The sequence below is a fragment of the Hymenobacter wooponensis genome, assembly GCF_004745865.1.
GTDB classification, from domain to species: Bacteria; Bacteroidota; Bacteroidia; order Cytophagales; family Hymenobacteraceae; genus Hymenobacter; species Hymenobacter wooponensis.
Genome location: NZ_SRKZ01000003.1, coordinates 631,149 through 853,907, shown reverse-complemented (window position 1 = coordinate 853,907; position 222,759 = coordinate 631,149). Strand labels below are relative to the sequence as shown.

General features: G+C 56.9%; 160 protein-coding genes, 3 tRNA genes, 1 pseudogene and 2 riboswitches (1 of these 166 cut by a window edge). Of the genes and pseudogenes, 74 read left to right on the top strand and 90 right to left on the bottom strand.

Annotated elements, in window-relative coordinates; all coding sequences use genetic code 11:
- A partial coding sequence (locus EU557_RS13740; protein ID WP_135531000.1) for a malectin domain-containing carbohydrate-binding protein occupies positions 1-2,282 on the top strand: 2,282 nt, incomplete at its 5' end.
- Between the two features lie 302 nt (positions 2,283-2,584).
- Here EU557_RS13740 and EU557_RS13735 read toward each other — a convergent pair.
- The 6 genes from EU557_RS13735 to EU557_RS13710 all read right to left on the bottom strand — a co-directional run bounded on the left by EU557_RS13735 (position 2,585) and on the right by EU557_RS13710 (position 8,559).
- On the bottom strand, positions 2,585-4,138 hold the full coding sequence (locus EU557_RS13735; RefSeq protein ID WP_135530999.1) for a carboxylesterase/lipase family protein: 1,554 nt from the start codon (positions 4,136-4,138) through the stop codon (positions 2,585-2,587).
- Between the two features lie 166 nt (positions 4,139-4,304).
- A complete protein-coding gene (locus tag EU557_RS13730; protein WP_135530998.1) occupies positions 4,305-5,648 on the bottom strand; it encodes a carboxylesterase family protein in 1,344 nt (447 codons plus the stop codon).
- A gap of 52 nt (positions 5,649-5,700) precedes the next feature.
- The gene (locus tag EU557_RS13725) at positions 5,701-5,925 is read right to left on the bottom strand and encodes a hypothetical protein (RefSeq protein ID WP_135530997.1); all 225 of its coding nucleotides are present in this window, start codon (positions 5,923-5,925) and stop codon (positions 5,701-5,703) included.
- Positions 5,926-6,035: 110 nt separating this feature from the next.
- Entirely contained in the window at positions 6,036-6,788 is a 753-nt protein-coding gene (locus tag EU557_RS13720; RefSeq protein WP_135530996.1) for a LytR/AlgR family response regulator transcription factor, read from the bottom strand.
- Positions 6,785-7,915: a sensor histidine kinase gene (locus EU557_RS13715; protein WP_135530995.1), complete on the bottom strand. Its 1,131-nt coding sequence runs from the start codon at positions 7,913-7,915 to the stop codon at positions 6,785-6,787. Before EU557_RS13715 ends, EU557_RS13720 begins: the two co-directional genes overlap by 4 nt.
- A 155-nt stretch (positions 7,916-8,070) precedes the next feature.
- Positions 8,071-8,559, bottom strand: coding sequence for a hypothetical protein (locus EU557_RS13710; protein ID WP_135530994.1), 489 nt, complete (start codon positions 8,557-8,559; stop codon positions 8,071-8,073).
- Between the two features lie 357 nt (positions 8,560-8,916).
- Between EU557_RS13710 and EU557_RS13705 the strand changes: the two genes are divergently transcribed.
- A complete protein-coding gene (locus tag EU557_RS13705; protein ID WP_135530993.1) occupies positions 8,917-9,654 on the top strand; it encodes an EcsC family protein in 738 nt (245 codons plus the stop codon).
- 16 nt (positions 9,655-9,670) lie between these two features.
- Here the strand turns inward: EU557_RS13705 and EU557_RS13700 are convergent, their stop codons facing one another.
- Positions 9,671-10,360 (bottom strand): TIGR02117 family protein, encoded by a 690-nt coding sequence (locus EU557_RS13700; protein ID WP_135530992.1) that lies wholly within the window; start codon positions 10,358-10,360, stop codon positions 9,671-9,673.
- Positions 10,361-10,533: 173 nt separating this feature from the next.
- On the bottom strand, positions 10,534-10,956 hold the full coding sequence (locus EU557_RS13695; RefSeq protein WP_135530991.1) for a hypothetical protein: 423 nt from the start codon (positions 10,954-10,956) through the stop codon (positions 10,534-10,536).
- A 302-nt stretch (positions 10,957-11,258) separates the two neighbouring features.
- Positions 11,259-11,351: riboswitch (SAM riboswitch) on the top strand.
- A gap of 371 nt (positions 11,352-11,722) precedes the next feature.
- Here EU557_RS13695 and EU557_RS13690 point away from each other — a divergent pair.
- Both EU557_RS13690 and EU557_RS25500 read left to right on the top strand, forming a co-directional pair.
- Positions 11,723-13,282 carry an amino acid permease gene (locus EU557_RS13690; RefSeq protein ID WP_135530990.1) on the top strand — a complete coding sequence of 520 codons (1,560 nt, stop codon included), beginning with the start codon at positions 11,723-11,725 and terminating at the stop codon, positions 13,280-13,282.
- A gap of 416 nt (positions 13,283-13,698) precedes the next feature.
- A complete protein-coding gene (locus EU557_RS25500; RefSeq protein WP_167855199.1) occupies positions 13,699-14,373 on the top strand; it encodes a CPBP family intramembrane glutamic endopeptidase in 675 nt (224 codons plus the stop codon).
- A gap of 136 nt (positions 14,374-14,509) precedes the next feature.
- On the opposite strand, the gene EU557_RS26065 is transcribed toward EU557_RS25500, so the two are convergent.
- From EU557_RS26065 to pseB, 17 genes are all read right to left on the bottom strand, one after another.
- The gene (locus tag EU557_RS26065; RefSeq protein WP_135530988.1) at positions 14,510-16,021 is read right to left on the bottom strand and encodes a TSUP family transporter; all 1,512 of its coding nucleotides are present in this window, start codon (positions 16,019-16,021) and stop codon (positions 14,510-14,512) included.
- Positions 16,022-16,099: 78 nt separating this feature from the next.
- The gene (locus EU557_RS13675) at positions 16,100-17,812 is read right to left on the bottom strand and encodes an NADPH-dependent assimilatory sulfite reductase hemoprotein subunit (protein ID WP_135530987.1); all 1,713 of its coding nucleotides are present in this window, start codon (positions 17,810-17,812) and stop codon (positions 16,100-16,102) included.
- A 4-nt stretch (positions 17,813-17,816) separates the two neighbouring features.
- Positions 17,817-18,584 carry a DUF2490 domain-containing protein gene (locus EU557_RS13670; protein WP_210116045.1) on the bottom strand — a complete coding sequence of 256 codons (768 nt, stop codon included), beginning with the start codon at positions 18,582-18,584 and terminating at the stop codon, positions 17,817-17,819.
- A gap of 11 nt (positions 18,585-18,595) precedes the next feature.
- Positions 18,596-21,520 (bottom strand): TonB-dependent receptor, encoded by a 2,925-nt coding sequence (locus EU557_RS13665; protein ID WP_135530985.1) that lies wholly within the window; start codon positions 21,518-21,520, stop codon positions 18,596-18,598.
- 320 nt (positions 21,521-21,840) lie between these two features.
- On the bottom strand, positions 21,841-23,694 hold the full coding sequence (locus EU557_RS13660; protein WP_135530984.1) for an assimilatory sulfite reductase (NADPH) flavoprotein subunit: 1,854 nt from the start codon (positions 23,692-23,694) through the stop codon (positions 21,841-21,843).
- Positions 23,695-23,730: 36 nt separating this feature from the next.
- A complete protein-coding gene (cobA, locus tag EU557_RS13655; RefSeq protein ID WP_135530983.1) occupies positions 23,731-24,528 on the bottom strand; it encodes a uroporphyrinogen-III C-methyltransferase in 798 nt (265 codons plus the stop codon).
- 173 nt (positions 24,529-24,701) lie between these two features.
- Positions 24,702-25,988 (bottom strand): sulfate adenylyltransferase subunit 1, encoded by a 1,287-nt coding sequence (locus tag EU557_RS13650; protein ID WP_135530982.1) that lies wholly within the window; start codon positions 25,986-25,988, stop codon positions 24,702-24,704.
- A 113-nt stretch (positions 25,989-26,101) separates the two neighbouring features.
- A complete protein-coding gene (gene cysD, locus EU557_RS13645) occupies positions 26,102-27,013 on the bottom strand; it encodes a sulfate adenylyltransferase subunit CysD (protein ID WP_135531050.1) in 912 nt (303 codons plus the stop codon).
- A gap of 101 nt (positions 27,014-27,114) precedes the next feature.
- Positions 27,115-27,891 carry a phosphoadenylyl-sulfate reductase gene (locus tag EU557_RS13640; protein ID WP_135530981.1) on the bottom strand — a complete coding sequence of 259 codons (777 nt, stop codon included), beginning with the start codon at positions 27,889-27,891 and terminating at the stop codon, positions 27,115-27,117.
- A gap of 328 nt (positions 27,892-28,219) precedes the next feature.
- Positions 28,220-28,311, bottom strand: a riboswitch (SAM riboswitch).
- Between the two features lie 347 nt (positions 28,312-28,658).
- Positions 28,659-30,140: a lipopolysaccharide biosynthesis protein gene (locus EU557_RS13635; RefSeq protein WP_135530980.1), complete on the bottom strand. Its 1,482-nt coding sequence runs from the start codon at positions 30,138-30,140 to the stop codon at positions 28,659-28,661.
- Between the two features lie 143 nt (positions 30,141-30,283).
- A complete protein-coding gene (locus EU557_RS13630) occupies positions 30,284-31,762 on the bottom strand; it encodes a DUF7033 domain-containing protein (protein WP_135530979.1) in 1,479 nt (492 codons plus the stop codon).
- 81 nt (positions 31,763-31,843) lie between these two features.
- A complete protein-coding gene (locus EU557_RS13625; RefSeq protein WP_245326266.1) occupies positions 31,844-33,142 on the bottom strand; it encodes a glycosyltransferase family protein in 1,299 nt (432 codons plus the stop codon).
- A 200-nt stretch (positions 33,143-33,342) separates the two neighbouring features.
- Positions 33,343-34,383 carry a pseudaminic acid synthase gene (gene pseI, locus EU557_RS13620; protein WP_135530978.1) on the bottom strand — a complete coding sequence of 347 codons (1,041 nt, stop codon included), beginning with the start codon at positions 34,381-34,383 and terminating at the stop codon, positions 33,343-33,345.
- A gap of 166 nt (positions 34,384-34,549) precedes the next feature.
- Entirely contained in the window at positions 34,550-36,064 is a 1,515-nt protein-coding gene (pseG, locus tag EU557_RS13615) for a UDP-2,4-diacetamido-2,4,6-trideoxy-beta-L-altropyranose hydrolase (protein WP_135530977.1), read from the bottom strand.
- Positions 36,065-36,106: 42 nt separating this feature from the next.
- Positions 36,107-36,832 carry a cytidylyltransferase domain-containing protein gene (locus EU557_RS13610; protein WP_135530976.1) on the bottom strand — a complete coding sequence of 242 codons (726 nt, stop codon included), beginning with the start codon at positions 36,830-36,832 and terminating at the stop codon, positions 36,107-36,109.
- An 8-nt stretch (positions 36,833-36,840) separates the two neighbouring features.
- Complete coding sequence (gene pseC / locus EU557_RS13605) at positions 36,841-38,019, bottom strand: UDP-4-amino-4,6-dideoxy-N-acetyl-beta-L-altrosamine transaminase (RefSeq protein ID WP_135530975.1); 1,179 nt, start codon at positions 38,017-38,019, stop codon at positions 36,841-36,843.
- Between the two features lie 77 nt (positions 38,020-38,096).
- Positions 38,097-39,116 (bottom strand): UDP-N-acetylglucosamine 4,6-dehydratase (inverting), encoded by a 1,020-nt coding sequence (pseB, locus tag EU557_RS13600; protein ID WP_135530974.1) that lies wholly within the window; start codon positions 39,114-39,116, stop codon positions 38,097-38,099.
- Between the two features lie 244 nt (positions 39,117-39,360).
- Here pseB and EU557_RS13595 point away from each other — a divergent pair, with 244 nt between their 5' ends.
- Positions 39,361-41,211 carry a hypothetical protein gene (locus EU557_RS13595; RefSeq protein WP_135530973.1) on the top strand — a complete coding sequence of 617 codons (1,851 nt, stop codon included), beginning with the start codon at positions 39,361-39,363 and terminating at the stop codon, positions 41,209-41,211.
- Positions 41,212-41,268: 57 nt separating this feature from the next.
- Here EU557_RS13595 and EU557_RS13590 read toward each other — a convergent pair whose 3' ends face one another.
- Positions 41,269-42,582 (bottom strand): glycosyltransferase family 4 protein, encoded by a 1,314-nt coding sequence (locus EU557_RS13590; protein WP_245326265.1) that lies wholly within the window; start codon positions 42,580-42,582, stop codon positions 41,269-41,271.
- Positions 42,583-42,790: 208 nt separating this feature from the next.
- Between EU557_RS13590 and ffh the strand changes: the two genes are divergently transcribed.
- The gene (gene ffh, locus EU557_RS13585) at positions 42,791-44,140 is read left to right on the top strand and encodes a signal recognition particle protein (protein WP_135530972.1); all 1,350 of its coding nucleotides are present in this window, start codon (positions 42,791-42,793) and stop codon (positions 44,138-44,140) included.
- Between the two features lie 105 nt (positions 44,141-44,245).
- Here ffh and EU557_RS13580 read toward each other — a convergent pair whose 3' ends face one another.
- Together EU557_RS13580 and EU557_RS13575 are read right to left on the bottom strand one after the other, a co-directional pair.
- Positions 44,246-47,065: a heparinase II/III domain-containing protein gene (locus tag EU557_RS13580; protein ID WP_135530971.1), complete on the bottom strand. Its 2,820-nt coding sequence runs from the start codon at positions 47,063-47,065 to the stop codon at positions 44,246-44,248.
- A 339-nt stretch (positions 47,066-47,404) separates the two neighbouring features.
- Positions 47,405-47,881 (bottom strand): nucleoside deaminase, encoded by a 477-nt coding sequence (locus EU557_RS13575; RefSeq protein ID WP_135530970.1) that lies wholly within the window; start codon positions 47,879-47,881, stop codon positions 47,405-47,407.
- A gap of 709 nt (positions 47,882-48,590) precedes the next feature.
- On the opposite strand from EU557_RS13575, the gene EU557_RS13570 reads away from it, so the two are divergent.
- Entirely contained in the window at positions 48,591-48,776 is a 186-nt protein-coding gene (locus EU557_RS13570) for a hypothetical protein (RefSeq protein WP_135530969.1), read from the top strand.
- Here the strand turns inward: EU557_RS13570 and EU557_RS13565 are convergent.
- From EU557_RS13565 to EU557_RS13550, 4 genes are all read right to left on the bottom strand, one after another.
- Complete coding sequence (locus EU557_RS13565; protein WP_167855198.1) at positions 48,773-49,225, bottom strand: M50 family metallopeptidase; 453 nt, start codon at positions 49,223-49,225, stop codon at positions 48,773-48,775. The two genes, EU557_RS13570 and EU557_RS13565, sit on opposite strands and share 4 nt — an antisense overlap.
- Positions 49,226-49,460: 235 nt before the next feature.
- Positions 49,461-49,679, bottom strand: a complete 219-nt coding sequence (locus EU557_RS13560) for a hypothetical protein (protein ID WP_135530967.1) — start codon at positions 49,677-49,679, stop codon at positions 49,461-49,463.
- 13 nt (positions 49,680-49,692) lie between these two features.
- Complete coding sequence (locus EU557_RS13555; protein WP_135530966.1) at positions 49,693-51,510, bottom strand: hypothetical protein; 1,818 nt, start codon at positions 51,508-51,510, stop codon at positions 49,693-49,695.
- A gap of 681 nt (positions 51,511-52,191) precedes the next feature.
- Entirely contained in the window at positions 52,192-52,764 is a 573-nt protein-coding gene (locus tag EU557_RS13550) for a recombinase family protein (protein ID WP_135530965.1), read from the bottom strand.
- A gap of 293 nt (positions 52,765-53,057) precedes the next feature.
- Here EU557_RS13550 and EU557_RS13545 point away from each other — a divergent pair, with 293 nt between their 5' ends.
- The 7 genes from EU557_RS13545 (at position 53,058) to EU557_RS13525 (ending at position 57,032) form a co-directional block, all read left to right on the top strand.
- Positions 53,058-53,504, top strand: a complete 447-nt coding sequence (locus tag EU557_RS13545) for a hypothetical protein (RefSeq protein ID WP_135530964.1) — start codon at positions 53,058-53,060, stop codon at positions 53,502-53,504.
- Between the two features lie 82 nt (positions 53,505-53,586).
- Entirely contained in the window at positions 53,587-54,441 is an 855-nt protein-coding gene (locus EU557_RS13540) for a phage antirepressor KilAC domain-containing protein (RefSeq protein ID WP_135530963.1), read from the top strand.
- Between the two features lie 139 nt (positions 54,442-54,580).
- Positions 54,581-54,739, top strand: coding sequence for a hypothetical protein (locus EU557_RS25495; protein ID WP_167855197.1), 159 nt, complete (start codon positions 54,581-54,583; stop codon positions 54,737-54,739).
- Between the two features lie 68 nt (positions 54,740-54,807).
- On the top strand, positions 54,808-55,590 hold the full coding sequence (locus EU557_RS13535) for a Cthe_2314 family HEPN domain-containing protein (protein ID WP_135530962.1): 783 nt from the start codon (positions 54,808-54,810) through the stop codon (positions 55,588-55,590).
- A 235-nt stretch (positions 55,591-55,825) separates the two neighbouring features.
- On the top strand, positions 55,826-56,101 hold the full coding sequence (locus tag EU557_RS25725; RefSeq protein ID WP_210116043.1) for a hypothetical protein: 276 nt from the start codon (positions 55,826-55,828) through the stop codon (positions 56,099-56,101).
- A gap of 81 nt (positions 56,102-56,182) precedes the next feature.
- Positions 56,183-56,506 (top strand): hypothetical protein, encoded by a 324-nt coding sequence (locus tag EU557_RS13530; protein ID WP_135530961.1) that lies wholly within the window; start codon positions 56,183-56,185, stop codon positions 56,504-56,506.
- A gap of 67 nt (positions 56,507-56,573) precedes the next feature.
- Entirely contained in the window at positions 56,574-57,032 is a 459-nt protein-coding gene (locus EU557_RS13525; protein WP_135530960.1) for a hypothetical protein, read from the top strand.
- Positions 57,033-57,062: 30 nt separating this feature from the next.
- Here EU557_RS13525 and EU557_RS13520 read toward each other — a convergent pair whose 3' ends face one another.
- From EU557_RS13520 to EU557_RS13510, 3 genes are all read right to left on the bottom strand, one after another.
- Positions 57,063-57,626 (bottom strand): hypothetical protein, encoded by a 564-nt coding sequence (locus EU557_RS13520; protein ID WP_135530959.1) that lies wholly within the window; start codon positions 57,624-57,626, stop codon positions 57,063-57,065.
- A 1,068-nt stretch (positions 57,627-58,694) separates the two neighbouring features.
- Entirely contained in the window at positions 58,695-59,753 is a 1,059-nt protein-coding gene (locus tag EU557_RS13515; RefSeq protein WP_135530958.1) for a 5-methylcytosine restriction system specificity protein McrC, read from the bottom strand.
- A complete protein-coding gene (locus EU557_RS13510; RefSeq protein WP_135530957.1) occupies positions 59,750-62,281 on the bottom strand; it encodes an AAA family ATPase in 2,532 nt (843 codons plus the stop codon). Before EU557_RS13510 ends, EU557_RS13515 begins: the two co-directional genes overlap by 4 nt.
- A gap of 127 nt (positions 62,282-62,408) precedes the next feature.
- Here EU557_RS13510 and EU557_RS13505 point away from each other — a divergent pair, with 127 nt between their 5' ends.
- The 5 genes from EU557_RS13505 (at position 62,409) to EU557_RS13485 (ending at position 73,047) form a co-directional block, all read left to right on the top strand.
- Positions 62,409-63,146, top strand: coding sequence for a TIGR04255 family protein (locus EU557_RS13505; protein ID WP_135530956.1), 738 nt, complete (start codon positions 62,409-62,411; stop codon positions 63,144-63,146).
- Positions 63,147-63,190: 44 nt separating this feature from the next.
- On the top strand, positions 63,191-63,844 hold the full coding sequence (locus EU557_RS13500; protein WP_135530955.1) for a hypothetical protein: 654 nt from the start codon (positions 63,191-63,193) through the stop codon (positions 63,842-63,844).
- Positions 63,845-63,892: 48 nt separating this feature from the next.
- Positions 63,893-64,546 carry a hypothetical protein gene (locus EU557_RS13495; RefSeq protein WP_135530954.1) on the top strand — a complete coding sequence of 218 codons (654 nt, stop codon included), beginning with the start codon at positions 63,893-63,895 and terminating at the stop codon, positions 64,544-64,546.
- A gap of 1,016 nt (positions 64,547-65,562) precedes the next feature.
- The gene (locus EU557_RS13490; RefSeq protein ID WP_167855196.1) at positions 65,563-67,887 is read left to right on the top strand and encodes an AAA domain-containing protein; all 2,325 of its coding nucleotides are present in this window, start codon (positions 65,563-65,565) and stop codon (positions 67,885-67,887) included.
- Between the two features lie 156 nt (positions 67,888-68,043).
- A complete protein-coding gene (locus EU557_RS13485; RefSeq protein WP_210116042.1) occupies positions 68,044-73,047 on the top strand; it encodes a DarT ssDNA thymidine ADP-ribosyltransferase family protein in 5,004 nt (1,667 codons plus the stop codon).
- Between the two features lie 128 nt (positions 73,048-73,175).
- On the opposite strand, the gene EU557_RS13480 is transcribed toward EU557_RS13485, so the two are convergent.
- From EU557_RS13480 to EU557_RS13455, 6 genes are all read right to left on the bottom strand, one after another.
- On the bottom strand, positions 73,176-73,904 hold the full coding sequence (locus EU557_RS13480) for a M48 family metallopeptidase (RefSeq protein ID WP_135530951.1): 729 nt from the start codon (positions 73,902-73,904) through the stop codon (positions 73,176-73,178).
- A gap of 6 nt (positions 73,905-73,910) precedes the next feature.
- Entirely contained in the window at positions 73,911-77,054 is a 3,144-nt protein-coding gene (locus EU557_RS13475) for a type I restriction endonuclease subunit R (RefSeq protein WP_135530950.1), read from the bottom strand.
- Positions 77,051-78,337, bottom strand: coding sequence for a restriction endonuclease subunit S (locus tag EU557_RS13470; protein WP_135530949.1), 1,287 nt, complete (start codon positions 78,335-78,337; stop codon positions 77,051-77,053). The genes EU557_RS13475 and EU557_RS13470 overlap by 4 nt, the downstream gene beginning before the upstream one ends.
- Positions 78,338-78,351: 14 nt before the next feature.
- Positions 78,352-80,931 (bottom strand): type I restriction-modification system subunit M, encoded by a 2,580-nt coding sequence (locus EU557_RS13465; RefSeq protein WP_135530948.1) that lies wholly within the window; start codon positions 80,929-80,931, stop codon positions 78,352-78,354.
- 220 nt (positions 80,932-81,151) lie between these two features.
- Positions 81,152-81,943 carry a TIR domain-containing protein gene (locus EU557_RS13460; protein WP_135530947.1) on the bottom strand — a complete coding sequence of 264 codons (792 nt, stop codon included), beginning with the start codon at positions 81,941-81,943 and terminating at the stop codon, positions 81,152-81,154.
- A gap of 516 nt (positions 81,944-82,459) precedes the next feature.
- Positions 82,460-83,743 carry a phage integrase SAM-like domain-containing protein gene (locus EU557_RS13455; RefSeq protein ID WP_135530946.1) on the bottom strand — a complete coding sequence of 428 codons (1,284 nt, stop codon included), beginning with the start codon at positions 83,741-83,743 and terminating at the stop codon, positions 82,460-82,462.
- A gap of 496 nt (positions 83,744-84,239) precedes the next feature.
- Between EU557_RS13455 and EU557_RS13450 the strand changes: the two genes are divergently transcribed.
- Entirely contained in the window at positions 84,240-84,974 is a 735-nt protein-coding gene (locus tag EU557_RS13450) for a DUF92 domain-containing protein (protein ID WP_135530945.1), read from the top strand.
- Between the two features lie 69 nt (positions 84,975-85,043).
- Here the strand turns inward: EU557_RS13450 and EU557_RS13445 are convergent, their stop codons facing one another.
- From EU557_RS13445 to EU557_RS13435, 3 genes are read right to left on the bottom strand one after another with little or no spacing between them, the layout of a single operon-like run.
- Complete coding sequence (locus tag EU557_RS13445) at positions 85,044-86,705, bottom strand: HAMP domain-containing sensor histidine kinase (RefSeq protein WP_135530944.1); 1,662 nt, start codon at positions 86,703-86,705, stop codon at positions 85,044-85,046.
- 18 nt (positions 86,706-86,723) lie between these two features.
- The gene (locus EU557_RS13440) at positions 86,724-87,170 is read right to left on the bottom strand and encodes a hypothetical protein (protein WP_135530943.1); all 447 of its coding nucleotides are present in this window, start codon (positions 87,168-87,170) and stop codon (positions 86,724-86,726) included.
- Positions 87,171-87,182: 12 nt separating this feature from the next.
- Complete coding sequence (locus tag EU557_RS13435; protein ID WP_135530942.1) at positions 87,183-88,229, bottom strand: hypothetical protein; 1,047 nt, start codon at positions 88,227-88,229, stop codon at positions 87,183-87,185.
- A 697-nt stretch (positions 88,230-88,926) separates the two neighbouring features.
- On the opposite strand from EU557_RS13435, the gene EU557_RS13430 reads away from it, so the two are divergent.
- The 4 genes from EU557_RS13430 (at position 88,927) to EU557_RS13415 (ending at position 94,034) form a co-directional block, all read left to right on the top strand.
- Positions 88,927-89,124, top strand: a complete 198-nt coding sequence (locus tag EU557_RS13430) for a hypothetical protein (RefSeq protein ID WP_135530941.1) — start codon at positions 88,927-88,929, stop codon at positions 89,122-89,124.
- A gap of 198 nt (positions 89,125-89,322) precedes the next feature.
- Positions 89,323-91,416: a phosphate acetyltransferase gene (gene pta / locus EU557_RS13425; protein WP_135530940.1), complete on the top strand. Its 2,094-nt coding sequence runs from the start codon at positions 89,323-89,325 to the stop codon at positions 91,414-91,416.
- A 127-nt stretch (positions 91,417-91,543) separates the two neighbouring features.
- On the top strand, positions 91,544-92,467 hold the full coding sequence (locus EU557_RS13420) for a DUF808 domain-containing protein (protein ID WP_135530939.1): 924 nt from the start codon (positions 91,544-91,546) through the stop codon (positions 92,465-92,467).
- 361 nt (positions 92,468-92,828) lie between these two features.
- Positions 92,829-94,034 (top strand): acetate/propionate family kinase, encoded by a 1,206-nt coding sequence (locus EU557_RS13415; RefSeq protein ID WP_135530938.1) that lies wholly within the window; start codon positions 92,829-92,831, stop codon positions 94,032-94,034.
- A gap of 231 nt (positions 94,035-94,265) precedes the next feature.
- Here the strand turns inward: EU557_RS13415 and EU557_RS13410 are convergent, their stop codons facing one another.
- Both EU557_RS13410 and EU557_RS13405 read right to left on the bottom strand, forming a co-directional pair.
- Positions 94,266-94,712 carry a hypothetical protein gene (locus EU557_RS13410; protein WP_135530937.1) on the bottom strand — a complete coding sequence of 149 codons (447 nt, stop codon included), beginning with the start codon at positions 94,710-94,712 and terminating at the stop codon, positions 94,266-94,268.
- A gap of 127 nt (positions 94,713-94,839) precedes the next feature.
- The gene (locus EU557_RS13405; protein ID WP_135530936.1) at positions 94,840-95,022 is read right to left on the bottom strand and encodes a DUF2256 domain-containing protein; all 183 of its coding nucleotides are present in this window, start codon (positions 95,020-95,022) and stop codon (positions 94,840-94,842) included.
- A 112-nt stretch (positions 95,023-95,134) separates the two neighbouring features.
- On the opposite strand from EU557_RS13405, the gene EU557_RS13400 reads away from it, so the two are divergent.
- Both EU557_RS13400 and EU557_RS13395 read left to right on the top strand, forming a co-directional pair.
- Positions 95,135-95,869 (top strand): class I SAM-dependent methyltransferase, encoded by a 735-nt coding sequence (locus tag EU557_RS13400; RefSeq protein ID WP_135530935.1) that lies wholly within the window; start codon positions 95,135-95,137, stop codon positions 95,867-95,869.
- A gap of 103 nt (positions 95,870-95,972) precedes the next feature.
- On the top strand, positions 95,973-96,428 hold the full coding sequence (locus EU557_RS13395) for an acyl-CoA thioesterase (protein WP_135530934.1): 456 nt from the start codon (positions 95,973-95,975) through the stop codon (positions 96,426-96,428).
- Between the two features lie 114 nt (positions 96,429-96,542).
- Here EU557_RS13395 and EU557_RS13390 read toward each other — a convergent pair whose 3' ends face one another.
- The 3 genes from EU557_RS13390 to EU557_RS13380 form a co-directional block, all read right to left on the bottom strand.
- Entirely contained in the window at positions 96,543-97,079 is a 537-nt protein-coding gene (locus tag EU557_RS13390; RefSeq protein WP_135530933.1) for a DinB family protein, read from the bottom strand.
- 207 nt (positions 97,080-97,286) lie between these two features.
- On the bottom strand, positions 97,287-98,270 hold the full coding sequence (locus tag EU557_RS13385; RefSeq protein WP_135530932.1) for a pyruvate dehydrogenase complex E1 component subunit beta: 984 nt from the start codon (positions 98,268-98,270) through the stop codon (positions 97,287-97,289).
- An 800-nt stretch (positions 98,271-99,070) separates the two neighbouring features.
- Complete coding sequence (locus EU557_RS13380) at positions 99,071-100,885, bottom strand: tetratricopeptide repeat protein (RefSeq protein WP_135530931.1); 1,815 nt, start codon at positions 100,883-100,885, stop codon at positions 99,071-99,073.
- A 166-nt stretch (positions 100,886-101,051) separates the two neighbouring features.
- Between EU557_RS13380 and EU557_RS13375 the strand changes: the two genes are divergently transcribed.
- Entirely contained in the window at positions 101,052-101,270 is a 219-nt protein-coding gene (locus EU557_RS13375; protein WP_135434624.1) for a PspC domain-containing protein, read from the top strand.
- A gap of 85 nt (positions 101,271-101,355) precedes the next feature.
- On the opposite strand, the gene EU557_RS13370 is transcribed toward EU557_RS13375, so the two are convergent.
- The 4 genes from EU557_RS13370 to EU557_RS13355 form a co-directional block, all read right to left on the bottom strand.
- The gene (locus EU557_RS13370) at positions 101,356-102,435 is read right to left on the bottom strand and encodes a glycosyltransferase family 2 protein (RefSeq protein WP_135530930.1); all 1,080 of its coding nucleotides are present in this window, start codon (positions 102,433-102,435) and stop codon (positions 101,356-101,358) included.
- Complete coding sequence (locus EU557_RS13365) at positions 102,425-102,760, bottom strand: YbaB/EbfC family nucleoid-associated protein (RefSeq protein ID WP_135530929.1); 336 nt, start codon at positions 102,758-102,760, stop codon at positions 102,425-102,427. Before EU557_RS13365 ends, EU557_RS13370 begins: the two co-directional genes overlap by 11 nt.
- A 227-nt stretch (positions 102,761-102,987) precedes the next feature.
- Positions 102,988-104,043, bottom strand: coding sequence for a response regulator (locus EU557_RS13360; protein WP_135530928.1), 1,056 nt, complete (start codon positions 104,041-104,043; stop codon positions 102,988-102,990).
- Positions 104,021-105,679 carry a sensor histidine kinase gene (locus EU557_RS13355; RefSeq protein WP_245326264.1) on the bottom strand — a complete coding sequence of 553 codons (1,659 nt, stop codon included), beginning with the start codon at positions 105,677-105,679 and terminating at the stop codon, positions 104,021-104,023. Before EU557_RS13355 ends, EU557_RS13360 begins: the two co-directional genes overlap by 23 nt.
- 99 nt (positions 105,680-105,778) lie before the next feature.
- Here EU557_RS13355 and EU557_RS13350 point away from each other — a divergent pair, with 99 nt between their 5' ends.
- Both EU557_RS13350 and EU557_RS13345 read left to right on the top strand, forming a co-directional pair.
- A complete protein-coding gene (locus tag EU557_RS13350) occupies positions 105,779-106,126 on the top strand; it encodes a hypothetical protein (RefSeq protein WP_210116041.1) in 348 nt (115 codons plus the stop codon).
- Between the two features lie 11 nt (positions 106,127-106,137).
- Positions 106,138-107,031: a universal stress protein gene (locus EU557_RS13345; protein WP_135530927.1), complete on the top strand. Its 894-nt coding sequence runs from the start codon at positions 106,138-106,140 to the stop codon at positions 107,029-107,031.
- A 55-nt stretch (positions 107,032-107,086) separates the two neighbouring features.
- Here EU557_RS13345 and EU557_RS13340 read toward each other — a convergent pair whose 3' ends face one another.
- From EU557_RS13340 to EU557_RS13295, 10 genes are all read right to left on the bottom strand, one after another.
- A complete protein-coding gene (locus EU557_RS13340) occupies positions 107,087-109,021 on the bottom strand; it encodes a T9SS type B sorting domain-containing protein (protein WP_167855193.1) in 1,935 nt (644 codons plus the stop codon).
- Positions 109,022-109,095: 74 nt separating this feature from the next.
- A complete protein-coding gene (gene hutH, locus EU557_RS13335) occupies positions 109,096-110,595 on the bottom strand; it encodes a histidine ammonia-lyase (RefSeq protein WP_135531046.1) in 1,500 nt (499 codons plus the stop codon).
- 136 nt (positions 110,596-110,731) lie between these two features.
- Positions 110,732-112,129, bottom strand: a complete 1,398-nt coding sequence (hisS, locus tag EU557_RS13330; RefSeq protein WP_135530925.1) for a histidine--tRNA ligase — start codon at positions 112,127-112,129, stop codon at positions 110,732-110,734.
- Between the two features lie 72 nt (positions 112,130-112,201).
- Complete coding sequence (locus EU557_RS13325) at positions 112,202-112,594, bottom strand: STAS domain-containing protein (RefSeq protein WP_135530924.1); 393 nt, start codon at positions 112,592-112,594, stop codon at positions 112,202-112,204.
- Between the two features lie 116 nt (positions 112,595-112,710).
- Complete coding sequence (locus tag EU557_RS13320; RefSeq protein WP_167855192.1) at positions 112,711-113,379, bottom strand: TIGR02117 family protein; 669 nt, start codon at positions 113,377-113,379, stop codon at positions 112,711-112,713.
- Positions 113,380-113,642: 263 nt separating this feature from the next.
- Positions 113,643-115,061, bottom strand: a complete 1,419-nt coding sequence (locus tag EU557_RS13315; protein WP_135530922.1) for a glycoside hydrolase family 125 protein — start codon at positions 115,059-115,061, stop codon at positions 113,643-113,645.
- A gap of 100 nt (positions 115,062-115,161) precedes the next feature.
- Positions 115,162-117,453: a GH92 family glycosyl hydrolase gene (locus EU557_RS13310; protein WP_135530921.1), complete on the bottom strand. Its 2,292-nt coding sequence runs from the start codon at positions 117,451-117,453 to the stop codon at positions 115,162-115,164.
- A 163-nt stretch (positions 117,454-117,616) separates the two neighbouring features.
- Positions 117,617-118,348: a basic secretory protein-like protein gene (locus tag EU557_RS13305; RefSeq protein ID WP_210116040.1), complete on the bottom strand. Its 732-nt coding sequence runs from the start codon at positions 118,346-118,348 to the stop codon at positions 117,617-117,619.
- A gap of 212 nt (positions 118,349-118,560) precedes the next feature.
- Entirely contained in the window at positions 118,561-120,090 is a 1,530-nt protein-coding gene (locus EU557_RS13300; RefSeq protein ID WP_135530920.1) for a RagB/SusD family nutrient uptake outer membrane protein, read from the bottom strand.
- 74 nt (positions 120,091-120,164) lie between these two features.
- On the bottom strand, positions 120,165-123,320 hold the full coding sequence (locus EU557_RS13295; protein WP_135530919.1) for a SusC/RagA family TonB-linked outer membrane protein: 3,156 nt from the start codon (positions 123,318-123,320) through the stop codon (positions 120,165-120,167).
- A 589-nt stretch (positions 123,321-123,909) separates the two neighbouring features.
- Between EU557_RS13295 and EU557_RS13290 the strand changes: the two genes are divergently transcribed.
- Together EU557_RS13290 and EU557_RS13285 are read left to right on the top strand one after the other, a co-directional pair.
- Positions 123,910-126,189 carry a GH92 family glycosyl hydrolase gene (locus EU557_RS13290; RefSeq protein ID WP_135530918.1) on the top strand — a complete coding sequence of 760 codons (2,280 nt, stop codon included), beginning with the start codon at positions 123,910-123,912 and terminating at the stop codon, positions 126,187-126,189.
- 43 nt (positions 126,190-126,232) lie between these two features.
- Entirely contained in the window at positions 126,233-127,291 is a 1,059-nt protein-coding gene (locus tag EU557_RS13285) for a LacI family DNA-binding transcriptional regulator (protein ID WP_210116039.1), read from the top strand.
- A gap of 584 nt (positions 127,292-127,875) precedes the next feature.
- Here the strand turns inward: EU557_RS13285 and EU557_RS26105 are convergent.
- A complete protein-coding gene (locus EU557_RS26105; RefSeq protein ID WP_425351945.1) occupies positions 127,876-127,938 on the bottom strand; it encodes a hypothetical protein in 63 nt (20 codons plus the stop codon).
- A gap of 207 nt (positions 127,939-128,145) precedes the next feature.
- Between EU557_RS26105 and EU557_RS13280 the strand changes: the two genes are divergently transcribed.
- Positions 128,146-128,481, top strand: coding sequence for a Dabb family protein (locus EU557_RS13280; protein ID WP_245326263.1), 336 nt, complete (start codon positions 128,146-128,148; stop codon positions 128,479-128,481).
- Positions 128,482-128,623: 142 nt separating this feature from the next.
- Here the strand turns inward: EU557_RS13280 and EU557_RS13275 are convergent, their stop codons facing one another.
- From EU557_RS13275 to EU557_RS13265, 3 genes are all read right to left on the bottom strand, one after another.
- On the bottom strand, positions 128,624-129,085 hold the full coding sequence (locus tag EU557_RS13275) for a carboxypeptidase-like regulatory domain-containing protein (protein ID WP_135530915.1): 462 nt from the start codon (positions 129,083-129,085) through the stop codon (positions 128,624-128,626).
- A gap of 326 nt (positions 129,086-129,411) precedes the next feature.
- Positions 129,412-129,792 carry a hypothetical protein gene (locus EU557_RS13270; RefSeq protein ID WP_135530914.1) on the bottom strand — a complete coding sequence of 127 codons (381 nt, stop codon included), beginning with the start codon at positions 129,790-129,792 and terminating at the stop codon, positions 129,412-129,414.
- 472 nt (positions 129,793-130,264) lie between these two features.
- Positions 130,265-132,727 carry a TonB-dependent receptor gene (locus tag EU557_RS13265; protein WP_135530913.1) on the bottom strand — a complete coding sequence of 821 codons (2,463 nt, stop codon included), beginning with the start codon at positions 132,725-132,727 and terminating at the stop codon, positions 130,265-130,267.
- A gap of 1,073 nt (positions 132,728-133,800) precedes the next feature.
- Here EU557_RS13265 and EU557_RS13260 point away from each other — a divergent pair.
- From EU557_RS13260 to EU557_RS13215, 10 genes are all read left to right on the top strand, one after another.
- Complete coding sequence (locus EU557_RS13260) at positions 133,801-135,408, top strand: family 43 glycosylhydrolase (protein WP_245326262.1); 1,608 nt, start codon at positions 133,801-133,803, stop codon at positions 135,406-135,408.
- 247 nt (positions 135,409-135,655) lie between these two features.
- Positions 135,656-136,903, top strand: a complete 1,248-nt coding sequence (locus EU557_RS13255) for an efflux RND transporter periplasmic adaptor subunit (RefSeq protein ID WP_135530912.1) — start codon at positions 135,656-135,658, stop codon at positions 136,901-136,903.
- 53 nt (positions 136,904-136,956) lie between these two features.
- Positions 136,957-138,444, top strand: coding sequence for a serine hydrolase domain-containing protein (locus EU557_RS13250; protein WP_135530911.1), 1,488 nt, complete (start codon positions 136,957-136,959; stop codon positions 138,442-138,444).
- A 57-nt stretch (positions 138,445-138,501) separates the two neighbouring features.
- Positions 138,502-139,968 (top strand): TolC family protein, encoded by a 1,467-nt coding sequence (locus tag EU557_RS13245; RefSeq protein ID WP_245326261.1) that lies wholly within the window; start codon positions 138,502-138,504, stop codon positions 139,966-139,968.
- Positions 139,969-140,328: 360 nt separating this feature from the next.
- Positions 140,329-141,072, top strand: coding sequence for an ABC transporter ATP-binding protein (locus tag EU557_RS13240; RefSeq protein WP_135530910.1), 744 nt, complete (start codon positions 140,329-140,331; stop codon positions 141,070-141,072).
- 43 nt (positions 141,073-141,115) lie between these two features.
- Positions 141,116-141,700 carry an RNA polymerase sigma factor gene (locus EU557_RS13235; RefSeq protein WP_135530909.1) on the top strand — a complete coding sequence of 195 codons (585 nt, stop codon included), beginning with the start codon at positions 141,116-141,118 and terminating at the stop codon, positions 141,698-141,700.
- Positions 141,690-142,943, top strand: a complete 1,254-nt coding sequence (locus EU557_RS13230; protein WP_135530908.1) for an ABC transporter permease — start codon at positions 141,690-141,692, stop codon at positions 142,941-142,943. Before EU557_RS13235 ends, EU557_RS13230 begins: the two co-directional genes overlap by 11 nt.
- A gap of 155 nt (positions 142,944-143,098) precedes the next feature.
- Entirely contained in the window at positions 143,099-144,235 is a 1,137-nt protein-coding gene (locus EU557_RS13225) for an ABC transporter permease (protein WP_167855191.1), read from the top strand.
- A 99-nt stretch (positions 144,236-144,334) separates the two neighbouring features.
- The gene (locus EU557_RS13220) at positions 144,335-145,717 is read left to right on the top strand and encodes a sigma-54-dependent transcriptional regulator (protein ID WP_135530906.1); all 1,383 of its coding nucleotides are present in this window, start codon (positions 144,335-144,337) and stop codon (positions 145,715-145,717) included.
- 91 nt (positions 145,718-145,808) lie between these two features.
- On the top strand, positions 145,809-147,107 hold the full coding sequence (locus EU557_RS13215) for a sensor histidine kinase (RefSeq protein ID WP_135530905.1): 1,299 nt from the start codon (positions 145,809-145,811) through the stop codon (positions 147,105-147,107).
- A gap of 131 nt (positions 147,108-147,238) precedes the next feature.
- Here the strand turns inward: EU557_RS13215 and EU557_RS13210 are convergent, their stop codons facing one another.
- The 4 genes from EU557_RS13210 to EU557_RS13195 all read right to left on the bottom strand — a co-directional run bounded on the left by EU557_RS13210 (position 147,239) and on the right by EU557_RS13195 (position 152,243).
- Positions 147,239-148,714, bottom strand: a complete 1,476-nt coding sequence (locus EU557_RS13210; RefSeq protein WP_135530904.1) for a toxin-antitoxin system YwqK family antitoxin — start codon at positions 148,712-148,714, stop codon at positions 147,239-147,241.
- Between the two features lie 168 nt (positions 148,715-148,882).
- Positions 148,883-150,064 (bottom strand): acetyl-CoA C-acyltransferase, encoded by a 1,182-nt coding sequence (locus EU557_RS13205; protein ID WP_210116038.1) that lies wholly within the window; start codon positions 150,062-150,064, stop codon positions 148,883-148,885.
- Between the two features lie 212 nt (positions 150,065-150,276).
- The gene (locus EU557_RS13200; RefSeq protein ID WP_135530903.1) at positions 150,277-151,269 is read right to left on the bottom strand and encodes a tetratricopeptide repeat protein; all 993 of its coding nucleotides are present in this window, start codon (positions 151,267-151,269) and stop codon (positions 150,277-150,279) included.
- Positions 151,266-152,243: a VWA domain-containing protein gene (locus EU557_RS13195; protein ID WP_135530902.1), complete on the bottom strand. Its 978-nt coding sequence runs from the start codon at positions 152,241-152,243 to the stop codon at positions 151,266-151,268. The genes EU557_RS13200 and EU557_RS13195 overlap by 4 nt, the downstream gene beginning before the upstream one ends.
- Before the next feature lie 192 nt (positions 152,244-152,435).
- Here EU557_RS13195 and EU557_RS13190 point away from each other — a divergent pair.
- The 6 genes from EU557_RS13190 (at position 152,436) to EU557_RS13165 (ending at position 155,204) form a co-directional block, all read left to right on the top strand.
- Positions 152,436-152,523, top strand: a tRNA-Ser gene (locus EU557_RS13190).
- A 73-nt stretch (positions 152,524-152,596) separates the two neighbouring features.
- Positions 152,597-152,670: transfer RNA gene (locus EU557_RS13185), tRNA-Pro, on the top strand.
- A 49-nt stretch (positions 152,671-152,719) separates the two neighbouring features.
- Positions 152,720-152,793 (top strand) — tRNA-Arg (locus EU557_RS13180).
- A 102-nt stretch (positions 152,794-152,895) separates the two neighbouring features.
- Entirely contained in the window at positions 152,896-153,189 is a 294-nt protein-coding gene (locus EU557_RS13175; protein ID WP_135530901.1) for a hypothetical protein, read from the top strand.
- A 244-nt stretch (positions 153,190-153,433) separates the two neighbouring features.
- Positions 153,434-154,015, top strand: a complete 582-nt coding sequence (locus tag EU557_RS13170; protein ID WP_135530900.1) for a protein-tyrosine phosphatase family protein — start codon at positions 153,434-153,436, stop codon at positions 154,013-154,015.
- A gap of 145 nt (positions 154,016-154,160) precedes the next feature.
- The gene (locus EU557_RS13165; protein WP_135530899.1) at positions 154,161-155,204 is read left to right on the top strand and encodes a hypothetical protein; all 1,044 of its coding nucleotides are present in this window, start codon (positions 154,161-154,163) and stop codon (positions 155,202-155,204) included.
- Between the two features lie 142 nt (positions 155,205-155,346).
- Here EU557_RS13165 and EU557_RS13160 read toward each other — a convergent pair whose 3' ends face one another.
- The 3 genes and pseudogenes from EU557_RS13160 to EU557_RS26055 all read right to left on the bottom strand — a co-directional run.
- A complete protein-coding gene (locus EU557_RS13160; RefSeq protein WP_135530898.1) occupies positions 155,347-155,610 on the bottom strand; it encodes a hypothetical protein in 264 nt (87 codons plus the stop codon).
- Positions 155,611-155,635: 25 nt separating this feature from the next.
- The gene (locus EU557_RS26060) at positions 155,636-155,803 is read right to left on the bottom strand and encodes a DUF4113 domain-containing protein (RefSeq protein ID WP_342588244.1); all 168 of its coding nucleotides are present in this window, start codon (positions 155,801-155,803) and stop codon (positions 155,636-155,638) included.
- 57 nt (positions 155,804-155,860) lie between these two features.
- Positions 155,861-156,160, bottom strand: a pseudogene (locus tag EU557_RS26055) (DinB/UmuC family translesion DNA polymerase); the annotation flags it as partial.
- Positions 156,161-156,356: 196 nt separating this feature from the next.
- Between EU557_RS26055 and EU557_RS13150 the strand changes: the two are divergent.
- The 11 genes from EU557_RS13150 to EU557_RS13100 all read left to right on the top strand — a co-directional run bounded on the left by EU557_RS13150 (position 156,357) and on the right by EU557_RS13100 (position 173,481).
- Positions 156,357-159,575: a T9SS type A sorting domain-containing protein gene (locus EU557_RS13150; protein ID WP_135530896.1), complete on the top strand. Its 3,219-nt coding sequence runs from the start codon at positions 156,357-156,359 to the stop codon at positions 159,573-159,575.
- 182 nt (positions 159,576-159,757) lie between these two features.
- Complete coding sequence (locus tag EU557_RS13145; protein ID WP_245326260.1) at positions 159,758-160,582, top strand: DNA/RNA non-specific endonuclease; 825 nt, start codon at positions 159,758-159,760, stop codon at positions 160,580-160,582.
- A 21-nt stretch (positions 160,583-160,603) separates the two neighbouring features.
- Complete coding sequence (locus EU557_RS13140; RefSeq protein WP_135530894.1) at positions 160,604-160,840, top strand: hypothetical protein; 237 nt, start codon at positions 160,604-160,606, stop codon at positions 160,838-160,840.
- Positions 160,841-160,864: 24 nt separating this feature from the next.
- Positions 160,865-162,310: a hypothetical protein gene (locus EU557_RS13135; protein WP_135530893.1), complete on the top strand. Its 1,446-nt coding sequence runs from the start codon at positions 160,865-160,867 to the stop codon at positions 162,308-162,310.
- Positions 162,311-162,832: 522 nt separating this feature from the next.
- Positions 162,833-163,399, top strand: coding sequence for a hypothetical protein (locus tag EU557_RS13130; protein ID WP_135530892.1), 567 nt, complete (start codon positions 162,833-162,835; stop codon positions 163,397-163,399).
- 539 nt (positions 163,400-163,938) lie between these two features.
- Positions 163,939-164,751, top strand: a complete 813-nt coding sequence (locus EU557_RS13125; protein WP_245326259.1) for a polysaccharide deacetylase family protein — start codon at positions 163,939-163,941, stop codon at positions 164,749-164,751.
- 30 nt (positions 164,752-164,781) lie between these two features.
- A complete protein-coding gene (locus EU557_RS13120) occupies positions 164,782-166,014 on the top strand; it encodes an oligogalacturonate lyase family protein (protein WP_135530891.1) in 1,233 nt (410 codons plus the stop codon).
- Between the two features lie 202 nt (positions 166,015-166,216).
- Complete coding sequence (locus EU557_RS13115; RefSeq protein ID WP_135530890.1) at positions 166,217-167,374, top strand: glycoside hydrolase family 88/105 protein; 1,158 nt, start codon at positions 166,217-166,219, stop codon at positions 167,372-167,374.
- A gap of 46 nt (positions 167,375-167,420) precedes the next feature.
- Positions 167,421-170,291 (top strand): glycosyl hydrolase, encoded by a 2,871-nt coding sequence (locus EU557_RS13110; RefSeq protein ID WP_135530889.1) that lies wholly within the window; start codon positions 167,421-167,423, stop codon positions 170,289-170,291.
- 364 nt (positions 170,292-170,655) lie between these two features.
- Entirely contained in the window at positions 170,656-171,735 is a 1,080-nt protein-coding gene (locus tag EU557_RS13105; RefSeq protein ID WP_135530888.1) for a glycoside hydrolase family protein, read from the top strand.
- A gap of 231 nt (positions 171,736-171,966) precedes the next feature.
- Positions 171,967-173,481, top strand: a complete 1,515-nt coding sequence (locus EU557_RS13100) for a sialate O-acetylesterase (RefSeq protein ID WP_135530887.1) — start codon at positions 171,967-171,969, stop codon at positions 173,479-173,481.
- A gap of 108 nt (positions 173,482-173,589) precedes the next feature.
- On the opposite strand, the gene EU557_RS13095 is transcribed toward EU557_RS13100, so the two are convergent.
- Both EU557_RS13095 and EU557_RS13090 read right to left on the bottom strand, forming a co-directional pair.
- A complete protein-coding gene (locus tag EU557_RS13095; protein WP_135530886.1) occupies positions 173,590-177,210 on the bottom strand; it encodes an ABC transporter permease/M1 family aminopeptidase in 3,621 nt (1,206 codons plus the stop codon).
- The gene (locus tag EU557_RS13090; RefSeq protein ID WP_135530885.1) at positions 177,207-178,136 is read right to left on the bottom strand and encodes an ABC transporter ATP-binding protein; all 930 of its coding nucleotides are present in this window, start codon (positions 178,134-178,136) and stop codon (positions 177,207-177,209) included. Before EU557_RS13090 ends, EU557_RS13095 begins: the two co-directional genes overlap by 4 nt.
- A 265-nt stretch (positions 178,137-178,401) precedes the next feature.
- Here EU557_RS13090 and EU557_RS13085 point away from each other — a divergent pair, with 265 nt between their 5' ends.
- The gene (locus EU557_RS13085) at positions 178,402-179,427 is read left to right on the top strand and encodes a sensor histidine kinase (protein WP_135530884.1); all 1,026 of its coding nucleotides are present in this window, start codon (positions 178,402-178,404) and stop codon (positions 179,425-179,427) included.
- Positions 179,396-180,124: a LytR/AlgR family response regulator transcription factor gene (locus tag EU557_RS13080; RefSeq protein WP_135530883.1), complete on the top strand. Its 729-nt coding sequence runs from the start codon at positions 179,396-179,398 to the stop codon at positions 180,122-180,124. Before EU557_RS13085 ends, EU557_RS13080 begins: the two co-directional genes overlap by 32 nt.
- On the opposite strand, the gene EU557_RS13075 is transcribed toward EU557_RS13080, so the two are convergent.
- Positions 180,118-182,934 carry a PAS domain-containing protein gene (locus tag EU557_RS13075; RefSeq protein WP_135530882.1) on the bottom strand — a complete coding sequence of 939 codons (2,817 nt, stop codon included), beginning with the start codon at positions 182,932-182,934 and terminating at the stop codon, positions 180,118-180,120. The genes EU557_RS13080 and EU557_RS13075 overlap by 7 nt on opposite strands.
- Positions 182,935-183,442: 508 nt before the next feature.
- On the opposite strand from EU557_RS13075, the gene EU557_RS13070 reads away from it, so the two are divergent.
- The gene (locus EU557_RS13070; RefSeq protein ID WP_245326258.1) at positions 183,443-184,780 is read left to right on the top strand and encodes a pectate lyase family protein; all 1,338 of its coding nucleotides are present in this window, start codon (positions 183,443-183,445) and stop codon (positions 184,778-184,780) included.
- 136 nt (positions 184,781-184,916) lie between these two features.
- The gene (locus EU557_RS13065) at positions 184,917-189,119 is read left to right on the top strand and encodes a cellulose binding domain-containing protein (RefSeq protein ID WP_135530881.1); all 4,203 of its coding nucleotides are present in this window, start codon (positions 184,917-184,919) and stop codon (positions 189,117-189,119) included.
- Between the two features lie 126 nt (positions 189,120-189,245).
- Here the strand turns inward: EU557_RS13065 and EU557_RS13060 are convergent, their stop codons facing one another.
- Positions 189,246-189,998, bottom strand: a complete 753-nt coding sequence (locus tag EU557_RS13060; protein ID WP_135530880.1) for an SDR family NAD(P)-dependent oxidoreductase — start codon at positions 189,996-189,998, stop codon at positions 189,246-189,248.
- Between the two features lie 93 nt (positions 189,999-190,091).
- Positions 190,092-191,039, bottom strand: a complete 948-nt coding sequence (locus EU557_RS13055) for a helix-turn-helix domain-containing protein (RefSeq protein WP_135530879.1) — start codon at positions 191,037-191,039, stop codon at positions 190,092-190,094.
- Between the two features lie 341 nt (positions 191,040-191,380).
- Here EU557_RS13055 and EU557_RS13050 point away from each other — a divergent pair, with 341 nt between their 5' ends.
- From EU557_RS13050 to EU557_RS13025, 6 genes are all read left to right on the top strand, one after another.
- Positions 191,381-192,808 carry a glycoside hydrolase family 28 protein gene (locus EU557_RS13050; RefSeq protein WP_135530878.1) on the top strand — a complete coding sequence of 476 codons (1,428 nt, stop codon included), beginning with the start codon at positions 191,381-191,383 and terminating at the stop codon, positions 192,806-192,808.
- 399 nt (positions 192,809-193,207) lie between these two features.
- Positions 193,208-194,473: an L-fucose:H+ symporter permease gene (fucP, locus tag EU557_RS13045; RefSeq protein WP_135530877.1), complete on the top strand. Its 1,266-nt coding sequence runs from the start codon at positions 193,208-193,210 to the stop codon at positions 194,471-194,473.
- Positions 194,474-194,500: 27 nt separating this feature from the next.
- Entirely contained in the window at positions 194,501-195,265 is a 765-nt protein-coding gene (locus EU557_RS13040; protein ID WP_135530876.1) for an SDR family NAD(P)-dependent oxidoreductase, read from the top strand.
- A 94-nt stretch (positions 195,266-195,359) separates the two neighbouring features.
- Positions 195,360-196,217, top strand: a complete 858-nt coding sequence (locus tag EU557_RS13035) for a fumarylacetoacetate hydrolase family protein (protein ID WP_135530875.1) — start codon at positions 195,360-195,362, stop codon at positions 196,215-196,217.
- Entirely contained in the window at positions 196,204-197,040 is an 837-nt protein-coding gene (locus tag EU557_RS13030) for an amidohydrolase family protein (protein ID WP_135530874.1), read from the top strand. Before EU557_RS13035 ends, EU557_RS13030 begins: the two co-directional genes overlap by 14 nt.
- Before the next feature lie 7 nt (positions 197,041-197,047).
- Positions 197,048-197,836: an L-fucose dehydrogenase gene (locus tag EU557_RS13025; RefSeq protein WP_135530873.1), complete on the top strand. Its 789-nt coding sequence runs from the start codon at positions 197,048-197,050 to the stop codon at positions 197,834-197,836.
- Positions 197,837-197,869: 33 nt separating this feature from the next.
- On the opposite strand, the gene EU557_RS13020 is transcribed toward EU557_RS13025, so the two are convergent.
- The 11 genes from EU557_RS13020 to EU557_RS12970 all read right to left on the bottom strand — a co-directional run bounded on the left by EU557_RS13020 (position 197,870) and on the right by EU557_RS12970 (position 211,838).
- The gene (locus EU557_RS13020) at positions 197,870-198,967 is read right to left on the bottom strand and encodes a flavin monoamine oxidase family protein (RefSeq protein ID WP_135530872.1); all 1,098 of its coding nucleotides are present in this window, start codon (positions 198,965-198,967) and stop codon (positions 197,870-197,872) included.
- 27 nt (positions 198,968-198,994) lie between these two features.
- Entirely contained in the window at positions 198,995-199,681 is a 687-nt protein-coding gene (locus tag EU557_RS13015; protein WP_167855190.1) for a GNAT family N-acetyltransferase, read from the bottom strand.
- 373 nt (positions 199,682-200,054) lie between these two features.
- Positions 200,055-201,230, bottom strand: a complete 1,176-nt coding sequence (locus EU557_RS13010) for an FAD-dependent oxidoreductase (RefSeq protein WP_245326257.1) — start codon at positions 201,228-201,230, stop codon at positions 200,055-200,057.
- A 27-nt stretch (positions 201,231-201,257) separates the two neighbouring features.
- Positions 201,258-202,013, bottom strand: coding sequence for a helix-turn-helix domain-containing protein (locus tag EU557_RS13005; protein WP_135530870.1), 756 nt, complete (start codon positions 202,011-202,013; stop codon positions 201,258-201,260).
- Between the two features lie 105 nt (positions 202,014-202,118).
- A complete protein-coding gene (locus tag EU557_RS13000; protein ID WP_245326256.1) occupies positions 202,119-202,688 on the bottom strand; it encodes a LutC/YkgG family protein in 570 nt (189 codons plus the stop codon).
- Positions 202,689-202,902: 214 nt separating this feature from the next.
- Positions 202,903-204,270, bottom strand: a complete 1,368-nt coding sequence (locus EU557_RS12995) for a lactate utilization protein B (protein ID WP_135530868.1) — start codon at positions 204,268-204,270, stop codon at positions 202,903-202,905.
- Entirely contained in the window at positions 204,267-205,007 is a 741-nt protein-coding gene (locus tag EU557_RS12990) for a (Fe-S)-binding protein (RefSeq protein ID WP_135530867.1), read from the bottom strand. Before EU557_RS12990 ends, EU557_RS12995 begins: the two co-directional genes overlap by 4 nt.
- A gap of 85 nt (positions 205,008-205,092) precedes the next feature.
- A complete protein-coding gene (locus EU557_RS12985) occupies positions 205,093-206,421 on the bottom strand; it encodes an FGGY-family carbohydrate kinase (RefSeq protein ID WP_135530866.1) in 1,329 nt (442 codons plus the stop codon).
- A 2-nt stretch (positions 206,422-206,423) separates the two neighbouring features.
- Positions 206,424-207,704, bottom strand: a complete 1,281-nt coding sequence (locus EU557_RS12980) for a sugar isomerase (protein WP_135530865.1) — start codon at positions 207,702-207,704, stop codon at positions 206,424-206,426.
- 519 nt (positions 207,705-208,223) lie between these two features.
- Positions 208,224-209,237: a GntR family transcriptional regulator gene (locus tag EU557_RS12975; RefSeq protein WP_135530864.1), complete on the bottom strand. Its 1,014-nt coding sequence runs from the start codon at positions 209,235-209,237 to the stop codon at positions 208,224-208,226.
- A gap of 495 nt (positions 209,238-209,732) precedes the next feature.
- The gene (locus tag EU557_RS12970) at positions 209,733-211,838 is read right to left on the bottom strand and encodes a bifunctional aldolase/short-chain dehydrogenase (RefSeq protein ID WP_135530863.1); all 2,106 of its coding nucleotides are present in this window, start codon (positions 211,836-211,838) and stop codon (positions 209,733-209,735) included.
- Positions 211,839-212,072: 234 nt separating this feature from the next.
- On the opposite strand from EU557_RS12970, the gene rhaT reads away from it, so the two are divergent.
- From rhaT to EU557_RS12945, 5 genes are all read left to right on the top strand, one after another.
- Positions 212,073-213,110 (top strand): L-rhamnose/proton symporter RhaT, encoded by a 1,038-nt coding sequence (gene rhaT / locus EU557_RS12965; protein ID WP_135530862.1) that lies wholly within the window; start codon positions 212,073-212,075, stop codon positions 213,108-213,110.
- A 352-nt stretch (positions 213,111-213,462) separates the two neighbouring features.
- On the top strand, positions 213,463-216,681 hold the full coding sequence (locus tag EU557_RS12960) for a SusC/RagA family TonB-linked outer membrane protein (RefSeq protein ID WP_135530861.1): 3,219 nt from the start codon (positions 213,463-213,465) through the stop codon (positions 216,679-216,681).
- Between the two features lie 20 nt (positions 216,682-216,701).
- Positions 216,702-218,234 carry a RagB/SusD family nutrient uptake outer membrane protein gene (locus EU557_RS12955; protein ID WP_135530860.1) on the top strand — a complete coding sequence of 511 codons (1,533 nt, stop codon included), beginning with the start codon at positions 216,702-216,704 and terminating at the stop codon, positions 218,232-218,234.
- Positions 218,235-218,318: 84 nt separating this feature from the next.
- Complete coding sequence (locus tag EU557_RS12950) at positions 218,319-221,798, top strand: DUF4450 domain-containing protein (protein ID WP_210116037.1); 3,480 nt, start codon at positions 218,319-218,321, stop codon at positions 221,796-221,798.
- Between the two features lie 89 nt (positions 221,799-221,887).
- Positions 221,888-222,759, top strand: partial view of a hypothetical protein gene (locus EU557_RS12945; RefSeq protein ID WP_135530859.1) — the 5' portion only. 1,273 nt of this gene lie beyond the right edge of the window; 872 of the gene's 2,145 nt are visible here — the first part of the coding sequence; the start codon lies at positions 221,888-221,890; the stop codon falls past the right edge of the window.

Genomic DNA, 222,759 nt, shown 5'->3' with positions numbered 1-222,759 from the left:
ACGACGGGATCCTGCTGCGGCCGGGCCAGACGCTGATCCAGGGGGCACAGGTGTTCAACATGGTCTACAACACGCAGCTGGTGGGCAACACGGTGGAGAACGTGGAGGCGGCGGCCAACACGGGGGCACCGGCCTACATCGGGCTGCTGCCCTACCAGTACGGGGTGAGCCAGACGCTGGGCACAGCTGCCATCGGTGTTGAAATCCGCGATAACATACTCACGGCCCGTCCTTCGTATGTCCGCTCAACGATGAACAACAACGTGCTGGGCACTGAAGGCTATTACAACTACTTCCTAGCCCAGTTCAACGGGCCAATTGGTAATGCCGCGGTTACACTGGGCACAATATTCCAGAATAACACGGCCCGCAACACGGCCAATGCTTTTTACCTAAGCACAGGTGCCCACAGCACCCTGCTGTGCTCAACCACGCTCAGCAACGTGGGTAACTTGGTAGAGGACCGCACGCTCCCCAACAGTACGCAGGCCTCGCAGAATACGGCTGCCTGCGCGGCGGTAGCGGGCGAAACCCTCCGCAATCCAGAAAACCCTTCAGGAACCGTAGCAGGCCTAGAGTACAAGTACTACGAAGGCTACTGGAGCCAGCTGCCAGACTTTAATACCCTGACGCCCGTGAAGACTGGGCAGGTGGCCAACTTCGACCTGAGTTTACGGCAGCGCGACTCCGGCTACGGGTTGCAGTTTACGGGCTATATCACAGTGCCTCAAGATGGTCAGTATACCTTCTTTACTAACTCTGATGATGGCTCTAAGGTGTTTATTGGCTCAACCCAAGTTCTGTTCAACGACAACTCGCAGGGCAACTCCGAAAAGTCTGGCTCGATTGGGCTAAAAGCGGGTACGCACGCCTTCACGGTTACGTATTTCCAGAGCGGGGGAGGTCAGTCACTCAACGTGAATTTTCAGGGCCCCGGCGTACCTAAGCAGACCATTCCGGCTTCAGTATTAAAGCGGGGCGGTACTACCAGCGTAGCGCCTACTGCACCGTCAAGCCCTGCTAGTGCTAGCACCTACCGCATTAACGCGGGCGGCCCTCAGCTAAGCACCGCTGCGGGTACCTTCTCAGCCGATGGCTACTACTCCGCTAACAGCAGCGTGCACTCAACCACTGCGGCCATTAACCCGCTTTACCAGACGGAGCGCTACGGAACCAACGGCACGCTCAGCTACACGCTACCCATTCCTAACGGCACCTACCAAGTAGTGCTGCACTTCGCGGAACTATACTGGACGTCGGCGGGTCGGCGGGTGTTCGACGTGAGCCTGGAGAACACGAAGGTGCTCGACAACTACGACATCTTCCGCAAGGTGGGGGCGCTGACTGGCACAACCGAGACGTTCACCGTGAACGTGACCGACGGCAGCCTAAACCTGTACATGAGCTCTCTCGCCGGTGACGGCGGTATTGATCAGCCCAAGCTATCAGCCATTGAAGTAGTGCCCTCCAGTGGGGCAACTCCGCCCACGGCGACGAGCACTTACCGTGTTAACTCAGGAGGAGCGCAGGTAAGTACCACGATCGGTACGTTCACCGCTGACAACTACTACACCGGCAGCACCAGCACGTACTCAACCACGGCGGCCATCAATGGTATAGATGCCTTGTACCAGACGGAGCGCTACGGAACCAACGGCACGCTCAACTATGCTTTCCCCGTAACCAACGGCTCTTACCGGGTAGTGCTGCACTTCGCGGAACTATACTGGACGTCGGCGGGTCGGCGGGTGTTCGACGTGAGCCTGGAGAACACGAAGGTGCTCGACAACTACGACATCTTCCGCAAGGTGGGGGCGCTGACTGGCACAACCGAGACGTTCACCGTGAACGTGACCGACGGTACCCTGAACCTGTACATGAGCTCTCTCGCCAGTGATGGGGGCGTTGATGCTGCCAAGATTTCAGCTATTGAGATAGTGCCCAACACCTCGGTAAGCGCAACTGGCAGCTCAACCATGCAAGTGCTGCCTGGCGCTAGCTCCCTGGAAGGCAAAGCCGCTACTGCATCGGCCATAACGGCTTATCCTAACCCAACAACCGGGGCGTTTACGGTGTCGTGTGCTAGTGAAGCTGTTCAGACGGCTTCTCTCACCCTGATGGATGCCCTAGGCAAAGTAGTTCTGCAGCAGCGCGTGGAGCTATCAGCCGGGCAGAACGAAGTACCCGTCCAGGCCCAGCAATTGCCCCAGGGCCTGTACCAGCTGATCCTGACGCCCGCCAAGGGAGCGCGCCAAGTAGGCAAGGTACTGATTCAGCACTAGGGTAAACTTCCGGCGAAGTTCTGCAAGGGGCTTCTAATCTGACAATAGCCGCTTCCGGGAGGGAGCGGCTATTGCTTTTGGCGCCGGACAAGCAACTTCACATTACCGCGCAAGGATACAATAGGTACAAGCGTAACCACCTAGGCCTATAGCCACCGCAGGTAGGAATGCGGAACGGAATATTATGGTGGCGTAGCTGTTATGCGGGTAGTTGCCGGGCCACGCTGGTAGCTGTGATTGGATGTTGATCTTAATAAACAGAAGAGCAGCGGGTAGTCAGAGTAAGCTCCTAGTACCAGCTATTAGGGTTGCACGGGTAGCGTCTGCAAAAAATTAAGCCGTACCTGATCTGGCAAGGGCCGGGCAGCAGGCGTGAGGTCTAGCAGTAGGGTTTGCTTGTAGCGTGCGTGAAACGCTGGCCAGTTGGGTAGGCCACTGCCATTGGGGTTTCCTGTGCGCACAAAGTTCACCCAGTAGCCGGCAATGGTTTCCGCCAATTGATAATCACCCTTCTCCCAAGGCCGGCTTACTACCCCTAGCGTATTGAACACGTACGGCACCTCTCCGGTGTGAAAGGCGCCATACTTACGGTACTCGCCAGTGGCGGGCACTTTCCGGGTGAAACGGTACAAGTAGGCCGGGCGGCGCAAGTGTTGGTCTTGCAGGGTGACCCAGGTGTAGGTGGGCAGGCCAAAGCGCAAGTCGCGCGCTAGCTGTAGCTGGGCATTGGCTGCCGACTGCTCACTCTCAGTGGGGTAGAAGTGCAGCAGGCTATCGGCCCGTTGGCCGTATTGCTGCCGCACGCGCTGGCGGAAGCCTTCTGCGGGGAGCAGGGGGCCATCTAAGAGCCCTTCGTCTTCATTCCAACCCGTGAGCAGAGAGATGGGGTTAGACTTGCCCTGCTGCAGCAGCTCACGGGGTGATGCGGGCAGCACGTACCCGTCAAGGATGGGGCCTTTTAGGGCGGGAAGGTGTTGGAGCAGCGCCTCGGCTGGCACTTGGCGCAGAGCCGCCAGGGACGGCGCTTGTAGCTCGCGGCCGTAACGCTCACCTGCTTGCTCGGCCTGTGCCAGCGGGGGGTAAGCCCGGCCAATGGCGGCTCCGCTTTCCGCAATAGCTTGATGAAACAATCCCTTAGCTAAGGGAGAAGCAACCAGGCAGGAAACGCTCATGGCGCCGGCCGACTGCCCAGCGATGGTAACGCGCGCTGGATCTCCGCCGAAAAGAGCAATGTTTTCCTGCACCCAGCGTAGGGCGGCCAGCTGATCCAGTAAGCCGTAGTTGCCAGATGCCCCGTGGGGTGATTCTTTGGTAAGTTCTGGATGGGCTAAGAAGCCAAAGGGCCCCACCCGGTAGTTTATGCTCACAACCACAACACCCCGTTTGGCCAGGGCTGCCCCGTCGTAGATGGGTACGGCGCTACCGCCGCTCATGAAGCCCCCGCCGTATATCCAGACCAGAACGGGCTGGCGGGCCGTGGCCGTGGGGGCGCTCGTCCACACATTCAGGTAGAGGCAGTCTTCGCTGATGGGCGCCTTTGGTATCAGAAACTCCGCACTCCACATGCTAAACGGGGCAGGAGTGGCCTGCATGGGACTTGGGCCGTACTCCCGACAAGCGCGTACGCCGGTCCAGGGCGTTACTGGTTGAGGTTCTTTCCAGCGCAACTCACCCACTGGCGGCGCGGCAAACGGAATGCCTTTGTAGTAGGCCACCTGACCCTCCGCCGTCCGGCCCCCGGCAATGCGGCCGCTGCGAGTAGCAATTACCCCTAGAGGGCGCGGCTTTGTGGAATCAACTGCAATGGCGGAAACAACCGTAAGCAGCAGTAACAGACTAGTGTAAAACCTGCGCATAAGGGGAAGTAGCGAGGAAATGAGGAATAGTAGTTAGGGCTTCAGAGGCAGCAGGCGAACTATCGCCGTCACCGGTACTGAGGCTGGCTAGGCCAGTGGTTTGCGTATTTGGCGTGCGCGTTCTGCCAAACTCTGCATCAGGCTAGGGCAGGTTAGGAATAAGGCGTTAGGCGCTGCTTGTTACCTGATCTACCCGTAACACGCCCGGAATATCCAAGGAGGCTGGTAGCGTGCCAGTGCGAGCAAAATCGGCCCAGTGCTGGCGCACCTGACGACCCAGCGCATTGACCTGGGACCAGGTGGCTTGGCCTAGCAACGGGGTAGCGGCCCATTGCTCGGGAAGCCCCAGCAGCAAGGGTAAATCAATGGTGTGGGCCCCGCCAAAGTCGCTGCCAGCTGGCGCAAACGTCACCAGAAACAAGTAGGCGCGCCCACCCGCACGAGCATGCCGGTGGGCAAAGGCATGCGCCGGCCCCAGATAAATGTAGCGTGAGCTGAGGGCCGTCAAGAGGTTAGTCACCCGCGGCCCTAGCAAGGGCACTTGAGGTAGCAAGCGCAGAGTAGGACTAATAACGGCGAAGAAGCGGGTTTCGTGGGCTGTGCCGCCAATAAGCACATCCACCTCCGGCGCCGCCGCCTCCCAGGCGCGCTCCACGCTGGCTTCAGTTGGTAAAGGGTAGGCGCCGTACTGAGTGCCAAAGGGCATGCCGCCCTTCAGGCCAAACCGCCGTGCTACCCGTTGTGCCCGCTCTTGGTAGGCCAGTACCTCTTCAACGGGCGCGTGGGCCGGCAGGGCCCCCGTAGCCCGAAGCATGGCTTGATTCATGGCCAGGCGGTTGTGAGACAACCCCAAGGGGGCACTGTGCATAATCACGCGCCGAAATAACCCACGGGCTCCCTCTGCCACCAGTAGGTGGGCAATGGCATCGGCGCCGGAGGAGTGGCCTAGCAACGTAACCAAGGCGGGGTCTCCCTTGAAGGCCGTGATGTTCCGCTGCACCCAGCGCAGGGCTTCCCGCAAATCAAGCAGGCCTAGGTTTGGGGGCGCGGCGCCTTCGCCACCAAGAAATCCTAGTAGCCCCAGCCGGTAGGTAACCGCCACAAAAACTACTCGCTGCTCTTGCACCAGAGCTGCAGGGCTATACATGGGCAAATCACCGGCCCCACTCACGTAAGAACCTCCATGCACCCATACAATGACGGGCAGCCGCTCATCCGGGCCGCAATCGGCGGGCAACGTAAGCGAGAGACGCAGGCAGTCTTCGCTGAAAGTGAGCTCCGTGAATAAGTCGCCTAAAACTTGATCTAGCAGCGGATCGGCAACCTGGGGGCAAGCCGGCGCTGGCTTGGTAGCCTGAATTGGGGACTTAGCAGCGGGTTCAGGAACCGGTGGGTGAAACCGCTTGGCGCGGGCGTACCGGATGCCGCTGGCGTGCAGCAAGTCTCCCTCGCGCCACCCAACAATGGGGCCGGCTGGGGCGTTGAAGAGGGCAGGAGTGCGGGAAGGCATGGACAGATTGAGCTAGCCTAGCGCACTAGGCCAGTGCCAGTAGTAGCCAAGCCTAACGGACGCGCAGGCGCTGACACTGCAGCACCAACAGCTGCTCCAGCGTTAGCTCCCCGAGCACGTAGCGCTGCCAGAGGGAAAGCGTTTCGGCGGTTACCTGGGGAGTGCCTGCTTCCGTGATGCCAACTACGCGTTCTGCTTCCTGCAAGCGTTGCAGCCAGCCTTGCTGATCAGGAGAGGATAGGGAAACAGGCGGGGCTGGGAAGTAAGCGCTGCGCATGAGAAATGTCAAGAATAGTACGAAGCCATCTGCGGCTTCTCGCCTTATAACGGAACACCCGTTTTCAGGTTATAGTACCAACGCTGCCGCCGCAAAAATGAGCAGTGATCTTACTTCCACCGGCGGATGTACTGGTCGAAGCTTTCCCGGTAGCCTTCGCTGATGGGGATGGTTTCGTTGGCAATTTGCACGGTGCCGCGCCCGACGGAGGTAATTTGGTTGAGGGCCACAATGTAAGAGCGGTGAATGCGCATGAACTGCTTGGGTAGGCGCTCCTCCAGAGCCTTCAGGCTTTGTAAGGACAGCAGGGGCCTAGGCTCGCTGCGGCGGTACACTTTGATGTAGTCTTTCAGGCCTTCTATGTAGAGTATGTCATTGTAGGGCACGCGCACCATTTGGTATTCCACTTTCAGGTAGAGGAAGTCTTCGGTGGGCTCGGCAGTGATAGTTGCGGCAGGAACAGGAGTTGGATACTCTGCCTCAGCGTAGCGCTGTGCTTTCTGTGCGGCCCGCAAAAACTCTTCGTATGTGAAGGGCTTCAGTAGATAATCAAGGGCATCAACCTTGTAGCCATCCAAGGCATACTGGTTAAAGGCGGTGGTGAAGATGACGCGCGGACCGCGGTTGGGGCCGGGGCCACGGTCTAGCACCCGGGCCAGCTCCAGCCCATTAAGGTCGGGCATCTGAATATCCAAGAACAGCACATCCACGGGGCTTTCCTGCTGTTGTAAGCCTTTTAGGGCGGCTACGGCACTGCTGTAGCTGCCTACGAGCCGCAGGAATGGCGTTTTCTCAACAAAGCTCGCTACCAGTTGCAGGGCCAGGGGTTCGTCATCAACAGCAATGCAGTTTAGGGTAGTCATGGCAGCAGCGTCAGGGTCAGGTGAATGTGGTATTCGTTGGTGGGCGTACGTTCCGTAACGGTCAGAGTGTGGCGGTTGGGGTACAGCAGCTCCAGCCGCCGCCGGGTGTTCACTAGGCCTATACCGTGGTTCGCATCTAGCTGAGTGGGGCGTTCGTCGAAGAGAGTGTTATAGATATCGGCTTCAAGGGTGTGGGGCGTGGGTTGCTGAATCTGAATGCGAATAGAGCTGGGTGTAACAGTACTTACGCCGTGCTTAAACGCATTCTCCACAAACGTCAGCAAAATCATGGGGGCCACCGGCGCATCGTGCAGGGGCTCGGGCGTTTGGTACTCCACGCGCACATTGTCGGTGAGCCGCAGCTGCATCAAGTCAATGTAGTCACGCACGAACAGCAACTCCTGGCTGAGTGGAGCTGTGCCGGTTTGGGTTTCGTAGAGCACGTAACGCATCATGCGCGAGAGGCGGTGCAGCGCCTCGCGGGCCCGGTCGCCGTCGATGAGGGTAAGGGCATAGATATTATTGAGCGTGTTAAAGAAAAAGTGGGGGTTGATCTGCGCCTTCAGCCAAGACAGCTCCGTGGCTAATTTCTCCTGTTCCAGTGCCTGCCGCATTTCTGCTTCCCGCTGGCCCCGCTGCACAGCAGCCACACTGGTACCTAGGCCTAGCGCCAGCAGCGTAGTGATGAAAATGGCCGGGTTGAACAGCCCAAACCGATGCAAAGGCATTCGGCGGGACGGCCCAAACCCGCGGTTGGGGCCATGAGAGCGGGGGGCATTGGGCCTAGGAAACGATGTTTGCCCAGCTGAATAGGGTGGCTCTGGGCCTCGCCGCAAGTCCGTAAAGGAGTTTTCCAGCACCCGGTGCAGCACTAGCATACTGAGAACTGCGGCCACCAGGAACCCCACGTAACTCGCTATCCGACGACCGTACAATAGGCGCGGGACGGCCCAGCGCACATTGAGGTAAAAAACTACGGCTAGCAGCGCCAGCATAGCGGCTTGCACAAAAACGAATGGAGCCCCTCGTAACCGTTCAGTCGGCTGCATGGCAAGCAGCACAATCAGCACGCCCCAGATCAGGACGTGCTGCAGAAGTGGGCCTAAGCGTCGGGTAGAAATGGCCATGCAGTAAAGGAAGATGAAACGGTTGGCAAGCTACTGCCCGATAGAGCACTACAATGGCAGCAATCCATCAGCAGCCAAAACACACCGACAATCTCGGCTTCTTGGCCGTTAGGTGGGTAGTGTATGGACAGGGGCCAACATGCAGTGGCCTAGCCTTACTTCAGCACTGGGGGAGGAGTAGCGGTTTCCAGCACAAAGGATATTTTGGCACCATCATAAAATCGATAGTTCATCTCGGTGAAGCCATAGTCCGGATGAAAATAAAAGTCGAGGTAGCTGCGGCCTAGCTTACTATGTTGGGCTACTGCACGAATTAGCCAACATGCCGGTAGTACAAGGTTACCATACTGTCTAGGCTCTTGCTTATCAACGCGGTAGCGGTTAATAGATTTTCCTTTGAAGGCACCCCAGCCCATTAGAATAGACATTGTGTGCTGCCAAGTTCCGCCAAACTGCAGCGAATCTAGTAGCACCTGCGGATAAGGGGCAATTTCTGTATAGGTGTACTGATTGCCCCGAATTGGATGCATCCAGACTTCCTGCTTGTTTTCCTTAGCTCCAGTTGTTTCCGTACGAGACCATACGTACCGTTTCGGTTTATCTAAGCTTTTCGACTCCGGATGGTGATATGACAAAAAAGTCATTGAATCCTGAGGTGAATGGTAGTAAGAAATAGTAAAAGCCGTTTGCAGCTTCGGCTGAACCTTCCAAGGCTGGCCCAATGCAGTAAGGGTTACTCGTTGCCTCGATAACGTATCGCCGGCCGGACTAACGAATACTGCTTGATAAGTATAAACGCGGCCAGCTTTAAAGATTGTGAGGCTATCAGGCGTAGTGGGTGGCTGCAAGTAACCGGCTGCATATAAGAGAGAGGCAATGCTAAAGCACACTGACAACATAAGATTAAGTAGTAAAGCGTAACGAATAGGCGTCTCGAAGTTCGAGAAATATTCAGTTTAGCACGTATAACTCCTTAAGTGAGAAAGCTGCATCTTACCGCTATGCAACCCACCGAACAAGAGGCCTACACCGAGCTACGCGCGTGGCAGCGTAAGATGCAGGAGAAACCCACGCTGCTTAACCGCTTTGCCCGCCGGGTGCAGATGCGGCTAAATGCGCTGCTGCCTGAGCGGGTGCACGAAGCCATTACTGTGGCCATCAAGCAAATGGTGCGCGGCGTGTTGTTTGGCTCCACGCACGTTACGAGTAAGCCCACAGAAAACGTGTCATTACTAGACCGGGAAGCGGCCGTGCGCATTCGGGTGCGCTACTACCGCAACACGGCCGCCGCCGAAGGGGCGGTTACCGGAGCAGGGGGCTTCCTGCTAGGCCTAGCCGATTTCCCGCTGTTGCTGGGGCTCAAGCTGAAGCTGTTGTTCGACATAGCCGCCTTGTATGGGTACGATGTGAAGGACTACACCGAGCGGCTGTATTTATTACATGTGTTTCAACTGGCATTCAGCAGCCAGCATACCCGCAACGAAGTGTATCGGCAACTGGCCGACTGGGAGGCCTACCGGCATACCTTGCCCACCGATGTGCACGAGTTCGACTGGCGCACCTTTCAGCAAGAATACCGCGACTACATTGATCTGGCAAAGCTGGCCCAGCTGGTGCCCGTTATTGGGGCAGCTGTGGGGGCTGTGGCAAACTACCGCCTCCTAGAGCAACTCGGAGACACCGCTATGAACTGCTACCGCATGCGCTACTTCACTACCCGGCCAGCCTTGGAGAAATAGTGCGGGCGCTAGGCCACTAGTTGCGGTATTGGTAGAAGATACCGTTATCAAACGGGGTCCAAAGGCTGGCTTTCTGGCCGCAATATTTCAGCGCATCGTTGGCCCAGGTGTTGCAGGTATAGAGCCAGCCGTAGGTGCGGTGAGCTTCATAGAAAGAGTCGTCGCGGCCATAGCTATGGCCCCCGATGTAGATGGGGTGGCCTAGCGCATCGTAGCGAAAGCTGTCCTGAATGTACTGGATCAGCTTGCGGTAATCGTTGTGGCTAATGCTGATTTTCACGCAGTCATCGCTCTCGTGCATCTCCCGATAAAAGGTGGTGTGCATGGCCGAGGTGCCCAGGTAAAACATGGCTTTAAACGCAGTGCTAGCTTTCAGCTCTGCCCACGTGGGGGTGTCGAGGTAAAAGCCTTTGTCGCCCCATCCAAACCCAATGTATTGCATGGTCGGGTCATTCGACTGCGTGTTTTTCAGCAGGATGGTTTCCGTCCAGTCGATGTATTCGCTGCGCGCCGGCACCACAATATCCGTGTGCACACCGTTGGAGTAAATGTAAATGTCAACGTCGGTCAACGGGTCGGTGCTTTTCTTCGGAACCGTAATGCGCGACAGCACCGCCGCGCTGGTTAGGTACAAACCAAACGCCCCGCCAAGAGCGCCTGCTACATATCCGGTGGTTTTAAGGGCTTGTTGAAGGCCTTTTTTCATGTGCTGAAGTTGGTCGCCAGAGCCGCTAATGGCTCCGGAATGGAAAGGAAGAAGTGTAGGCGCAATACGCGCGAAGTGGCCTATGGTTAAGCCCCGCCCGGGTGCACAACCTGCCATGCACAAAAAAAGCCCCAACAAAATTGTTGGGGCTTGTGAACAGGAGCCCTGGCTCCTTAGCTTTTAGCTTTCTGATGGCCTTTGTGCTTTTCTGCCTTCTCAGCGCGCAACTGGGCGTACTTAGTGTACTGGTCGGCGCTCAAGATTTGCTTCAGCTGGGCGTCGTACTTTTCCTTGTCGGCCTTCATTTCCAGCTTACGGGCGTCGGTTTTGCCGGCGGTTGCGTACTTGGCGCGGTTCGCCTGCATTTCCTGGTAACGAGCTACGTGTAGCTGCCGCACTTTTTCGGTTTGCTCAGCCGAGAGGTTTAGCTGCTGGGCCAGGTGTTTGGCCTTTTGGTCGGCCTTCTGCTCAGGCGTTTTCTGGGCTTTGCCGGCCTGGGCCGTACGAGGGTGGCGGTTTTTAACCGGAACAGTCTGGGCCGAAACAGCACCAACCGAGAAAGTGAAAGCCGCAAGAATTACGAGGATCTTTTTCATGGAGTAGTATCTGAATTGTTTAATCAGAAGGGGAGAAACGGAAGTGGCCTATACTAGCTAGGCGAGCTTCTGAGAGTAGTATTTGCAACTCCAATGCCAACTTTTATGCCCAATCTCATATTCGATAAAATTAAAAAAAGCCAATTGTGCCATTAAACCTTCGCCCTAGGCGGCAGTCGGGTAGTTGCCGGCTACTGCCTAGTGGCCTAGGCTCCTGCCCTCACGAAGAAAGCTGGAGCCTTGTAAATGCGCGCCGGCTGGGTGTACCTTTGCAGCACCAATTCTTTACCGACAAAGGATTGTTTTTATACAGAGGCGCTGAGAGACAGGCTCGAAGAAGCGTCGGCAACCATCCGCAACTGCCGGAACGGTGCCAATTCCTGACCATATAAAAACAAGTTGCCGTGGATTTTCGCCCCTGCCGTACTGCCCGTTTTGTAGTTTCCGCTGCCTGCTTCGGTGTGCCCACCGTTGCCATTGCGTGTAGTTGCAGTACGTGTTGTTGCTGTTGAACCCACTGCCAACTGCCTGTACTGGCTAATGCCGGGGCTGCCTACGCAACTCTAGCGTTTCCTCTCTCCTTGTATTTCTTGGTCGTGCCGGCTTCCACGGCATTCTGTGTAGTTGCGCCACCTGTTTCGGTGGGGGCGTGACAAGCCCAGCGCTCCGTTTCAGTTGGCGGCTGCGCTGTAGGCCACCCGCAGGTACCCCCCGCGCGACCAACTCTTTACCTCACTGGCCAACCGCGCGTTGGTATTCACTTTTTATGTTAAAAAAATCTCTGGAACTGCTGCGGCAGGAGGCCGCCGAAACGGGCGCAAACACCCTAAAACGAAGTCTGAATGGCTTCAACCTCATCGCCATTGGCATTGGGGTAATTATTGGGGCCGGCTTATTCTCACTCACGGGTATTGCGGCGGCCAACAATGCCGGCCCCGCCGTTACGCTCTCTTTCATAGTGGCAGCCGTGGGCTGTGCTTTCTCGGCGCTGTGTTACGCCGAGTTTGCCTCCATGGTGCCTGTGTCGGGCTCGGCCTATACCTACGCCTACGCCACCATGGGCGAGCTTTTTGCCTGGATTATTGGCTGGGATTTGGTGCTCGAATATTCCGTAGGCGCTGCCACGGTGGCCATCAGCTGGTCGCAATACCTGCTGAAGTTCCTGAGTAAGTACGGCATCAACCTGCCGCCGCAGCTGGTCATGTCACCGTTTGAAACGGCCACCCTGGCCGATGGCAGCGCCGTGCATGGTTTTGTGAATATTCCGGCCATGCTCATCGTGCTGGCTATCACCATGATTATCATTCGCGGCACTCAGGGCTCAGCGTGGTTCAACGCGCTAGTGGTTACCCTAAAGGTGGCCGTAGTGCTAGTGTTCATTGCCCTGGGCTGGCAGTACATCGACCCCGCCAATTACCAACCTTATATTCCGGCCAATACCGGTAACTTCGGAGAGTTTGGCTGGAGCGGTATTCTGCGCGGGGCTGGCGTGGTGTTCTTCGTATTCATTGGGTTTGACATTGTGGCCACCATGGCCCAGGAAACCAAGAACCCTCAGCGCAACATGCCCATCGGCATCATCGGCTCCCTGCTGATTTGCACCGTGCTGTTCGTGCTGTTTGGCCACGTGATGACTGGCCTAGCCAACTACACCGAGTTCAAGAACAGCGCCGCCCCAGTTGCCATTGCCATTGAAAAAACACCCTACGCTTGGCTGTCATCGGCCGTGATTTTGGCCATCATCATTGGCTATACTTCCGTAATTCTGGTGGATTTGCTGGGCCAGAGCCGCGTGTTTTTCTCCATGGCGAAGGATGGCTTACTCCCCCCCGTGTTCTCGCGCATTCACGCCACCTTCCGCACGCCGCTGCAGTCAAATCTGCTGCTAGGCCTGTTCATTGCCTTGTTTGCGGGCTTCGTACCGATTTCGGTAGTGGGCGAGATGACTAGTATTGGTACCCTGCTGGCCTTCGTGATGGTGTGCTTGGGCGTGCTCATCATGCGTAAGAAAGAGCCCAATGCACCCCGCAGCTTCCGCACACCCCTGGTGCCGCTGGTACCTATCCTGGGCATCCTGACCTGCCTGGTGATGATGGTGTCTCTGCCTATAGAAACGTGGGTTCGACTTTACATATGGTTAGTGGCTGGCTTGATCATTTACTACGTATATGGGCAGAACAATAGTAAGCTGCGCCAAAGCCAAGTTTCTATAAATAAGAAGTCGCTGACACTTACGCACCTGTTGTTAGTGATAGTTATACCAATCATTCTGTTCTACCTAACGACGTATTTGGTTGGCCCCTGGATATTGAATAGTGCTAATTGATAGTAGTACGCTACTTGAAGAGCCAACGGCGGCTTACGTTGTCATTTACTTCAACTATGACAACGGCAAAAAACACAGTAAACTGCGCGCCGCGGCTGAACAGACAGTGGCCTAGACACTCCTTTTTAATAGCCAAAAAAGCCGGACTAGTTCCGGCTTTTTTGTGGGCACCAGTAGTGGAATGTGTACTTTCAGGCGCTTGCTTATATGTATACTTTACTGACTCGTTAATGGAAGCACTATTACCCCAATCTGAAGTTGTTGCAACGATTCCTACGCGCCCCGTTCCGGCCTACCCAACGTTAAAAGAGAGCTGGGCTGTAATAGGCTGGTTCTTGCTCGTGTCTTTGGTTGTGGGGGCACCCCTATATCTGTTGTTTCAGCTGTTACTGCCTACTCAAAAGCAGCTGACATCTGTGCTGCTTTCCGTCGCGACGGAAACAGCGTTGATCATCTTTCTGCTTTGGAAAGCTGGCCCTCGGCGGACCAAGTTGCAGCTGCTCGGTTACGAAATGCCATGGTTGTACGTGGTGCTGCCAGTGCTGGTAATAGCCCAGCTTATTGTATTAAGCCCCATCCACTACCTACACTTGCCAAACTGGGTTGAGGCCAACATACAGCGGCTGATGGAGCAGCCCGTCTTGGGTTTCCTGATGTTGTGCGTTGTGGCTCCGGTACTGGAAGAGGTGCTTTTTCGAGGAGTATTGCTGACTGGCCTACTGCGGAACTACCGCCCATGGGTGGCTATCGGGCAATCGGCCTTACTATTCGGATTAATTCACATGAATCCGCAGCAGATAGTAGGGGCTGGCTTGTTGGGGCTGAGTCTGGGGTGGCTTTACTACCGTACCCGATCCTTACGCTTGTGTATGGCCATGCACGCCTTCAACAACTTTGTTGCTTTCTGCGCTATGCTCTCGAAGAAGGTTCCTGATGCTCAGGCTCCGCATGAGACATTTGCATCTGGGCCCATGTACGCGCTTGTTTGGTTGGGAGCGGCGCTACTTGTTGGGTATATCCTGTGGCGCGTTCAGCAAGCTACTGTTTCTGTAAGTGATGATTCCAAGGGAGCTATTTCATCCGAAGCCTAGCAACTAGTAGAGCAGTACCGAATAACACGTTCGGCTGATGAACAGGGAAGGCAGAAGTGTACTGGCATGAGAAGCGTAACAAAAAAGCCCTGCTGATCAGCAGGGCTTTTTTGTTTTAATGCCGCTTAGGAAAGCGTTACATAAACAGCTTGCGTAGTGCCCACAGGCTCCAGACAATTACCATTAGGCCTACGCCAACAAACATCCACCGAACGGGAATGCGGCCGGCCAGGCGGGCGGCTAGGGGAGAGGCGGCTACGCCACCCACAATCAGGCCCAGAATAATTTGCCAGTGCGAAATGCCCAGCGTGGCGAAGAAGGTGACGGCGCTGGCAAACGTCACGAAAAACTCCGTCACACTCACCGATCCAATAACGTATTGGGGCGTGCGGCCACCGGCAATGAGCGTGCTGGTAACGAGTGGGCCCCAGCCGCCGCCGCCAAACGAGTCAAGAAAGCCCCCGGCGGCGGCCAACAGGCCTAGCTTCTTGTGCTTCTTGCGCGGGCCTAGCTTAGAAAAGGCTTTGGAAATGATGCGAATACCCAGCAGCAGCAGATACGCGGCCAAGAGAGGCTTCACGTAGCCCGCATAGGTTTCGCCGAATTTCGAGAGCAGATAAGCCCCCGTTATGGCTCCCAGTACTCCCGGAATCAGGAGCACCTTGAACAGCTTCTTGTTGACGTTGCCGAAGCGGTAATGATGGTAGCCCGAAGCCCCACTGGCAAACATTTCGGCGGTATGGATGCTGGCACTCACGGCCGCCGGAGCTATGTTCATGCTCATCAGACTAATGGCCGTAACCACGCCGTAGCCCATGCCCAGGAGCCCGTCAATAAGCTGTGCTCCAAACCCGATGGCTACGAAGATGTAGAACATCTTGGCGTTGGTGGCCGTGTGCACCACCTGGTCCCAGGTGATATAATAGGAGAGGATGTTAAAGATCAGCAGACCCGCAAAGGCCAAGAGTGCCCCCGTAGCCCGGCGCCGCCACTGCGCTGCCGCCGGCGACTCATAGGCCGGGCCGCCGGTTAGCTCGGCCGTTACCGCATTCAGGGATTTGACTTTGTGCGCGAAGTCGCCGCCTACTTTTTCCCGAATCACGGACATACGCTGCAGTACATCGTGTAGCTCATCGGGGAGGGCGTGGGTCAGCATTTCGCGCAGGCGCTTGGCAATGGTCGGCGACTTACCGTTGGTGCTGATAGCAATTTTCAGGTCGCCTTTCTGCACGATGGAGCCCAGGTAAAAGTCGCAGGCATCGGGCGTGTCGGCCACGTTGCACAGCAGGCGCTGGCGGGTGGCATCGGCCTTGATGCGTAGGTTTAGCTCTTTGTCATCGGTGGCCACAATTACCAAGTCGTGGCCAACTAGGTCGGTGGTTTGGTAGGCCTGCTCGCGCAACTGCACGGCCGGATGCCTCGCCGCTAGCTCCAGAAGTTGAGCTGAGAAATAGGTGGCTACCACCGTTATGGCCGTGGCTGGGCTATTGGCCAAGACAGCCGCCAGCTTCTCGTGGCCTACATTGCCGCCGCCCACCAACAAGACGTGCAGTTGCTCCATCTTCAAAAAGATGGGAAACAGTCGGTTAGAACCGCTGGCGGGCACTGAGTCGGGCACGCTGGGGGCGGTAGTTTCGGCTGTGTTCATAGCGCGGTGGACAGGTTGTGAAGGGTAAAATAGAGAAAAGACCTGATTTAATGGTCTTCGAGCCAGAAGCCAAGTGGCCTAGGCGTGAAAGTTCAGTCCGTGGGTGGTAGGCTGCACGTAGCCTTGGCGAATCACAAAGTCGCCGAACCGCTCCTGCGGCTGACGTTTCTGGGCATAGTCTTGCAGCAGGGGCGTGAGGGCCTCCACAATGCCGTCCTCGTCTAACATCTCTTTATACAGCTTGTTCATTCGCTCCCCGTTGAAGCCAGCTCCTAAATAGAGGTTATAGCGGCCCACGGCCCGGCCCACCAGCCCAATTTCGCCCAGGTAGGGGCGGGCACAGCCGTTGGGGCAGCCGGTCATCCGGATGAGAATATCGTCCTGCAACAGGCCTAGCTCGGCCAGCACCCCATCTAGGCGGTCTACAAGCTGCGGAATGTAGCGCTCAGCCTCGGCGAAGGCTAGGGAGCAGGTGTTAAGGGCCACGCAGGCCAGAGCCCCCCGGCGCAAGCCTGAGTACTGCGTAGCGGCTACCTGAATACCGTGCTGGGCCAGGGTGGCCTCTACCAAAATCCGGTGCTCGGGTGCCACGTTGGCCAGAATCAGGTTCTGATTGCCGGTGAGGCGGAAGTCGCCGGTATGGAAGCGGGCAATTTCGCGCAGGGCAGTTTTGAGCTGCTGGCCCGGGCGGTCGGCCACGCGGCCACCCTCCACGAACAAGGTCAGGTGCTGAGCTCCATCGGGGCCAGTGGTCCACCCGAAGGCGTCACCGGAGCTCTTGAATTCGTAGGCGCGGGCGGGCTCCAGCTCGAAGCCCAGGCGCTGGTTCAGTTCCTGCTTGAACACCTCCAGGCCTACGCGGTCGAGGGTGTATTTGAGGCGGGAGAACTTGCGGTTTTCACGGTTACCCCAGTCGCGCTGAATCGTCACCACCTTCTCGCACACGTCCACTACCTTATCGGCGGGCACGTAGCCGATGATGTCGCCCAGGCGCGGGTACGTGTCAAGCATCCCGAAGGTCATGCCCATGCCGCCGCCCACCGTCACGTTGAACCCCAGTAGCTTCCCCTTTTCCTCAATGGCAATCAGGCCGAGGTCGTTAGCGAAGATGTCGGTGTCGTTGTGGGGCGGTACGGCCAGCGCAATTTTGAACTTGCGGGGCAGGTACGTCTTGCCATAAATTGGCTCGTCATCGCCGCCCGCGCTGAGCAAGCTGTTGTGCTTCGACTCGCCGTTCAGCCACAGCTCCCAGTACGCCGAGGTGCGGGGCGTGAGGTGGGCACTGATGGCTTTTGAAATCTCATACACCTCCGCGTGCACCTGGCTCTGGTGCGGGTTGGGGTTGAACATCACGTTTCGGTTCACGTCGCCGCAGCCCGCAATACTGTCCAGCAGCACATCATTAAAGCCCTGGATGGTCTTTTTGAGGTTGCGCTTAAGCACGCCGTGCAACTGAAAAGCCTGGCGAGTAGTGAGCTTAAGTGTGCCGTTGCCGTACTCATCGGCCAAGGCATCCATCCGCTCCCACTGAGCCGAGGAAGCCACGCCGCCGGGCAGGCGCACCCGAATCATGAGGGAGTAGAGCGGCTCCAGCTTCTGGCGCTTCCGCTCGCTGTCCAGGTCGCGGTCGGTTTGCTGGTAAGAGCCGTGAAATTTAATCAGGTGGGTATCATCCGGGTTGAGGGCACCCGTGAGCGGCGTCACGATGCTCTCGGCCAAAGTGCCGCGCAAGTAGTTGCTGGCATCCTTGACGTGCTCAACTTCGGAAAGCTTAACGGTGGTATCGGCCATGGAATTAAGGGGCAGAGGGGGTAGGGGGAACTGGCGGCGGAGTAGGCCGCAGATCGAAATTGTGGAAGTAGAAAACCCGGATAGTGTGCTGGTTGCGGTACGTGCTGCCAGCCGGTAGTTGCTGGAACAAATGCATGTAGCCGCCGTGCAGCTGGGCGTGCGGGTTAAGCTGGTACACCAGACCGGCAAACAGCCGGTTTTGGTCGAAGTAGTTGTAGCGAATCTCCTTGCCGAAATTCATCATCACTTCGTTGTTGAGCAGGAACTGTAGGCCACCCGGCTCGAAGCCCCGTTTGGTGAGGGGCAGGAAAAGAGCCGCGTTGTAACGGGTGCGGTAGTTGAAATTGAAGTCGTAAGTGCGCTCGTTGTTCTGGATGGTGCGCCTGAACCGCTCCTCCAGCCGCACCCACTGCATCAGGCGGGCCTTCGGGAATTTGCTGAACCACTGCACCTGCTGCCAGGGCCGGTGCTCTGCCTGCCCAATGGTGCGGGCTCCATCGGGGAAGTGGTGCACGTAGGCGTAGCCCCCGGTTAGGCGCACATCGTCGGTGAGGTAGTAGGTGAGGCCTACGCGCGCTACCGTCTGGAACATGTCTTGCACGTACCGGTCGTGGAGGCGCACGTGCAGATCGGTCCAGGTGCCCCAGTGCTGGGTGAAGCGCGTTTGATTGAACACGCCCAACCAAGTTTGCTGCTCGCGCACGTGTTGCTTTTGGGCGCTGGCAGAACCCGTCCCGAGCAGAAGTAGGCCAAGTGGAAGAAGCCGTTTCATATCCGTAGCCATTAGCGCAGCACCGTGTTATCGAAGGTGAGGGCCACGTAATACAGCCCCCCGATGGTGGGGCCGGCGGCGTACTGGATGTAGCGGTTGTTGAGCAGGTTGGCGCCGCCCACTTTAATGGTTGATTTCAGCGCCGGGATGCGCACGTTTACCTGGGCATCCACAGTTTGGTAGGCGGGCACGCGGCCGTTAGCCAGGGGGCTTTCCCAATAGAAGGTGCTCTGGTGGCGCCATACCACGTTGAAGCCCACGTTGCGCACCACCTCGCGGTTGCCAAACGACACATTCGTAGCCCAATGCGGCGTGTTGAAGCCGGTCACGAAAATATCGGACTGCTTATTCGCCGACAGCGCGTTGTAGTTGACGTTGCCGCCGAAGGTGAACTTCTCGTAGAAGTTGTAGGTGACGCCCAGCGTAGAGCCATAGCTGCGGTAATTGTTGAGGGCATTGGTGTAAACGCGGTAGCGGTCTTGGCGGGCGCCGCGGTTGGTGTTGAGGGCCGCCAGCACGGCATCATCAGAGCCCACAGTTACCTGCTGACCCGATGCGTTCTTCGGCACGCTCACCTCTACCTGGCCTAGGAAACCGGAGTACACATTGTAATACGCATCAGCATCAATCGACACGCGGTTGTCGAACAGCACGCTGCGGTAGCCCACTTCATATGCATTGATCTGCTCTGGCTGCTCTGTGGGCAGGTTGCCCACTTTCAGCAGCCCCCGAATTTCAGGGCGCAACGCCGCCTGTGAGGCCGTAGTACCGGAGTTGGCGGCCACGTAGGCATTCACGGCGGCGTTGAAGGTAGAAATCGATGCCAGCGTGTAGGAGTTGTCGAGGTAGTTCAGGCCTTCATTCACGCGGGCTAGGCCACCCACGCGGCGCACGTTGCCGTTGTTCACGAACGACAGCGCCTCAAATAGGGAAGGGAAGCGCCAGCCGTTCTGATACGACGCCCGGAAGTTGTGCTTGTCGGCGAGGGTGTACACGGCGGCCACCCGAGGGTTCAGCTTGGGATCAAACTCGGGGTTGTAATCGGCGCGCAGCGAGGCGGTTAGCTTGAGCTTGTTGTCGAGCAGCAAGCGGGTAGCCTGCGCAAAGCCGCCAATTTTCTTGTAGTACTGGTTGTCGCCGCCGGGTGTGGTGCGCTCAGTGAGCGGCTTCCCGAAATCCACGAAGTTGTTGCCATCCGGAATTACCTCGTACAGGCGGGCATCAGCGCCAATTACCACATCGGCAAACTTGATGCGCTGGCCCAAATTCCAAATAGCCTCAGAGTGGTAGGTGCGGCTCTGCTGGGTGAGAGCTGCCCCGCCGGGAATGGGCGCGCCCGGCACGTTCACGCCGCTGTCCCAGTTATTGGTGTGCACAATCTGGTTCTTCAGCGCCTCAAATGCAGGCGTACCTGGCACGGCGCGGCCAGCATCAGCCACCACGCGGGCCTGTTGCATGGCGGCCGCTAGGCCAGTGCCACTGTTCACTTGGCTGAGTAGCTCCCGCCGAAACTTGTCGCCCCAGCTGGTGCCGGTGGAGGTGAGGCCGGTGGCACCGTTTTGCAGGTCGAGGTTCAGGGCCAGCGGGTTGAGGTTGTAGGAGTCGCCAGTATTCTCGATGAGCATATAGGCGCGGGCCGTAAAGTCCTGGCCCTTCAGCTCCACCTTGTGGTTCTGTACCGTCACGCCATCCAGCTGAATCTTGTTGCCGCGCTGAAATACGCCATCCATGAGGCCAAATCGGTACCCGTAGCTCAGCTCCAGCTTTTCTGTGAGCTTGTAGTGCAGGCTGGCATCGGCCTTGATGTTACGCACGATGGGGTTGGTGAGGTCGCGCTCGTAGTAGCCCGTGCGGCGCACGTTAAAGGTTTCGTTGCGGCCGTTGTAGGGAATGGTGATGGACACGTTGCCGGCGTTGTCGTCGCCGTAGCGGTTCCAGAGGTCGGCGGCGGGGTTGTTGGCGCCGCTCAGCTCCGGGAAGCGGGGGTTGGCTGAGGAGGCCGTTTGCGGGTTCTGGTCAAGTTGGGTGTTAGCCAGCCAGTCGGTGCCGCGCAGGTAGCTCAGGTTTACCTTGTAGGCCAGTCGCTGAGAAGGCCCTACCACCTGCGCCCAGCGCACGGCCGTTTCCGTCAGGGCGCTTGGGTCGCGGTCTTTGCCATCCACGTGGTTCACGCCTACCTTCTGGTACACGCTCAGGCCCTGGTAGCTGAAGGGGCTTTTGGTGCTGATGTTTGCCATGCCATTGATGGCGTTCATCCCATACAGCGCAGAAGCTGCACCCGGGGTAATTTCCACGCTGGCCACGTCCAGTTCCGTGGGCCCAATGGCGTTGCCCAGCGGCACGCCCAGCGTGGCTGCCTGCATATCCACCCCATCCACGAGCTGCATGAAGCGGAAGTTGTTCGGGATGTTGAAGCCGCGGGTGTTAGGCACTTTAAACGTGAGCGAGCTAGTAGTCATCTGCACGCCTTTCACGTTTTCCAGCGCATCGTAAAAGCTGGGCGCGGGCGTTTCCTTGATGGCCCGAATGTCGAGTTTCTCAATAGCTACTGGCGACTTCAGGCGGCTTTCCTCCACCCGTGAGGCCGATACCACCACCTCATTCACCAGCACCGCCTTCGACTCCAGCTTCACGGCAATGGGCTGGCTGCCGCTGGCAATTTCCAGCTCCCTTGATTCGTAACCGATGAAGTTGAACACCAGCGTAAATGGAAAGCGCAGCTTGGCCTTCAAGGCAAACGTACCATCGGCCTCACTCAGCGTACCCACGGCCCCGCCTTTCACGCTGATGCTCACGCCCGGCAACGGCTGCTGGTTGGTGTTGTCGCGGACGGTGCCACTAATGGAAATCAAGGGGTCCTGGGCGCTGGCCGAGAGGATGCTCACGCACAACAAGAGCAGGAGCAACCAGAAAGAAGCGTAGTACTGCTTCAGCATATAGAAGGTGTTTCTAGGTAAAGGATGTGGAGTTGGTAGGGCCGTAGGCCAGTCGATGAGGGCGAAAGAGCCGCTCAACAGGCGGCTTCTAGCAGCAACAACATCGCTTTATCTTGACACGCATCTGGTTGGGTTAGTAGAGTTAATTGTTAAGGTTCGTCATGTCGAGCTTGTCGAGACATCTCGCGTGCTGACGGTGGAATGTAGAGATGTGACACTTCGCGTCTCGTCGTTGAACGACTGGCCTAGCACGATACTAGGCTAACAACCTCAGCACGCGCCAAGACGCGAAGTGTCGCGTCTCTACATTGTTCAACTGCCTAGTACACGTCCTCTAAAAAGCGGCGCGACTTCTTCAGTTTCTTCAGGTACTCAGCGGCATATTCTTCGCCTAGGCCACTTTCCTGACCGATGATAGTGAGCAGGGCGCGCTGTACGTCGGCGGCCATGCGGGTTTTGTCGCCGCACACGTAGAAGTAGGCGCCGTTTTCGAGCTGGTCGTAGAGGCGACGGCCCTGCTCCAGCAGGCGGTGCTGGATGTATACTTTCTCTTCCTGGTCGCGGGAGAATGCCACGTCGAGGCGGTCTAGCGTGCCTTTTTTCAGGTGCTGCTGCCACTCGGTCTGGTAGAGGAAGTCGGTGGTGAAGTGCGGGTTACCAAACACCAGCCAGTTGCGGCCTGCTGCGCCCGTCTCAGCTCGTTCCTCTACAAATGCCCGGAAGGGAGCCACGCCCGTGCCAGCGCCTACCATGATGATGTCGGTGGCACTGTCTTGGGGCAGCTTGAAATACTCGTTGCGGTCAACCCACACGCGGGCGGTATCGCCCAGGTTCAGGTGGTCGGCCTGGTACACGGAGCAGGCGCCGTGCTTGTCGCGGCCGAAGGCCTGGTAGCGCACTGCTCCCACGGTCAGGTGCACTTCCTCGGGGTGCGCGAGCAGGCTGCTGGCAATGGAGTAGGCACGGGCAGGCAAGGGTCGCAGCACCGCCGCCAACTGCTGCCCTGAGAGCTCTACCGGAAACTCCGTGAGCAGGTCGGCCACATCGCGGCCGTAGAGGTAGTTCGGCAGTTGGGCTTTGTCTTCCAGAATTTCGCGCAGGCGCTTGTGTTGCGGGGCCAGGGCGGCGTAGCGCTCCAGCACGTCCCGCGTCACTACCGACAGTTCCAGATGCTCCGTGAGGGCGCTGGTCAGGTCCAGTTCGGTGCTTTCCAGGCGCACGGGGGCGTTGGCGTTCAGGTGCGCCGCCTGCAGAACTTCCTCCACCAGGGCGGGGCGGTTCGTGGGCTGCACCATCAGGGCGTCGCCGGCTTCGTATTGGATGCCGGAACCTTCCAGCGAGAATTCCAGGTGGTAGGTTTCCTTCGTCGAGCCGCGGCCATTGAGCTGAATTTTCTCCAGCAACGGCGCCTGAAATGGGTTGCGGCTGGTGTAGGCCACCGCTGCCGGCGTCGCTAGGCCACCTGTCAGCGCGGCCGCTACTGCAGCTGGTGCCGCCACGGCTACCGAAGTCGCCGGTACGGGAGCCACCGCCGCTGGGGCCGACTTTGCCAGCACTTCCAGCACCTGGGCAGCCCACTTACGGGTTTCGTCCTCAAACTCCACGTCGCAATCCACGCGCTCCAGCAGGCGCTTACCACCCAACTCGGCTAGGCGCTGGTCGAACTCAAAGCCGGTCTGGCAAAACTGCAGATAGCTTTTATCACCGAGGGCCAGCACGGCGTATTGCAGTTCCGGCAGCTTGGGGGCGCGGGCGCTCAGCAGAAACTGATGCAGTTCCTCTGCCGCAATAGGTGGGTCGCCCTCGCCCTGGGTGCTCACCACCACCAGCAGTTGCTGCTCGGTTTTGAGGTCCTTGGTGGGGTAGTCGTTCATGTCGCGCACCGTGGCAGTCAGGCCTTTCTGACGCGCTATTTCCGCCGTGATGTTCGCAGCCTTCTTGCTATTGCCGGTTTGGGAGCCGTACAGAATAGTAAGGTGCGCCGGGCCAGCCAGAGCGGTGGTAACCGCAGCTACACCCGGCTGGGTAGCCGGCGCAGGCTGGCCGGCAGCAGCCCGACCGTATAGGTAGCCGCTCAGCCATAGCAGCTGCTGCTCAGTGAGGCCCGCCGTCAGCTGCTGGAGCGTGGCTTCATCGAAGCCAATGGGAAGTATAGGAGAAGGAGCAGTAATCATGGATGTGAGGAAAGCAGCGCGACGAGCGTAGAAAGATTAGGCAACTTCGGCGTAGGCCGGCAGCAAGGCGAAAACATCGGTTGGCAGCGTCTCGGCCAGGTTTTCAGCAGTAGCTAAGCGGGTTACTTCGCCCACCAGAATGATAGCCGGCGCCCCAATACCGGCCTGCTTGGCTAAGGCTGGCAGCTGCGCTACCGAACCAGCCACGAAGCGAGCTGTGGGCAGGGTACCGTTTTGCACAATCGCCGCGGGCGTATTGGCTTGTCCGTGCTGAGTATAGAGGGCTACAATGCGGTCCAGCTCGCCTAGGCCCATCAGAATGACGGTGGTGGAGCGGGAGCGGGCGGCTTCAGCGACACTGGAAGATAGCTCGCCGGTAGCGGTGGTGGCCGTAATTACCCGGAAGCCTTCACTGGCGCCACGGTGCGTCACGGGGATGCCCACGCTGCCCGCCGCCGCCACCGCGCTGCTGATGCCGGGCACGTAATCGGTGGCTAGGCCATGCTGCTCAGCATACAGCATTTCCTCGCGGCCCCGGCCAAACACAAATGGGTCGCCGCCCTTCAGGCGTACTACGTGGCCGTATTGCTGAGCGTGCTCCACAATCAGAGCGTTGATTTCGTCCTGGCTGTAGCTGCGGAGTCCCCGGCGCTTGCCCACAAATACCGTGACGGCATCGGGGCGGGCGTGCTGTAGCAAGTCGTTGTTAGCCAGCGCATCGTAGAGGATTACATCGGCCTCACCCAGCACCCGCGCCCCTTTGAGCGTGAGCAGCTCCGGGTCGCCGGGGCCGGCGCCGAGCACTGTGAGACGGGGTGTTTTGGTGGTTGGCATGTGGAAAAGGGAGGTAGCGTAGAGCGAGAAAAGGAGCGTCGTTCCGAGAGCAGTCGAGAAACCTCGCGTGCTGATGTTGTGTAGCAATCCAACGATTCGAGCGAGATGTCTCGACAAGCTCGACATGACGGTCTTTTTTGATGAGCTGAAACTGGTATTGCTCTAGGCCTGTGCTAGATAGAGAAGGCCACTGGCGGAGCTACTGGTGCAGTGAAGTACTCGGAGTTGGCAGCCTCCACTAGGCCAGCAGCCACAGTGTCGCCGCTCAGCTCATCCACCAGAATGAACGACCCGGAGACCCGATTTTCCTGGTAAGTATCCACGGCCAGCGGTAGAGCGGTTTTGATGCGCACCCGCACGATGTCGTTGAGTTGGGCCGAATCGGCGGCGGCTTTGGCGAAGGTTTGCACGTTCACCTTGTAGAGGATGGCCGGAATGCTTGCCTTCACCAGCGTGGAATGATGCTGCACCAGCAGCTTGCGGCCCGGCCACAGGGGCTGCTCGCTCATCCAGCACAGGGTGGCTTCCAGTTCCCGCGTAATAGTGGGCTGCTGGCCTAGGGGCACAATGGAGTCGCCCCGGCTTATGTCCACATCGTCGCGCAACCGAATTACCACGGCCTGGGGTGCGGCCGCCGATTCTACTTCTTGCTGGCTGACTTCCAGCGCCTCAATCTCCGATTCCAGTCCCGAAGGCAGCACCAGCACCCGGTCGCCGCGGCGATATTCGCCGCTTTGGATCTGGCCGGCGTAGCCCCGGTAGTCGGGCAGTTCTGCGGTCTGGGGCCGAATTACATACTGTACCTGGAAGCGCGGCTCAGCGGAGCGCTCCAGGGTGCCGGGCACGCTTTCCAGGTGTTCCAGTAGGCTGGGGCCGGAGTACCAGGGCAAGTGAGTAGAGCGCGTTACCACATTGTCGCCCTGCAAGGCGCTCAACGGAATGGCCACGGCGGCAGGTAAGTTGAAGTGGTTGGTGAGCTCAGCGTAATCGGTGGCGATTTTAGCGAAAACCGCCTCATCGTAGCCTACCAGGTCCATCTTGTTCACGGCCAGCACAAAGTGCCGAATGCCCAGCAGCGCCGCAATCAGCGTGTGGCGGCGGGTCTGCTCAATCACGCCCTGGCGAGCATCCACCAGCACAATGGCGAGGTCGGCGTTGCTGGCGCCGGTAACCATGTTGCGGGTGTACTGCACGTGGCCGGGCGCGTCGGTGATGATGAACTTGCGGCGGGGTGTGGTGAAGTACTTGTAGGCCACATCAATTGTAATGCCCTGCTCGCGCTCAGCGCGGAGACCATCTGTCAGCAGTGCCAGATCCACGACGCCGTTAGAAGCTTGTCGCTTCTCTAGGGCCGCCAGCACGTCCAGCGACACCGACTCTGAGTCGTAGAGCAGACGGCCAATTAAGGTGCTTTTGCCGTCGTCAACGCTGCCGCAGGTGATAAATCGAAGTAAGTCCATGAGAAGTGAAATGGTGATTTAGTGATTTAGCGGGTTAGTGATTAATGAGTTGATGGGCCTATTGGGTAGCCGCGGAATCGAACTCACTAAATCACTCAATCTCTAAGTCACCGTTAGAAATAGCCGTTGCGCTTGCGGTCTTCCATGCCGGCTTCGGAGATGTTGTCGTCGAGGCGGGTGGCGCCCCGCTCGCTTACTTTAGCCAGTAGCAGGTCCTGAATAATGTCCTCCACGGTGCTGGCGTCACTTTCCACGGCGGCCGTGCATGTAGAGTCGCCCACGGTGCGGAAGCGGACCTGGCGCGTCACGATTTCATCGTCGTCATCAAGGCGCAGGTGCTCCGAGAGGCCTAGAAGCTGACCCGAGGGCAGCACCACGCAGGTGCGCTCATGGCCGAAATAAATGTCGGGTAGGCTGATATTTTCGCGCTGGATGTAGCGCCACACGTCTAGCTCCGTCCAGTTAGAAATGGGGAATACCCGCACGTTTTCGCCCTTCTGAATGCGTCCGTTATACACATTCCACAGCTCGGGGCGCTGGCGCTTAGGGTCCCACTGGCCAAACTCATCTCGCACGGAGAAAATACGCTCCTTGGCGCGGGCCTTCTCTTCGTCGCGGCGGGCCCCACCAATGCAGGCGTCGAACTCAAACTCTTCGATTACCTCCAGCAGCGTGTAGGTCTGCAGAGGATTGCGGCTGGGGTACTTACCGCCCGGCTCCCGCAGCCGCTGGCGCTTAATGGTGTCTTCCACGCTGCGCACAATCAGCTTTTCGCCCAGACGAGCCGCCAGCTCATCGCGGTAGGCCAGTACCTCCGGGAAGTTGTGGCCAGTATCCACGTGCACCAGCGGGAAGGGGAAGCGGCCGGGGCGGAAGGCTTTCTCGGCCAGCCGCGTAAGCACGATGGAGTCTTTGCCGCCCGAAAACAGCAGGGCGGGGCGCTCAAACTGGCCCGCAACTTCCCGCAGGATATGAATGGCTTCGGCTTCCAGCCGGTCGAGGTAATCGAAATGGGAGGTACTCATGGTGTTGTCGGGATGACCGTTTTGCATTGGGCGGCTGTAGAGACGCGTATTCGCGTCTGCCGCGTGCTGATGTTGTTTAGCGCTGTTGTAGGCCTGTCGACCTAGCACGCGGGCACTGGCTCTACCACCGGGTCGGGGCCATCGTGGTGGGCGGTGGCGTGTAGGCCACATTCCTTAGCGGAAAGGTCTTCCCACCACCAGCGGCCGGCCCGGAAGTCCTCGCCGGGCTTAATGGCGCGGGTGCAGGGGGCGCAGCCAATGCTCACAAAGCCTTGCTGGTGCAGCGGATTCACCGGAATGCTGTTTTCTTGGGCGTAGGCCACGGCTTGCTCCCAGGTCCAGTCGAAAAGGGGGTGAACTTTGGTCAGCTCATGGGCGACATCCCACTCCACAGGGTCCATGGTTTGCCGATTCTGCGACTGCTCAGCTCTGATGCCAGTTACCCAAGCCTGCTGCCCTGCCAGCGCCCGGTTCAGGGGCTCTACCTTCCGGATGTAGCAGCACTCCTTGCGGTTATCAACGCTCTCATAGAAGCTGTTAGGGCCTTTGGCGAGAAGCAACTCCTGCACGCTTTCCTGACGCGGGAAGTACACCTCAATGGGCTGCTCGTACTTCAGCAGAGTCTTGTTCCAGGTAGAGTACGTTTCCTGAAAATTGCGCCCAGTATCTAGCGTGAATACCTTGATAGGAAGCTCATGGGCGAAGATCAAGTGGCTGATAATCTGATCTTCCAGCCCAAAGGAAGTAGAGAAGACGGCTTTGCCAGGGAAGCGTTCCGCCACCAAGCGCAGGCGCTCCAGCGCGGTAGCAGATGTGAGCCGAAGGCGCAGGTCGTCGAGCTCGGGCAGGACGGCCGGCGCAGCAGATGCTGCAGACATAACAAGAAGAGGAGTGAGGAGAGGCCGCCCCAGGGGCAGCAGTCCGGCCGAAAATGGCCCGGGCAACAATGCATTGTCGCGGCGCAACAGGAGCACGTTTTCGCCGGGCGAAAAGGGCGGGTGCAGACGATTCAGCCGGACGCGCTTAGGCGCACGTCAGAGAAGCTCAATCAGCCTACAAACCAGGAAAAAGGAGGAGTGTGGCCCTTAGCAACAACAACACGCCTCGGTCATACAGACGAGGCTAGCCATACCACAACACCCATGCTGTACAGAAGCGGAGGTGGTAGAAGCGGCGGAGTTGATGAAGCGGTTCACGGCGTTGTTGTTTTTATATGGTCAGGACTTGGCACCGTTCCGCACTTACGGATGGTTGCCGGCGCTTCGTAGAGCCTGTCTCTCCACGCCTCTGTATAAAAACAATCCTTTTGTGGGTAAAGAATTGGTCCTACAAATGTACTGGTCGAAATTTTACACTTCCAAATTTTATTTTTTCAGCAGGTGATGAGCTTCATCTGTTGCAAACAAAAAATGGCAGTGCGCAGGTAGGAAAACCAGGCATTTGAGGGGACTAACTACACAGTGTATTCTTTTGTTTCTAAAACGGTTTGCAAGATATGCTGTATTGAGTAGTAAGTTTCTGTTTATGAGATGATTGTGGGTTTGGTAATGGCTTATAAAGTCATGCGCTACCTCTGCGCATGTGATGAGAAAGGCCTCCTGAAACGTCGAGGAAACTTGATGTTTTGCCAAGCCTCTAGAAGGAATTACTTAGTAAACCGACGGCTCAGTTTCTGCAAAAAGCCAGTGGCTTCGGGTGCCGAATTAGTCAGCAGAATTAAGCCGGCGTACAAAACCGTCAGCACCGTGGAGCGCAGTAGCATCGTCAGCAGAGGGGAGGGTAGCGCCGGTAGCAGCCAGGCCGCTCCGCCCGCAACGGCGGCAATTCCCAGAATCAAGGGGATGCGCCACGTGAAGGGCTGCATGCGGTAGCTGTGCCACACAAACCACGTGCGCGCAAAATTAATCGTGACGATGGCCAGCAGAAAAGCCACCGCTGCGCCCAACAGGCCTAGGCGAGGAATCAGCACCGCATTCAGGCCAATGGTTGTAAGGGCCAGCGACACGTTGAAAAGCAAATCGTAGCGGTAGCGCGGCGAGGTAACCACAATTAGCCCATTAAGTCCCGTAATACCATCGAACAGCCGCGCCACCAGTAGCACCAGCACGGCCGTGGTGCCAGCCGTTAGGGCGGGATTGTGCATCAGGCCGTAAATGAAATCAAGGTTGAGCCCGATGCCCAGAGCCAGATAGCTGCCGAGCACGGTATTCAGGCGGGTGGTGTCGCGGTAAAAGTCGGCCATGCGGGGGAGGGCCTGCTCTTTCCAGTAGTCGGCCAGCAGCGGGAAGGCAATTTTATTGAGCGAGCGGGCCGGTAGTGTCAGAGCTGTGCTGATGAAAAACGCAATGCTATACACACCCGCGGCCGCCAAATTGAGCTGGGAGCCCACCATCAGGGTGTCAATGTTCATGATGACGGTGGCCGAGATATTCGCCAGCAGCGCAAACGCCCCAAAACTCAGGATGCTCCGCAAGGGCTGCACCTGCAGCACCTCCCGCTTAGGCCGAATGTGTAGTTCACCGATAACGCCTAAGTACACCGTGAGCAAGAGCGCAATGCCACTCATAGTGCCGATGTAGGCCAGTACGTACCCATGAAATGAGAGGTAGCCCAGGCCATACAACACGGCCGCGCCCGCCTGTAGCACCCGCAGCAAAATCTCCTGCACAAAGGAGGAAAATGCAGTGTGATAGAGGCCTTTCAGGTAAGCATCCTGCAGCGAGTACAGCATCACGAACAAGGCCAGCACCCCCACCCAGCCGTAGTAGGAACTGATGAGCGCCTGGTCCTTTTCGTAGAAGTTCAGGACCAGCGGCTTCCCGCTTAAGTAAAGCAGCGAGACTACCCCAAACCCCAGCAGCGGCACGCCCAGCAGCAGGGGCAAAAAGCCCTGATGCCCTGCCTCACGGTTGCGGAAATAGGGGAAGAACTTAATGCCCACGCTGGCAAAGCCCAGCGCCGAAAGCTGCGCGTAAATAGTAGCAATGGCTAGCAGCGTGCTCGTAAGGCCTAGCTCATGCGCCGCCAGAAAGCGCGGCACCACGAAGGCCGTGTTCACGAAGCCCAGAGCTAGCCCGATGTAAGAAATGACCGTATTACGCAGCCCCTGCCGCAGAACTATGCCCAAGAGGTGAAGTTGTGAAGTGGTGAAATGGCAAATAATAAAGAAACTGAGAGCACGTCATCCAGAGCAGCGCGAAGGATCTTTTCAGGTGAGAACGACTGGCCTAGAACCGTTCGTGCTGACGTGGAAAGAACCTGGCGTTGCACTCAGGATGCCGTGCTTCTTTGCTTGGTTATTTCACCAACGATATCGGTGCCGTTGACAAACGCTACGGCGCGGCTGCGAAGGTACTCCATGATTTCGGCGAACTGGCGCGGGCCGGTATTCTCGTTGGCAGGGTCGAAGTTCTCGTTGTGCCAAAGCACCGTGCACACCCCACCAAACCGCTCAATTTCCTGGAACATCGGCGTCAGGGCCGGGAGGATTTCCTTGGGCTCCAACTGCAGATAGCGCGGGTGGTGCAAGGTGGCATCCATCACATTGAGCGGAATTTCGAGGAAAGTAGAGGTCTGAATGGAGTTACGAGGGCCTAGGGTGAACGAAACCGGAGCATTGTGCAGCAGCTGAATCGTTACTTGAGGAGGGTTAACGGTAAAGGGGCTAGCGCTAAAATTAAATGGGTAAAATGGTAGACAGTAGGAGTTTCGGAAGCCAAAATGCTCTGCAAACCCAAGAGTAGAATCGTAAGAGTACCCATGTAGACTGAGTAAAGTAGGCGTGATACGTGGCTCCCATCCTAGGTAGTGAAACCGGATGCCGAAGTCTTTATCTCCCTTTTTGAACTGTTGCAGCAAATCTCCTTCACTTTTTAGCTGCAGATGGAGTTTGTCGGTACCTATACTGGCATGTAGCCCGGTTTCGGAGTTGCCAATGGCAGCTACGGCTTTCTGCCACACCTTACGCAGCTTATAATCAGCATTTGGGGTGCCGTTGGCGGCTTTGCGGTGCTCAGGTAGGAAGAAGAAGGTGCTTTTGGCGCCGTAGCTAGCCACTGTCTGCTGCACCTCTTCCAGATTGTCCCAAGCGTCTTTCTCAGTAAAGTGCTGCCAGAGCTGCCGGGCCAGGCTAGGCCAGTCGCGGCGCTGGAAGGCTGCTTTAGCGGGAGCCTTCCAGGCGCTGTACAGGTTGTCGATGTCGTGGGTGATGAAGGCCGCCCATTTTGCACCGTTCAGCCAGGTACAGGGCTTTAGGGAGTGGCCTAAGATATGCTCTACGGCGGTTTTCAGCACATCGAAGTAGTAGTTCACGACGGGGAGGGTCACGAAACCATACGTGTGCTGCACACTGGCTGAATAGGGAAATCGGCCGTGCTGGTCGCGCTCTTCAGAGTAGTATTCCTGCCAACCGCTGAGCAGGTAAAATGCACCTGAAATGATGTCTGCATTGATTCTGGATTGTCCACTTGGCAGTAGCTCCAGCAGCGGCTTCCACGGCTCCGCGTCAAAGAAAAACGGCACCGACTGGCCTAGCCACTCCCGCCTGTTGGGGGCCGCAGGGTACGGATTCGTTTGACTGAAAAACTCGCCGGCGCCTTCGGCTATCTCCAGTTGCGGTTGGGTGCCCGCGTAGCCGATGGAAATGTCCGGCACGTTCTCGTAGGCCAGTCGGAAGTGCCGGAGCACGTAGGCTAGGCGGGTTTCAGCGGAAACCGGCTGCGGGGGAGATGGGAAGGCGGGAGCAGGCATGGCGGCGCAAGTATAGCAGGTTTGGCAGACGACGGTTCCCGCAGAGGGTGCTGAGGTTTTCGCAGAAGGCGCTGAGCTGTTCTAGGCCTGTTTCTGGAGCCAGTCGTTTAATAAACGCAGGGCGCGTTGTTGGCTGTGGCCTTCGTCGGGAGTGCCGAGGGTGGCGTTGTAGTAGGCGGCGCGGCGGTATAGGTCGAGGGGTTTGTGCTGCTGGTAGCGGCGGAGCAGCGCCGAAAGCTCCGGAAGGGTGTTGGCGCGTTCTACTAAGCCGTGGGCAACATATCCGTAGTAGTCATCCGTCACGCCGTGGGTGCCGAATCGGTAGTAGATGCTGGCCAGGTTCAGAAGCGTCGCCTCTAAGTGAGTGCTGGTGTCGGCGGCGATGAGGGCGTCTTGCTGCTGCAGAAACTCGAAGACGTTGTGCTGGCGGGCATCCGAAAACTGCAGCTGCGGGTGTTGCTGGCGTAGGAAGGAGAAGTCGCGCTTATCGCCGGGGTGCGGGCGGAAGGTGAACATACTAGTTGGGAACTCCCGCAGTAGGTGGCCTAGCGCATCGGCAATAGCCTCGGTATCATCCAGGGTGTTGCAGGCTAGGCCTACGCGCTGCACCGTGGGGCTTTGGTTTTTGGTAGCCAGGAAAGCATCAGCTTTAGGCATACCTACTAGCTCAGTGCGGCCACGCACGGGGCCACACTGGCGGTATTTGTCTAGCGCGTCCTGCCCTTCCAGCAAGCTCAAATCAAACCCCAGCGGCGGGAAGTTAGTGCTGACGCTGGCGTGCTGCACATAGGCAGTGGGCACGCCGCAGGCGCGAGCAGCCAGCAGCAGGGCCCGGGCGTCGTCGTTGTGGTCGTTGGCGAAGATAATGGCCCGGGGCCGGTAGTGACGCAGCGCCCGGCAGTAGACTTCATAGTAGCCAATAGCGTTGAAAACCAAGTCGAAAAACCGCCATGCCTTGGTGCCTTCTGTGCGCCACAGGCCTAGCAGCACGCCCGGCAGCTGCCCATAATACAGCAGCTTTCGCCGTAACGACAGCCGATTTACCTGCCGGTTGTAGCGCCCAATCTGTTTGCTTTGCCCCGCCACCAGCACGCTGTCTGGCCGGGCCTCCCGCACAAAATGCAGGGAGTCGTAATTGTTCTGGCTCACCACATAGAGCCACACCTTGCCCCCTACTTCCTCCGTGTTACGTACTGGCCGAAACACGTTGCCCACTAGCCGTACCGCCGCGTAACCCGCCACCTTCAGCAGCCGCTTGAGCGGGTTAGCCGGGGAAATAGGCTCCAGCATGTGCGTTGGCAAACTCGCAAAAAGGTCGGTGAACCGCAGTTGCAGGATGTCGCGCAAGCGAGCTGTGCGAGAGGAAGGAACGTCAGGCATTAATAAGTAATAAATCGAGCAGATTCAGAGGGGAAAAGGCGGTTGACAGGCCTAGAACAACTACCTAAGAACGTCATGTCGAGCTGGTCGAGACATCTCGCTCGCTGATGTTGCCAGACTAATTCAACGTCAGCACGCAAGATGTCTCGACCAGCTCGACATGACGTTTTTATAAAAGCACTCTATTTGGCCGGTCTAGTTTATAGAGCCTCCCAAGTTAGGGGAGTGCCGGCGCGCAGGTCTTGGCGGGCAGGTTTGCCCAAGAGCTGGTCGTAGTAACGGGGTGGCAGACCGTCGCCGGGGCGCACCACGCGCAGGTTTTCCTTGGTAAATACGTCGCCGGCGGCAATATCCTGGGCCACATACAGGGAGCGTTTGTAGAGCCGACTTTTCTCCTCGGCCCTCTGCACACCGTACTGCACCTTGCCTAGCGCCTGCCACGCCCGCTCCGTTTCCGTTACCAACTGCGCTACTTCCTCTGGCTCCAGAGAGAAGGCTGAGTCTACACCGCCATCGGCGCGGCGCAGAGTTACGTGCTTTTCCACCACGCAGGCGCCTAGGGCCACGGCTGCCACAGCCGCGCCCACGCCCATGGTGTGGTCGGAGAGGCCTACAAGGCAGTCGGGGAACAGCTGCTGAAAGTGGGGTAGTGTGCGCAGGTTGGTGTTTTGGGGTGTGGCGGGGTAGGTGCTGGTGCACTTCAGCAGGATCAGCTCCTGGCAACCTGCGCCACGTAGCACCTGCACGGCTTCGGCTACCTCAGAAAGCTGACTGGCGCCAGTGCTCATAATCACGGGCTTGCCCGTGGCGGCTACGCGCCGAAGCAGGGGCCAGTCGGTATTTTCGAAGGAAGCAATTTTGTAGGCCGGCACGTTGAGGGTTTCCAGGAAATCAACGGCGGTTTCATCGAAGGGCGAGCTGAAGGCCAGCATGCCGTGCTCCCGTGCCCGGTCAAATAAGGGCTTATGCCACTCCCAGGGCGTGTGCGCCTCCTGGTAGAGCTCGTGTAGCTCCCGGCCATACCACAGGGAGCTAGGGTCGTCGATGCGGTAGGCGCCGGGCAGCGTCATAGTATCGGCGGTATAGGTCTGGAGCTTGATGGCGTGGGCACCGGCCGCCGCCATAGCATCTACGATGGCTAGGCCACGGTTGAGGTCTTGGTTATGATTGCCACTGAGCTCGGCAATGATGAAAGGCGGTTGGTCGGGACCAATGAGGCGGGGGCCAATGGAAATCTGCATGCTGCAAAAATACGAAGCCCCGCGGGAGGCGGGGCTATCGGCTAGAAGTACGCGTCAGATTCGGTGGGTAGTAGCTCTGAGGATTTCGCTGGGCTCGACCTTATATCGGCAGTCTAAGTGCAACACTGCAGCTACTACACAGGCTTTATGAGGGGAAAAGTTGAGACTAATTTCCGCCGGATTCCCAAACAAATGTGAGGGCAGCAGTAGCAGGCAATTGCCGAAATCCGGCCCGCTCAAATGCCTTAACAGAAGCTACATTGCTCGGCTGCACGTGGCCCAGCACCCGGCGCACTTGCGGAAATAGCGAAGTAACCTGCCGGGTGCCGGCTAGCAGCAGCAATGCCGCCAAGCCGCGGCCCCGAAACTGAGCATCCAGCAAATAGCTCAGCGTAGCTTCCTCACCTTCCACCGCAAACCGGATCAGGCCGGCGGGTAGGCCAGTAGCGGCATCTTGTGCCAGCAGCAGCAGCGCCTGCGGATCGGAGAGACGGGCGGCGAGCCACTGCCGGTGGTCGGCGGCAGTAACGGGATTTGGGTTAAAGGAATGTTGGCGCACCGCCGGCTCGTTGGTCCAGGCCAGGAGCTGGTCGGAGTCGGAGGCCGTTACGGGGCGCAGGTAGAAAGGCGGAGGCGGCAACAGCAACGCCATAAACTCCTGGCGGAGCCGCTCGGCCGTTAACCCGTCGAACACGCGGAGCTGCGCCTCTTGGAGCTGACTGGCTATGCGGATGGCTTCGGCGGAGGTAAGCACATTGGGGGCCGATGTGTAGGGCAGCGCTAGGCCCGCTTGCCGCAGATACTGGGCAATGTCGTACTGATTATCAGCCACCGGCAGAATAAACAAGAGGCCGCCCCCAGCCGCGCAATACTCATAGCTCACGGTGCTGGCCGAGCACACGGCAGCTCCGCATTGGTGCATCAAGTCAGCTAATTGCTCTCCCGATAAATTGCGGTGCAGCAGCAGGTGGGGCTGATCCTGAGCCCAGGATTGTAGGCTCTCCCAGCTGGTATAGGCGCTACCTATTACAGCATGCACCTGAGGCGCAGAAGGCAGTTCCAGCAGCGCCGCCGTTACGCGCTGGGTCTGATGAGTAGGGTCGGCACCGCCAAGGCACACCAGAATCTGGTTTGGGTCAGGAGCTTCGGTGGTCGGGCGGGACTGGCGGAAAGCAGCCCGCAAGGGGGCATAGGCTGGCCCACTGAGCAGGCGGGCACCGGGTTGGCGAAGCTCGTACTGCTTCGGGCTAACTCCACCAGCGGGATTCAGGATGAGGTCAGCGGCGAGAGGAAAGCTGTGCAGGTCATCGAGGTAAACCAGCCGAGCCACAATCCCACGAACCGTATTTTGATAGTCGTAGCGGAAGTCGTAGCCATCGAGCACCAGTACGTCGGTGGGCCGCAGCACCTGCCGCACGAGTTCGGCGGCTTCTTCGGGCAGTGGCCGAAGCGGCAGCTCCAGCACCGTCAGGCCAGCGGCAGTAAGTTGCTGTACAAGTTCTGCATCGGGCTGCCGTATCAGGAAAAGGCGCTCTACGGCCAGCGGAGCCAACATCTCAGCTAATGCCAGTAAGCGCATTACGTGGCCTAGGCCTATGCGGGAGTTACCATCGGCGCGAAATACGAGGCGGGGTATACGCGCAGACGAGGCCGCGCCAGCAGCTGAAACAGAAGTTTCCATGCCCCGAAAGTAGGGAGCCGGTCCGGAATGGCCGGTAGTAACCTAGATTTTCTTCTGCTCCACGTGCGCGTTCAGCGCCACTAATTCGGGGTGCTGGTCGAGCAGCGCAATCAGCTGATCAGCGGCTAGCGCAGCCGCGCCGTGCTCTTCAATCAACTGCCTAATCAGTTCAAAGTCCTCGGCAGTATCCACGGTCAGGCGATAGGCGCTGCGGTCGGGGGTGCGTCGTATGTGCTGGAACCGTACCGTACCAGAGCGGTTCTGGTGGATGTAGGGCGTTACATGCTCCCGGTCGCTGGCTAAGGTGGCATGTTGGGCCGCTTCTTCCAGAAGCTCCCGGGAGAAAATCTCAAAGTCGAAGCCCCGCGGAAAAGTGCGCTCCAACACATTAGACAGGTACAACCGTGCATCGTTGGCGCGCAGGTACTCCTGTATCGAGTGGCCTACAAGCTCTCCATCCAGCAGGGGGCAGTCGGAAGTTACCCGCACTAGTACATCCAGCTCATGCGTCTGCGCGCACAGCGCATAGCGCGACAATACATCTTGCTCATCCCCGCGCACGTAGGCCAGCTGGCGAGCCTCAGCAAAGTCAGCCAACGGGTCGTCGGTGGCGTTAGAGGTTATGGCCAGGTACAGCGGGAAACCGCTGGCTTGCAGGCGCTGCGTATGGTACTGCAGCAGCGGCTGGCCGTCCACGGGCAGTAATACTTTGCCCGGCAGCCGGGTGCTGGTCATGCGAGCTTGGGAGATGATACCGACTTTTTTCACGAAGAACCTTATGCTTGCAGAAATTCCCGGATGCAGTCAATCACGTACTGCTGCTCCTCATCGGTGAGGCTGGGAAACAGTGGAATGCTCAGGCAGTGAGCGTAGTAGGCCTCTGCCAGCGGGAAGTCGCCGGGTTTCCAGCCGAGCTGCTCGTAGTAGGGCATGGTGTGCACCGGTATGTAATGCACCTGGGCAAAAATCTGCTTCTCCCGCAGGAAGTCATACAGCCCTTTACGGTTGGCTACCTGAATCACGTACAAGTGGTAGGCATGGCCTGGCGCCCCTTCCAACGGCTGCACCTCCGGCATCTGAGCAAAAGCCGCATCATAGCGGGCCGCTAGGTCGCGGCGGCGCGCTAGGCCACTCTCGGCGCGCCGGAGCTGACTGATGCCGAGGGCGCAGAGCATGTCGGGCATGCGGTAGTTATAGCCCAGCTCCTGCATTTCCATGTACCAGCCGCCATCAGAAGGGCGTTCTAGCTGGGCAGGGTCCTTGGTGATACCGTGGGTGCGTAGGCGCAGCAGGTGCTCGTAAAGTGCCGCGTTGTTTGTGGTAATCATGCCCCCCTCGCCGGTGGCAATATGCTTGACGGGGTGGAAACTGAAGATGGCCAGATCGGCAAACTGCCCATTGCCGCAGCGCTGCTCCTGGCCCAGCGAGTCGGTGAAGAAACCACCGGGGGCATGGCAAGAGTCTTCGATAATCCAAAGGCCAAACTCATCAGCCAGCTGCCGGGCCTCCTCTAGGTTCACCGCCAACCCCGCAAAATCAACCGGAATTAGGCCCTGGAAGTGGCCTACGGGGTGGCTCTCCAGCAAGCGCCGCACAGCTTTCAGGTCGATAAGAGCCGTAGCGGGGTCAATATCTACGAAGTGCACCTCGCCACCGCAGTAGCGCACGCAATTGGCCGAGGCCGAAAAAGTGATAGGCGTGGTAATGACCCGCTGGCCCGGCTGCACACCCAGCGCCAGCGCGCACAGGTGCAGTGCAGCAGTGCCATTCGCCACGGCCACAGCGTAAGTGGCGCCAATATACTCGGCAAACTTTTGCTCAAACTCCGCCACTTTGGGGCCTTGCGTGAGGTAATCGGAGTAAAGCGTATCTGTTACGGCCTGCACATCTTCGGGCGTAATGTGCTGGCGGCCGTAGGCAATGGGGTGCGTGGGCTGGAAGGGGGACTGAATCATAACAGATCAAAGGTAACGCAGAAGCCGCTTCCAGATTGAAAGCGGCTTCCGATTATAAAAGCAATAAAGACCAAATGCTACACTGAAAACGATGGGTCTACGTGTAGGCGAATTTCCTCGCGAATCTGCTCCGCGTCCAGCCACTCCGTGTTGTTGCTGGAATCGTACTGGAAGCCCAGCTCCACGCGGCGGCCGTTGAAATGCTTGATAAACGCATCCACGTCCCAGCGGGGGGTGAAGGGAAGAATTACGTAATACTTAGGTAGTTCTACGGTGCTGAGCGCATCGGTTTCCGTAATCATGGCTTCGTGGAGCTTCTCGCCGGGGCGAATACCCACGATTTCCTGGCGGCAATCGGGACCAATGGCTTTGGCTACTTCCGTGATTTTGTAGCTCGGAATCTTAGGCACGAAAATCTCACCGCCCCAGCTGTGCTCCAGTGCATACAACACCAGGTCCACACCTTCCTCCAGAGAGATATTGAAGCGCGTCATGTCGGGGTGGGTGATAGGCAGCACACCGGAGGAGCGGCGGTTCAGGAAGAACGGCACCACCGAGCCGCGGGAGCCAATTACATTTCCATAGCGCACCACTGAGAAGCGCAGATCACGGGCGCCCTTCATGTTGTTGGCGGCCACGAACAGCTTATCAGAGCACAGCTTCGTGGCGCCGTAGAGGTTGATGGGGGCCGCAGCTTTGTCGGTGCTCAAGGCTACTACGTCGGTCACGCCGCAGTCAAGGGCCGCATTAATCACGTTCTCGGCCCCGAAGATGTTGGTCTTGATGCACTCCATGGGGTTGTACTCGGCGGCGGGTACTTGCTTGAGAGCCGCGGCATGCACAATGATGTCGATGCCTTCACATGCGCGCTTCATGCGCTCCGCGTCGCGCACGTCGCCGATGAAGTAGCGGATGGCGGGGTATTTCTCGTGCGGGAACACCTGCGACATCTCGTACTGCTTGAGCTCATCGCGGGAGTACACTACCAGGCGCTTCACCTGCGGGTATTTTTCGAAAACAGTTTGCACAAACTGCTTGCCGAACGAACCGGTGCCACCGGTTACCAGAATAGACTTATGATTGAGGTCGAGAGCCATGCGATAGGAGGGAAGCCGGCCACTGGGCCGGTTTGGGTAAGGGCAGCAAAAGTAGGGATTCTGCAGTCAGTTACCAGTTCTGCGTTGCCGGTTGCCTGCTGTAGGTCTGTTGTTCGAGAACTAGTTGGGAGTAGTAGTTAGTTCTTCCTCCGTAGCTTTGATTATTGGTTGGAAGATGAATCGGGCCTGACACCTCCGTGTTGACTGAATATACAGGCTCTGCACAACCTGCAACGCGTAACACATGACACTGGCAACCGGCACCTCGCACTCCGCACCTAACGCTCCCATCAAAGTTATTATCTGGGATCTGGACGATACGTTTTGGCGCGGTACGCTCTCGGAAGGGGCCGTGGAGGCGCTAGAGGATAACCTGCAACTCGTGCGCGACACAGCGGCGCGGGGCATTGTACATACCATTGTCAGTAAAAACGACTTCGCCCCTGCTGAGGCCAAACTGGTGGAGCTGGGCATCCGCGACCTGTTCGTGTTTCCTCAGATAAGCTGGCAGCCCAAAGGTCCCATTATCAAGCAGCTGCTGGAGCAGATGCAGCTGCGGGCCTCCAATGCGCTGTTTCTGGATGACAACCCTATCAACCGGGCCGAAGCTCAATACTATAACCCCCAGCTTCAGGTAGCCGACCCCGCCGACCTTGCTGAATTAGCCCCTCTGTTGCGCGCTAGCGGTAAGCCCGATCCGGAATTCTCTCGCCTGGAGCAGTACAAGCTGCTGGAGCGCCAGCAGGAAGCACGCGCCGCGTACAACGATAACCTAGCTTTTCTGCGTGATGCGCAGGTGCGCATCGAGTTTCGGGAAGGTGCCGCCGTAGTGCCCGATTTAGGTCGTATTGAGGAGTTGATTAACCGCTCCAACCAGCTAAACTTTACTAAGCGTCGCGTCACGAAAGAAGAATTAGCCGCCAGCTTCGAAGATAGAACCCGGCGTTGGGGTACCGTGCGGGCCCGCGACCGGTTTGGCGATTATGGCTTAGTGGGTATTTACTGCTTGCATCTGCCAGAAAACCGCTTGGAGCAGCTCGTCTTTTCCTGCCGCATTCTGCATCTAGGTGTAGAGCAGTTCACTTATGCCCAACTCGGATTTCCGGTGCTGGAAGTGCAGGGCGATGTAGCCACCACCCTCAACCCAACAGACCGGCCCGACTGGATTACGGTAGAAACCGCCCCGGAGGCAACAGACAGACAGACCGCTCCTGCCATCACGAACTCTGGTACAACGTTGCGGGTGCTGCTGAAAGGAGGCTGCGACCTAGGCCAGTTGACACCTTTTCTGCAGGCATTCCAGCTGGAAGTAGAGGAGGAGTTTAACTACAACAACGAGAATCAGATTCCCGTCCATGTGGAGCACACCGCCCTGTTGCGAGCGGGCCAGGAGTGGCCTAGAGCGGAGCAACAGCGGTTAGCAGCATCCCTGCCTTTTCTAGGCCAGGAAGCTTTTGATACCAAGCTCTGGGATGCACACTACGATGTACTGGTGTATAGCCCGCTCATGGACTACACGCAGGAGTTGTACCGGGAAAAAGCCACTGGCCTAGAAGTGCCTTTCGGGGCATACCAAGACCTGACGTCCGTGGACCCGGTGGCACAGGCCGCGAAGTATGCACAACGCCGGTTCCGTGGGATGGACGAGGCATTTCTGCGCCGTTTTCAGCAGAAATTTGAATTTCAAGGCCAGATTTCGCCAGCCGATTTTCAGGAAAACCTACGATGGCTACGAGCTCAAGTACCAGCGCAAGTGCCTATCTACTTCTTAAACGGTACTGAAATAGAAGTGCCAGGCTCTGGAGAAACTGGGGCTGCCGCACGCCATGCCCTGATGAATCAGGCGCTGGAGGAGTTTGTGACGGAGGCAGAAAACTGCTACATCGTGAATGTGCGCAGCTTCATCAAAACGCCTGCTGACGTAACCAACAATCTGCGTCACTACCACCGCCAGCACTACCGCACCCTGGCCCAGCGCCTCGCCGAGGCCATCGGCCAGTGGCATGGCCACCAGTTGGAGCGGTCTGGCTGGGTTGATTTGAAAGCCCGGGCTGCCAGTCTTGTTCCCAGTAAGTTGCGCGGACTTTTCAAGTAAGATCAATCTAAAAGCGTCATTAGGAGAGCAATGACGTCTGACTAGGTCACCTTTGTATCAACGCTTCACCATCTCCGCCAGCCGAGCAGTTAGTGCGCGGCGGGAGTAGCGGACGTGGTTAAGGGCGGGCAGGTCCAGGTTGGGGTTGAGGCGCCACTGGCCTACGAGGCTCTCCAACTGGGCCAGCATGGCCGGATACCCATCGTAGGGAAGGGCGTGGCCGGCGCCGCATTCCTCCAGCAACGTGTCGGCATCGGAGCCGATGGGGCCCACGCACAGGATAGGTTTGTTGGCCGCCAGATACTCGAAGACTTTACCCGGAAGAATCCCGAAGTTATTGGCTACATCAGGAATGGCCATCAGCAGTACCGTGGAGCGCAACAGGTACTCTACTGATTTATCGTGCGGCACAAAGGGCACAAACTCGGTGTGATCTACCAGGCCGGCCTGCTCAATTTGCAGCTGTAGGCCACCTGAAACTTTTCCCACGAATCGCAGCCGTATCGGCACATCGGGGTGGCGGCGGCCACACTCGGCGCAGGCGGCCAGCAGTTGCTCAATGTGGTAGGTTTCGGAGATGGTGCCGGTGTGCGTAATCAGCAGCGCATCGGTGGGCGGCTGGCTGGGCGCGCGAAAATCTGCTTCATCGTAGCCGTTGGGTACCACCTGGATCTTATCTGCCATGAGCTTAGGCGACTTGCCCAGGAACAGGCGCTTGGTATTGGGGCTAGTGACCAGCACGGCATCGGCCTGCTCCAATACTTGGCGCTCGTAGCGAGCATCAAGCCAACGCGCCGGTGGGGTGTGGTTGAGCTCCTTGTAATAATAAATATCCGTCCAGGGGTCGCGCATATCGGCCAGCCAGCGCAGGCCGTAGCGGCGCTTCAACTCTAGGCCTATCAGTTGCGAGGAGTGGGGCGGGGAGCTGGTTAGCACGGCATCAAACTGCTCACCTTGGGCTAACAAATCGGCCACGGCGCGTAGGGCATAACTGTTCCAGCCCCGCCGTGCATCCGGAATAAATACGTTGCCGCGCACAAATTTGAACAGGCGCTGAATCAGGCTGGTTTTGCTTTCACCCACGAAGCCGCCAAAGGGAACTTGCTTGCCTGTCAGCTTCTTATAGCTGTCGAAAGGCTCAAAGGTATTGGTCCGGATGACGCGCACCCCCACCGGAATGTCTGCCTCCAGAGAGTGGTCTAGTACGGGGTAAGCACCCTGGGTAGGGTCTACGGTAATCACAGTGGGCTCTACACCAAACTGGGGCAGGTGCTTCACAAACTTCAAACTGCGCTGCACACCCGCCCCACCAGAGGGCGGCCAGTAATACGTAATGACAAGTAAACGAAGCGGACGGTTAGGCACGGACACTACTGCAAGTGGTAAGGGCGGCGAAGGTACGCAGCTATAGCCATTCCGGGGTTTTCTGGTTACTTTTGGAGGCTAAACCGTGTGGCTGCTTCGGCAACTGCCCTAGCGTTCCGTGATGCGGAGGTACAGAGTAGCTTTTCGCTAAGATGACTTCCCTCGCGGAACACAGAAGATAGTAAGAGAAAAATCAGCGCAAATCTGCGACTCCATGTTCGATAATCTAAGTACCAAACTTGACCGGGCCTTTAAAACCCTCAAAGGCCAAGGCAGCATCACCGAAATCAACGTTGCGGCTACCGTAAAGGAAATCCGTCGCGCCCTGGTAGATGCCGACGTTAACTACAAGGTAGCCAAAGAAGTAACCGACAAGATCAAGGACGAGGCCATGGGCCGCGACGTGCTCATCAGCGTGTCGCCGGGCCAGCTGATGACCAAAATCGTCTACGATGAGCTCACCGAGCTCATGGGCGGCGAGAAGCAGGACATCGTCATCAAAGGTGAGCCGGCCGTGGTACTGCTCTCGGGTCTGCAGGGTTCGGGTAAAACTACCTTCGCCGGTAAGCTGGCTAGCTACCTCAAGAAGCAGAACCGCTCGGTGCTGCTGGTGGCTTGCGACGTGTACCGCCCCGCCGCTATCGACCAGCTGAAGGTGCTAGGCGAGCAAGTGGGGGTAGAAGTGTACTCGGAGCCGGAGAACAAGAACCCGGTTCAGATTTCGCAGAACGCCATTGAGTACGCTCGCAAAAACAGCAAGCGCGTAGTTATCATCGACACCGCCGGCCGCCTAGCCGTGGATGAGCAGATGATGACCGAGATTGAGGCCGTAAAGCGCGCCATCAACCCCTCGGAAACCCTGTTCGTGGTGGACTCCATGACGGGTCAGGACGCCGTAAACACCGCCAAAACCTTCAACGACCGCCTGAACTTCGACGGCGTGGTGCTTACCAAGCTCGACGGTGACTCGCGCGGTGGTGCCGCCCTTTCCATTCGGGCTGTGGTAGAGAAGCCCATCAAGTTCATCTCGACGGGTGAGAAGATGGAGGCGCTGGATATGTTCTATCCAGACCGGATGGCCCAGCGAATTCTGGGCATGGGCGACGTGATTTCGCTGGTAGAACGCGCGCAGCAGCAGTTCGACGAGGAGGAAGCCAAGCGCATCAACCAGAAGATCCGCAAAAACCAGTTCAACTTCGACGACTTCCTGTCGCAGCTGGAGCAGATCAAGAAGATGGGTAACCTGAAGGATCTGGTAGGCATGATCCCCGGCATGGGCAAAGCCATGAAGGATATCGAAATCGACGACGATGCCTTCAAGCCAATCGAAGCCATCATCAAGAGCATGACGCCCAAGGAGCGCGCCCAGCCTGAGCTGTTGAACGGCTCGCGCCGCCGCCGCCTGGCCAAAGGCTCTGGCACTGATATTCAGCAGGTAAATAACCTGATGAAGCAATTCGAGGACATGCGCAAAGTGATGCGCACCATGAACAAAATGAGCCAGACCAAAGGCGGTATGCAGCAAATGGCCCGCATGATGGGCATGAAAGGCCCCATCCGCTAGACAAGAAAATACAGCAGGCCGCTTCTTAGAGTGGCCTACGCAAACCGGCCCGAATGCTAGTAGCATTCGGGCCGGTTTGGTTTTGGAAGGACAGTGAAAGGAGGCCTAGGGAGCCACCAGCACCCGCTGGGGCTTAGCCAGCGGCTGACCCGTAAAAGCATCTAACGACTGCAGATAATAGACGCCGGCCGGTAAGTGGCCTACAGCAACCTGAGTTTGGGCCTGAAACTGCTGTTGTGAAACAGTACGGCCATTTTGGTCTAGGAGCTTTAGGTGCACAATTTGCTGCGCATCAGGATAGGTAACTGTTAGAGAGCTACGCGCCGGAATGGGCGCAACAGTAAGCGCCATTAGCGGCTCTGCTTGCGCTGAAATCACTACCACCGACGAATAGGTGGAGGTACCATCTTGATTCAGTTGCCGAAGCCGGTAGTACGTTTCGCCCGCTGGGGCAGACAAGTCCTGATAACGGTAAGTAGAAGCCGTAGAGGAGGCACCCTGTCCCGCTACAAAGCCAATCTGTTGGAAGTCAGGCCTGGTAGCAGTGCGGCGCTCCACGGCAAAGCCGCGGTTGTGAAGCTCCGTTGCCGTTTGCCAAGTCAGCTGTACACCATCAGCTTTGCGTGCGCCAGTAAAACGTACTAGCTCTACCGGCAGGGGCCGACTGGGTTGAAGCTGCACTTGAAAGTCGGTGGCTTCGGTGAGAACTACGCGCAGCTGCTGGGTAGCGGCATCATACGCAAACTGGCTAACCCCTGGGCCGCTCAGCGCAAGTGGCGCTTCGGCTAGGCCAATGGTGAGGGTAGTGCCACGGCTTACATGGCCTGCGTATTGCCCGCTCCCTATTTTTTGCCAGCTGATTGTAGCCCGCCGAGAAGATGATAACACCGTGGTAAGACCGTCTTGTAGCAGTTTGCCTTCCTCCAAAAAGGCCTGCGCGAAGCCTCCATTAAGATCACGCGAGTAAAATGTCAGCAACGCATCGGAGCTAATGGAGTTAGCGGCTAGGCCACTTCTGGCAGCTAACGTGGTATCGGTCTGGGTAAAGGCAATATCTGTGAAGCGAGTATTGGTGCTGGTGAGGCCAGCGGTAGTAGGGGTGCTGGTGGTGGAAATGGCGGGCGGAGTGGTAGCGTACGGATACAAAGCCGCCAGAAACTGTGCCTGCGCTCCGGTACGCTGCACCAGCAGAGTAGTATGGTTTTCTGGGGTGTTGTAGGTTACCTCGTGCACGTTGGTGGCCTTGCTGTAAGTGGCTCCGCCGGCTGCCGTTACGTGCGCGAGCAGGCTAACCCCGTTCTTGTGCCAGGTGCCTTCGTGACGCGCTAGGTTGTCCTGGAAACTTCCAGTAGTGGGTGTGCCGCCCTCTAGGCCATAGCCGTGCAGCTGCCAGGTGTATATGTGGGTGGTGTTCGCCTGCACTACATCCGCCAGCAAATAATAAGAATTGCGGATGAAGAGTGCCTTGCGAGTAATGGAGGTGCCTTTATAGGCCGTTTGTACCTCGCCGTAGGCCAGTTGAGGCGTAGAGAAAGTATGCTGAATAGTGGCGGCGGCATCGTTGGCGGCCCCGGCGGTACCCATGGCGGGCCCGTCTCCATCAACTAGTAGCATGTTATGGTTACCAGCATTTCCCACTTCGGCGCGGCGGTTGTAGCTAAGATAACCGGGGTCTAACGCGAGCAATTGCCCATACGCGTGCAAGATAAAACTACCAGCATCGGCGTGGCTGTGCCCGCCAGAATTGGTTTGTGCCAGCCCATTCTTGCCGTATAAGTGCAGGTAGCTGGCTAAAGAATCAGAGCCCGAGCGAAAAACAAGATTGCCGCTCTGTGGAAGCGTCGTAAGCCTGGGTTGTTCTGGCTGCGCAGCAGAAAGCTGTGCCGCGAGGTAAGCGGCTCGCATATCCACGGGCACGTCGCGCAGTTGGGCAGTCAATGAGTTCATCTGCCGGCCATCGAGCTTGGTCAAGTGCAGGGGCCGCACGTAGTTGGCCTTACCCGTTAGAGCCAGTTCCGGCATGCCCATATCCATGTAAGAGTCTTCCAAGGCCGGGAAGCGCCCATCAGGCAGCAGAATAGCCGTTACCCAATCATACAGTCGGTCGTAGCGCGGGTCGAAGTAGGGGTTGCGGATGGTACGTGTGACGCCCCCGTACGTGTAGGCCAGTCCGCCGTCGGGCAGGAAGTTTCCCATGGCCCGAAAGAAGGGCAGGCAATTCAGAAAGGCATATTTGAAGTAGTATGGCCCCTCCGCATACCCAGCTACCGCCTGTGGGTCCGATTGCCGTTCGGCGTCCTGCCACAGCACGTTATCAATGGTGTACATAGCAACATTGATCCAGTTGGTGGGTTGTTGATTACTATCCGAGCTGCTGGCTTCATTTAGCACCACGGCAGCCATGCCTAGCGCGGCTGCCGTCATGAGGGTATGGTTATTCTTTACCTGCCCATAAAACGACACGCCTAAAAAAGGCTTATTCGACTGCAGGTACAGGTTGCCGGCGAATTGCTGCAGCCTCGTGCGGCTGGCTTGTAAAGAGGCTGCTGATTCGCCGGCTCCCCGCAGCAGGTCGTAGGCCACTAGATAGTCAATGAGCTCCTTCGAGCGCCATTGCCACTCCGTGTAGGTAGTGCCCGAGAAGCTCGCAAAAGGCTCCACCGTGGGGTTACTTTCTGCAAGTAGCGTCTTGATTCGAGTAACCAGCGCAGCCCGCTCAACGATGGGTAATTCCAGGAGCTGACCAGAGTTAGTCTTCCTGTTGGTAAGGACCACAAAGGCGGCATTTTTGGCATACGTAGCCCGGGCCCGCCGGCCGTCAGAAGATGAGTTATCGTGAGGGGCTTCTCCTGAAGTGCTAGTATACAGGCCGTTGAAAAGAGCAAACCGACTAGGCTCAGCCAATGACTCTCGCAATCCTGGCACAGCTGCTGCAGTTAACAACGTCCGCGGATACACTTTGTTAGCGCCCGCAGGGTTCCAACTACCTGTTTGGGCGAAGGAAACATGACTGAAAAAAGCTACTAGTATAGCGAGTAGTAGAAGTGCCTTTTGCAAAATGGAACTTTGAATAGTCCTATTAATAAGTGCTTGAAATTGCTTCCAAGGACTAGTCAAATAAGATGCCTGCTAAAAGAGTTTCATTGCCTATGAAGAAAAATAAGCCGCAAATTGAGTCAAAACGGGACAATCGTATTCTATTGCCAAAATAGAATACGATTGTCCCGTTACAGAATTGACCTATTAGATGAGCTGCGGTAAAATCTAATATTCGGTCTTGCTTTCGTGCTGCTCCCAAGCCCGGAAGCCAGCTGATGCCTCCTCGCGCAACAGTTCCATCATGGGAATCTGACGGTCGGGGAGAGGCTTTTCTAACTCTTCGTAAATGAATTGGTCATCAAAGCCAATAGCTGCGGCGTCCTGCTTGGTATTGCCGTAGAACACCCGCCGGGGACGGGCCCAATAGATGGCACCCAGGCACATGGGGCATGGCTCGCAGGAAGTGTATAGGTCGCAGTCGTCGAGCTGGAAAGTGCCGAGCGTAGCGCAAGCTTTCCGGATAGCATCAACTTCGGCGTGGCAGGTAGGGTCGTTGGTGCTGGTAACCTGATTGAAGCCCCGGGCAATAATTTCACCGTTCTTCACGATTACGGCACCAAATGGCCCACCAAAGCCGGCCTGCATCTTATCTATTGAAAGGCGAATTGCTTCGCGCATAAATTCTGGGTTGGGAGTTTCCATGGTGGATAATTGAGCGTGAGTAGTACGGCCCTTAGGGGCAAAAAACTGCGCAAAATACGACCTTATGAAGATGCCTCCTGAAAAGAGTCGTTCTCATTGACACAGATTGAGAGTAGGCTTTAAGATAAATAATCGTCTCAGCTGAAAACTATAGCCTAAATTCTATGTACTATTGATAGAGTAAAAGATGTTTCGGGTACCGGAGTTCTTGCAAAAGTTTTTTGACCACATGCAACCTTTGGGGCAAGAAACGTTTCTTATTCATGTAGACACTTGAAACTGTTTAAGTAGCTAGTTTTCTGAAGATCAGTTGTCATAATTGGCCTGATAGTTGATGAAGACAAAACGAAAGAATAGTTTTTTAGGTGTTTTGGTTGTGGAAAAGGGGGCGGCTCGTGGTCGCCCTTTTTTTATGCCCATCAGTTGGCTAGAATCGTAATAAATGCCGGTGTAAGGAATCTCCCGCCTGGGCGTTGGTCCGGATTGTTCCAGTTAAATGGTCCGGACGGACGGACGGTTCAGTGGTTCGGATAATTTATCATCCGGACCAAACCTAAAAGCAAAACGCCTCACCCAAGGTGGTCAAGTCAAGGCGTGAAGTAGGTATAGCCCTGTTAGTGCTTAAACATCAACTGCAACTGCAGGGCGAGTTCGCGGGGCCCTGAGCGGAATTGGTTTCCTTAACCCAGAAGGACGTAACCTTTACAAAGTGATCTTCCCGCTGGCTGAGGTATGCCAGATGTATGACACCCCGAGGCCCTACGGCCAGGACCTGCGCGAGGGCAAGACCTGTGAGCAGTACGTCCAGCACGTGTACCTGGATCAAGGCTTCGAGCAGGAGAGCCGCGAGGGCGTTGACTACCTGATCAACGCTAGAGGAGGGGGCTACTCTTAAGCTCTCAGTTGTCGCCAGGCGTTAAGTACTTTCATCCCGTCACTGGGTATGCCATGCGCTTGATACTCTGGCCGCAGATTATCCAAATTCATTATGAAGTAGAAGATGAAGAGGGAGAGCGCAATAACGTTGACAGCGGCAGTATGCGTAAGCCCTACCGAGTAGAAGGCAAAGATTGCCGCGAGTGACGCCCCACACAACGGCCCTGCTAGGCTGAAGATGATTTGCCTAATTGGGTGCCTACTAAAAGTGACGCCTGATGTGGTGACGTATGATAATAAGCTGTTTGGAGCTAAGTAAAAGTCGACACCAAATGCAGTAAACCGTGGCCTTACCGGATTTTTACGCAGATCTGTTGCGATCACTATCTGGTGAATAGTTAACCCCACCAGTCTACCGGCCAAGGCATGGCCTAGCTCATGGGCGAGTGCGTCGAGAAAGAAGCTCAAAGGAATGATGAATAGCAGTAAGAGTATATCGCCTAACATAGGTTGAATTTGATTGACAGACGCCAATAGGGGAGGAGGGCCTATTCTTCTTTGTTCTTCAGCTGCAGGGGCAGACCCAGCTGGCGGAGCCGGGTTTCGATAGCCAGGTGGGGCACGTCGTACTCGGTTTCCTTCACCCGGAACGAGTCTTGGTTGGTGAAAAACTAAGCCGAAAATAGGCAACTGAAGGAGCTAGCTACCAGCCCGCCAGTTGCTGGTTGTGGTGCTGGAAGGCGGAGCGCTTCGCCCAGAATTCCGCCGGGGTCGCGGCTTGTTCTCGTAGCAGCAGCGCTAGCTCATCTAGTAGCTGGTCGACCAGGTCTGGATCCGTAGCGGTAGTCAGGGACGCCTGCAGGCGCTCGATTTTGTCGTCCAGCAGGTCCTGGCAGGCCACGGTTTCGGAGGTGCGGATCATAAGCTACTTCATCTTAATAAGGGTCCGAGCAGGAGTAAGCGAGCACGGGTTCCTGAACAGATGGGCCCGGAGGGTCCATAAATAATGACCCGAGCAGCCAGGCCACATATTCTGGTGAGCTCGGGTCATTGTTTGGGGGGACATCGAGCGCTGGGTCCATCCGTACCCAAATCCCCGGTGCTACTTCAAAGCCTACCTCGCAGGCCAGCTCCTCGACGGGGGCTGGCACCTGGACGGGGGCAGCTGGCACTGCCTCCTCGCGGGCTTCGGTGGCGGCCGCTTTCTTCGCCTCTTTCTTCGCCTTTTTTTCCGGGGTTGTGCGGACCGTGGGCTGGAAACCGGTGGCCCGCAGCAGCTCCTCGTTCATAATCGCGCGCACCGGCTCCTGGTACTGCTGGGGCACACAGAGGCCGTCGTGTACGGGGAGCACGACCAGGTCCTGGTGGTGGCCGAGCTCGTCGTGAATCCGCCGGCAAATGGTTTGTAGAAAGACCTGGCTTTCTTCTTGCTGCAAGAGGACAGCCAGGTTGCGGAACTTGGTGACGCCTTTGACTTTGTAGCGAACGATTTCGAGCAAAGCCGCGTGCACGGTCGGAAACAAGTGGTTAAACGTCCCGCGATAAGGCGTGGCCTGGTGGTTTTTACTGTAGATGACGTGGGTGAAGAAATCGGTTTTGGCGTCGTTTATCGGCAAACCAGGGATTTCTTTTTGGATTAGGCCCGCCAGGTTCTGGTAGAAGCCCTCCGCCAGCACCAGGTCCCGAAAAGCATCTAAATCCGGACCTGCCTGGCCAGCTGCTCGCGTGGCGTAGAGTTGCTTGAGCAGGAAATACACCTGGCTGGCGGCTAAGTCCAGGTCCGCCCACACCATGGCCTGGCCATCGAGGGTCACGTGGTCACGGCTGCCCGTGAAATAGCGGTTGAAAAAGCTATGCAGGCGGCCGTTGGTGGCCGAGAAATGCCACTCCGGGGTATGGTTTGCCTTGTTGCGACGAAAAAGCTCCAGGCTGTCGCGGTAGGCCTGCGCAATCCGGGGCGTCATTCGGCGGTCCGTGCGCCGTTGCCGCACGCCCTTCACTTTCACCACGACATCCCGAAGGTAGGTCTGCTCCCGCTCCATCTGGTTGATCAATTCGTCGGTGTTGGGGGAGTAGTCGCACCGTTCCCAGCACGCCTTGAGCCATTGCAAATGGGGCTGCTGTTCGTCCACCACCATCACGCGCAGGCCTTTCGCCTGGTTCTTGGCTATCTGCCGCTTCAGCCGGTCCTGGGCGGCCCGCTCACGGTAGCGCAGGCCGTCCACGGCCACGAACTCGCTTTCCAGACCGTGGAAGGAATCCGCGAAGGTGTAAGCCTTGGAGTGAGGGTCCACCTGCCGGTTCGCGCAGCCGCTGGCTAAGTAGGAGTCCGATACCTCTAGTACTGACCACTCTTTCAGGTCTTCTACAACGTCGGTGTAACTGAAGCCTTTGTCTTTGCCGATATGCAGGCGTAGAATTTCGTTATGCAGGTGAATGGCGTCCAGGGTACCCGCCTTCTGCTGCTCCGACCACACCAGGTGGCATAGCAGCAAGTACTTGGCCAGGCGCTTGCCATGGTTGCCGGGCTTACCTTGGTAGCGGGCGTTGTACTGGTCCGTAATATAGCGCTGTAAACCAGCCGGCAACAGTAAAATGGTCGGCGGAAGCGCTTTCAACGCATCGCGCTGGCGTTTGCGGGCCTGGGCATTCGTTTGCGGCTGTTTCTTTTGCTCGTCGCTCTGCAGCACGCTACCCCACTTTTCGAGCGGGTTGAGCTTGAGGCTGGCTAAGTTGTTACGGCCGTACGCCATGATTTTGATTTTCGGATTGCTGAACCATCTTCAGCAGATGTACCACTCGCGTTCCAAACGAGCAATTTGGTTGGTGAAACGGTGGAACCCGAGGGAAGGAAACCAAAATCAAAACCTCCCCCCGGCCGCCCCCCGTGTTGGCGGGAGCACCCAAAGCACCGGTAAATACCGTGCACTCGTAACCCGTAGCTCCTTTTTCAAAAAATATTTTACCCGGGGCACCGCGCAAAAGCTTTCTGCGGCTGGAACTACCACAGAACGACGGGCCAGTTGGCCAACTGGCCCGTCGCTAAGGAGAATTTTACCGAAAATTTTTTACAATCGATCCGGCCCGTCTCACTTCCAGTGCCCGGTTTACGGGAAAAATTTTCCTGGCGTTAGCAAGCGTGGCAACTTTTTTTTCTCTTTCTCGTAGCGCCGGCCCGGGCGAAAGGTTAGACCTTGACGAGTATATTCCTTTCGTGCCCGGGAAGACTTGTGAAAAAACAGTGAGATGTCGTTTTCGGCGTCATAGCGGAGCTTTTGCTCCGCCGGTTTCCCGTTTCCTTATTTCCTTTATCTGTATGCCGCCGAAAACGACATTCCTCTTCACCCTTTAGTTATCCACTGCCCCATCCTCGCTTTCAGCTTCTTTCGAGATTTTCCCTCTAGCTCGCCCGTACGGGGCGATGGGGGAGAAGCCTACGCCTTGCCCGTGGCGACGCCCAGGTGGGCCTGGTAGCGGTTGATGGTTGCCCTGCCCACCCCCAGCACCTGGCCAATCTCTGCCACCGTTTTCTCCTGCTGCTGGTAGAGCACCTTGGCGGCCTTCGCCAGCGCAGCCTTCGTCAAGCCCTTGGGCCTCCCACCTTGCCGCCTTCGGGCCCGGGCTGCCGCCAGCCCCGCCTTCGTGCGCTCCCTCGTGAGGTCGCGCTCAAACTCGGCCAGGCTCGCGAACAGATTGAACATTAGCCGGCCTTGGGCCGTGGTCGTGTCGAGTTTATCCTGCAAGCTCACGAAGAGCACGCCCTTCTTCTCTAGGAACGCCACCAGCGCGACCAAAACCTTCAGCGAGCGTCCCAGTCGGTCCAGTTTCCACAGCACCAACGTGTCGCCCTTGCGCAGATCGCCCAGCTGCTGCTGCTGCGCCGGCAGTTCCTTGGCGGAGGAAACCTTCTCCTGCACCACCTCAGCGCACCCGTGGGCCAGCAGCGCATCGATCTGGAGGTGGAGCTGCTGGTCGGGCGTGCTCACGCGGGCGTAGCCTATCATCATGGGGTAGTATTCTCAGTAAGTCAGCGAGCGCGAAGTGAGTGATACATTGATTTGCGAGATGCCCGGGTGAGACACATTTTCTGGCTGTTCCTCCCTTCGCCGGCGCCCTGGACCCTTGCCTCTACTAACGAGCGTTTGCCGAGACACCCGCGAGCGAGCCGGCCGTAGCCCAGGCAAAAATCAATCTCCCTGTCCTTTAGTTAGTTAGATAAATTTTCAAAAATGATGGCCTGGAAAGCCCTTCCAGGGCCCGCTAAAGCTGCTCGCCACGCACGTGCCCTGGTATTTAGGGCATGAACTTCAACGATAATCCCCGTCCCCACCGCGGTCGTCCCCACATCACTGCCCCCGGCCGCGACCGTGATCAAGAGCTGGCCCACCTGCGCCAGTGGTGGAACGCCCACCGCCTGGATCTGCCCCCGGCTGCTCGCATCGTTCGGGAGGCTGGCATGCCCATCACCTACGGCATCACTATCCTCAAAACGAAGGTACCTAGCCTGGCCACGCTGGACAAACTCTACGGGCCACTACGGCGCTTCGGCTATCAGCCCCTCTCGGACCCCCACCAGCCCATCCCATCACCCGAGAGCGAGGCGAAGGTGATCCCCCTGGTGGCCACCCCCGAGGAGAGCCCTATCTACCAGCACCGGCACCAGACTTTCGACCCCGGTGAGCCCACCATGCCCTCCGAGGCCTCGGGTACCACCTTCGATTGGTCCAACCCCTTGACCATAATATAAAAGATTTGCTCAGCAATCCTGGATGGCGCAGTCCGTGATCACCCAATGATCATACCTCACTTATAAATACGATCACCACCCGATGGACACCTTGATCCAACTGCAAGACGGCCCCGCCACGACCCCCGCCAAGCTGCAGAAGTACTTCACCCGCATCCTGCAGGCCGAAAGAAGCGGCCAGGAGTTTTGCGTAAACCTGCACGACATCTTCCGTATCGGCTACGCCCGCAAGGACAATGCCGTTAAGGCTCTGCGCAAGGGATACCTGGAAGATGTTGATTATCAAGTTGTCCGCAATCTGGCGGAAAACTCTCAGGGCGGCCGGCCCGAGGAAATCTACTTGCTGACCCTGAGCTGCGCCGAGCATTTAGCCGTGCGTGCCAATCGGGAGGTTTTCGAAATCTATCGCCAGTGCCGCCAGGCCATTCAGCAACTGATCACGACCCCGACGTTGCCGGACTTTACGGACCCCGCGGCCATGGCCAGAATCTGGGCGTCGGACTTCGAAACCAAGCGCGCCCAGCAGCAGCAGATCGAGCAGATCACGCTCCGGGCTGAGGCGTCCCACCAGGCTAACCTGCAACTCATGCAGAAGGCTGACAAGCAGAAGGCCGAGATGGACCTGCTTAACCAGAAGATTGAGTCCCAGGCCAAGGCCGTGGAGGCGATAGCGTTCCTGACTGACAGCCAGGAAACCTATACGCTGGAAGAAGCCGCCAAGATCGCGGGCATTGGCCGGGCTACGATGATGAAAGCACTACGCGAGAAAGGCATTCTACTGAAGTCCAGCGGCTTGCCAGCTGCTGCATTCCGTGAATGCTTTGATGTGAAGCGTGACATCTATACCGATCCTTTCTCCAAAACGGACCACCCCAAGATGAAGATCCTGATCACCGCTGTCAAAGGTATGGCCCTGCTCAAACGCCTCTTCGGCTAAGCTGGCAACTCAAATTTGTACCGCCAAATTATAGCGCACCGACAAACTATCGCATGACCACCCCCGCCTGCTAGAACGAGTTCGGCCCCTGCACCGTGCCTTGCGGCCAATGCATGACCACCCCCAACCGAACACTACCATGCAAAACGAGACTACCCAGCAGCAGGCCGACATCCAGCAAACGATGCTTATCGTCCTGCACACCATGCAGCAGTTGCTGGACGAGGCCAAAGGGCTTCGCCGCCAGCTCACGCAAGATTGCCAGCTCCAGGTCACCTTCAAGCACGCCGACAGATAGATAGGCGACGGATGGTATAGGATTTACAGCTAAGCCCAAACGCCCCAGGGTATGCCTACCTTGGGGTCATGGACGAGTTGGAATTCATCGACATACTGGAGGCCCACCTGCAGGGCATCACGGAAAAGTACGGCCTAAGCCGAATTTGGGGTGAGAAACCCGGCACCTACATTGTGCACGGCTTCAACCTGCAAGAAAGCTTTCACCAGGTGATCCAGCGTGTCTGGTTTCAGAAGCTCAACGGAGAAGTCAACCTCTATACCCTGGAAGGCCAGATTGTTTTCCAGCTGGAGGATGTCATCAACGTACTGGCCCACGTCATTCTCTATCGCACCCACGTGGCCCAGCAGCCCCGGGGCATTCAGTCCCATCGTAAGTGTGACCCACCCCCGCGCGACTACGAATTCATCAACCGCCAATACAGCACGCACCTGGATAGCGTCTTCGAGAAGCTCTACACCTTCTGGAACCACCAGGCCACGCTGCTCAACTATTACCTACCCAAGGGGCTTCCCACTAGATCGGTGAACTATATCCACGTGCTGGAAAAGATCCCGGATGAGTTCCTCCACCTAGAGGCCGCTCAGTGGCTGCTCGACTTCAAGCAAACGAAGTACAAGGACTTCAACGAGCTGCGCAAGCACGTAGTCCACTACGGCCCCTTTCAAGCCCGCAACCAGATGAGCATGGTCTACTCCCACGACCAGCAGGCCAAACGGGAAGAGTTGCTGGAGTATCTGAACGCCCCGATAATGCTACGTGAGATGGTATTCCTTGCCCGGGAGTCCTACTACCACCTGCTGCACCTGCTGGAAGCCATGGATGCCGTGTACTACCCTAAGCCCGCCTAGTACTGCTGATCATTTTCCGTAAACTGGGTCAACCATTAACTCAACGTCATAGAATTCGGAAAATTTAACGCGCAGCAGTCTGGCCAGAAGGTAGTATGTTGTATCGATGGACGAGCTACAACTTTTGCAGCAATGGGAAGAGAAGATCATAGAGATCTTCCACCGAGAAAGTCTGACCTCTTTGCAGGGTTTAGATCCCAATCGGCGATACCACTATAAAGGTGTTCAGCTGCTAATGCGCTTCAATGAAGTATCCCGACGGTGTGTCAATAAGCATAAGGGTGCTTTCAACTGGTACACGCTAGAGAAGGACCTGTATTTCATTTCTGATGAAGTGCTCTACTACTTGGCGCACGTTTACCTACATCACCCTTATATCAACAATACCCTAGAGGGGGCCTTTAAGCCCCCTGGGTATTCGCATACGATATATCCTAATTATCAGAACCGCGAGGCTAAGCGGTATGATATGCACGTGGATACCGTCTTTGAGAAGCTTTATGGGTTCTAGAACCGGCTGGCGACAATCGTTAACTTCTTTCTGCCTGATGACAAGGCGTTAAAGGCAAATGCGATTGACTTCTCCAGGGTGATGGACCGAATCCCGGAGAAGTATGCTCAGCACGAGGCTTACAAGTGGTTATTAGACTTTAAGGAGAACGCCTACCGTAGGTTTAACGACAAGCGCAAGGCTGTCGTGCACCATGCCACGTCAGGAACCGCTTTCGCTGCCCGTCACCTCCAGGCCAAAGGGTATCAGGAGCATGAGGAACTGATGGCGGACCGCTTGGCATTAGCCGACTTCCTACGTGATAACATGCTGCTCACCATCGAGTCTTACTATCAGACGTTGGAGCTGCTTGCCGAAATCGATGCCCAGGATTTCAACCTGCCCGAGTATGAGATGAGTCAATAGGCCCACCAGTCACCCGTAACCCCGTGGCCCGGTTTCCCAGCGAGACCGGGCCACGGCTATTTACGGCATGCAACACGAATTACCACCCCGGCCAGTGGGTAGGCCCACCAAGCTCACCACGGCCTTCCTGCAGTCCGCCCAGCACGTGCTTTTCGAAGACAAGGCCACCATCATCTACACCAATGCCGAGCTGCTGGACGCCATCAACGAAAGCCTGCCCTCAGATGAGCAGATCAGTCCTCGCACGTTCGAGAGCTGGAAGGCCAGGGCCATGAGAGGGGAGGAGCCAACTGCGGGCTTTATTGAAGACCAATTTCTGCAGTTTTATAAAAAGACATTACGGGAGCAGAAGAAAGCCATCATTATTGCCTTCAGCACCGATATGCAGTGGCAACGGTGGGCGTGGATTCTGGAGCGCAAGTTCACAGAGTGGAATCTGAAGCACCTGAGTCAGGTGGACCACACCACGGGAAGAGAGCCGCTTAACCAGCTCAGTGATGCTGTGCTCGATGCGAAGATTCAGTAACTGCTGGGCGCCTAAGCTTCGGCAGCCGCTTCAGAAGTTGATGGGTTTGGCACCGGCGTAGCGGTTCAGGTCGATCCCATACGTACACAGACAGAAATTTCGGTATGCTCGGTAATAGCCCCGATCTAGGTGCAGTTCAGAGTGGCGTTCGAATTCGCGATCAGCCCACTGCCAAGCCCGAATCTCTCGACCCCTTACCAATTCTTGATATTCAGGTGTCTGCCTTTCTTCATCAGTAAAGACTTGCGGCAGCTTCTGAGGGTCAAAGGCGTGACCCATTTCGTGTAGTATATCAAACACAATCTCCTTGTTGTCCCCGGTGACCGGAATAGACTTAATACGCAAGCCGTAGCTATAGCCCCCTTTAATCGGGGTGGTTAAGCATCTTGACTCCTGATAGCGCTCTCCCCAGAAGAGTTCGATCTGATGACCTTTGCCCAGATAATGCAACTGTTCAATGACCGGGTTGTACTGCAGGACCTGAATTTTGTCTTTAAACTCGGCGATGCGGCGTTCAATGGGTGGTCTTTCGTGCAACGGGATGTTGGAGTAATCTATCGGGCTCTCGGCGTCTTGCGGTAATTCGGGAGTCATCGGGAAGGAGTAGATGATATTTAGCCTGGTGAATGCAACAGGTGAATTAATACGGGAGCAAGTACGCTATAAGCTACTGCGGCAGCCTGACAACGAGGAAAAACTTCAGCTACTTGAGCTGCTGCAGAAAATCAAACGTCGCTGGTGCTACCTGGCGCGCCTAGAGAAGCTCGTCCCCACGGGCAACTGGTTCATCTGGCTCTTCCTCGCTGGCCGGAGCTTGAGAAACCCCGCACTGCGGCCGAGTAAGTTAGCCTCTTCTTGCGTAAGCAAAGTCCAAAACTTATGTGTACACAACCCATCTTTCTGCTGTTAATGGGCAAAATCAGAGGCGGATAAATGAGCATTCGTACCCCCGATCTTACTAGAAATTACGGTTTGAAGCATTCTGAACCAGAATACATCGCCCGCGAGAGTACAGGAAGCCCTATACTCCCCCGTATAGGTCGCTTATATCCCCCCTCCCCCGGGGTAGGGAGGCCCCCCGGGGGTGTAGCGGGAGCAGCGCCAAAAATTTTTCGTCCAGAAATTACTGCGTGATGGCTCTCAGTATACTGCTGCGCTGGGGCAGCCCTGAGCGAAAGCTATCGACCTCCCGCACCCAGAGGTTCGAAGCAAACTTACTGCTCCAGGAACAGCACGTTTTTCCGGGGTATAGAGCGGGGCACTAGACGCATATTGTTTTTCGGAAAGGCGAAACTCAACCATCCGCTCTTCCTCTTCCAACAGGGCCCGAAAGGTCACGCATCGGTTGTCGGTGCCCTGACCCGTAAGCAGGGGGGCGACGCAATCCGCAGCGGCACGTACAACCCGTTCGGGGAAGTATACTTTCAAGAGCTGATCGCTCACGGCCAAAGCGCCTACCTGGTTAAACGTGAGCCGGGTTTTATGGATAGGGTCGTCATTGAGCGTAAACATCATATAAGATGTACGCAGCTAAAAGGTTGACCAAGCGCTGAACAGAACTCTCCAAGAAGGCAGACATGCCTGTGCAAATTCCATCGTGATGCAGCAATGTCTGTCAACGTTCAAAGTTGCAGGCTTAATTATGTTGTGATCCTATTAAAATCAATTTTTATAGGGTTGTAGAGGTGTCAGTAAAGCCAGTAAATCGTTTTCTACCTGCTGCCAGGGTTGATTAAGGTTAAGGGTGGCTACGCGCAGATGGTGCGGTGTGCCGTTTAGCGAATAGGTATGTTGAAAAGACGAATTGACCGCCGGATATAGAAGCAAGCCTTCAACAGGACGGGCAAGGTCCTGTAAACGCGCATGCTGCACGTAGGCATAGAGCTGGTACAAGTGGCCGGAAATCAGTTTTTCCTTGTCGTAATGCGTCTTGAGGGCTTGCTTGTAGTATTTACAATCGAGGATAATCTTGCGCGTATCGGCAGAAAGAGAGACGTCGGTTCTCATCTGCGGGAGCAGGTCATTTGCTGCGTTGCTGTCTGGCGTAAGCGCCCAGGTAAGTTGCTCAGCGCTGACTGCAAACTCTTTCTGCCGAAGGCGGTAGAAGTTGCGCACAAACCGCTCAAACAGAGTGGCCATTTGCTTTTCGTTGCCACTGAAGCCACGAAACAGACGCTCACCATTTTGCTGGGTAAGCATAACCTCCTCGTGAATGAGCTGGCATACGCTTAGCAGCAAGCGGTAATAAGCGGTGTGGCGATGCAGCTTTACTGTGTCGAATACGCGCACGTTGGACACGGGCAGGAGCGTAACATCGGCCAGCCGTACGTAAAGACTACGTACTTCCCAACGAAGTTTGCCAGCCAGCTTGGGGGCAGTGAGCAGGTGGTGCAGGGTAGCTTTGAGTAGACGATTAACAGGTACGTCATGACTTAACTCGTCGTAGGTGCACCACGCGCGAGCTTTAGACAGCGTCTGTTGGCGGATAGAGTCACTGAGTAACAATTTACCCCGCAGACGACCTGTCAGCTCCGTTTCGGGTACGTAGTCGCGAGCCAGGCCGCACTTGAGTATGTGTGTAGTACCCTGCACCAACACCCGGGTCAGTAAGTCGAGCAGAGAGTCGGATGGCTCGGCTGTGACGGCCACCGTTTTGGCTTCCTCTAACTGGTCCCAGGCGTAGGTGAGCAAGTGATAGAGATTCTGAACCGGGATGCTCATTCTACTACCGCTCCTTGCTCGAGTGCGAGAATAGCTTTAGCAGCCCGCGTCTCCGCGTCGAACCAATACTCGCGCAGTAGCGGGGCAATATCGTGCTGCACTATGGCTGACCACCACGCCTCAGGAGTTTGACCGCCGAGTGGGGTACAGAAGTAACTGTGACCGATAAGAAAACCCGCACCCAGGTTCTTGTCGTCGTGAATGGTTTTATTAAGGTCCTCTACCTGTTTCACAACCTTAGTGGCCAGAGAGGCCGGGACTTGCAGTTCTACCAAGTGCTGCACCAGTTTATCGCCCAGCATAGGTATTAGATCCACGAAGGTGAAACGACGGCGCAGGGCATAATCTACCAAAGCCAAGCTCCGGTCGGCGGTATTCATCGTGCCGATGACGTAGAGGTTGGGCGGCAGGTAGAAGGGTGCCTCACCCTCTTTACGATAAGTGAGTGGCAGCGCGTACTGGGCACTGCGCTTGTCGGCTTCGAGTAGCATGAGCAACTCGCCGAATATCTTGCTCAGGTTGCCCCGGTTGATTTCATCGATGATGAAGAAGTAGTCGTGTGCCTGGTCGTGTTGGGCTTTGCGCACGAAGTCGATGAATACGCCGTTGGCCAACTCGAAACCGCCGGTAGCTGTAGGCCGCCAGCCCCGGATGAAATCCTCATAGCTGTAGCTCTGATGGAACTGCACGAGTTGCACGCGGTTGTCATCCTGTTCCTGCATCTGCAGCCAGGCTAGCCGGCGTGCTACGTACGTCTTGCCTACGCCGGGCGGGCCCTGCACTATCAGGTTTTTCTTGCGCTTCAGCGCTGCCTGCAGGTGTTGGATATCGGCAGTAGCTAGAAACAGGTCCTGCTCGGCCTCGGCTAGGGTGTAGGGGGGCAGCGGGGGAGCCTCGATGCGCAGGGCCCGTTTGAAGATAGCATCAAACTCATTAGGTGTGAGCTTGTAGAGGCTACCCATCTTGAAGGTCAGCGGCTCGCTTTGAGTCAGCTCCGGCATCTGCTTCAGTTGGTGCAGCGTCAGCTCCTCGCGCACAAATTCTTTGACTCGCAGAGAAATGATATCGTTTTTGGGGTCGGGCTTGCTATTTTCCGTCCCGGCTTCCGGCTCCGTTTCCTCCTCGTTGGAATGAACGCCCTCTGTGATTTCTAATATAGCCTTAATGCGCTTGGTGGGGGTAGTTTCGTAACCGATAACCAAATCTCCGGGCTTTACCTGCTGAAAATGGGCGTACACATTGCGCTTGTTACCCTTCTCGTTGTGGGTAGTCCAGGTCTGCTCCTGGCCCACTTCAAAATCCGCTACTTTCCAATAGTCGGCGTTAATGTTGAGCCACCAATAGGCCGGAGGACCGGCCGTCGTCGGTGATTCGTCTGCTGCTTCGGGTTCTTCCAACAACTCGTCGTCAGGGTCCTCGTCGGTAACTTCAGGACCCACCAACTGGGCTAAGGCGGCCCGCTGGGCTGGCAGACGGGCGTAGGCAGCCTGAATTTCCGGCCATTTGGCCGTGCGGGTCCAGGGGTTGTTGCCCGTGAGAAACGGCGTGTCCGCCAGCTCTACCGGGTGTGTGAGTACCCATTCGGCCGGGCAGTAGAAAGGTAAGTTGTCATGGTCGTCGTAGTCGAAGCGACCTGTGAGCAGGCCGACCCCCAGCACCTGGCGGGGCCCCCTGACGACGACGACCACGTCGCCGGGCCGGGCTTCATCCAGCTGGCGGCGCACGGAATCAGAGGGGCCCGCCGTGCCGGCCAGGAGCTGCCCGAATAAGGGACGGACGACTCCTTGGCTCTGGTATCGGTTCCAGACGCCCGTGGCCCCTGAGCGCATTTCTACCTGCACGCACCAGTACGCCCGGGGGTGAGGAGCCGGATTGGGATACTTGCCGGCCAGCATATCGGCGCAGCGCAGCTCGGCCCGTTGGCGCATCTTGTCAAACTGCACCTGGGTAAGACGGTGCCCCCCCACCCAAGTGGGCGTACGAGCAGCATGAGCGGCCACCGCTTCGTCGATGCCGGGCATAGTAGCATCCAATGTATCGTTCAGAGTCGTGAGCAGGTCTTCCAGCGTTGGGATGTTGCGGGCGACGGTGTAGGTGAGCTGCAGCATCCGGTTAGTGAGCGGAGCCGCCACCCAGTGAACTCTCTGGGGCCATTGAACGACCTGTAGTGCATCAAACAGCCCCACGGAGGGCAGCGTATTCTCGTGAAACTGGGCTTGTGGGTCGGCGGGGCGTTCCTTGGCCAGCAGCAGCTCTACCCGCAATCCAAACGTGCCATCAGGGTTTACCCGCACGATGTAGTCGAGCAGGTCCATGGCCGAGCCGGGGAAGCCGATGGGGATATACCACAGTGTGAAGGCGAAGTATTGATTGTTGAGGGACTTATTGGTGCCAATAAACAGTCCCTGGGAGGGCGAGGACTCTTTGCTGAACTTTTGGCGGAGGGAGAACCGGAAGTCCGGCTCGGCGGTATGGCGGGTGAGCAAGTGGCGGTACACGGCCACCTGGGTAGACAGATAGTTGCTCATAACGAATAGATAATAGCCGGAGGCGACCGGCCAAGAGGGTGTGAAAGTCGTAAACCACCCGGCAACGGCCAAACCTTTCGCCCGGAAGCTGGCTTATTTGCATACTACATTGTTATTTGCGCGGCCCATGCCCAATAAACAGCTACCTATCCGTATTTCACCTCATGCCCTGCTGGCTACCCTGGTAGAAGTGCGCTACACGTTGCGCAAGCCGCTGGAACTGGCTTTGGGCGAGTTCGGGCAAGTGCTGCAGCCTGACTTTGTGTACGAGCACCAGCTGATGGAACTAGTAAAGCAGCAAACGAAGGAAGAAGCTGAACCGCTGTTTCATGGCCAGGGCATATCCGTTCGGATCCGGCCGGAGGGTTTGCTGTTCAACTGCGTATCGGCTACGGCTACGCCGCCGCCGGGCAGTAATGGCGACTATCTGGGTTGGACTCGCTACTTCGAGTTGATACAAGAAGTGCTAACCCGCTTGCAGAGTACCAACGCGGTGGCCGAATATTCGGGACTGGCTGTGCGTTACGTAAATGCCCTACCAGGCATTGAGTTGAACAAGCAGCTACAAATTCAGCTGCCTACGCTTGGCTCTCTGCCCGAGCCCGACAGCACGTTTTACCAGGCTACCTTCAGCGACGAACTGGGCTTTCGCATTGCGTTGCAGCTTACCGACCGCCAGCCAGTGCCCGGCCAAACGGGGCTAAGCTCCGTATTTGATATTACGGTACGGGCCGCAACGCCGCAAATCGAACTACCTACGCTGTTTGCCCGCCTCGATCAGGCGCATACGCGGGAGAAAGAAATATTCTTCGGCCTGCTCGACGAAGCGTTTCTAGCCCAGCTCGACCCCGTATATCCGGAGTAGGCTTTCGGCCCGATGTCATCTATTTACCTACTTACTCGTCCGCTATGTCTGCTACTACCACTGCTCCCGAAACTGCCGTCTTCGCCCCGATGCCTGCCCGACGTAGTGTGTACCAGCAGGTAGCAGTATTCGATGCTAATAGCTATGGGATACCCATGTGGACGGCAGACGAGCCCCAATTATCCATTGCGACACCCTTGTCGCGGACTACCACCCAGCGCCGTGTATCCCCACCAACGCCCGCAATTAACGCTACCGAGCTACGGGTGCGCTGGGTGGCCGACCGGGCTTTGCGAGAAATGGAAACCGTAGGCCGACAGCTGGCTACTAAACACGCTTACTATGATGGAATTGAAAGGGACCACATATTGACGGTGGTAGCCTTGCTCACGGTGCATATTTGGCAGCAGGCATCCCCTCTCGACCTCACGTTCACTCTTACCTACGACCAGAGCCTGCACGTGCGGGCTACCCTACCGCAGGGGGCGCTGCACATATCGGTGCTGTTTACGCCTGGCCTCGATCCGCTGCAGAACCAGGGCGCGTGTGAGGAAGAAGACAATAGTGTGCTGTCGATATTTGGCCCCGACGGCCACTGGCAAGCTGGGGCTGAGGGGACTTTGATGCACTGTATGGTGACATTACCAACCTTGCTGCTGGCGCCGGAAGTCACCAGATCTACTCACTCCGTGAGCTAACAGCTGTTATTAAATTTACTGAATTATCTGTTCTCAGCGTATTCCTGCTTGTATCCCGCGCATTTACTTCCTGCCTCTACGTACCGCCTGCTGCCGCCCACTGTGCTGACACCTGGCTGGCTGTTGCGGCGTACTGATGACGCCGTAGTCTTTCTCAGCCAGCGGGCCGCCAACGGCCGCCCCTATCTGCGCGCCGACCAGATTGCTTCGCCGTCTCAACGCTTACCGGAAGGATTGTCCGTGAACTTGCTCGGGCAGTTTCAGCTGGCCGACGCGGCCTGGGCACCCGTTACCGCTACCGGAAGAATCTACCTGCGCGAATACTGGCAGCCCAACAATGCGGTGATTGCGCCCGCACCGCATGCTGACCAGCATATGCAGGCGACTCCCCCCCAACAGTGGGATGCTTACGGCCTAGCTGTGGCCGAAGTAAACGGCTGCCCGCTCACTACTACACGGGGTTCCTTTGTGGTACACGTACTCCATGCCCCCACGGGCTGGAACTACTGGCACTGCGAGCTACGCTTCCGGCATACCACCGACGGCTGGGCCAACGCGCCCGGCACGTATTCCGACCACCAGTTGCGCAAGGTAGGGGAGGCTATTCGGCAGGCGTTTCAGGAGGCCGGCCTAGCTCAGCCGCTTACGGCCGTGGGCAGCCCGCAGGACTGGCCTGCCGCCCTTTACGACAGCGCCGCTTAGCTACGCTAGCCCGGCGGCCGGTATTCTTTTTCCTCAAGATGGCAATGGTGAATCTCCAACTGCATATTTGCCGGAGTACAGTAAGTAAGAAGCCCGGAGCTGGCTATACTTACTGACGTTAGTGATCTATATTATCCTCAACTTTCTCAGTTATGTCATCGCGTCCCCGTCAACTATCCGGTTTAGAGGATCATCGAAACAGCTGGCAGGTTTTTATTGAAGCTCAAGAAGCTGTAGTCCGGCACCGGGAACGCCCCCTTAAAATTAAGCTACCTGAAGAAGAAAATTTTTCTTCAAGTGAAGTGCGGCTGGAAATCATTCCAACCGATAACAAAGCAAAATTCTATCAACAGGCTAAGTCATTACTCGGCCTTCAGGAATCTGCTATTGATGCCCGGCTAGGCTACTTCTCTCTGCCGTGGAATACTGCTGCCACTACGAACAACTTTTTAAAGTTAGCCGAAGTAGCCGAGCAATGTTATTTCTCCTACCAGCCGCAGCCCGTCCTACAGGGTTCGGTACGAAAGCGCCGCCATACCCCCGAAGCGGTAAAGCAACAGGTTGAGCTTTTATTAAACCGAGCCGAACTCGCTAGGCCATTTCAAGTCGACCAGTCTAAAGCAGCAGAAGACTCACAAATTAAGGTAAGCATCAGACTGCTGGGCATAGCAGAAACTCCTGAGAGCACCAACGGTGAACGTAATTTTTTGCGCTGGACTCGCGCAGAGGCCGCACTAGCTATGCGTCAAACCTTGACCGCTGCCGGTTTTGTCTGGCAAGGAGTTAAGGCTACTTTATGCACAGTCACCGAGCCAGAAAAAACCTGGACATTAAATGCCGATGAATACAGCCACGCGACGCTACTTGCCTACTTAGAGGAACTAAAGCGCGGAGTAGGGGTGCAGATTCAGGACTTAGTATACTGCTTTAGGACTACTTCGGGTAATAAAACAGAGCAAGCTAGCTGCCTTGAAGCATTGGCAGGCCGCCTGAAAGCGGCATTTCCCAATATAAAGTTGGAAGCAGACCTCGAATGGCGACAGCTTACTTTCACACACTATTTTTCTTTTGCAAAGCGCGTCTCCGAAAACCTGCGCTTACATAACCTGCTTGACAGTTTTCGTCCTGAACTAGAACGCTTACAGCTGGCTCTGCAGCTGCCCCCACAGGACAGGCTTGTATTTCGGGCGAAAGAAGAACCCCAACGATTTGTAAAAGACGAAGCTGAACGGCTGCAACAGTTGCGGGGCGAAGAAATTACTATCGGTGAAGGTCCGGCCCGCCTCCCGTTGGGTCAGTTGGTACGTGTAAAGTACCCGTTCATCTACATCGGGTTGCCCCCAGAATGCACCGATGAGCATCGCGATAGCCTGCTCACCCGGCTACGAGCAGCCGGTGAGGTCCGCCCTAACCTGACCGGGGACCGTGAGAAGCTGTACCGCCTTTCCCAAGCCCTACGACGTGTAAATAACCCAGAAGCAGCGCTACCCAACCCGCAGACCCGCCGGGCGCTATTTGACTCAACTGCCGCTGGTGGCGCTGCAAATCCTGGCGAGCTAGAGCCAGATTCAGCTACTTGGCGCGAAGTAGCTACTCACTCTTATTTGCCTCTCAACCCCGCGCAGCACGCCGCTGTAGTAGCCAGCCTGCTCACCCCGGACTTAGCGTTGGTTCAAGGCCCGCCCGGCACCGGTAAGTCTACCGCTATTTCACAGATTATATGGCACTTAGTACGCCAGAATCCCCAGCACCGTATCCTGCTCACGTCGGAAACCAATACCGCTGTAGATAATGCTCTTGAGAAGCTTGAGCACGGCACGCACAACTTGGTTAGGCCCGTGCGCATTGGCGACGAGAGCAAGCTGGAGCGCGAAGGTGGACGCTACGCCCTCAGTCGCCTTACCGCCTGGGCTGAAAACTCAGTCGACGACCTGACGGCCGAACAGCAGGACAACGCCCTTACGCGCTGGCTGCGCAACATAGCTCGCCGCGCTGAAGTACAGGCCCCTGCGGAACTGCCCGCCGAGCTACGTGAAGCCTGGGTTGTGGCGCTAGCTTCCCCATCGGCTACTACAAAAAGCAGCGTGCTAAGTCGGTATCTGGCCCATACCAATGTGATTGGAGCTACGGGCGGTGCCCTCGGCGAAAAAACGACTCGCCAGACTCCTACCCAGTTCTTCCGGCAATATCAGCGTGTTTTTGGCTCCAAGCTGTGCGTTACAGATAAAACAAAGCAGTTAATTCAAGAGCAGCAGTACATTAAAGCCGAGAGGTTTGGGTTAGCAAACCTGCTTCCTCCAAAGTCGGTACCGCGAGGTATCCGCTTCGACGTGGTAGTAATGGATGAAGCCAGCAAAGCCACCCCGCCCGAACTGGCCCTGGCCCTGATTCACGCCCACCGGGCCGTAGTAATTGGCGACCACCGCCAACTGCCTCCGCTACTCGACCAAGAGGAATTCCGTAATACCCTTGAGGCTGCTGGTGCGCCCGAGTTAGCCCGGCAGTTTTCCCGCGCCGATGCTGAGACATCACAGTTTGAGCGGCTATTTACGCAGCCGGGCTTACAGCCCGGCGTGCTTTCGCGCTTTGATACGCAGTATCGGATGCACCCTGATATCAATGAGGTAATTAAACAGTTTTACGTCGCCGACGGTGGCCTGAACTGCGGCATTCCTACTACGTTGGCTGACGTTCCTGACCTAAGCCACCCCCTGAGTCGCTACCACGGCCTGAGCCACCCGGCCTTACTCACGCCGGCTGACCACTTGGTATGGGTCGAGGTGGATGCGCCTGAAATGCTGGCTGGCACTTCCCGCGTCAACCCAACTGAGGTGGAGGCTGTGCGGGCGGTGTTGTCTTGTCTAGCCGGGAGCCAGGGCTTTGCTGATTTTCAGCGTCACTGGACTAAACCAGAAGACCAGGAAGTTGCGCTGATTACTTTCTACGGCCGCCAAGTACGACTACTCAAGGAGGTAGAAGCGGAGTTTGCAAGCCGTGTGCCCACCCGTTTACAAACGGTAGATAAATTTCAGGGCATGGAGCGCAACATCGTTGTTGTGTCGCTGGTGCGCAGCGATATGCTGGCCTACGCTCACCCTTCCACCCCCGACCTGGATACATACCCGGACAGCTACGGCTACCCGCCTCAGCCAAGCCTGGGCTTTGCTCAGTTTCCCAACCGGCTTAACGTGGCCCTCTCGCGGGCCAAGCGCCTGCTGGTAATTGTGGGCAACAGCCGGCACTTCAGCCGGCACGACTGCTACCGCCGGGTGTATGAAACGGTGCAGGCCCGTGGGCGTGTCGTGCCCTATACCGACCTGCTTCCTTACTTGTCTGCCTGAGTTCGTTTGCCCGCTATGTCACTTTCTACGATTGCTACTCCTTATCCGGGTTTTTCCTTTCTTTTCGCACCCAGCTATCAACTAACAGCCGAGCAGCCAGTAGTGCGGGTGCGCTGCCGCCGTGCCCGGCCAGTGCTACCCGAGGAAGAAGTTATTTTGCGCTACCTGGATTTTTTCGGTGGTGAAACCCAAGCCGATACTCTTGGTAGTGCCCTAGGCTTCGCTTTAGCTGATGATTTCACCGCGCAGCCTCTGCGCTACCGCGACCCTGCCGAAGCGGCTTTATGGAATGGTTTGCTGGATGTCCTGGCAGCTTTTGGGCTCATAGTCCGTTCAGATGATGGTCTTATCCGCCGCACAGCTTATTCAGCCGCGGCCATTCAGTATCGGGTCAAATATGAATACTTCATCGCTGACTGTGCCTACTGGCAACTCAATGAACTGGAAGTTTCAGACGACTTCTCGTTTATCAGCCTAGGGCTAACGCCACGCCTAAACAACCAACTCCCACTAGACCACCCTGGCTGCCAGGCAGAGTTACCGGCATCTGCCATCCACCCATCCATTGCAACAGCAGGGTCCGTGCTGAGCACGGTACGCCATCAGCTAAACGCTGCTGGTATTGAATATGATACGGAAATACTGGACGTAGACGATAGTCGTTCCAACGGTTACCCAACTACACGCACTGTTCTTCTTACCGGCTACTGCTACCGGCTTGCTGCCGCACCCAGCGGCGAGGATGCTCCCGACTACCGCTTTACCGCTGACGTAGCCGGGCAAGCCAATCCCGACCTGACCGCCGTCCTCAACCAGCCTGCTCATGCCGCTGTTCGAGTAGCCTGGGGGCATCAGGCTGAGTTTGCGGCTTTTCAAGCCAATCCTGCGGCCAGCATTGATGCTACGGCGCTACACCGCTTTGCATCTGACTGGCACTGGCCCACACTACTCGCTGACTCGCGTTTGCGCTGGGCAGCCCCCGAAACTCTGCCTGCGTTGCTACGTGGCCTCCCGCCACCACAGCGTAACCAGCTTTCAACTCATGTTCCACTACAGTTGCTCGAAGCCGAACTGGACAGCTACCCCTCATTATGGGATTGGGCGGTACTCTCTGGCCGGTTGAGCGAAGAGTTTATTACTGAAAGGCTTATCAGACCGGATTCTGATGGCACCCCACTCTACCCGTGGGACTTTGAAGTTTTGTCTCGACGTAGCCCAGCGGCTGTTGAAAACTGGCTGGGCCAAATGTTACGCTCCCCGTGGGCTGACCAATTAAGCCGCTCTGAAAGCTTCCAGTGGGATTGGACTGCTTTAACTGACCACCTGTCCGAGTCGTTTATCCTAGCTCATTTAGGGCTGCTGCCATTCAGCCGCTCGTTGTTGCTGCGTCGCGGCCCGGCTTTTCTGGAGGCTGCCCTGTTAGCCGAAATTGCAGCCGGGCAACTCGGATACTGGGACTGGTCGGCGGTTTTTAATGGACTGTCCACGCAATTGCTGTGGGACCAGCTTCCCAACCTGGCTGCTCATTTACCTTGGCATTTTGTCTTGGAGCGTCTGCTTGGCCCTGGCCAGTCTGCCCCAACCGGTTTTGACCTGCCTCAATTACTGGATTTGGTACGAAAGCACCGCAACAGTATCAACCCACTGACAACTCAGAACCTGGCATGGTCTTCCGACTTGATTGCCTTTTTCGACAGTCTGGGCCTGTTGCATTGGGCATCCAGCGCCACCAAGTCAGGCTTCGAGTGCCACTCGGCAGTAGCTTGGACAACTGAGCACTTCGAGCGCTACTACCAGCGGGTGCGCACTGCTGAGGGCGCAGCTCACGTCAGCGCCAATATCAGCAGCCTTGACCTCGTTACCCAATACCCGGACTTTACCTGGGACTGGACCGCACTGTCCAGCAACCCACAATTAGCTTGGACCCGGGACCTTACTGCCCGGTTCCGCGACCGGATTGTATGGAGCCGCCTGCTCGCCCGCTTCGGTGCCACTGAGGTAGCCCGCCGCCTGCCCGACCTGCACACGCAGCTGCTCGAAGCTCGCCCCGATGCGTTACCTGACCTTTGGCGCTACGCTAATCAGACTCTGCCGGTGCCGGTGCTGCTGTCGTGGCGTTCAACTTACGCGCAATATCTCGACCTAGCCGTCCTTAGCCGCCGCGACCCGGTAGCCGTAGCTAACGAGTTACTCATCCACCCGGATTTCGGTTTGGCCTGGGACTGGGCGGCGCTGGTAGCAGATTTGCCGCCTGACCTGCTGGCCAACCTGTTGCGCGAGGCTGAAATTTATTATCACCACGACCCAGCCTCTCAGTTAGCCAGTTTGTCTCTTCCTGCTGCTGCCCGGTTACCCCTAAATTTCAGCCTGACAATTGCCCCCAGCCTGCAGCTACCCTGGGATTGGGAATATGTCACCCAACAGCTAACCCCCGACCAACTCAATACCAACCTAGGCCAAGTTGCGTTCAAAATTAACTGGGGGCTGATAGTAATACAGCCGCCCATGCAGCCCTTGCTGACAAGCTCATGGGTACTGGATTCCAGCGCCCAGCCCTGGCTGCCCTGGCCTCAAGTTAGCCGTTTGCTTACGCCAGAGCAGGTTGAGGCCCACCTAGAAACGCTTGCACCGTTCCTTGATTGGGTTCACTTGGCTCATCAGCCCGGCTTTGCATCTCTGGTAGTAAGCCAGCTGCTCGACCATCCGGTCGTGCGCGGGCAGCTACCTTGGGATTATGTGCTGGAAAAGCTGATAGCCCCCTCTGACCTCGCTGAAAACCTGTCGCGCTGGCAGCAGCGTTTGCTCTCGCTAACCAACCCAGCTACCCAAGCTAACGCCTGTGCAGCATTCACCCGCAGCCTGCCGGTTGAAGTCGTTATTTCTGACCCCAACGCTGCCACTCAGGCTTACCCTGCTCTAACCAACGGACAGCTACGCGCCCTGCCGCTTGACTGGCAAGTGCTATCCGACGATTCCCGCTTAGCTCACCGGCTAACTGTGGGTACGCTTCGCCGTTACCAGCACTTCTGGCATTGGCCAACTCTTTCACGCAACCCAGAATTTAATGCCGACCCTGATTACCTGCTGAATAAGGACCTAAAGTGGCATTGGGACTGGTCGTATATCTCGCAGTATGCTGCATTCATCCGGCCATACACCAAATTTGATAAGGTCAGAAAGCAGTACAAAAGATTTGCCCGTTTTATTGATTGGAAAACTTTCAGCTTGCGGCTTGACCTTCCGTTTTTAGGTGAGTTGTTACAGGCTTACGCTGACCGGCCTTGGAACTGGACGGCCCTGTCCGCGTCGCCTGCATTGAGCTTGGCCGACGAGCACCTGCTTGGTTCACCAGATAAGCCCGGTCTGCAAAACCAACCTTGGGATTGGACGGCTCTCTCCGCTAATCGAGGCTTAAAAATTCAACTGACAACCATCAAGGCGTTGGCTGACCAGCCTTGGGACTGGACTGCGCTTTCAGCTAACCTCAGCGTAAAGTTTGACCATTCCACGCTTCTACACCTCGCTGAGCAGCCTTGGGATTGGGCGGCGCTTGTTCGCCGCACCGACCTTAAATGGAATTCTCAAATACTCCGCGATTTCCTCGGGTACAGCTTGGATTGGGCTTACTTATCCAATCTACGCAGCCTCGATTGGTCAGTTGACCTACTCCGCGAGTTTCAGGACTACCTCGACTGGCACATTCTCTCCCGAAACCCACCATTCAGCCTTACAGTCCCCTTGCTGCGTGAGCTTGCCTCAAAATGGGATTTGGCTGCTCTTTCACGTAGCCTGGCCTTGGCTGACCCACCGGCATCTAGCGACCCTGCCCACCGCCCGGCCGCGCCCAGCGCCCTGCTTATTCCCACCGCTGACCTGCCTTGGGACTGGCCTTACCTCAGCTCTCGCACGGACATCAGCTTCACTACCGAGTTGCTTGAAGGCTTAACCGAACGGTTACACTGGCCTACGCTTTCACGCCGCTCATGGGCTAAGCATTTTGAGCCGGATTGGGTGCAGCGTTTCAACACCTTTTGGGATTTTCCTGCTTTGGCTGTTCATGCAGATTTGCCGGATGCCGGTCAGAAGGAAGTCTATGCTTTCATTGCAGCCGATAAAAGCTGCGTATTGCCTTATCTACACTCGCTTGAAAAGTACGCGCCTAAGTACCCGTCTTGGGCTGGTTATGCTTTCCATTGTACCCACTTGACTAATGCCGCATCAATTATTCTCTCTGGTCAGTTACTCAGCCGGCGTGAAGTTCTGAAAACCAAACACAATCTGGCTGATGCTTCAGGCAGCATAAATCATTGGCCCGCCAAAGTCTGGGACTACGCTCGGCTTTACTATCGTCCACATACACTTACACAGTTTTATGTGGAGCGCCTGGGACTTGACCGTTCATGGCTGAATGATGAGGGTTATGATTTTAAAGAAGCTAAAAAACGTCGCGAGCATTTTGGCCGTGCCGAAGGCTTGGGCTTTCCCAAATGTCCGGCACCAGTGTATTTCCGCTTCCGCATCGCCGAAATTCTTGCCACTCAACCCGAACGCTTCCACATCAGTGACGGTAATATGCAGGGGAGAGCTACCACCCACGACACCTTAAAAAATATGTGGGGACTCTTTCGACCTCATCCTCTTCTTTTTCACCGTTTAGGAATTGACGGCCGGTTTAAGAATCCCTTTGATGAATTCAAAGAAATTTCTCAGCAAGAGATTTTATTGAAACCCAGCTTAGATATTACTAAGCTAACTGACGTTGATATTTTAGTTTCGGATTACTGGACCTATGATGAGCTGAAAAAGCTCATCGGCTCCAACCATCCGTTAGCTTCCCGCATTCGCTTTGCAAATTCCGAATTTCATGACGAGAATCAACAACTTTGGTGCTCTTACTCAGACAACCAAGTTTCCGTGGAGACTGAGTTTGCTGATGCACACGACATCGTACTGGAATGCGCCGATCTTCTCCAGGCCGACCTTTCCGAAATGGAGCCTGGAACATATCGGGTGATTGGAAACCGCCTGCTTGCGCAACAACGGCTTTACGTATCTTGGCCTACTGCCGTGCCTTTTCGCGTTTTCTTTCAAGATAAAGTAACAAGCCGTCCCGGTGGCCCTAGGTCATACGCCCTGTTTCAAAATGGAATAACTGCCTAGTACGCACAGAGAATGCCAATACGTCGGTCCGACTTGCTAGGGTTGTTAAAAAGAAATTTGAGGCCTTGTCATGATCGACCAAGTCATTTGGCCACGAACTCGGAGTGTTTAACAACACTCTACGATATTCATTCACCTGTTCCATACTCCTCAAAGGCTGCCAACATTCCGCCGTTCAATTCCTCCCGGCTCGTGCGCCATTGCGGCATAAATTGGTCGAGCAGGCTTTTGAACCGGGCGTTGTGCTGTCGTTCCAGCAGATGGGTCAGCTCGTGCACCACCACGTATTCCAGTAGGTGCGGTGCTACTTTGGCCAACTCCAGATTGAGCCAGATGCGCCGGGCTTCGATGTTGCAAGCTCCCCATTTCGTCTTCATCAGTTTAATGGCCCAGGCATTGGCGCGCGCACCCACAACGGGCTCCCACTTGGCAACGACAGCCGGTAATTGCTCTTTCAGCCGTTCGCGGTACCAGGCTTGCAATATCCGCGCCCGCTGCTCAACGCTGCTACCGGGGCGAACCTGCAATTCTAGTATCTGGCGGTTGCGCAACTGCACTTTGGGCGCGGCTTCTACATAAGTTACTCTCAGCCGGTAACGGTGGCCCTGGTAGTAGTGCGTTTCGCCCGACACGTATTCGCGCACGGTTTGGCGGGGCTGCTGCTCAAAATTCTGCTGCTGCGAACGTATCCAGCTTAGGCGGTCGATGATGAGGCGGCGCACTTGCTCGTCGCCTACCTGTGGAGGCGTAGCAATGCGCACCCGCCCATCGGGTGGCAACACAGCCAGGTGTACGTTGCGGATGTCCTTTCGCACCACATCCACCTCAAGTTCGCCGATTTGTAATTGCGTTATCATGGCAGCTTAGTATTCGGCCTGCTGCATGGCTAGGTTCAGAATACGGGTGGTTTCCTCATCGTTGTTCAGCACGGCTTTGATGGCGTTGCGCACCATGCGCTTTTTGGCGGGCGGGGTGTCACCGCGCCAGCCGTCTTGCCGCACGTCCAGAATAGCCGCGTCCACAGCCAGGGCCAGCTCTTCGCTTTCGCCCAGATTGTCGTAGAGGTTGCGCTGGGCGCGTGTATGCAGCGTGGGCGGGTAGTGTGTGGGCGGCGTGGCCACCTTGCGGCATAGCTCCTCGATTTCGGCCAGGTAAGCCTCGTACTCGATGGCCTCGCGCTGCCGCCGCGCTATCAACTCTTCCAGCAGCACCGACATGCGCTCAAAGTATTTCGGGTTGGTCTGGTTTTCGTCTATAATGAGCTTGCGCACGTTGTTCTCGATGGTTTCGGCCATCGATTCTCGGCTTTCACGGATGCCTTTAGGCAGGCGCTGGGTGGTGTCGGCCAGACCCCGCGCCACAATGGCTTCGATGAGGCTCAGGTCGTCCAGAGTGCCCTGCTTTTCCGAGTCCTCGGCCTTCACATAGTTATCGAACAGGAAGCGCATATCGGCCTCGTAGCGCTTGAGGTCGGGTGCTTCGCCGCTGGCTACTTTCACTTCATCGCGCAGCTTCTCGTAGTGCCTCACCTGGCGCTCGACCCCGGCGGCTTCGGAAGCGGTGTAGTCCGCTTCTTCCAGGTCGCCCGAAATCTCGGCAAAAGCCCGTAGTAAAATGGCGGTGTACTTGTAGAGGTCGCGCCGTCGGCCTTCACGCTCGCTCAGGTCAGCGGGGTTGGCCGGGTTGCCGCAGAAGAAGTGTTGGTATTCGGGTTGGCCCCGGGGCGGGGCCACCGGCTCGCAGAGCAGCCGCAGTTGTTCCAGCACGTCTTCCAGATGCTCACGGCCCCGGATAAGGCGGTCGGTGAGCAGGCCCTGCACGTCGGATTTATCAAAACCGTCGAGGGCCTCGCTAGTGTAATCGCGTATGGAATCTTCCAGCGCCTTGAACAGGTCTTTATAATCGACCACGTAGCCGTACTCCTTGTCGTCGCCGTCAAGCCGGTTGACGCGGCAGATGGCCTGGAATAGATTGTGGTCGCGCATTTCCTTGTCAATGTAGAGGTAGGTAGCCGAGGGTGCATCGAAGCCCGTTAACAGCTTGTCCACCACGATGAGCAGCTTCATTTGGGCGGGCTCCTCCACAAACTGGCGCTTTACCTCCTTCTCGAAGTCTGCCACCGCCTTGCCGCCCAGCATGTCGATGTAAATTTTATACTTCTGCAACTGCTCGGTGTCGCCGCCCTCGCCAGTGGTTTCGCCCTTCAGGTCGCTGGTTTTGGGCTGGTAGCTGGTCACGATGGCGCACTGCTTGAACCCGGCCCGCTGAAATAGCTCGTAGTAGCGGCAGGCCTGGAAAATGCTGCCCGACACTAGTAGGGCGTTGCCCCGGCCGCTTTGTAAGCGCTCCTTCTTTTCCATGTCGAGCACGATGTCGGCTACGATGTGGTCCATACGCTCCTTCGAGCTGAGCACCTTCTGCATGGTGCCCCACTTCTCTTTCAGGCGGGCGCGTCCATACTCGTTCAGGTCTTTGGTCTTCAACTCGAAGTACTCATCCATCTTGCGCTTGCCACTCTCGGTGAGGTACTGCTCCACCTTGCGGGCCTCGTAGCGTAGTTCCAGGATCACGCCGTCGGCCACGGCCTTGTCTACACGGTAGGTGTGGATGTAGGGGCCGAAGGTTTCGAGAGTGGTGCGCTTGGCGGTGCGTAGCAGCGGGGTGCCGGTGAAGCCGATGAGCAGTGCGCCGGGCAGCAGCTCGTGCATGGCCTCGTGCAGCTTGCCGCTCTGAGTGCGGTGACATTCATCGACCAGCACGTAGAGCTGGCCCTGGGGCCGGAAGGCCTGACCACTGCGGCCGGCGGCGCGCATCAGGTCTTCCAGGTACTTGTCGTAAGCTTCGGCCTCGGTGCGGGCGCCGAACTTGTGTACTAGTGAGCACAGCAAACGGGGCATGGGCTGGCTGAGGTGGTGCAGCAGGTCGGCTCCGCTCTTTGCCCGCGTGATGGGCTGCTCCACGCCCAGGAAGACCTTCTCAATCTGCTCGTCGAGCTCTTCACGGTCGGTCACGATGAGCACACGGGCCTGCGGGTCGTGCTCCAGCAGCCACTTGGCCAGCCACACCATCGTCAGGCTTTTGCCGCTGCCCTGGGTGTGCCAGATGATGCCGCCCTCGCGGCGCTTGATGTACTGTTGGGCGGCCTGCACCCCGAAGAACTGGTTGGGCCGGCACAGCTTCTTGATGCCCCTATCAAACACCACGAAGTCGTGCATCAGCGCGAGCAGGCGCTCCTTGCGGCACAGCTGGCGCAGGTGCTCATCAAGGCGCAGGGGCTGGGGCGTGAGCAGGGAAGTGGGCGGTGGCAGCGGGGCAGCGCCCGCTTCACCGTCGCCGGCCTTCGTGCTTGGCGTTTCGCTTTTGCCGGGTACTTCCTCGTGCCACTCCAGGTAATATTTTTCGCTGGTGCCCACGGTGCCGTAGCGCATGCCCTCCGTGTCGTTGCCGGCCAGCACGAGCTGCACCGGGGCAAAGAAGTTCTCAATGAACTCGGACTTCTGGTTGTCGAGGTTTTGCCGGATAGCTTCCTGCACCGACACGGTGCTGCGCTTGAGCTCCAGCACGGCCACGGCCAGCCCGTTGAGGTAGAGCACCACGTCGGGACGTTTGGTATAGGTAGGGCCTTGCACCGTCACTTCCTGCGCCAGGGCGAAGTCGTTGGCCAGGGGGGTAGCCCAGTTCACTAGCTCTACGGTCAGCTTCTTGGCCCCGGCTTCGGGGCGCACTTTCACGCCGTAGCGCAACAGCTTGTATAGCTCGCGGTTGCGCTTGTAGAGTTTTTCGGTTTGGTTTTCGACTGCGGCGTGCAGTTTGCGCAGGACTTTATCGATGAGCGAGGCGGGGTGCTGCTGGCGTTGCAGGTACTTGCGCACGGCCTCGTCTTCGATGGGCGAGCGGCGGGGATACTTTTCCCAGTTGCCCAGATAGTCGTAGCCCAACTCCGACCGGAATAACTCGACCACGCGGTTTTGCGTGGCTCGCTCTACTTGTCCAACTTTTGCGCTCATAGGGCGGGATGTGAAGAAGGAGCCGCCGCTCCGGCCCGCAGCCGGATGTTGCCCGTGAGTAAATTCTGCATCATGCCCTGCTTCAGGGCCTGGGTTTTGGCTACCTGAGCCGCTAGGGCTTCAATTTCCGCGTCCATGTCGCTGAGGATGGCGGCAATGGCGCGTTGTTCGGCTTTTGAGTGACCAAAAGGCAAGCTGTAATTTAAAATTGCTGCTATTGGAACACGCTTCTGCCCAGCGGTGCCAATCATTTCACCTTCCAGCTTTTTTCGAAAATCGCCTGATTGCGTGTGGTAGAAAATGTATTTCGCAATGGCGTTGTTATTCGCTCTTAAAACGTGAAACTCAGTGCTGCCAAATCCTTTCCTGGTTTTTAGGGAATCAACGTGCGCACCTTTTCCATTTTCAAAGCATGGGGTAATTTTCGCAACCAGAATGTCATCCCGCTCAAAATAAGTTAGCCCTTTATTTACTTCTTGAATGGATAGCTGACGAGAGGACAATAATTGACCGTACTCGGAAACGTCTTCCATTCCGATGAAAGAAACGAGCTCGTTTTTATCTTCTAAAGCAGCTTTTGCCGGTTTGCTAAGAATCAATTCCCCCAACATCTCAAATTCGGATTCTCCCGCAAACCCTGGCAGCCGCCGCTCGCCACTCAGTAGCGCCTGCTGCGTCGCCAGTTTCAGGGCGCGCTTTTTGGCTAGGAGTTGCTGCTGAGAAGTTAGAATGGCATCGACTGCACCCAATGCTTCTGCAATGGCTTGCTGTTCTGCCGGTGGGGGAACGGGAATCAGTAATTTCCTAAGCGCATCTTGGTTGATGTTGGTGTTCGCACTGACCGTACTACTTTCAATCACTCTCTTGCGAAAATTTTCGTCAGCGAAGCAGTATGTTTTATAGCCTGATTTGAGTCTTTCATTTGAGCGGAACCGAATTAGGAAGCCACTGAACACAGTGTCTGATAAATCTTTAGCTACTAGAGCTGTTAAACCTACTCCTTCTGGCTTGACAGACGAGCGAATAAATAACACGTCACCTTCTAGCAAGCTGTATGCGCTACGGTCACCTTTGGATGAGTTTATTAAGCCAAATTTCTTACTTGGATTAATGACACTTATTCCAAAAACGTCCATGAGATTGATGAATGGAAAGCCGTGGCCAAAATCCTCTTTCGACTTATTAATCCCGTTCTTAAGTTCCCCTAGTTGTGAAAGGCTACACACCTCCCACTCCTCCGGCAGCACGCCCAAGTCCGTTTGTTTGTATCCTGGTTTCAGCATGGCGTCTTGGTTTCTTAGTTCCACGAAAAGCCCATGGCCTGCAAATGGGTTTGCACCTGCTGGGTGAGGGCAGCCACGGCAGCTTCCTGCAGAGGTAGGGGCGCTGCGTAGCGGGTGCCCAATTCATCGAGGCGGCGGGCCAGGCCCTGTGAGAGGCGGCTCAGCTCCTGGCCCACGGCCCGGTGCAGGGTATCGAGCCACTTGTAGATAACGACTAAGTCGCGGGTGGCCTCGGGCGTCAGGCGTTCGTAGGCGGGCAGAATTTGCGCCTCAAGGTGGGCCTGGGCTTTTGTAAGGGCTTTTTTGCTGGCGCTTTCGTAGTTCAGAGCGGTTTCCAGGGCGTGCAGGGCGGCTAACTCTTCGGGGTCGGCGGGAGCAATGGTGGCCGCGGCGGCCAGTGGCACCGGCTCCTCGACCGGCAGTTCCGCGAATAAGTCGGCGGGCGGGTTGGCCGGGTCGTATTTCGCCTTGCGCCCGCGCTTTGGCGCGGGGCTGGCAGGTTTCGTGCCTTTGGTCATCTCTCGCAGCCGGGCCTTTACCGCCGCGGCTAGCTGCGTCGGATTGTTGTATTCCAGATCACTCAGCAAACCTTCTTCGCCGGTGTGTTCTTCTTCCAGTTCTTCGCGCTGGCGGGTGGCTTCGGCAGCGGCCTCGGCTGCGGCTTCCACTGCTCCGTGTTCTGTCGTCAGGTAGCGGCTGATGAGCAACTCGCGGGGCACCAGGTCGCTGGTCCAGGGGCCCAGGCGCTGCTTTTTGTTCGGCTTGTCTTTGTCCACCTTGCCCACAAGGGGGCGGTAGGGCAGGGCTTCCCATCCCTCGGCCACCACGTGGTACATGTCGTCTTGCAGGGTGGCGGTCCAGTAGTTCATCAGGCGCTGGTACACGTCGTAGCCATCCAGCAGATGCACCGGGTCGAAGGTAGCCAACAGGTCTTCGCCCAGGGTTTCGAGCAGGGCCTTGGGCTTGGTATCGGCATTGATGCCGCGCAGTAGGGGCTCAGCCCGCTCAACCCATGTGCCGAAGGTTTCTTCCACTTGCTGCCGGAAGGCCCGGAACTCGGGGTGCTCGAAGATGGTGGGCCGGATGTCGTCGGGGGCCACGCGCAGGCGGAAGTAGCCGGGCCGGTCGCCGGGCTCGGTCAGCACGTCGCGCAGGGTGGGGTACACGTCCCAGTAAGCGGCCAGGGCTTCGAGGTCGGCGGCGGGCAGGCCTCCGCGCAGGTGGGCCTCAATGTCGTGGCGGTCCTGGGTAGGCGGCCCCTCCACGTAGCGGGGCAGGTTGAGGTTATAGTCGTTGCTTTCAATCTCGGTAAGAGGCACCAACCGGGCGAAGTGGTCTTCGTTCTGCTGCCGCCGCCACACGTCCACGATGCGGTGCTGGTCTTGCTCGCGCAGGCGGTTCTTGTTGCCGTCCTTGATATAGCCTCGGCTAGCATCCACCATAAACAGGTGGGTGCGGGTAGCCGCGCCCTCCTTGTCGAGTACCAGTAGGCAGGCCGGGATCCCGGTACCATAAAACAGGTTGGCCGGCAGCCCAATGATACCCTTGAGGTAGCCCTTTTGCACTAGGTTGCGCCGGATGGTGGCCTCGGCGTTGCCCCGAAACAGGACGCCGTGCGGCAGCACCACCACCGCCTTGCCGTTGCCTTTCAATGAGCGCACGATGTGCAGCAAAAAAGCGTAGTCGCCATTCTTGGCCGGTGGCACCCCGAAACCGGTGAAGCGGCCATAGGGGTCAGCGTAGGGCTTGAGGCCGTTCATCCACTTCTTAGTCGAGAAGGGCGGGTTGGCCACAATAAAGTCGTGCTGCTTGAGCTGGTTCACGCCCGCGCCCCAGGTGGCGGGCGAGGCCAGGGTGTTGCCTTTCGCCAGGTCGGCCCCGTCGTGGCCGTGCAGAATCATGTTCATGCGGGCCAGGGCATAGGTAGCATTGTCCATCTCCTGCCCAAAAATGGATATTTTGGTAGGCAATGCCTCGTCGGCCGCCTTGAGCAGCAGCGAGCCCGAGCCGCAGGTGGGGTCGTAGATGGATTGATTGGCGCGGGTGCTTTGGTCGATGCCCACGATTTTGGCAATCACCCGGCTCACCTCCGAGGGCGTGTAAAACTGGCCCTTGCTCTTGCCGCTCTCGGTAGCAAAGTGCCGCATCAGGTACTCGTAGGCATCGCCGAGCAGGTCGTCGCCGTCGGCCCGGTTCTGCGCGAAGTTCAGCTCCGGCTTGTTAAAAATGGCGACCAGCCCGGACAGCATATCCACCATCTCCTGCCCGCTGCCCAGCTTGTTGTCATCGTTGAAGTCGGCCTCCGGCACGTCGAGCACCCCGGTCAGGCCATTGGCCTCGGCCATCTTGCTGATAATCTTATTCAGTCGGTCGCCGATGTCTTTTTTACCAATAGCATCCACCATGTCCTGGAAGCTGCCGCCTTCGGGCACTTCAAGCAGGGCATCGGTGCGGCCGGCGTATTTGTCGCTCACGTACTTCATGAACAGCAGCACCAGCACGTAGTTCTTGTATTGGGAGGCGTCCATGCTGCCGCGTAGCTCGTCGCAGCTCTGCCAGAGGGAGGAGTAGAGGGCGCTTTTCTTTAAGGCCATGAATTACAGAAGAAAAGAAATTTAGACCTGCCACTAATTATTTTGGCAGAATAGTAAAGGTAGCAATTCGTATTAGTGCATGGGGTACACCCAAGGTGGTCTATTAGCGCGACCTCCTCCTCAAGTGCCCAATAGCCAGACAATGCCATGCTGCAGTGTAGCGGCTAGGTTGACAAGGTGCGTGATGCGGTAAAAGTGGTTAGGAATCGGCTGAAGCCTTCTACACTTTCTTGAGCACCGCAGGGTCGATATAGAAACCTTGGGCAGATAACTCATTGGCAAGGCGGCGCTTCCAGCTACCTGCTTTGTCGTAGGACTCATAAACCACGCCGTGGAAGTCGCTGGGCTGCTCAAGACCGGAGCCAGCTACCAGAACAAAAACATTTTTACGGCCAAGCAGGGCTACAAAGTAGCCAAGCTCGAGTACCACATTTTGGCGGGCGCGGGGAGAAAGCTTCGGAGCAGTTTTGCCGACACGGAGACCACCCATATCGTCGGGGCTGAATAAAACGACGGCGTAACCACAGGCGCGAGCTTCGCGATCGAACTTCTCGATAATGGTCTGGCCCTCATTGATTTCCTCGTGCAGTACAATGCCGTCGATGCCGAAGCGGTGGAGGGTGGCTTGGGCCTCTTTGCGCATGGCCTCGTCCCGTCCATGGACGATAAATACCTTACGGCTTTCTGCGTCGACAGCTTTGAGGATGCGCAGGAGAGTGGTACGGGCGGTGTGCAGAGCTGCGATAGGTAGGCGAGCTGTGCTACTGAAGCCGTTGTTACTGGTGGCTTTAAGCTGGTCGGCTAGAGCAACGAGCTTCTTCTGGTGGATGGCGCCGCGGGCCAGCTTCGCTTTATTAAGCAAGCCGGTGGCCGTAGTGGCCGCGGCAGCTAAGGCTTTTTGGCCCGCTTCGTCGTAGTCAAGGCCGTGGTGGTAACCCTGCTTAGATGGTAGCTTGGGAAGCGCAAGGGCCTCGACTTTTTCGCGCAGGGTTTGGAGCTTATTGCGGTCCATCGGGAAGATAGAAGTGGGTTCTGCCTTGCCGACAGTTAACAAATCTACTAAAACAGTTGGCAGATTCTTGACTAATTAAAGCAGATCCATGCCAAATTGTTAGTAAGCACTCGCACCACACTACCGCTATATCAAACTTAAGCCCTAGTGCAAAAGCGCTTCCTACGGCGAGGAGCTTTTATTTTCCGCTGGGCCCTTACATGTCACCACATAGCGAGTAAGACCACTTATGACATGCCAAAATTTTGTGCGTTGGCAGGTCTTCCGGACCGCAGTCCGGCGCCTACGCGCGGGGATTCTGCTGGCTTACGAGATATTCGACAACTTGAAAACCAATGGCTTTGTTGGCCAATGAGCGCCGACGAGTTTTGGGGCATGCTCAAGTAAATGAGCACAATCTAACCCCTATACCCCAATGGAAAAGCTAAAACTGGCCATTGTAATAGCCTGTATCACGGGAATCCTCGATCTGCTTGCCGGGCCAATCACTGAGTACACCAAGTACCGGCTACAAGATCAGTTGGGGAGTGCAAAGAAATCTAACTCGCGTACTTCCGCCTTGATGTCATCCAACTTCTGCGCGTAAATCATCAACGTAGTATAATCCGTATGACCGCTACGGCCAATAATTTCCGGTGCTGGTACATCCAAAGCGAACAGGTAGCTGATGTTGGTCTTCCGTCCGATATGGCTGCCGATGGCATCACAGAGCTTTTTCCTAGTTACTACTTCTTTTTTGCCCGAGTAGGCGGTAGTCTGTACTTCCGTCTGGAAGCTAGGAATCCCTTGACAGTATTCGCGTAACAGCTGGTTGAAGTAGTAATCCTCCATCTTCTTGAGTTGGTAATTGTTGCGCTCCAGAATGTCCTTCATCAGCTTGGTCACCGGAATCTTGCAGCGGATTTGCTTCCGCTTGGTTTTCTGAGGGATGATGTGAATGTATTCCCGGCCATTTTCCATCCTGATGAGCTGCCGGAAATCGTTGAAGATGTCTGAATATCGTAGGCCAGAGCTAATGAGCATCAGAAGGATGTCTACCACGCGGTCGTATGCCCGGCCGGACTTGCGATTTGGCTGGTTGGCATTCCCAGAGTAAGGCTTCTGGTGTGCCAGGAAATCCCGGAGCTGCTGGGGATGCAGAAACGTGACATCATTTTTGGCTATAGTGAGGTCGAACTTATAGCGCTTATAGCTTTGGCTTAGCTCTAGGTCAGGTCCAAAATAATTCAGGATTGCCGTGATTTTGCCCATGTAGGCCTCAATGGTTTGATTGAGTTGGCCTTCGCTCACCATAAAGCTCTCAATGTCTTGGAGGATATCACGGTTTACGTCCTGGATGCGCAACTGGGGGTTGAAGCGATTTAGCAGGTTCGCAATGGCTGTATAGCTGCGGGTAGTGCTAGTAGAGAGTTTATTTTGACCACGGGTGTTATAAGTATTGAAGTAAGTGACTAGTAAATCCTGCACCTGCGTTTTGTCAGCGGTAGGAGGGGCTACCACAGCAGGAGGCGTATCGACTAACTGCTGATAGATGGCGCGCAGAGCTGGGTTGGTGATAGCTTCCTCCCGCGCGGTGAGTTGATCAAATGCCAACTGTAGTCGCGCGCGAATGGTGTTGACCTGCGCATTTAGCTCTCCCGCGCGTTCCCCCACTACCTGACCCTTCTTAAACTCCTCGGCCAGGAGCTGGGCGCCGGTGGCAATGGCAACTTCGACTTTCCCATGGCGCAGAAACACCCAAAGCGGTTGCCGTCTGTCGCCCTTCTTCTTCGTCTTTAGAACTGCACTGATAGTAGCCATTATGCACTACTTTATAGGTTTTGGTCCGGACCTTTTTGCAACTAACGCCGGCCTGGGCGTAAAGTAGGTGTTTCCGCAGCAAAAACGCAAAAATAGGGTCCGGATCGACGTCCGGAAATAGTGGAAATCAAGTCCGGATTTTACGGCGCGAACCCCCTCATTTTAACGTAGGAGGGGTTTTTAGAAAGAAGTGTTTTGGTTGTGGAAAAGGGGCGGTCCAAAGGGCCGCTTTTTTTTATGCCCTTTTCCAGGAACAGAGGGTGGTATGTTGATTTCGAGACACTTAGGAGATGAGGTTTTCATTGCTGTTTGAGTCAACTCTGTTTCACTTTGGTCCGAAAGCTCTGCAAACTTTTAGGGGGTTGAGTAAAGAAGGCATACCACGTACGTGGGCGTGAGGCCCGCTAGGTGCAAATAGCCTGTGAGTACTGGGCCGTGCTATTGTGCCTGCACTGGTACGCCGTTGCACTGGTCCGCAACCTGGTATCTTGCCAGCATGAAAATATTTTTTCAGCTCTTACCTCTGCTGTTCTTGGGGTTAGGTATGTTCTACAGCGTTGTGGCGCGCAAGCTTACGACTACCGCTGCCTGGACTGGTGGAATAGTAGGTCTGGGAATTTACCTAGGTAATGGCTATTTAGGGTTGAGCCTACTGGCGCTATTCTTCATCCTCGGAACCGGAGCCTCGTCGTGGCGAGTGGCTGATAAGCGAAGACTAGGCCTAGCCGAGGAGAATCGCGGTAGGCGTACGGCAGGGCAGGTGCTGGCTAATGCGGGAGTGGCAGGAGTACTGGGGGTGCTGAGTTGGCTGGTGCCCGCCTGGGCGCCCCTAGGCCAGTTGATGCTGGCGGGCAGCTTTGCCGCCGCTACCGCCGATACTCTCGCGTCGGAGCTGGGGAATGTGTATGGTCGCCGCTACGTGAATATTCTGACTTGGCGCCCCGACCAGCGTGGTGAAAACGGTGTGGTGAGCCTAGAGGGCACCTTGCTTGGCGCCGCCGGTAGCGGGGTTATTGCCGCTGGCTATTGCGTAAGCCAAGGGTGGGGGCCCTGGGGGTGGCAATTAGTAGTGGCCGGTACAGTAGGCAACCTGATAGACTCAGTGCTCGGGGCCACGCTGGAGCGCCGCGGCGTGTTATCTAACAATTGGGTGAACCTGCTCAACACCTTGGCCGGAGCCCTAACTTCTTTGGCTTTTGGGGGCATTGATAAACTCGTGCGTGCTGCCTAATTGCGCAGCCAAGAGGAGAAGACTTCTTTTAATTAGAGGCCTAGGCCAGTGCGGGGACTTACTGGCTAGTTAACTAACTACTGCCTCACTAGACAAAGGTAGCTTAATGGTGAACGTGGTAAGTGCGTTCTGCTCGGTCTCAACGGAGATAGAACCTCTGTGAGTTCGAACGATATCTTGGCTGATAAATAGGCCTAGCCCCGTACCCTTGGATGTGGGCTTGGTGGTGAAGAAGGGAGAAAACAGCTGTTGTTTCTCTACCTGCGACATTCCTTTGCCATTATCCTGGATTTTAATTTCCACGAATTCATCTCGGAAAGCCGTTTCTACTAGTAGCCTAGGTTCTAGGCCTCCCTCAGCCAAGGCTCGCTCGTGCAGGGAGTACATAGCATTATTGAGAAGACTAAAGAGAACCGTGCTCATTTCGGTTGGCAGCAGTTTGACGCTTTGATTAGGGGAAACAACCCCTTTTATTAACTCCACAGGGACGTAGCCGTAGCTCGGATCAATTTCATTTTTATACAGCGTTAGCTGGCTCTCGATAAATGAATTGATGTTTGTTTCAACGAAGTGGTCAGACTTCACCTGCAGCAGCTTATCCATGCTCCGAACAATTCTGGTCAGACTAAAGCTGTGCTCTTTAATTTTCTCCGTGTTGTTTTCAATCATCGTGAGCAGAGGGAGCAACTCCGCTTGTACGTGAGTATCCGAGGCATATTTGTCGGCCGATAGCAGCTCTCTGCTTTCTTCCAGCAGCTCATTTGATACCGACGCGAAATTGCTGACGTAGCTCAACGGGTTGAGTAGTCGGTCTACCAGCCCCTTGGTGAGTTGCCCAATGGAGGCAAGTTTTTCCTGCCGAATAAGTTGCTCTTGAGTTTCCTTCAGATCGAACAGCGTTTTCTTGAGCCCGTCTAGTAAATCATCAGACTTCTTCTTTTCCACAATCAACTCGCTGGTGCGGTCCTCCAGCTGCTGACGAGCCATGGAAAGATCGGTAACCATCTTGTTGAAGGCAATTCCTAGTTCGCCAATCTCATCCCGCGACTCGTTGGCTACCCGCTGGGTAAGGTCGCCCCGGCCTACTTTAGTAGCTGCATCGCGCAGTTTCAGCACGGGTACGGAAATGTTGCGGGCCAGCCCAAAGCCTATGACGATGCCAATACTGAAAACAACGAAGCTGAAGAATAAGGAGGTAATGCGAATTTGCCTTTTGCTTTGCACGATTTCTCGCGTGGAGGAGGCCAGCAATATTTCCCCATTCATTATAGGGGTGCTAAAGGCCGACCGTTTCACCACCATTGAATCGTTAGAAACGGCGTTTACATCAATCTTTCGTTGTTCAGGATAGGTTTTAAAGACGGTACGCTTGAGTTGATACGTAGCGTGAGCACCGTCCCAAACTGTGTCGGTCTGCAGCAGGCTAACAAATTCTAGCAGTGGATCTTTCTTTACGAAATCCATGGCCGTTTGAACCCCCTGAAAGTTCTGCTCCGTCATGGCAATCTTAACCCCAAGGCCCACCGTATTAGCATGGTTCTGCACTTCCTTGTTGAAGTTGCTCAGCAAGTAACGTTCTTGAATAGCAGGTAGATAGAACAGCACGAAGAAGGAAAACAGCAGCACAATACTGGTTACCGTCATCCAAATCTTGGTCTTAACCGTCAGGCGAATTCGCCGCAAGCTATGGAGCAGCTGCGACCGGGACACGTTGTTGTTCTTGCGAGACATCACGCTAGGCAGTAGATGTTACAGAGTCTTCTTCCCGTCAATGAGGATAGTTTTACCGCTGGCCGGGGGCTTACTAACCACTCCAATTGCCCCGTTGGTCTGCGCTACAAACTCTTCTAGCTCAGCTTCGGAAGTAAAGAAGTTTGGCGCGTCGGCTTTGCCCTGAAATACTAGCGCCAGCCAGTACTTATTCAGCTCATTTGAGCTCATATTATAAAGCTTTCTGCTGGTGGCAGTGCCAATAGGCGTATTACTCTTCAGCAAGGCAATAGTCACTTTGCTGCCATCGGGCCAGCGTAGTTTTTCTCCTCGTAGGGTAGACTTCAACTGGTTGAGCTTCATCTCTGAAGGTACTCCTTTGCCATTTCCAATTACCACTAGGCTCATCTCCTGGGCGTGGGCCGGCGAATGACACCACAGGCAAAGCACGAGCGCGCTAACCAATAGCCGGTAAATCCAAGTCATTACCATGTTGCGTTAAAAGCCGACGGCTACCTGAAAAATCATGCGGTCTGTATCAGCAGTCCGATGATTGTTGATGTGTTGGTACTCAAGCTTGAAAACAGCCAAATAGCTCAGCTCATAGCGCAAGCCACCAACGAAGGATTGAACCCGGTGGTCGTGGTAATACACTTCCTGCTTATGGTAACGTATATCGTCTATTCGGATGTAGGGAATGATTTTATCAGTTATTCGGAGCCCGGCGTAGGCATAGGTGGCTATGGCATTTTGCGTCCCTAGGCTATCGGCTTTATTCATAGCCATGCTGCTTTCGGCCAACAGCTCGTACTTCTTAGAGAAAATAGAGTCGTTGTACGAAACCGAAGCCGTCATTATACTCTGCCGGATTCTGGCCAGAGCCAGCGTACTTGCTCCCGTGGAATGATTGTGCACTAAGCTTCCCTTCGAGATAACGTCGTGATAGAGGGAGGCGCCAAAGCGTACACCATCGGCCGGCTTTATGTGCACGGCAGCAGTCAAGGACTTAAAGGGGTTGTTATCGGCAATGTCGCCGGAGCCTAGGCCATTACCCAGCATCAGATCATAGCCAAACCGGAGCCGCCCCAGGTTTTGCCCCTGCAGACTGATGCCCGTAGTGTGCAGCGGAATAAACCCCTCAGAAAAGAGCAAGGGCCGCTCCACGGTCGGGAAAAATACCCTGCCGTGGTGGTAGGTGTCGTTCCAGTAGTTTATGGGCGTATGATGCTTGCCCAGCAAGACGCTGTGGTTGCCTGCGTAGTTATATTTCAAGATAATCCGCTCAATACTGATGTTGAAATCAGTTGGGGAATCCAAGGAATATTTGGCTACAGTTTCGCCCAGAAACGACAGCCGCTCTGTTATCTCAGAAGTGATGAACAGATCTTGCTCGCCCAGGCCAAAATTAAGCTTGCCTTTTTGATAGGAAGTGTACGCATCTACAAATCCTCTGATTTGGGTGCGCTGGGCTATCGACTGCTGTATCGACCCCCACAGTAACCCCACTATTAATAAAGGAACTAAGACAAATTTAGAGGTAATCATTCTTCATTCTGTAGATGATAAAAGTTTGAAAATCAATTTATTGATCTTTAAAAATCTTGTTGCTGCGCTAGCAGATACATCCTTGGAACAGCGTAGCAACCAAGTAGCTCTGATACAGCGACGCAGTGCAGTAGAAGCAGTTCACACTCTGAATTATTCTACCAGAGGTTAATGATATAGCAGCATATATGACCGCCTAATTAAGGAATTAGAAAGTGAAATAGTAGGAGCGAGAAGAGAATACAGATCTTGTAATGGTTTCAAATATACTTTACTTTTTCATATTTATTATTTCGATACACAGGAGTTTTTAGGCTAGTCTGACTAACCTGCAGAGAGGCCTAGTTAGGCATGAAAGCCATAAATGAGAAGCGTTATGCATTTTGAATTATTTTAATAAGGTAGGAGTATAAGGTTGCGGGTATGTCAATAGGGTATAAACGCGAAGCAGCGGTAATCCTAGGCTAGGTAACTTAGCTGGCAAGTGCAAAGAGTGGGGAGCAGGCACGTAGCTTAGTTGTCACAAAACGCAGTGGTTTTGTGCGCAGAGATATGCAGCTAGAGATGTAGCTTATAGGCCTAGCGTTGAGCTTGTTCAGCGTGGATTATGCTAGAAAGGCTTGTCACAAAACGACTGTGTTTTTCCTCGACACCAACGGGTAGGTTGTGCACCTTGCTGGCCTAGAAGGTCTTGCACATGGAGAACAATGCTAAATATGGCCCGGCGGCCCAAACCCCCGAGCAGCGAGCGTATGTGCTAGCTCAGATGCAGAAAGCGCACCCAGGCCTGTACAAGAAAGCAACGGCCTACGTGACTCAGCTCTATCGGCGCTACGTAGCAGGAGAGTTGAGCTGGCAGGATGTATGCAAGATGCGCGAATCGGGAGTGCAATAATTAGATAGGAGAGAGTAGCAAGGCATAGCTAGTGCGTGCCGAAAAGCTGAAGTGGCTAGCGAGAAGCTCAGAACTGTACGGTAATTTGTTATCCTGTTACCGTGATGGTGCGTAAGCAGTGCGTACCCGACGAGGCTATGCGGGAAATCCTGCTCGTGCGCCGTAGGCGCCAAGCCTCGCTAACTGCCTGCTCTCGCTATGACCAAAACCGTTTTCATTGCTTCCGCCGAGCCCTACACCGGCAAATCAATCATCGCGCTGGGGCTCGTGAATATGTTATTGGGCCAAGCCCGCAAGATTGGCTACTTCAAGCCCATCATCGACGCAGACCCCCGCGAAAAGAAGGATGCCCACATCGAGACCATTCTCAGCTACTTCAAGCTGCCCATGGCCTACGAGCAAACGTATGCCTACACTCGGCCCGAAGCGTTGCGCCTCATGGAAGCCGACGCTCAGGGCGAGCTGATTGATACCATCATTCACCAGTATAAGCAGCTGGAGGAAAGCTACGACTTTACCGTAGTGGAAGGCAGCGACTACGTGGGACCGGGAGCCGCATTTGAGTTTGACGCCAACATATCCATCGCCAAGAACCTGGGGGTGCCCGTTATCATGGTGATTTCGGGGGAGGGCAAAACAACGGCTCAGGTCATTAGCACAGCCCTCACGACCCTGCGGAGCTTTGAATCTCGGGAAGTGCCGGTGCTTCTGGTAGTAGCAAACAAGATTAAGCCGGAGCAGGTAGAGGATGTGCGCGAGCTACTGCTAGGCCAGTTGCCTCAGGGAATGATTTTGGCGGTTATTCCCGAAGATGCCAACCTGCTGCACCCCACAATGCGTGAGATTCACGCGGCTCTGGGCGGGAAGCTCCTCTTTGGTGAGCAACAACTATCTAATCAAGTAGACAACTACGTGATTGGGGCTATGCAAGTGCCCAACTTCTTGAACTACCTGAAGGATAACGTGCTGATTGTGACCCCCGGCGACCGGGGCGACATCATTATCTGTGCACTGCAGGCTAACTCCTCGGCTAGCTATCCGCGGGTGGCCGGCATTGTACTCACGGCCGGCTCGGAACCCGAAGCGCCTATTGTGCGGCTGATTGAGGGCTTGCCGGCCGTGGTGCCTATTCTGGCAGTGCCCACGGGCACCTTTGAAACCAGCACGCGGGTGGGCGCTATCAAATCCCGTATCGGCCCCGATAACCCGAAGAAGATTCAGCTGGCCATCAGTACGTTTGAGCGCTACGTAGATGTGCGGGCCCTGGAAGAGAAAATGGTGAGCTACCAGCCGGAGGGCATCACGCCGCACATGTTTCAGTATCGGCTGCTGCAATGGGCCAAGCGCAAGCGCCAACACATTGTGCTGCCCGAAGGTAACGACGACCGAATATTGCGGGCTGCGGCGCTTCTGCTCCAGCAAAACGTAGTGGACCTAACCATTCTGGGCAATCCGCAGGAGGTAGCAGCCTCGGCCAAGCGGCTGGGCATTCAGTTGCCGCCCGATCATTTGCGCGTTATTGACCCCGTGCAGTCGGAGTTTTACCCCGATTACGTGCAGACGTTCTATGAACTGCGCAAAACCAAGGGCGTAAACGAAGACATGGCCCGTGACCTGATGCGCGACGTATCGTACTTCGGGAGCATGATGGTGCAGCAAGGCCACGCCGATGGTATGGTGTCGGGGGCGGTGCACACCACTCAGCACACCATTCGGCCGGCGCTGCAGTTTATCAAAACCAAGCCGGGCGTATCGGTGGTATCCTCGGTGTTCTTTATGTGCCTGCCCGATCGAGTGGCAGTGTTTGGCGACTGTGCCGTGAACCCTAACCCTACGGCCGAGCAGCTGGCGGAAATTGCCATTTCCTCGGCGGAAAGCAGCCGAGCCTTTGGCATCGAGCCCCGCATTGCCATGCTCTCGTACTCCTCGGGTACGTCGGGGGCGGGAGCCGATGTGGAGAAGGTGCGTGAAGCAACAGAGTTTGTGCGGCAGAAGCGGCCCGATCTGAAAGTGGAGGGCCCAATTCAGTACGATGCCGCCGTAGACCCCATTGTGGGGCGTCAGAAGCTGCCGGAATCGGAAGTGGCCGGCCAGGCCAGCGTGCTCATCTTCCCCGATCTAAATACGGGCAACAACACCTACAAAGCGGTGCAGCGGGAAACTGGTGCCCTTGCCATTGGGCCAGTGCTGCAGGGCCTGAACAAACCCGTAAACGACCTAAGCCGCGGCTGCACCGTGGAGGATGTGTTTAATACGGTGGTCATTACGGCTATTCAAAGCCAGCAGGGATAAAAGCACCAGCTTGGAGGCGCAAATGAATTACTGCTGCCTCGGGTACTTTCCCTTAGCTTGCAGCCCATTCACAATAAAACAGACGATTGCCTTTCCGAAACGAAAGGAGAACTGCCAACCATCCCATATGCCTTCAGGATTTTTTGCCTTACTAGATGATATTTCCGCGTTGGTGAAAGCCAGCGCCGCCAGCTTAGACGATGTGCCTGCGCAGGTAGCCAAAACCACCGGCAAAGTGTCGGGCATCGTAATCGATGATACGGCCGTGACCCCCAAGTACGTCGTAGGCCTAGACCCCTCTCGGGAGCTGTCGATTATCTTTCAGATTGCCAAAAAGTCGCTGATTAACAAACTGCTTATCCTAACGCCGGCAGCTTTAGTGCTGGGCTATTTCGCGCCATGGGCCATTACGCCAATTTTGATGATGGGTGGGGCGTATTTGTGCTTCGAGGGCTACGAAAAGGTGCATTCTATGTTCAGCAAGCACCCCGAGGCGCAGGCTGAAAGCGAGGAAATAGAAGCAATTACTCCAGAAGAACTAGAGCAAAAACGGGTGGCGGGTGCCGTTCGCACGGACATTATTTTGTCGGCCGAAATTATGGCCATTGCCTACAGCCAAGTAACCGACCAGCCGATCGTAAACCAAATTTTGGTGATGCTGGCAGTGGCTGTTGTTATTACGGTGGGGGTGTATGGATTTGTGGGGTTGATTGTGAAGATGGACGACATTGGTGTGCACCTGGCCCAGGGTGAATACAGCGCTACCATCCAGAAATTTGGCCGTGGTATAGTAACTTTTATGCCGCACTTCTTACTAATCTTGAGTTATGTAGGTACGGCTGCCATGCTCTGGGTGGGCGCCGAAATAATTGCTCACGGCATCCCGTTCACTGCTCATTTACTGCACGAGCTGGAACAGGCTTTAGCTAACGTGCCAGCAGTAGCCTGGCTAGCTAAGGCCCTGGCCTGCGGTATCGGCGGCCTCATCCTGGGTTTCATTATTGAGAAGATTGTAGGCTTGGTAAAGAAAGCGGTGCCCAGCAATAAATAGAGTACATGCAGTGTGGTGTGAAACCAGTATAGTGGTTATTGCAGCGGGAGCACACGGCTTGAGCATAAAGTACCCAAGTACCTGCATAGCGATGTGCTGATGCTGCTAGCACGAGTAGTTTACAACTGCATTACCAGTTATAAGCTTCATTCGTTATGTGACTCGTCTGGATGCTCACTCCCAACTGGCGGCTTGTAGTGTGTTGAGCGGGAGTATGCTACCAGGCGTTTCACCGTTGCTAAAGCGCGGGCTACCACTTGACCTGTACTTTACCGCCTTAGTTTCCGTACAGCTTCTCGCAAACTTAACTTCTATCTCTTCTTTGCTTCTTCCTAAAGTAGAAGCAGGGGAGAGGCCGCCTATGAATATTTTCGTCATCAACTCCGGCAGCAGCTCGCTGAAGTACCAACTCTTCCGCCTGCCCGCCGAGCAGCCGTTGTGCAGTGGCCTAGTAGAGCGCATTGGGCTCGATAATTCTGTCATCACGCACAAAGTCTTCACTGCCGATGGGGAGCAGGTAGTGCGCCGCACGCTGGATTTGCCTGATCACCGGGCCGGGCTGCAGGAGGTGCTACAACTGCTCACCGACGCCGAAATTGGCATTTTGCGCGACCCCAATGAGGTGGAAGCTGTAGGGCACCGCGTGGTGCACGGCGGGGAGAGCTTCGCGGCTACTACCATCATTACGGCCGAAGTAAAGCGCGAAATCAAGCGGCTGTTTCCGCTGGCGCCTCTGCACAACCCCGCCAACTACCTCGGTATTGAAGTAGCCGAGCAGATCTTTCCGCGGGCTAAACAGATAGCGGTGTTTGACACGGCCTTTCACCAGACCTTGCCGGAATATGCCTTCCGCTACGCCGTACCCGAGGAGCTCTATCGGGAGCAGGGCATTCGGGTGTACGGTTTCCATGGTACCAGCCACAAGTATGTGGCTGCTCAGGCCGCGGCTTACTTAGGCCAGCCCGAGGCTCGGCTCATTACCGTGCACTTAGGCAACGGCTGTAGCATGGCCGCTGTGCGCGGGGGCGTATCCATTGACACCAGCATGGGCTTTGGCCCGCTGGCAGGGTTAGTGATGGGTACCCGTTCCGGCGACATCGATCCTTCCGTTATCTTCCACCTCATCGGCCAATTGGGCTACGATGTTGAGCAGGTAAGCAACTTGTTAAACAAGCGCAGCGGCATGCTGGGCCTAGCTGGCGACAGCGACATGCGCGACATTGGGAAAGCCCTGGAAGCCGGTGACAAGCGTGCTGCCCTGGCCTACGAACTGTACGCCTACCGCATCAAGAAATACATTGGGGCCTACGCAGCTGTACTAAACGGTATTGATGCGGTGGTGTTTACTGCCGGAGTAGGGGAGAACGATGCTCTCGTGCGGCGCTTAGCGTGCCACGAGCTAGACTTCTTGGGTATTCAACTGGATGAGGCGAAGAACAACGTGCGGGCACCTGGCCTACGAGAAATCAACCAGCCAGAGTCGCGGGTGAAAATCCTGGTAATACCCACTAATGAGGAGCTGGAAATTGCTAAGCAGTGCGCCGAGCTGCTGGATAGTGGTACCTAAGGTCACCGAAGAGACACGAACAGTAGTCTAAAAACCAGCACGTCATCCTGAAGGGGTGCGAAGGATCTTTTCACGCGGGAACGACTGGCCTAGAACAGGGTCGTGCTGATGTGAATAGGATCCTTCGCTCTCCTCAGGATGACGTGCTGATGTGGTAATGGTCGCTGATCGAAGAAGTGGCCTTGTTTCGTACGCAATAAAGTAGCACTGGCTAGGCCTATTTACTGTAGCTTAGAATACGACCCGCAACTGGTAAGATGGTGCGGTGCCGCCTTCTGTGGTCGTTTCCTGGAACGCGCCAACCCGGCTAGGGCCGTAGCCAAGGTTAACTTTAATCCATTCGTCGCGCACAGGGAGCATGTCAATAATCTCTCGGCGCAACAGGTGAATGTCGTCGTGTAGGTTCTGGAGGCGTTCCTGGTTTTCATCAGCGGCTTGGTCGTAGCTGCCGGTAGGAGGGCGCTGCTCGAAGATGCCATCGGAGCTGGGAGCCGTGCCCGAGTGGGCTGCAGCCGCCGCGGCGGGGCCACTAGTAGCATCAGGCTGTGGCGCCGGGTGCGATAAGGACGCCTGCTCGGCTACTGCCCGCTGTAATTCTTTCTCGGCATCCAGGTAGGCCTGTATTTTCTCTTCGAGAGGCTTAAGCGATGGATCGAGGTAGTTGAGGTTGCTGGCCATGCTAGGTTAGGTAGGGAGAAGTAAGGAGTTTGTACTTCTCAGAACGAAACCCAAGTGTAGAAGGATGCAGTCACGGCCCAGAGGCCAGCTTCCTCCACGGCGTAGTACTAGGCTAGAGCCAGGCTGGTTAGCTGGCTGCCAGCGGTTTGGGCTTGTTGCGCTGGCATTTCTCCCCGCAGTACTTTACCTCCGCCCAGCAGTTCCGCCACTTCTTGCGATACTCGAAGGGGCGGCCGCAGGTCAGGCAGATTTTGGTGGGCAGATTGCCTTTGGTGAGGCGCGCAGGAAGGTTGGAATGGGAGGAGGGCATGGGCAGGAAACAACAGTAGCAGGAGTGGCCTAGAGCTTACGTGAACTGAACCATACATAGCCGTCTGGGTTTTCCGGCATCCTCCCAAAGCTGCTGCCCGTATCTTTGAGCCATGTCATCATCTGCCTCTACCTCTCAAGATCCGCTCGGCCACGCCCTACTGGCCTACCAGCGCGGAAAGCAAAATGCCACCATTACCGTACACAGCAATGTGGCGGACGAGGAGCCGCTCCCAGCCGCTTACTTCTTTCGCTCGCTCTGGGAAATGCCGGAGCTAGAGCGCACGGCTCTTGGCGAATGCCGCGGTAAGGTGCTCGATTTGGGTGCCGGAGCCGGCTGCCACTCCCTGGAGCTGCAAAGTCGCGGGTTTGAGGTGAAGGCCGTGGACATTTCGCCCGGCGCCGTGCAGGTGATGCAGGAACGGGGCGTAAGCCAGGTAGCCTGCCACGATATCTACGACCACGCCCTTACTAAAGAGAAATACGATACAGTGCTGATGCTGATGAACGGCATCGGCCTAGCCGGCACCCTCGAAGGGCTGGAGCGCTTCCTGCAGCACGCCCACCAGCTGCTGGCTCCCGGTGGGCAAATTATGGCTACCTCCTCCGATATCAGCTACCTGTACGAGGATGAAGATGGTGCCCTTGTATTTGACCTCAACGGGCCTTATTACGGTGAAGTAGAATACACTATGCAGTACGAAGAGGAAGCCGGCGCCACCTTCCACTGGATTTTTGCCGACCCCAGCCTGCTGCAAGACTGCGCCGAAGCCGCTGGCTATCAAGTTGAATTCCTTGACGAAGACGACCAACAGCAGTACTTGGTGCGCCTCACCCTCAAAGGTTAGCTAGGCCAGTAGGAAACGCTACCACAGCTAATGGCCCTGGCCTACACAATGTCTGCCGCTAGCCCCTTTACAGTTCCCCTCATCTCGACCTTACTTTTTCCGAATGTCTACTCCTTACGAAAAAACCTATACCGTTCGGTGGGCGGATATGGACCCCAACGGCCACATGCGCCACTCGGCTTACACCGACTATGCTGCCCAGCTCCGCATTGAGTATCTGGCCTCTGAAGGCTTCTCGTTGCAGCGCTTCGCTCAATTGGGCATTGGCCCCATCTTGTTCCGCGAAGACACCCGCTTCCTGAAGGAAATGCACATTAGTGAGCCCTTGCGCGTGAATGGAGAGTTGGCGGGCCTGAGCGAGGATGGCTCCCGCTGGCGCATTGTGCATACGCTGTTTAAAGCCGATGGCCGCCCTTCTGCCACCGTAACCGTAGACGGCGCCTGGCTTGACCTGCGCGCTCGTAAGCTCATGGTACCGCCCGCCGAAATCACGGCCATTATGCGCAACCTGCCCCGCCACGAAAGCTACGCCGACATTGTGCGAGAGCCGAAGCAGTAGTGCTAGGCCACCCTTGGGGAATTACTTGCGCTATATATACTGAAACGCCGCCCCTTCACCAGAAGTCTTATTTCTGGTGAAAGGGCGGCGTTTGGCTGAGTAAACCGAGCAGGGCTAGCTTACCGCTTTCTTGATGCGCTCAATCTGCTGCTGGTGGTGCAAAATGTGGTCGAGCATGAAATCCAGCGTTTGCTGAATAGTGAGCATGCCCGAGCGCGGGTGCTTGAAAATGGCGTGGTTCACCAGCTTACCCGGAAATTCATTGAGCAGGCGCTCCATACGTCGGCGTACTGCTTCCCACTCCGCTCGTAAATCCGACAGTGGCGGCGCAGTGGCGGGCATAAGTTTATCCAAAAACGAAGGAGCCCTGAAGCGGGTGAAAGGCAGGCGCAACGCCAAACGCAGCAGCTTTGACTTTAGAAAAGTCCCGATGCCGGCTCTTTGGTGGCCTTCTTCTTGCAGCAGCTTCTTCTCCAGATACTGCCCAATGGCCGTTTCAGATATCACCAAGTGCTGCACTACCTGCGCCGCCGACCACTGCTTTTCCCCCGGCGCCTGATAGGCCTTTTCGCCTAACTCGGCCACAGAGTTCAACATGCGGGTGGTAGCCTGTTCAAGCTGCTCAAAACGAATATGTAGCCGATTATTCATGGGGAGAAACAGTGGGTGGGGAGAAGAGCTGCTGGCTAAAAGGTACGCAAAATTCAAGCTACGGTGGAGCTTGTGAGTGCCAGCCCCGGCCGGGCTAGGCCACTAAGTTTGCAGCTATAACTGGGCCAAAAACAAACAGACCAGCCACCCGGAGGTAACTGGTCTGTTGGGGATATTGAGCAACAAGGAGTTGCTGACTGAAACGAACTACTTGTTTACGTACAGCACTTCCTTCACGGCCTTCACGGTGCGCTCTACGTTTGGCAGGGCAGCATCGATAAGGGTAGGAGCGTAGGGCAGGGGCACGTCCATATTGGTGATGCGCAGCACGGGAGCATCGAGGTAGTCGAAGGCGCGGCGCTGTACCATGTACGACAGCTCCGAGCTGATGCTGGCCAGCGGCCAAGCCTCTTCTACTACCACCATGCGGTTGGTCTTCTTCACCGACTCAATGAGGGTATCGTAGTCTATGGGGCGAACTGAGCGCAGGTCGATAACCTCGGCGCTGATGCCTTCTTTAGCCAGCTCATCGGCAGCACCCAGAGCTACTTTCATCATTTTGCCAAAGCTCACAATGGTCACGTTCTCGCCGGGGCGTACCACGTTGGCTTTGCCAATCGGAATGAGGTACTCTTCCTCGGGAACCTCGCCCTTGTCGCCATACATCAGCTCCGACTCCATGAAGATAACTGGGTCAGCATCACGGATGGCGCTCTTCAGCAGGCCTTTGGCGTCGTAGGGAGTAGAAGGAACTACTACTTTCAGACCGGGCGTGTTGGCGTACCAGTTTTCAAAGTTCTGGGAGTGCTGCGACGACAGCATGCCGGCGTTGCCGGTAGGGCCACGGAATACGATAGGGCAGGAGTACTGCCCACCCGACATAGAATAGATTTTGGCGGCGGAGTTAATCACCTGGTCAATAGCCACCAACGAGAAGTTGAAGGTCATAAACTCGATGATGGGCAGCAGGCCATTGGCGGCCGCACCAACGCCGATACCGGCGAAACCCAGCTCGGCAATCGGCGTGTCAATCACGCGCTCCGGGCCGAATTCGTCGAGCATGCCCTGGCTCACTTTGTAGGCGCCGTTATACTCGGCTACTTCTTCACCCATCAGAAATACGCGCGGATCGCGGCGCATTTCTTCAGACATGGCTTCACGCAGGGCTTCCCGGAATTGGATGGTCCGCATAATCGTAAGGAAAGACGAAAAGAACTGTTCAGAATCAAAAAGCCGGAGGCTATCCGGCGCGTAAAGCTACAACGAGTAGCCGGGAAGGGCAAACGGTGAAGGACCATTGTATTGTTGGACTCACTCGAATGCTATAAAAGTGGCAGTGCGTGAACAGAGTTTGATTCCAGATTCACTCTGAAATACAAATTTTAGGTCATCTGTCTCACTTCTACCTTTTATATCATAGACATTATCAAAATCGTCGCGTTCTGTTTGCGGTACAAAAGACAAGTCTCGTAAACAAGTATCCTCACTAAATGGATATGCCGGGTCGCGTGGAATCATCTGCAAGTAAGTTACTTGGTTAAATATGAGCTTGAAGCCTGAAATTGGAGTAGATCGAGCCCAACTCTCATTTGAGCGTTGCCATATTAGAGTAACAGACTGGTTTAGAGTATGATATTGTAATTCGGTAAAGTCGAAGCAATTGTGCAGGTCTAAATAAATTCCAGCCCACTCAATGGATATATTATCGTAGCCAAACTCAAAATTTTCGAGTCTCATTTCAAGAGTAACTTGTCAGTAATCCTGATTAAACATTAAAACAGAATAGCCCAAAAAGAAAGAAAAGGAGAGCATAGATTACCCTGAATGTTCCAACATTATGTGGAGTTTTAGACTGTTTCAGATAAGGCCAGATGCTAACCCCCGCAATCAGAAAAGCGCATAGGCCTACGCCTCTCATCATATAATCAAGAGAGGCAGTTTCATTTAACAGGAGAGTGAGCATATACGATGCTTGAGCTTATCAATCGAGGCTACCGCAACGCCTCCAAAAACGCTTTCCCTTTCGCGAAATCGCGGAACTCCAGGTCCTCTACGGCGCGGTTGGCGTAGGTACGGTCGAGGGCGACGGCGCGGCGCAGGTGCATAGCCATAGCGGGCTCGTTTTGTTGACGGGCGGCTACCACGGCCAAGCAGTAGGCCAGGAGTGGGTCGTCGGGGCGAAGGGCTATAGCCTCCTGGTAGATGTTAGCGGCGCCCTGGTAATTACCTTTTAGCACGTAAATCAGGGCACGGTTCATAATGTTCTGGTAGCTCTTGCCGCTGTAGCTGAGGCTGCGCAGAGCATCGTCGAGCTGACCTATTTCAATTTCCAGGGCAGCCTTGTCGGCAAACGCTTTATTCAGCATAGGCCTAGCGCCGCCTAGCTTGATAGCATAATCGTAGTTCTGCAGGGCTTCCAGCTTGTCGCCGGCACGGTGGTAGGCAGTGGCTACATGGTAGAACGACTCGGCCGTAGGGTTGCGGTGGGCGGCCAGCGTGAAGTTTACAGCCGCTCGGCGCAGGTACGCCTTCTGCACTTTGGGGTTTACCTCCTTTTCAGAGCGCAGCAGCAATACCACGGCCAGGTTATGGTAGGCCTGCCAGAGGCCAGTGGTGGCTACTGAGGTTTCATAAATGCGCTGCTTTTCCGCCAGCAGTGGGGTAAGCGTAGCGGAATAGCGCAGCTCTTCGGGTGTGAGAGCATCGGCTTCCGTCTGCTTTTCTACAATCTTCTTCGACAGCACATAAATCTCCGAGTCGTAGCGCTTGGGGGCAGTGTAGCGCACGGCCACGGTGCCAAAGCGCATGACGGGGTAGATGTACTGCTCCAGGTAATCATAGAACGACAGTGCGTGCAGGCTCTTCTCCTTAGTAGCGTAGCTGCCGGGCGTGTCGTTGATGAGCAGCAGCACCGAATCTACCTGAGCCGGCCGTAGCGCCGACTCCTGCACTTTGTTTAGGAACAGGTCCCAACGGCGGTGGTAGGCCTCGGTTTCAAAGTCGATCTGGCTGACTTTGTTGAGGTAGGAGTCGGTATCAACCTGCTTCTTGTAGTACTTCAGCAATACCTGCACCCGCTTATCGGCTAGGCGGGGGTCGTGGCGGTCGAGGGAGTCGGGAGAGTGCCCCGTTACAATCATTACCTTCTCTGTGCGCTGGTTAGCTTCAATGAAGTCTTCGAGGGCAGCTACATTGGTGCCCAAATAGTTACGGATTTCAGCTTTGCCGGCATCAAAGAAGAACGGTAGCACACGGGTGCCGCTCATATTGTTGCTCACCGACTCGGGCAGCAGGTTCAGGGCCGTATCCTGGCGCACTACCAGGCGGCTGGTGGTCACGATGCCGCGAGCCAGTTTGATTTCCTTGCCCTTCACGCGCTTGTCGCTAGGCTTCAGCTCGTGCACATCGGGCAGGACTACTAGCTCGCCGGGGCTTTTGCGTGGTGAGTAGGGAAAGGCAAATTGCTTGCGGATGAGTAGCTTATCCTTCTGCTCTTCATCGTACACGTACTCGCCCGACATAAACGTCATGCGGCCAACGGTGTCTTCTCGCAAGCCATTCTCGTAGCGGTAGCTGAGGCCTAGGTTGTAGGCCACGCCTTTTTTCAAGTGCTTGGCCGGTACCTTGGCTGTCACCTCAAACAGCACATTTTCGCCGTTGCTCTCGAGTACGGCTGGCTCAACGGTGATCTGCTGACCAGACTGAGCTGATTTCATCACCTTAGAAAGGGGCGAGCAAGCGGGCAGAAACCCCACTGAACCAGCTAAAACGACCAACGAAAACAGGCGGGGCAACGTATTTTGCATAAGCAACAGGAGCGGGGTGGGGCGGAAATTCAGACAACAAACGTAAAACTGCCTGTCACAGACGTATCTTGCCGAGCCATTTTACCGTAAGTACTTGACACACTCTACGAATTAGTATATTTTGGTCATAGGTTAGCCACCGGGGGCAGCTTCTACTTCAGCAGATATGAAACGACTAACCGACTTTATTGAAAAGCAGAGCTTCGGCGTCTGCAACGCCGTGGGCAACCGGTTGGGCTTCTCCTCCAGCAGCGTGCGGCTGTCTTTCGTGTACGCCTCTTTCTTTACCTTCGGCTCGCCCATTGTGCTGTACTTTGCTTTGGCCTTCTGGATGAATGTCCGGCGGGCCATGCGTCAACAGCGTAGCACTGTCTGGGACCTGTAGTCGTTTCTGCTTCGAGTTACGAACTTTTTGAAAAGCCCACGCTGCCCTTGTCAGCGCGGGCTTTTTTATGGCTAGACGAACTGGCCTACGAGAGTAGTTCCGGCTCTAAGTCTGAGAACTGCTTTTTGCCTTTACCGAAATAAGCCCGTACTAAACTGCCGCGGTATACTCCTGCTCGCTCAGTTATGCGCCGCAGGGGCGGAAACTTTTCCCGGCGTTGGCGCCAGTAGGGCAGCTGCCGCAGAAAATGCCAGTGGGCCCGAACAATAGCCCGAAAGTCGGCAACGCTGCCTTGGGTGAGCAGGCGAACAGCAGCCACCCAGTCCAGCAGAAGGCGCGTGCTTAGGGTGCCAACCAACTCCTGGGCGTGGGTATTCATGTACACCAAGGCTAATCCGTTGCGAAAGTTTAAGTAGGTTTTGCGCGGGTTTGATTTGTGTAGCGTGCCTCCGCCCACGTGGTACACCACACTGCCCCCGTGGTACCATACCTCAAAGCCGGCGTTTTGCAAGCGCCAACAGAGGTCAATTTCCTCCATGTGCGCGAAGAACCGAGGCTCTAGGCCACCTAGTTGGTGCCAAGCCGTGGCCCGCACCAGCATACAGGCGCCGGTGGCCCAGGCTACTGGCCTAGCATCGTTGTATTGGCCGTGGTCGGTTTCCAGAGTTTCAAAGAGTCGGCCGCGGCAGAAGGGGTACCCTAGGCGGTCAAGGTAGCCACCGCCGGCACCGGCATACTCCAGGAGCTGCCGCTGGGCAGCATCTGCACTATACTGCCGGACTTTAGGTTGGCAGGCGGCAATTTGGGAGTGTTGTTCTAATAGCTCGCGCTGGGGTAACAGCCAGCCGGGTGTTACCTCCACGTCAGAGTTCAGCAGCACGTAGTATTGGAACCCGGAAGCAAGCTGTTGTAGTCCAACATTGTATCCCTCGCAAAAACCCAAATTGTGCGAATGTTGCAGAAGCTGCACTGCGGGAAATTCCCGTTGCAACAGGCCTACGGAGCCGTCGGTGGAGGCATTGTCAATGACTATCACTTGGGCTCCATCGGAGTAGGCCAGTACCGATGGCAGGAAGCGGCGCAGGAAATCCTGGCCGTTCCAGTTTAGTATGACTACTGCTACATCGGCGCAGGCGCCGGAGGCTAGGCCACTGCTAGAGGCCAAAACCGCCGAGGTCGAGACCAGGAATGTTAGGAATGAGGCCCGACGTCTTGTTCTTCATTTCTTCCTTGGCCTTCTCACCAGCCTCTTCCATTACCTTATTCACGGCCGCTACCACCAAATCAGCCAGCATGTCGCGGTCCTGAGGCTGGAGCAGGGTTTCATCAATTTCCAGCTTCAGCAGGCGGCGCTGCCCGTTGGCTGTAGCCTTCACCAGGCCACCGCCCGATTCAGCCGTGGCAGTAATATGTTGCAGTTCGTCTTGGGCTTGCTTCATCTTGTCCTGAAGCTCTTTCATTTTGCCCATCATGCCCATTATATCAAACATCAGAGTCGTAGTTAGTAAATCCAGCCTGAGACTGGAAAGTGAAGGAAAAAGAAACGCTTAATTAGGGCAGGATAGGCTAGGGCAGCAGCCATACGCTACTCAGCTACTATCCTAACGAGGATGGCCAGCAGCAATTACTGCCTTGTGCCACCCGCTTACGTTTCGTCGGCAATTTACGGCAAACACAGGCACGAGGGCTACCTAGTTCCGGAGTGGCACTAGCTTAGCTACCAATTAGGCTGGCGCAGTTTGGCGGGCTGCAGAATCCGAATGCCTTTGCTGGTTAGCTCCACTAGGCCATCCTGCTTGAACTCACTGAGCGTGCGGATCAACGACTCCGGGGCCGTGCCTACCACGGAGGCCATGTCGTCGCGGGAAAGCTGAATCCAGGAATCGGGGGTGGCGCCGGCTTCTTCGTGCATGCGCAGCAGCGTATCGGCCACCCGCCGCCGCAATGAGTTGTAGGCCATGCCTAGCAACTGCTGCTCCCGGTCGCTGACCTTGCCCGCCAAGAGCCGGATAAACTGCTGGCCTACGGCGGGGTTGCGGTGCAGAAGCTGGGTGAAGTCTTCCCGCGGAATGTAGAGCACGGTGGCGTCGTCGAGGACTACGGCGGTGTCGTCGTGGGTGGTTTGCTGAAGCAAGGGGAGGTAGCCCAGGAACTCGCCGGGGCCGTACACGCCCGTAATCAGCTCCTTACCCGCGGCCGTGCGGCGCACCGTTTTCACCCGGCCAGCCTGTAAGAAGTACAGCCGGGTAGGCTCGTCGCCCTCCACGTACACCTCCTGCTTTTTGCGCAGCACATGGGGGCGGCGGTCCAGGGTAAGGTCGGTGAGGTTGCCTACGGCGGAGGCATCCTCCAGAAACTCGCCTAGGCCACCCGGGTGCTGCAGGTCATAATCGGGCTTGAGGTGGCGAAAACGGTTTAGGCGGCCCCGAATGGCGCTCAGCAGCTCAGCCTCATCGAAGGGCTTAGTTAGGTAGTCATCGGCGCCTAACTCCATGCCGCGGCGCATATCCGTGCGCTCGGTTTTAGCCGTCAGGAAGATAAATGGCACCCCCGCCAGCTGCTCATTCTGGTTGAAGATCTGCAGCACGCCGTACCCATCCAGTACGGGCATCATTATGTCGCACACAACCAGGTCGGGCTTGGTTCCCAGGGCCAATTCTACGCCAATCTTGCCATTTTCAGCCGTCAGAACGGTGTAGCCGGAGAGTTCTAAAATCTCGGCCGTGTTTTCCCGAATCAGCTCGTTGTCTTCAATCAGCAGAATGGTTTTCATAGGGTATGGTGAGGGTAACGGTGGTGCCCACGTTTAGCTCGCTCCGCAAGTCAACGGTGCCGCCCATCAGCTCCAGGTATTTGCCAATGATGTAGAGGCCTAGGCCAGTACCGGGCACGTTCGTGACGTTGCGGGCGCGGAAAAAGCGCTCGAATAGATGTTCTTGGTCTTCGGCAGAAATGCCCACGCCCTGGTCTTGCACCCGCAGCATGAGCTGGTTGGGCTGGCAGGTAGCCTGCACCGAGACCACCGAGTTTTCGCCGGAGTATTTAATGCCGTTGGAGAGTAGGTTAACCAACACCTTGCGCAGCAGGGAGGGGTCGAGGTAAACGGGCGTGGGGCAGGCTACTTGTGGTTCTATGATCTGGCCGGCCTTCAGCAGGCCTTGCACGTCGGATATTGTTTCGTTGAGCAGCTCGGCTACATCAAACTCCATCGGCCGGGCTTCTACCTTGCCCTCCTCAATGCGGCCCACCGACAGGAACTCCTCCAGAATATCGTTCAGGTGATTCACCGAGGCCCGGATGCGCTGCAGGTGCTTTAGGCGCTTGTCTTGCTGATCAGTGCCGGGGTATTTCTCAATGAGGGCAGTGGAGGTGAGCACGGCCGTGAGCGGAGTCCGGAACTCATGAGAAGCCATGGACACGAAGCGTGACTTTAGCTCGCCCAGCTCCTGCTCGGCGGCTAAGGCCTGGCCTAGCTCCTGCGTGCGCTTTTCTAGTTGGGCCAGGGTGCTCATCAGGGCGTGCGTGCGGTCGGTTACTTTCTGCTCCAGCTCCGCATTCAGGCGCTCTACGCGCTGGCGCTGGTCAATCAGCTCCCGTTCGGTTTCCTTTTTGAAGGTGATGTCGATGATGTAGGCCACCACAAACAGCTCTTCCTCCTGGTGAAAATAGCTGAGGCTGATTTCTACCGGAAACACTGAACCATCGCGGCGGCGCGCCTGCAGGTCGCGGTTGTGGCCCATAGCTCGCACCTGAGGGTCGGCGTTGAACGAGGCCCGCAACTTCTCATGCCGGTGGCTGATGCTGCTGGGCACGAGCACTTCAATGCGCTGGCCTACCAGCGTGTTGGTGGGATAGTCGAACAGCTGCTGAGCCTTCTGATTGGCCAGCACAATATCGCCCTGCTGGTTGCACACAATTATACCAATAGTGGCGTGCGCAAATACCGCCTCGAAACGGCCTACGCTCTGGGTCAGGCTGCGCTCCGCGGCGTGCAGGCGGTTGGTATCAGTAAGGCGGACCAGGAAGTAGGGTTTATCGCGGAGGGTGACGCGAGTCAGCTCCATGCTGGCCCAGAATGTTTCGCCGGACTGGCGCCGCAGATTTGCTTCCTGCTCCGTGTGGCCCACCGTCAGTACCCGCTCGCGCAGCTCAGCCCATTCTTCCGGGGTGAGCTGCTGAGAGCGAATGGTACGGATTGGGTCGTCGTAGAGGGCCTGGGCTGAGGGATAGCCCAGCAACTGATAGCCAGCCGGGTTTACGTGCACAAACCAGCCCAGCTCCAGGTCATAGAGGCCTACAAAATCCTTGGCCTGCTCAAACAGAATATCGGTCAGGGCTTGATGAGAGAAGTTCGCTAGCATAGCAGTCAGGCCCCAAAGAGAAGGCAATAGGGCAACTTCTGCAAACATACGCAGATGATCAAAGTCAGTCGGTGCCCTGACAACCATCATGTAGCCGGGGGAGAGGGGCGCGTACTTTTGAAGCAGGATTTACCTTTTTCCACCTCTATGTCTGTTATCCGGCCTCTCGATACAGAAGAAACGCGCGAAGCAGCGGTGCTGCTGGTGTTGCTGCCCCAGCTGGCGCATGACGCCGCGCTGGCGGTTCCTGCCGTGTCGGCAGCAGATCTGGCGGCCCTGCAGCGCCAACTGGGTTCCGGTGTGCAGGTGCTTACAGTTGATCAGGCAGCCAACCCGGCCGTGGTGCGCAGTTTTGCCCCCTTGCACTTACCGGCCTGCGTGCTCGTGTACCAGGGTGTAGAGCTTTGGCGGCAGGAGGGCTTGCCTAGTGCGGAGGACGTGATGCCGCTGGTGTTGGCGCAGAAAGCCTTAGCTAGTCAGCAAGTTGTCAGATAAATACTTGTTATATGATGTCCTCCAACCACCCCTCTGGCACTCCGGCTGCGCAAAGCCCAGCGGCCCCAACGCAGAGCACGTTGTTCAAAAGCAGCTCCCTGCTCATCCTAACTGATTTCTTTCAGGCCTCAAATCGGGCCCTTGACTACGCTACTAATTTGGCTGAGCCGCTAGCCGCTCGGCTAGTCCTGCTGCACGTGCGCCGCGATTCTCCCCTCGACCCGGAGATGTTCACGGGGGAGCTGTCCAACTTAAGCCACGAAGCCATTGCCGTAGCCCTCCGAAGTGTGGCGCGGCAGCTGACGGTACCCATAGTGGCAGAGGTAGGGCACGGACGAGTGGCCTACGCCGTAGCCGATGCCGTGAGTCGTCATCACCCCAGCCTCATTGTGCTGGGTCGGCCAGATTACTCCGCCACCCCCGATGAGCTGGTGCAAACTACTTCCCTCGATATTTTGCGGGTAGCGCCTTACCCCATGCTGGTGGTGCCGCACGCCATCCAAACCCTGGCTCCGCCGCGGCGCGTGCTGCTGGCCGTAGATGGTGAGCCTTTCACGTTGGGGCCCTATGCCGGTTCCGTACGCCACCTCTTACATAGCCTGGGCACCGCGGTGACAGTGCTGCACGTAACAACGGAAGGCAGCGCTGCCACTATGCCACAGGTCTTGGAAACGGTGCTGCAGACTGGCCTAGCGGTTGATTTACCCGAAGTAGAACCCCGTACAATTAGGCATACAAATGCCGCCGAAGGTATTCTGGAAGTAGCTAAGCCCGCCGACTACGACATGGTAGCAGTAGTGGCGCGCCCCCGTAGTTTCCTAGGCCACCTGTTTCACCGCAGCGTAACGGCCCAGGTGCTGCTGCACAGCGAGATTCCCGTGTTGGTGTTACCAGCCTCTAACTAGCCCATTAGTGCGGGGCTAGCTGCTGGACTAAATACAGAGCCAAGTGACCTAGCGCTTACCGCAAAATCGTGACAGTGCCTTGCTGCACCACATGTTGCCCAGCTTGGTCATTGGCCTCGAAGCGCCACACGTAGGCGCCGGGCACCGGTGCAGTAGTACCAATCCGGCCATCCCAGGTTTGGCTGCGGGTAGTAGCCCGGAATACTTCCTGGCCGTTGCGGTCGATGACTACAAACCGGAAGTTATCGAGGTAGCGGCCCCTGAGTTCTAGTACATCGTTGAGGCCGTCGCCATTAGGTGTAAAAGCTGTCGGGACGAAGAGCTTCACCGCCCGCGCCACGGTGGCCACATTGGAGTAGCTGGGGCTAGCTAGGCCACCCCCGGTGGCCTCCACGCGGTAGCGCAGCACCTGCTGGTCTTGCTGGTTGAGTAGTGGTGCCAACGCGGGTAACGAGAGGGCAGCACCCGCCGATATGGAGCTAAGAACCGCATTGTTGGCAGATAGCACAAGCACCCGGTAGGTTACCGGAGCCGCCGGATCGGGGCCGCGTAGGGCGCTCCAGCTCAACCGGACCAACGTGCCCTCCGCATTGGCACTACTAGCCGAAAGCACCACGGGACACACGGCAGCACTCTCGCTGGAGCGGTTGCCGCAGGCATCCTGAAACCGCGCCGTGTAGCATAAGGCCTGCGGCAGGGTCAAGGTAGAGTCGCGGAGGGTACGGCTGGTGGTAGTGCGCAGGGCCGCCCCATTGCGTAGGTACGTGAGCTGCCCCCCGCTGGAACTGCGGGGTACCTCGGCCGTAAGCTCCACTTGGTTCAATAGGTTGAAAGAGGCCGTGAGGCGCGGGGCAGCCGGAGCCAAGCTTGAAGTAGTTGTAACCGCCGACTCATTAGAAACGGAGGTGCTGCCACCCGCCGTGGCACTAATCCGGTAGGTGTAGGCCACTCCGCAGGTAACGGCGGTGTCTTCGTATTGCCGGGTGCCAGCAGGCAACTGCACTAGTGGCTGGCCATTGCGGGTAATTTCAACGGTGCCCTGCTGGCTGGTAACCCACGTCAGGCGGTTGCGGGCTTCCAGTGAAGTGGCGGTCAGCGTCACCGAGCATACTTCCGTCAAGGAAGGCAGGGGCGCGGACGTTTGGCAGGCATCCCGCAACAGCAGCCGATAGCAGCCAGGTAGCGTGGCGTTAGCTAATGTGTAGCTAGTAGAAGCGGGGTCAATAGTAGCTACAGTCCGGAAGCCTCCTACCGCCGCGTCATTCACCTGTAAGCTGTACTGATATTGGGTTTGCAGCGGGCCAAACTGAAACAGCGCATTGCCTCCTGTCTGCACCGTAAGCCGCTGAATAGTGGGCCGCTGAGGGGCTGGTAGGGGGGTGAAAGTCTTGGTTAAGTTGTTGGTGCAGAGCGTGGGCGAGTTGTAAGAGCCCGTGAGCGTGACGGAGGTTGCCCCGTTGGTAGTGTAGGTAACTGGTGCGTTAGGCCGCGGGTTGGGCTGTACCACCTGCCCGCCTATCGTTACAGTATATTGGTCATAGGTTTGGTCCGTCACCGTAATCTGCACGAGGCCTGCTGAGCAAGCTACGAGGTCGAAGGTCGGTGGAGGGGTGGCTTTTACCGGAAAGGTACGGGCGAAGATGAGCCCTGAGCTATTGGGCTGCGGGTTTTGGGTGTTCTGGGAGATAGTTATGCTGCCCGCCGCCGTGGGGGTATAAAAGGTGCTAGTATCCTGAAACCCGCTGCACACAATGGCCGCTGTTTTCTGGTAATACACCTGCGCTGGGTCGAGCTGCCGGCCGCTGGCATCCTTTAAGCGTACTTGCCGGCCTACGCACAGCGCCTGCACCTCTTGCTTGGTGGCTACGTCAAACACTCGAAAGTTGGCCCCAGAATTGGGCGTAGCTACGCACTGGGCCCAGACGACGGCAGACGGTACCAGGATAAAGGCCCAGCACAGCAAAAAGGACAGTAAGCGTTTATTCACCATGCCATAACGGTAAACTGAGATCATTGCGTTTGTGCCGCCGCTAAAATAGCTTCCTTGTCGGCTGTCGGTAGCTGTTACTCCCAGGCATACGTCCGCACGAAAGCCGCCGCAGCGTGCAGGTCGGGATATAGTATCCGGTCTTGGCTTACAAACGTCACCTTCTCACGGAAAGCCGTTGCCACCTGCTCTAGCGCCTCCGACGTGCGGGCCGGCCGCCGGAAAGCCAGAGCTTGGGCGGCGTTGAAGAGTTCAATGCCCAGCAACTGCTCCACATTTTCTACCACACGGCGGGCTTTGGTGGCAGCATTGGCACCCATGCTCACGTGGTCTTCCTGCCCGTTGCTGCTCACAATGCTATCCACAGAAGCCGGCGTGCACAGTTGCTTGTTCTGGCTCACAATGCCCGCGGCGGTGTATTGCGGAATCATCAGGCCCGAGTTCAGGCCCGGCTCGGCTACCAGGAAGGGAGGGAGCCCACGCTGCCCACTGATGAGTTGGTAGGTGCGGCGCTCCGAGATGCTGCCCAGCTCAGCCACGGCTATGGCCAGCATATCCAGTGCCAGCGCCAGCGGCTGCCCATGAAAGTTACCCCCGCTGAGAATAGCGTCGTCATCGGGGAAGATGTTGGGGTTGTCGGTTACGGCATTGCACTCGGTTTCTACTACCTGCTGCACGTAGGCCAGGGCATCGCGGGAGGCGCCGTGCACCTGGGGCATGCACCGGAAAGAGTAGGGGTCTTGCACGGCGTGGCGAGGGAGCTGCTGCAGCTCGCTGCCCGCCAGCAACTCCCGCACCCGCTGCGCTACCGTGAGCTGCCCGGCGTGGGGCCGAATGCGGTGAAGCCGCTCATCAAATGGCTCACTGCGCCCACCAAATGCTTCCAGGGATAAGGCCCCGATAACGTCGGCGGCAGCCAGCAGGCGTTGCACCCGCAGCAGGCTATGCACCGCGTAGGCCAGCATAAACTGCGTGCCGTTCAGCAGAGCCAGTCCTTCTTTGGCCTGCAGGGTGAGCGGTGCCCAGCTAAACAAGCTCTGCGCGTCGGCCGCCGACAATCGGTAGCCCATATAGTTTACCTCACCTAGGCCTAGCAGCGGCAGGCACAAGTGCGCCAATGGGGCCAGGTCGCCGCTGGCCCCCAGGGAGCCCTGCTGATACACCACCGGCAGCATCTCGCGGTTATAAAAATCAAGCAGGCGCTGTACGGTGCTGAGCTGCACGCCGCTGTGGCCGTAGCTCAGGCTCTGGGCTTTCAGCAACAGCATCAGCCGCACCAGCTCCGCCGGTACCTCCTCACCAGTGCCGCAGGCGTGCGACATCATCAGGTTCACCTGCAGCTGCTGGCGTTGCTCGGGGGCAATAGCCTTGTCGCACAGAGCGCCAAACCCGGTGTTGATGCCATAAATGGGGGCATCGGGCGTGGTTTCTAGGCGGTTGTGCAGGTACTGGTGGCAAGCCATGATCCGCTGGGTGGCTTCGTCACTAAGCACCACGCGGGCGTTGGTGCGAATCAAGTGGCCTAGCGTAGCCAGATCAAGATGGGTGGAAGGGGTGAGGGCGAAATCCTGAGCCATGGGGTGGAGAGTGGTGGGGAAACGGCGGGTGGAGCCGCAGGAATTGCCAAAAGTGAGTGTTTCCGGCGTAACCAAAAAATAGAACGTCATGCTCCGGCTAGCGCAGCATGACGTTCCAACTACTAATCCGGTTGCTCTACTTGGCCAGCTCAGCCAGTACTTCCTCCAGCGAAACTGTACGCTCTTCGCCAGTGCCCAGGTTTTTGAGCTTGAATTGTCCGGCGGCGCGTTCCTCCGAGCCCTGCAGCAACACGTACGGAATGCCCTTCTGGTCGGCGTACTGGAACTGCTTTTTCAGCTTGCCCGCCTCCGGGAATAGCTCACTCGGAATGCCGGCTTCCCGCAGCTGGCGCAGTACGGGCAGCACGGCGGCCTCGCTCTCCGCATCAAAGTTGGCTACCAAGCAGCGCGTGGTGGTAGCGGCATCGGGTGGGAACAGGTTCAGCTCATCCAGGCAGTCGTAGAGCCGGTCGACGCCGAAGGAGAAGCCCACGCCCGACACGCCGGGTAGCCCGAAGGCGCCGGTGAGGTTGTCGTAGCGGCCACCGCCCGACACGCTGCCCATGTTCACGTTATTAATCTTGATTTCGAAGATGCAGCCCGTGTAGTAGCTCAGGCCGCGGGCCAGCGTTACGTCAAACTCCAGGTTCTCAAATTTGTCAAACCCAAAGCTGACCAGGTAGTCGTACACGCGCTTCAGATCCTGCAGGCCTTTGTAGCCATCGGCATTTTCAGGCTCTACTCCGGCCGTCACGAAGGCCGCCAGTAGGCGCTCCAGCTTCTCAGCAAAGTCGCCGCCCACGCCCAGCAGGTCGAATAGGCGCTCCGTAGCAGCTGGGGAGAAGCCCCGCCCGGCAAGCTCCTTCTCCACGCCCTCGCGGCCAATCTTATCGAGCTTGTCAATGGCCGTGAACAGGTCTACCTCAGTGCCTTCGCCGCCCAGGGCCTGATAAAAAGCCCCCAACACGCGCCGGTGATTGATCTTGATAGTGTGCTCGGTAAGGCCTAACTGGGTAAGCACCTCCGACATCATCAGCACAATTTCTGCCTCGCACAGCAGCGAGTCGGTGCCTACTACGTCGGCGTCGCACTGGTAAAACTCACGGTAGCGGCCACGCTGGGGGCGGTCGGCGCGCCATACTGGCTGAATCTGGTAGCGCTTGAAGGGGAAAACGAGCGTGTTGCGGTTCATTACCACGTAGCGCGCAAAGGGCACCGTCAGGTCGTAACGCAGACCTTTCTCGGCTACTTTGGGCAGGATGCGCTTGCTCCGGTTCTCAGCTGCAAGGTCTTCTGGAGTCACATCCTTCGCGAAGTCACCAGAGTTCAACACCTTGAATAGCAGCTGGTCGCCTTCTTCGCCGTACTTGCCAGTAAGCACCGACAAGTTCTCCAACGTAGGCGTTTCGAGCGGGGCGTAGCCAAACTTCTCGAAGGTGCGGCGGATGATACCGAATATATAGTTGCGGCGGGCTACTACGGCCGGGCCGAAGTCGCGGGTGCCACGGGGGATGCTAGGCTTCTGTGCGCTCATCAGATCGTCAGGGGGTGCAGAAATACGGCCGCGAAGGTACGCCGAACCCCTGGGAATTCTGAGCCTTGTTGCTTAACGCAGCCGATTGGATTGCTCGGGGTCCTGGATCAGGTTCCTGCCGAGATTGACCTCAATTTCGTGAATAGCATCTAACAAAGAAGGCACTAACAACGGTTGAGATGCCGCATCCAGATAAATGAAATGGTGCTGCACTGGTTGGGGTACATGGCACAGGATTAAACGGCGGTCCTGGGCATGCAGCATGAATGCATACGCCAGCAGTAAGTCAATAGCTTCGTCAGAAATACTCTCAACTAAGCTGAAATCAATCAAAATTGCCTGTTTGTCGCTTCTAGTAGCGCGGTGCAGCGCTCGGCTAAGCTTTACTTCATCAGAAGAAGACGCCTCCGGAGACAAGATCAACAGGAATCCATTTGGCAGTACTTCCCGGTATACGTCCAACATCGCCCAAACTGTAAAATGAAAAGCTTGTTATACTTTTCTAATAGCGCAGAAATCGCACCAAGGTTGTGTAAAGGAAATAAGTATAAATATGAAATAATACTGAAAAAGGTTTCTTGTTAATAATTTTTATCAACACGGTACAATGACTGTCGAGCTTGGAACAGAACGCTGGCGGCAAATGGTGCCTTCAGCGCCGCTCTGATTCCAGAGTTTTTCAGGCCTTGATTGGTCCAGTCGTTGCAAGTACGCCAGGCAGAGTAGCGGCCCCGGGCCAGGAAGAAAAAGTCTTCTGAGGCATACCCTTTGGGAAGGCGCAACTGGTACTGGCCTAGGCTGTCCGGAGCTTGGAAAGAGTTGCGTACGTACGCTGTAAGGCGCTGATATTCCGTGGGAGATATACGCAAGGGCACTACTAGCTCGCCGGCTTTAGGGGTGCCACGATAGAAATCAACGTGCATCAGCGTTTTGGAGGGAAACAGCGCCCCCAGCACGGCTTTCGGCCCCGGAAATTTATGGCCCATGGAGCCCAGATAAAATCCTTCGTTGCCCCAGCCAAACGCCACGTATTGGTACTGGCGAAATTGGGCCGTGAGGGCAGGCTGGTGCAGCTCCTGTAACCAATCCTGACCGGTACGGGCTTCCCGCAAGGGCAGCACTACATCAGTGTGCAGCCCGTTGGAGACCACAAAGATGGGAATGCCATCGGGCGTCTGGCGAAAGTCGCGGTTTATGGGCACCAAACTGCCCATCATTATAAACACAACCAACGCGACCAAGGCCTGCATACATCTAGAGCTGATACGGCGGAAGGAGACCATCAGATGGTAGCCTTGCTAAGGCAAGTTACTCTGAATACTTTCTGCAGCTTAAGTGTAACCCGCTGGCTTACTCACCAGCCCTAAAACAACCTTCGCCCGCTGAGCTGCGATGTAGAGCAGCCCAGCGGGCGAGAGAAGAATAGGCGCAGCTTAGTGGCCTAGACACAGAGAGTTGCGCAACTCCGGTCCAAAACAACGAGCACAGAAGAAGAAAAACTCGCTAGGCCACTTCAGGCTAATAACTGAGGCTTTTCTTGGTACACTTTCCAGAGGAACTCGCCAAAAATGGTGTTGGCCCAGGCAAACCACGACCGGGTAAACTTGCTGGCGTCGTCCTTATGAAAGGACTCGTGCATGTAGCCCGTGCCCGCGTGGGTGGCCTTCAGGCTCTGCACGCAGGCCCTGATTTCGGCATCGTTGGTGCTGGTAAGGCCGCGGGTAGTAATGGCAATGGGCCAAATCATGTCTTGCCCCACGTGCGGCCCGCCAATGCCCTCAGCGGCACTGCCCTTGAAAAAAAAGGGATTAGCGGTGGATAGCAAAAACTTGCGGGTATTCTGATACACGGCGTCAGTGAGGGGCACGGCACCCAGGTAGGGCAGGGCTACTAGGCTAGGCACGTTGGCGTCGTCCATGAGCACGTGGCTGCCGAAGCCGTCTACCTCATAGGCGTATAGGTCGCCGTGCTGAGGGTGCTTCACCACGGCGTACTGGCGCAGGGCGGCTTCTACTTCGTTGGCGAGGGCCGTTAACTCTTGGGCGGTAGCGGCATCCTTGGCCAGAGCCGTCATCATCTCACTGGCCTGGCGCAAGCTTACCACCGCGAAGAAGTTGCTGGGTACCAAGAAGGAGTAGAGGGAAGCGTCGTCGCTGGGGCGGAAGGAGGAGCAGATGAGCCCTACGGGCCGCACGGGGTAACCGTAGCCGCTCATGGGCTGGGTGTCGGTAGACGTAGCCGTCTGACGCTGAAACTTGTAGGGGCCTAGGCCATCCTTGCGCTGTTGCTCCCGAAACGTCTGCAACGTCTTTTTTATGGCCTGCTGCCACTGCGCATCAAAAGGAGCGGCATCGTTGGTGGTTTTCCAGTAGTGGTAGGCCAGTCGGATGGGATAGCACAGGGAGTCAATTTCCCACTTCCGCTCGTGCACGCCCGGCTGCATTTTTGTCAGGTCCGACTTCCATTCGCCTACCTTCGTATCATCGCCATAGAACGCGTTAGCATAAGGGTCCTTGATGATGCAGCGCGTCTGCCGGTTGATAACCCCGGCAATCAGCTGCCGCAGCTCGGCATCTTTGTTTACAAACTGCAGGTAGGGCCACACCTGGGCCGAGCTGTCGCGCAGCCACATGGCGTCAATGTCGCCGGTAATGACGTACGTATCGGGGCGGCCCTGCAGGGTAGTGTGAGTGACGGTGGTATCCAGGGTGCTGGGGAAGCAGTTAGCAAACAGCCACCCTAGCTCCTTGTCTTTCACCTTCTTGTTGAACTCCGCAATGGCTGCTTCAACCGAACGGCTCCGAAAGCGCCGTTTCTCCACTGCCGGCCGCACCACCGGGAAGGCCGGGGCCGTACTGGCAAAGGAGTACTGCTTGAAAAATACGCTGGCGGTAAGCAGGGAAACACCCTGGACGAAGGATCTGCGGTTCATGCGGTGGGTAGGATGGGAGATGGAATGCACAACATACAGCTGCCCGGGCCGCCCAGCCTCCCACATGGGTGACCAGCGCCCCGAGCAGCCATGCGGCGGGTTATTTCGCTTTCGACACGGAAAAAGGGGCAGCGTCGGCTTTCGTGCCGCGACTCTTGTTGGGGGTCGCGCTCATGTCAAAGTCGAGGGTAGCACCTTTCAGCAGCTCCTCGTGGCTGAGGTAGTTTTTGTCGTAGGTCTTGCCGTTCATCGTCAGCTGGTTCACGTAGCGGTTCTCGCTGGAGTTCTTGCTGGCGTTGAGCACAATATCCTTGCCCGAGGGTAAATGCAAGGTGGCCTTCGGGAAGAGGGGCGCGCCCAAAACGTACTGGTCGGTGCCGGGGCAGACGGGGTAGAAGCCCAGCGCTGAAAAAACGTACCACGCCGAGGTCTGGCCGTTGTCTTCGTCGCCGCAGTAGCCGTCGGAAGTAGGTAGGTAAAGACGGTTCAGCACCTCGCGCACCCAGTACTGCGTTTTCCAGGGCTGCCCGGCGTAGTTATACAGGTAAGGCATGTGCTGAATGGGCTGGTTGCCGTGGGCGTAGTTACCCATGTTGGCAATCTGCATCTCCCGGATTTCGTGGATTACCTGCCCGTAGTAAGAATCGTCGAACACGGGGGGCAGGGTAAAGACGGTGTCCAGCTGAGCCACAAACTTCTCCTTACCGCCCATCAGGTCCATCAGCCCCTGCACGTCATGAAACACCGACCAGGTGTAGTGCCAGCTGTTGCCCTCGGTGAAGGCATCGCCCCACTTGAAGGGATTAAAGGGCTTCTGGAACGTGCCATCCTGGTTTTTACCCCGCATCAGCCCCGTTTCCTTGTCAAACAGGTTGCGGTAGTTCTGGCTGCGCTTGGCGTACAGATTAATTTCCTTTTTCGGCCGCTTTAAGGCCTTAGCTAGCTGGTAAATCGTGAAGTCGTCGTAGGCGTACTCCAGGGTGCGGGCCGCGTTTTCGTTGATCTTCACGTCATAAGGCACGTAGCCCAGCTTATTGTAGTAGGCCACTCCGGCCCGGCCTACGGCCTCCATCGGGCCCGCATTGTTGGCGCCGTGCGTCAGGGCTTCGTACAGCACGTTCATATCTTGCCCCCGGATTCCTTTCAGGTAAGCATCGGCCACTACGGAGGCGGAGTTGTTGCCCACCATCACGTTGCGCAAGCCAGGGCTGGCCCATTCCGGCAGCCACCCGCCCTCCTTATAGTCGTTGGCGAGGCCCTGCTGAATCTCGGCGTTTACGTCGGGGTAGAGCAGGTTGAGAAAGGGAAACAGAGCCCGGAAGGTGTCCCAGAAGCCGGTATCGGTGTACATATAGCCTGGCAGCACTTCCCCGTTGAAGGGGCTATAGTGCATCACCTTGCCGGTAGCATCCAGCTCATACAGCTTGCGCGGAAACAGCAATGAGCGATATAGGCAAGAATAAAACGTGCGGCGCTGGTCGGGAGTACCGCCCTCAATGTCGATGCGGCCTAGGGCCTTGTTCCAAGCTGCCCGCCCCTGCTGGCGGATGGCGTCGAAGTTGTTGGTGCCAATTTCGCGTAGGTTTAGCTCGGCCTGCTCGGGGCTGATAAACGAGGAGGCCACTCGAGCATTCACCTGCTCCCCTTTGCGCGTTTTGAAGCCCACTACGGCGCCGGCGTGGTTGGCCGTCACCTCCATCACCCCATTCGCCAGCTTCTTGTCTTGGTAGAGGGCCGTGCTGGTAAAGTCGTGATCGAACTCCAGCACAAAGAAATTCTTGAAGTTTTTGGGTACGCCACCACTATTGCGGGTAGTGTACCCAATGATTTTGCGCTGCTCTGGCAGCACCTTCACGTAAGAGCCTTTATCCAGGGCGTCGAGCACCACGTAGGCACTATCCGTTTTGGGGAAGGTGAATCGGAAGCGGGCAGCCCGCTCCGTGGGCGCAATTTCCGTCACTACGTCGTGGTCGGCTAGGTACACACGGTAGTAGTTGGGCTCGGCCACTTCCGCCTTGTGCGAAAACCAGCTGGCCCGCTCATCCTCATCAAACACGCGCTTGCCCGTGATGGGCATGAGGGCAAACTGCCCGTAGTCGTTCATCCAGGGCGAGGGCTGGTGCGTCTGCTTAAAGCCCCGCATCTTATCGGCTGAGTATTGGTAGGCCCATCCGTTACCCATCTTGCCGGTCTGCGGCATCCAGAAGTTCATGCCCCAGGGCAGAGCTACCGCGGGGTAGGTGTTACCGTTGGAGAGGCTAGGCTTAGAATCAGTGCCAATCAACGGGTTTACCCATTGCACGGGGTCCTTATCGGTGGTTGCTACTTGGGCCGGGGCCAGGTGGGCCGCCAGCAGAAACAGAGCCGCAAGCGCGGAAAGACGTTTAGACATTCGGTTAGGAAAGGTGAGGAAGCGCAGGGAAAGCAATGCGTGGTGAGCGTGAGCCCGAAGCAAGAATACTATTTACCTAGCTATTACACAGTCTATTGTAGCTGCAGTGGATGAAAAGTAGGCGTTGCACGCTGGCCAAATTCATGCTGCATGCGGCGGTACTTTAGCGGTAGGTTAAGTCAAGGGCCGGATTTTGGGCGTATGCAGCCCATAGCTCGTCTACTGTTTTACCGGTTTTCTGCTTCCAGATATCGGGAGTATAGGTGTGCGTCCGGGCGGCATTATCCAGCTCATTAATAAGCGTGCTGCGGACGTTTTTCTCCAGCCACACAAAGAACCGGGCCGTAATTCGGTAGCTGTTGGTGTAGCTCTGGCCTTCTTTATAAGCAGGTAAGGTCCAGTTTGCCTTCACATTATTTACTCCGTAGGTGTAGCGGACGTAATCGGCAATGCCTTCCGTAAGCCACCCCACTGAGTTAGGCGGGTAGGCCTGTACCACGTGCATTACTTCATGGGTTACCACGTCGAGGTCCTCCGGGTGCTCACGCAGCCACTTGGGGCTGTAGGTGGCTACGCCGGCATCGGTAGCAGCTACGCCAGCATAGGCCGGGTCGATGACGAAAGTGATTTGCTTGCGCGTTTTCGGGTTAAACCGTTTGGCCTCGCGCGGGTACACGTCGAAGAAGGTGTTAATCATCTTCTGCTTCGTGTTGGCGCTGAAGGCCGAGTCTTTAGAAATAAACGTGAGCGTGTAGCCCTGCCGGGTGATAGTCTCTTTTTCGTAGTACTTCCGTTCTACCGAGTTAGTGGGGCCAGAGTGGCAGATACTTTCCCCGCCACTTGCCATGAACGACAGTAGAGAGGTAAGAAAGGCAATGGAAGCACTGCTCATCATAGGCACGTGTTAGGGACAGCAAAAAGGTTTTAGTACTTAAAAATAGGCAAGTATTGATAGTAGTAGACAACTGCCCGGAAATTACCACCAGAACTTGCCCAGATAAGCAGGCCCTGGTGGTAAAGCGCTAGGCCAGGCGAGTACCGCAAGCAGCAGAAATTCCCACAAACTACCGCCTGCAAGCTTTCTCACCAGGCCCAGCGACACCGGATTTACCACCCAGGGTTCTGCGTGAGGTTTTTGTTGCGGTTTATTTCTGCGGAAGGAAGTCCCCACAGCAAGTACTTCTCCTGGAAAGTTGTACCTACTTCACTCTTGAATCCGACTACATCAACAAAACGATTGTTCACCACATCGTAGGCTTTGCGGGTGCGTTGGATGTCGAAGTACGCTTTGTTTTCGTAGGCCAGCTCGTGGTAGCGCTCCTTCCAGACGGCCTCGCGAAACTGCTCTTTGCTGAGGCCCCTTAGCTCGGGCAGCTTGGCGCGCTTACGAATAGCATTGATCTGGGCGTAGGCCTTGGGCGGGGTGGCGCTGGCCTCATTGCTAGCCTCGGCGTAAATCAGCATGACCTCGGGCATCCGAATCAACGTCCAGTTCTCATCGTTCGACACGTTCCGGTTAAGGGCGCTTTCCAGATGAAAGTACTTGTAGAGCGCGTGCCGTTTGAACTGAACAATTTCAGCGGAGTTCTTAATAGACGGGTAGCTGGAGAAATAGAATTGCCGCTCCTGCGCGCGCAGGTCGCCGCTTTCATAGCTTTTATAAAATTCCTCCGTGGGGATGAGGGCGCCAAACTCGTCATTGTACACCGAGACACCCGCAAAATAGGGCACAATCAGAGGGCTAATGGCGTTGGTAGCAATACCATTGGCATACTGCGCTTGCAAAATTAACTCGCCCTGGTTCTTGCTGGCGTTGTTGTGCAGATTGATGTACTGCGCTTCGCCGGTTAGGGGATCTACAAACAAGGGGTAGTTGCCCGCATCAATGAGCTCCGCCGCCTTGTCGGCGGCTTTCTGATAGTTCTCCTTGAGCTGCAGGGGGTAGCCAGCAGTAGTCAAATACACGTCGGCCAGCAGGGCCTTCACCGCCGACTGGGAAATGCGGCCGCTCCGGTCCACTACGGGTAGGCCAGAGGTCTCCGCGGCCTGCAGGTCCGAAATGATTAATTGATACACCTCCATCTTGGGAGCCCGGCTAGGGTACAGGTCCGGGCCGGGGCCAGTGGTCGGGGCCGTAATCAGTGGCACGTCGCCGTAGAGCCGTACGAGCAGATTATACAGGTAGGCGCGGATGAAGTAGGCCTGTCCCAGCAACACCTTTTTCTGCGCCTCATCCATCTCAATAGCCGGAATCTTGGTAATGGCCAGGTTGGCAGCCCCGATGCCGTTATAGGCACTGTTCCAGACGCTGGAGAAGGAAGGGTTAGCCGGGTCGATGCTCTGATTGATGAACTGGTTGTTGTTGAAGCTCTGGCCGAGGGAAGTAGCGTGTAGCGCCATGAGCTCCAGCGTCACCCAGATGGCCTCCCCGTAGCCGGTTTCATTTTGAACTATGCGCAGGCTGGGGTATAAACCATCGATGCCCGTTTGAGCCTGCCCCGCCGTTGCGTAGAAGTCATCCGGGCGGATGTTGGAGCGGCTATCTACGTCGAGAAAGCTGTCACAGCCAGTAGTGGCGAGCAGCAGGCCCGAGCACATTGCTACGGTTCGGGTTAAGCGTTGTATCGTCGGAAACATAATAGTAGCGTTGAAAAAGAGCAGGAGGGGCAAGCGCCAGGGTATATTCCCGTCACGGCACCCTCCGCAATTGGTTAGAAAGACACGTTGAGACCAGCCGTGATAGTGCGCGCCTTGGGGTAGTCGAAGAATTGAATCCCCTGCGAGAAGGCGTTGGTGAAGGTCGACGTTTCCGGGTCGTAGCCTTTATATTTGGTGAACAGGAAGAAGTTCTGGGCCGATGCGTACACGCGCAACCGGGACAGCTTGAGCTTCTCCGTCAGGCCCGCCGAGAAGTTGTAGCCCAGCACCAGGTTACGGCCGCGAATGAAGGATCCATCCTCTACCTTGTAAGAGTCAATGCGGGAGTCGTACCGCAGGTAGGAGGGACGCACCTGCGCAATGCTGGTGTTCTGATTTTCCGGCGTCCACGCCTCGGTCAGCGCCCGCTCGTAGCTGTTGGCTTGGCCGGTACGGTCCAGGGCCGAGTGGTGCGTGAGGTTCATCACGTCATTACCGTACGTGAACTGCAGGTCCAGCATCAGGTCAAAGCCCCGGTAGCGCAGCGTATTGATAAAGGAGCCATACCCCGTGGGAATATTCTTGCCCAGAATCACGCGGTCCTGGTCATTGATTTGCCCGTCGTTGTTCTGGTCTTTAAACTTCAGGTCGCCGGGCAAGCGGTTATAGCGAAGGGCTTGGTCCGCCTCGGCGGTGCTCCAGGTGCCCAGGCGCTCCAGGCCGAAAAAGGAGCCTACCGGCTGGCCTACCCGAAGCACGTTGGTTTCGTTCAGGAAGTTTGGTCCGGGGAAGATATCGTCGCCGGCGGCGCCCAGCGCCAGAATGCGGTTTTGCAGGAAGGAGATGTTGAACGTAGTTGACCAGGTGAAATCCGTGGTTTGGACGTTCACCGTGTTCAGCGCTAGCTCCAGCCCGCGGTTGCGCACGCTCCCAATGTTGCTTGGGTAGCTGCCGTACCCACTGCTGCGCGGCACGGGCGCCTGCAGGAGCAGGTCCTTGGTGGTGCGCTGGTACACGTCGCCCTCAAACGTGACGCGGTTTTGCAGCAAGCCTACGTTCAGGCCTAGGTCAAACTGGTCGGCCGTTTCCCACCGTAGGGTAGGGTTGCCGAGCGTGCCCAGTCGGATACCATTGATGCGGTTGCCACTGATAACGTAGCTGTTGGTGCTCAGTAGAGTCTGCGAAACATAGTTACCGAAATCAGGGCCGCTGTTGCCCGTCCGGCCGTAGCCGAAACGCAGCTTCAAGTCGGAAATCAGGCTGTTGCCCCGCAGAAAGTCTTCTTCCGAAATGCGCCAGGCAATGGCTGCCGAGGGGAAGATGGCGTTCTTGTTATCCTGGCCAAAGCGGGAAGAACCGTCCCGGCGAGTTGTCAGCGTCAGGAGGTACCGGTCCTTGAATCCGTAGTTGATGCGCCCGAAAATTGAAAAGAACTGGTCGGCCTGATAATCAGACGTGGGCGGCGAAGGAGTAGAGCCCACCCCCAGGTTGTAAAACCCAAAGCCATTATCAATCAAGCCCCGCGTTTCAACTCCTGCGGCCAAGCTGCGGAAGCGACGGGTATCCACGCCCACTACGGCATTCAAGGAGTGGTTTTGCCCGAACTGTTTGGTGTAGGTCAGGTAGTTCTGCCACTGCAGCCCTTTCCCGTCATACGCACTAATACTGGCGAAGCTCTGCTGCGCGCGCAGCTGAATTAAGTTGCTGGCAAATGAGGGATACATCCGCGACTCAATATTGGCGCCCAGCACGGTCCGGAAGTTCAAGCCCGGCAGAATGGTGAAGTCGCCGTAGCCATTGGCGGAGAATACCTGTCGGCGGCGCAGTTCCTCATCCTCCGTGGCAATCGCCACGGGGTTGTCCCCGCTTTCCATATCGGGGTAGTCCTGGCGCTTGGCGTAGGTGCCGTTGGGGTACTTCACAGGCATGATGGGAATCATCTCAATCATCATGCGCGGGATGTTATTGCCCCCCACGAAGTCATTGCCAACGCGGTCTTCAATGTTCGCGTAATTGATGGTGGCCCCAATTTTCAACCATTTTTTCACCTGGTTGTCTACCACTAGGCGGGCATTGTAGCGCTTTTGATAGGTGTTCTGGATAGTACCCTGCGCATTGGTATAGTTCAGAAACAGCCCATACGTGAGCTGGTCACCGCCCCCCGAAAACGATAGGTTGTGGCTTTGGGTGACGCCAGTCCTGGTAGTCTCATCCTGCCAGTCAGTATCGTACAGCGGGTTCAGACTATCATCAAACAACCGCTTGGGGTCATTGGGGTTGGCCAGGGCACGCCGCTTTAGCTTGGGGTCACGGTTGGTGTAGTTGCCGGCGGCCCAGCCAGTTGGATCAAACTTTTGCAGGTTCTGGTAGGCCAGGTCCTCCGCGGCCAAAAACTGGCGCGAATCCAGCAGATTCAGCTTCCGAGCAATCTTGCTCAGGCTAACGAAGGTATCGTAGCTAACCCTGGCGCCTTTCTTGCCCCGCTTGGTCGTCACTAGGATTACGCCATTACTGCCCTGGGCCCCGTAGATAGCCGTGGCCGAGGCGTCCTTCAGGACTTCAATGCTCTCAATATCGTTGGGGTTGAGAGAGGTGATACCCGCATCCCAAAACACGCCATCCACCACGTACAACGGGTTGTTGCCGGCATTAATAGAGCCGTACCCCCGCACCCGAATGATGGGGCTGCTACCGGGCTGGCCCGAGTTCAGGTTTACATCAACCCCCGCTACCCGGCCCTGCAATGATTGGGCAATGTTCACGGCGGGCCGCTCCATAATCTCCGTGCTGCTCACGCTGCCCACGGCCCCCGTAATATCGGAGCGCTTCTGGGTGCCGTAGCCCACCACCACTACTTCGTCCAGGGCTTTGCTATCGGTTACCATCTGAATAGTAAGCGACGTACGGCCAGCTACGCTAAGCTCCTGAGCCACAAAGCCAATGGAGGAAACAACTATCGTTTCGTTTCCCGTGGGCAGGGTCAACGAGAAGTTGCCTTCGGCATCCGTGCTGGCTCCTACTCCCGCGGCTCCTTTAACAATTATAGTTGCGCCGGGCAGGGGGGCTCCCTTATCGTCAGTAACGCGCCCTTGCACCGTCACGTCCACGCAGGCGGCGGCAGCGTTTACATTACTGCTGGCCCAGGCCGGCGTGAGGGGAAGGGCCACAGCGGAACCCAGCAGAAGTAGAGAGGCGCCACGCCATTGTCGAATACCTAGAGGTGTAAGCATAAAGGATGAGGTTGTGGGATGAAAAAACACTTAGCCGCAGGAAAGGCGGGTGGGAAATGCAGCAGAAGAGTTAAGTAGTAGAATAAGCTGGCCTAGTAGATAAAGCCTTAGTTAAACGTTTTGGCAAATGTGCTTGTGGTTAGTTGTTATAAAAGGTAGACGATGAGAAACAGAAACGAAACGCTACAGAGATAAATCCTGCATAGGCGTGAGGTGGCCTACAGGAGTGGTTTCGGTATTCCTAGTAAATATCTGTTATGGTGATATTTACTATGCTGTGCTGCTAAAACTGTTGCTATGTGCTGGTAAGTATTCCAGCTTATCGCCTGAAAGGCGCTCAGAACCAACTGCGAAAAGATCTGCTTCCAACCTAGTGAACAGAGCTTGTTAAGGGTGTATCTGCCGAAAAGATGGAGGATTAAAACTGATAAACCAAAATTTGCTTAAACATTTTAGCATATTTGCTTAAACACCATCCTGGCTCTGAGCCCTATAGGCATAGCCCGAAGCACTCAGGCCCACAAAAGGCAAAGCGCCTGAGCACTCCTGCTCCTCCCACCTGATTCCCATCCATTCCTTTCTGCTTTTTATGGTTGCTTTTTCCCTTCGCTGGCCCTTTAGGGCGGCTTCTTGGTGCGCGTGGCTGCTCACGGCTGGCTTGCTGCTTGGTGGCCTACAGGCTCCCGCTCAAAGCCTAACTACTCACGTGGACCCCATGATTGGTACGGGTGGGCACGGGCACGTATTTCTAGGGGCCAATGTGCCATTTGGAGCCGTGCAGCTTGGCCCCCAGAACATCTTTAAAGGGTGGGACTGGTGCTCCGGCTACCATTACTCCGACAGTCTTATCACGGGTTTCTCGCACACGCACCTAAGTGGCACGGGCGCCTCCGACTTGGGTGATGTGCTCATCATGCCCTACACTGGGGCCGTAAAAACTGACAAAGGGCGGCAGCAGGCGCCGCATCAGGGCTACTTATCGCGCTTCTCGCACCAGCGTGAAACGGCTAAGCCCGGCTACTATGCCGTTACGCTCGATGATTACGGTATTCGGGCGGAGCTGACCAGCACGGCGCGCGTAGGTATGCATAAGTATACCTTCCCGGCGGGTGCCAGGCCTGCTCACGTTATCATTGATCTGAAGGAAGGTATTGATGATAAAGCCACCGATACCTACCTCGAGCAAATAGACCCGCAGACGTACATAGGCTACCGCTTCTCTAAAGGGTGGGCTAACGATCAGCGCCTGTACTTTGCTATCAAGACATCGGTGCCTATTCCGGAGTTTGCCGTGTATAATGAAGCACAGCAGCTCTCGGGCAAGAAGGGCCAGGGCCTTGCCATTAAGGGCCTGTTCAACTTTGCCAAATCGCCGGGCACGCTCCTGCTAAAAGTGGGCATCTCGCCTGTGAGCAGCCAGAACGCGTTGGCTAACATTCAGGCCGAAATTCCCGGCTGGGACTTTGCTCTGGTACAGGGCGCCGCCGATGCACAGTGGAACCAAGAGTTAAGCAAGGTGACTATTGAGACCCGCGACCCGGCCGCGCGGCGAATTTTCTACACTTCTATGTACCACGCTCTCTTCGCCCCGGCCTTATTTAATGATGCAAATGGGGACTACCGTGGCACCGATAAGAAGGTGTATCCGAAAGCGCCGTTCGTAAACTACACTACCTTCTCGCTCTGGGATACCTACCGCACCGCGCACTCTTTATTTCTGCTAGCGCAGCCCGAGCGGGTGGGAGACATGATGCAGTCAATGCTGGCCATTCAGCAGCAGCAGGGGAAGTTGCCCATCTGGCACCTGATGGCGAATGAAACCAATACCATGGTGGGCTACAGTGCCGTGCCTGCGCTGGCCGAAGCTTACCTAAAGGGTACCCCTGGCCTAGACGGCAGCCAAGTGCTGGCCGCCATGAAAGCATCCAGCACCCGCGACGACCAAGGAGTGCGCTACCTCAAGGAGTTAGGCTTCATTCCTGCCGATAAGGAAAGCGAGTCGGTAGCTAAGGCCATGGAATACGCTATCGACGACTGGAGCATTGCCCAAGTAGCTAAAAAGCTGGGTCGCCAAGACGATTACGTAACTTACAGTGCCCGCGCCAAATACTACCAGAAGTATTACGACCCCCATACCCGCTTTATGCGGGGACTCACCACCGATGGTAAGTTTCAGGTGCCCTTCGACCCCATTCAGTCGATTCACCGCCAGAACAACTACACTGAAGGCAATGCGTGGCAGTATACCTGGCTGGTGCCTCACGATGTGCCGGGCCTGATAAAGCTGTTCGGCAGCGACGCCGCCTTTACTCAGAAGCTCGACAGCTTGTTTATTGTGCAAGGAAGTTTGGGGGAGAGTGCTTCGCCGGATATTTCGGGACTGATTGGGATGTATGCCCACGGCAACGAGCCCAGCCATGCCACGGTCTACTTGTACCCCTACGCCGGGCAGCAGTGGAAAACGGCAGAAAAGGTGCGGCAGGTGCTGCGCGAGATGTACAAAGACAAGCCCGATGGCATCAGTGGCAACGAGGACTGCGGGCAGATGTCGGCCTGGTATATTCTTTCGGCAATGGGCTTTTACCCCGTCAGCCCGAGCAGTGGGGCCTACGTCTTTGGTAGCCCTCTGGTCGACAAAGCCACGCTGCGCTTGCCCAAGGGAAAAACCTTTGTCATCGACGTGAAGAATAATGGTCCTCAAAACGTGTACATTCAGACCATCCGCCTGAATGGTAAGAGCTACTCTAACAGCTACCTGCTGCACCGCGATATTGTGGCTGGTGGTACGCTAGAACTAACCATGGGGCCACAGCCAAACCGGCAGTTTGGTGCAGATCCTGCTGCCCGTCCGCGCGAAGTGTATCCCTAATGCGCTAGGGCAGTTGAGTCCGCCACCCGCAATTAAATTGAAGTTGAAAAAGAAAATCCTGATTCACGACATCGCCAAGCACTTGGACGTATCCATTGCGACTGTATCCTTGGTGCTCAACGGCAAGGCCAAGGAGAAGCGCATAAGTGATAGTCTGGCCGAAAAGGTGCTCAAGTACGTGGAGGAAGTGGGCTACAAGCCCAACCAACTCGCCAAGAGCCTGCGTACCGGCAAAACCCACGTAATTGGCCTAGTAGTGGAAGACATTGCCAACCCCTTCTTTGCTACCGTAGCCGCTCTGATTGAGAAAAAGCTCCTGGCTCGGGGGTACCGCATTATTTACTGCAGCACCAACGGCGACACAGCCAAGACGCGGGACTTGCTCACCATGTTCCAGGAGCGCCACGTGGACGGCTACATTCTGGCGTTGCCCGATGGGGTAGAGTCTGACGTGCGCACCCTCGTGCGCAGCGGTAAGCCTTTGATACTCTTTGATAGGGAGCTGGCCGGCGTACTCGCGAATGCGGTGGTAGTGGACGGTGAGAAAGGCATGTACGAGGCAACCCAACACCTGCTGGAACAGGGATTTACGTCGGTGGCTATGGTGACGCTGCAAGCGGGACAAGCGCAGATGCAGGCACGCCTGCAGGGGTACTCGCAGGCCATGCAGGAGTGGCAACTGCCCGAAATGGTGCTGGAGCTAGAGTTTCAGCAGGAGCGTGAGCAGATAATACACCAGATGCAGGCGTTTTGCCAAGCCAACCCAACGTGCAATGCCCTGCTGTTTGCCACCAACTACTTGGGCGTGTATGGCCTAGAAGCCGTCAACGGTCTGGGGCGACGCATCCCCGAGGACTTGGCCATTGTTTCTTTTGATGACAATGACCTGTTTCGGTTGTATTCCCCCTCCATTACCGTAGTGGCCCAACCCCTGGAGGCTATGGCTGAAAGCATCATTAGCACCCTTCTGAGTGCGCTAGAAGGCTCACAGGAAACGGGCCGCATTACCCAACTGCAGCTGGCGCCTCAACTCATCGTGCGTGAGTCTTCCATTCGTGTTCCGCAGAAAGCGCGGCCCAGAGCTTCGCGCACTAAAACCTAACGTGCTCGAAACACTCGTGACTAGTGCAAAACGGCTCAGGCACCGTAGCAGAATAGGCTGTTTGGGCGAAGGTTGGCTGCCGCAGCGGTAGTTTTGCCCGCTAACCAAGCAGCAGCAGTGTTCCTAGCTCTGGGTTGCTTAGCATGTAGCTGATAAGCGTATGGTCTGTCTTTCCGTGTTCTAGGCGTTGAGGTAACCTGTAGTGGTGGCTGTGCTACTGTGTTCTTGCGTAGGCAGCCGTCAGCTGGCACAGTCGCTCCGTGTGGAAGCAGGCTACTGCGATACGCCTGCCCTGGTAGCCGACGATCCCGCTTTCTTGCCCCTGGCCAACGCTAGTTCTCTGGTGCGTGACAGTACGCGTTGACCACACAATTCTCGCGGCGTAGTTTGCTGCTAGCCAACGCGGCCGGGGTACTGGCGCAACTAAAAGAGCTAGTGCAGCCAGAACGTATCACCCCCAGCGGCAACACCCGCATCTAACGATACAAAGCCCAGCAGTAGCGCATTCTTACTCGCCTGTTGCTGCTCTCTACCATTGCCGCCGAGCTAGACGGCTAAAGGCCTTATGTAGTGCCTGTATTGGCTCAAGAAGAAAGCTTAGGGAGGTGGCCTAGTAGCATCAGCCACATCGAACCCGGTTCTGGCACCTACAGTACTTAGGAAAAGGAGCACTGCCTGAAAAGAGGGAATTACTTAGTAAAAGCTGCGGCTTACTGCGAAAAGCCTCAACCATTTGGTTGAGGCTTTTCGCAGTAAGCCAGAAGTAGAGTATGTTCACCAAGTATTACTGCCGTTGGGCACAAACACTTTCAACTAAACTCAAAGTCACGTTTACCCCAGATTATCCTGACCCTATGACTATTCCTTCCTCATCAGACCGCTTCGTACACCACGTTTTGTTTTACACACCTGCAACTGCCAGCGAGGCCGACAATGCCACACTGCTGGAAGGACTGCAAAAGCTGGCCGGTATTTCCGTCATTAAGATGTCCCATATCGGCACCCCAGCCCCAACAAACCGCGACGTGATTGAACGAACCTACACTTACTCGTGGCTGTGCCTTTTCGAGAATGCAGCCGCGGAGGAGGAGTATCAGCAGCACCCAATTCACGATGAGTTTCGCAATGAGTATGCTCGCTACTGGGAGAAAGTGGTCATCTACGACTCAATAGGCTCTTTATCGAACTAACCCGGCCATATAATCAGCAAGGATAATGCTTGCCTAGAGTGCAATCAGACGACTGAGGTTAGCTAGCGAAAAAAGCTCCTTCACTAGCTAACCACCGCGCTCTAGTAAGCTAAGCGCACTGGCCTAGGGGGCCGTGGGGCCGTTACGACCGCACCCGCAGGGCGGGGCGCAGAGGTTCCAGTCCGGCCACTGCGCTGCTTCGCTGGGCCCACGCGAGCTTGCTGGCCTGCGTAACGCGGGGCGTGTTTAGGGGTACCATCACAACTGAGCCCAGCGCCACGTGAGTTTGACGAGCATGAAAAGCTACCTTGGGGTTGACCGCTTGGTAGCCCAGTACCGTAGTACGAAACTTGTACTGGCCTAGCGGCAGGTTGCCCGCCCGGAAAACGCCTTTGGCGTCCGTTTCCACCGACTTTACAAAGAAATTGTCGGAGGCTCGCAGGAGTACCACGTTGGCGTGCGGAATGGGTTCCTGGGTCTGGCCGTCGAAGAGGCGCCCAGTGAGCGAGCCCCGTTGCCCCGATTGAGCCTGGGCGGGTAGCACGCTTGCAGTGAAGAGAAGAGAAAGGCCCAACAGGGTGCAGGAGGCAAAGGAAGTTTTCATGGCAATGCAAAAATGAAAGACAAAGGCGTGGCCATCTCCGGCGCTCAACAGGCACCCGCAGCAGGGACCGGACTATACCCGGCGATGGTCAGAAAAGTAGTTGGAGTCGAGCCCAGAGGAGCAGTGGTAGGCCACTGGCTAGGTGGGGCGGGGCCCCGCCGCAAGGGCGGAGGCCGGGTAGCGGAGGGCCTCGCTAGGCCACTCGGTAAAATGTACTATAAGTATCAGACAAGGCTGGCAATAGGCCTAGCGCTTGCAACACGCGGTATTTACTAGCTAGGATAATGGAAGGGGCGATGGGGCCGCTGGCTCTAGGCCAGGTACTGCTACCGCACGGCGTACAGGCGCTGAGTGTGGCGGTTGAGGGCTACCATGTTGGAAGAAACAGCGCATTTCGTATTAAGCCGCTGCACTTGCTGCAACGTAGTGCCGAGCATCTTGGAAATACGATGATGGGCGGCAAGGCTCTTGGAGGGGTCGAGGTATACTCCGTTCAGTTGCTCCTCGTACAGTAGCTCATGCTGGTCATTGTAGAACCGCACCGTTGAATGGTCGCGGAGTTGTGGATCGGTTACGATGGTCCAGTAGCCACTCTTGGCCACAATGGGGCTTTCGGTATATATCACTGGATCAGCCATTGCCAGGGTGGTGGAGCAAACCAGGGTAAGGCACAAAGCACTCAGGCGAGAAATCAGGGAAGTTTTCATGGTTTTTTAGGGAAAGAATTTGGGCAAAGAGAGACCAGCCGACCTGCCCGCACTCGCAGGCAAACCGAAAAAACACAACTAGAAAACGAAGGATAGAGCCGCTAGCTTTGGCACGTAAGGCCTGTGCGCACACCAGCAACTCTGGGCAGCTCCGCCGCAACTGAGCGGAGCACGTTCGGCGGGCGGGTGGCCATGACTTTCCGGGAGGAGAAGTCGCCGCGGGCCGAAGCAGGAGCGGTAAACAACAGCAGAAGTAGCTACCTGTCTGCCGGAAGAACTGCAGCTATCTAGTAGATGAGAGCCGCAGGTAAATAGATGCTTAAGGGTGAAAAAATATTTTTTATAGCCGATACCTGATATCCTAGTGGGCAAGTAGAACAGCTCTAAAGCGCTGCTTCTGATGTGGACACCGCGTTTTTTGCAAAAAGTTACAGCGGCTCAAAAATTTATTTTGCGAGTGGCCTAGCAGAGCTTAGCCGCCAAAGCCCCCACCGCCACCCTGAGGCTGGCTTTCTATTTTCTTCGGGGGTTTGTTGGAGCCCAGGTACCAGGAGAAGCCCAGGTAGCCAACCCGCGACTCCCACTTATTGTAGTAGGTGGCCCGGAAGCCCTCCGTGTAGGTTTCAGTGCGGTTACGCTGGGTGTTGAAGACGTCAGACACGCGGAGGGTAACGGCACCCCGGTCGTTGAACAGGCGCTGGCGCAAGGCCACGTCCATAGACCCCACCGGCGAAATCCGACCCTGCGCCGTAACGGCCGCCGCGCGGTAGTTGCCCGTCACCTGAATATCAAGCTTGGGGGTGGGAGTGAAGGAGTTCATTAGACGAGCCGTACCCGACACTACCCGGCGGTTAGCCTCGTTGCCGGTGGCGGCCGTTACGGTGTTCTGAAACAAAGAGCCGCTGGCCGTGAGGCGCCACCACTTAGCGAGGGGCTGGTTCAGGGAAAGCTCCGCCCCATAGCTGGTGGCTTGGCCAAAATTGTCGTTGTACTGGGCGGTAATCACGGCGCCGGCACCGTAGAGGCGGGTAGCCGTGGTATCTACGCGCACCAGGCGCTGAATGGCGTTGGTAGTCTGGCGATAGAAGAGGGTAGAGGTGAGGGAAGCCTGGCCCATGGTTATCTGGTGGCCTAGCTCCAGCGCGTTGATGTACTCGGGGCGCAGGGTGGGATTACCAATGCGGTAGGAACGCTGGTCTTGATAAAGCGGGAAGGCCAGCAGTTGCATGAAGTTGGGCCGGTTCAGGCGCCGCGAGTAGCTGAGCTGCAAGCGCTGGTCGGCGCCCGAAAGCTTGCGGGCTACTGAGGCCGAAGGGAACAGGTTCAGGTATTCGAGCTTGAAGGGGCCATTGCCGCCCTGCACCTGGCCGCTGGTGTTGGTGTACTCCGCACGTAGGCCACCCTGCATGGTCCACTTGCCAGTTTCCTGCTGATAGGTAGCGTAGCCAGCCTGCAGATACTCCTTAAAGTCGTAGGCGTAGGAACGGTCAGCTAAGCGTGAGAAGCCAGCATTATCGGTGTTCTGGCGCAGGAAGTCGTCGGTGCCATTATTAGCCTGCCACTGTCCTTTCAACCCAGCATCGAAGCGCGCCTTTTCTCCCATCGGGTGCACGTAATCTACCTGGCCGGCTACGGCGTTGAGGTCAACGTGCAGGTCTTGCTTCCACTCCAGCAAATCAGCGGAGCCCTCGGTGTTGCGCTGGGCTACTACCACGTCGGCATTGAGGTTAGTGTAGTTGATGCTACCCGTCAGCTCCCGGCCCTTGTGGGCGTCCCAGGTGCGCCGGTAGTCAACTGAGCCATCAATGTTGTCTACATTCTCTGAAACCCCGAAGGTGCTGCCGATGCGGGCATTGGTAGCTCCCGTGAGGGTAGCCAGCTGCGTACCAGAGTTAGCGCTCCGGTTGAAATTGGGCTCCAGCGTTACCGTTAGGCTCTGGTTGGCCGGCAATGTATAGTCGAAACCCAGCCGGCCATTATAGTTCTTGTTGTGGCGCAGGTTGTTGCCTTGCTGATACGTGCGCAATTCCTGGCCTTCCACAACGGTGAACTGGTCGCTCCACATGCGGCTGCGGTACATATCGTCGCGCAGATTGGCCGAGCCGAACATATTAAGCTTGCCTATACGGCGATTCAGGCTCAGGCTGGGGTTGTATTTGTCGCGGGTGCCTACGGTTAGCATAGCTTGCCCGTTCCAGCCATCCTTCTTCTGCTTTTTCAGGATGATATTCAGCACCCCACCCGCGCCGGCGGCATCATAGCGGGCCGAGGGGTTAGTTACTACCTCTACGCGCTCAATGGAGCTGGCCGGAATCTGCTCGAGGCGGTTGCCGCCGGCCCCGCTGTTGGCAGAGTTGCTGGGTTTGCCGTCAATCAGGATGGTGATGTTGGAGCTGCCGCGCATGCTCACCGTGCCATCGGCGGCCACGGTAACGGAGGGCACATTCTGCAGCACATTTACGGCCGTGCCGCCCACGCTGCTGAGGTCTTTTTCTACGTTAATTACCTTTTTATCAAGGCTCTCCTGCACTGCGGCCCGCTCGCCCTGCACCGTTACGCCAGCCAGTTGGGTAGAGGTAGAGGCTAGTTTCAGCGCGCCCATCCGCAGGGTAGGAGCAGCCGGGGTTAGAGCAATAGAACGCCGCAGGCCCTGGTAGCCAACCGCGGTAAATTTAACTATATAGGAACCTAGGCCAAGCTTATCCAGCGTGAAGGTGCCATTTTCGGCAGATTCGGCGCCGGCCACAAACGTAGAGTCCTGGGCGCGCAGTACCACTACGTTGGCAAAGGGTACGGGCTGGCTGTTAGCTTGGTCGAGCAGGGTGCCCTGCACGGTGCCGGCGGGTTGTTGCTGGGCCGCCGCGGCCAGAGGAAAGAGCATAGCGAGGAACCCCAGGCCCTGGAGGGTCCGGCTGGAAGGTAGATAGGAAGTCATCAGGAAGAGGGAATAGTGGAAGTTTCGGGCAAGAGGGAGCTGTGTCCGGTGGCCGCGGTTCCGCCGGATGCTCTTTGCAGGAAATCAATCAGAAGGTAGGGGGCAGGTGTTCTGCCCCGCTTGCACCCCGTGCTGCCTATCGTCTGGTGGGTTGTACCACACTGGGCTTAGGCGGCTCCGGTACCCGATTGGTGCCGGGAGGGGTGGGGTGGCGTTGGCCGGGGCCCGTTGCAGAGCCAGCGAGGACCAACGCCAGAGTTCAACCAATCACTGAGACAAATATAAGTGAAGGTACTATGTAACGCAAGGTACCTTGATGATTTATTTCTGATGACTTCTGAAAAAGGCGAAATCAGTGAATAGAGACAGAGAGCCGCCTAATTGGAAAAGAGTAGAGGGCTGGCTAGCTAAACCGTAGGTAAGCAAGGAGCAACTTTCGGGCTGCTATAAGCCAGATGGTGCCTGACCTCAAACCGTTGCCTGCCCTTCGCTGAAAAATAAATTAGGGCCACCAGCTAGGGCATTCCTACTATTCAGGGTCACTGATGGGGCCTGAGCACGTCTAAGGGCAATAAAATTTTGCCTTTAGTGAAAAAAATATTCTGCATGCCGCTCATCCTAAGCCTGCTACACGGAGTTCGATTAATCTAGTTAGCCCGCAGAAAACTTCTACTTTATGATGCTCTATAGGTAAAATTATAATTTTATATAAGTTTAATTATCTGTCGTAATCGAGGGAATGGCCCGAAATGTGCTAAATAGGGTGTGTGCGGCTGCTTTGCCATTGAGGAGACGCCGATGATTTTTTTCGAAATAATGGCACCTTTGAGAAAGGATTACGCTTTAGCGACAATCCTCACGCGGTTTGGTCACTGTGCAGGCGAGTACGGTGGTTGATGTAGGAATATTGCAATTACAAGTTTCTTCTGATAGCTCAGCCTGGTCGGCTGGGTAAGCTCCCCACTTCTGATACCTTCCAGTTATAGGTTTCAGCGCAGGAGTTGGCTTTCCTATTGGAAGCCATTTCCTTCTTCGGACGATTGACTCTCCCTGTTCTCTCAACTCCCTCTGTTGTGTCTCTCACAGTAGAAACCCAAGCCTATTTACAGGCTCCCACCACCAGCACTCCTTGTGCTGCTGCTTCCGAAGCTACTAACACGGCTGTGCACCTGGCCCCACCTGTAGCTTCGCAGCCACTTACATCATACGCCAACATTGTTCTTCCCGGCGACTTTCCTGACCCTACGATCGCGCAGATTGGCGATACATACTGGGCCAGCGCAACTTCGGCTGAATGGGGGCCTGTGTTTCCGCTGTTCAAGTCAACTAACCTAGTTGACTGGGAACTGGTGAGCCACGTGTTCCCGACTACCGAGTCGTTGCCGGAGTGGGCTGGTACCAACTTCTGGGCCCCGGAGATTTTCCACGAGAACGGGAAGACCTATCTTTACTACACCGCCCGTCAGAAGGGCAAAAAGGGCCGTCTGGCCATCGGCGTAGCCAGTGCTGATAGCCCTGAAGGCCCGTACACCGACCACGGTTTCTTGGTAGCACAGCGCTACGGCTCCATCGACGGTTTCCCGATGCGCGATGAGCATGGCAAACTGTATCTGGTGTGGAAGGAAGACGGCAACGCCTATAAAAAGCCCACGCCCATCTTTGCTCAGCGCATCAACGATACGCACACCGCCCTGGTGGGCAAGAAGGTGGAGCTTTTCCGGAATGATCCTCTGTCTTGGGAAGGATGCCTGGTAGAAGGTTCGGCCATCATCCGCCACGAGGACTACTTCTACATGTTCTACGCTGGTAATGGCTGCTGCGGCAAATGCTGCACCTACGCTACCGGCGTGGCCCGCGCTAAGAGCCTGCTGGGCCCCTGGGAAAAGTGCCCCCAGAACCCTATTCTGAAGAAGAATGCCACCTGGAAATGCCCTGGTCATGGTACCGTAGCGCAGTATGAGGGCCGCTGGTTCCTGCTGCACCACGCCTACTACAACCAGAGCCATGAGTTCGTGGGCCGTCAGGGCATCCTCAGCGAGTTCACCTTCAATGAGGAAGGCTGGCCCGAGTTTGAGGGCAACAGCCCCCAGGCTGCGCCGCTGAAGGATGTGAGCGTGCTCAACATCACGGAGAACTTCATGGGCAATACCCTCGCCGGTAGCTGGCAGTGGCCTATTGGTCGTCAGCCAGAAGTAGGGGTGAGCGACGGACAACTGCTGTTGACCGCCAGCGCTACTGGCCTAGGCTCTATTGTAGCACAGCGCACCTTCACGGCTACGTATAAGGCTACTACCTCATTGGCAGCATCCTCTTTGGAACCAGGCACCTTCGCGGGCCTGTGCGCCATTGGTGACCCTGACAATGCCCTGGCCCTGGTAACCGGCGACAACTCCCTGCAAGTGTGGCACGTGAAAGGGGGTACGCATCAGACGCTGTCTAAGATAGACCTCCCAGATTGCCAGACGCTGAACCTGCGCCTCGAAGCTTGGGGTGGACAGCGCTTCCGCTTCACCTATAATATTGATGGCGCAGCATGGCAGCCGGTGGTGCTGGATAGCTTTGCCCTGAATGGCGAGTACCTACCCCCGTGGGACCGTGGAGTACGCGTAGGCCTCTTGGCACAAGGTGATTCCTCGGCCATGGTAGCCTTCAACAACTTTACCATCCGAAACCAGCGCTAGGCCACTTAGCCATTAGCTAGCTCCGGAGGCAACGTACACAGCCCCGATAAGCACCTGCTTATCGGGGCTGTGCTTTTTTATGGCTGAACCCAGACTTCTTATTTTCGAACAGCCTGTCCATTAATGGACATATTTATCAAAACACTATTTGAGTGTATGTTGGTTAATTTGCTGATATAAAGGATTTTATAATTGTGGCATGCTGCTTGGCTGACTGTACAGGAAACCCTATTCATCCTGTACGAAAATGGACAGAGCACTACCTAACGCCACCCTTGTCAGTCGCCAACGCCGCCGTTGGTTGTTGGGGGCGGGAGCCATTATTCTAGTTGTTGTAGGCCTGTTAGCCTTCCGTACCGTGCTCCAACCTGGCCTAGAGCGCAGCAGCATTCTGACGGCTACCGTTGAACAAGGCGATGTAGAAGCTTCCCTCACGGCTGCCGGCGTAATTATTCCGGCTCACGAGGCGGTAATTACCAGTCCAATTCAAAGCACTATTCGGCGGGTGGCCGTAGCGTTAGGTAGCAAAGTGCAGCCGGGCCAAACTATTCTGGAGCTGGATAAAGAGCTAACCAATACGGCCCTAGCCAAGCTGCAGGACGAGCAGCAGCAGAACCGCAATAAAAACGGCCAGCTCCAGCTCACGCTCGAAAAAGCCCTCAACGACCTTCGTTCCCAGGAGCAGGTGCAGCAAGTGAAAGTGCGGAGTCTGCAGTCGGCGCTGCGCGATGAGCAATACCTGCTGAAGATTGGTGGTGGCACCTCCGAGAGTGTGCGGCAGGCTGAGTTGAACCTGAAAGTTGCGCAGCTTGAGCTGCAGCGCCTGGGCGAGCAGATTCGCAACCAGCGCGCCGCCAATGCCGCCGACGTTCGGGAGTTGGGCTTCACCATGCAGATTCAGGACCGCAGCATTGCGGAGCTAGCCGGCAAGCTGGCCCAGGCCAACATCAGCAGCCAGCAGCCCGGCGTACTTACCTGGGTAAAAGACGACCTGGGCACTACCGTACAAGCCGGCGACCCATTGGCCCGCGTGGCTGACCTCAGCCATTTCCGGGTACGTGCTACTATTTCCGATACCTACGCCGATGCCTTTCACCTCGGCGACCCGGTCGTGATTCGCATCAACGGCACCGATCTACGCGGAACCATCAGCACGGTAAGCCCGGCCGTGGAGAAAGGCGTGGTTACGTTTTATGCCGCGCTGGCCCAGGACAACCATCCGGCGCTGCGCTCCAACCTGCGGGCTGATGTATTTGTGGTGACCAAAGCCCTACACAACGTGGTGCGCGTGAAAAATGGGCCTTTCTACCAGGGGGGCAAAGAGCAGCCCGTGTTTGTGCTGAAGGAAGGGAAGGCCGTGCGCCGGACGGTACAGTTTGGTAGCAGCAACTTCGACTACGTGCAGATAACCAGTGGCCTAGCTGCCGGGGAGCAGATCATTCTCTCGGATACCAAGGAATACCAGGAGACGCCCGAACTCACCATCTCTGAATAGGCCTGTCAGCCACTTACTCCATACATCTTCCTACTTCTATTTCCTTAATCATCATGCTGTATCTCCGCAACTTAACTGCCGCAGTAGTTCTATCTGGCTCCTTGCTACACGGTGCAACGGCCCAAGCCAAAGCGTCTGGCTTCGCATCTTACCAACAGTTTAATGACACGCTGATTGCCCAATACAACCGCAACGCTTTTGCCGCATCGGAAGCTTATGGTAGCGCGGCACTGCGGCAGTTGGAGCCTGCCGGAAGCATGACCAAGTACTTGACGGACCTGAAGGCCAAAACGGGCCGCATACTGGCCACAGTTACGCTAAAGGAGCAAGGCAAGCGCCATGAGTTTGAGTGGCGCGGGGAAAAGCAGAACTTGCGGGTAGCGCTGATTTCGTCAACGCCGGGTACCCTTGATGATTACACGATTTCGGATTTCATTGCTCAGCCCAACACGCGGACGGTTCCGGCACTGACCGATAACCGGCTGCAAACCTCCCTGGATGCGGCTGTGCACCGGGCCGCCACGCTCTACATGCAGCATCCTGATGTGGCTGGCCTGTCTATTGGAATTTATCAGCAGGGCAAGCTTGCTTTCTACAACTACGGGGAAGTAGAAAAGGGCTCCGGACAGTTGCCCACTGCCAACACCTTCTATGACATGGGCTCGGTGGCAAAAACCTTCGTGGGGACGCTATTGGCGCAGGCCGTGCTGGATAAGAAGCTCAAGCTGAACGATGATATTCGGCAATACTTACCTGGGCAGTACCCGAACCTGGCCTACGAGGGCCAACCGATTCGGGTAGTTGATCTGGCAAACCATACCTCCGGCATGCCTGCTGTGCCTCGCGTGTATTGCACCGCTAAGAAGGAGCGCCTAGACGCGCTGAACTTAGTGGAAAGAACTGCCTACTACAATCAGTACTCCGCCGATAGCCTCCTGCACGACATGCACGCTTTTCAATTGGCTACGCTGCCCGGCACTACATACCGCTACAACGGTACGGCCATGCTGGTGCTCCAACTGATTCTGGAGCGCGTGTACCAACAGCCCTACGAGCAGCTCGTGACAAAGTATGTGCAGAAACGCTTTGGCATGGCAGACACCAAGCGTGTGCTTTCGGCCACTGAACACCAGCGCTATGCCACCGGCTATGATAGCCGCCAGCAACCCCAGCAGCACCCCAACTACACTGGTTATTGGGGAGGGCCTAACCTCAGCTCAACGGCCGCTGACCTGCTAAAATACGCCGCAGCTAACCTGAAGGAGCAGCAGGCCGCTGTACGCCTGGCTCATCAGCGTACCAGCAGCCCTGAGTCGGCGGTGGGCATGGGGCTGGGTTGGATGCTTGACACGGACAGCAACGGCCAACAGCGCATTTATCACAATGGCAGGTCCATTGGCTTCAATACGCGCTTCGTGCTATACCCCGAGCAGGACCTGAGCATTGTGTTGCTGGTGAATGAAAACATCAGTCAAAGCCGCCTGACTGAGATGGAGCAAGTTCTGAAGCTAGAGCTACCCGCGCGGGCTCAACTAAAATAAGCGCGCCCAGCGTGCTAGGCCACTCTCTGGTAAGTGTTGAATAAAAATTTCCGAGCTATGAAGCCCCTCATGTGCCTGTTGTTTCTGCTGCCAGGATGGCTCCAGCAACCGGCTGCCGCCCAAACCCAGCCTTCATCATCGCCCCTGACGCTGCAGCAAGTTATCAACCTGGCCCTAGGCCAGTCGGCGGTGGCCAAGCAAACCCAAACCACCCGCGACAAAAGCTACTGGGAGTGGCGAACCTACCAGGCCAACTACCGTCCTCAGCTAGGCCTGCAGGGCACGTTGCCGGGCTTCAGCCGGGCCGTTACACCGGTAGTGCAGCCCGATGGTACCACTGATTTCCGGGCCGTACGCATCAACAACTCCAACCTCGCCATGACCGTCACCCAGAACATTGGCCTCACGGGTGGGCAGGTGTTTGTGGCCTCCGAGGTGCAGCGCTTCGATGACTTCAACGGGCGGCTAAAACGCTACAACAACCAACCAGTGGCCCTCGGGCTGACCCAGCCCATCGGGATGTTCAATAGCCTGAAGTGGGCGCGCCAAATTGAGCCCCTGCGCTACCAGGAAAGCCAGCGCCAATACGTGGAGGAGCGTGAAGGCATTGCTCAGCGCATCACGGAGCTGTATTTTGATGTGCTGCAGCAACAGGTAAACGCCGAGGTAGCCAGCCAAAACGTGCGAGCCAACGAGGAACTGCTGCGGATAGGGAAGGAGCGCTACCAGCTGGGGCGCCTCTCTCAAAGCGACTTACTGCGGCTGGAGCTGAACCTGCTCAACGCCCGCCAAGCTATGGCCCAAGGGCAGCTGGATGCGGAGAATGCGGCCGTGAGCCTGCAGAGCTACACTGGCCTACGGGCCGCCGATCTGCGCCTCACCATCCCCGCTGTGGCCCCGCGCCTGGTAGTGCCCGCAGAATTGGCGCTAGCCCAGGCCCGGCAGAACCGAAGCGTAGTGCTGGCCTTTCAGCGGCGTCTGCTGCTGGCAGAGCGGGAGGTAGCGCTGGCGCGTGGCACTACGGGTTTGCAGGCCTCGCTTTCCGCCAACTTAGGGTACGTGAACCAGGCGGGCAACCTCTGGGACACCTACGCGGCCTTGCAAAATCAGCAGCAGGTGCGCCTTACATTCTCAATGCCGTTGATAGATTGGGGCCGGCAAAAATCCATTGTGAAAACCGCGGAGCTTACCCGCCAGCAGGCCCAAACCGATGTGGCGCAGGAGGAAGCCGTGTTCGAGCAAAACGTGCAGGTTCAGGCCTCGCAGCTTAGCACGCTCAGCCAGCAATTAGACCTAGCCGCCCGCGCCGACTCGCTGGCCCAGCAGCGCTACGACATTGCCCAGGCCACCTACAAAGTAGGGCGCATTAGCCTCACCGACCTCACCATCGCCTCGAACGAAAAGGATCAGGCCCGTCGCTCCTACATTCTAGCCCTACGAGCGGCTTGGGTGGCGCATTACCGCATACGTGCCCTTACGCTCTATGACTTTGAGCGCCAAGTGCCCATTGTAGCGGCCAACTAGGCCACTCTACCTTACCACTTATCCTAAAAACCGCCCCGCAGCCAAAGCTACGGGGCGGTTTTACTTTCCATAGGCCTAGCTGGTGCTAGCAACGGCTGTCTAGCCAAGAGCCCGATAACTCCACTGGAAAACGCAGGCTGTTCGGCAGTTGCAGTTCATCTTGCCAAGAATGAACACTCTGTCCAGAAATGGACATGTTTTAACAAATAACAACTTTGCTAAATGAATGTAATATACTGATTTACAAGACTTTATGTGATTGGCACGGCGCTTGGCTTATCCTCTGTAGCAATAGTGGCCTAGTGCCCAAAACCGGACAACCTCTTACGCAGCCTTCCTCAACTCTACTTCTCTCCGCTCATGGAAAACATGCTCACGCAAACGGCCGCGCGGCCCCTCACGAATGACAACCCGCTGACGGCTACCAACCAGCCGGTTATTCAACTCCGGGACATCGAGAAGGTGTACCAGACCAAAACCATCGAGACGGTGGCGCTGAACCGGGTAAACCTGACCATCAACAAGGGCGAGTTTGTATCCATCATGGGCCCTTCGGGCTGCGGCAAGTCTACGCTGCTCAGCATTATTGGTCTGCTTGATGAGCCCACTAGCGGCGTGATTGAGCTGGATGGCCGCCCCGTGCAGTCCTACTCCGACAAAGAACTGGCCTACCTGCGCAACCAGAAAATAGGGTTCGTCTTCCAGAGCTACCACCTCATCAACGACCTCTCGGTGCTCGATAATGTGGAGCTGCCGCTGCTGTACCGGTCGGGGGTAGGTGGGAAGGAGCGGCGGGAGCGGGCCTATGCTGCCCTCGACAAAGTAGGCCTGAGCGCCCGCACCAACCACTTCCCCAGCCAGCTTTCTGGCGGGCAGCGCCAGCGGGTAGCCATTGCCAGAGCCCTGGCCGGCCGCCCTGAAATCATCCTCGCCGACGAACCCACCGGTAACCTCGACTCAGTGATGGGCGAGGAAATTATGGACTTGCTGCTCAGCCTCAATCAGCAGGAGGGCACCACCATCGTGATGGTAACCCACGACGAGCAGCAGGCGCACAAAACGCAGCGCCTCATCCGCTTCTTCGACGGCAGCCAAGTAAGCTAAGCCCGAGTAGCCCGATTTAGTTGACAGTTTTCCCTTCTGAGTTATGAAAACGCTCGCCCTTCCTCTTGCCGATGCTGAACTGGTTGCCGCCTGTTACCAGGGTAATGCCGCGGCTCAGGAGCAGCTCTACCACCGCTTTGCCCCCAAGATGCTAGGCCTTTGCCTGCGGTATGTGCGCCACCAGTTCGACGCCGAAGATGCCCTAGCCCGCGGCTTCGTGAAGGTGTTTCAGTGCCTAGGCCAGTTCGCGGGCAAGGGCAGCCTGGAAGGGTGGGTACGCAGCATTATGGTGCGCGAAGCCCTAAACTGCCTTCGCCGCCGCGAGTCGCTCACACTCAGCATTGAGGACTGTTACACGGGCCACTTGGCCACGGAGCTTCCGAGCGCCGATGTGGAGCTCCAAGCCGCCGACTTGCTCCGGCTGGTGCAGGAGCTGCCCGCCGGTTACCGGGCCGTGTTCAATCTTGCTCTGGAGGGCTACACCCATCCCGAAGTGGCCGAGCTGCTTGGCATCTCAGAGGGCACAAGCAAGTCGCAGCTCAGCAAGGCCCGCGCGGTGCTGCAGCGGCAGGTGGCCGCCCTTCACTCTTCCTTCTCTACTTCCTACGCCCACGCTCATGTTGCTTAGCTACCTCAAAATTGCCTGGAAAGTCTTGCTGCGCCGCAAGTTCTTCACCTTCATCAGCCTGTTTGGCATTTCCTTCACCCTCATGGTGCTGCTGGTAGTGGTGGCCATGTTCGACCACGCGGTAGGTGCCCATGCCCCCGAAACGCGCCTTAACCGGATGCTGTTCGTGAATTTCCTGCACATCAAGTACAAGAATGGTGGCAACCAGAATTCGCCGGCCAGCTACTACCTGCTTGATCGGTACGTGCGCCACCTCAAAACCCCAGAAAAAGTGGCCGTGCACTCCATGTTTCACGCCACGCCCAGCTACGTGGGCAACAACCGCATTGACCTAGACCTGAAATATACTGACCACGTATTCTGGCAGGTGCTGGACTTCACCTTCCGGGACGGTAAGCCCTTTAGCGACTCAGAAATGAAGTCGGCGGCTCGCGTGGCCGTAATCAACCAGTCCACGGCCCGCAAGTATTTCGGCACTGAGCAAGGAGTGGTAGGGCGTACCATCGAGATTAACCAGAGTGCCTACCGTGTGATAGGGGTAGTGGAGGATGTGCCCGTAATACGCTTGTCTTCTTACGCCGATGTGTGGGTGCCGCTGTCTACGAGCCCTAATAACTTAAACCAGGTAAGGCTCGATGGCGAATATTCGGCCATAATTCTGGCTAAATCTGCCTCTGAGAAAGCCGCCGTACAGGCTGAGTTCGACCAAATGGTTAAGCGGATTCCGTTGCCCGATCCTAAGGGCATGGATTACCTAGACGTACACGCCGACCAGATGCTGGCCTCTTACTCCCGGCAGATAATGAGCCCCCTTACCGATTATAGCTCCGATGGAACGGCTCTGCTGTATTCCATTTTATCAGGTATTGCGCTGCTCTTTATGATGCTGCCCGCGCTGAATCTGGTAAACATTAACGTGAGCCGCATCATGGAGCGCTCCTCCGAAATTGGGGTCCGGAAGGCTTTCGGCGCCACCAGCCGCACCCTGATTGGGCAGTTTCTGGTCGAAAACATTTTCCTGACCACTATTGGGGGCCTGCTGGGGCTGGTACTGGCCTACGTTGCGCTGCAGCTTATTAGCGGTGCGCAACTACTGGCCTACTCTCACTTCGAGCTGAACCTGAGAATTTTTGGTTGGGCGCTGCTTGTAACCCTACTCTTCGGGCTGCTTTCGGGAGTGTATCCGGCCTTCAAAATGTCGCGCCTGATGCCAGTGCAGGCCCTTAAGGGAGGCAGTAAGTAGCCGTCCGCAAGCTCACGGTAGCGGAGCCAGAGCTCCTGCAATAAACTCATTGCACTTGCGCCTCCCTGGTGCCTTGTGCCCGAAAATCCAGCCATACCATGATACGCCATCTGTTTACTCTGATCTGGAACCGCAAGCGGTCCAACTTTCTGCTCATGGCCGAAATTCTCCTGTCGTTTTTCGTCCTCTTTGTGGTGAGCGTGCTGCTAGTCAGCAACTACTACAACTACCGGCAGCCCATGGGCTTCTCACCCGATAACGTGTGGGAATTTGACGTAGACCCCGGCCAGGACACTACCGACCGCAAGGCCACCTTGCGCCTTCTCGTGCAGGAGCTGCAAGCCACCCCCGGCGTAGCGGCCGTCACCTGGACCAGCTCCAACACGCCGTTTTCGTTCAGCAATATGAATACGGACCAGTTCCGCTACAAAGACAAAAAAGCCTCACTGACTGAGCAGTACGATGCCGACGACGACATGGTACGCGTGCTAAACCAAAAAGTGGTAGCGGGCCGCTGGTTCGACCACCGCGATGATGCCTCAACGCACCACCCCGTTGTTATCAACCAAAAATTTGCCGAAGATATGTTCGGTGGTGAGGCCGCCGTGGGCAAAGTGCTGACGAACGACAAGCACGATGAACAGTGGCAGGTTGTGGGCGTGATAGAGGCCTACCGCTCCGGCAACGACTTTGCCGCCAACGAGCCCGCCATCTTCAATCGGCGGGTGCTGCAGGATACCGCGCGGGTTGGCAACAATGAGCAGCCTATTCTGCTGGTGCGGGTACTGCCCGGCAGCGGCGCCGTGCTGGAGCAGCAGCTGGTTCGCAAGATCAAGCAAGTGACCAAAGGCTGGGATGCCAACGTGAACACGCTGGAAGAAAACCGCCACGACAAGATGAAGTTCATGCTCACGCCGCTGATTGCGCTTGGGCTGGTAGGCCTGTTCTTGATCATTAACGTGGCCCTAGGCCTGTTTGGCGTGCTCTGGTACAACATCAACCAGCGGAAGTCGGAGATTGGGCTGCGCCGGGCGCTGGGAGCCACCAGCAATGGTATTAGCCGCCAGTTTCTGGGAGAAATGTTTGTAGTAACCACCTTGGGAGTGGTGGGGGGATTAGTACTGGCTATGCAGTTTCCGCTGTTGGGGGTATTTGGCTTCGCCACCCCTATCTACCTGACGGCCATGCTGCTCGCCACAATACTCATCTTTTTGCTCACGGCTATCTGTGCGTTTCAGCCTAGTCGCATTGCGGCAGCTATTCAGCCGGCAGTTTCCCTGCGAGAAGAGTAACATGGCCGCGTTGACCTACCAGCTGTCAACTAGTAGAGGGAGAAAGCAGCGCCGCTACTTCAATTTTCTCTGTAGCTTTTCCGTCCTTCGCAGCCAGTTATGATACTTATTGTTGACGACGATATAGCGGTGCGTACCTCACTGGGGCTGCTGCTGAAGCAGGCGGGGTACACTACCAAGGGCGTAGCCACGCCGGAAGAAGCGTTGCGCCTGGTGCAGGAAAGCCTGCCGCAATTGGTGCTGATGGACATGAACTTTTCCCTCGACACCAGCGGCCACGATGGGTTGCAACTGCTAGGCCAGGTAAAACGACTGGCACCAGCGCTGCCTGTAATCTTAATTACGGGCTGGGGATCCATTGCACTGGCTGTGGAGGGCATGAAGGCCGGGGCGGCGGAGTTCGTGACCAAGCCCTGGAACAACGATGCTCTGCTCCAGACCATCCGCACCATTCTCTCCTTGCACGAGCCGGAATCAGAAGCCGAGGCCGGCACCCTCACGCGCCGACAGCTCGATAAGCAATACAATTTCAAGGACATCGTGGGGCAGGATGCTCGCCTACTGCAGGTGCTGCGCAACGTAGGCCAGGTGGCCGCCACCGATGCCTCCGTGCTGATTGAGGGCGAGTCGGGGACGGGCAAGGAGCTGATTGCCGAAGCCGTGCACCAGAACAGCCACCGGCGCCGCCAGCCCTTCGTGAAGGTGAACCTGGGCGGTATTTCAGCCTCTTTGTTTGAGAGCGAGATGTTTGGGCACCGCCGCGGGGCCTTCACCGATGCTAAAACCGACCGCGTCGGCCGCTTTGAGCTAGCAAACGGTGGCACCATTTTTCTGGATGAAATTGGCGAGCTGGATATGGGCTCCCAGGTGAAACTGCTGCGCGTGCTACAAGACCGTACCTATGAGGTGCTCGGCGACAGCAAGCCCCGTCGCCTCGATATTCGGGTGATTTGCGCCACCAACCGCAACCTGGCCGAAATGGTACAACAAGGACGCTTCCGCGAGGATTTGTTCTACCGCATCAACCTAATAACCGTGCGCCTGCCCGCCCTGCGCGAGCGGCCCCAGGATATTCCGTTGCTGGTGCAGCACTTCGTAGATGGCCTACGTGCCACCTACAATCGCCCAGCCCTGAAAGTAGGTACTCGCGCCCAACACTGGCTACAGGAGCAGCCTTTGCCGGGCAACATTCGGGAGCTCAAAAACCTGGTGGAGCGCGCCGTACTGGTAAGTGGTAAAGATGAGCTCGGGCCCGAGGATTTCCAGGCTCAGTTTCAGCAGGTACCCACCCGGCAACCCGAGCCCGGCGAGCTGCCCGAACCGGGTACCATCACCCTCGACGAGCTAGAGGCCCAAATGATTCGGCGGACCTTGGAGCACTACGGCGGCAACATCAGTCGCGTAGCCAAGGCCCTAGGCCTCAGCCGCGGTGCCCTCTATCGGCGCTTAGAGAAATACGCTATTCCGTTTGATGCGGAGTAGCACGCAGCCATACCTACCTTGCAGGGAACGTCATGCTTCTATCAGATGAGCATGACGTTCCCGTTAATACCCTTGCGCTTATCTTCCCCGCATGACCCTACGCGTACAATTTCTGCTGTTCGTAATTCTGATCCATGCCGTCCTGATTGTGCTAGCAGCCCAGGTGATGCGGACGAATGCGCCGCTTTTTGTAGGCCTGGAGGTGCTGCTTGGTGTGAGCATTTACCTGACCATCCGGCTTTATAAAGGATTTGTGCGGCCTTTTCAACTGATAGCAGCAGGCACGGAGGCTATTCGGACCAAGGATTTTTCGATGAAGTTTGTGCCTGTGGGCCAGCGCGAGATGGATCAGCTCATTGACGTGTACAACCACATGATTGATGAGCTGCGCAAGGAGCGCGTAACCCAGCACGAGAAAAGCTACCTGCTCGAAAGCCTGATTCAGGCCTCGCCCGCGGGCGTGCTCTTGCTCACCTTCGATGGGCGCATTGAGGGAGTAAACCCGGCCGCTGAGCACATGCTAGGCCTGTCCATGAAACAACTGCTAGGGGAGAGGCCCGACCAGCTGCCCGGCGACTGGGGGCCGGCGCTGTCAGACCTGTCGGAGCAGGAGCCACAGGTGGTACAACTCTCCGGTATTCAGACGTACCGCGCGCATTGCTCCCGGTTTGTAGACCGTGGCTTCACGCGGCAGTTTATCGTGCTGGAAGAATTAACCCAGGACCTTATTCGGCAGGAGAAACAGGCCTACGGCAAACTGATTCGGATGATGTCGCACGAAATCAACAACTCCATCGGTGCTATCAACTCCATCCTGCAGAGCTTCCACTATTACGCCCCTCAGCTCCAGGCCTCCGACCAGCCCGATTTCACGGAGGCGCTGGATGTGTCCATCAATCGCAATACACACCTGGCCAATTTCATTGCCAACTTCGCCACCCTGGTGCGCCTGCCGTTGCCCCAGCGCCAGCTGACCGATGTGCACGAGCTTCTGCGCACCACTGAACGTCTGCTGCACGTGCAGGTAGAGCGCCGCCAGATTTGCTGGCACTGGGAGCTGGCCCCAGAGGCGCTTATGATCGATCTGGACCCGCTGCAGCTGGAGCAGGCGCTACTGAACATCTGCAAAAACGCCCTGGAAGCCATTGGCGAAAACGGCAACGTATGGGTGCGAACTACCCAACAACCGGCTCAGATCGTCATCGAGAACGACGGGCCCGGTATCCCGGCTGATGTACAGCGCCGCCTGTTTACGCCTTTCTTCAGCACCAAGCGCGATGGGCAGGGCATCGGGCTCACCCTCATCCGCGACATCCTGCTCCAACACGAGTTTCAATTTGGCCTTGAAACCCAGCGAAATGGCCGCACCGCCTTCACTATTCAGTTTTAAGACAGGTACTTCAAGTCATAGCAAACGAATCCGCTCTGAGATAAGCTCGTCTTTCTAATGACGAGGTTATCTCAGAGCGGATTTGTTTACTGTACGATAACTAGTAGACAGGCTTCGGCCACCTAAGAGGCTTACTTCCGTTTCACGGGAGCTGCTGGCTTCTTAACCGCGGGCTTGGCGGCCCCAGGTCTAGCAGCTGGGGCGGCGCCCTCCGCTACCTGTTGCCCGTTGCGGAAATTCTTCTTCTCCTTCACGGTGGTGCCATCGGCCTCAAAGTAGCTCCAAACGCCACTTTCTTTGCCGTTGCGGAAAAGGCCTAAAACTTCTGCTGTGCCATCCTCACGCACTTGGCGGTACGGGCCCATCTTCAGCCCCTTTACGTAGGTAGTTTCTGATTTCAGCTTGCCCGACGGATAAAACTCCTGGCCTAGGCCAGTGGCACGTCCGTTTTCATAAACCAGCTTACTCTGAATAGTGCCCGTGGGATAGTAGGTGAGCTGTTCCCCTGTGAGTTTCCCATACACGTAAGTTTCCTGTTTCTGCACCTGCTTACCTCCCGGATGGAACACGCGCCAAACCCCTGAGGGCTGGTTGTTCTTGTACACTTGCTCCTCGTGCGGGAAGCCGTCCTCGAAGAACGTTGTGACCTTCCGGTCGCGGCCCTGGTTAGCGTAGTCGATCTTCCGCTCTACCTTCCCCGACTCGTAGTAGTCCTGCTGAGTGCCTACCAGTACGCCCTGCCGGTACGTCTGCATGCTCTTGATGGCGCCATTTTCGTAGTACGACTTGGCTGGTCCATCGAGATTGCTGGTGCCACCGGCTAAGCTTTTAGCCTGAGCGGTCAGGTCGTCGGCCAAGGGGTTTTTCACGGCTCGGCCAGCTAACGTGGCCGGCACGTAGGTGCCTTCCGTGCGCAGCTTGCCGGAGCGGTAGTAGCTGCGGTAGCTTCCGCGCCCCGATTTGTCGGCCTGCACGTCGGTTTCTATCTGGCCGTTATCGTAATACGTTTTGTACGGACCTGCTAACAGACCACGGTTGTAGGTGCCTTCGCTTTGTAGCTGGCCATTCTCGAAATAGGTCTTGGCAGAGCCATTGGCTTGCCCGTTCTGGTAGGTGATTTCCGCCTTGGTTTTACCCGATGGGTACAGCTCCCGCACGGCACCGGCGGGCTGCCCACCCAGCAGGGTAGTTTCCAGCTTTACTTCGCCACTGGGGTGGTAAAAACGCAGTTGCCCGGTGGGCTGGTCGTTCTCGTAAGTGCCTTCCTGAGCTACTTTGCCGCTTTCATAATAGGTCTTGAAAGGACCTTGACGCACGCCTTCCTGATAGGTAACCTCAATGCGGCGGCCACCATTTGGGTGAAACTCTACGTAAGCCGAGTCGCGTTTGCCGGCGGTGTAACGGGTTTGAGCCTCTAATTTGCCCGAGCGGTAAAACCGCTTGTATGGACCTTCCATCACCGTATCGCTGGCAACTATTGCCGAGTAGACTTCGTGCTTGCGGGTGTTTGTAGAGTCGTAATAGGTAGTGAAGCGCCGAAGTTTCTGGGCTTCAGCCGTTGTAATGGCTAACAACCCCAGGGGCAGCAACAAAAAAAATCGTTTCATAGCCGCAAGAACGAAATATTGCTCTAGAATAGTGCAAAGCGGAAGCGCCTGCACGGCGCCCCGCTAGCAACCTTCGTGCCTATAGGCCAAAAGTAAAAGCCCCGCCGCAGGTGCAGCAGGGCTTTTAGTATAGGTAAGTCGGGGTTACGACTTAAGAAGCAGAGTGACTTACAGCTTTTCAACCACGATGCTCGAAGCACCGCCGCCGCCATTGCAAATACCGGTTACCCCGATTTTGCCGCCTTCGTTGTTCAGCACGTTGAGCAGCGTCGTTACGATGCGTGCGCCAGAAGCCCCCAGGGGGTGGCCTAGACTAACAGCACCGCCGTACACGTTCACTTTCGTGCCTTCCAGATTCAGCAGCTTGTTGTTAGCCAACGATACCACCGAGAAGGCCTCGTTGATTTCGTAGAAGTCTACGTCTTTTGCCTCTAGGCCAGCGTGCTTCAGCGCCTTCGGAATAGCCAGGGAAGGGGTGGTAGTGAACCACTCGGGAGCTTGCTCGGCGTCTGCAAAGCCCCGGATGCGGGCTATCGGCTTTACGCCTAGCTCTTCGGCCTTTTCGCGGCTCATCAATAGCACGGCGGCAGCGCCGTCGTTGAGGGTAGAAGCATTAGCGGCCGTTACCGAGCCTTCCTTCGTGAAGGCCGGCTTGAGGCCAGCAAACTTTGTGAAGTCGGCTTTGGTGTACTCCTCGTCGTCTTCCACCACGGTGCTCTTGCCGCGCACAGTAATGGTAACGGGAATGATTTCGTCCTTCTTCTTGCCGGCTTTAGCGGCCTGAGCGCTCCGCTCGTACGACTGCTGTGCGAAGGCGTCCTGCTCCTCACGAGTAATGCCGTAATGGGCGGCAGTAGCGTCGGCAGCGTTGCCCATGGCGTAATCGTGGTAGGGGTCCCACAGGCCGTCCTTCATCAGGCCATCAATCATTTGGCCGTGGCCGTACTTGGCGCCAAAGCGAGCCTTGTCGAGGTAGTACGGCACGTTCGACATGCTCTCCATGCCGCCCGCCAGAATCACATCCGACTGGCCTAGCATGATGGCCTGGGAGGCGAACATGATAGCTTTCGTGCCCGAAGCACACACTTTATTAACGGTGGTGCACTCTACGGTATCAGGCAGTCCGGCTTTCTTGGCCGCTTGGCGGGCAGGCGCCTGGCCTAGGTTGGCCGAGATAACGTTGCCCATGATTACCTGCTCAACTTCGCTGGGGTCAACCCCGGCTTTCTCCAAGGCACCTTTCAAGGCGATGGCGCCCAGATCAGTTGCAGAAAGCGACGACAGGCTGCCGCCGAAAGAGCCGATGGGCGTACGCACCGCGGCAACAATTACCACTTCTTTGATTTGCATATAGAATGAGTGGGGTGGGTTAGGTGGATTTGTGGCCTAAAGGTAGAACTTAGAATTGAGAGGTTAGAGTGAGCTGGCCACGCCTGCTCTCAAGTCTTTCCTGGCCCGCTAGGCAATACAAGTAAACCGGCTTTCCAGTTTAAAAAGCCATCTGACAAACAGCCAAGTGTTTGCTCCTGTCCTAGGCTCTTCGGATAGGCCTAGGATCCTAATTACCAGCCTGGTTTGGTTTTGTCGACGGGGCGAGTGCTCTTGCGCGGTAGCTGCTGCAGGTATTGCTGCTCCGCGGCGTGCATGGCCTCCAGCAGCTGCCGGGCTTGGCCAGCGCTTAAGTTCATCTGCTGCAGGCGGGCGCGCTGAGTCTGGAGCTGGGCCTCATCCAGGGCTGCCTGCTCGGTACCGCCGCGGGAGCTGGTGCCCCCCGGTGCTTCGGGTCCCGTTTCTTCGTCGCTGAGGCCCCGGACCGAGCCTGGCTGCTTGCCGCGCGCTACTTCTCGTTGCTCCCCGCGGCCGGGCGTAAACCCATTGGGAGCAGAGCTACCCGCGTTGCTGGAAGGCTGATCAGGAGCCGGCTTCCCCTGCGCATTCGGCTGCGATTGAGGCGCATTGCGTGGGTCCTGCGGTTGTGTAGGGTCATTGAGTTGCCCCTGCTGGTCAGCGCCGGGCTTAGGTCGGGGCTGGCGCTCCGGGTTCTGCGGGTCAGGCGTGCGATGCTGCTCTACATCGGGGCTGCCATCGGTGCTGGGCGGCGGCATCTGCGGGTCAGTCGCCCGACGCGCCAAATAGTCGCGCAGCACCTCATAATTGAACCGCGCATCTTTGTTACTAGGGTTTGCCATGAGGGCCTGCCGAAGTAAGGCAATAGCCTGGGCATAGTCACCTTTCTGCGTGGCCAGAATGGCCAGCTGCTGCAGCGCAACGCTCCGAATGGCGGGAGTAGAGCTGGTAAGCAAGTGCCCGTAGTAGCCCCGCGCTTCAGCGCCACGGCCAATGCGGGCGGTGGCGTGGGCCAGGTTCAGCCACACCTCATCTTCCTGACTGCCCAAATTCACAGCCGCTTCTTTATAAGCCTGCGCCGCAAGGGCATACTCTTTCTGGGCGTAGGCCTGTTCTCCGCGTTTAATGGCGGCGTTCCGGTCATGAATACGTGAGAGCCCACCCCAGGAACTGAGCAGCAGTACACCACCTAGCAACAGGGTTCTCATGGGCGAATCACTTTCACGGTTACCAATACATCCAACACCATCAGCAGCAAAGCTACAACCAACGGATAACGGTAACGGTTGTCAGCTACTGATACCGTCCGGACCTGTTCGGCCTGTCCTTCCACGCGGTTGAGGGCATTTACCAATAAGGGAAACTCATTGCGCCGATCAGTAAGTTCGAAATACTGCCCGCCGGTTTGCTCCGCTAGGCGGCGCAGGGGGGTAGGGGCTAACCGACTAATAGCTTCCCGGCCCCGGGCATCGCGCACGTATCGCCCGCCGGCCTGCGGAATGCGGCTGCCTTCCGTGGTGCCCACTCCCATAGTAAACACGCGGGCTCCGGAGCGGGCCAGCACCCGTACCGTGGGCTCCAAATTCCCGCCGAAGTCCTCCCCATCCGTAACTAGTACTACAGCGGTAGCCCGAGGCAGGCTGCCCGCCGCGGGGGTAGTGCTGCCTAGTCTGGTAAGCACGAGCTCCAGCGGCGGCACCAAGTCAGTGCTGCCGGCCGGTACTAAGGAAGTCTGCAGGGTACTCAGGAAAAGCTGCAGGGCTGCCTGGTCGTACGTCAGTGGACATTGCACAAAGGCTTCCCCCGCAAAAATGATCAGCCCCAAACGGTCGGCCTGAAACCTATTAACCAAGTTGGCTAGCTCGGCTTTCGTTTTTTGCAGGCGAGTAGGGGAGACGTCGGGTGCATCCATGGAGCGGGAAAGGTCCACGAGCAGCCACACGTCCTTGCCCGCCGTCCGCACCGGCTTTTGGGTTAATCCGTAGGCCGGCCCCAACAATGCTACCAGCAGCAGCCCAAAATACAGCAGCCGCAGCACCAGCTTCCAGCTCAGCGGCCATCCCCTCTGGCCTAGTGGAGCACCCAAACGGCGGGTGCGCAAGCCGTAGCCGATGTAAAAAAATAAAAAAATTACCGCGGCTAATATCTCCGGCCACCCCAGTGTGTAGGCCCAGTTTAGCATAGCGGTAAGTGGTTACGAATCATAGGAAAAGCGAGAAAATTGCCCCTGGCAACCCGACAAATATACGGGCCTGGGCCTAAGGCTAGGCAGCAGGAGTGGAGGCGCCAAGGAAGATATTTTTTCTGAAAAGGGTTTATTTTTCCATTCTAGGTGTATATTTGCACACCTTTTAGACGGAAAGGGTTTCCCACTGGAGAGGTGGGTGAGTGGCTTAAACCAGTAGTTTGCTAAACTGCCGTAGCTCTAAAGGTTACCGGGGGTTCGAATCCCCCCCTCTCCACTTTGCATGTTGAATTTTGATTGGTGAATCCTGAGTTCATTCAATTTCACTTCTCAGAATTCAACATTTTTTTCGGGGTGTAGCGTAGCCCGGTATCGCGCCTGCTTTGGGAGCAGGAGGCCGCAGGTTCGAATCCTGCCACCCCGACACACTGATAGCCGTCAGCCCACCAGAGGGCGGGCGGCTATTTGTTTTTGACCCCGTAGCTCAGCTGGATAGAGCATCTGCCTTCTAAGCAGACGGTCATTGGTTCGAATCCAATCGGGGCCACGGTGATAATCAGCCACTTAGCTTACCTGCTGGGTGGCTTTTTTGTTGTTAGTTCATACTACGGTTCATACAACCGAAGAATAACTCGTCAGAAAGTCAGCTATGGCAAACCCTATTGAAGTAAACGCTAACAAAGTATTAGTGGCGCTATTCGAGAATAATCCGAACGAGAACTTAGCATTCGATGGTAAAGATCTTGTTGGCTTTACCTCACTGGATGCAAAGGATATTAATAATGCTGTAGACTATCTAGACAGCCAAGGGTATCTTGAAAGGCTCAACTATTTAGGCACCGCCCCCTTCCGTTTTGGGCACGTAAGCTTGAATACACAAGGCAAACATTTTTATTACATATGGACAGCAAAAAGCCAGCCCCTCCCAGGAAAAGCAAAGTAGCCTCAGCAAAAGGGCGATCTTCTAAAAAGGGCGCTATGAGGATATTTATAAGCCATAGCAATAAGGATGTAGAGATTGCTAAAGAAGTAATCCAGCTATTGCGCATAGCCCTCAACCTAAAGACAGAAGACATAAGGTGCACCAGTGTAGATGGGTACCGACTGCCTCTAGGAGCTTTAACTGATGATCAATTGAAGGCCGCTTTGATTGTGAAGTTTTGATAGGGTTGATCTCTGACGAGAGTATGAACTCGCATTATGTGCTCTTTGAACTTGGGGCGAGATGGGGTGCAAAAAAGCCATTATTCCCTCTGATAACTGATAACAAAGGCGTTTCTATACTTAAAGGACCCTTACAAGGAATTAACGCACTGGTTGCGCATGAGGAAGGACAGCTTTTCCAATTTGTAGCTGATATTGGAAAAGAATTGGGAATTGTTCCGGAAGGACCCAACTCCTATCACGGTCAGATGAAGCAGTTTATAAAGTCGCTTGCAAACACTGGAGCAAATGAAAAACCGGTGAAAGCGCAGAGTAGCCAGCCTCAAAAAGAAAGTAACTCGGAGGAGTATTCGGGGGCGAATGAGCAAATAAAGGAGCACTGCAAGCAGGAATGGCCGGATGATTTCCACATGCGCGCCCATTGTATTGCAGAACAAAGCAAAGCTCTCCTTATACTACAGCAAGGAAGGCCTTCTGACATTGAGGAAGATGATTTTGTAACGATAAGAAAGAAAGCTGCACGAGACTGGCCTAGCGATTTTCACATGCGAGCACACCAAGAGAAGGAACAGTTTGAAGCACTTCGCAGACTAAAGGACCTTTAATACTATCTTTCTCAGAGGAGAACAAAGCCCTGGTAGATTGTCTGCCAGGGCTTTGTTCTCCTCTGAGAGTTGTTACGCTTCCTTAAGTCTTTGTTATCTTGAATGCAGTTTTTAGGGGCAGCTCAGCTATCTTGAGTTAAATGCTATGATCAAAAATTTTCCTACACCTGAAGACTTCGGTAAACTGGCTCAAGACTGCTTAAATCAAGCATTTGACGTTATTTTCGATACTGATAAGCACGTATACGAATTCTATGAAGAGGCCTTACAAAGTGAGGTGTGGGAATATTCACAGGGTAAACTTAATACTGCTGTGGTACTTATTCATCAAGCTATAGAGGCATTTATGAAGGCCAGCATCTGCCTTACAAGTCCATTGCTACTGCTTGAAGGAAAGAGAACGGAATGGCCAGTGATGCCTAAGCAAAAGGATAAGGATTTCAATGATTTCTATACGACGCCATCAGAGTCACTGTTATATACCTATGTAGCGACTTTGTCTAGAAAGATTGATGAGGCTCTTGTGAATCACATTGATGAGATACGCAGGCTTCGCAATCAGATCGTGCATGGAATACCGAAGAAGAAGCTTGAGCCTAAATATCTTATACTGAAAGTACTAGAAACCCATCTGTTTTTCAGATCCAAAGACTCTTGGTGGGACAGTCAAATTGAATCTCATTTCAACCACCCTTTGGCTCAGTATTATGATGCCACTTTTGAGTTTGCCAGATTTGCAGAGCGTCTAGACTATGTCGAGGCACAAATAGGCAAGTCTAAGTTAGCCGCAAATTTTACCTTCAATATAAAAGGCAGACGTTATTTATGTCCCGTTTGTAAAGGGTGGTATGAGGCCGAGGCAGGTGATGAGTACACACATCGCTGGGCTTTCCTCAAGGCTAGTAGGAAAGTTTCTACTATAGTTCAATGCTTGAACTGTGCTAATGAAACAGAGATAGTTAGACAGAATTGTCCGTATGAAGATTGCAAGGGCACTGTTTTACTTAACACAGATGAAAGCGAATGCTGTTTAACTTGTGGTAGAGAAATATATTGGCCTGAAGGTTACAAAGAAGCTCCCCAAGTAGCAGGTTCACCTTATGATCCTAGCATCGGTCATGTTCAGTTTGATTATCTGACAAGTCCTAATAGCCTTATAAAGGGTAACGTTGACAATTTGAATGAATAGCCAAGTTATGCCAGGCGCTTTTTAGCTCACAATTGATTAGTAAGTTATAGAATAGGTATGCACACGCTACATAAACCCTCTCTATTGACAGTATTTAATTAGGGCTTCGGCTTTATGCAGCTAGTGAAGAGTCCGGCGTATGCTATTCCTTATCAGCAAATCCAAGCGTATACCGGACACCATACAGCACGAGCCCTCTGCCTACTCGCTGCTCTTCTTCGGGGTGCTCAATTAAATAGCGATCAACGATGTATTTAACGGCTTGAGAGGGTCCCAGTACTTGCCAAGCAGAACGGGTGATCGAAATGTAGGCAGGGTGAGCATTACTCGCGTTGCGTTGAAATTCAAAAACGAGGGGGTTGGGTGTTGCATCCTGCAAATAGGTGCCCAGTAGCGGTCGAGACAAAGGCAGTAATTTTATAGAGGAATAGTTATGCGCGTTTCTGTAAGAGGTCATCCCAATTAGTAGTATAAGCTGGGCTCTGCCACTGCCGCTGGCCCGTGTAAGAAGCAGGCTGGCGACCTACGGTAGCCTGCACGGTAGCAAAGCGCACTGTACCCGAGACGTAGCGCTCATTAAGTCTATCCAAGTCGGCCATGAGTTTTGCCCGGCGTTCTGCTTGCTCATTAGGCTCGAATAGTAGTAGCTGTTGCTGGCCTGCTACCTCAAGGCCATCAAACAGCACCCCAGCCTTCTTGTAGACAGGATCCGGCTGCCAGAGTCGCTTCAGGACCGCACGGGCATAGCGCAGTAATTCGCTTGTGTCGCTGGTAGCTATCGGCAAGGTGATGGTGGCCGAGTAGTTATGCGGAGGTGGGGCTAAGCCATAGCGATTCTTGCTCACAAACACGGGCAGCATACTCACCGCAGAGCCTTGCCGCCGTAGCTTCTCCGCTGCCCGTGAGGTAAAGGCTCCTACGGCACCCAGCACGTCGTGGAACTCAGACAACGGAGCCCCAAGGTGCCTTCTTCAATCGGGGCCAGAGCATGGCATAAGATGCCCTGTATTTCTCGTGCCAGCCTCGAATAGTGCAAACTATAGAGAAGAATAGGTAATCCAACGATTGATTAGCTAGTATTGTATAAATTCTGCCGGTTCACTGATTATACTGGCCGACAAACCACCTCTTCATCTGTCTATTATTCTCTGGATGACTTTTCGCTACTCTTCGCTTTTGGCCTGTTGCCGTTGTTACCTTCGTTGCACTCGGTTTAAGCGAACCCTGTTTCTATATATCACATTTCTGCTGTTCGCGCTACCAAAATCCATTCAGGCACAAACGTGGCAACAAGCGTTGAATGGTAACAGTTACCAGCCCAACGACAATGTTACAAGCTATGATCCGGATAACCCCAGCAGTTCATGGGCGTGCAAAACCGCAGTCGACGCCCGAGGTAACGTTTTTGTAACTGGCAAATTCAGAGGAACGATCACCTTCGGTAATACGCGCCTGTCTGATGGCGGCTACTGGATGGCTCGATATGCCGAGGATGTATTCGTTGCCAAATGGGATGTAGCTGCTCAAAAATGGGCTTGGGCTGTTAGCGGCGGCGGTTATGATGGGACGGATGATGATATCGTGAACGGGATTGCCGTAAGTGGCAACAACGTTTATATAACAGGGTCTTTCCCATCAGGGAGCAAGCCACGTTACGCCGGCACAACCCTAATTGGCGCAGGCAATAAAGATATATTCCTTGCGAAGTACATTGATAATGGGACTAGTGTAAGCAATGGCTGGGCCATCAGCCAAGGGGGGCCTCTGAATGATGAAGGTACTGGGGTAGCAGCGAACGGGGACAATGTGTACGTTACTGGCTTTTTTTATACGGATCCTACTAACAATGTGCCTAGCATCTCCATTGCAGGTACGACGCTGACAAATGGAGGCACTAATCATTTTATTAGAGACGTATTTGTCGCTAAATATACCGATGCCGGCCAAAGTGTGAGAAATGGCTGGGCTACTAGCGGCGCAGGGGTCATCGGCTACGGGCAAACTGCTGGTATCGCAGTAAATGGTAACAATATCTATGTGGCTGGCTCGTGTGTTAATAACTTCCGTATAGCTGGCACTTTACTGAATTTACCACTAGCTCAGAGCAACAACCTCTTTATCGCCAAGTACATTGACATGGGGGCTAGTGTCAGCAACGGGTGGGCGATTGCGGAAGGCGGTCTGGGAAACGATGTCGGACACGACATAGCTGTGAGCGGTGCTAATATATATGTCACGGGAGGCTTTGATAAAGAAATCAGCATAGCGGGTACCTGGCTTTCCCCCAGCGGGTTGGATGACATGTTCTTGGCCAAATATATCGATGAAGGTCCCAACATACGTGCCGGATGGGCTACCAGTGGGGGGGGGTATAGTAGCGACGTAGGCTTTGCTGTTGCCGCTAATCAGGGCAATGTGTACGTGACGGGTCTATTTGATGGTCGCCAAAATGCGCGGTTTGCTGGCACGCTTCTGACTGGGCATAACAACCCTGGTTTGTACGTAGCGAAGTACATTGATAATGGTATGAGTTTTAGCAACGGCTGGGCTGCTAATGGAGGGGGTACTCATGTTTCTTCTACAAATCCTTTTGGCTCTTTTTTTCATTTTCCCGATGTAGGCTCGGGGATCGGTGTAAGCCAAGGGAAGGTATATGTGGTGGGAGGAACAGGCTCGGGTGTGGCCAACTATGGCACAACCCCTGAACTTCTAGCGCCACGTAATTCGGCTATGCTTGGGTGCTTGGATACTGGAACTGGTTCTTGGCGACAGGTTGAGGGGCCTTTTCAAGGGGGGACCTCCACTGCCTATAGTACCACAGCTGATAATAGTGGCAACGTTTATATTACAGGCTCCTTTCGGGGCACGGTAGGCTTTGGCACTTTCCGTTTAACCAGTGCGGGTGGATCCGATATGTTCTTGGCAAAATGGCATGCCCCAACTGCTACATGGGTGTGGGCCACCAGAGCAGGTGGTCCAACCAATGATAATGGATATAAGGTAGTACGCGAGCAGGATAACGTATATGTCACTGGTCGCTTCACTACCCACGCTAGCATTGCCGGCGCGTTGCTGCAAGCCGTAGATAGCACAGATGTATTCCTTGCGAAGTACATTGATAATGGGACTACTATAAGTAGTGGCTGGGCCATCAGCGAAGGGAGCCGCGGCAACGATGCAGGCCAAGGCCTCGCCGTCAGCGGTAGCAACGTGTATGTAACGGGATATTTTGCTAGTGGTAGCAACGCCAACTTTGCTGGACAAGCTCTCACCGGAGCAGGTAAACAAGATATGTTTGTAGCGAAGTACATCGACACTGGTTTAAGTGTCCAAAAGGGCTGGGCTATCAGCGGCGGTGGTACTCGTAATGATAGCAGTCACGCCGTGGCAGTGAGCGGCGCTAACCTATACATAACAGGTGAGTTTACTAGTAGTACTAATGCCCTTATATCAGGCACCAAGCTCAACGGAACGGGTAGTACGGACATGTTCCTTGCTAAATACATCGATGAAGGGGCCAGCGTACGAACGGGCTGGGCGACCAGTGGAGGAGGGTCCGGGAACGACCATGGGTATGATTTAGCTGTAAACGGTCAGACTATTTATGTTACGGGGGAAGTTACTGCTATGAGTAATGTACTTGTGGGAGGCACCTTGCTGCCACAAGCTTTTGGTTCGGCGTCCCGTCCTGACATGTTCATAGCCAAATATGTCGACCAAGGCAGCACAGCGGGGAATAGTTGGGCTACAAATGGAGTTTTTAGCGCCGCTGATGGCGGCAAAAGTGTCGTCGTTTCCGGGCGTAATGTGTATGTAGCGGGCTACACAGATGATGCAAATTATAACACCGCTTACCCTGTAATTGCAGGCACTAGCTTTTTTGAAAAGAATGGCATGTTCGTAGCTAAGTACGTGGATGAGGGAAATAGCTTTCGCAACGGGTGGGCCGCCAACGGAGGTGGTGCAGGGGCAATTAGCTATGGCTTAGCGGTGCAAGGGAACAATGTATTTGTAGCTGGATGCGTAGAGGATGAAGCCCACTTTCGTACTGCCAACCAAGGCTTACACGCTCTAAATAACACAAGCGGCCGTATTAATTTCCTTGGCCATATTACTGATGCTACTGTCTTAGCAACGCGTCAATCAGTAATAACGGCCAAACTGCAAGTGTTTCCCAATCCGACTCACTCGTCAGCTACCTTACAAGGTGCGTCCGCTGGTGCGGCCGTTCAGGTGGTTGATATCCTTGGCAGAGTTATCGCACGTACGACGGCTGACTCTTTTGGCACCGCACATTTACCTTCCAGCCTACCAGCCGGCGTATATACAGTGCGTGCCGCAGACCATGCAGTTCGTTTAGTAGTAGAATAATTTATACTTCAGGCACTGATCAAAGTCTTATTATTCCACTAGGCATGAGTAGGCACGCTTGAACCGGATAGGATGAATATATACAGCTTAATTACTTAATGGAAGGTCCTTTCTTTCGATATAAAAGTCTCATTTGGGAAAAGTAAATGCCCCTACTGCCTACTTCTCGTTATCTACTAATCTTGCTTGCTCTGGCGACTAGTTGCGGCACTGATACAGGCGACGAGCCTGCTCCCGCCTCCGTTCTGCCTGAAAGCCAGCACCTGACGCTGGGCAATCCCAGTGGAGCCCTGACGGACGTAAATCAGCCAATGAATTACCTGCTCATGAAGCCTCAGTATGCCTTGTCCTATCATCGGGACCGGGGCACGCCCAATTGGGTGAGCTGGCACTTAGAAGCGGCCGATTTAGGCTCCGCTAGCCGACAGGATAACTTCGCACCCGACAACACTCTGCCTACTGGCTGGTATCAAGTGCAGGCTACCAGCTATCCAGGCTCTGGATTTGACCGAGGCCATAACTGTCCCAGCACCGACCGCACAGCCACGGTGGCCGACAACTCGGCTACCTTCCTTATGACCAATATGATTCCGCAGGCCCCGAACAACAACCAGCGGACATGGGCCAACTTGGAGAACTATACCCGAACTCTGGTCAGCGCCACGCAGGAAGTGTATGTCATTATGGGCAGCTACGGCAAGGGTGGCACTGGCTCAAACGGGGCGGCTACCACCATTGACCAGGGCCGGGTAACAGTGCCAGCCCGTATCTGGAAGGTATTAGTTGTATTACCTGTGGGCGACAACGATGCTAGCCGATTCACAAGTGCCACCCGAGTCATTGCGGTTGATACGCCCAATGAGAATACGGTTAGCTCCACCTTGGGCCATTACCGGACTACTGTGGATGCTATTGAGGCGGCCACCGGCTTAGACCTGCTCTCAGCTGTTCCTACCTCTGTGCAGGCTAGTGTAGAGGCTAAAGTGGATACTGGGCCTACTCAGTAAAAGCCGTGTCTGCTTCTCACTATGCTTTCCGATCCTTTCTCAAAGCAGGTTATTCTCATCTGGGAGGAAGGCACGTACCTAGCTACTCGGTATGAAGAAGAGGATACGGTAGGCCTGTACCACATGGATAGCTTTTTTGTCGAGCTGTACTATGACCACGTAAGTAATCGAATAGTGGAGCGCACCCGAACGTTTACTAGTCTAGCTTTTCTTGAAGACTACACCCCGTACATTCAACTGAAGAAGTTAACCGGGTAAATTCTAGTGGCGTGTCATTCGCGTATGCAAAAGCTCACCGTTCTCCTGTTCCTACTGTTACTAGGAAGCACTTCTTCTTTGCTTGCTCAGCAGGTTGACTATACTTTCTCTGCTGCCAAACCCATTACCCTGGACATGGTGCATGCGTATCTGGACCGCTCAGCCATTGTCACAGATATCAATGAATTATACCCAGGGAGCTGTTATGCTCAGGAGTGCCCTGAGCAGGTGTTAAAGATGCATGCTGAACGCACAAGCCTGCTGAAGTTTGTAGAACATGCAAAGCCGAAGGTTATTGCTGGCGTTGGATGCTGGGACGTAAGCCAATATTTGATGGGCAACGACTGCCGGAACTGGCACATGAAAATATGCCAGGAATTTGCGGCGACAATTCATGCTAAAGAGGGTTGCGAAGATATAATTCTTGGTGCGAGCTTGGATGAGGTGATTTCATCTAATATCAAGCCTAGCGGAACACATATTAGTATACCGGCAGGACTACTAGCTGAGTTTAACAGATATAACCAACAGTTATTTGATGGTAATCCAGCTTTCCCAAATCTGGCGTATCCTACAAAAGATGATGAGGAGTACCCATTACTCTTTAACAGTGCTGATATCATGATGACTACGTCCAATAAACTGGTAGACATCAACAAGGATATGGCGCAGTTGTGGTACTTCTTTTTAGCCAAGAACTACATTGAGGCAGGATATGAGATGCTCCGGTTCGGACAGGTCGATTTAACAGGGAAAAACGATTCGAACCACAGCAAAACATACAGGCTAACCAGAATTATTCGGGAGTATGCCAAGACGCATGCTCGCAGAAGCCATGTGCTCTTTAACGGAGGACGTGTGTACTATCAAGATTCCATCTGTGTCTTTGACGTCGTTTCGGCTCCCCTCAGAATTCAGTCGGAGGGCTATGTTCCCCAAAAGGGCGGAGATACGACGGCTCATGACTACGGGGGGCGCATCTGCGAAAGCGCCCCGGACTATACAGCCCGCTATGGCGGAAGGACAGCATACTTTGGCAGTACGGCTCAGGTGCCTATATTCTTTGAGTTTGATAATACAGGACCTCAACCCTGGGCAACGACGGCCAGCTCTTCGATTGCCCCGCAACAGAATATACTCGACGCATGCTTTCCGTGGGGGTGGGACGAAATCACGTGGTTTACCAAGCAGTCAACCCCATACCAAAATCGATGGCTCAACTACGCGTATCATAAAGTTAAGGAGCTAGCGAATGGGCATTTAGCGATGCCGTTGAGAAGGCCAATTACAGAGCACGATCCGGCTTCTTCACTTCCGTTGGAACAGCGGCCGATTCTGCAAAGTTTGGTCACTAGTTACGGCGCATTCAACGTGACGGTGCCGACCTTTGATTTCACCTGCAAAACTTCCTCCAGTAGACATCATAATCTAGAGATATACGACACCATCGTCCAGCTTTGGAGTGAATAGTATTTGCCTCTTATATGGCCTAACAGCACTTCATACATTACCTTTTTTCCAATGCTTAGGCCTGGTTCCAGGTAGTAGCCCCCGTGGTTGCAGCGATTCAATCCCGCGCAACGGTCCGAGCTGTGATACACAACACTGCTCTTACTCATGCAGACGTATACTGCGGATTGTGGTGTGGTAGCCTCAATAGCGTGAATACGGACCGGGGACTATGGTTGTTAATATAGCATTGCCTAATGCAGTTAGCAGGCCAAAGGAAATAAGTGGCTTTTTTATCATGGGATATGAATATGAATGCCCAGCAATAGGGTAGACTTATCCAGACTTTACAACTTAAATAAATACTATCGCAAAGTCTTGCCTCGTAGAAACTCTATTGCTGTATTTCGTGCGTATCCCAATGGTACCGGTTTCTCTGATTTTACTATGCTTAGTATAACAGATGGAGAGTTAGACCGTAGAAAACAGACTATCATCAACACGTAGGCCTCTTCCCTTTACTTCCCTACTCAGTAGACCGCTATGGCAAAACAAGCTCCCGCCACGAAAGCCGACAAGCTCAATAGTCTTTATAAGGAGTGCGGACTTATCAAGGAAGATGTGTTTCAGCACCAACATTACACCATCCTCACCCGGTCCGGCATTGAGAAGGTGCAAGCCCACTACGGAATTCAGGTTAGCTATAAAGCCTTGAAGCTTGAACCCAAGTATGCGGTTATCAAGGCGGTGGCGAAGATGGACGAGGCCACGGTAGAAACGTATGGGAGTGCAGTTCCTGAGAATTGTAAAAACAGCTATTTCGCGGAGACAGCAGAAAAACGAGCGCTCAGCCGGGCGGTGTTGAAACTCACAGGGCTCTATCAGCACGGCTTCTTTGGAGAGGAAGAATCAGAGCAGTTGACTGCGGAAGCAAAAGCTGCCCCACAACAACCTGTAGAAGCCGATTTGCTTAAGGACGCGCTTAATCGCTTGCGTGGTGGTGATGCACCCGGTGCCGTCTGGAAAGCCTACCCAGATCTTCATGGGAATGAAGATTTCAAGGCTGAAGTAAAGGCTGAATCAGAACGTCGTAAAGCAGCTGCGGTCTAGGGCAAGTAAGTAGTCGAGCGTTAGACCGGTCTACTAGGGGATTGAGCTGGTTCCTTAGTATGCTAATGGCTACACTTTCCTTCTCTGAAACTACTAGGCCTGATTAGAGTGATGTGGTCTTTTGCAGCCTACTACATAGCCAGGCCTATTTGCGGAGGTCTATCACGACTGCTGGCGTAGGTAAATGAATATTCAGAACGGAGCTAGGGCAAACTTAGCCTTGCTGGTAAAATAGCATTAACTGTCGCCAGCTTCCAGCTGCTCTACATTCTTGAAGTATACCTAAATATGAAAGCCTTGGCCATTTGTGGTGGCCAGGGCTTTTTTTATTGTTTAGCAGACAGTTAAAAATTGCTAATAGCTGGTTACAAGCCGTTTCTTATATGCGTCAGGCGGTAGCTAACGGCTATTGTATCGCACTGGCGTATAGGCCTAGCTGAACGCAGCCAAAAAGTACGTGCACCGCACAGTACAGGAGAGTTAGCCGGGTAGGTCCTGCTTCCTTGGGGTACCATCCGTACTAAGTAGCTCCCACTGCCGTGATATGTAGCCGCACTTTCAGGCGTTGCACAGTAGCCCTCTGGCTGGGGGCGACTGGCCTAGCCGTGCCAGATGCGGAAGCGCAGGTGCTACGTAGGCCACTCCCAGATAAACTGGTGGTGCTCACCTTCGATGATGCAGTAGTAAGCCACGCTACCTACGTGGCACCGTTGCTCAGAAAGTATGGCTTCGGAGCCACCTTTTTTGTGTGTGAATTCCGGGAGCCGGCTTTTGTCGATAAAACCAAATACATGAGCTGGGCCCAGATCCGGCAGCTGCACCGCAGGGGCTTCGAGATAGGTAACCACACGCTCACGCATAAGCACGTGAACCGCATGAGCCGGGAGCAGCTCACCGCCGAGCTGGACTCAGTGGAAACGCGCTGCCAGGCTTACCACATTCCTAGGCCAGTCACGTTCGCCTATCCCGGCTACGATACGGCCCCCACGGCTACGACCTTGTTGCCCGCCCGCGGCTACCAACTGGCCCGCGCCGGGGGCAGCCGTGCCTATGACCCCACCACCGATCATCCGCTGCTCATACCCAGCTTCAGCACGTCGGGCACCAATAAGCAGCAGGTGCTGGATGCCCTGCAGCAGGCCCGCGAAGGGCGCATAGTGGTACTCACAGTGCACGGCGTACCTGACCTGGCCCACGATTGGGTAACTACGCCGCCCGCGCTTTTTGAGGAGTACCTGCGCTACCTGCACGAGCAGCACTATAAGGTCATTGCCCTGCGCGATATAGCCCGCTACGTGAACGTAGCCGAAGCCCAGCGTACCATTCAGCCCCGCTACGAAAACCTGAAATAACCCTTCCGACCTACCTTCCTTGTCCCGCCCATGAAAACATCCTTCATCTTCGCTGTGCTCAGCGGTTGTCAGTTGCTCTCCGGCACTGGCCTAGCCCAGGCGCAAACCAAGCTGGTTACTGGTTCCCAAACTCCTATGCCGGCCTCTGAGTGGATTGACCAGGACACGGGACACCGGGTGGTGCGTCTGACACCCATGGACGGCAACAACAACAGCTTTTACTTCCACAACCGGCCTTTCCTGGCGGCCTCGGGCGGCAACGGCGAGCGGATGGTATTCTATCATTCCGATGCGCAGGGCAAGCAGTTGCGCACTATTGACCTGAAAACCCGGCAGGTAGTGCCGCTCACGCGCTACTTCAAGCAGGTGGGAGGGGAGATTGTGGCGCCCAAGCGGCGCGAGGTATTCTACCAGACCGGCGACTCAGTGTACGCTACTCATGTAGACACCCGCAAAACCCGGCTGGTGTACGTGTTCCCACAGGACTTTCGGGCCAGCATCACTACGCTTAACGCCGACGAAACCCAACTGGGTGGGGCCTGGTCCTCCGACGCCGAAAAGGAAATCTCTCGCCAGTACCCCGAGAAGAAGGATTACTTCCGGCGCATCTATGACTCCAAGCTACCGCGTACGCTTTTCACCGTGAGTGCCCAAGGTGGCAAGCTCACCAAGCTCTTCACCGATACGGCCTGGCTGAACCACGTACAGTTTTCGCCTACTGACCCCAACCTGCTCATGTTCTGCCATGAGGGGCCCTGGGAACTGGTAGACCGTATCTGGACCATCGACACCAAGAGCAAAAAGGTGACAAAAGTCCATCAGCGCACCATGGACCGCGAAATCTTCGGGCACGAGTGGTTTGCACCCGACGGCAAAACCATCTGGTTTGACCACCAGCTGCCCCGCGGGGCCACGTTCTTCGTGACGGGCACCGACCTGAAAAGCGGCAAGGAAAAAAAGTGCGAGCTGAGCCGCGACGAGTGGTCGGTGCACTACACGATTTCGCCCGACCAGAAGGTATTTGCCGGCGACGGTGGCTACCCCAGTTCGGTAGCCCACTCGCCCAACGGCCAATGGATTTACCTATTCCGCCCGGATGGCGATAAATTTCAGGCTGAGAAGCTGGTGAACCTAGCTAAGCACAACTACCACCTGGAGCCCAACGTGCACTTCTCGCCCGATGGCAAATGGCTTATTTTCCGGGCCAATTTCGAGGGCGAAAACCAGGTGTACGCCGTGGAAATAGCAAAGGCGGCTTCTTAGCAGCAGTGAAACGCTAAAAACGGAACGTCATGTCGAGCTTGTCGAGACATCTCGCTCGAATCGTTGGTCTAGCACACCAACATCAGCACGCGAGATACCTCGACTACGCTCGGGATGACGGGCTAGAAATACATGCTATATGTTTCGGCTTCGCTCCACTTGACGAACCGGCAATAACAACGAAGCTCCCAATCCTGCCCTTATGCTCAAACCCATCCTGACTGCCGGCCTGCTAGCCCTGTTGACCCTGCCAACCCACGCTCAGCAGCTGCCCAAGAAGAAGGCTATCCTCAAAACGATGACCCGCGCCAACGACTACTTCATGAAGAAGTGGCCGGATACGGGCAAGGAAATCGTGACGAACAAGGCCCGCCCCAGCAACATCTGGACGCGCGCCGTGTACTACGAGGGCCTGATGGCGCTCTACGGCGTAGATAAGCAGCAACGCTACTACGACTACGCCGTGGACTGGGGCCAGAAGCACAAGTGGGGCCTGAACCGCGGCGTTGAAACCCGCAATGCCGACAACCAGTGCGCCGGCCAAACCTACCTGGCCCTCTACGAAATTGACCCGCAGCCCGAGCGCATGCGCGACATCAAGGCCAGCATTGACCTGATGGTGAACAGCCCCCAGGTAGATGATTGGTGGTGGATTGATGCCCTGCAGATGGCCATGCCCATCTACGCCAAGTTGGGCGCCATGACCCAGGATACGGCCTACTACGGCAAGATGCACCGCATCTATACCTACTCGAAAAACCAGCACGGCGGTGAAGGGCTCTACAACCCCCAGGACCAGCTCTGGTGGCGCGACAAGGATTTCGTGCCGCCCTATAAGGAGCCCAACGGCGAAGACTGCTACTGGAGCCGAGGCAACGGCTGGGTGGTAGCCGCCATGGTGCGGGTGCTGGACATCATGCCCAAGGGTGCTCCGCACCGGGAGGAGTACGAGCAGATGTATCTGAGCATGATGAAGGACCTGCCGCCCCTGCAGCGCCCCGATGGGTACTGGAACGTGAGTCTGCACGATCCTACCCACTTCGGCGGCAAGGAGCTGACCGGCACGGCCCTGTTTACCTACGGCATGGCCTGGGGCATCAACCACGGCCTGCTGGATAAGCAGCAATACCAGCCCATCATCGCCAAAGCCTGGAACGCCATGCAGAAGGAGTGCGTGCACAAGGACGGCTTCCTGGGCTACGTGCAGGGTACCGGCAAAGAGCCCAAAGACGGGCAGCCGGTGAGCTACACCAGCAAACCCGACTTCGAGGATTACGGCCTCGGCTGCTTCCTGCTGGCCGGCACCGAGCTGGTGAAACTGCAGGATGCGCCGCCCGCCAAAACCACCGCAAAAAACTAAGTAGCCAAAGGCTAGGCCTGCTTCCTTTCACTGCTCTTTCCGCCCTATGAAAACCACCCTTGCCCTTTCCCTGCTCCTCACGGCCGCGCTAGGCCATTCTACCGCTTCGGCGCAGGCGTTGCGCTGGCCCGAAATCACTCAGCAAGCCAAGCCCTGGACGCGCTGGTGGTGGGAGGGAAGTGCCGTGAATGAGCAGGACCTGACCCGCTTGCTCACCCAGTACCAGCAGGCCGGCTTGGGCGGGGTGGAGATTACGCCCATTTACGGGGTGAAGGGCACGGAAAGTCAGTTCATTCCTTTCCTGACACCCCGTTGGATGGACATGCTCCAGCACACGCTCACCGAAGCAGGGCGCTTAGGTATTGGGGTAGATATGGCCCAGGCCTCGGGATGGCCGTTTGGGGGGCCGTGGGTGACACCGGCAGATGCCTGCAAGTACGTGGCCTACCAGACCTACACCGTAAAAGGCGGCGAGCAATTGAAAGAAGCCGTGAGCTTTACCCAGAAGCCCATTATGCGCGCCGTAGGCCAGCCCATGGATTTCAAGCAGATGGTGGAGCCGGTGGCGAAAAACCCCGATCTGCAGTTGCATGCCTTCGACCAGGTGCGCTTTGAGAAGCCGCTGCCCTTGCAAGCCCTGATGGCCTACTCTGACAAAGGCCAAACCCTAGACCTGACCAGCAAGGTAGATGCCAGTGGCAAGCTCATCTGGACGGCCCCGGCTGGCTCTTGGACGCTCTACGCCGTGTTCGAGGGCTGGCACGGCAAGCAAGTGGAGCGCGCCGGCCCCGGCGGAGAGGGCGACGTGATTGACCACTTCTCCAAAACCGCCACCCAGCACTACCTGCAGCGGTTCGACGAAGCCTTTAAGGGCCGCAACGTGCAGCCCATCCGGGCCTTCTTCAACGACTCCTACGAGGTAGACGACGCCCAGGGCGAGGCCAACTGGACCCCGCAGATGTTCGCGGAGTTTCAGAAGCGCCGCGGCTACGACCTGCGCCAGCACCTGCCGGCCCTGTTCAGTAAGGAAGCCGAGAACGAGCAGCACCAGCGCGTGCTTAGCGACTACCGCGAAACCATTTCGGAGCTGCTGCTGGAAAACTACACCCAAACCTGGAGCACCTGGGCCAAAACTCACGGCGCCCTGATTCGCAACCAGGCCCACGGTTCCCCGGCTAACATCCTGGATTTGTACGCCGTCACCGACATTCCCGAAACCGAAGGCGAGGACTTGCTACGGCTAAAATTTGCCTCCTCCGCGGCCCACGTTACAGGCAAAAAACTCGCCTCGTCGGAGTCGGCGACCTGGGAGAATGACCATTTTCTTTCCAAGCTCAGTGATGTGAAGAAGGCCATGGACCGCATGCTGCTGGGCGGCATCAACCACACCTTTTACCACGGCACCAACTACTCGCCCCAGGCGGCGGCATGGCCGGGCTGGCTGTTTTACGCGGCCGTGCACTTCAACCCCAACAACCCGTTCTGGCAGGATTTCGGGCAGCTGAACCGCTACGTGGCCCATTGCCAGAGCTTCCTGCAAGCCGGTGAGCCAGCCAACGATGTGCTGGTGTATCTGCCCATGTACGATGCCTACGCCCGGCCCGGCAAAGTGCTGCTCCAGCACTTCGACGGTATCGACCACGGCTTTAAGGGCATGCCGGTAGGTGCCACCGGCGAAACCTTGCTCAAGCGTGGCTATGGCTTCGACTTCATTTCCGACAAGCAACTCCTGCAAGTCAAGGCTACGGGCAAAACCCTGCAAACTGGCGGGGGAGTGGCCTACCAGACCATTCTGGTGCCGGCCGCTAAGCTAATACCCCTGGCTACCTGGGAGCAGCTACTGAAGCTGGCCCAAAATGGCGCAACCATTGTGTTTCAAGACCAGTTGCCCGCCGATGTGCCAGGGCTAGGCCAGTTAGCCAGCCGCCGCGCCGCATTCAAGAAGCAGCTGGCCCAGCTGAAGTTCAAGCCGAGTGGCCTAGCGGGCATTGAGCAGGCGCCGCTGGGCAAAGGCCGGGTGCTGGTGGGCAAAGACGTGGACCAGTTGCTGACCTACGCCGGCCTCAAGCGCGAAACAATGGTAGACAGTGGCCTGGAGTTCGTGCGCCGCCGGCAGGGCAACGGGTACGTGTACTTTGTAGCTAACTGGGGCGAGAAGCCCGTGGAAACCTGGGTGCCTCTGCAAACGGCCGCTAAATCGGTGGCTCTGTACAACCCCATGACCGAAATGCTCGGCCTAGGCCAGGTGCGCACGGCGGCCTCCGGTTTGCCTGAGGTGTATGTGCAGCTTGCCCCAGGCGAGTCGTGCGTGCTGGAAACCAGTGAAACTACTCGCACTGGCGCGGCCTATGCCTATCTAAAGCCGAGTGGGGCGCCTCAGCCGGTGCAGGGCACTTGGAACATTCGCTTCGTATCGGGTGGGCCGCAACTGCCCGCCCCGGTCCAGACGCCCCAACTGGGCTCCTGGACCGCGTTGAGTGGGGATGCCGTGAAGAAGTTTTCCGGCACGGCGGCCTACACTATTTTCTTCCCTAAGCCTCAAGGCGGGGGAGAGGGCTGGATGCTGAACTTGGGCCGGGTGGGTGAAAGCGCCCGCGTGCAGCTGAACGGTAAGGAACTGGGCACCCTCATCGGCCCGGTGTACCAAGTATTCATCCCCCAGGAGCAACTACAAGCCAGCAATAGCCTAACGGTGAGCGTGAGTAACAGCATGGCCAACCGCATCATCGACCTAGACCGCAACCACGTGGAGTGGAAGAAATTCTACAACATCAACATGGCCGCCAAGCTGAAGGAAAACCGCAACGAGCAGGGCCTTTTCACCGCCGAAAAGTGGCAGCCCAAGGAGTCAGGCCTGCTAGGCCCCGTCACCCTAACGCCAGTTTCCACCAGTGCCGCTGCTGCCAAAGTGCAGTAGAGGTGGTTAAAGCCGCGCCGCTGCAACGACTGGCCTAGAACGAACTAAAGAGAACGTCATGTCGAGCGGAGTCGAGACATCTCGCGTGCTGACGTTGCCATGGTAACTCACCACAACAGCACGACATCCTGATCAGGGCGAAGGATTTTCTCACGTCAGCACGATGCGCTAGGCCAGTCGTTCCTGCGTGGTAAAATCCTTCCTTCGTCAGGATGACGTGCGAAGTAATAAGCAGAGTTAGCACACGAGATGAATCGTCAAGCTCAGCATGATAGTTTCAGAAGCCTGCGTCTATACACGATTTGCCTAAACAACATCAGCAACTACGAGACGCAAAATCTTGCGTCTCTACAACCTACCCTTCATGCTTTCCCGCCGCGCTTTCCTGGCAACTCTAACCTTTGCTCCGCTGGCCCGAGTGGCTGCCGGCTTTGGGGCGGGGCGGTTGCTGGATTTTCCGAAAGCTGACTTTTCTAAGTTCAGCAAGCATTTGAAGCCCGTCGGCCGCATGCTGGAGCAGGAGGGCTACTACGTGTGGTGCAACAGCCCCATTTACGGGCCCGACGGCCGGGTACACGTATTCTTCTCGCGCTGGCCCGCTGCTAAGGGCATGGGTGGTTGGCTGAACAGCTGTGAAATTGCCCGCGCCGTGGCCGACACGCCCGAGGGGCCTTTCGTGTACCAGGAAACGGTGCTGGCCCCGCGCGGCCCCGGCTTCTGGGATGCCACCACCTGCCACAACCCCCACATTCAGCTGGTGGATGGCAAGTACTGCTTGTTTTTCATGGGCACCTTCAACGGTAAGACCGACACCAAGCGCATCGGCCTGGCTACCGCCGACCGCCTCGAAGGCCCCTGGACCCGGCCCGACCAGCCCCTGCTGCTGCCTGGCGAAACGGGCGCCTGGGACGACCACTGCACCACCAATCCGGCCTTTGTAAAGCACCAGGGCAAATACTGGCTCTACTACAAATCTTGGAATACCCAGGACTACGTGACGTCTAAGGATCCCGTCATCCGGGGTAACCGCAAGTACGGCCTAGCCATTGCCGACCGCTTGGAGGGGCCCTACGTGAAGTACGCCGGTAACCCCGTCATTGACTTCTCCCGTCTCGGCAACAACAAACAGTTTGAGGATGCCTACGTGTGGGAGCAGCAGGGCAAATTGCACCTGCTGGCCCGCGACATGGGCGTGTATAACCAGGAAGTAGGCCTCTACTTGGAATCTAAAGATGGCAAGGAGTGGACCTACCCCAAGATTGCCTTCTTGCCCCTGCGCGAGTACGGCGTACAGGAGCCACCCGCCCCGCCTAAGCTTAAGCGCTACGGCCGCCTAGAGCGCCCCCAACTGCTCATGCGCAACGGCAAACCCGAATACCTGTTCGGCGCCTCCCAGGGCGGCCAATACATGACCGCCTCCTCCTTCGTCTTTAAAATCACTTGATTAGAACACTAGCTCCCTAAATGTGCTTCCGCGCATGAAGCGGCGTGGGGTTGGGGGTGATAGACTGGCCTAGAACGATTGTACAAACAACGGCCCACACGTGAACGTCATGTCGAGCCTGTCGAGACATCTCGCTCGCTAATGTCAGATTACTACTGCACGTCAGCACGCGAGATGTCTCGACCAACTCGACATGACAGATGAATAGATCTCTAGCTCTCAATTTTACTCATGCGCCGCATCCTTTTCAATCTTCTGTTTCTCTTAGCTCATTCAGCCTTTGCCGATGTCACCCTGCCCGCCCTCATGACGGATAACATGGTGCTCCAGCAGAAAACTACTGTGGCGCTCTGGGGCTGGGCCGTACCGGGGGAGGCCGTGACGGTAAAGGCTAGTTGGGCGAAGCAGCCAGTAAAGACAACCGCCGATGCCCAAGGCAATTGGCTGGTGCGGGTGCCCACTACCAAAGCTGGCGGCCCATACACGCTCACGGTTCAGGGGAAAAATCAGCTGACCATTAAGAACGTGCTCCTCGGCGAGGTGTGGCTGTGCTCGGGGCAGTCGAATATGGCTTTCCCGATTGCGAAGGGGGCATCTAAATGGATGACGGGGGTAGTGAACGAGGCGGAGGTAGTGCCTAAAGCCAACTATCCCACCATCCGGATGTTCACAGTGGCCCAGAAGGTAGCTGATACGCCGGAGCGCGATGTACAGGGCAGTTGGGTGGTGTGCTCCCCCCAGACGGTAGGCAGCTTTTCGGCGGTGGGGTACTTTTTCGGGCAGGAGATTCACCAGCAAACCGGGGTGCCGGTTGGGCTGATTCATTCCTCCTGGGGCGGTACGCCCGCTGAGTCGTGGACCCGGCGCGAGGTGCTGGAGCCGAACCCAGAGCTACGCCCGATTCTGACGCGCTACGCCGAGGGGCTGACCCGCCGTCCGGCCTACGAAGCGGAGCTGGCCGCCTGGAAGCAGGAGAAGGAAGCCAACCCCCAGACTACTCGCCCCAAGCCGGCCGAGCCGCTGAGCGCCACCAGCAACAAGTCACCTACCAAGCTCTACAACGGCATGATTAAGGGGCTGGAGCCCTACACTCTCAAGGGCGTTATCTGGTACCAGGGGGAGAGTAACGCCGAACGGGCTTACCAGTATCGCACTCTCTTTCCGGCCATGATTGCCAACTGGCGCCAGGACTGGCAGCAGCCCAACCTGCCCTTCTACTTTGTGCAGATTGCCCCGCACAAAGGCCAGAACGCCGAAATTCGTGAAGCGCAGCTGCTCTCTTGGCTGCAGGTACCGCACACCGGCATGGTAGTAACCACCGACGTGGGCGACTCCCTCGATATTCACCCCCGCAACAAGCAAACCGTAGGCCACCGCCTGGCCCTGTGGGCCCTGCACAACGAGTACGGACAGCCGAAGCTGGAAACCTCCGGACCCGTCTACAAAGCCATGAAAGTAGAAAGCGGCCAAGTTCAGCTGACCTTCGACCATACTACCGGCCTACGCGCCGAAGGTGGCCCCCTGCGCGAGTTCACCATAGCCGGCCCCGACAGCGTGTTTCACCCGGCCCAAGCCCGCGTAGAGGGCAACACGGTAATCGTATCCAGCGACCAAGTGACGCAGCCGGTAGCAGTGCGCTTCGGCTGGCGCAAGTCGCCCATGCCAAATCTGTTCAACGCCGCTGGCCTGCCCGCTACTCCATTCCGCACCGATACCTGGCGCCAGCCCACCCAAGGCAAGCGGTAGACCGGAAGCCTACTCTGTTGCATACCCTGGGTGGGGTACATGGCGTCAGGGCTATACTTTCTTTCTGAGTATCATAAGCGCACCTGAAGTATGAAAGCTCGGAGCAGGCTAGGGCATTGCTGTTACTGCCTTGCTGTTGTCTGTTGCTTCCCAATCAATTAATAAGCCGCGCGGGTCAAGGCCGGCTTTAGCGGGCTTACTCGGGACAGTTAGCACAATGGTTTGCTGGCCCGATGTAATCAGATGCTTTTGCAGGTAGAGCGGCCGGCCTGTCTTCTGTCCCGCCTTGGCGGGGGCAAAAACGCCAACTTCCACCCACTCTTGCATTGGTAGCTTCGTCTCGGTGCCGGCGCTGTCCACCACCAGCTTGTGCGCCTGTAGGCCAAGCGTAACCTGCCAGGCACCGCCTTTTAGCTGCTTGGCGGTGGCATTTGTCGTTGCCAGCTCCCAGAAGGTATTGGCCCGGAACAGATCGTGGAGCAGCGGTTGGAGCGAATCGGGCGTGGCCGTCTGCAACTCCTGGTACAGGTCTAGGGAAGTGGCAAATGGACGGGTGCCCGGGCGGTGCTTTGCCAGTAACTGCCGGAGCGCGCCATTCACCCGGTCGCGGCCAATGTGTTGGCTGAGCGCGTACAGCGCGAAGGGGCCTTTGCGGTAGTTCTGGTAAAAGTCGTCGGCTTGCAACAGCGGCTTGGCGGCGCGGGTGCGCGGGGTTTCGTTCTCTTCCCGCAAGAAGCTCAGCAGCGCTGGCAGGTGGTCAGCTCCGTAGTTGTCTTCCAGCACGCCCATGGCCGAGTACCACGCCAGGCTTTCGCTAATCAGGCCAGCGCCCTCCACGTAAGCCTGTTTAAGCTGGTTGCCCCACCATTGGTGAGCTACTTCGTGCGCCACCACGGCCGTCACCAGGTCAAAGTCCCGCTTGTCGGCCTTAGTGTTTAGAAGGAAAAAGCCTTCCCCCGCCGTGATGTTGATGGGTGCAGCGTGGTTGCCGAAGCTATGCCCTGGTTGGGCTACAAAGCGCAGTTGCCGGTGCGGGTAGGGCCCGAACTGTCGGGTGTAATAGTCCAGCGACGCCTGGGCGCTCCGGATCATCCGCGCCGGGTTCTCCGTCATACTTGGAGGATAATAAATCTGGATGGCCACCTCCTGCGCTGCGCCCGCCGATGGGTTGCGCCATTTGCCTTCCTGTACCGCGTAGTTGGCCGAAAAAAAGGCGTATTCGTTGCGAATGGGCGCATCGGAGGCATAGTGGAAGTAGCGGCGGCCGAGGGTAGTCCAGGTGCGGCGCAAGGTGCCCGGCGCCACCACCGTTTGGCCAGCATCTGTTCCCACCACGGCCTCGAAGCGGATTTGCTCAGGAAATGGGGCGTATCGACGCGCCGCCACATCGTAGAGCGAATATGTGGCGGGTCGGGGTGCCAAGCCGTGCGCTTTGCGGGCGCCGGTCTCGTCCAACTCCCGGTACGGCTGGTAGCCGATGACAGGCAACCATTCCAGATTCCGGAAGCTGGTGCCGTTGGCCAATACCTGCGCATCGGCGCCGCGGTTGGAAAAGCCATGTGCTTGGTGCGTTACCCGAAAGCGTAGACGCAGTGAATCGCCGGGGAGCAGCGGCTTGTTTAGGGCGTAGATGTAGTGGCCTAGCTCCACGTCGGTAAGTACCGGCCTGGCTGGCTGGTCGAAAGCAACGGCGGTGGTTTCCACGTCATCCGTTCCCGTCGCCACATGCACCGAGTCAATAGCCACTGGTGTATTATTCACCAGTAGGTAGGTGCCCTGTATTTCTGCCGTCTGCTGCTTAGGGTACAGTTCTACTCGTAGGTTTACGCCGGTTAGCTGGGGTTGGGGCACGTTTTGGTACCGGCGGTAGCGCTGTTCGTAAACTGCCCGCTGCGCCGCCGAGGCGGAGGCGTTGGAGTAGTCATGCAGCACATTGGTGTTGTAGAAAATAAACCCGCCCAATCCCACGATGGCTACGGTAATAACCGCCGCTACCCGTATCAAAGAACCTGTGAAGCGTCGGCGGGCCAGTTGCAGCCGCGATGCCACACTAATTTCCCGGCCTCGCACCCAGAACAGCACCCCGGCCACCGCCAGCAGCAGGGCCCACGCCAGCCAATACCCTTTGAACCACAGCCAGGGCGCCAGCGTCGGCCCGAATCCGGCCATGTCGGTATAAGTCCAGTGAGGGCTGGCGGAATAAACCAGCAGCTTGTGCTCGATGCCTAGCAGGTGGGCAAAGACCATAAACCCATAGACAGCCAACGTCACTAGGTGGCCTACGAATTTCTGATTTACCAGCACGTGCACCAGGAGGGCCAGCAGGGCAAAAAGCACGCACTCCACCAGCTGCAGCCCGAAGAATGTTTGTAGGTACAACCCGATTTCTGGAGTCGTGCCACCCAAGGCCACTTGCGCTACCCCGCCAGCCGCCATTAGCAAGACCAACCACACCCCCGACATCATGGCCAGAGCTAGAAAACGGCCTCCGAACAGTACCCATTCGGGCACAGGGGCCGCATTAGTAATGTCGCTCAGGCCCGTTTCCCGCTCCCGCCACACCAGCTCGCCGGCGTAGAAAATGGTGAGCAAGGTGATGAGTATCGTGCAAAACTTGGGCTCTGTCAGGGGCGCCGTCAGCAAGTGCAATACAAAGTCGGTGCGAGGCAGCAAAGGCACGCCGCGGGCTTTCAGGTTGCCGCGGAGGGTGAGCGCCGCCAGCCCGGCCAGCACTGCCAGCAGCGGCAGCCCATACTTGCTTTTGGCGAGCTGCCAAAAGGTATCTCCCGTAATGAGGCGCAATTGGCGTAGTTGCGTGGCCACGCCATACGGCTCCTTGACCAGTGGCCGCGCGTTTCCCGTTCCCCACTGCGGTTGCTCTAGGGCCGCCTTATCCGTTGTTGGCTGCTGAGCCGGCTTAGGTTTGGAGCCAGTTTCGGGTAAAACGAATCGAAAACGGAAATACGTGAATGCCAGCAGGCCTAGCGAAGCAACGAGCCACAGGAGGCGGTTGGCCAGCAGGGAGCCCTCGGGCAAGACCAGGCGCACATTGCGCTCCAGGGGGCCCCACTTGGTCAGATAATCCATCACCGAGTTAAACCCCATGGGGTCCACCACATACCGCCATTCCCCGGCATGCTGCAGCGCAAAGCCGAGCAGGTAGGCCGTCGCCCAAAGAGTCGTGGCGCCCAAGTAGCTGCCCATGGCCCGGCGGCTAAGCGTTGCCACCGAAAACTGCGTAGCCGTCGCGAAAAGAGCGTTGGGCAAAAGGATAAAGCCTAAGGTGGTCAGGTAAGCTGCCGGCCGGAGCGGACCCAGCAGGTCGGCCTCTATCCCGGAGCCGTACATGGCCAGCAGAATGCCCAGTGGAACGGCGAGCACCAGTAAGCTATTGAGGGCCAAGGCGGCCAGAAACCGCCCACCCAGGTAGGCGGCTTTGCTGGCGGGGGCGGGGTAGGTGAGCAAATGCATCCGGGTCTGCACGTCGCGGGCCGCTGCCTCGCCGGCCACGGAAGCCCCAATGACCAGCCAGAAACCGCTGCAAATCACTGCCACCGACGCAATGACGACGGGCGCATTCACCAGAAAATACCCGTCGCGCGCATCGGAGGCATAATTGGCCGTGACAATCAGAAACGCGAGAACCAGCAGGGCCCCGAAGTAAAGCCAGGTAGTGGCCCGGCGCAGCTGGTACCGGAATTCGAACGCAAAAATTGTTTGGAGCTTCATGGCGCTACTTCCTCCATTTTTGGCTGCTGAATCGCCGGGCCGAAGCAGCCCGTCATGGCGCTGAAATAGACATCCTCAAGGTCCGGTTCCACCGGATCAAACCCGTTACCGGGCTGGTCGGGGCTGTGCACGTGCACCATGGTGCGCCCGCTCAAGAGCTTAGCCGAAATGACGTGGTGCTCTTGCTCCAGGGTCGGCAGGGCTTGTTTGTCGGTCAGCTTGCGCCAGATGCGGCCGTTGAGGGCAGCCACGGCCTCCAAGGGCTGCGCCTCCAGCAAGATGCGCCCTTGGTTGATGATGGCCATGTTAGTGCACAGCTCCGAGACATCTTCCACGATGTGGGTGGAGAGGATGACCACGCTGTTTTCTCCAATTTCACTCAGCAGATTGAGGAAGCGCACCCGCTCGGCCGGGTCCAGGCCTGCGGTAGGCTCATCCACAATGAGCAGTTGGGGGTTGCCGAGCAGGGCCACGGCCACGCCAAAGCGCTGTCGCATGCCGCCAGAGTAGCCGCCTAGTTTCTGCTTGCGCTTGTCCCAGAGGTTGGTTTGCTTGAGCAAGGCCTCTGTGGTGGCGCGGCGCACGGCCCGGTTGGTAATGCCCTTCAGCACGGCAAAGTAGTCGAGCAGGTCCTCGGCGGTGGCTTTGGGGTACACACCGAATTCCTGGGGCAGGTAGCCCAGCGTCTGGCGCACCTCTTCCTTTTGGTTTACCACATCAATGTCGCCCAAGAAAACTTGTCCTTCATCGGGCTCTTGTAGCGTGGCGAGCGTGCGCATAAGAGTTGATTTGCCAGCACCGTTGGGGCCTAATAAGCCGTACATGCCCGGCGGGATGTTTAGCGACACATTATTCAAGGCCTGCACACCATTCGCATACTTCTTGGAGACATTGCGGATGGAGAGGCCTAGCGGGTGCTTTCCCATGGTATCAGTTCAACTTCGGTGAGTCTTTCAGGAGCAAGTGAGCCCAGCAGCTTGGCTAGGACTGACTGGCTTGCTTTCAGGACGAAGCAATTGGTGCCATCTCGGAAAGCAAAAACCGATATGCTGATGCGCTGAACGAATCTGCCAAGTAGGACTTTGCTGCCGCGAAAGCACTGGCGGGCTCCTTTGCCCGTCTCGTAGATTAACCTCCGTAACTGGTCGAAACGGTGGCCTAGGCCACTGTTGTAACACTCACCTTTGTGGTATGGAGCGCGTCAAAAAAATCTTCTGGCTGATTCACCTAATCGTCTGGGGCTTATTCACCTTGCTGGTTGGCTTGCAGCTGAATAGTGACAGCGACGCTTACTGGCGTACCACCACGGTGGGGTTCATTGCAACCTGCCTGTATGTTTTCTACAGCCACTTCTACCTGCTAACTCGGCAGGCCGGCCAGAGAAAAGGAAGAGACTACTGGTTTCAGCTAGCAGCAGTTGTGCTGACCGGGCCGGTTCCGTTTGTCCTTTTTTATCAAAAATCGTTTGATTTTGGGCAGTATTCCATGCACCTGATTACGACGGTACCCATCTTTCTCTTTCTGAGCTGGCTGGCCCGGGTAACTGAGACGCTGGTGCTAAATACCATCCGGAAGGAGCAGCTGGAAAAGCAGGCCGTGGAGGCAGAGTTGAACTACCTGAAGTCGCAGATTAACCCGCACTTCCTGTTCAATACCCTCAACAACATCCATACCTTGGTGTACAAGCAAGCCCCCGCCGCCCCGGATGCAGTGATGCACCTGGCCTCGCTCATGCGCTACATGATTTATGAGTCCAATGCGGCCACTGTGCCCCTGGCCCGGGAGATGGACTATTTGCAGGATTACGTGAGTTTGCAGCAGCTCCGCTACAAGAACAGCCCCGTGGTAGACCTGCAAATAGCAGGGGAGACGGAATCCTACTACATTGCCCCTCTGCTCTTTATTCACCTGCTGGAAAATGCCTACAAGCACAGCCCCGCCCGGTTAGCCCCCGGCGACCTGAAAGTACGGGTAGAGATAAAAGACAATACCCTAGCCTTCAGCGTGCAGAACCCGATTGCCATAAAACCGACGAACGCGCTGGATGAGCCCGGCGGCATCGGATTGCCCAATGTTCGGAAACGGCTGGCGTTGTTGTACCCCGGCCAGCATACTCTAACCACTCACCACACCGGCGAAACCTTTACGGCTAGCCTTACCATCCAAGGTCTCCACGCATTAGCCCATGAAAGAGAAGCTCACCTGCTACATCATTGAGGACGAGCATCTGGCCCAGGAGATTCTGGAAGAATACATCCGAAAAGTGCCTTTTTTGGAGCTGAAAGGGGCCTACGAAAGCCCCTTGGAGGCCGCCGCTCACTTGAAGGCAGACCAACCCGACCTACTGTTTCTGGATATTAATATGCCGGACTTGGATGGGCTCAGCTTCATTCCGATGCTGAACCCCAAGCCCATGATCATCCTCACTACCGCCTATGACCAGTATGCCCTGAAGGCGTATGAGCTGGAGGTGCGGGACTATCTGCTAAAGCCCTTCACGTTTGAGCGGTTTTACAAGGCCGTTCTGCGTCTCTACCAGGAACAAGGCTCCCGGGCGGCCCCCTCAAAAAAGGAGGAAAGGGTGGAGGCGAAGCCCGAGCAGGAGCATATTTTTCTCAAGGTAGGCCACCGCATCCAAAAAGTAGCTACCCGCGATATTCTCTTCGTGGAGGGGATGAAAGACTACTTGCGAATTCATACCACGCAGGAAAAGCTGCTAACGCTGCTCAGCTTTGCCAAGCTGGAAGAGCTGCTGCCGGCCCAGGAGTTTGCCCGCGTGCACCGGTCTTTTCTAGTCGCCATCGACAAGATTGACCACATCGAGAAAAATCGCATTCAGATTGCCGACCAGCTTATCCCCATCAGTGATACCTATGCCGAAGCTTTCTATAAAATGCTAAAGGGATTTCAGTAGGGCAGGTACACGGTCACCGTGGTACCCGTACCGGGCTGGCTGTTTACCTCCAGGTAGCCACCGGCATTTTCAACCATGCGCTTTACCATGTAGAGGCCAATGCCGGTGCCCTCTACGTGCGTGTGGAAACGCTGGAACATGGTAAACAGCCGCGGCTGCTGGTCAGGATGAATGCCTAGGCCATTATCCTGCACTTCTAGCACCGTGTAGCCGGGTTGTACCCGGGCCCTGAGCGCCACCTGGGCCGGGCGGTCGGGGTGGCGGTACTTAAGGGCATTGCTGAGCAGGTTGTAAATCACTGAGCGCAGGTTCTTCTCCGAGAACTGCACCCACGGCACTTCCTCCACAGCTACCACCAGTTGGGCGGCCGTTTCCTGCAGCAGCGGTTGCAGGTCGCGGCGCACATCCTCCACCACGGCGGCCACCTCTACCGCAACCGTGGAAGGCGCATATTCCTTCTGCAGCTTCGATACCTCCGTGAGGTGGTTTATAGTGCGTTTGAAGCGCTCCACCGACTCCACCATGCGCGCGAGGGTGGGGGCAATGGCCTGGTCGGCGGCCACGGCGGGCGGCAGCTCTTCGCCCAGCAGATAAAGCAACCCCTCAATGTTGGCAATGGGCGCTTTCAGATCGTGCGAAGCCGTGTAGATGAAGTTGTCGAGGTCGGCGTTGGTGCGCCGCAGCTGCTCGTTGGCCTGCTTGAGGTCGGTGATGTCGATGGCTGAGCCCACGTAGCCATATAGCTCGCCGTTCTGCAGGTAGCTGGGCGCGCCCTGGGCTAGAAGCCAGCGGTACTCCCCATCGTAGCGCCGCATACGGTGCTCCATAGCGTACGGCAGCAGCTGCTTAATGGCCTGGGTTAACGTGGCCTGCGCTTGGTCAAATTCATCTGCCGGAACGTAGGCGCTCCAACCCGTTGCCAGATATTGTTGTTCATTTTCTACCCCCACAAAGTCGAGGAAGGCGCGGTTGATGTAGCGAATGGAGGAATCGGGGTACACGGCCCACACCAGGTTGGGGGCCGCGTCGGCCATGGTGCGGAAGCGGGCCTCGCTTTCCAGCAGTTCGCCGGCCAGCGCCTCCAGGCGCTGGTGAGCCACGCCCAGATCGGTCACGTCGGCGGCCGTGTTGAGGATGCCATACACCTGCCCTTGGCTGTCGCGCAGGGGCACGAGGCTGTAGTTGTAGTAAAAAGTTTGTGGTGTGCCCTCAATAACTACTTCTATTTGCTGATTGCGCTGGTGCAGCGGCTCTCCGCTGTTCATTACCTGGTGAAGCTGCGCGGTAATACCCTGCTCCATCAGTTCGGGCAGCACATCGGCAAAGCGCCGCCCGAATACGTCAGGACCCTTGCCCCAGGCCGTTAGCATAGCCTGGTTGGCCATCTGAATATCTAAATCAGGGCCTACGCATACATTGATGGGAAACGGGATTCCCTCCATGATGGCGCGTATCTGCAGCTGGCTTTCCTGTTCGCGCTGCCGGGCCCGCACCTGCTCCGTCACGTCATAGGCAAACGTGGAAATGCCCACTATAGTACCATTCTCCCGGTAGGCCTGATAGGTAAAGTTGAAGTAGCGAATCTGGTCGGGGCCAGGAGCATGGCTGGTGAAGCCCAGGGGATGCTCGGTGCCGGAAAACGTTTCGCCGGTTGCATATACCTGATCTAGCAGCGCCAGCAAGCCCACCGGCCCCGCTTCGGGCAGTACTTCAGCTACCGTATTGCCTAGCAGCTGGCGGCCAGCGAATAACGTCAGGCTGGTTGGGTTGACGTAGACGTAGCGGTGGTCGGGGCCGCGGGTAATGGCAATGGCGGCAGGCGTTTGCTCCAGCACCTGGTAGAGCTCTTCCCGCTCCTGTGCCCGCCGCTCTGCCGCGGCCAGCGCGGCTGCCTGCGTTTCGGCTAACTGGCGCGTGCGCTCCGCCACGCGAGCCTCCAGCTCTTGGTTGAACTGCTGCACCTGCTGGCGCGCCCGTACCTGCCCGGTTACTTCGGTGCCAACGGACCGAATGCCGCTCACACGGCCGTCGGAATCAAACTCAGGCTGAAATACGCAGTTCCAGTACACCTCTTCGGGCTGGCCGTTGCGGTCAATGATGGTGCGCTGTTCGTGGGCCGTGTGCGCAATGCCGGTGGTGTACACCTTATCGAATATGGCCACTACGTCGGGAGTTGCCGCTTCTGGCATAGCCTCGAACACCGGGCGACCCAGGACATCGGGGAGGGAGCGGCCCCAGATGGCCAGGGTGGTAGTATTGGCTAACTCCACGCGGTAGCGCGGCCCCCGATATATAGCCACGGCCACCGGGGCCTGCTCCACAAAGCGGCGCAGTGTATCGTGTTGGAGCTCGGTTTCAGCGCGCAGCGCTTTCTCACGGGCCTGACTTTCGCGCAGCGCCTGCTCAACGGCGCTGCGGTCCTGGTCGGAGGTATCCGTAAAGCTCACCACCAGCCATTCCCCGCTACGGCGGGCCGAGAGCCGGAAGTAGTTATCCAGTCTATCGGCCTGGTAATTGGTTTCGTACACGTTGGTGGCTCCGTGGGAGTACACGCGCAGGTAGTAGGCCAGGATGCCCGAAGCAATAGCGTGCGGGAAATGGGTGAGTAGCGTACCGCCCGGGCGCTCCGCTAGGCCAGTCATGCGTTGGCCAGCTGGGTTGAGGTACTCAAGGGCAAAGTCGATAATCGTCCCGTTGGCGTCATATACCGGGCGCAGCACATTCACCCCCGTGAGCGAGGCCGCTAGCAGGTCGCGGAAAAGACTATCGGGTAGGGGAGCGGGAGCAGGCGAATTGGGAGCGGAATCCATCGGTACAGCAACAAGAAATAGAGGCAGCGGGCTTGGAGCAGCGGGACGTTTCCGGTGACCCACTAATGGGGAGTCACTGCTCGTTACCTACCTGTAGCACTCCCATCAGCTGCTGCAATTTACGCAAATGCACATGTGAATAAGGCTGCTCCAAGTGAGCAGTATAGGCGGCACCCGCAGTACCTAGGTCACTTAGCTACGCCCTGAGCGGCCCAAATAACTTCTGCTGCCTTCTGGCTGGTTGAACGGAGGGCCTTGAGTTCACTCCGGGCATCAGGGCGACCCTCGAGGAATTGCCTGTAGAGTCAACACAAAGGCTAGGCCAGTTCCATTTGTTTGGATTTCAGGATAGTGCAGGAGAGTTGAAGTATAGTAAGAAAGTAGTATTGGGTAGTTATCGAGCTATTTATATCAGTGGTGTTTCTAGTGCAGTAGCGGCGCAAGTTTTGCGCTGTGCCTATAAAGGATATTCCCTCCCGACCGCGCCCTTCCCACCAACCCATGCTCTATGAAAATCTTTACTTGGCCTCAGTTGGGCGGCGCAGCTACTAACCTAATAGCCGCGCTAGGCCTATTCGTGGCGGCTCCCGCAGCGGCGCAAACCCTGGCCTTTCCCACGGCGGAAGGCTTCGGGCGGTTTGCTACCGGCGGGCGCGGCGGTGCTGTGTACCATGTAACCACGTTGGATGATGCCGGAGCCGGTTCCCTGCGCGAAGCTGTGAGCCAGCCGGGCCGAACGGTGGTGTTTGATGTGGGCGGCGTTATTCGCCTGAAAAGTCCCCTCAACGTAGCCGAAAACCTGCACTTGGCGGGCCAGACCGCGCCGGGCGACGGTGTGGTGGTGTACGGCGATGCGGTATCCTTCACCAACGCTCACAATACGGTGGTGCGTTACTTGCGCTTTCGGATGGGGCACGGGGGCAGCACGGGCAAAGATGCGGTGACTATTGCCGAGGGGCACGACCTGATTTTTGACCACGTGTCGGTGTCGTGGGGGCAGGATGAGAACTTCTCCGTGACCAACGACGCTCGTAACGTTACGCTGCAAAACTCCATTGTGGCGCAGGGCCTGCACCCGCATTCCGCGGGCGGGCTGATTCAGTCGACCGGCGGGACCAGCATTTTGCGCTGCCTCTACATCGACAACCACACCCGCAACGTGAAGGTGAAGGGCGTGAATCAGTTCGTGAACAACGTGGTGTATAACTGGGAAGCCGGCGCCTACATTCAGGGCGACTCCGAGCGGAAGTCCCAGGCTAACGTCACGGGCAACTACTTCATTCAGGGGCCCGGCAAGGCCAGCAAGCCCTTCACCCGCGGCAACGCCAACTTCAGCATCTACGCCCAGGGCAACTACCAGGACAGCACCCGCAACGGCAAGCTCGATGGCGCGCCCATTCTGCAGGCCAGCTACGGCGTGGTAAGCTGGCAGCCCAAGCCCTTTGCTTACCCGGCCACCAAAGCCCTGAGCGCCCAACAGGCCTACACCTACGTGGTGCAGCACGCCGGCGCCTCCTTGCACCGCGACGCCGTAGACACGCGCCTGCTTCAAGAGCTGACTTCCCTGGGCACGCTAGGCCAGATCATCAAAGACGAAAACGAGGCGCCCATGCGCGGCACCGGCGAAGTGAAGGGGGGCCTAGCGCCCACCGACACCGACCAGGACGGCATGCCCGACGCCTGGGAACAGCACTACGGCCTGAACCCCCGCGATGCCGCCGACCGCAACCACGATGCCGACCACGACGGCTACACCAATCTGGAAGAATACCTCCAGCAGCTGGTAGGGGAGGGCAACGGCCCCGGCACTACCCACTCCCGCAGCTCCGTGCCGAAAGGCACCTGACCTCTCGCTTCTCCGCACACCTAGTTAACTGGCCGCTAGCCCCGTTTTTTCGGGGTGAAGGGACGGGTATTTCCTGACTCCGGCGGCATCTCCGCGCGCTTTCCATTCATTCCTTTCCACCAAACTCCCACTTTCTATGCACATGACTACTTTGGTCAGTAGGCTTACGGGCGCGGCAACCCTGCTAGCCGCCGCGCTGGCCCTGCCCGCCCAGGCCCAAACGCTGGCTTTTCCCGGCGCGGGCGGTTTCGGCCGCTTTGCTTCCGGCGCCCGGGGCGTGGCCAACCCCACTGTGTACACCGTTACCAATCTCAGCGACAGCGGCCCCGGCTCCTTCCGCGACGCCGTGAGCCAGCCGGGTAGGGTGGTGGTGTTTGCCGTGGGTGGCATCATCAACCTGCAAACCAACGTGCAGGTGGTGCCCAACGTAACCGTAGCGGGCCAGACTGCTCCCGGCGACGGCATCGTGATATTCAACAAGCGCGTGACGTTTACCGGGGCCAGCAACAGCATTTGCCGTTTCCTGCGGGTGCGGCTGGGCGCCACTGGCAACCAGGGCAATGATGCCTCGGGCCTGGCCAATGGCTCCAACATTATCCTCGACCACATGTCGTTTTCCTGGGGCATGGACGAGGTGTTTTCCATCAACTGGGACGGTAAAGGGACTGCGCCCGACAACATCACGGTGCAGAACTCCATCATCGGGCAGGGCCTGCACAAGGTCAGCCACTCGGCCGGCGGCCTGATTCAGACGCCCGATGGGGGCAAGGTGAGCCTGCTGGGCAACCTCTACATCAGCAACAAGACCCGCAACCCCAAGGTGAAGGGGGTGAATGAGTTTGTGAACAATGTGGTGTACGACTGGGGCAACGGCAACCGCCTGGGCGACCAGATGAACTACGGCTGGTCGGGCGACGCCTACATCATGGGCGGCTCGGCGGGCGTGTCGGAGGTTAATATCCTCAATAATTATTTTGTGGGCGGCCCCCTCACGCCACCCGAGAAAACCACGCCCTTCTCGCGCGGCACCGGCACGTTTAACGTGCACGGCGCTGGCAACTACTTCGATAACAACCGCAACGGGGTGCTGGATGGTACGCTGGTGCCCTTTGATTCGGTGGGCTACCCCGGCATTACGGGCGAGGCCTTCAAAGCCCAGCCGTTTGCCTACCCCGCTGCGGCCCCGAAACTCACCGCTGCCCAGGCCTACCAGCAGGTAATTGACAGCGCCGGCGTTATCTACCCCCGCCGCGACCAGGTAGATGGGCTGATGATTGACGAGGTTCGGTCGCGCGGTACCAAGGGCTTCTACGTGTATAATGAGTCGGATTTGCCCTTCGCCAATGGTGGCCTAGGCGACGTGTTCAACGCCCCTGCGCCCCTGGATTCGGATAAAGATGGCATGCCCGATGCCTGGGAAGATGCCCACGGCCTCAACAAGAACAACGCCGCCGATGCCGTGGCCTACAGCACCACCGCGCCAGCTTACCTTAACGTGGAGGTCTATGTGAACTCCCTGCTGAAAACGCCGGCACCCGACTTCGTGAAGCCGCCGACCAATGTGCAGCTCACGGCCAAAACCACGGAGCTGCCCGCACCCACCAGCGAGATTACCCTCACCTGGGCCGACAACTCGCCCAATGAAAGCAACTTCGTGCTGGAGCGTTCCGAGGATGGAGTGGCCTACACCGCCATTGCCCAGCCCGCCGCCAACGCTACCACCTACCTCGATCAAGGCTTGGTGCCCAACAAAACCTACTACTACCGGCTGCTGGCCGTCACGAACGGGGAAAGCTCAACATACAGCTCGGTGGCCTCGGTGAAAACGCCCGCCCTGCCCTCGGCACCAGTGGTGGCTGCTACGCCCTCGCCCGCCAATGGCTTTCAGTACGCTGAACTGGTTTCCAATGCCCTGACCCTGAAGTGGACCGGCAGCACCAACACTACTTCCTACACGGTGTACTTCGGCACTTCGCCCGAAAACCTCACTAAGCTAGGGGAGGTGGCCTACGTGGCTGCGCCTTCTCAGCAGGTAAAGAACCTAGCCGAAAACACGACCTACTACTGGCGTGTGGATGCCACCAATGCCAAAGGCACTGCCGACGGCCCGGTGTGGTCATTCCGCACGGCGGGCAGCATTACGCCGCAGCTCGTAGGCCACTGGGGCTTTGATGAAACCGCCGCCGATGGCACCCAGATTACGGATCAATCTACCTACGCCAACCACGGCGTGCTGGGTCTGGATGACGACAACCAGAGCATTCGGGTGGCGGGTAAAGTGAACGGAGCCCTGAACTTCGCAAGCGCCGACGTAAACCGCTACGTGGTGAGCATCTCGGATCAGGATCAGCTCTACCTCGATCAAAGCTCCTTCTCTTTGTCGTTTTGGATGAAGGCCACCACGGCCGAGCTGCCCCAGGATAACAACACCAGCGCCTACCTGCTCTGCAAGGGCTCCATCTCGCGCAATGCTACCACCGGCGCCACCGGCAAGCGTTTCAACATCGAGTTCAAGAACAAGCAGTTCCGCTTCGCCATCGACGATGACAAAAACAAGGATGAGTTGCAGATTGGTGGCGCGCCCTTTTTCACAGGCGAGTGGGTGCACGTAGTGGCCCTGCGCGACGTGGCTGCTAAGAAAATTCAGGTGTACCTGAACGGTGCACTGGTGAAGGAAATGACCACCAAAGCCCTGAGTATCGGCGAAGCCAGTGACCTGATTGTGGGCAACATTGGCGAGTTGGAATTCCTGGCGTCAGCTAACGCCCCGGCGCCCTATAAAGGTGCTCTCGATGAGCTGCGTGTGTACAACTACGCCCTAAGCAAGTCGGAAATTGCCGACTTGATGAAGGCCAAGCAGACTATCACATTTGCGGCCCTGCCCGCCAAGCTGCTCGGCGACGCCGACTTTACCCTGACGGCCACGGCCTCGTCTGGTTTGCCCATCACCTACACAAGCTCTGATGAGAAAGTGGCCGTAATTAACGGTAACACAGTAAGCATGGTAGGTGCCGGTACCGCAACCATTACGGCCACCCAGCCCGGCAACGCAGGCTTCCTGGCCGCCGAGCCCGTAGGCCAGTCCTTGACCGTGGCGCCTCTGCTGGTGAAAGCCCGCACCCAGGATGGCGACAATGGCCGCCTCACCAACAACACCATCAAGCCCAACCTGACTATTGCTAACGAAGGCCCGGTGCCAGTGGCCTACACTGAGCTGACGGCCCGCTACTGGCTCACCGCTGAAAACGACGCCGGCCTCAACACCTGGATTGACTATGCCCAACTCGGCAGCAGCCAGATAAAGACGCAGTACGTACGCCTGGCCCAGCCCCGCAACGGGGCCTACGGCTACGTGGAGTATGCATTTGCACCCACGGCAGGCACGCTGGCCGCGGGAGGTACGTCGGGCGTTATACAGTCGCGCGTGGCGAACCAGGATTGGGCCGACCTCAACGAAGCCGACGACTATTCTTACCGCGCCGCCTCAGCCTACGCGCTCAACGACCACGTAACGCTTTACCGCAACGGCCGCCTTGTATGGGGCACTGAGCCCGTAGAAGTGGCTCCGGAAACGAAAGTGCAGGTACTGGCCGCCAACCGCAACCGGAATACCAGCACCAATAGCATCAGCACCACGCTCACCCTCCGCAACACCGGCAACCAGCCCCTGCGCTACGAGGACCTGAAAGTGCGCTACTGGTTCAGCCCCGAAGGCACGGCCAGCCTTAAGCATACTGTAGACTACGCCAAGCTGGGCGCGGCTTCTATCACCGGGCAGTTTGGACAGGCTACGGCTACAGGGGCAGAGGCCTACCTGGAGCTAGGCTTCCAGCCCGCCCTTGATCTACTGTATCCCCTGAGTGGCACGGGTGATATTCAATACCGCATCACGAAAGCCGACTGGTCGAGCTTCCAGGAGGCCAACGACTATTCGTACCGCCCCGCCGGCCCACTGGCTGAGAATGACCACATCACGGTGTACTACCAGGGCCAACTGGTGTACGGCCTGGAGCCCACGGCTACCGCGGCCCGCTCGTCCCTGCTGAGCAGCGCAGCTACTGCGGCGCCAGCGTCTATGGGAGGCAAACTTCAGGTGGCGGTGCTGGGCAACCCCCTAACCGGAAACCAGGCGGAGATTGAAGTGACGGGCGTGCAGGGGCAGGCGCTGGAGCTAAGCCTCTACGACCTGCAGGGCCGCAAACTGACTTCGCAGGCGGTGCCGCAGGCCGCTGCCGTGCAGCAGCAGCGTATGGCGGTAAGCTCCCTGCCCGCTGGCGTGTATCTGCTTCGGGTAACGGCCGGCAGCCAGTCGTCAGTTACTCGGTTGGTGAAGCCGTAACCCGCTTCTACTCCCACGTAGGGTAGTCAACAAAAGAGCCGGAATGCAGAAGGTCAACTTCTGCATTCCGGCTCTTTTGTTGACATAATTTCACCACGTGCAGGCCTCTAGGCCACTCCGCCGCGGCTACAGGGTCATGCCGCCCGTTAGCTCAAGGCGCTGGCCATTCACCCACTTGGCTTCCTCGCTGCACAGGAATCCTACTACGCCGCTTATATCATCGGGCAGGCCTACCCGACCTAGGGCCGTGATGCCGGCCACGTACTCCCGTATTTCGGGGGTGTCCTGCATGGCGCCACCGCCAAAGATGGCCCCGGGGGCCACTACGTTGACCGTGATGCCCCGCGACCCTAATTCCAGGGCCAGGTAGCGCGTGAACACCTCCACGGCCCCTTTCATGCTGGCGTAGGCCGATACACCAGAGAAGGAGCTGCGGGTAGTGGCCGAGGACATGTTGATGATGCGGCCCCCATCGCGCAACAGGGGCAAGGCCTGCTGGGTGAGGAAGTATACGCCCTTGAAATGAATGTTCAGCATCTCATCAAACTTCGCTTCGGTCATCTCAGCAAAGGGCGTGTTGAGGCTGGTGCCGGCGTTATTGATGAGGAAGTCGAAGCAGTCGGCTTGAAAGGTATCCGAGAGGGTGGTGGTGAGCTGGGAGAAGAAAGCGGGGAAACTAGCTAGCTCGGCCGTATTCAGCTGTAGAGCGGCGGCTTTGCGCCCCAGGGCTTCAATCTGGCCTACCGTGGCGGTGGCTTCCTGTAGGTTGGTATGATAGGTGAGGACTACGTCGACACCTTTCTGGGCTAAGCTTAAGGCAATGTCTTTGCCGATACCGCGGCTGCCGCCGGTTACGAGGGCGATTTTAGAGGTTGTCATCTGAATTGCTGTGACGTGTAACTAAGAACACGACAAAGGTCTGGCGCGTAACCAGCCGGGCTTTTGTGCTCAGCAATCTATTTTATGTAGAAATCAAACCGTCGCTAGGCTGCGGAAGGCACCCGGGGCAACGGCAGTTTGCCGCTTGAAGAAGTTGGCAAAGTGCGCCACATCGGCGAAGCCCAGGCTATCGGCAATGTCGGCCATGGTCCAATCGGTTTGCCGCAGCAGGGCCTTGGCTTCCTGCGCAATCCGGCTGCCGATGAGGTCGGTGGTGGTACGGCCGGTGGTTTCCTTGAGCACCTTGTTGAGGTGGTTGACGTGCACCGCCAAATGGTCGGCGTAGTCTTTGGCCGTGCGCAGCAAGAGGCGCTGCTGCGGGGTTTCCAGCGGGAACTGCCGCTCCAGCAGCTCAATAAACAACGACGTAAGCCGGGCTGCTCCGCTATGCGCTGGGTGTAACACCGTGGCGGGTTGCTGCTTCTGGCCCAGGTGAATCAGCTCTAGCACGTAGGTGCGCAGCAAGTCATATTTATAGGCATAGTCCGAAGCCATTTCCTCGTGCATGCGCTGGAAAATGGTTTCTACCCGAGCACTATCCGCTGCCGAAAGCGTAAAAACAGGATGCCTATCGCCCTTAAAAATGGGTAGCTCATCGAGTACCACTCCGCTGTTAGCTGGTAACAGGAACTCGGCTGTAAACACGCAGAAGTGCCCCTTCTGCTCTGGTTCAGGCGCCCACTGGTAGGGGAGTTTAGGCGAAGAGAAAATCAGGGCACTATCCTCAATCTGGATGGTAGCGTCGGGGAAATCGATCCGGCTACGCCCGCGCAACAAGCTGATTTTATAGAAAGACCGGCAGGCGTAGGAGGCCGCTGGTTTCGCTTGGGCCGGCTGCCAGACCGCCGCCATGTCAAAGACGTTGAAATGCCCAATGTCCTTCTGAATACCGCTGGGTACTAGGGCGTCCAGCTCACCACTGGTACAGGTGGTTAGTTCCTGGTAAAATCCGGCAAGCGGAGACGTTTTGGATGAGGCCATAGTCTATGAGAAAATCAAATATAGAACAACTTCCCTGCAGGGCAGTAATACGCAAAACCGCGGCCTGCCAGGTAAGTTCTTACGCCACGGTATTATCAACCTACTGCTCGTAACCAGAGGGAAGAAAAAGGAAGTATTTCTGCTGCATTTGGACAACTACAGGAGGGTGCGGGTAAGTGGTGTAGCCAAAGAAGTGCAGATTTGAGATGAGTGAACACCTCAACTGTAGTTAGCGAATGCGAGGTCGGGTGCCGGAGCCGCGGCCGTGGGAATCTGCCGCTCTGCCGCCCGGCCCGCATTACGTTACCGCTGTTCTCGTCCCGACAAACCTTTCCCGCCCTATGACTTTCTCCCTTGCCCTCGCGGTTCCGCTCTTCACGTGGTTGAGCACTTTGTTTGCTCCCGCTCCGGCTCCTGCTGCTCCCGCTGACCCCGCTTGGGTGAAAGAAGCAGGTGCCAAGAGCATGCCCGCTACCAAGAACAGTTTCTCTACCGCGAAATACGGGGCCGTGGGCGACGGCAAAACCCTGAACACGCAGGCCATTCAAAAGGCCATTGATGCAGCGGCCAAAAAGGGGGGCGTAGTCACGTTCGCGCCGGGCCAGTACCTCACCGGCTCCATCTTTCTGAAAAAGGGTGTGACCCTGAACCTGCCCAAAGGCGTGACCCTACTCGGCAGCCAGGACATTAAGGACTACCCCGAAATGCCCTCGCGCATTGCTGGCGTAGAAATGACCTGGCCCGCCGCCCTCATCAATGTTGTGGACCAGGAAAACGTGGCCATCACCGGTGAAGGTACCGTGGATGGGCAGGGCAAACCCTTCTGGGATAAGTACTGGGCCATGCGCAAGGAGTACGACCCCAAGGGCCTGCGCTGGATTGTAGACTACGACGCCAAGCGCCCTCGCACGCTGCTGGTTTCTAACTCCAGCAACGTCACGCTTAAAGGCATTACTCTGCAGCGCGCTGGTTTCTGGACGGTGCACATCCTCTACTCCAAAAACGTAACGGCCGATGGCCTGGTAATACGCAACAACATCGGTGGGCACGGCCCCAGCACCGACGGCATCGACATCGATTCGAGCACCTACGTGCTGGTGCAGAACTGCGACATTGACTGCAACGACGACAACTTCTGCCTGAAAGCCGGGCGCGACTGGGACGGTCTGCGTGTGAACCGGCCTACGGAGTACATCGTGATTCGGGACTGCGTGGCCGGCGCCGGCGACGGCCTCTTTACCTGCGGCTCGGAAACCTCCGGCGGCATCCGCCACGTGCTGGCCCGCAACCTCAAGGCCAAAGGCACCAAGTATGGCATCCGTCTGAAGTCGGCCACCAACCGCGGCGGCGTGGTTGAGGACATTATCGTGGAGGACATTCAGATGGACGCCGTGCGCGTGCCCATCATTATGACCATGAACTGGAACCCGGCCTACAGCTACTCCACGCTGCCCGCCGGCTATACCGAGCAAACCCTGCCTGAGCACTGGAAGAAGATGCTGGCCAAAGTAGAGCCCGAGCGCGGCACGCCCCACTTCCGCAACGTGCGCATCAGCAACCTGCGCGCCACGGGGGCCGGAGAAGCCATTTCTGCCGAAGGCCTGGCCGCCTCCCTGCTCGAAAACTTCCAGCTGGATAACATCAGCATCAGCGGCAAGAAGGCCGGCAAAATCGACTTCGCCCAGGGCTGGAGCATTAAGGGGCTGGAAATAAAGGCTGAAGACGAGGAGCCCGTGGCTGTGCTTAACAGCTCAGGCATGAAGTACTAAGGAAATAATCGGCTGGCCTAGAACGACTACTCTAGAACGTCATGTCGAGCTTGCCGAGACATCTCGCGTGCTGACTCTGCTACAGTAATATTGCTGCCTAGCACGTCATCTTGAGTGCAGCGAAGGAACTTCTCAGGCAGGAACGACTGGCCTAGCGCCTCGTGCTCACGTGACAAGATCCTTCCTTCGTTAGGATGACGTATGGGTGTAATGGATTACCACCACAACGTCAGCACGCGAGATTCCTCGACTACGCTCGGAATGACAGACTAGAGTACTCGTTCTAGGCCACTTCAACCACTCCCAACCCCACGCCGCTTAATACGCGGAATCATCTGAGGAGGGGAGTGACGTTCTCATACCGCTCCAGGCTACTGTGCTGCCTCAATCCCACCCTGCATGAAGAAGAACCAGAACCTGTTTGCGGTGGGGCTGATTACCTCGCTGTTTTTCCTGTGGGGCTTCGCCGTGAACCTGAATCCGGTGCTGATACCGCATCTGAAAAAAGCTTGCCAGCTGACGGATACTCAATCGGCGCTGATTGATTCGGCTTTCTTCGCGGCGTATTTTCTGGTGGCGCTGCCGGCGGGGCAGTTTATGAAGCGCTATGGGTACAAGGGCGGCATTCTGCTAGGCCTGTTGCTATTTGCTACTGGGGCGTTTCTGTTTTACCCCGCCGCGGCTACCCGCACCTACGGTTTCTTTCTAGTGGCCCTGTTCATCATTGCCAGCGGCCTGACCTTTCTGGAAACGGCCGCCAATCCCTACATCACAGTACTCGGTGACCCCGAAGGAGCCACGCAGCGCCTGAACTTTGCGCAGTCGTTTAACGGGCTGGCGGCCACGCTGGCCCCTTTGCTGGGCGGGCAGGTTATTCTATCGGGACGCAGCCTCACACCGACGCAGGAAGCAGCCATGGCGCCCGAGCAACTTGCTACTTACCTCAGCCAAGAGGCCGCCACGGTGCAGCTGCCTTACCTCATTATTGGGCTGGTGGTGCTGGCGGTGGCCGTGGTGATCTACTTCACGCGCCTGCCCGACATCACGGAGCCTGTAGCAACTACCACGGGTGGAGGGCGCTCGTTGTGGCAGGAGAAAAACCTGCTGTGGGGCGTGGTGGCACAGTTCTTCTACGTGGGCGCCCAGGTATGTTTAAGCAGCTTTTTTATCCGGTTTGCGGGGGGCGTAGCGGGTATCCAGGAGCAGGCGGCCACGCTCTACCTGTCGGGGGCGCTGCTGGGCTTTATGGCGGGGCGGTTTATTGGCACGGCGCTTATGCGGGTGGTGGCGCCCGCGCGCTTGTTGGCAACCTACAGCTTGGTGAATGTGGGGCTGATTGGCCTGGCCGTGACGCTGAAGGGCCAGCTGCCGGTGTATGCGCTCATGGGCGTGGAGTTCTTCATGTCCATCATGTTTCCTACCATCTTTTCTCTGAGCATCAGGGGGCTGGGGGCGAAGACCAAGGAGGGCTCTTCCTACCTGATTATGGCCATTGTGGGCGGCGCGGTTTTTCCAGTGCTCATGGGCCGCGTGTCGGATGCCAGCTCTATTCAAACCGCCTACGTGGTGCCGGGCGTGTGCTTTTTAGTGGTGCTGTACTTCGCGCTTCGTAACGCCCGCACCCGAGTAAATCCGCAAGAAATTTCGCTAGTGGCGGCGCACTAGTGCTGCTTTAAACGGTCAAGCATCTTCATGTTCAGTCTCCAAGGGAAAAGCGCCGTGATTACCGGCGGCGGTAGTGGAATTGGTCGGGCCATAGGCCAGCTGTTTGCCAAGCAGGGCGCCACCGTGCACGTGGTAGAACTCAACGCTGAAGCCGCGGCAGAAACCGTAGGCCTGATTGAGCAGACGGGAGGCCAGTCCCATGCTCACCACCTCGATATCAGCCAGCAAACCCAGGTGGTGGAGGTATTTCAGCACATTGGGCAGGTTGATATTCTGGTAAACAACGCCGGCATTGCCCACGTCGGAAACGCGGAGAATACCACCGAAGCCGACTTTGAGCGCGTGTACCAGGTGAATGTGAAAGGGGCCTACAACTGCCTGTTCGCGGCGCTGCCCCTCATGAAGCGGCGGGGCCAGGGGGTAATTCTGAACATGGCCTCCATTGCCGCCGTGGTGGGCATCACCGACCGGTTTGCTTACTCCATGAGCAAAGGTGCTATTTACGCTATGACGCTCTCCGTGGCCCGCGACTATCTGGCGGCCGGCATCCGCTGCAACAGCATCTCCCCGGCCCGGGTGCACACGCCTTTTGTGGATGGGTTTATCGCCAAAAATTACGCCGGTCAGGAAGCGGAAATCTTCGATAAACTCTCGCGCAGCCAGCCCATCGGTCGCATGGGCAAGCCTGAAGAGGTAGCTGCCCTGGCCCTGTACCTGTGCTCCGATGAAGCCGGCTTCGTGACGGGCTGCGACTATCCCCTGGATGGTGGATTTATCAAGCTGAATAACTAGCATTTGCCGCCTAGTCCCCGATTTAAGTTGCCCGCGGAAGCAACCAACCCGCTATTTCCGCAACCATACCCTGCACATAAACCCCGAAGCCACGATGAAGCTAATCCGCCACGGCCAGCCCGATCAGGAGAAACCCGGAGTCATTCTCAACGACCAGAAGTACGATGTCTCCGCTTTTGGGGAGGATTACAACGAGGCCTTCTTTGCCACCGGTGGCCTAGCGCGACTAGCGGCATTTGTGCAGGCTAACGCGGGACAGCTGCCCGTGGTGGGAGAGGAAGTGCGGCTGGGCTCCCCGGTGGCGCGGCCCTCCAAAATCGTGTGCATCGGCCTCAATTACGTTGACCACGCCCGCGAAACGGGCGCTACGCCGCCCACCGAGCCCATTCTGTTCATGAAGTCGACTACCTCCCTGGTGGGGCCGAATGACAACTTGATTATTCCTAAGAACTCCGTGAAAACCGACTGGGAGGTGGAACTGGCCGTGGTGATTGGCAAGCGAGCTTCCTACGTGGAGGAGGCTGACGCGGCCGACTACATTGCCGGCTATGCCCTGCACAACGACGTGTCGGAGCGGGAGTTTCAGCTGGAGCGAGGCGGCACCTGGGACAAGGGCAAGGGCTGCGACACTTTCGCGCCGGTAGGTCCCTTCCTGGCGACGGTGGATGAGATTCCGGACGTAGACAACCTGCGCCTGTGGCTGTCGGTGAACGGGCAGATGATGCAGGACGGCACCACCCAAAACCTCATCTTCAAGGTGCCCTACCTGATTTCCTACCTCAGCCAGTTCATGACCCTGCTGCCCGGCGACATCATCTCCACGGGCACGCCCGCCGGGGTAGGCCTAGGGTTCAAGCCGCCCGTGTACCTGAAGCCCGGCGACGTGGTAGAACTGGGAATTGACGGCCTGGGCTCATCACGCCAGCAGGTAAAAGCCTATGGCCAGAATTGATTCTCACGTCCACTTCTGGCAGTACCAGCCGGAGCGCGACGCCTGGATAACCAACGAGATGAGCGCGCTCCGCCGCGACTTTCTGCCCGCGGACCTGGAGCCGCTGCTAGGCCAGCACCGCCTCGATGGCTGCGTAGCCGTGCAAGCGGACCAGTCAGAAGCCGAGACGATTTTCCTGTTGTACCACGCTACCAAGAACTCCAGCATCAAGGGCGTGGTGGGGTGGATAGATCTGCAGGCCCCCGATGTGGCGCGGCGCCTGGAGCGCTACGCCCAGTTCCCGCAGCTCAAAGGGTTTCGGCACATTCTGCAGGGCGAAGCGGACCAGGCGCTCATGCTCACGCCCGCCTTCCAACGTGGCCTAGCCTCGCTGTTTGCGCACGGATTTACCTACGACTTGCTCATCAGGCCTAATCAACTGGCCTACGCAACGGAGCTGGCGAAGCGCTTTCAGGAGCAGCCGCTGGTCGTCGATCATCTGGCTAAGCCTTTCATTAAAGCTGGCGCCCTGGAACCCTGGCGCCAGCAGCTGCAGGCGCTAGCGGCCCACGAAAACGTCTTCTGCAAAGTATCCGGCCTGGTCACGGAAGCCGAGTGGCACCGCTGGCAACCCGCAGAATTCCGGCCCTATCTGGAGGCGGCGTTTGAAGCGTTTGGCCCGCAGCGGCTCATGTTCGGCTCCGACTGGCCCGTGTGTACCGTGGCCGGCGGCTACAGCCGGGCACTAGGCCTAGTGGAGGACTACCTATCCGAATTCAGTGCTGCTGAACAGGCCAGTTTCTGGGGCGATACCGCCACGCAGTTTTACCGCTTACAAGAATAATCACACGATGGATTTACAGCTCACGGATAAGGTTGTCATCGTCAGCGGCGGGGCGAAAGGCATTGGGGAAGGTATTGTGCGCGTGCTGGCGCAGGAAGGAGCCGTGCCGGTCATCCTGGGCCGCAACGAAACCGACAACCAAGCCACCGTAGCGGCCATTGCCTCCACTGGCGGCCGGGCCGCCCATGTGGTAGCTGAGCTTTCGGACCCCGCCGCCTGCGAGGCGGCCGTGCAAGCCGTGCTAGGCCAGTTCGGGCGGATTGACGGGCTGGTGAACAATGCAGGCGTGAACGATGGAGTAGGCCTAGAGCACGGTGACTACCCGCGCTTTCTGGCTAGCCTGCATAAGAACCTGGTGCACTACTACCTGCTGGCCCACTACGCGCTGCCGGAGCTGAAAAAGTCGCGTGGCGCCATCGTGAATATCAGCTCCAAAACCGCCGAAACGGGCCAGGGTAACACGTCGGCCTATGCCGCGGCCAACGGCGGCCGCAATGCCCTCACCCGTGAGTGGGCGGTGGAGTTGCTCAAGTACGGCATTCGGGTAAACGCCGTGGTAGTAGCCGAATGCTGGACGCCCCAGTACGAATCATGGATTCAAACCCTAGAAAACTCCGGGGAAAAGCTGCGTGAAATCACGGCCCGCATCCCGCTAGGCCACCGCATGACTACCGCTGAGGAAATTGCTAACACCACCGCCTTCCTGCTCTCCGAGCGCAGCAGTCACACCACCGGCCAACTCATATACGTGGATGGCGGCTACGTGCATCTGGACCGGGCATTGGCAAATGCCTAAGACGAGGGGGTAGCGCAGCACACCATAGGCCACCTAGCCTGCGGAGGTAGCCGTTAGCACCTGCCGGGCCGCTCGCCAGCCCGACTCAACAGCCCCATCTAAACGACCCCATTCGCTTACGGAGGTTTCCGCTCCGGCCCAGTGGAGCCGCCCGTTCCAGTATGCTTGCTGCAGAAGCTCTGGCCCCTGCAAGGGTACCTGCGATGGTGGCTGCTCGTCGCCGGAGATACTAGTGAACGGCTCCCGAGTCCAATCCAGTTCATGGTACGCGAGAGGTTTGCTGGCACTCGGACCAAACAGACGCGTTAGCTGGATCAGGACGGCCGCCTGCCGCTCCGCCGCTGAAGCAGAGCGCATCGGATGCCCAGTGGTGAAGAAGCCAAACAGGGCGCCGACCTGTCCGGCCGCCGGCGAGGCATCATGAATTTCTCCCAAAGGTCCCACTTGACTGATAGCAAAGCCCGATGACCCCTGTGCCCGCCAGAAAGGCTCGGGGTAAACAACCATACTTTTCATGGCATGGCTCATCCAGGTGGGTACGGCCGACAGCGTTTGTTGCACCGCTTGAGGAAGCGCCGGGGCAAAGTGAATATGTTGGGCTACTAGCCGCGGCGGCAGCGCTAGTATCACAGCGGCCCCAACGGTACGGTGCTCGTGGCCGTTCAACTCCGCTACTACTTCTACTCCACCATCGTTTGGTAGCTGGCGTAGCGCTGTTACGCAGGTGTTGAGCTGCAGACTGGTTTCCGGCATTTGGCGGGCTAATTTAGTACAAAGGGCCGCCGCTCCGCCCGGCAGCCGCAGGTAAGGGGCTCCCGTAGCTGGGTAAGCTAGCTGGTGTATCTGGTCGGGCGTTTCATAGGCCATAGCCCCCGTGCTGTACTGTGCGAAGGGGGGCAGCTGCAGTTGTGCGAGCAGCTGCATCAAGTACGGATGGTGGGCCCATCCCCAGGTGGCCCCAATGTCGAGCCATTCTTCCTCCGGGCTGCCCGGCACGGCCGGTACGGCAAGCGTACGCCCGCCTACCCGGGAGCGGGCTTCCAAGACGAGTACGGCTCGCCCGGCGGCGTGTAGTGCCTGGGCGGCAGTCAGGCCCGCTAGGCCCGCTCCAATGATGATAACAGGATTCAAACAGGTAGAAGAAAAGGTACGTAACGACTACTCCACCTGCTTTTCGAGCACATACACATGCAGGCGTCGGCGGAGGGAGAAGCCGAGTTTCAGGTACAAAGCGTAGGCTGTGGCATTGTCTTCGTTCACGTGCAAAAAGGGCAGGTGGCCTGCCGCGAGGATGAGACCTATTTGATGCAGCACCAGTTGCCGGGCATACCCACGGCCGAGATGCGCAGGATGGGTGCACACCGCGCTGATTTCAGTATAGGGTGTGGGTTGCAGCCGTTGTCCGGCCATGGCCACCAGCTGGCCGTCCTGAAAAATGCCGTGATACTGACCAAAAGCAATGGTGCGCGCCAGGAATGGGCCCGGGTTGGTTAGGGCCGTAAGATCTAGCATGGCTGGTACATCCCGTTCCTTTAAGGCTACTACGCTACCGACCTCAACAGAAGGAACCGTAGAATGCGGATACACCAACTGCAATAGCTCCTTGTGCAGAAGCAGCCGCCAACCCGCCGGCAACTGGATGGGCTCGGCGGTGAAGAGCACGGTCGGCCCACCCGCTATGGTCAGTTCGTGCAGGCGGGCAAAGGCGCGGGGAGTGTACTCCGCCAGGCCTGCGAAAGCGCCGATGTCGCGCGGTAAGACCTGGGCTAGCTCGTCGCCTATAGCCAGGGCTTTATTGCCGGTGGACAGGGCTTGCCAGATGGGGTTGTCTAAGGGGTGCTCCATACCAGTTAGAAAGAAGTACACCCCAACCGAATCGACTGCGAAAGTCGCCCGCTTGGGGTGATAGTAGGAACACAAGTCCCTTGCAAGTGTACGGGAATTCACGCGTTGTGGCAAGGGCAGCATGAATGCTTGCCCTTGCCAAGTACCGGTTTGGTCAACTGCAATGGGCTATTATGCCCTTATCCGTACCTGCATAGCACCAGTCAACCAACTGGCGGCATCAAAAGCAAAAACGCTCCGATTATGCGCTCGATTGGGTGGAGTCTATCAAAGTCTTGTCGAGACATATCAGTTTGCGCCGGCTTGACAAACGAGGTGTACATCGGTGTTAAGACCACTACTTGCTAATGGTGGACTCGCGTAAAATGTATGTTCAGTTACTCAAAATAGGACTTACCACCTGGCTCATCCAGGCGATGCCGTTGGGCGAGTGCAGCTCCTCCATTGATACTATCGACATATGAGCGGCTTCGGCGGCGCGGCGGCGCATCTCGGTTTCATACTGGGCAATAGCCTCACGGGTGCTGGAAAAGGCAGGGCTAGTCAGGCAGTTGCTCAGCTCCAGGGCATCGAGCATGGCCATATTCACACCTTCACCGGCGTACGGCGGCATGAGGTGGGCCGCGTCGCCGAGTAGCGTAAGGTTCGGCTGTGCGTCCCAGTGCTGATTGAGGGGCATGCAGTATTGGGGGCGAGGCACGAAGTAAGCCTGGTCAGTAGCAACCAACTCGCGCCAAATGGGGTGCCAGTCCGCAAAATCATGGGCAAACCACTGCGCTACCTGCTGCGGGTTCTGGAAGTTGATGCCGCTTTCCTGCACCCACGCCTCCGAGGTACGCTGCCCGGTATAGAAGGAGATGCTACCGTCGCCCTTGGCACTAATGATTATGGACTGCTTGCCGTCAAGGGCAAACACTTTTCCGCCTTGCACCAGCGCCGCCATGGCCGGCGCGTGCCGGACCGCCTCGTACACGTTGCCTTCCACTACCGTAAACCCCGTAAAAAACGGCTGAGTGGGCGTTACCAGCGGGCGCACTTTCGAGTTAGCTCCATCGGCGCCTACTACCAAGTCGGCGTACGCGGTGGTGCCATTGCGGAAACGGAGCTGCCAGCCCTCGGCAAGCGGCTCCAGGCCTAGCAATTGACTGTCCCAAACGATAGTGTCGGGCTGGAGTGAGTCGAGGAGCAGGTCGCGCAACGGGCCCCGGTCAATTTCGGGCCGGAAGTGCTCGTGGCCGAAGGTGGCCGCGTCGGTTTCCTGGTGCTGATCGTAGAGAATGTTGGCCTGACCATCCGTCAGGCGGATTTTGTCGGCGCCGGGGCGGTAGTGCTGCTGGAAGGCGGCGAGGAGGCCCGCTTCCGTGAGGGCGCGCAGGCCCGATTCGTCGTGCAGGTCGAGGGTGGCGCCCTGCTGGCGGGCGGTGCGGTCGGTGTCGCGCTCGAAAACCGTTACCTCGGCTCCGCGCTGCTGGAGTAGGCGGGCTAGGGTGAGGCCACCGGGGCCGCCGCCAATAATGGCTGTTTTTTTACCAGTGAGTAGCATGGTCATTCGTAGTTGATAAGTACGAAGGCAAAGCTATTCGGCGGGCCAGGCGGAAAATTGTATAAATCGGTCGTCGAGGTTGCGGGCCAGTTCTTTGGGGCGCACCCCCGCAAACTTGCGCACTTCCCGAATGAAGTGCGCCTGGTCGGCGAAGGGTAGTTCCGGAAATAAGTGGCCGGCTTTCAGCTGCGGGAAAGAAGCTCGAAAGCGCAAAATGGCGCAATAGGTCTTCAGCGAGATACCGAAATACTGCTGAAAGTAGCGGTTAATCTGCCGGCTGCTCCAGCCCGCCTCTTCTGCCAGCTCCTGCACGGGCAGCGTGCCATTAGTGGCGGTGAGGGTCGCAAAGAGGCGCTGCTTGCGCACATCAATAGTGGCGGGAAGTAGGCCTAAAAGCTGGGTGCTCAGCTTGGCGCAAAACTGACCTAAATCTGTTAGGTCAGCTAGCGTGATGCCCCAGAAGCCGGAGGGGAGCAGTCGGGCAGTATTCACAATATCCGCCACGCTGGTCTGGAGCAGGTATTCGGCGGCCAGGGGGCGGAGGCTGACCGCGTACATGACCATTCCGGCCGCCAGTGTGGTGGGGCCTGCTTCCGTGCCTAGGCCCATCAGCGTAGCATGAAAGGGCTCGGTTGCGGAGTAGGAAAACAGCACATCTATGCGCCCATCGGGCAGCACCATGATGGTTTTATCGGCTCCCGCGTCCGTTTTCAGCATCCAGAAGCTTTCTACCAGCTGGGCCAGGGCCAGTTCGGGCTTCGCCAGTTGATACGCCAACTCGTTTTTCATACCGGCAGCTAGTTGTAGGCCTATTGCGTCAGGGCTTCATCTCCCCAACTAGAAGACTAAACGCACTACCAGCCGAAATGCTTTACGGCCCGCCTCGCCATAAGCCTACACCAGTAGCACCGTCATGCTCCGGGCGCCATGGGCCCCAATCACCAACGACTGCTCAATATCCGCCGTTTTAGACGGGCCCGCCAGAAAGGTGCCGTAGCTCCCCACGGAGGTCAGGCGGGCATAGGCCTGGTGCATGGTGGCTACCAGGTGGCGCCGGTCGAGCACCAGGGCCAGGTGCTGGGTTATCATGGGCAGGGCGCGGTGCAGCATGTTGGCCTCGGGCACCCAGATGGTGCCGTTCTCCACTACGCCAAACTCGCCCTGCAGCACGGCCAGCTCCACGCCGGCCAGCACCTCAATGGAAGTATTCGCATCTACCGGCACGTTGGCCTCGGGCAGCAGGGGAGAGGCAATGCGGTAATCAGTGGGGTACAGACCATGAATAACTTCCGGAAGCCGGGCAACATCCGTCACCTCCACCACCTGCCCACCTATGCCCTGCAGAATAGCCGTGAACTTCTCCACCGAGTCATCACCCTCAAACAGAGGCACGGTGGGCAGCGGCAATTCAGCGGGCTGGTTGGCGCGCACGGCCGCCAGAATTTTTTCGCGGGAAGAAGTCAAGGGTGAAGGGATGAGGTGAAAAGTGATGGAGCATTAAAGATAAAAGCACGTCATCCTGAGCTTGCGAAGGATCTTACCACGTCAGCACGGATCGTTCTACGCCAGTCGTTCACACCTGAGAAGATCCTTCCTTCGTCAGGATGACATGCGGGTTATAAGGGCAACGTCAGCATGCGAGATGTCTTGATAAGCTCGACATGAAGAGCGAGGCTGATTATTGCCCGGCCTGTTCAGCGTACCACTCGCGGAAGCTTTGCCTGGGGGGCTCGGGTAGCTCCCGGGCAATGGCCCAGGGGTTGTAGCCGCCGGCGTGGGTGAGGCCGTGGGGGAGCAGGCGCAGCCCCTGCCGGGCCACCCGGCCGCCGAGGCTGTACATGCCCGGCTTGGAGAGCACCCGGCTGAGCAGGCGCATGCTCCACTTTTTGCTGGCCGGAATTTCCCCCGCCTGGCCTAGCACCTGCCGCCACTTATACAGCTGGGTGTGGATGTCTATTTTCACCGGGCAGACATCCGTGCAGGAGCCGCAGAGGGTGCTGGCAAAGGGCAGGGAGGCATGCTTGCGCATGTCGATGTTGGGCGAAAGAATGGCGCCAATGGGGCCGGGAATCGTGAAGTCGTAGCTGTGGCCCCCGCTGCGGCGGTACACCGGGCAGGTGTTCATGCAGGCCCCGCACCGGATGCACTTCAGGGACGCCCGGAAGTCGGGGCGGCCGAGCTGCTTGGTGCGCCCATTGTCGACGATGACTATGTGCATTTCCTTGCCCTCCCCTGGCCTGGTGAAGTGGGAAGTGTAGGTAGTAACCGGCTGGCCCGTGGCGCTGCGGGTAAGAATGCGCGTGAACACGCTCAGGTCGGAGAGGCGCGGAATCAGCTTTTCCATGCCCATGCAGGCAATGTGCACCTTAGCCAGGTTCACGCCCAGGTCGGCGTTGCCCTCGTTGGTGCACACGACCACCGAGCCCGTTTCGGCCACGGCGAAGTTCACCCCCGATATAGCCACCTGCCCCGCCAGAAACTTCTCGCGCAGGTGCTGGCGGGCGGTTTCGGTGAGCTGCTGGGGGTCGTTGTTGCCTTTGGTGGTGCCCAGGTGGAGGTGAAAGGTGTCGCCCACATCCTCCTTTTTCAGGTGGATGGCGGGCAGCACCACGTGGCTGGGTGCTTCCTCTCGCAGCTGAATGATGCGCTCCCCCAGGTCGGTGTCAATTACCTCAATGCCGTGCTGGGTGAGGTAGGGGTTGAGGTGGCATTCCTCCGTGAGCATGGACTTGCTCTTGACCACCCGGGTGGCGCCGTGCTGGCGCAACAGGCCGAGCACGATGGCGTTGTGCTCCGCGGCATCGGCGGCCCAGTGCACCTGCACGCCGTTGCGGCGGGCATTTTCCTCGAACTGCTGCAGGTAGAAATTCAGGCGGCTCAGCGTGTGGTCCTTGATGTCGGAGGCAAGCTGGCGCAGCTCCTGGAACTCCGGCGTAGCGTACACGGCTTTGTCGCGCTTCTGGCGCACAAACCACAGCGTCTCGTCGTGCCAGGTGGTGCGCTCGGCATCGAGCAGGAAAATATCGGAACGCTGAGAGTGGCTCATAACAGGATGCCGTTAAGGATTTCGGCCGCGTGCAGCACCCGGATGGGCAGCTTCTGCCGGCGCACAATGCCTTCCAGGTGCATCAGGCACGACATATCGCCGCCGGTGAGCACCTCGGTGCCGTTGCGCACGTGGTCGTGCACGCGGTCCTGGCCCATGCGGGCGGAGATGCCGGCCTCACTCACGCAAAAGGTGCCCCCGAAGCCGCAGCACTCGTCGTTGCGGTCTAGCTCCGTTAGCTCCAGGCCCCGCACGCCGGAGAGCAGGCGCCGCAGCTGCCCGTCACGCACGGGCGTCATCTCCGATTCGTTGGCCTGGTGCAGGCCGCGCTGCCCGTGGCAGCTCAGGTGCAGGCCTACGCGGTGGGGAAACGTAGTGGGTATTTCCGTCACGCCCAGCACATTCAGGATAAAGTCGAACAGCTCGCGCGTGTTGGTGCGCACGTGCTGGACGGCGGGCGTCTGCTCGATAATATCGAAGTGCTTGCGCACGTGGTACACGCAGCTGCCGGCGGGCCCAACCACGTAGTCGTAATTCTCGAAAGTGTCCACGAAGTTGTGGTACACCGGAATGGCATCCCGCTCGCAGCCGCTGTTGGCCATGGGCTGGCCGCAGCAGGTCTGCTGCCTGGGGAAATCGGCCCGCACGCCCAGCTTTTCCAGCAGCTGCAGGGTAGCAATGCCCACCTGCGGATAAAACTGGTCGACGTAGCAGGGAATAAAAAGGGCTACTTTCATGTATTAGGCCTTCTTGACATAAGGCGAACAGAACTAAGCTCCCCTCCTCAGCTGAGGAGGGGAGTTAACCTCTAGCCAGCAACAATCAGCTAAACAGCAGCTGCGTTTTCTTCCAGGCCTCGCCCTGCTCCATGTGGATGAGGGCGCCCAGGGCCGTGGCTTGCGGAACCTCCAGGGTGCGGATTTTTACGCCGGGGAAGTTGGTGGCCAGCAGCTGCATGAACAGGGGGTTACGGGCGAAGCCGCCGTCCACGTAAATCAACTTCTCCTCTTTGCGGATCAGGTTGATGGACTCCGTGAGAATGCCCATCAGGCCCTGCATGAGATGCTGGTAGGCATCGGCGGCCGTTTTGAAGCCCGAGAGGTCCCACTCGCTTACCTGCTCCTCGGGGAAGGGGCCCGTGCCGCGCATGCACCAGGGGTGGAAGGGGTCGGCCACCTCCTCGTAGGGGCGGGCCACCATCAGCGACTGGTAGAAGTCGGGCTTGACGTGGAAGTGGTGGGCGATGCGCTGCACCTGGAAGTCATGCTCCCGCCCGAAGAATACCCGTGACGCTTTCGTCATTTCACCCTTGGGCGAGAGGTAGCTCAGGCAGTCGCGGCGCAGCAGCTCCGGCGTAAGGGGTTCCCGGTTGAAGGGGTTGAAGGTCACGGCCCAGGTGCCCGTGGAAACCAGCAGGAAAGGCTTTTCATCTTCCTGCATGTAGGGCACCAGCGCGGCGGAGCTGTCGTGCAGGCCTACGCCCACCAGAATACCATCTACTACGGAGGCAATGGAATCTTTGGTGAGGGGCGCCAGCTTGTCGTCGATGCCCTCGCGGTACACCCAATCGTGGTAGCGGCCTAGCTTGAAGTTCCAAAGGCCAGTGTGGCAGCCCACGGAGGTGTAGTCGCTAAAGGCCTCGCCCGTGATGAGGTATGATAGGTACTGCGGCAGGTGCAGGGAAGTGCGGATGCGCGCGTACTGGTCGGGCTTATGGTGCTTAAGCCAGTAGAGCTGCATGCCCGAGTTGAGCATGCCCAGCTTAGGCGAGCAGGTTTCGGCGGCAAATTCCTCGGGGCTTTGCTCTAGCTCGGCAAAAAACCGATCCTGCAGCATTTCGGGCAGGGGCTTCAGGTAGTTGTAAAGCGGCAGAATGGGCTGGCCGTTGGCGCCCAGATGCACGTAGCTGGCTCCGTAGGAGGTGAAATTCACACCCTTCAGGTTGTAGTGGGCATTGTGGCGCAGCGCATTCCAGCGGTCGTGCACCCACTGGGAGAGGCGGGAGAGGGTTTCGCAGGGAAAACCTTCCTCGTCCACGGTTTCGAGGCACACCTGTTGGTGCTCATCAATTATGCGGCGCTCCTCGTCAAACAAGATGACCTTCTTGTTCGTTTTGCCCACATCAAACACGGCGTAGATCGACTTTTTCATGCTTACAGACCGGTTGAGAGGCTTAGTTTGCCGCGTTGCTGAATGAGTTGCTGGCGCACCTGACCGGCGCGGTAGGCGGCCACGGGGTTAAGGGCTCCGCCGCTCTGGCGGTAGGCTTCCGCCACCAGGGGGCGCACATCCGTGAGGAAGGCATCGCGCAGAATCTCCTCCGCCCGCACCACATCGTTGTTTTCCTGGGCCTCCTGGAGAGCAGCGCGGTCCACGAGCAGAGCCTTGGCATAGGCCCCCAAGATATTTTCGACGGACTGCAGCAGGTCCTCTAGGGGGTCTTTGGTGTTGTGGCTGGCGTCAATCATGTAGGCCACGGCGGCGTTGGTCACGGCCTGGTCCTGGGCACCATCCACCAGCTCATTGAAGATGAGGAAGAGCTGGAAGGGCTTGCTGCTGCCGGTGGTCAGGTCGTCGTCGCCATACATGGAGCCGTTGAAGTGGAAACCACCCAGGCGTCCGAAGTGTAGCAGGCGGCCCACAATCTGCTCGATGTTGGTGTTGGGCAAGTGGTGGCCTAGGTCTACGAGCACCTGCGCATTCTTGCCTAGGTACTGGCAGAGCGAGTACGAGGTGCCCCAATCCGGAATCACCATGGAGTAGAAGTGCGGCTCGTAGGGCTTGTACTCAATGAGCATGGTCATGTCGGAGGGCATGGCCTCGTAGATGCTGGCCAGCGACTCTGCCGTACGCTGGTAGGCGCGGCGCACGTGCTGCTGACCAGGGAAGTTGGAGCCATCGGCCAGCCACACCGTATGGATGTTGGCCCCCAGCTGCTTACCGTACTCTACGCACTCAATGTTGTGCTGAATGGCCTGCTGGCGCACTGAAGCCTCCGTGCTGCTCAACGAGCCAAACTTGTAGGAGTACGGCTGCTCCTTCTGGTCCTGAAACGTGTTCGAGTTCATCGAATCAATCGTCAGGCCCGACTCTTTCAGCTGCTGCTGCAGGGCCGGCACATCGCGCGGGATGTCCCAGGGAATGTGCAGGGATATGGAATTGGACGAGCGGTTGAGGCGGTTGAGCAAGGCCACATCGGCAATTTTCTCCTCCAAGCTGCGCGGCTCGCCACCCAGCGGGTAGCGCCCAAAGCGCGTGCCTCCCGTACCTAATGCCCAGCTCGGAATGGCCACCTGAAAGTTGATCAGTTGCTGCACCACGGGCTGCACCTCCACGCTTCGCCGAGCCAGCAAATCCGTCAAATAGCTAAAGCGAAAGTGGTGATCATCCAGCAGGGGCTGGTTCAGGTCGTGGATGTGGTCGTTGGTGAGCATAGCCAGGAAGGAGGTAGGTGGGATAATTCGCCCCGTGACACAGGACAAGGCGTTTCGTGGTGCCGCAGGAGAAGCACGTGTAGTTTCTGAGAAGCAACCTACCACCGGCAGCGGCCGGAACTGTTATGAACTCTCCTGTGTCGCCGGAAAATTTAGCCTTCGGTGAGTGATCGGTTAATCGCCACGAGAATACAGTGGCCTAGCAGCCAGGAAAAGCAGAAGTAATGCTGCCGTTCAAGCCGGTTCCCGATTAGCAGTTATGAAAGCGATAAGCCCAAATTCGACTGTAATTGTATTACCGGACGCAGTGAGTACAAGTATATACTCGTCGCCTCCAGCACGTCATCCTGAGCAGCGCGAAGGATCTTTTCACGCATGAACGGCTTGTTCTAGGCCAGTTGTGCTAACGTGATAAGATCCTTCGCGCTGCTCAGGATGAGGTGCGGGTGTGGGATGTTCTGAAATTCACCCGAACGCCTGAGCTGTGTTAGCTATAGTGGGGTAGCTGTCTGCGAAGGCCTATAAGGAGCCGCGCCGGATGGTGTAGAAGGGGTTTTTCACCTTCACGCGCTGCTTCTCCAATAGTAGCTCAGCGGCCGTGCGGCCCATGGCCTCGAAGTCGGTGGTGATGACCGTGATGCCCAGCAGCTCTTTGAGCGTGCTGGAGTTGAAGGACAGGATGCCGATTTCGCGGCCCAGCAGGTAGTGCGTCTGGCGTACTTTCTTGATCAGCTCAGCCAGGTCGGTGGTTTCTACTACCACATAGGCCGTGCCGGGCTCCATTACCTCGTTCATGGCGCTTTCCTTCACCGCAAACTCCTTGTTGTAGTTGATGCAGAAGGTGCGGAAGCCCCAGGCAATTTCGGCGGGGTAGTTATTGCCTACGCTGGGTAGCACCAGTACCATGCGGTGGTACTTTTCCAGCAGGTCGTTGGAGCCTTCCAGGGCCGAGAAGATGTCCTTGTCGAAGTCCTGGTACACGGTGAGTGGTTGGTGCTTCAGGTCGGGCACTTGCTTGTCGAGTAGTACCAGCTCATCGGCCGGAATGCCGTTCAGAATGCTCTTATAGTCAGCTTTGTCTAGATCCTGCGTGAAGTGGGGCATCACCACGTAGTAGTTGTACTTGCCCATGTTCTTCTCCATGATTTCCTGAAAAAGCGAGGCGCTGTAGTGATGAATTTGCAGGTCTACCGTCGCATGCTCGCCTAAGGCTTGCAGGAAGGCGTAGTACACGATTTTCTTGTAGGAGCTGAGCTTATTGAGCACCAGCAGAATCTTGAGCTTGGTGTTGTCGGGGGCCTGCACGTAGTAGCCTTTGCCCTGCACGGAAGTGCAGAAGCCCCGCTCGCGCAGCTCCCGATACGCTTTTTCTACGGTGTCGCGGGCCAGGTAGTACTCCGCGCTTAGCTCACTGATGCTGGGTAGCTGGTCGCCCTTGCGCAGGGTGCCGCGCTCAATGTCCATGATAACGGACTGCACAATCTGCTTGTATTTCGGCGTCTTGTCGAACGGCTTGAACTGCAGCTTGTACATGGACTGGGAAGATGGGAGAAGAGTGGGCATAGAGCCTGCTGACCAGCGGGTTTGGTGGGAAGGAAGGGGAGGCACCAAGGGAGAGAGGAGGCAGCAGATTCTGGAATCGATTCCGCCGCATGGAAGGGCCCTGGTGCAGGAGCAGGACGCTAGTCAGTGGATAAATTACGCAGCTTCCGGAGGAATCTGAATCTCCAGCGTAGTTTAATTGCGCAAACGTTATCGGGAACGTTCCCGGAGCAGGCATTTACGTTGGGCAGTGGCCTAGCCTGCGTAATTCAGCGCTAAAAAGTAAATCGCCCAATGATGGTGACCAGTGTAGAGACGCGTATTCGCGTCTGCTGCGTGCTGACGTAGTCGTTCTAGGCCTGTCGTTCTGGCGCTGAGACGCGAATACGCGTCTCTACATTGTCTGCTATCATTGTGCGAAATGAAAAACGGGCCGACTGTAGCAGACGGCCCGTTTGGAACAAATAATAAACTGCCAGAACTGGCCTAGCGCACGAAGGCCATGGCTACGCCGCCATCTACGTTCAGCACATTGCCGGTAGACTTAGCCAGGGAGCCATCCACAAACACCAGCACGGCTTTGGCAATGTCTTCGGCCAGCACTTCCTCGCCCAGCAGGGTGCGCTTGGCGTAGTGCGCCGGCAGGTCTTCTACCGATACCCCATAGGCCTTGGCGCGGCCTGCGGCCCAGTCGCCTTCCCAAATTTTAGAGCCGCGCAGCACGGCATCGGGGTTCACGGTGTTTACCCGTATTTTATCAGGGCCCAGCTCAGCGGCTAGCAGGCGCGACATGTGCAGCTGAGCGGCCTTCGCAGTGCCGTAGGCCACGTTGTTGGGGCCGGCTACTAAGCCGTTCTTGGAAGCAATGTTTACAATGTCTCCGCCCAGTTTCTGCTGACGCAGGATTTCCACGCCGGCCTGTGACACCAGAAACTGACCTTTCACCAGCACATTCTCCAGAATATCCCAGTCGGCCTGGGTGGTTTCGGAGAGGGGCTTGCTGATGCTCAGGCCCGCGCAGTTCACCAGAATATCTACCCCGCCAAACTGCAGAATAGTCTCCTGCAGAGATGATTGGATGGTCTCGGCCTGAGTTACGTCGATGGGGGCGGTGAGGGCGTTGTCTTTGCCGTAGCGCTTGCGCAGGGTAGTCTGGGTGTCTTCCAACCGGTCGCGGTCAACGGCTACCACGCAGGCGCCGTGTTGCAGCAGCAGCTCGCAGATGGCGAGGCCAATGCCGCCGGTGCCGCCCGTCACGTAGGCCACCTGGCCGGAGAGCGACTTGGGCTTGGGCATGCGCTGGAGCTTGGCCTCTTCCAGCAGCCAGTACTCAATGTCGAAGGCTTCCTGCTCGGGCAGGCCCTGGTAGGTGCTCACGGCCTCGGCGCCCTTCATCACATTGATGGCGTTGGTGTAGAACTCCGCCGCCACGCGAGCCGTCTGCTTGTCCTTGGCAAAGCTGAACATGCCCACCGTAGGCCACAAAATCACCACCGGGTTGGGGTCGCGCAGGGCGGGGCTGTTCTCGTGCTTGCAGCGCTCATAGTAGGCGGTGTAGTCTTGGCGGTAGGCGGCAAACTGCTCCTGCAGATACTGCTGCACATCCTGCTGCGAGGCCTGCATACGGGCGGGGTCCAGCACCAGCGGCCTGATTTTGGTGCGCAGGAAGTGGTCGGGGCAGGAGGTGCCGAGGGGGGCCAGACGCGCTAGGTCGTTCGAGTTGATAAACTCCAGCACCCGGGCATCGTCGGTGAAGTGGCCTAGCATGCGGCGGTGCTGGGAGGCTAGGCCCCGCAACACGGGCATCACTAGAGCTGCCTGCTCACGCCGCGCCTCGGGCGACGCGCTTTCCAGCTTCTGGCCGCCAAACACGGGGCGGCTCTTGCCGTAGTTTGCCTCTAGGTAGGTAGCGGCCTGTTCAATTACTTCCAGGGTATTGAGGTAGCAGGAGTAGGAGGTTTCGCCCCAGGTGAACAAGCCGTGGCCGCCGAGAATCACGCCGCGCAGGTTGGGGTTATCCTGTACTACTTTTTCCAGTTGCAGGCCTAGGTCGAATCCGGGGCGCTGCCAAGGCAGCCAAGCCATCGTATCCCCCCAGATTTCGCGCATAATTTGCTCACCGTCTTTGCTGGCCGCAATGGCAATCAGCGCATCGGGGTGGAGGTGGTCGATATGGGCGAAGGGCAGGAGTCCGTGCAGCGGTGTATCGATGCTAGGCGCGGCGCACTTGGGGTCGAAGAGGCAGTGGTTGAACAGGTCCACCATTTCATCCTCAAATTCGAGGCCGCGGTACCGGTTTTTGAGGGCGTGCAGTTTGTCTACGTACAGGTTGGCGCAGCCCGCCTTCGTCAGAGTGCCGATGTCGCCGCCGGAGCCTTTTACCCACATTACTTCCACGGGTTGGCCCGTGACTGGGTCCGTTTCAGTAATCTTGCACGAGGTGTTACCGCCGGCGTAGTTGGTCAGGCGCAAGTCGGCACCCAGCAGATTGGAGCGGTAGATGAAGAGAGCGACTTCATCGCCCGCCATCTGTAGGGCCTTCGCCTCATCCCACAGGTAGCTGACATGCTGATACGTGAAGGTCTTTTCCATATTGAGACGTCTGTTTTGACAATCGAAAACCAATGATGAATTGCTTGTTTGACAAAGTACGTTTGTGCCACTGGCCTAGAACTCCTGCACTCTCCTGTTCACGCGGAAAAAGTTGATTGATTGCCCGTTGCTGGTAGCGTGAGCCATTACTCACCGGTAGTTTCCTGCTTTCAGGAGGGAACAGGAGAGTTTGGCCGGGCAATCCGGACAGATTTGAAAAAAACGAACTGCGCTATGAGTGTTTTCTTAGGAGTTATTCTGCACGCGCTGGGAGGCTTTGCCTCCGGCAGCTTTTACTTGCCTTATAAGAAGGTACACGGCTGGGCTTGGGAAAGCTACTGGCTGGTAGGCGGCATCGTTTCGTGGCTAATTGCCCCGTTGGTACTAGGCTCGGCTACCGTACCGCACTTGTTTGACGTGCTAGCTCAAACCAGCCGTGAAACGCTGTTCTGGACCTATGTATGGGGAGTGTTGTGGGGCCTGGGGGGGCTCACCTTTGGGCTGGCCATGCGTTACCTAGGCCTCTCCCTGGGGATGGCGTTTACCCTAGGCCTATGCGCCGTTTTTGGTACCCTAGTGCCACCTATTTATAAGGGAGAGTTTATAGCGCTGCTCCAAACCACCTCGGGCCAGGTAATTGTGGCGGGCTTGGGCGTGTGCGTGCTGGGTATTGTAATATGTGGCCTAGCGGGCATGATGAAGGAGAAAAACCTCACCACGGATGAGAAAAAGGCATCCATTGCCGAGTTTGACCTGCGTAAAGGGCTGCTGGTAGCGGTGTTTTCTGGTATCATGAGTGCCTGCATGTCGTTTGGCTTGACCGCCGGAGAGCCCATTGCCAAGCTGGCGGCTCAGAACGGCACCAACCCGCTGTATGTAAATAATGCTTCCCTGGTTATTATTCTGCTGGGTGGGCTTACTACAAACGCCATCTGGTGCATCTATCTCAACATAAAAAACAAAACCTACACCGACTACGCCAACCCCAGCTTCCCGGCTCTGCGCAACGTTTTGTTCTGCGCCGTGGCCGGCCTGACGTGGTACTTGCAGTTCTTCTTTTACGGCATGGGCGACAGCCAAATGGGCGAGTATCGCTTCTCGGGCTGGACGCTGCACATGGCCTTTATCATTGCGTTCAGCTCGTTGTGGGGCCTGTATTTGCACGAGTGGCGCGGGGCTAACCGGCCCACCATGCGCACCATTCAGCTGGGCATCCTGACGGTGGTATTGTCAACCGTAGTAGTAGGGTTCGGCAATTACCTGGCTTCCTAGGTCACCTCTGGAGTAATCCGCGCAGCTCCTGCTGTAGTCTGCTTTTTCTGGCCAATAAGAGGCCCTGAAAGTGCAGAGTGCAGCAGGAGTTGCCTTTTTAAGTAATTCGGGCAATTGTCTAAAGAGCTCTAGGCCACTCCGGGCCTCTGAACAATGGCCGGAAACTAAGCCGAAAGCTGGGCGGAGTAGAGTGCAACTAGATGCTGGAAAAATAAAATGGTGAGTAATCACTTGCAGGCGGTAGTCTACAGGAGGGTTTCGGGTAAGAGGATAAATAATTTGGCATCATCAAAGCAGCTCTCTTTGGTGACCTACCGGTCGTCTCATCCCACTAAACCTACCTGTACAACCCATGAAGAAAAGTTACACCTGGCGGCGCGGCCCCTTCGTAGCCTGTCTGCCGCTGCTCCTGCTCGCGGGGCCTGCGGTTACGGCAGTGCAGGCCCGTCCCGCCGCCTCCGCCGTCGCTGAGTGGCAGCTCAGCGGCAAAGTAGAATCTAAAAACGGAGAAGGTCTCCCGGGTGTGACGGTTGTACTCAAAGGCACCACCCGTGGTACTACCACCGGCCCCGATGGCACCTTCACCCTGGCCGTGCCAGAAACAGCGGGCACGCTGGTGTTCAGCTTCATTGGGTTTGCCACCCAGGAACGCCCCTTCACGGCGGCGGGCAACATCACGGTGAAGCTGAGTGAAGACTCTAAGTCGCTGGATGAGGTAGTGGTAGTAGGCTACGGTACCCAGAAGAAAGCCGATGTAACCGGTGCCATTGCCACCCTCGATGCCAGCAAGCTAGAGGAGCGGCCCATTCTGCGCGTCGATCAGGCCCTCGTAGGCCAGTTGGCGGGTGTGAATGTGCAGCAAAACACGGGTCTACCGGGCCGCGGGTTTAACGTGCAGGTGCGGGGCAACGGCTCCATCACGGCCAACAACCAGCCCCTGTATGTAATCGACGGTTTCCCGCTGGAAGGCACCTCGCCCAACGGCAATGGTAACTACGCCACCGGCAGCCCCCTCGACAACATCAACCCCAACGATATTCAATCGATTGAGGTGCTGAAAGACGCGGCGGCGGCGGCCATTTACGGCTCACGCGCTGCCAACGGGGTGGTACTGGTAACCACCAAGCGCGGCAAAACCGGTAAGCCCCAGATCAACTTCAACGTGTACGGCGGCTACTCCCAGATGGCCAAGAAGCTGGATCTGCTGAAGCCCGACGAATGGGTGGAGCGTGCTTCGGAAATCATCAACAACAACTGGGTCCGCTCGCAGCCCACTACGCCCGGGGCACCTCAACGGTTGGCCAACCAAACTACCGCCCAACGCCAGGCTATTTTGGGGGTTACTACCATCAATCCATCCTTGATGATTGATGACCGCTGGTACCAGCCCGGTCACCCTGGCCTAGACTACATCGACTGGCAGGACGCCATCTTCCGGACCGGTAAAGTGCAGAACTACCAGGTGTCGGCTAGCGGCGCTACTAACAACGTGAACTACTACGTGTCGGGTAACTACACCGACCAGGAGGGGATTGTGATTGGAGTGGCCTACAAGCGCTACTCGGCCCGTGCCAACATGGAAGTGAAGGCTTCCGATAAGCTCAAGTTTGGCCTGAACATCAGCCCCAGCTACGCCATTTCTAATGACCCCGGCGTGGAAGGCAAAGACAACCTGGCGCAGAAGTTTATTACCATGGTGCCGGTGGCTGAATCGTCGGCGGGCTTGTACACCAACTACGGCGAGAACCCCGTGTACACGTGGGCCGGCACCAGTGTAAGCCCGGTAGGGGAGCTGGAAAACCGGCAGCAGCAAACCACCGTGTTCCGGACGCTGAGCACCTTGTTCGGCGACTACGAAATCGTGAAGAACCTGCGTTTCCGCTCCACCCTCAACTTCGACAACACCGATTCGCGGGCCAAGAGCTACATTCCTAACTCCCGCCTGGTGGGGTCGGGTGCGGTGGGCACGTTCAGCGGCTTCCGCAAGCAGGCCTTCGTAAACGAGAACACCCTGGCCTACAACAAGGTCATTGCCAACAAGCATGATGTCTCGGCGCTGGCGGGGTATGCCTACAACTTCTTCAAGACCGAAACGGACCGGCTGCGTTCCTCGGGTGGTTTTGTGAACAGCGCGGTAACTACCCTGAACGGGGCCAACAACATCACGGGTACCGGCGACAACGGTACTACCGAAACGCAGAACGTGCTGCTCTCTTACTTCGGGCGGGTACAGTACGCCTATGAGGGCAAGTACCTGCTCACGGCCAGCGTCCGCCGCGACGGATCTTCCCGTTTTGGCCAAGATAAGCGCTGGGGCGTGTTCCCGGCCGTATCGGCGGGCTGGCGTATTTCGCAGGAGAACTTCATGAAGGGCCTGCCCGTCATCAGCGACCTGAAGGTGCGCGGCAGCTTTGGTATGTCGGGCAACAATGGCATTGGCGACTACAGCAGCATTGCCACGCTGGGCGTGAACCCCTACACCTTTGGGGGCGTGGTGGCCTCGGGCCAATCGCCAAACAAGGCCCCCAATGCGTTGCTCCGCTGGGAAAAATCGCAAACGATTGATGTAGGCCTCGACTTTGGCGTGATTGACAACCGCATTTCGGGTTCGTTCGACTACTACACCAAAACCAGCAAAGACCTGCTGCTGAACGTGCCCCGGCCCAGTGCCTCGGGCTACTCCTCGCAGCTCGTGAACATTGGCGAGGTACTGAACCAAGGCGTGGAGCTAGAACTTCGCTCGCGCAACGTGACTGGTGCCTTCGAGTGGAACACCTCCCTCAACCTGAGCCACAACCGCAACAAGGTGGTGCACCTGGGCGAGGGCGACGCAACCATCGAAATTGCCTCACCCTACGGCGCTTCCAGCACCCTGTTGATGGTGGGCAAGCCCATGTTCTCGTTCTACGCCATTCAGCAAACTGGCATCCTGACCCAGTCTGATATTGATGGCGGTGCCCCGCTCATCCAGGGCCAGACGGTGGGCGACCCGCGCTTCCGGGATGCCAACGGCGACGGCACCATCAACGAAAAAGACCGGGTAATTATCGGGCAGCCCAACCCCAAGTTTACCTGGGGCATCACCAACAACTTCACATTTAGGGGTTTTGACCTGAGCGTGCTCGTTCAGGGTCAGCAGGGCGGTAGCCTCTACTCCCTCATTGGGCGGGCCATCGATAACACCAACATGGGCTACAACCAGAACGTGCTAGGCCTGCAGCGCGACCGGTGGCGCTCCGTGGACGACCCCGGCGCGGGCGAGCGGGGCAAGGCCCAGGCCAACTTCACGCCGCTCAAGAGCGACTCCTGGCTGTACTCTACCAATTATTACCGAGTGCGCAACATTACGCTGGGCTACAACCTGGGCAACCTAGTGCCCAAGACCATCATGCAGGGCGCCCGCATCTACGTGTCGGCGGAGAACTTCTTCGGTCATGATACTTACCGCGGTGGCTACAACGTGGATGCCACCAACTCCGACACGGGCGGCAGCGGCTTCTCGGTGGGTACCGACTACGGCGGGCTGCCCCTGACCAAATCGATGACCCTAGGCCTCAACCTTACTTTCTAGCAGGCAACTGCTCGTGTAATATGAAAAAGACCCTTTTCTCGATTCTGGCGGCCAGCGTACTGGTGCTTAGCGCCTGCGAAAAAGACCTCGACCAAGCGCCCATTTCCAGCGGCTCGGTGCCCACGTTCTACAAAACCGCCGACGACTTTAGCCAGGCCATCAACTCGGTGTATAGCAACCTGCGCGACTACCCCGACCGCCAGCTGACCATGTCGGAAACCCGCTCGGATAATATTTACGGCGTGAGCACCCAGGGCATCCGCACCTGGGAGCCCATCAACAACTTTTCCACCACCATAGCCTCCAACGAGTACCCCTCCGACACCTGGACGACGGACTTCGTGGGCGTATTTCGGGCCAACGTAGTGCTAGACCAGCTGGCTAAGAATGGCTCGGTACTAACGGATGATGTGCGCAGCCGCACGGAGGGAGAAGCCAAGTTTTTGCGGGCTCTGTTCTACTTTGACCTAGTACGCTACTTCGGTAAGGTGCCCGTGGTAGATAAGCCCCTGGAGCCCCAGGAAGTGGCTACCATTCCGCGCGCCAACGTGGCTGATGTGTATACTTTGATCATTGCTGATTTGCAGGACGCCATTGCTAAGCTGCCCGATTCTTACACCACCACTAACGTGGGCCGGGCCACCAACGGAGCCGCGCGTACCCTGCTGGCGCAAGTGTACCTGACCCGCTCTGGCCCCACCTACGGAATCAACGGCCCTGGCCTAGGCACCAACGATTACGATGCGGCCATTACTCTACTCGATCAGGTGATTAACAGCGGGCGTTACGACCTGATTACGGCCGCTGGCACGGCTGGCAGCGCCTACGGTAACGTGTTTGCCTACACTAATGAGAACAACCGCGAGGTAATATTTGATGTGCAGTACGTGAGTGGCGGCCTAGGCCTGGGAGCTTCGTTTCCATCCATTCTGCTGACCAACAACTACTTCCAGTCGATTGGGGCTGGTACGGGTTTTGGCACCGGCGACGAATTGCGCCCTCCGTCTGATAACCTGGTGGCCACCTACGCCACGGCCGATACGCGCAAAGGCGTAACTATGCAGATTGGCTATACCACCACGAGCACGCCCGTAGCCGTAGAAACTCGCCCTGCCTTCAAGAAGTACGTGAATGGCACCTTGCGCGGCACTTCTCGCACCGACTGGCCCATCAACTTCATTGTGCTGCGCTACGCCGATGTGCTGCTGCTGAAAGCCGAAGCTCTCATTCGCAAGAGTGGCCCATCCGCTACGGCTGATGCCCTGGTGAAGCGGGTGCGTGACCGGGCTGGCCTCACGGCCGCGCCGCTGACGGGCGTAACGCTGGCCCAACTGATGGAGGAGCGCCGCCGCGAGTTTGCGGGTGAAGGCCTGCGCTGGCACGACCTGGTACGCTCAGGCATGGCCCTCGACGTGATGAACGCCTGGATAGCCAAGGAAGACACCCGTAACCGCATTCGGAAGCCTATTACGGCTAACGACTTGCTGTATCCCGTGCCCCAGAACGAGTTAGCCGCCTCATCTTACGTGTATGAGCAGAACCCCGGCTACTAAGTGCTGAATGTATAACAAGCTCGGCCTGAGTGTTTTTCAGCGAAGCTGGAAGGCGCTTAGGCCGGTCTTTTTACCTAGGAGTGAATGAGCGTAAGCGCTGGACCTATATCGCAATCGAAACACAGCTGGAGGAGTGGCCTAGCGGCCCTGCTGATGCTGTGGTCAGCGGATGCCGTCGTGGCGCAATCTGCACCCGAAGCGCCGCTCTGGCACCACCAGGCCCGTACCCTGCGCTACCGCCCCGATGGCACCGACTTCGTCATTCAGAACGGCGACAAGCGCTTTACCCGCGCCCTCTACGGCACCAACACCGCTTTCCGGGTTGAAGCCGGCGACCTACCGGAGTTTGCCTTGTACCTGCCCGGCATGGGCGGCAACCTCAAATTTGGACTGTTGGGGACCGATGGGCAGAGCAAATGGCTGATAAAAGCCGCTAGCATTGAAGCGCGCTACCGCCCCGGTGCCATGCTCTACACCATCCAAGACCCTCTGCTGGGCGGTGGCACGCTCCACTTAGAGGTGCAGGCCATGGCCGACGCGGAAGGCATGCTGGTGAAGGCCCGGTTTGAGAAGGTGCCCCCCAACCAAGTGCGCCTGCTCTGGGCGTATGGCGGCGCTACCGGCAAGAAGTTCAGCCGCGACGGTGATATTGGTGCCGACCCCGAGTCCAGCTTCTACCTCAAGCCTGAGTATTGCCAGAACAACACCTTTGCACTGAAGGGTAAGTCTTTCACGCTAGACTATACGGCCGCAACGAAGCCTGCAAAACCCGCCGCCAATGCTGCTCCAGCTGAGTCGAAAACCCTGCTAGGCCTCGTGCCGATGACGTCCGAATTGCACGTCGCCGATGCGGAGCAGCAGGACTCGCCGCAGCAACTGTGGGCTTCTAAAGGCTCGGCTAGGCCAGTGGCGGTCGGCATAGTGCCCGCGAAGGCAGGGGAGACGCTATACTTCGCCGTGCAGAAGCCCGCTGCTACTGGCCTAGCGCTGCGCTACACCGATTTGTCACGGGCATTTGCCCAAGCCGAAGCCGTGCGCCAAGTGCTGGCTAACCGAATCCAGGTAAAAACGCCCGACCCTTACATCAACACCCTGGGTGGGGCGCTGGGCATTGCCGCCGATGCCATTTGGGAAGATCCCACCTACCTGCACGGCTCCGTGGCCTGGCGCATGCGCCTCAACGGCTGGCGCGGCCCCTACGCCGCCGACCCGCTGGGCTGGCACGACCGGGCGCAGAAGCACTTCCGGGCCTACGCGCAGTCGCAACTGCAGACCCCGCCGGCTGGCCCAGTGGTGATGGATACCGCCCTGCACCTGGCTCGTAGCCAAGAGAAGCTGGGGACCAGCGTGTACAGTGAGGGCTACATCAGCCGCAACCCCGGCGGCGACTTCCGGCCCCACCACTACGACATGAACCTCGTCTACATCGACGAGCTGCTGCGCCACTTCCTCTGGACCGGCGACCTGGCCTTTGCCAGAGAAATGTGGCCCGTGCTGACGCGCCATCTGGCTTGGGAGAAGCGCAACTTTGACTCTGATAATGATGGTCTCTACGACGCCTACGCCGCCATCTGGGCCTCCGATGCCTTGCAGTATAGCGGGGGCGCCGTCACCCATTCCTCCGCCTATAACTACCTAGCCAACCAGCTGGCTGCTATCCTGGCCCAGCGCCTCGGCGAAAACCCCGCGCCCTACCAGCAGGAAGCCGCCAAGATCAAGCAGGCCCTAAACAGCCGGCTGTGGCTGCCCCGCCAGGGCTGGTACGCCGAGTATCAGGATGCCCTCGGCCTCAAGCAGCTGCACCCCGCCGCCGGCATCTGGACCATCTACCACGCCCTCGACTCTCAGGTGCCTGACAACTTCCAAGCCTACCAGGCCCTGCGCTACATCGACACCGAGATTCCGCATATTCCGGTGCGGGCCACTGGCCTACCGGATGAAGGCTACTACCTGATTTCAACCACCAACTGGCAGCCCTACGACTGGTCCATCAATAACGTGGCCATGGCCGAAGTGCTGCACACCACGCTGGCCAACTGGCAGGCGGGTCGTCCCGAAGAAGCCTTCAAGCTCTGGAAAAGCGCCCTACTGGAAAGCATGTACCTAGGCTCCAGCCCCGGCAACTTTCAGCAGGTGTCCTTCTATGATGCTCACCGCGGCGAGCTGTACCGCGACTTCGCCGACCCCATTGGTATGGCGTCCCGTTCCCTGGTTGAAGGCCTGTTTGGCATTGTGCCCGACGCGCTGGCCGGCACGCTCACCATCCGGCCCGGCCTGCCCGCCGCCTGGAATGAAGCATCGCTTTCTATCCCGGATGTTGCTTTTGCCTTCCAGCGGCAAGGGCGGCAGGAAACCTACCGCATCACCCCCCATTTCCCGAAGTCGCTGAAACTTCAATTACAGGTGCAGGCGCGCAGTACAACCGTGCAGTCGGTGACGGTTAACGGACGGTCTACCATTTGGAAAAACATGGATGACGCCGTAGGCCACCCGGTCCTGGAAATCAGTGCAGACCCTGCCAATTCCTATGAAGTCGTCATCAACTGGCAAGGTGACACTCCGGACGTAGCCACACTGGAGCCATCATACGCTCCGGGGGAGGCTTTAACCGTCCGGTTTCCCCACGCCACCATCCAAAAAGTATTCGACCCCCAAGAAGCCCTGCGCGACACTATGCCCAATGGAGCTTCCCTCACGGCGCGGGTAGGAGAGGGGGCCGGCAGCAAAACCGCCTTCGTGCAGCTCCGGCAGGGAGAGGTATCCTGGTGGGAGCCGCTGACTTTCACAGTGAAAACGCCTCCGGCAGTTACTACGGTAGCCTCAGCCACAGGGCCGCGGAAGTACGAGACAGTGCAGCTCACGCCTTACTTCAACGCGCAGGTAACCGGCATTTTTCAGCAACAATACCTGTCGCCTAGGCCAGTGGGGCCCACCTTGCAGCTACCTACTCAAGGCATTGGTAACTGGTGTTACCCGCTCACAGAAGCTGTTATTGATGACAGTGGCCTACGGCAGGCGGCCGGCAGTAAAAACCAGATTCAGCTGCCCGAGGGCGTACCTCTGAGTACGCCCGGCGCGGCAGGTGCCAAGAACGTGCTGTTCGTGTCGAAGTGGGACAACTACCCTGACCAGGCCACAGTAGCGCTCAAGGGACGGGCCCGCCACGCCTACCTGCTACTGGCTGGTTCCACTAACCCCATGCAAAGCCAGCTCACCAACGGCAACGTAGTAGTGCGCTACACCGATGGCACTTCGGAAACTCTGGCCCTTCGCAACCCGCAAAACTGGTGGCCCATTGAGCAGGATTACCTGGAAGATGGCTTTGCCTTCACCACCGGCGCGCCGCGCCCCTACCGCCTCCACCTCAAAACCGGCCTGCTCACCCGCGAAGCGGCGCCGGCTTACACCAGCATCAAGGGCTTCAGCACCCGCGCCATTGAAGGCGGGGCGGCTACCGTGCTGGATTTGCCTCTCAACCCAAAAAAGAAACTCAAAAGCATGGACGTCGAAGCGGTGGCGAACGACGTCGTTATTGGGCTTATGAGCGTGACACTGGTGCGCTAGTAGCGCTACCGTTGTTCGTCTAGGCCACTATTTGAACTCTAGCCGCTGGCATCTGCACCTTTCCATCAGAGCCAGCTAATTTCTTTCCCATGCTCTCTTCCCGCGTTCTTTCTTCCTTTCTGCTGCTCTCGGGCATAGTGCCCGCGGTGGCTCAAACTGCGCCCATCAACCGCCAGGCGGTGGTAGAGCGGCATAAAGTAGTGAATACAACCACCGATTCTCTGGCGTCGCTGACGGTGGGGAACGGGGCCTTTGCTTTTACCACCGACGTAACTGGCCTACAGTCGTTTCCGGAGTATTACCAGAAGGGCGTACCGCTGGGTACGCAGTCGGAGTGGGGGTGGCACAGCTTCCCCAATAAAGAGGGCTACAAGGTAGAGGAGTCGCAGCGGGAGTACCTGCTCAATGGCCGCAAAGTGCCCTACACGGTGCAGGTAAAGACGCCGGAGCGCGCCAAAGTGGCCCAGGATTTTCTGCGCGCCAATCCCCACCGCCTCCAGTTGGGCAACCTGGGCTTTGTGCTGCTCAAGAAGGACGGCTCGAAAGCCACGATCAAAGATCTGCGCGACATTCGGCAGGAGCTCAACCCCTGGACCGGCGAAATAAGCAGCCACTTCACCCTGGAAGGCGTGCCTGTGGATGTACTCACCGTAGGCCACCAGCAACAGGATGAAGTAGCCGTGCAGGTGAAATCCCCCTTGGTGCGCCAGCAGCGCATTCAAGTAGCGCTCCGCTTCCCATACCCCACGGCCCAGTGGGATGATGTAGGCGTAAACTACGAGGCCGCTAACGACGCCAAGCACACCTCTTCAATCACCGAGCAGAAGGGGAAAGCCGCCGTCATCACTCACCAGCTAGACAGCGACAAGTACCTAGTAGCTCTAGGCTGGGATGGTGACGCCAAGCTGGCGGCGGGCCGCAAGCACGAATTTGTCCTAACCCCGGACAAGAAAAAGGATTC

Coding starts and splice junctions, on each gene's coding strand:
- EU557_RS13025 (WP_135530873.1), top strand. CDS start 197,048: ATGGATTTACAGCTCACGGATAAGGTTGTCATCGTCAGCGGCGGGGCG.
- EU557_RS13660 (WP_135530984.1), bottom strand. CDS start 23,694: ATGATTACTGCTCCTTCTCCTATACTTCCCATTGGCTTCGATGAAGCC.
- EU557_RS13410 (WP_135530937.1), bottom strand. CDS start 94,712: ATGGCCAGCAACCTCAACTACCTCGATCCATCGCTTAAGCCTCTCGAA.
- EU557_RS13500 (WP_135530955.1), top strand. CDS start 63,191: ATGTCTGCTACTACCACTGCTCCCGAAACTGCCGTCTTCGCCCCGATG.
- EU557_RS13220 (WP_135530906.1), top strand. CDS start 144,335: ATGATACTTATTGTTGACGACGATATAGCGGTGCGTACCTCACTGGGG.
- EU557_RS13480 (WP_135530951.1), bottom strand. CDS start 73,904: ATGATAACGCAATTACAAATCGGCGAACTTGAGGTGGATGTGGTGCGA.
- EU557_RS13715 (WP_135530995.1), bottom strand. CDS start 7,915: ATGGCCATTTCTACCCGACGCTTAGGCCCACTTCTGCAGCACGTCCTG.
- EU557_RS13550 (WP_135530965.1), bottom strand. CDS start 52,764: ATGATGATAGGCTACGCCCGCGTGAGCACGCCCGACCAGCAGCTCCAC.
- EU557_RS13195 (WP_135530902.1), bottom strand. CDS start 152,243: ATGCTAAACTGGGCCTACACACTGGGGTGGCCGGAGATATTAGCCGCG.
- EU557_RS13170 (WP_135530900.1), top strand. CDS start 153,434: ATGAACTCGCATTATGTGCTCTTTGAACTTGGGGCGAGATGGGGTGCA.
- EU557_RS13675 (WP_135530987.1), bottom strand. CDS start 17,812: ATGGCCGATACCACCGTTAAGCTTTCCGAAGTTGAGCACGTCAAGGAT.
- EU557_RS13670 (WP_210116045.1), bottom strand. CDS start 18,584: ATGAAACGGCTTCTTCCACTTGGCCTACTTCTGCTCGGGACGGGTTCT.
- EU557_RS13445 (WP_135530944.1), bottom strand. CDS start 86,705: ATGTCTCGCAAGAACAACAACGTGTCCCGGTCGCAGCTGCTCCATAGC.
- EU557_RS13095 (WP_135530886.1), bottom strand. CDS start 177,210: ATGAAGCTCCAAACAATTTTTGCGTTCGAATTCCGGTACCAGCTGCGC.
- EU557_RS13085 (WP_135530884.1), top strand. CDS start 178,402: ATGGAGCGCGTCAAAAAAATCTTCTGGCTGATTCACCTAATCGTCTGG.
- EU557_RS13310 (WP_135530921.1), bottom strand. CDS start 117,453: ATGTCTAAACGTCTTTCCGCGCTTGCGGCTCTGTTTCTGCTGGCGGCC.
- EU557_RS12955 (WP_135530860.1), top strand. CDS start 216,702: ATGAAAAAGACCCTTTTCTCGATTCTGGCGGCCAGCGTACTGGTGCTT.
- EU557_RS13665 (WP_135530985.1), bottom strand. CDS start 21,520: ATGCTGAAGCAGTACTACGCTTCTTTCTGGTTGCTCCTGCTCTTGTTG.
- EU557_RS13215 (WP_135530905.1), top strand. CDS start 145,809: ATGACCCTACGCGTACAATTTCTGCTGTTCGTAATTCTGATCCATGCC.
- pta (WP_135530940.1), top strand. CDS start 89,323: ATGACCAAAACCGTTTTCATTGCTTCCGCCGAGCCCTACACCGGCAAA.
- EU557_RS13070 (WP_245326258.1), top strand. CDS start 183,443: ATGAAAATCTTTACTTGGCCTCAGTTGGGCGGCGCAGCTACTAACCTA.
- EU557_RS13345 (WP_135530927.1), top strand. CDS start 106,138: ATGATGTCCTCCAACCACCCCTCTGGCACTCCGGCTGCGCAAAGCCCA.
- EU557_RS13300 (WP_135530920.1), bottom strand. CDS start 120,090: ATGTTTCCGACGATACAACGCTTAACCCGAACCGTAGCAATGTGCTCG.
- EU557_RS13525 (WP_135530960.1), top strand. CDS start 56,574: ATGCAACACGAATTACCACCCCGGCCAGTGGGTAGGCCCACCAAGCTC.
- EU557_RS13405 (WP_135530936.1), bottom strand. CDS start 95,022: ATGCCCTCCTCCCATTCCAACCTTCCTGCGCGCCTCACCAAAGGCAAT.
- EU557_RS13515 (WP_135530958.1), bottom strand. CDS start 59,753: ATGAGCATCCCGGTTCAGAATCTCTATCACTTGCTCACCTACGCCTGG.
- EU557_RS13210 (WP_135530904.1), bottom strand. CDS start 148,714: ATGAAACGATTTTTTTTGTTGCTGCCCCTGGGGTTGTTAGCCATTACA.
- EU557_RS13130 (WP_135530892.1), top strand. CDS start 162,833: ATGGCAAAACAAGCTCCCGCCACGAAAGCCGACAAGCTCAATAGTCTT.
- EU557_RS13050 (WP_135530878.1), top strand. CDS start 191,381: ATGACTTTCTCCCTTGCCCTCGCGGTTCCGCTCTTCACGTGGTTGAGC.
- EU557_RS13305 (WP_210116040.1), bottom strand. CDS start 118,348: ATGATGAGCAGTGCTTCCATTGCCTTTCTTACCTCTCTACTGTCGTTC.
- EU557_RS25495 (WP_167855197.1), top strand. CDS start 54,581: ATGCAAAACGAGACTACCCAGCAGCAGGCCGACATCCAGCAAACGATG.
- pseI (WP_135530978.1), bottom strand. CDS start 34,383: ATGCAGATTTCCATTGGCCCCCGCCTCATTGGTCCCGACCAACCGCCT.
- EU557_RS13475 (WP_135530950.1), bottom strand. CDS start 77,054: ATGAGCGCAAAAGTTGGACAAGTAGAGCGAGCCACGCAAAACCGCGTG.
- EU557_RS13280 (WP_245326263.1), top strand. CDS start 128,146: ATGACTATTCCTTCCTCATCAGACCGCTTCGTACACCACGTTTTGTTT.
- EU557_RS13630 (WP_135530979.1), bottom strand. CDS start 31,762: ATGCCTGCTCCCGCCTTCCCATCTCCCCCGCAGCCGGTTTCCGCTGAA.
- EU557_RS13235 (WP_135530909.1), top strand. CDS start 141,116: ATGAAAACGCTCGCCCTTCCTCTTGCCGATGCTGAACTGGTTGCCGCC.
- EU557_RS13435 (WP_135530942.1), bottom strand. CDS start 88,229: ATGATTACCTCTAAATTTGTCTTAGTTCCTTTATTAATAGTGGGGTTA.
- EU557_RS13090 (WP_135530885.1), bottom strand. CDS start 178,136: ATGGGAAAGCACCCGCTAGGCCTCTCCATCCGCAATGTCTCCAAGAAG.
- EU557_RS13415 (WP_135530938.1), top strand. CDS start 92,829: ATGAATATTTTCGTCATCAACTCCGGCAGCAGCTCGCTGAAGTACCAA.
- EU557_RS13720 (WP_135530996.1), bottom strand. CDS start 6,788: ATGACTACCCTAAACTGCATTGCTGTTGATGACGAACCCCTGGCCCTG.
- EU557_RS13430 (WP_135530941.1), top strand. CDS start 88,927: ATGGAGAACAATGCTAAATATGGCCCGGCGGCCCAAACCCCCGAGCAG.
- EU557_RS13060 (WP_135530880.1), bottom strand. CDS start 189,998: ATGACAACCTCTAAAATCGCCCTCGTAACCGGCGGCAGCCGCGGTATC.
- EU557_RS13040 (WP_135530876.1), top strand. CDS start 194,501: ATGTTCAGTCTCCAAGGGAAAAGCGCCGTGATTACCGGCGGCGGTAGT.
- EU557_RS13470 (WP_135530949.1), bottom strand. CDS start 78,337: ATGCTGAAACCAGGATACAAACAAACGGACTTGGGCGTGCTGCCGGAG.
- EU557_RS13010 (WP_245326257.1), bottom strand. CDS start 201,230: ATGACCATGCTACTCACTGGTAAAAAAACAGCCATTATTGGCGGCGGC.
- EU557_RS13505 (WP_135530956.1), top strand. CDS start 62,409: ATGCCCAATAAACAGCTACCTATCCGTATTTCACCTCATGCCCTGCTG.
- EU557_RS13275 (WP_135530915.1), bottom strand. CDS start 129,085: ATGAAAACTTCCTTTGCCTCCTGCACCCTGTTGGGCCTTTCTCTTCTC.
- EU557_RS12995 (WP_135530868.1), bottom strand. CDS start 204,270: ATGAGCCACTCTCAGCGTTCCGATATTTTCCTGCTCGATGCCGAGCGC.
- EU557_RS13420 (WP_135530939.1), top strand. CDS start 91,544: ATGCCTTCAGGATTTTTTGCCTTACTAGATGATATTTCCGCGTTGGTG.
- EU557_RS13510 (WP_135530957.1), bottom strand. CDS start 62,281: ATGAGCAACTATCTGTCTACCCAGGTGGCCGTGTACCGCCACTTGCTC.
- EU557_RS13115 (WP_135530890.1), top strand. CDS start 166,217: ATGCTCAAACCCATCCTGACTGCCGGCCTGCTAGCCCTGTTGACCCTG.
- EU557_RS13385 (WP_135530932.1), bottom strand. CDS start 98,270: ATGCGGACCATCCAATTCCGGGAAGCCCTGCGTGAAGCCATGTCTGAA.
- EU557_RS13175 (WP_135530901.1), top strand. CDS start 152,896: ATGGCAAACCCTATTGAAGTAAACGCTAACAAAGTATTAGTGGCGCTA.
- EU557_RS13150 (WP_135530896.1), top strand. CDS start 156,357: ATGACTTTTCGCTACTCTTCGCTTTTGGCCTGTTGCCGTTGTTACCTT.
- EU557_RS13290 (WP_135530918.1), top strand. CDS start 123,910: ATGGTTGCTTTTTCCCTTCGCTGGCCCTTTAGGGCGGCTTCTTGGTGC.
- EU557_RS13395 (WP_135530934.1), top strand. CDS start 95,973: ATGTCTACTCCTTACGAAAAAACCTATACCGTTCGGTGGGCGGATATG.
- EU557_RS13140 (WP_135530894.1), top strand. CDS start 160,604: ATGCTTTCCGATCCTTTCTCAAAGCAGGTTATTCTCATCTGGGAGGAA.
- EU557_RS13710 (WP_135530994.1), bottom strand. CDS start 8,559: ATGACTTTTTTGTCATATCACCATCCGGAGTCGAAAAGCTTAGATAAA.
- EU557_RS13055 (WP_135530879.1), bottom strand. CDS start 191,039: ATGGCCTCATCCAAAACGTCTCCGCTTGCCGGATTTTACCAGGAACTA.
- ffh (WP_135530972.1), top strand. CDS start 42,791: ATGTTCGATAATCTAAGTACCAAACTTGACCGGGCCTTTAAAACCCTC.
- fucP (WP_135530877.1), top strand. CDS start 193,208: ATGAAGAAGAACCAGAACCTGTTTGCGGTGGGGCTGATTACCTCGCTG.
- EU557_RS13545 (WP_135530964.1), top strand. CDS start 53,058: ATGAACTTCAACGATAATCCCCGTCCCCACCGCGGTCGTCCCCACATC.
- EU557_RS13595 (WP_135530973.1), top strand. CDS start 39,361: ATGACACTGGCAACCGGCACCTCGCACTCCGCACCTAACGCTCCCATC.
- EU557_RS13455 (WP_135530946.1), bottom strand. CDS start 83,743: ATGGCTACTATCAGTGCAGTTCTAAAGACGAAGAAGAAGGGCGACAGA.
- EU557_RS13365 (WP_135530929.1), bottom strand. CDS start 102,760: ATGTTTGATATAATGGGCATGATGGGCAAAATGAAAGAGCTTCAGGAC.
- EU557_RS13255 (WP_135530912.1), top strand. CDS start 135,656: ATGGACAGAGCACTACCTAACGCCACCCTTGTCAGTCGCCAACGCCGC.
- EU557_RS13390 (WP_135530933.1), bottom strand. CDS start 97,079: ATGAATAATCGGCTACATATTCGTTTTGAGCAGCTTGAACAGGCTACC.
- EU557_RS13005 (WP_135530870.1), bottom strand. CDS start 202,013: ATGAAAAACGAGTTGGCGTATCAACTGGCGAAGCCCGAACTGGCCCTG.
- EU557_RS13730 (WP_135530998.1), bottom strand. CDS start 5,648: ATGCCTTCCCGCACTCCTGCCCTCTTCAACGCCCCAGCCGGCCCCATT.
- pseG (WP_135530977.1), bottom strand. CDS start 36,064: ATGGAAACTTCTGTTTCAGCTGCTGGCGCGGCCTCGTCTGCGCGTATA.
- EU557_RS13380 (WP_135530931.1), bottom strand. CDS start 100,885: ATGCAAAATACGTTGCCCCGCCTGTTTTCGTTGGTCGTTTTAGCTGGT.
- EU557_RS13360 (WP_135530928.1), bottom strand. CDS start 104,043: ATGAAAACCATTCTGCTGATTGAAGACAACGAGCTGATTCGGGAAAAC.
- EU557_RS12960 (WP_135530861.1), top strand. CDS start 213,463: ATGAAGAAAAGTTACACCTGGCGGCGCGGCCCCTTCGTAGCCTGTCTG.
- EU557_RS13700 (WP_135530992.1), bottom strand. CDS start 10,360: ATGAAAAAAGGCCTTCAACAAGCCCTTAAAACCACCGGATATGTAGCA.
- EU557_RS13080 (WP_135530883.1), top strand. CDS start 179,396: ATGAAAGAGAAGCTCACCTGCTACATCATTGAGGACGAGCATCTGGCC.
- EU557_RS12970 (WP_135530863.1), bottom strand. CDS start 211,838: ATGGAAAAGACCTTCACGTATCAGCATGTCAGCTACCTGTGGGATGAG.
- EU557_RS13225 (WP_167855191.1), top strand. CDS start 143,099: ATGGCCGAAATTCTCCTGTCGTTTTTCGTCCTCTTTGTGGTGAGCGTG.
- EU557_RS13015 (WP_167855190.1), bottom strand. CDS start 199,681: ATGGAGCACCCCTTAGACAACCCCATCTGGCAAGCCCTGTCCACCGGC.
- EU557_RS13320 (WP_167855192.1), bottom strand. CDS start 113,379: ATGCAGGCCTTGGTCGCGTTGGTTGTGTTTATAATGATGGGCAGTTTG.
- EU557_RS13535 (WP_135530962.1), top strand. CDS start 54,808: ATGGACGAGTTGGAATTCATCGACATACTGGAGGCCCACCTGCAGGGC.
- EU557_RS13295 (WP_135530919.1), bottom strand. CDS start 123,320: ATGCTTACACCTCTAGGTATTCGACAATGGCGTGGCGCCTCTCTACTT.
- EU557_RS12975 (WP_135530864.1), bottom strand. CDS start 209,237: ATGTACAAGCTGCAGTTCAAGCCGTTCGACAAGACGCCGAAATACAAG.
- EU557_RS13075 (WP_135530882.1), bottom strand. CDS start 182,934: ATGGATTCCGCTCCCAATTCGCCTGCTCCCGCTCCCCTACCCGATAGT.
- EU557_RS13400 (WP_135530935.1), top strand. CDS start 95,135: ATGTCATCATCTGCCTCTACCTCTCAAGATCCGCTCGGCCACGCCCTA.
- EU557_RS13325 (WP_135530924.1), bottom strand. CDS start 112,594: ATGTTGGACGTATACCGGGAAGTACTGCCAAATGGATTCCTGTTGATC.
- EU557_RS13250 (WP_135530911.1), top strand. CDS start 136,957: ATGCTGTATCTCCGCAACTTAACTGCCGCAGTAGTTCTATCTGGCTCC.
- cobA (WP_135530983.1), bottom strand. CDS start 24,528: ATGCCAACCACCAAAACACCCCGTCTCACAGTGCTCGGCGCCGGCCCC.
- EU557_RS13100 (WP_135530887.1), top strand. CDS start 171,967: ATGCGCCGCATCCTTTTCAATCTTCTGTTTCTCTTAGCTCATTCAGCC.
- cysD (WP_135531050.1), bottom strand. CDS start 27,013: ATGAGTACCTCCCATTTCGATTACCTCGACCGGCTGGAAGCCGAAGCC.
- EU557_RS13460 (WP_135530947.1), bottom strand. CDS start 81,943: ATGGACCGCAATAAGCTCCAAACCCTGCGCGAAAAAGTCGAGGCCCTT.
- hutH (WP_135531046.1), bottom strand. CDS start 110,595: ATGGCTCAGGATTTCGCCCTCACCCCTTCCACCCATCTTGATCTGGCT.
- EU557_RS13245 (WP_245326261.1), top strand. CDS start 138,502: ATGAAGCCCCTCATGTGCCTGTTGTTTCTGCTGCCAGGATGGCTCCAG.
- EU557_RS13560 (WP_135530967.1), bottom strand. CDS start 49,679: ATGATCCGCACCTCCGAAACCGTGGCCTGCCAGGACCTGCTGGACGAC.
- EU557_RS13555 (WP_135530966.1), bottom strand. CDS start 51,510: ATGGCGTACGGCCGTAACAACTTAGCCAGCCTCAAGCTCAACCCGCTC.
- EU557_RS13270 (WP_135530914.1), bottom strand. CDS start 129,792: ATGAAAACTTCCCTGATTTCTCGCCTGAGTGCTTTGTGCCTTACCCTG.
- EU557_RS13065 (WP_135530881.1), top strand. CDS start 184,917: ATGCACATGACTACTTTGGTCAGTAGGCTTACGGGCGCGGCAACCCTG.
- EU557_RS13575 (WP_135530970.1), bottom strand. CDS start 47,881: ATGGAAACTCCCAACCCAGAATTTATGCGCGAAGCAATTCGCCTTTCA.
- EU557_RS13705 (WP_135530993.1), top strand. CDS start 8,917: ATGCAACCCACCGAACAAGAGGCCTACACCGAGCTACGCGCGTGGCAG.
- EU557_RS13695 (WP_135530991.1), bottom strand. CDS start 10,956: ATGAAAAAGATCCTCGTAATTCTTGCGGCTTTCACTTTCTCGGTTGGT.
- EU557_RS13520 (WP_135530959.1), bottom strand. CDS start 57,626: ATGACTCCCGAATTACCGCAAGACGCCGAGAGCCCGATAGATTACTCC.
- EU557_RS13205 (WP_210116038.1), bottom strand. CDS start 150,064: ATGCAAATCAAAGAAGTGGTAATTGTTGCCGCGGTGCGTACGCCCATC.
- EU557_RS13120 (WP_135530891.1), top strand. CDS start 164,782: ATGAAAACATCCTTCATCTTCGCTGTGCTCAGCGGTTGTCAGTTGCTC.
- EU557_RS13625 (WP_245326266.1), bottom strand. CDS start 33,142: ATGCCTGACGTTCCTTCCTCTCGCACAGCTCGCTTGCGCGACATCCTG.
- pseC (WP_135530975.1), bottom strand. CDS start 38,019: ATGATTCAGTCCCCCTTCCAGCCCACGCACCCCATTGCCTACGGCCGC.
- EU557_RS13355 (WP_245326264.1), bottom strand. CDS start 105,679: ATGTTTGCAGAAGTTGCCCTATTGCCTTCTCTTTGGGGCCTGACTGCT.
- EU557_RS13165 (WP_135530899.1), top strand. CDS start 154,161: ATGATCAAAAATTTTCCTACACCTGAAGACTTCGGTAAACTGGCTCAA.
- rhaT (WP_135530862.1), top strand. CDS start 212,073: ATGAGTGTTTTCTTAGGAGTTATTCTGCACGCGCTGGGAGGCTTTGCC.
- EU557_RS13640 (WP_135530981.1), bottom strand. CDS start 27,891: ATGTCTGCAGCATCTGCTGCGCCGGCCGTCCTGCCCGAGCTCGACGAC.
- EU557_RS13200 (WP_135530903.1), bottom strand. CDS start 151,269: ATGAGAACCCTGTTGCTAGGTGGTGTACTGCTGCTCAGTTCCTGGGGT.
- EU557_RS13315 (WP_135530922.1), bottom strand. CDS start 115,061: ATGAACCGCAGATCCTTCGTCCAGGGTGTTTCCCTGCTTACCGCCAGC.
- EU557_RS13105 (WP_135530888.1), top strand. CDS start 170,656: ATGCTTTCCCGCCGCGCTTTCCTGGCAACTCTAACCTTTGCTCCGCTG.
- EU557_RS13350 (WP_210116041.1), top strand. CDS start 105,779: ATGTCTGTTATCCGGCCTCTCGATACAGAAGAAACGCGCGAAGCAGCG.
- EU557_RS12950 (WP_210116037.1), top strand. CDS start 218,319: ATGAGCGTAAGCGCTGGACCTATATCGCAATCGAAACACAGCTGGAGG.
- EU557_RS12985 (WP_135530866.1), bottom strand. CDS start 206,421: ATGAAAAAGTCGATCTACGCCGTGTTTGATGTGGGCAAAACGAACAAG.
- EU557_RS12980 (WP_135530865.1), bottom strand. CDS start 207,704: ATGCTCACCAACGACCACATCCACGACCTGAACCAGCCCCTGCTGGAT.
- pseB (WP_135530974.1), bottom strand. CDS start 39,116: ATGGCTCTCGACCTCAATCATAAGTCTATTCTGGTAACCGGTGGCACC.
- EU557_RS13375 (WP_135434624.1), top strand. CDS start 101,052: ATGAAACGACTAACCGACTTTATTGAAAAGCAGAGCTTCGGCGTCTGC.
- EU557_RS13340 (WP_167855193.1), bottom strand. CDS start 109,021: ATGGTGAATAAACGCTTACTGTCCTTTTTGCTGTGCTGGGCCTTTATC.
- EU557_RS13690 (WP_135530990.1), top strand. CDS start 11,723: ATGTTAAAAAAATCTCTGGAACTGCTGCGGCAGGAGGCCGCCGAAACG.
- EU557_RS13265 (WP_135530913.1), bottom strand. CDS start 132,727: ATGACTTCCTATCTACCTTCCAGCCGGACCCTCCAGGGCCTGGGGTTC.
- EU557_RS13135 (WP_135530893.1), top strand. CDS start 160,865: ATGCAAAAGCTCACCGTTCTCCTGTTCCTACTGTTACTAGGAAGCACT.
- EU557_RS26065 (WP_135530988.1), bottom strand. CDS start 16,021: ATGAACACAGCCGAAACTACCGCCCCCAGCGTGCCCGACTCAGTGCCC.
- EU557_RS12990 (WP_135530867.1), bottom strand. CDS start 205,007: ATGAAAGTAGCCCTTTTTATTCCCTGCTACGTCGACCAGTTTTATCCG.
- EU557_RS13035 (WP_135530875.1), top strand. CDS start 195,360: ATGAAGCTAATCCGCCACGGCCAGCCCGATCAGGAGAAACCCGGAGTC.
- EU557_RS13650 (WP_135530982.1), bottom strand. CDS start 25,988: ATGGACTTACTTCGATTTATCACCTGCGGCAGCGTTGACGACGGCAAA.
- EU557_RS13030 (WP_135530874.1), top strand. CDS start 196,204: ATGGCCAGAATTGATTCTCACGTCCACTTCTGGCAGTACCAGCCGGAG.
- EU557_RS13540 (WP_135530963.1), top strand. CDS start 53,587: ATGGACACCTTGATCCAACTGCAAGACGGCCCCGCCACGACCCCCGCC.
- EU557_RS13530 (WP_135530961.1), top strand. CDS start 56,183: ATGGACCGAATCCCGGAGAAGTATGCTCAGCACGAGGCTTACAAGTGG.
- EU557_RS25725 (WP_210116043.1), top strand. CDS start 55,826: ATGCGCTTCAATGAAGTATCCCGACGGTGTGTCAATAAGCATAAGGGT.
- EU557_RS13450 (WP_135530945.1), top strand. CDS start 84,240: ATGAAAATATTTTTTCAGCTCTTACCTCTGCTGTTCTTGGGGTTAGGT.
- EU557_RS13465 (WP_135530948.1), bottom strand. CDS start 80,931: ATGGCCTTAAAGAAAAGCGCCCTCTACTCCTCCCTCTGGCAGAGCTGC.
- hisS (WP_135530925.1), bottom strand. CDS start 112,129: ATGAGCGCACAGAAGCCTAGCATCCCCCGTGGCACCCGCGACTTCGGC.
- EU557_RS13240 (WP_135530910.1), top strand. CDS start 140,329: ATGGAAAACATGCTCACGCAAACGGCCGCGCGGCCCCTCACGAATGAC.
- EU557_RS13110 (WP_135530889.1), top strand. CDS start 167,421: ATGAAAACCACCCTTGCCCTTTCCCTGCTCCTCACGGCCGCGCTAGGC.
- EU557_RS13735 (WP_135530999.1), bottom strand. CDS start 4,138: ATGCGCAGGTTTTACACTAGTCTGTTACTGCTGCTTACGGTTGTTTCC.
- EU557_RS13725 (WP_135530997.1), bottom strand. CDS start 5,925: ATGCGCAGCGCTTACTTCCCAGCCCCGCCTGTTTCCCTATCCTCTCCT.
- EU557_RS26060 (WP_342588244.1), bottom strand. CDS start 155,803: ATGGCCGACTTGGATAGACTTAATGAGCGCTACGTCTCGGGTACAGTG.
- EU557_RS13440 (WP_135530943.1), bottom strand. CDS start 87,170: ATGACTTGGATTTACCGGCTATTGGTTAGCGCGCTCGTGCTTTGCCTG.
- EU557_RS13230 (WP_135530908.1), top strand. CDS start 141,690: ATGTTGCTTAGCTACCTCAAAATTGCCTGGAAAGTCTTGCTGCGCCGC.